The 230,686-nt window shown below is 37.4% G+C and carries 213 protein-coding genes, 9 tRNA genes, 7 rRNA genes, 1 other RNA gene, 5 pseudogenes and 1 other annotated feature (2 of these 236 cut by a window edge); of the genes and pseudogenes, 176 read left to right on the top strand and 59 right to left on the bottom strand.

All coding sequences use genetic code 11. From position 1 onward, the window contains the following. A protein-coding gene (locus tag MUA87_RS12055; RefSeq protein WP_262550888.1) for a 5'-nucleotidase C-terminal domain-containing protein crosses the window boundary here: on the bottom strand, positions 1-1,633 show its 5' portion. It extends 845 nt beyond the left edge of the window; the window shows 1,633 of its 2,478 coding nt (coding positions 1-1,633); it begins with the start codon at positions 1,631-1,633; the stop codon falls past the left edge of the window. A gap of 518 nt (positions 1,634-2,151) precedes the next feature. Here MUA87_RS12055 and MUA87_RS12050 point away from each other — a divergent pair. After that, complete coding sequence (locus MUA87_RS12050; RefSeq protein WP_002480380.1) at positions 2,152-3,159, top strand: LysM peptidoglycan-binding domain-containing protein; 1,008 nt, start codon at positions 2,152-2,154, stop codon at positions 3,157-3,159. An 89-nt stretch (positions 3,160-3,248) separates the two neighbouring features. Here MUA87_RS12050 and MUA87_RS12045 read toward each other — a convergent pair whose 3' ends face one another. From MUA87_RS12045 to gltC, 6 genes are all read right to left on the bottom strand, one after another. Then, a complete protein-coding gene (locus MUA87_RS12045) occupies positions 3,249-3,545 on the bottom strand; it encodes a HesB/YadR/YfhF family protein (protein WP_002480381.1) in 297 nt (98 codons plus the stop codon). Positions 3,546-3,903: 358 nt separating this feature from the next. Then, entirely contained in the window at positions 3,904-4,176 is a 273-nt protein-coding gene (locus MUA87_RS12040; RefSeq protein WP_023014927.1) for a hypothetical protein, read from the bottom strand. An 80-nt stretch (positions 4,177-4,256) separates the two neighbouring features. Beyond that, positions 4,257-5,039 carry a YibE/F family protein gene (locus MUA87_RS12035; RefSeq protein ID WP_002480383.1) on the bottom strand — a complete coding sequence of 261 codons (783 nt, stop codon included), beginning with the start codon at positions 5,037-5,039 and terminating at the stop codon, positions 4,257-4,259. Further along, a complete protein-coding gene (locus tag MUA87_RS12030; protein WP_002480384.1) occupies positions 5,036-6,148 on the bottom strand; it encodes a YibE/F family protein in 1,113 nt (370 codons plus the stop codon). Before MUA87_RS12030 ends, MUA87_RS12035 begins: the two co-directional genes overlap by 4 nt. Before the next feature lie 95 nt (positions 6,149-6,243). Then, complete coding sequence (locus MUA87_RS12025; protein ID WP_070625447.1) at positions 6,244-6,639, bottom strand: hypothetical protein; 396 nt, start codon at positions 6,637-6,639, stop codon at positions 6,244-6,246. 198 nt (positions 6,640-6,837) lie between these two features. Continuing rightward, positions 6,838-7,722, bottom strand: a complete 885-nt coding sequence (gene gltC / locus MUA87_RS12020) for a glutamate biosynthesis transcriptional regulator GltC (protein WP_107539943.1) — start codon at positions 7,720-7,722, stop codon at positions 6,838-6,840. Between the two features lie 147 nt (positions 7,723-7,869). On the opposite strand from gltC, the gene gltB reads away from it, so the two are divergent. From gltB to ffs, 8 genes are all read left to right on the top strand, one after another. After that, positions 7,870-12,360, top strand: coding sequence for a glutamate synthase large subunit (gene gltB, locus MUA87_RS12015; RefSeq protein ID WP_262550885.1), 4,491 nt, complete (start codon positions 7,870-7,872; stop codon positions 12,358-12,360). A gap of 24 nt (positions 12,361-12,384) precedes the next feature. Then, a complete protein-coding gene (locus MUA87_RS12010; protein WP_002480388.1) occupies positions 12,385-13,857 on the top strand; it encodes a glutamate synthase subunit beta in 1,473 nt (490 codons plus the stop codon). 135 nt (positions 13,858-13,992) lie between these two features. Further along, positions 13,993-14,085 (top strand) — tRNA-Ser (locus MUA87_RS12005). 178 nt (positions 14,086-14,263) lie between these two features. Continuing rightward, positions 14,264-14,653: a VOC family protein gene (locus tag MUA87_RS12000; RefSeq protein WP_262550883.1), complete on the top strand. Its 390-nt coding sequence runs from the start codon at positions 14,264-14,266 to the stop codon at positions 14,651-14,653. 138 nt (positions 14,654-14,791) lie between these two features. After that, positions 14,792-16,219, top strand: a complete 1,428-nt coding sequence (gene treP, locus MUA87_RS11995) for a PTS system trehalose-specific EIIBC component (RefSeq protein ID WP_002480390.1) — start codon at positions 14,792-14,794, stop codon at positions 16,217-16,219. 97 nt (positions 16,220-16,316) lie between these two features. After that, positions 16,317-17,963 (top strand): alpha,alpha-phosphotrehalase, encoded by a 1,647-nt coding sequence (treC, locus tag MUA87_RS11990; protein WP_262549071.1) that lies wholly within the window; start codon positions 16,317-16,319, stop codon positions 17,961-17,963. Between the two features lie 42 nt (positions 17,964-18,005). Then, positions 18,006-18,728, top strand: coding sequence for a trehalose operon repressor (gene treR / locus MUA87_RS11985; RefSeq protein ID WP_372514607.1), 723 nt, complete (start codon positions 18,006-18,008; stop codon positions 18,726-18,728). A gap of 88 nt (positions 18,729-18,816) precedes the next feature. Then, positions 18,817-19,084, top strand: an RNA gene (gene ffs / locus MUA87_RS11980) — signal recognition particle sRNA large type. 95 nt (positions 19,085-19,179) lie between these two features. Here the strand turns inward: ffs and MUA87_RS11975 are convergent. Beyond that, complete coding sequence (locus MUA87_RS11975) at positions 19,180-20,088, bottom strand: LysR family transcriptional regulator (protein WP_002480393.1); 909 nt, start codon at positions 20,086-20,088, stop codon at positions 19,180-19,182. 126 nt (positions 20,089-20,214) lie between these two features. On the opposite strand from MUA87_RS11975, the gene MUA87_RS11970 reads away from it, so the two are divergent. Beyond that, a complete protein-coding gene (locus tag MUA87_RS11970; RefSeq protein WP_002480394.1) occupies positions 20,215-21,396 on the top strand; it encodes an MFS transporter in 1,182 nt (393 codons plus the stop codon). 48 nt (positions 21,397-21,444) lie between these two features. Here the strand turns inward: MUA87_RS11970 and MUA87_RS11965 are convergent, their stop codons facing one another. Next, positions 21,445-21,630 carry a hypothetical protein gene (locus MUA87_RS11965; protein ID WP_105978205.1) on the bottom strand — a complete coding sequence of 62 codons (186 nt, stop codon included), beginning with the start codon at positions 21,628-21,630 and terminating at the stop codon, positions 21,445-21,447. Between the two features lie 224 nt (positions 21,631-21,854). Between MUA87_RS11965 and MUA87_RS11960 the strand changes: the two genes are divergently transcribed. The 17 genes from MUA87_RS11960 (at position 21,855) to lip (ending at position 39,684) form a co-directional block, all read left to right on the top strand. Further along, on the top strand, positions 21,855-22,382 hold the full coding sequence (locus MUA87_RS11960; protein WP_002480396.1) for a GNAT family N-acetyltransferase: 528 nt from the start codon (positions 21,855-21,857) through the stop codon (positions 22,380-22,382). 68 nt (positions 22,383-22,450) lie between these two features. Next, entirely contained in the window at positions 22,451-24,181 is a 1,731-nt protein-coding gene (gene dnaX / locus MUA87_RS11955; protein ID WP_002480397.1) for a DNA polymerase III subunit gamma/tau, read from the top strand. 210 nt (positions 24,182-24,391) lie between these two features. Beyond that, complete coding sequence (locus MUA87_RS11950; protein ID WP_002480398.1) at positions 24,392-24,709, top strand: YbaB/EbfC family nucleoid-associated protein; 318 nt, start codon at positions 24,392-24,394, stop codon at positions 24,707-24,709. Positions 24,710-24,715: 6 nt separating this feature from the next. Further along, on the top strand, positions 24,716-25,312 hold the full coding sequence (recR, locus tag MUA87_RS11945; protein WP_002480399.1) for a recombination mediator RecR: 597 nt from the start codon (positions 24,716-24,718) through the stop codon (positions 25,310-25,312). 519 nt (positions 25,313-25,831) lie between these two features. After that, positions 25,832-27,383: ribosomal RNA gene (locus MUA87_RS11940) — 16S ribosomal RNA — on the top strand. A gap of 245 nt (positions 27,384-27,628) precedes the next feature. Next, positions 27,629-30,552, top strand: a 23S ribosomal RNA gene (locus MUA87_RS11935). A 71-nt stretch (positions 30,553-30,623) separates the two neighbouring features. Continuing rightward, positions 30,624-30,738: ribosomal RNA gene (gene rrf, locus MUA87_RS11930) — 5S ribosomal RNA — on the top strand. Together the 16S, 23S and 5S rRNA genes form the textbook arrangement of a ribosomal RNA operon. Positions 30,739-30,888: 150 nt before the next feature. Beyond that, the gene (locus MUA87_RS11925) at positions 30,889-32,226 is read left to right on the top strand and encodes an aminotransferase class V-fold PLP-dependent enzyme (protein WP_105978715.1); all 1,338 of its coding nucleotides are present in this window, start codon (positions 30,889-30,891) and stop codon (positions 32,224-32,226) included. 1 nt (position 32,227) lies between these two features. Then, on the top strand, positions 32,228-32,848 hold the full coding sequence (gene tmk / locus MUA87_RS11920; protein WP_061054930.1) for a dTMP kinase: 621 nt from the start codon (positions 32,228-32,230) through the stop codon (positions 32,846-32,848). 209 nt (positions 32,849-33,057) lie between these two features. Then, a complete protein-coding gene (locus tag MUA87_RS11915) occupies positions 33,058-33,387 on the top strand; it encodes a cyclic-di-AMP receptor (RefSeq protein WP_002481885.1) in 330 nt (109 codons plus the stop codon). A 154-nt stretch (positions 33,388-33,541) separates the two neighbouring features. Then, positions 33,542-34,468 (top strand): DNA polymerase III subunit delta' C-terminal domain-containing protein, encoded by a 927-nt coding sequence (locus MUA87_RS11910; protein ID WP_057510615.1) that lies wholly within the window; start codon positions 33,542-33,544, stop codon positions 34,466-34,468. After that, a complete protein-coding gene (locus MUA87_RS11905) occupies positions 34,469-35,275 on the top strand; it encodes a PSP1 domain-containing protein (protein WP_002481887.1) in 807 nt (268 codons plus the stop codon). A gap of 16 nt (positions 35,276-35,291) precedes the next feature. Further along, entirely contained in the window at positions 35,292-35,663 is a 372-nt protein-coding gene (gene yabA / locus MUA87_RS11900) for a DNA replication initiation control protein YabA (RefSeq protein WP_023016292.1), read from the top strand. Between the two features lie 110 nt (positions 35,664-35,773). Continuing rightward, a complete protein-coding gene (locus MUA87_RS11895; protein WP_023016291.1) occupies positions 35,774-36,502 on the top strand; it encodes a tRNA1(Val) (adenine(37)-N6)-methyltransferase in 729 nt (242 codons plus the stop codon). After that, positions 36,492-36,749 carry a GIY-YIG nuclease family protein gene (locus tag MUA87_RS11890; protein WP_023016290.1) on the top strand — a complete coding sequence of 86 codons (258 nt, stop codon included), beginning with the start codon at positions 36,492-36,494 and terminating at the stop codon, positions 36,747-36,749. The genes MUA87_RS11895 and MUA87_RS11890 overlap by 11 nt, the downstream gene beginning before the upstream one ends. Before the next feature lies 1 nt (position 36,750). After that, the gene (rsmI, locus tag MUA87_RS11885; protein ID WP_023016289.1) at positions 36,751-37,587 is read left to right on the top strand and encodes a 16S rRNA (cytidine(1402)-2'-O)-methyltransferase; all 837 of its coding nucleotides are present in this window, start codon (positions 36,751-36,753) and stop codon (positions 37,585-37,587) included. 159 nt (positions 37,588-37,746) lie between these two features. Then, complete coding sequence (gene lip, locus MUA87_RS11880) at positions 37,747-39,684, top strand: YSIRK-targeted triacylglycerol lipase (RefSeq protein WP_262550878.1); 1,938 nt, start codon at positions 37,747-37,749, stop codon at positions 39,682-39,684. Positions 39,685-39,779: 95 nt separating this feature from the next. Here the strand turns inward: lip and MUA87_RS11875 are convergent. From MUA87_RS11875 to MUA87_RS12890, 6 genes and pseudogenes are all read right to left on the bottom strand, one after another. Further along, a pseudogene (locus tag MUA87_RS11875) lies at positions 39,780-40,179 on the bottom strand (DUF1672 family protein). After that, a pseudogene (locus MUA87_RS11870) lies at positions 40,176-40,587 on the bottom strand (DUF1672 family protein). Before MUA87_RS11870 ends, MUA87_RS11875 begins: the two co-directional pseudogenes overlap by 4 nt. A gap of 123 nt (positions 40,588-40,710) precedes the next feature. Next, the gene (locus MUA87_RS11860; RefSeq protein ID WP_262569075.1) at positions 40,711-42,042 is read right to left on the bottom strand and encodes a hypothetical protein; all 1,332 of its coding nucleotides are present in this window, start codon (positions 42,040-42,042) and stop codon (positions 40,711-40,713) included. Continuing rightward, positions 42,033-42,881 carry a hypothetical protein gene (locus MUA87_RS11855; RefSeq protein ID WP_262550872.1) on the bottom strand — a complete coding sequence of 283 codons (849 nt, stop codon included), beginning with the start codon at positions 42,879-42,881 and terminating at the stop codon, positions 42,033-42,035. Before MUA87_RS11855 ends, MUA87_RS11860 begins: the two co-directional genes overlap by 10 nt. Then, complete coding sequence (locus MUA87_RS11850) at positions 42,874-43,776, bottom strand: DUF1672 family protein (RefSeq protein WP_262550870.1); 903 nt, start codon at positions 43,774-43,776, stop codon at positions 42,874-42,876. Before MUA87_RS11850 ends, MUA87_RS11855 begins: the two co-directional genes overlap by 8 nt. Positions 43,777-43,830: 54 nt before the next feature. After that, positions 43,831-44,143 (bottom strand): annotated as a pseudogene (locus MUA87_RS12890) (CHAP domain-containing protein); the annotation flags it as partial. Between the two features lie 906 nt (positions 44,144-45,049). Between MUA87_RS12890 and MUA87_RS11840 the strand changes: the two are divergent. The 46 genes from MUA87_RS11840 to rrf (MUA87_RS11620) all read left to right on the top strand — a co-directional run bounded on the left by MUA87_RS11840 (position 45,050) and on the right by rrf (MUA87_RS11620) (position 85,512). Continuing rightward, positions 45,050-45,733 carry a DUF5079 family protein gene (locus MUA87_RS11840; RefSeq protein ID WP_070863972.1) on the top strand — a complete coding sequence of 228 codons (684 nt, stop codon included), beginning with the start codon at positions 45,050-45,052 and terminating at the stop codon, positions 45,731-45,733. Between the two features lie 356 nt (positions 45,734-46,089). Next, positions 46,090-46,500: a hypothetical protein gene (locus MUA87_RS12885; RefSeq protein ID WP_394356882.1), complete on the top strand. Its 411-nt coding sequence runs from the start codon at positions 46,090-46,092 to the stop codon at positions 46,498-46,500. A gap of 155 nt (positions 46,501-46,655) precedes the next feature. Next, complete coding sequence (locus MUA87_RS11835) at positions 46,656-47,255, top strand: DUF5080 family protein (RefSeq protein ID WP_023016281.1); 600 nt, start codon at positions 46,656-46,658, stop codon at positions 47,253-47,255. 24 nt (positions 47,256-47,279) lie between these two features. Next, positions 47,280-47,651 carry a hypothetical protein gene (locus MUA87_RS11830; RefSeq protein ID WP_023016280.1) on the top strand — a complete coding sequence of 124 codons (372 nt, stop codon included), beginning with the start codon at positions 47,280-47,282 and terminating at the stop codon, positions 47,649-47,651. A 102-nt stretch (positions 47,652-47,753) separates the two neighbouring features. Continuing rightward, positions 47,754-47,972 carry a hypothetical protein gene (locus tag MUA87_RS11825; protein ID WP_002481904.1) on the top strand — a complete coding sequence of 73 codons (219 nt, stop codon included), beginning with the start codon at positions 47,754-47,756 and terminating at the stop codon, positions 47,970-47,972. 408 nt (positions 47,973-48,380) lie between these two features. Next, complete coding sequence (metG, locus tag MUA87_RS11820; RefSeq protein WP_257243559.1) at positions 48,381-50,414, top strand: methionine--tRNA ligase; 2,034 nt, start codon at positions 48,381-48,383, stop codon at positions 50,412-50,414. Positions 50,415-50,563: 149 nt separating this feature from the next. Then, positions 50,564-51,334, top strand: a complete 771-nt coding sequence (locus MUA87_RS11815) for a TatD family hydrolase (protein ID WP_262550866.1) — start codon at positions 50,564-50,566, stop codon at positions 51,332-51,334. A 533-nt stretch (positions 51,335-51,867) separates the two neighbouring features. Then, positions 51,868-52,419, top strand: coding sequence for a ribonuclease M5 (gene rnmV, locus MUA87_RS11810; protein ID WP_057510605.1), 552 nt, complete (start codon positions 51,868-51,870; stop codon positions 52,417-52,419). Positions 52,420-52,422: 3 nt separating this feature from the next. Next, on the top strand, positions 52,423-53,310 hold the full coding sequence (rsmA, locus tag MUA87_RS11805; RefSeq protein ID WP_031262872.1) for a 16S rRNA (adenine(1518)-N(6)/adenine(1519)-N(6))-dimethyltransferase RsmA: 888 nt from the start codon (positions 52,423-52,425) through the stop codon (positions 53,308-53,310). Positions 53,311-53,409: 99 nt separating this feature from the next. Further along, complete coding sequence (veg, locus tag MUA87_RS11800) at positions 53,410-53,673, top strand: biofilm formation stimulator Veg (RefSeq protein ID WP_002481909.1); 264 nt, start codon at positions 53,410-53,412, stop codon at positions 53,671-53,673. Between the two features lie 516 nt (positions 53,674-54,189). Beyond that, positions 54,190-55,044, top strand: coding sequence for a 4-(cytidine 5'-diphospho)-2-C-methyl-D-erythritol kinase (gene ispE, locus MUA87_RS11795; RefSeq protein WP_023016276.1), 855 nt, complete (start codon positions 54,190-54,192; stop codon positions 55,042-55,044). A 16-nt stretch (positions 55,045-55,060) separates the two neighbouring features. Next, the gene (gene purR / locus MUA87_RS11790) at positions 55,061-55,885 is read left to right on the top strand and encodes a pur operon repressor (RefSeq protein WP_002481911.1); all 825 of its coding nucleotides are present in this window, start codon (positions 55,061-55,063) and stop codon (positions 55,883-55,885) included. Positions 55,886-55,901: 16 nt separating this feature from the next. Then, positions 55,902-56,282, top strand: coding sequence for a RidA family protein (locus MUA87_RS11785; protein ID WP_002481912.1), 381 nt, complete (start codon positions 55,902-55,904; stop codon positions 56,280-56,282). A gap of 64 nt (positions 56,283-56,346) precedes the next feature. Beyond that, the gene (gene spoVG / locus MUA87_RS11780) at positions 56,347-56,664 is read left to right on the top strand and encodes a septation regulator SpoVG (RefSeq protein WP_002481913.1); all 318 of its coding nucleotides are present in this window, start codon (positions 56,347-56,349) and stop codon (positions 56,662-56,664) included. Between the two features lie 269 nt (positions 56,665-56,933). Further along, the gene (gene glmU / locus MUA87_RS11775) at positions 56,934-58,298 is read left to right on the top strand and encodes a bifunctional UDP-N-acetylglucosamine diphosphorylase/glucosamine-1-phosphate N-acetyltransferase GlmU (RefSeq protein ID WP_002481914.1); all 1,365 of its coding nucleotides are present in this window, start codon (positions 56,934-56,936) and stop codon (positions 58,296-58,298) included. Between the two features lie 102 nt (positions 58,299-58,400). Further along, positions 58,401-59,366, top strand: coding sequence for a ribose-phosphate diphosphokinase (locus MUA87_RS11770; RefSeq protein ID WP_002481915.1), 966 nt, complete (start codon positions 58,401-58,403; stop codon positions 59,364-59,366). A gap of 240 nt (positions 59,367-59,606) precedes the next feature. Beyond that, on the top strand, positions 59,607-60,257 hold the full coding sequence (locus MUA87_RS11765; RefSeq protein WP_002481916.1) for a 50S ribosomal protein L25/general stress protein Ctc: 651 nt from the start codon (positions 59,607-59,609) through the stop codon (positions 60,255-60,257). Positions 60,258-60,444: 187 nt separating this feature from the next. Then, the gene (gene pth / locus MUA87_RS11760) at positions 60,445-61,017 is read left to right on the top strand and encodes an aminoacyl-tRNA hydrolase (RefSeq protein WP_002481917.1); all 573 of its coding nucleotides are present in this window, start codon (positions 60,445-60,447) and stop codon (positions 61,015-61,017) included. Between the two features lie 5 nt (positions 61,018-61,022). Further along, on the top strand, positions 61,023-64,532 hold the full coding sequence (gene mfd, locus MUA87_RS11755) for a transcription-repair coupling factor (RefSeq protein ID WP_391540741.1): 3,510 nt from the start codon (positions 61,023-61,025) through the stop codon (positions 64,530-64,532). Continuing rightward, positions 64,522-66,057: a polysaccharide biosynthesis protein gene (locus MUA87_RS11750; protein WP_023016274.1), complete on the top strand. Its 1,536-nt coding sequence runs from the start codon at positions 64,522-64,524 to the stop codon at positions 66,055-66,057. The genes mfd and MUA87_RS11750 overlap by 11 nt, the downstream gene beginning before the upstream one ends. After that, positions 66,057-67,250 (top strand): MazG nucleotide pyrophosphohydrolase domain-containing protein, encoded by a 1,194-nt coding sequence (locus tag MUA87_RS11745; RefSeq protein ID WP_262550863.1) that lies wholly within the window; start codon positions 66,057-66,059, stop codon positions 67,248-67,250. Before MUA87_RS11750 ends, MUA87_RS11745 begins: the two co-directional genes overlap by 1 nt. Before the next feature lies 1 nt (position 67,251). Beyond that, positions 67,252-67,518, top strand: a complete 267-nt coding sequence (locus MUA87_RS11740; RefSeq protein ID WP_002481921.1) for an RNA-binding S4 domain-containing protein — start codon at positions 67,252-67,254, stop codon at positions 67,516-67,518. 13 nt (positions 67,519-67,531) lie between these two features. Continuing rightward, on the top strand, positions 67,532-67,909 hold the full coding sequence (locus tag MUA87_RS11735) for an FtsB family cell division protein (RefSeq protein WP_002481922.1): 378 nt from the start codon (positions 67,532-67,534) through the stop codon (positions 67,907-67,909). Positions 67,910-68,043: 134 nt separating this feature from the next. Then, a complete protein-coding gene (locus MUA87_RS11730) occupies positions 68,044-68,454 on the top strand; it encodes a S1 domain-containing RNA-binding protein (RefSeq protein WP_002481923.1) in 411 nt (136 codons plus the stop codon). Positions 68,455-68,555: 101 nt separating this feature from the next. Further along, complete coding sequence (gene tilS, locus MUA87_RS11725) at positions 68,556-69,836, top strand: tRNA lysidine(34) synthetase TilS (RefSeq protein WP_262550861.1); 1,281 nt, start codon at positions 68,556-68,558, stop codon at positions 69,834-69,836. Positions 69,837-69,841: 5 nt separating this feature from the next. After that, positions 69,842-70,381, top strand: coding sequence for a hypoxanthine phosphoribosyltransferase (gene hpt, locus MUA87_RS11720; RefSeq protein WP_002481925.1), 540 nt, complete (start codon positions 69,842-69,844; stop codon positions 70,379-70,381). Between the two features lie 120 nt (positions 70,382-70,501). Further along, the gene (ftsH, locus tag MUA87_RS11715) at positions 70,502-72,604 is read left to right on the top strand and encodes an ATP-dependent zinc metalloprotease FtsH (RefSeq protein ID WP_106421112.1); all 2,103 of its coding nucleotides are present in this window, start codon (positions 70,502-70,504) and stop codon (positions 72,602-72,604) included. Positions 72,605-72,756: 152 nt separating this feature from the next. Continuing rightward, on the top strand, positions 72,757-73,644 hold the full coding sequence (hslO, locus tag MUA87_RS11710; protein ID WP_023016270.1) for an Hsp33 family molecular chaperone HslO: 888 nt from the start codon (positions 72,757-72,759) through the stop codon (positions 73,642-73,644). Positions 73,645-73,928: 284 nt separating this feature from the next. Beyond that, positions 73,929-74,864 carry a cysteine synthase A gene (cysK, locus tag MUA87_RS11705; protein WP_002481928.1) on the top strand — a complete coding sequence of 312 codons (936 nt, stop codon included), beginning with the start codon at positions 73,929-73,931 and terminating at the stop codon, positions 74,862-74,864. Between the two features lie 151 nt (positions 74,865-75,015). Beyond that, the gene (gene folP / locus MUA87_RS11700) at positions 75,016-75,801 is read left to right on the top strand and encodes a dihydropteroate synthase (protein WP_002481929.1); all 786 of its coding nucleotides are present in this window, start codon (positions 75,016-75,018) and stop codon (positions 75,799-75,801) included. Beyond that, entirely contained in the window at positions 75,798-76,169 is a 372-nt protein-coding gene (folB, locus tag MUA87_RS11695; RefSeq protein ID WP_262550857.1) for a dihydroneopterin aldolase, read from the top strand. Before folP ends, folB begins: the two co-directional genes overlap by 4 nt. Then, a complete protein-coding gene (folK, locus tag MUA87_RS11690; protein WP_023016267.1) occupies positions 76,162-76,638 on the top strand; it encodes a 2-amino-4-hydroxy-6-hydroxymethyldihydropteridine diphosphokinase in 477 nt (158 codons plus the stop codon). The genes folB and folK overlap by 8 nt, the downstream gene beginning before the upstream one ends. Positions 76,639-76,668: 30 nt before the next feature. After that, positions 76,669-77,664, top strand: coding sequence for a tRNA dihydrouridine synthase DusB (dusB, locus tag MUA87_RS11685; RefSeq protein WP_023016266.1), 996 nt, complete (start codon positions 76,669-76,671; stop codon positions 77,662-77,664). 14 nt (positions 77,665-77,678) lie between these two features. Next, on the top strand, positions 77,679-79,166 hold the full coding sequence (lysS, locus tag MUA87_RS11680; protein ID WP_002481933.1) for a lysine--tRNA ligase: 1,488 nt from the start codon (positions 77,679-77,681) through the stop codon (positions 79,164-79,166). A 450-nt stretch (positions 79,167-79,616) separates the two neighbouring features. Next, positions 79,617-79,731: ribosomal RNA gene (rrf, locus tag MUA87_RS11675) — 5S ribosomal RNA — on the top strand. Positions 79,732-79,741: 10 nt separating this feature from the next. Beyond that, positions 79,742-79,817: transfer RNA gene (locus MUA87_RS11670), tRNA-Val, on the top strand. Positions 79,818-79,825: 8 nt separating this feature from the next. Beyond that, positions 79,826-79,901: transfer RNA gene (locus MUA87_RS11665), tRNA-Thr, on the top strand. Positions 79,902-79,913: 12 nt separating this feature from the next. Further along, positions 79,914-79,986 (top strand) — tRNA-Lys (locus tag MUA87_RS11660). A 27-nt stretch (positions 79,987-80,013) separates the two neighbouring features. Continuing rightward, a tRNA-Gly gene (locus MUA87_RS11655) sits at positions 80,014-80,088 on the top strand. A gap of 15 nt (positions 80,089-80,103) precedes the next feature. Then, positions 80,104-80,192 (top strand) — tRNA-Leu (locus MUA87_RS11650). A gap of 17 nt (positions 80,193-80,209) precedes the next feature. Continuing rightward, positions 80,210-80,286: transfer RNA gene (locus MUA87_RS11645), tRNA-Arg, on the top strand. 30 nt (positions 80,287-80,316) lie between these two features. Further along, positions 80,317-80,390: transfer RNA gene (locus tag MUA87_RS11640), tRNA-Pro, on the top strand. A gap of 16 nt (positions 80,391-80,406) precedes the next feature. Then, a tRNA-Ala gene (locus MUA87_RS11635) sits at positions 80,407-80,482 on the top strand. Positions 80,483-80,606: 124 nt separating this feature from the next. Then, positions 80,607-82,158, top strand: a 16S ribosomal RNA gene (locus MUA87_RS11630). 245 nt (positions 82,159-82,403) lie between these two features. Then, a 23S ribosomal RNA gene (locus tag MUA87_RS11625) occupies positions 82,404-85,327 on the top strand. A 70-nt stretch (positions 85,328-85,397) separates the two neighbouring features. Then, a 5S ribosomal RNA gene (rrf, locus tag MUA87_RS11620) occupies positions 85,398-85,512 on the top strand. A 106-nt stretch (positions 85,513-85,618) separates the two neighbouring features. On the opposite strand, the gene MUA87_RS11615 is transcribed toward rrf (MUA87_RS11620), so the two are convergent. The 3 genes from MUA87_RS11615 to pdxR form a co-directional block, all read right to left on the bottom strand. Next, a complete protein-coding gene (locus MUA87_RS11615) occupies positions 85,619-86,785 on the bottom strand; it encodes an MFS transporter (RefSeq protein ID WP_233666520.1) in 1,167 nt (388 codons plus the stop codon). A gap of 99 nt (positions 86,786-86,884) precedes the next feature. Next, complete coding sequence (locus MUA87_RS11610) at positions 86,885-87,355, bottom strand: GNAT family N-acetyltransferase (RefSeq protein WP_057510395.1); 471 nt, start codon at positions 87,353-87,355, stop codon at positions 86,885-86,887. Between the two features lie 19 nt (positions 87,356-87,374). Beyond that, on the bottom strand, positions 87,375-88,742 hold the full coding sequence (pdxR, locus tag MUA87_RS11605; protein WP_262550856.1) for a MocR-like pyridoxine biosynthesis transcription factor PdxR: 1,368 nt from the start codon (positions 88,740-88,742) through the stop codon (positions 87,375-87,377). 96 nt (positions 88,743-88,838) lie between these two features. Between pdxR and pdxS the strand changes: the two genes are divergently transcribed. Together pdxS and pdxT are read left to right on the top strand one after the other, a co-directional pair. Continuing rightward, on the top strand, positions 88,839-89,726 hold the full coding sequence (gene pdxS / locus MUA87_RS11600; protein WP_002481306.1) for a pyridoxal 5'-phosphate synthase lyase subunit PdxS: 888 nt from the start codon (positions 88,839-88,841) through the stop codon (positions 89,724-89,726). 1 nt (position 89,727) lies between these two features. After that, positions 89,728-90,306 carry a pyridoxal 5'-phosphate synthase glutaminase subunit PdxT gene (pdxT, locus tag MUA87_RS11595; protein WP_002481307.1) on the top strand — a complete coding sequence of 193 codons (579 nt, stop codon included), beginning with the start codon at positions 89,728-89,730 and terminating at the stop codon, positions 90,304-90,306. A 40-nt stretch (positions 90,307-90,346) separates the two neighbouring features. On the opposite strand, the gene MUA87_RS11590 is transcribed toward pdxT, so the two are convergent. The 3 genes from MUA87_RS11590 to MUA87_RS11580 form a co-directional block, all read right to left on the bottom strand. After that, entirely contained in the window at positions 90,347-90,832 is a 486-nt protein-coding gene (locus MUA87_RS11590; RefSeq protein ID WP_023016298.1) for a GNAT family N-acetyltransferase, read from the bottom strand. A 17-nt stretch (positions 90,833-90,849) separates the two neighbouring features. Then, positions 90,850-91,293: an ASCH domain-containing protein gene (locus MUA87_RS11585; RefSeq protein ID WP_057510397.1), complete on the bottom strand. Its 444-nt coding sequence runs from the start codon at positions 91,291-91,293 to the stop codon at positions 90,850-90,852. Between the two features lie 99 nt (positions 91,294-91,392). Next, complete coding sequence (locus MUA87_RS11580) at positions 91,393-92,604, bottom strand: NupC/NupG family nucleoside CNT transporter (protein WP_002481310.1); 1,212 nt, start codon at positions 92,602-92,604, stop codon at positions 91,393-91,395. Positions 92,605-92,775: 171 nt separating this feature from the next. Between MUA87_RS11580 and MUA87_RS11575 the strand changes: the two genes are divergently transcribed. The 28 genes and pseudogenes from MUA87_RS11575 (at position 92,776) to tuf (ending at position 123,738) form a co-directional block, all read left to right on the top strand. After that, positions 92,776-93,237, top strand: coding sequence for a CtsR family transcriptional regulator (locus tag MUA87_RS11575; RefSeq protein ID WP_023016300.1), 462 nt, complete (start codon positions 92,776-92,778; stop codon positions 93,235-93,237). 119 nt (positions 93,238-93,356) lie between these two features. Next, positions 93,357-93,761, top strand: a pseudogene (locus MUA87_RS11570) (UvrB/UvrC motif-containing protein); the annotation flags it as partial. 3 nt (positions 93,762-93,764) lie between these two features. Continuing rightward, positions 93,765-94,769 (top strand): protein arginine kinase, encoded by a 1,005-nt coding sequence (locus MUA87_RS11565; RefSeq protein WP_002481313.1) that lies wholly within the window; start codon positions 93,765-93,767, stop codon positions 94,767-94,769. Positions 94,770-94,780: 11 nt separating this feature from the next. Next, a complete protein-coding gene (locus tag MUA87_RS11560; RefSeq protein ID WP_023016302.1) occupies positions 94,781-97,246 on the top strand; it encodes an ATP-dependent Clp protease ATP-binding subunit in 2,466 nt (821 codons plus the stop codon). Between the two features lie 287 nt (positions 97,247-97,533). Then, positions 97,534-98,904: a DNA repair protein RadA gene (gene radA / locus MUA87_RS11555; RefSeq protein WP_002481315.1), complete on the top strand. Its 1,371-nt coding sequence runs from the start codon at positions 97,534-97,536 to the stop codon at positions 98,902-98,904. 27 nt (positions 98,905-98,931) lie between these two features. Continuing rightward, positions 98,932-99,996 carry a PIN/TRAM domain-containing protein gene (locus tag MUA87_RS11550; protein WP_002481316.1) on the top strand — a complete coding sequence of 355 codons (1,065 nt, stop codon included), beginning with the start codon at positions 98,932-98,934 and terminating at the stop codon, positions 99,994-99,996. A gap of 286 nt (positions 99,997-100,282) precedes the next feature. Continuing rightward, positions 100,283-101,737 carry a glutamate--tRNA ligase gene (gene gltX / locus MUA87_RS11545; protein ID WP_002481317.1) on the top strand — a complete coding sequence of 485 codons (1,455 nt, stop codon included), beginning with the start codon at positions 100,283-100,285 and terminating at the stop codon, positions 101,735-101,737. 299 nt (positions 101,738-102,036) lie between these two features. Further along, entirely contained in the window at positions 102,037-102,666 is a 630-nt protein-coding gene (gene cysE, locus MUA87_RS11540; RefSeq protein ID WP_172954255.1) for a serine O-acetyltransferase, read from the top strand. Next, a complete protein-coding gene (gene cysS / locus MUA87_RS11535; RefSeq protein ID WP_156666397.1) occupies positions 102,650-104,050 on the top strand; it encodes a cysteine--tRNA ligase in 1,401 nt (466 codons plus the stop codon). The genes cysE and cysS overlap by 17 nt, the downstream gene beginning before the upstream one ends. Next, positions 104,043-104,444 carry a Mini-ribonuclease 3 gene (locus MUA87_RS11530; RefSeq protein ID WP_002481320.1) on the top strand — a complete coding sequence of 134 codons (402 nt, stop codon included), beginning with the start codon at positions 104,043-104,045 and terminating at the stop codon, positions 104,442-104,444. The genes cysS and MUA87_RS11530 overlap by 8 nt, the downstream gene beginning before the upstream one ends. 4 nt (positions 104,445-104,448) lie before the next feature. Next, positions 104,449-105,192 (top strand): 23S rRNA (guanosine(2251)-2'-O)-methyltransferase RlmB, encoded by a 744-nt coding sequence (rlmB, locus tag MUA87_RS11525; RefSeq protein WP_002481321.1) that lies wholly within the window; start codon positions 104,449-104,451, stop codon positions 105,190-105,192. 3 nt (positions 105,193-105,195) lie between these two features. Next, positions 105,196-105,726, top strand: a complete 531-nt coding sequence (locus tag MUA87_RS11520; protein ID WP_002481322.1) for an NYN domain-containing protein — start codon at positions 105,196-105,198, stop codon at positions 105,724-105,726. A gap of 76 nt (positions 105,727-105,802) precedes the next feature. Next, positions 105,803-106,378: an RNA polymerase sigma factor gene (locus MUA87_RS11515; RefSeq protein ID WP_060803752.1), complete on the top strand. Its 576-nt coding sequence runs from the start codon at positions 105,803-105,805 to the stop codon at positions 106,376-106,378. Between the two features lie 112 nt (positions 106,379-106,490). Next, complete coding sequence (gene rpmG / locus MUA87_RS11510) at positions 106,491-106,634, top strand: 50S ribosomal protein L33 (protein ID WP_262550852.1); 144 nt, start codon at positions 106,491-106,493, stop codon at positions 106,632-106,634. 46 nt (positions 106,635-106,680) lie between these two features. Continuing rightward, positions 106,681-106,887 carry a preprotein translocase subunit SecE gene (gene secE, locus MUA87_RS11505; RefSeq protein ID WP_023016303.1) on the top strand — a complete coding sequence of 69 codons (207 nt, stop codon included), beginning with the start codon at positions 106,681-106,683 and terminating at the stop codon, positions 106,885-106,887. Positions 106,888-106,901: 14 nt separating this feature from the next. After that, entirely contained in the window at positions 106,902-107,450 is a 549-nt protein-coding gene (nusG, locus tag MUA87_RS11500; RefSeq protein ID WP_002481325.1) for a transcription termination/antitermination protein NusG, read from the top strand. A gap of 152 nt (positions 107,451-107,602) precedes the next feature. Further along, positions 107,603-108,025: a 50S ribosomal protein L11 gene (gene rplK / locus MUA87_RS11495; RefSeq protein WP_002481326.1), complete on the top strand. Its 423-nt coding sequence runs from the start codon at positions 107,603-107,605 to the stop codon at positions 108,023-108,025. A 194-nt stretch (positions 108,026-108,219) separates the two neighbouring features. Then, positions 108,220-108,915, top strand: coding sequence for a 50S ribosomal protein L1 (gene rplA, locus MUA87_RS11490; protein WP_002481327.1), 696 nt, complete (start codon positions 108,220-108,222; stop codon positions 108,913-108,915). 141 nt (positions 108,916-109,056) lie between these two features. Further along, positions 109,057-109,202, top strand: a sequence feature (ribosomal protein L10 leader region). Between the two features lie 45 nt (positions 109,203-109,247). Beyond that, the gene (gene rplJ, locus MUA87_RS11485; RefSeq protein ID WP_002481328.1) at positions 109,248-109,751 is read left to right on the top strand and encodes a 50S ribosomal protein L10; all 504 of its coding nucleotides are present in this window, start codon (positions 109,248-109,250) and stop codon (positions 109,749-109,751) included. A gap of 44 nt (positions 109,752-109,795) precedes the next feature. Next, the gene (rplL, locus tag MUA87_RS11480; protein ID WP_002481329.1) at positions 109,796-110,164 is read left to right on the top strand and encodes a 50S ribosomal protein L7/L12; all 369 of its coding nucleotides are present in this window, start codon (positions 109,796-109,798) and stop codon (positions 110,162-110,164) included. Between the two features lie 281 nt (positions 110,165-110,445). Next, positions 110,446-111,051 carry a class I SAM-dependent methyltransferase gene (locus MUA87_RS11475; protein ID WP_002481330.1) on the top strand — a complete coding sequence of 202 codons (606 nt, stop codon included), beginning with the start codon at positions 110,446-110,448 and terminating at the stop codon, positions 111,049-111,051. Positions 111,052-111,272: 221 nt separating this feature from the next. Further along, positions 111,273-114,824 (top strand): DNA-directed RNA polymerase subunit beta, encoded by a 3,552-nt coding sequence (gene rpoB, locus MUA87_RS11470; RefSeq protein ID WP_023016305.1) that lies wholly within the window; start codon positions 111,273-111,275, stop codon positions 114,822-114,824. A gap of 197 nt (positions 114,825-115,021) precedes the next feature. Continuing rightward, the gene (gene rpoC, locus MUA87_RS11465; protein ID WP_226956325.1) at positions 115,022-118,633 is read left to right on the top strand and encodes a DNA-directed RNA polymerase subunit beta'; all 3,612 of its coding nucleotides are present in this window, start codon (positions 115,022-115,024) and stop codon (positions 118,631-118,633) included. A gap of 228 nt (positions 118,634-118,861) precedes the next feature. Beyond that, entirely contained in the window at positions 118,862-119,116 is a 255-nt protein-coding gene (locus MUA87_RS11460) for a ribosomal L7Ae/L30e/S12e/Gadd45 family protein (RefSeq protein WP_002481333.1), read from the top strand. Positions 119,117-119,213: 97 nt separating this feature from the next. Then, positions 119,214-119,627, top strand: coding sequence for a 30S ribosomal protein S12 (rpsL, locus tag MUA87_RS11455; protein ID WP_002481334.1), 414 nt, complete (start codon positions 119,214-119,216; stop codon positions 119,625-119,627). A gap of 70 nt (positions 119,628-119,697) precedes the next feature. Further along, positions 119,698-120,168, top strand: a complete 471-nt coding sequence (rpsG, locus tag MUA87_RS11450) for a 30S ribosomal protein S7 (protein WP_002481335.1) — start codon at positions 119,698-119,700, stop codon at positions 120,166-120,168. A gap of 112 nt (positions 120,169-120,280) precedes the next feature. Further along, positions 120,281-122,362, top strand: coding sequence for an elongation factor G (fusA, locus tag MUA87_RS11445; protein ID WP_002481336.1), 2,082 nt, complete (start codon positions 120,281-120,283; stop codon positions 122,360-122,362). A 188-nt stretch (positions 122,363-122,550) separates the two neighbouring features. Further along, the gene (gene tuf, locus MUA87_RS11440; protein ID WP_002481337.1) at positions 122,551-123,738 is read left to right on the top strand and encodes an elongation factor Tu; all 1,188 of its coding nucleotides are present in this window, start codon (positions 122,551-122,553) and stop codon (positions 123,736-123,738) included. Positions 123,739-123,894: 156 nt separating this feature from the next. Here tuf and MUA87_RS11435 read toward each other — a convergent pair whose 3' ends face one another. Continuing rightward, a complete protein-coding gene (locus tag MUA87_RS11435) occupies positions 123,895-125,076 on the bottom strand; it encodes a M20 family metallopeptidase (RefSeq protein WP_262550850.1) in 1,182 nt (393 codons plus the stop codon). Positions 125,077-125,291: 215 nt separating this feature from the next. On the opposite strand from MUA87_RS11435, the gene MUA87_RS11430 reads away from it, so the two are divergent. Next, positions 125,292-126,479, top strand: a complete 1,188-nt coding sequence (locus MUA87_RS11430; protein WP_023016308.1) for a glycine C-acetyltransferase — start codon at positions 125,292-125,294, stop codon at positions 126,477-126,479. Positions 126,480-126,588: 109 nt separating this feature from the next. On the opposite strand, the gene MUA87_RS11425 is transcribed toward MUA87_RS11430, so the two are convergent. The 4 genes from MUA87_RS11425 to MUA87_RS11410 all read right to left on the bottom strand — a co-directional run bounded on the left by MUA87_RS11425 (position 126,589) and on the right by MUA87_RS11410 (position 129,181). Then, positions 126,589-126,780 (bottom strand): hypothetical protein, encoded by a 192-nt coding sequence (locus MUA87_RS11425; protein ID WP_002481340.1) that lies wholly within the window; start codon positions 126,778-126,780, stop codon positions 126,589-126,591. A 78-nt stretch (positions 126,781-126,858) separates the two neighbouring features. Then, positions 126,859-127,050: a hypothetical protein gene (locus MUA87_RS11420; protein ID WP_002481341.1), complete on the bottom strand. Its 192-nt coding sequence runs from the start codon at positions 127,048-127,050 to the stop codon at positions 126,859-126,861. Position 127,051: 1 nt separating this feature from the next. Continuing rightward, on the bottom strand, positions 127,052-128,071 hold the full coding sequence (locus MUA87_RS11415; protein WP_262550848.1) for a choloylglycine hydrolase family protein: 1,020 nt from the start codon (positions 128,069-128,071) through the stop codon (positions 127,052-127,054). A gap of 108 nt (positions 128,072-128,179) precedes the next feature. Further along, on the bottom strand, positions 128,180-129,181 hold the full coding sequence (locus MUA87_RS11410; RefSeq protein ID WP_023016310.1) for a choloylglycine hydrolase family protein: 1,002 nt from the start codon (positions 129,179-129,181) through the stop codon (positions 128,180-128,182). A 120-nt stretch (positions 129,182-129,301) separates the two neighbouring features. Here MUA87_RS11410 and MUA87_RS11405 point away from each other — a divergent pair, with 120 nt between their 5' ends. From MUA87_RS11405 to MUA87_RS11390, 4 genes are all read left to right on the top strand, one after another. After that, positions 129,302-129,766 carry a GNAT family N-acetyltransferase gene (locus MUA87_RS11405; protein ID WP_107540224.1) on the top strand — a complete coding sequence of 155 codons (465 nt, stop codon included), beginning with the start codon at positions 129,302-129,304 and terminating at the stop codon, positions 129,764-129,766. 203 nt (positions 129,767-129,969) lie between these two features. Beyond that, a complete protein-coding gene (locus tag MUA87_RS11400; RefSeq protein WP_002481345.1) occupies positions 129,970-130,932 on the top strand; it encodes an L-threonine 3-dehydrogenase in 963 nt (320 codons plus the stop codon). 119 nt (positions 130,933-131,051) lie between these two features. Continuing rightward, positions 131,052-132,089 carry a S66 family peptidase gene (locus MUA87_RS11395; protein WP_023016311.1) on the top strand — a complete coding sequence of 346 codons (1,038 nt, stop codon included), beginning with the start codon at positions 131,052-131,054 and terminating at the stop codon, positions 132,087-132,089. Positions 132,090-132,362: 273 nt separating this feature from the next. Further along, a complete protein-coding gene (locus MUA87_RS11390; protein ID WP_002481346.1) occupies positions 132,363-133,442 on the top strand; it encodes a branched-chain amino acid aminotransferase in 1,080 nt (359 codons plus the stop codon). Positions 133,443-133,552: 110 nt separating this feature from the next. Here MUA87_RS11390 and MUA87_RS11385 read toward each other — a convergent pair whose 3' ends face one another. Continuing rightward, a complete protein-coding gene (locus tag MUA87_RS11385) occupies positions 133,553-133,984 on the bottom strand; it encodes a GNAT family N-acetyltransferase (protein WP_057510134.1) in 432 nt (143 codons plus the stop codon). 153 nt (positions 133,985-134,137) lie between these two features. Here MUA87_RS11385 and MUA87_RS11380 point away from each other — a divergent pair, with 153 nt between their 5' ends. From MUA87_RS11380 to MUA87_RS11365, 4 genes are all read left to right on the top strand, one after another. Beyond that, entirely contained in the window at positions 134,138-134,533 is a 396-nt protein-coding gene (locus tag MUA87_RS11380; protein WP_002481348.1) for a YbaN family protein, read from the top strand. Between the two features lie 124 nt (positions 134,534-134,657). After that, a complete protein-coding gene (locus MUA87_RS11375) occupies positions 134,658-135,371 on the top strand; it encodes an HAD family hydrolase (protein WP_031262637.1) in 714 nt (237 codons plus the stop codon). Between the two features lie 32 nt (positions 135,372-135,403). Beyond that, positions 135,404-135,814, top strand: a complete 411-nt coding sequence (locus MUA87_RS11370; protein WP_023015488.1) for a hypothetical protein — start codon at positions 135,404-135,406, stop codon at positions 135,812-135,814. A 22-nt stretch (positions 135,815-135,836) separates the two neighbouring features. Further along, positions 135,837-136,640, top strand: a complete 804-nt coding sequence (locus MUA87_RS11365; protein ID WP_231291632.1) for an HAD-IIB family hydrolase — start codon at positions 135,837-135,839, stop codon at positions 136,638-136,640. Between the two features lie 84 nt (positions 136,641-136,724). Here MUA87_RS11365 and MUA87_RS11360 read toward each other — a convergent pair whose 3' ends face one another. Both MUA87_RS11360 and MUA87_RS11355 read right to left on the bottom strand, forming a co-directional pair. Then, a complete protein-coding gene (locus MUA87_RS11360) occupies positions 136,725-137,390 on the bottom strand; it encodes a deoxynucleoside kinase (RefSeq protein WP_002481352.1) in 666 nt (221 codons plus the stop codon). Next, on the bottom strand, positions 137,383-138,000 hold the full coding sequence (locus tag MUA87_RS11355) for a deoxynucleoside kinase (protein ID WP_023015487.1): 618 nt from the start codon (positions 137,998-138,000) through the stop codon (positions 137,383-137,385). The genes MUA87_RS11360 and MUA87_RS11355 overlap by 8 nt, the downstream gene beginning before the upstream one ends. Before the next feature lie 64 nt (positions 138,001-138,064). Here MUA87_RS11355 and tadA point away from each other — a divergent pair, with 64 nt between their 5' ends. From tadA to MUA87_RS11340, 3 genes are all read left to right on the top strand, one after another. Further along, the gene (gene tadA, locus MUA87_RS11350; protein ID WP_002481354.1) at positions 138,065-138,565 is read left to right on the top strand and encodes a tRNA adenosine(34) deaminase TadA; all 501 of its coding nucleotides are present in this window, start codon (positions 138,065-138,067) and stop codon (positions 138,563-138,565) included. Positions 138,566-138,802: 237 nt separating this feature from the next. Beyond that, positions 138,803-139,672 (top strand): Cof-type HAD-IIB family hydrolase, encoded by an 870-nt coding sequence (locus tag MUA87_RS11345; RefSeq protein ID WP_002481355.1) that lies wholly within the window; start codon positions 138,803-138,805, stop codon positions 139,670-139,672. 21 nt (positions 139,673-139,693) lie between these two features. Next, positions 139,694-140,260, top strand: coding sequence for an NADPH-dependent FMN reductase (locus MUA87_RS11340; RefSeq protein ID WP_002481356.1), 567 nt, complete (start codon positions 139,694-139,696; stop codon positions 140,258-140,260). A 214-nt stretch (positions 140,261-140,474) separates the two neighbouring features. Here MUA87_RS11340 and hxlB read toward each other — a convergent pair whose 3' ends face one another. The 3 genes from hxlB to nagB form a co-directional block, all read right to left on the bottom strand. Continuing rightward, positions 140,475-141,020, bottom strand: coding sequence for a 6-phospho-3-hexuloisomerase (gene hxlB / locus MUA87_RS11335; protein ID WP_002481357.1), 546 nt, complete (start codon positions 141,018-141,020; stop codon positions 140,475-140,477). 3 nt (positions 141,021-141,023) lie between these two features. Continuing rightward, a complete protein-coding gene (hxlA, locus tag MUA87_RS11330; protein ID WP_002481358.1) occupies positions 141,024-141,656 on the bottom strand; it encodes a 3-hexulose-6-phosphate synthase in 633 nt (210 codons plus the stop codon). Between the two features lie 91 nt (positions 141,657-141,747). Further along, positions 141,748-142,476 (bottom strand): glucosamine-6-phosphate deaminase, encoded by a 729-nt coding sequence (gene nagB / locus MUA87_RS11325; RefSeq protein WP_023015486.1) that lies wholly within the window; start codon positions 142,474-142,476, stop codon positions 141,748-141,750. A 340-nt stretch (positions 142,477-142,816) separates the two neighbouring features. Here nagB and MUA87_RS11320 point away from each other — a divergent pair, with 340 nt between their 5' ends. The 3 genes from MUA87_RS11320 to folE2 are packed head-to-tail and all read left to right on the top strand — an operon-like array spanning position 142,817 to position 144,749. Beyond that, on the top strand, positions 142,817-143,176 hold the full coding sequence (locus MUA87_RS11320; RefSeq protein WP_002481360.1) for a YojF family protein: 360 nt from the start codon (positions 142,817-142,819) through the stop codon (positions 143,174-143,176). A 12-nt stretch (positions 143,177-143,188) separates the two neighbouring features. Then, complete coding sequence (bshB2, locus tag MUA87_RS11315) at positions 143,189-143,854, top strand: bacillithiol biosynthesis deacetylase BshB2 (RefSeq protein WP_023015485.1); 666 nt, start codon at positions 143,189-143,191, stop codon at positions 143,852-143,854. Positions 143,855-143,870: 16 nt separating this feature from the next. Next, positions 143,871-144,749 (top strand): GTP cyclohydrolase FolE2, encoded by an 879-nt coding sequence (gene folE2, locus MUA87_RS11310; RefSeq protein ID WP_070684310.1) that lies wholly within the window; start codon positions 143,871-143,873, stop codon positions 144,747-144,749. Positions 144,750-145,357: 608 nt separating this feature from the next. Here the strand turns inward: folE2 and phnE (MUA87_RS11305) are convergent. The 4 genes from phnE (MUA87_RS11305) to MUA87_RS11290 all read right to left on the bottom strand — a co-directional run bounded on the left by phnE (MUA87_RS11305) (position 145,358) and on the right by MUA87_RS11290 (position 148,824). Then, positions 145,358-146,170: a phosphonate ABC transporter, permease protein PhnE gene (gene phnE, locus MUA87_RS11305; protein WP_262550842.1), complete on the bottom strand. Its 813-nt coding sequence runs from the start codon at positions 146,168-146,170 to the stop codon at positions 145,358-145,360. Further along, a complete protein-coding gene (phnE, locus tag MUA87_RS11300) occupies positions 146,167-146,961 on the bottom strand; it encodes a phosphonate ABC transporter, permease protein PhnE (RefSeq protein ID WP_262550841.1) in 795 nt (264 codons plus the stop codon). The genes phnE (MUA87_RS11305) and phnE (MUA87_RS11300) overlap by 4 nt, the downstream gene beginning before the upstream one ends. A 1-nt stretch (position 146,962) precedes the next feature. Then, complete coding sequence (gene phnC, locus MUA87_RS11295; RefSeq protein WP_262550840.1) at positions 146,963-147,736, bottom strand: phosphonate ABC transporter ATP-binding protein; 774 nt, start codon at positions 147,734-147,736, stop codon at positions 146,963-146,965. Positions 147,737-147,873: 137 nt separating this feature from the next. After that, entirely contained in the window at positions 147,874-148,824 is a 951-nt protein-coding gene (locus MUA87_RS11290; RefSeq protein ID WP_105966390.1) for a phosphate/phosphite/phosphonate ABC transporter substrate-binding protein, read from the bottom strand. A 238-nt stretch (positions 148,825-149,062) separates the two neighbouring features. Here MUA87_RS11290 and MUA87_RS11285 point away from each other — a divergent pair, with 238 nt between their 5' ends. Both MUA87_RS11285 and MUA87_RS11280 read left to right on the top strand, forming a co-directional pair. Continuing rightward, complete coding sequence (locus tag MUA87_RS11285) at positions 149,063-150,643, top strand: DNA-binding protein (protein WP_262550839.1); 1,581 nt, start codon at positions 149,063-149,065, stop codon at positions 150,641-150,643. 21 nt (positions 150,644-150,664) lie between these two features. Then, a complete protein-coding gene (locus tag MUA87_RS11280; RefSeq protein ID WP_262550838.1) occupies positions 150,665-152,212 on the top strand; it encodes a bifunctional metallophosphatase/5'-nucleotidase in 1,548 nt (515 codons plus the stop codon). Between the two features lie 207 nt (positions 152,213-152,419). Here MUA87_RS11280 and thiD read toward each other — a convergent pair whose 3' ends face one another. Beyond that, positions 152,420-153,250 carry a bifunctional hydroxymethylpyrimidine kinase/phosphomethylpyrimidine kinase gene (gene thiD / locus MUA87_RS11275; protein ID WP_023015477.1) on the bottom strand — a complete coding sequence of 277 codons (831 nt, stop codon included), beginning with the start codon at positions 153,248-153,250 and terminating at the stop codon, positions 152,420-152,422. Between the two features lie 107 nt (positions 153,251-153,357). Here thiD and MUA87_RS11270 point away from each other — a divergent pair, with 107 nt between their 5' ends. The 5 genes from MUA87_RS11270 (at position 153,358) to MUA87_RS11250 (ending at position 157,187) form a co-directional block, all read left to right on the top strand. Further along, complete coding sequence (locus tag MUA87_RS11270) at positions 153,358-154,023, top strand: uracil-DNA glycosylase (RefSeq protein ID WP_057510139.1); 666 nt, start codon at positions 153,358-153,360, stop codon at positions 154,021-154,023. Then, entirely contained in the window at positions 154,016-154,393 is a 378-nt protein-coding gene (locus MUA87_RS11265; protein WP_002481371.1) for a DUF5327 family protein, read from the top strand. The genes MUA87_RS11270 and MUA87_RS11265 overlap by 8 nt, the downstream gene beginning before the upstream one ends. 20 nt (positions 154,394-154,413) lie before the next feature. Beyond that, positions 154,414-154,797, top strand: coding sequence for a DUF423 domain-containing protein (locus MUA87_RS11260; protein ID WP_002481372.1), 384 nt, complete (start codon positions 154,414-154,416; stop codon positions 154,795-154,797). 65 nt (positions 154,798-154,862) lie between these two features. Next, positions 154,863-156,365 (top strand): APC family permease, encoded by a 1,503-nt coding sequence (locus MUA87_RS11255; RefSeq protein ID WP_002481373.1) that lies wholly within the window; start codon positions 154,863-154,865, stop codon positions 156,363-156,365. A gap of 195 nt (positions 156,366-156,560) precedes the next feature. After that, complete coding sequence (locus MUA87_RS11250) at positions 156,561-157,187, top strand: DedA family protein (protein ID WP_023015475.1); 627 nt, start codon at positions 156,561-156,563, stop codon at positions 157,185-157,187. 591 nt (positions 157,188-157,778) lie between these two features. On the opposite strand, the gene MUA87_RS11245 is transcribed toward MUA87_RS11250, so the two are convergent. From MUA87_RS11245 to hemQ, 4 genes are all read right to left on the bottom strand, one after another. Beyond that, the gene (locus MUA87_RS11245; RefSeq protein WP_057510140.1) at positions 157,779-158,567 is read right to left on the bottom strand and encodes a hypothetical protein; all 789 of its coding nucleotides are present in this window, start codon (positions 158,565-158,567) and stop codon (positions 157,779-157,781) included. 205 nt (positions 158,568-158,772) lie between these two features. After that, positions 158,773-159,234, bottom strand: coding sequence for a threonine/serine exporter family protein (locus tag MUA87_RS11240; protein ID WP_002481378.1), 462 nt, complete (start codon positions 159,232-159,234; stop codon positions 158,773-158,775). 15 nt (positions 159,235-159,249) lie between these two features. Further along, positions 159,250-160,032 (bottom strand): threonine/serine exporter family protein, encoded by a 783-nt coding sequence (locus MUA87_RS11235; RefSeq protein ID WP_002481379.1) that lies wholly within the window; start codon positions 160,030-160,032, stop codon positions 159,250-159,252. A gap of 809 nt (positions 160,033-160,841) precedes the next feature. Then, a complete protein-coding gene (gene hemQ, locus MUA87_RS11230; RefSeq protein ID WP_023015472.1) occupies positions 160,842-161,591 on the bottom strand; it encodes a hydrogen peroxide-dependent heme synthase in 750 nt (249 codons plus the stop codon). A 168-nt stretch (positions 161,592-161,759) separates the two neighbouring features. Between hemQ and pta the strand changes: the two genes are divergently transcribed. From pta to MUA87_RS11200, 6 genes are all read left to right on the top strand, one after another. Further along, the gene (pta, locus tag MUA87_RS11225; RefSeq protein WP_002481381.1) at positions 161,760-162,749 is read left to right on the top strand and encodes a phosphate acetyltransferase; all 990 of its coding nucleotides are present in this window, start codon (positions 161,760-161,762) and stop codon (positions 162,747-162,749) included. Next, positions 162,749-163,588: a lipoate--protein ligase family protein gene (locus MUA87_RS11220; RefSeq protein WP_262550837.1), complete on the top strand. Its 840-nt coding sequence runs from the start codon at positions 162,749-162,751 to the stop codon at positions 163,586-163,588. The genes pta and MUA87_RS11220 overlap by 1 nt, the downstream gene beginning before the upstream one ends. A gap of 460 nt (positions 163,589-164,048) precedes the next feature. Beyond that, a complete protein-coding gene (gene mvk / locus MUA87_RS11215) occupies positions 164,049-164,972 on the top strand; it encodes a mevalonate kinase (protein WP_262550835.1) in 924 nt (307 codons plus the stop codon). A 5-nt stretch (positions 164,973-164,977) separates the two neighbouring features. Further along, the gene (gene mvaD / locus MUA87_RS11210) at positions 164,978-165,973 is read left to right on the top strand and encodes a diphosphomevalonate decarboxylase (RefSeq protein ID WP_060803733.1); all 996 of its coding nucleotides are present in this window, start codon (positions 164,978-164,980) and stop codon (positions 165,971-165,973) included. After that, positions 165,970-167,046, top strand: coding sequence for a phosphomevalonate kinase (locus MUA87_RS11205; RefSeq protein ID WP_023015468.1), 1,077 nt, complete (start codon positions 165,970-165,972; stop codon positions 167,044-167,046). The genes mvaD and MUA87_RS11205 overlap by 4 nt, the downstream gene beginning before the upstream one ends. Positions 167,047-167,208: 162 nt before the next feature. After that, a complete protein-coding gene (locus MUA87_RS11200) occupies positions 167,209-167,550 on the top strand; it encodes a YuzB family protein (RefSeq protein ID WP_002481386.1) in 342 nt (113 codons plus the stop codon). A 151-nt stretch (positions 167,551-167,701) separates the two neighbouring features. On the opposite strand, the gene MUA87_RS11195 is transcribed toward MUA87_RS11200, so the two are convergent. Then, positions 167,702-167,935: a hypothetical protein gene (locus MUA87_RS11195; RefSeq protein WP_002481387.1), complete on the bottom strand. Its 234-nt coding sequence runs from the start codon at positions 167,933-167,935 to the stop codon at positions 167,702-167,704. 424 nt (positions 167,936-168,359) lie between these two features. Here MUA87_RS11195 and MUA87_RS11190 point away from each other — a divergent pair, with 424 nt between their 5' ends. The 12 genes from MUA87_RS11190 (at position 168,360) to MUA87_RS11135 (ending at position 179,408) form a co-directional block, all read left to right on the top strand. Then, on the top strand, positions 168,360-168,836 hold the full coding sequence (locus MUA87_RS11190; RefSeq protein ID WP_262550833.1) for a GNAT family N-acetyltransferase: 477 nt from the start codon (positions 168,360-168,362) through the stop codon (positions 168,834-168,836). 33 nt (positions 168,837-168,869) lie between these two features. Beyond that, positions 168,870-170,168 carry an HD domain-containing protein gene (locus tag MUA87_RS11185; RefSeq protein ID WP_262550832.1) on the top strand — a complete coding sequence of 433 codons (1,299 nt, stop codon included), beginning with the start codon at positions 168,870-168,872 and terminating at the stop codon, positions 170,166-170,168. Positions 170,169-170,232: 64 nt separating this feature from the next. After that, a complete protein-coding gene (locus MUA87_RS11180) occupies positions 170,233-170,760 on the top strand; it encodes a YwhD family protein (RefSeq protein WP_096754501.1) in 528 nt (175 codons plus the stop codon). Positions 170,761-170,916: 156 nt separating this feature from the next. Then, entirely contained in the window at positions 170,917-172,101 is a 1,185-nt protein-coding gene (locus MUA87_RS11175) for an amidohydrolase (protein WP_262550831.1), read from the top strand. Between the two features lie 130 nt (positions 172,102-172,231). After that, the gene (locus MUA87_RS11170) at positions 172,232-172,648 is read left to right on the top strand and encodes a YwiB family protein (protein ID WP_023015464.1); all 417 of its coding nucleotides are present in this window, start codon (positions 172,232-172,234) and stop codon (positions 172,646-172,648) included. Next, positions 172,649-174,313, top strand: coding sequence for an arginine--tRNA ligase (gene argS, locus MUA87_RS11165; protein ID WP_057510148.1), 1,665 nt, complete (start codon positions 172,649-172,651; stop codon positions 174,311-174,313). A 136-nt stretch (positions 174,314-174,449) separates the two neighbouring features. After that, on the top strand, positions 174,450-175,355 hold the full coding sequence (locus MUA87_RS11160) for an ABC transporter substrate-binding protein (protein ID WP_060803726.1): 906 nt from the start codon (positions 174,450-174,452) through the stop codon (positions 175,353-175,355). A gap of 1 nt (position 175,356) precedes the next feature. Continuing rightward, positions 175,357-176,304: a FecCD family ABC transporter permease gene (locus MUA87_RS11155; protein ID WP_262550830.1), complete on the top strand. Its 948-nt coding sequence runs from the start codon at positions 175,357-175,359 to the stop codon at positions 176,302-176,304. Positions 176,305-176,362: 58 nt separating this feature from the next. Further along, a complete protein-coding gene (locus MUA87_RS11150; protein WP_023015461.1) occupies positions 176,363-177,106 on the top strand; it encodes an HAD family hydrolase in 744 nt (247 codons plus the stop codon). Then, on the top strand, positions 177,081-177,905 hold the full coding sequence (locus MUA87_RS11145) for an alpha/beta fold hydrolase (RefSeq protein ID WP_023015460.1): 825 nt from the start codon (positions 177,081-177,083) through the stop codon (positions 177,903-177,905). Before MUA87_RS11150 ends, MUA87_RS11145 begins: the two co-directional genes overlap by 26 nt. A gap of 166 nt (positions 177,906-178,071) precedes the next feature. Then, positions 178,072-178,578 carry an SA0570 family protein gene (locus MUA87_RS11140; protein ID WP_002481398.1) on the top strand — a complete coding sequence of 169 codons (507 nt, stop codon included), beginning with the start codon at positions 178,072-178,074 and terminating at the stop codon, positions 178,576-178,578. Between the two features lie 116 nt (positions 178,579-178,694). After that, positions 178,695-179,408: a hypothetical protein gene (locus MUA87_RS11135; RefSeq protein ID WP_002481399.1), complete on the top strand. Its 714-nt coding sequence runs from the start codon at positions 178,695-178,697 to the stop codon at positions 179,406-179,408. Positions 179,409-179,546: 138 nt separating this feature from the next. Here MUA87_RS11135 and sarA read toward each other — a convergent pair whose 3' ends face one another. Then, on the bottom strand, positions 179,547-179,921 hold the full coding sequence (gene sarA / locus MUA87_RS11130) for a global transcriptional regulator SarA (RefSeq protein ID WP_002481400.1): 375 nt from the start codon (positions 179,919-179,921) through the stop codon (positions 179,547-179,549). 326 nt (positions 179,922-180,247) lie between these two features. After that, positions 180,248-181,171, bottom strand: coding sequence for an efflux RND transporter periplasmic adaptor subunit (locus tag MUA87_RS11125; protein ID WP_023015459.1), 924 nt, complete (start codon positions 181,169-181,171; stop codon positions 180,248-180,250). A 321-nt stretch (positions 181,172-181,492) separates the two neighbouring features. Between MUA87_RS11125 and MUA87_RS11120 the strand changes: the two genes are divergently transcribed. Further along, complete coding sequence (locus MUA87_RS11120; RefSeq protein WP_002481402.1) at positions 181,493-181,717, top strand: hypothetical protein; 225 nt, start codon at positions 181,493-181,495, stop codon at positions 181,715-181,717. A 53-nt stretch (positions 181,718-181,770) separates the two neighbouring features. Here the strand turns inward: MUA87_RS11120 and MUA87_RS11115 are convergent, their stop codons facing one another. Both MUA87_RS11115 and MUA87_RS11110 read right to left on the bottom strand, forming a co-directional pair. Next, positions 181,771-181,983: a DUF2922 domain-containing protein gene (locus MUA87_RS11115; RefSeq protein WP_002481403.1), complete on the bottom strand. Its 213-nt coding sequence runs from the start codon at positions 181,981-181,983 to the stop codon at positions 181,771-181,773. Positions 181,984-181,998: 15 nt separating this feature from the next. Next, the gene (locus MUA87_RS11110; RefSeq protein WP_002481404.1) at positions 181,999-182,202 is read right to left on the bottom strand and encodes a DUF1659 domain-containing protein; all 204 of its coding nucleotides are present in this window, start codon (positions 182,200-182,202) and stop codon (positions 181,999-182,001) included. Between the two features lie 304 nt (positions 182,203-182,506). Between MUA87_RS11110 and MUA87_RS11105 the strand changes: the two genes are divergently transcribed. Next, positions 182,507-184,555 (top strand): cation:proton antiporter, encoded by a 2,049-nt coding sequence (locus MUA87_RS11105; RefSeq protein WP_057510152.1) that lies wholly within the window; start codon positions 182,507-182,509, stop codon positions 184,553-184,555. Between the two features lie 107 nt (positions 184,556-184,662). On the opposite strand, the gene lif is transcribed toward MUA87_RS11105, so the two are convergent. The 5 genes and pseudogenes from lif to MUA87_RS11080 all read right to left on the bottom strand — a co-directional run bounded on the left by lif (position 184,663) and on the right by MUA87_RS11080 (position 189,007). Then, positions 184,663-185,904, bottom strand: a complete 1,242-nt coding sequence (gene lif / locus MUA87_RS11100) for a lysostaphin resistance FemAB family serine transferase Lif (protein WP_262550829.1) — start codon at positions 185,902-185,904, stop codon at positions 184,663-184,665. 121 nt (positions 185,905-186,025) lie between these two features. Beyond that, positions 186,026-186,120 (bottom strand): annotated as a pseudogene (locus MUA87_RS11095). A 383-nt stretch (positions 186,121-186,503) separates the two neighbouring features. Then, positions 186,504-187,436 carry a manganese ABC transporter substrate-binding lipoprotein MntC gene (gene mntC / locus MUA87_RS11090; protein ID WP_262550828.1) on the bottom strand — a complete coding sequence of 311 codons (933 nt, stop codon included), beginning with the start codon at positions 187,434-187,436 and terminating at the stop codon, positions 186,504-186,506. Further along, positions 187,433-188,269, bottom strand: coding sequence for a metal ABC transporter permease (locus tag MUA87_RS11085; protein WP_262550826.1), 837 nt, complete (start codon positions 188,267-188,269; stop codon positions 187,433-187,435). Before MUA87_RS11085 ends, mntC begins: the two co-directional genes overlap by 4 nt. A gap of 24 nt (positions 188,270-188,293) precedes the next feature. Then, on the bottom strand, positions 188,294-189,007 hold the full coding sequence (locus MUA87_RS11080) for a metal ABC transporter ATP-binding protein (RefSeq protein ID WP_023015455.1): 714 nt from the start codon (positions 189,005-189,007) through the stop codon (positions 188,294-188,296). 125 nt (positions 189,008-189,132) lie between these two features. On the opposite strand from MUA87_RS11080, the gene MUA87_RS11075 reads away from it, so the two are divergent. Continuing rightward, positions 189,133-189,789 carry a metal-dependent transcriptional regulator gene (locus MUA87_RS11075; protein ID WP_002481410.1) on the top strand — a complete coding sequence of 219 codons (657 nt, stop codon included), beginning with the start codon at positions 189,133-189,135 and terminating at the stop codon, positions 189,787-189,789. A 156-nt stretch (positions 189,790-189,945) separates the two neighbouring features. Continuing rightward, the gene (locus tag MUA87_RS11070; protein ID WP_023015454.1) at positions 189,946-190,650 is read left to right on the top strand and encodes a phosphatase PAP2 family protein; all 705 of its coding nucleotides are present in this window, start codon (positions 189,946-189,948) and stop codon (positions 190,648-190,650) included. A 58-nt stretch (positions 190,651-190,708) separates the two neighbouring features. Here MUA87_RS11070 and MUA87_RS11065 read toward each other — a convergent pair whose 3' ends face one another. The 3 genes from MUA87_RS11065 to MUA87_RS11055 form a co-directional block, all read right to left on the bottom strand. Next, positions 190,709-191,200 carry a GNAT family N-acetyltransferase gene (locus MUA87_RS11065; protein ID WP_002481412.1) on the bottom strand — a complete coding sequence of 164 codons (492 nt, stop codon included), beginning with the start codon at positions 191,198-191,200 and terminating at the stop codon, positions 190,709-190,711. A gap of 10 nt (positions 191,201-191,210) precedes the next feature. Then, positions 191,211-191,963: a M50 family metallopeptidase gene (locus MUA87_RS11060; protein ID WP_057510155.1), complete on the bottom strand. Its 753-nt coding sequence runs from the start codon at positions 191,961-191,963 to the stop codon at positions 191,211-191,213. Between the two features lie 110 nt (positions 191,964-192,073). Next, on the bottom strand, positions 192,074-192,631 hold the full coding sequence (locus MUA87_RS11055) for a sugar O-acetyltransferase (RefSeq protein ID WP_061054890.1): 558 nt from the start codon (positions 192,629-192,631) through the stop codon (positions 192,074-192,076). Positions 192,632-192,768: 137 nt separating this feature from the next. On the opposite strand from MUA87_RS11055, the gene tarA reads away from it, so the two are divergent. The 4 genes from tarA to thrS all read left to right on the top strand — a co-directional run bounded on the left by tarA (position 192,769) and on the right by thrS (position 197,675). After that, a complete protein-coding gene (gene tarA / locus MUA87_RS11050) occupies positions 192,769-193,524 on the top strand; it encodes an N-acetylglucosaminyldiphosphoundecaprenol N-acetyl-beta-D-mannosaminyltransferase TarA (RefSeq protein ID WP_061054889.1) in 756 nt (251 codons plus the stop codon). Between the two features lie 235 nt (positions 193,525-193,759). Beyond that, on the top strand, positions 193,760-194,956 hold the full coding sequence (locus MUA87_RS11045; protein ID WP_262550825.1) for an MFS transporter: 1,197 nt from the start codon (positions 193,760-193,762) through the stop codon (positions 194,954-194,956). A gap of 32 nt (positions 194,957-194,988) precedes the next feature. Continuing rightward, on the top strand, positions 194,989-195,339 hold the full coding sequence (locus MUA87_RS11040) for a DUF2200 domain-containing protein (protein WP_262550824.1): 351 nt from the start codon (positions 194,989-194,991) through the stop codon (positions 195,337-195,339). Positions 195,340-195,767: 428 nt separating this feature from the next. Continuing rightward, positions 195,768-197,675 carry a threonine--tRNA ligase gene (thrS, locus tag MUA87_RS11035; protein WP_262550823.1) on the top strand — a complete coding sequence of 636 codons (1,908 nt, stop codon included), beginning with the start codon at positions 195,768-195,770 and terminating at the stop codon, positions 197,673-197,675. Positions 197,676-198,604: 929 nt separating this feature from the next. Here the strand turns inward: thrS and MUA87_RS11030 are convergent. Continuing rightward, the gene (locus MUA87_RS11030) at positions 198,605-198,976 is read right to left on the bottom strand and encodes a Na-translocating system protein MpsC family protein (RefSeq protein WP_023015448.1); all 372 of its coding nucleotides are present in this window, start codon (positions 198,974-198,976) and stop codon (positions 198,605-198,607) included. Positions 198,977-199,334: 358 nt separating this feature from the next. Further along, positions 199,335-200,132, bottom strand: coding sequence for a teichoic acids export ABC transporter ATP-binding subunit TagH (tagH, locus tag MUA87_RS11025; RefSeq protein ID WP_002481421.1), 798 nt, complete (start codon positions 200,130-200,132; stop codon positions 199,335-199,337). Positions 200,133-200,420: 288 nt separating this feature from the next. Here tagH and MUA87_RS11020 point away from each other — a divergent pair, with 288 nt between their 5' ends. The 4 genes from MUA87_RS11020 (at position 200,421) to tagD (ending at position 203,928) form a co-directional block, all read left to right on the top strand. Further along, positions 200,421-201,224, top strand: a complete 804-nt coding sequence (locus MUA87_RS11020; protein WP_023015447.1) for an ABC transporter permease — start codon at positions 200,421-200,423, stop codon at positions 201,222-201,224. Between the two features lie 74 nt (positions 201,225-201,298). After that, on the top strand, positions 201,299-202,390 hold the full coding sequence (gene tarB, locus MUA87_RS11015) for a teichoic acid glycerol-phosphate primase TarB (protein WP_262550821.1): 1,092 nt from the start codon (positions 201,299-201,301) through the stop codon (positions 202,388-202,390). After that, positions 202,387-203,445 carry a glycosyltransferase family 2 protein gene (locus MUA87_RS11010; RefSeq protein ID WP_262550819.1) on the top strand — a complete coding sequence of 353 codons (1,059 nt, stop codon included), beginning with the start codon at positions 202,387-202,389 and terminating at the stop codon, positions 203,443-203,445. The genes tarB and MUA87_RS11010 overlap by 4 nt, the downstream gene beginning before the upstream one ends. Positions 203,446-203,529: 84 nt before the next feature. Then, on the top strand, positions 203,530-203,928 hold the full coding sequence (gene tagD / locus MUA87_RS11005; protein ID WP_002481425.1) for a glycerol-3-phosphate cytidylyltransferase: 399 nt from the start codon (positions 203,530-203,532) through the stop codon (positions 203,926-203,928). Between the two features lie 75 nt (positions 203,929-204,003). On the opposite strand, the gene pbp4 is transcribed toward tagD, so the two are convergent. Continuing rightward, the gene (gene pbp4 / locus MUA87_RS11000) at positions 204,004-205,293 is read right to left on the bottom strand and encodes a penicillin-binding protein PBP4 (RefSeq protein ID WP_262550818.1); all 1,290 of its coding nucleotides are present in this window, start codon (positions 205,291-205,293) and stop codon (positions 204,004-204,006) included. 233 nt (positions 205,294-205,526) lie between these two features. On the opposite strand from pbp4, the gene MUA87_RS10995 reads away from it, so the two are divergent. From MUA87_RS10995 to MUA87_RS10955, 9 genes are all read left to right on the top strand, one after another. Continuing rightward, the gene (locus MUA87_RS10995) at positions 205,527-207,257 is read left to right on the top strand and encodes an ABC transporter ATP-binding protein (protein ID WP_023015443.1); all 1,731 of its coding nucleotides are present in this window, start codon (positions 205,527-205,529) and stop codon (positions 207,255-207,257) included. Between the two features lie 304 nt (positions 207,258-207,561). Beyond that, complete coding sequence (locus tag MUA87_RS10990) at positions 207,562-208,791, top strand: NupC/NupG family nucleoside CNT transporter (protein WP_023015442.1); 1,230 nt, start codon at positions 207,562-207,564, stop codon at positions 208,789-208,791. Between the two features lie 411 nt (positions 208,792-209,202). Next, positions 209,203-210,039, top strand: a complete 837-nt coding sequence (locus MUA87_RS10985; protein WP_002481429.1) for a YitT family protein — start codon at positions 209,203-209,205, stop codon at positions 210,037-210,039. Positions 210,040-210,332: 293 nt separating this feature from the next. Continuing rightward, the gene (locus MUA87_RS10980) at positions 210,333-211,139 is read left to right on the top strand and encodes an ABC transporter ATP-binding protein (protein ID WP_023015441.1); all 807 of its coding nucleotides are present in this window, start codon (positions 210,333-210,335) and stop codon (positions 211,137-211,139) included. A gap of 10 nt (positions 211,140-211,149) precedes the next feature. Then, positions 211,150-212,157: a FecCD family ABC transporter permease gene (locus MUA87_RS10975; protein ID WP_002481431.1), complete on the top strand. Its 1,008-nt coding sequence runs from the start codon at positions 211,150-211,152 to the stop codon at positions 212,155-212,157. Next, entirely contained in the window at positions 212,154-213,170 is a 1,017-nt protein-coding gene (locus MUA87_RS10970; protein WP_057510165.1) for a FecCD family ABC transporter permease, read from the top strand. The genes MUA87_RS10975 and MUA87_RS10970 overlap by 4 nt, the downstream gene beginning before the upstream one ends. Positions 213,171-213,285: 115 nt before the next feature. Further along, positions 213,286-213,786, top strand: a complete 501-nt coding sequence (locus MUA87_RS10965) for a hypothetical protein (RefSeq protein WP_002481433.1) — start codon at positions 213,286-213,288, stop codon at positions 213,784-213,786. A 326-nt stretch (positions 213,787-214,112) separates the two neighbouring features. Next, entirely contained in the window at positions 214,113-215,180 is a 1,068-nt protein-coding gene (locus MUA87_RS10960; protein ID WP_002481434.1) for a YkvI family membrane protein, read from the top strand. 228 nt (positions 215,181-215,408) lie between these two features. After that, positions 215,409-216,437, top strand: a complete 1,029-nt coding sequence (locus tag MUA87_RS10955) for an alpha/beta hydrolase (RefSeq protein WP_002481435.1) — start codon at positions 215,409-215,411, stop codon at positions 216,435-216,437. Positions 216,438-216,592: 155 nt separating this feature from the next. Here MUA87_RS10955 and MUA87_RS10950 read toward each other — a convergent pair whose 3' ends face one another. After that, positions 216,593-217,099, bottom strand: a complete 507-nt coding sequence (locus MUA87_RS10950) for a GNAT family N-acetyltransferase (RefSeq protein WP_002481436.1) — start codon at positions 217,097-217,099, stop codon at positions 216,593-216,595. A gap of 207 nt (positions 217,100-217,306) precedes the next feature. Between MUA87_RS10950 and MUA87_RS10945 the strand changes: the two genes are divergently transcribed. The 6 genes from MUA87_RS10945 to MUA87_RS10920 all read left to right on the top strand — a co-directional run bounded on the left by MUA87_RS10945 (position 217,307) and on the right by MUA87_RS10920 (position 223,790). Beyond that, positions 217,307-217,987: a response regulator transcription factor gene (locus tag MUA87_RS10945; protein ID WP_119563568.1), complete on the top strand. Its 681-nt coding sequence runs from the start codon at positions 217,307-217,309 to the stop codon at positions 217,985-217,987. Continuing rightward, complete coding sequence (locus MUA87_RS10940) at positions 217,974-219,017, top strand: sensor histidine kinase (protein WP_105978114.1); 1,044 nt, start codon at positions 217,974-217,976, stop codon at positions 219,015-219,017. Before MUA87_RS10945 ends, MUA87_RS10940 begins: the two co-directional genes overlap by 14 nt. 90 nt (positions 219,018-219,107) lie before the next feature. Further along, complete coding sequence (locus MUA87_RS10935) at positions 219,108-219,869, top strand: ABC transporter ATP-binding protein (RefSeq protein WP_002481439.1); 762 nt, start codon at positions 219,108-219,110, stop codon at positions 219,867-219,869. Then, entirely contained in the window at positions 219,859-221,757 is a 1,899-nt protein-coding gene (locus tag MUA87_RS10930) for an FtsX-like permease family protein (RefSeq protein ID WP_262550813.1), read from the top strand. The genes MUA87_RS10935 and MUA87_RS10930 overlap by 11 nt, the downstream gene beginning before the upstream one ends. A 394-nt stretch (positions 221,758-222,151) precedes the next feature. Continuing rightward, positions 222,152-222,769: a DUF47 domain-containing protein gene (locus MUA87_RS10925; RefSeq protein WP_002481441.1), complete on the top strand. Its 618-nt coding sequence runs from the start codon at positions 222,152-222,154 to the stop codon at positions 222,767-222,769. A gap of 13 nt (positions 222,770-222,782) precedes the next feature. Next, positions 222,783-223,790: an inorganic phosphate transporter gene (locus MUA87_RS10920; protein ID WP_002481442.1), complete on the top strand. Its 1,008-nt coding sequence runs from the start codon at positions 222,783-222,785 to the stop codon at positions 223,788-223,790. 217 nt (positions 223,791-224,007) lie between these two features. On the opposite strand, the gene MUA87_RS10915 is transcribed toward MUA87_RS10920, so the two are convergent. Beyond that, positions 224,008-224,802, bottom strand: coding sequence for a CHAP domain-containing protein (locus MUA87_RS10915; protein ID WP_023015435.1), 795 nt, complete (start codon positions 224,800-224,802; stop codon positions 224,008-224,010). A 358-nt stretch (positions 224,803-225,160) separates the two neighbouring features. Between MUA87_RS10915 and MUA87_RS10910 the strand changes: the two genes are divergently transcribed. The 6 genes from MUA87_RS10910 to MUA87_RS10885 form a co-directional block, all read left to right on the top strand. After that, positions 225,161-225,808 (top strand): Bax inhibitor-1/YccA family protein, encoded by a 648-nt coding sequence (locus MUA87_RS10910; protein ID WP_070626168.1) that lies wholly within the window; start codon positions 225,161-225,163, stop codon positions 225,806-225,808. A gap of 277 nt (positions 225,809-226,085) precedes the next feature. Then, entirely contained in the window at positions 226,086-228,260 is a 2,175-nt protein-coding gene (locus MUA87_RS10905) for a helix-turn-helix domain-containing protein (RefSeq protein WP_216733556.1), read from the top strand. Positions 228,261-228,415: 155 nt separating this feature from the next. Next, positions 228,416-228,772 carry a transcriptional regulator, SarA/Rot family gene (locus tag MUA87_RS10900; protein WP_002481446.1) on the top strand — a complete coding sequence of 119 codons (357 nt, stop codon included), beginning with the start codon at positions 228,416-228,418 and terminating at the stop codon, positions 228,770-228,772. 194 nt (positions 228,773-228,966) lie between these two features. Beyond that, entirely contained in the window at positions 228,967-229,683 is a 717-nt protein-coding gene (locus MUA87_RS10895; RefSeq protein ID WP_002481447.1) for a YebC/PmpR family DNA-binding transcriptional regulator, read from the top strand. A 3-nt stretch (positions 229,684-229,686) separates the two neighbouring features. Next, positions 229,687-230,178, top strand: a complete 492-nt coding sequence (locus MUA87_RS10890; protein WP_262550811.1) for a cupin domain-containing protein — start codon at positions 229,687-229,689, stop codon at positions 230,176-230,178. Between the two features lie 384 nt (positions 230,179-230,562). Then, positions 230,563-230,686, top strand: the 5' end (the start) of a protein-coding gene (locus tag MUA87_RS10885; RefSeq protein ID WP_262550810.1) for a hypothetical protein. The gene runs 350 nt beyond the window's last position; 124 of the gene's 474 nt are visible here — the first part of the coding sequence; it begins with the start codon at positions 230,563-230,565; its stop codon lies off the right edge, out of view.

Raw genomic sequence — 230,686 nt, 5'->3', positions numbered from 1 at the left:
ATTGTCCATTTTCAACAGGTGCGCTTAAACTATGTTCAAACATTTTTGCGACATCTGTCCCTTTGACTTGGATTTGTGAAATCGTGTTGCCGAAAGGTAAGACAGTAATGATATCGCCTAGTGTAACATCTTGGTTTTTGTCGATAGAAGCACGGATTCCGCCTCCATTTGTGACTGCGAAATCAGCAGGATGGGAAAAGCCGTTTTGGCTGTATGCTTCCATACTGTCCGCAATTGCGTTACCTAAGTTTGTTTCGTGTCTGCGCACGTCATCACGTTCACCTTGGAATTGAATTGTATTATTAGGAATAATGACTTCTGAAACTTGAGCATCGAATTTCGCTTTAGCTTCATCAAGTTGTTGTTGTAAAACAGGGTCTGGTGTAACATCTGCTGTATCTTTAACGTTGATTAATGAAGCATTCAAGTTAGAGATAGTCCCATTTTGATAATCGAATTCAACTTTACCGATATTAGCGAGTGCTGTTCCTGTTTGTGCTAGTAAAGTATTACGATTAATTTTGCCATTTTCAATAACTGAGTGAGAATGGCCGTCTAATACGATGATTTCGTTGTCATAGAAACGACGGTCACGTGCGAGTGTATCCGCAAGTGTATCTCCGCGCCACTCTGCTTTAGTTGAAGGATCAATGCCTAGGTGGGATAAAATAACAAAGATATCTGTTTGAGCTTTAATTTGATTCATGATGTTTTGGACAGCAGGAATCGGTTCTGTAAATGTGACACCTTTAATGTTATCTGGGTGTGTTTTGACAGCTGTTTCTGGTGTCGTCACACCGATAATGCCGTAGTTAATCCCATTTTTGTTCACGATTGTGTAAGGGTCAAACATAAGCTTCCCATCTTTATATGTATTTGCGGAAAGAATAGGGAAGTTTAATTGTTCTTTGTACTTTTGTGCTTGTTCAACACCGAAGTCAAATTCATGGTTACCGACTGCCATTGCGTCGTAACCTACTTCGTTCATAGCATTTGCCATGTCTGCACCTTTCGTATTGTTTGAAATTGGTAATCCTTGGAAAGCATCACCAGAATCTAACATTAAATCAGGATTTTCTTGTTGTTTGACGGTTTTTAATTTAGCCATCCCGATGACACGTCCGTCTTCTTCTAAGATACGTCCATGCATATCGTTCGTGTGAAGAATTTTCGTGTGTTGTGTCGTTGTAGGTGTCGGTTCAGCTGCTTTAGGTTCAGATACAGCTGGTGTTGTATCTGGAGTAGCTTCAGTTGAAGGTGCTGTCTTTTGCGCTGATTCATTTGATTGAACAGTTGCTTCTGTTTTAGGTTCAACCGTCTGTGTTTGTGTTGCCGGTGGTGTTGTTTTATCTGTAGGTGCCTGTTCTGTTGTCACTGCCGGTTCATTTGAATCAGTCTTTGACGCAACATCTTCTGCAGGTTGTTCTGGTGAAGCTGATGGTTGAACAGGTTCAGGTGTTGCTTGTGTTGATTGCGTTGTTGTGTCAGATGCAGGTGTCGGTGCCGGCTGTTCGACTTTTACATCTGTTGTATTAGTTTCAGGTTGCGTTGTTTCTGCCGCGAAACTTGTGAAACTGAATACCATGAACAACATCGCAACTAAGAAGCAGGTTCTGATAAGTAGCTTGTGCATGAGGAGCCTCCTTTTCTATATCTCGTATGAAGTTATATATGCATGTCATGCATACAACACTATCTTATCAATGAAAGTTGTAGAGGGGTATTGTCTTTTTGTTAATTTTGTAAATTATTTAATCAAATTGTGTGATTAATATGATGAAGCTTTGTATTGGATAATAAAGGATAGAAAGTCTTCTTGAAAAGTAGGTTTTTGAATACGTTATGAGGCTGTAATCTTTCAAAAATGTATTAAATAGAAGAGATACGAATAGTATGAGATTCAGGATTATTAGGTCTACACAAAGCTATTATATCAATAAGTTAAGCGCTTACATTACTATTTAAAAAAGTTAAAAGAATCTTTTGTAATACAAATGTCATCTAATAATAATATAGCCTTGCTCAATGATGTGTATAATAATTAAGTGTATAGGTGGAAAAGAGAGAAAACGGTTATTGAACTTCTGTTGGGGCAGAACAGAAGATTCAAGACTGAAAGAGAGAATATACTATTGTCAGGAGGCATTTCCATTGCAAAAGAAAATTATTGCTGCTGTTGTAGGAACAAGTGCGGTTTCTGCTATCGCAACAGCTGGAGCTGCAGATGCAGCTACGACTTATAGAGTCCAAGCTGGTGACTCTTTATGGTCAATTGCTCAACGTCATAATACGTCAATTGCGAACATTAAATCATTAAACAACTTAAGTTCAAACTTAATCTTCCCGAATCAGGTCTTAAAAGTAGCTGGTTCTGCTAATACAAGCAGTCAACGTACTTCAGGTGGATCATCAGTTTCAGGTGGTTCAACTTATACAGTACAACCGGGTGATTCATTATCATTAATCGCGTCTAAATACGGTACAACTTACCAAAATATTATGCGATTAAATGGTTTAAACGGTTTCTTAATTCATCCAGGACAAGTATTGAAGGTGTCAGGTACAGCATCTAACAGTACGACAACTTCTAATACGACACGTGTTTCAGGTGGTTCAGTATATACAGTGCAACCAGGTGATTCATTATCATTGATCGCATCTAAATACGGTACAACTTACCAAAACATTATGAGTTTAAATGGTTTGAATAACTTCTTTATTTATCCAGGTCAAAAATTAAAAGTGACAGGTACAACTGCAGCGAATACAAATTCGCCATCACCAGGTGTATCAACATCAACAGGTGGATACTATTCACCAGTTTTCAATCACTCTAATTTATACGACTGGGGTCAATGTACATGGCATACATTTAACCGTCGTGCTCAAATCGGCAAACCAATCAGTACTTACTGGTGGCATGCATACAATTGGGACAATGCAGCACGTGCAGATGGTTACACAGTAGACCGTAACCCGACAGTAGGATCAATCTTACAATCAGATGCAGGTTACTTCGGCCATGTTGCTTTCGTAGAACGTATTAATGGTGACGGCAGTGTATTGGTGTCTGAAATGAACTTTACAGGCAACCCAGGTTACACAACTTACCGTACAATTCCAGCAAGCCAAGTCGGCTATTATAATTTCATTCATTAATTTGGATGTTAAACCCAGAGGTGGATAGGCCTCTGGGTTTTTAATATGAAAAACGAGAGGAACTGGTTATACCAATACCTCTCGTTATTTTATAGTTTTGTGCTTTTGTATTCAATTTCATCTGTTTCAGAGTTGTAATCTACTAATAAGTCTAGCCCTTTGAAGAACCATTCATCAGAATCGTTGATATAGAATGTGATGCGGTCGACTGTAACTGATACAGATGCGTTTTTGTCATGCGGTTCAATCTTGAATGCAGTTGTAAAATGTTCATGTAAACCAGTGTGTACATAAGCTTGTACGTAGAAGTTGACCTTATCTCCTGGCTCTAAGTCTAATTCGTTTCTAAACCATTTCAATGCTTCGTCAGTGATTTGAAGTTTCATGTTGTTACCTCCTAGGTGTTGCTGCATACTAAACTGTGTCGATAGGCAGAAGTACTATTGAAATATATCTCTATTTACCACCGATTATAGCAGTCTTTTGAAGAAAAGTCTTGCACAATCTGTATTTAAAGCTATTAAAAAATGAATTGATAATCAGTTGTAATAGATTGGACAAATTAGTTGAATGAAAGTGAAACTTTGTGTGTTAAGTTGGATGAATAGGTTGTCATAACTACCAAAGACAGCGATTTAATTCAGTGGAACTTCAAATAGAATAAGTGGAATAAGTTGTATCATCGAAAAAATGAAGGCTCTATTTTATATCCAAGTGACATAAAATAGAGCCTTCATTTTAAATTTATTTTGATTTTAATGATTTGAAGCGGTTATAAGAAGTTGCAACGACTGTTGCTAAGTTAGCGAATGAGAATACTTTTGTAAGGAAGCGTCCTGATTTTAATGCTGTATAGAAATCAAGAATGCCTCCTGTGACGTTAATCGCTAAACCGATGCTTGATAATTTACGATTTTTAGAATCATAGGCATAAGCATTATAAGCTTCAATACCATAACCGACAATATTTAACGTATTAGATAAACGACGTAATTTTGATTTAGGTTGTTTTGCCATGAAAAATAAACCTCCTATCCTGATTAGATACCTACACATTATAACATTGCGCAAAATGTATGACGATAGATTGACTCACCTTAGTTTTGTGTAGTCTGAACGACTTTAGCTTTTGTTTGACGTTTGATTAGCCAAGCAGTTATCCAGGCGGTAATCGGTATACTCATCGCAACCGCGATGCCTCCAAATAGGATAGAAACAAATTCTTGTGCGAATATTTTAGAGTTAATGATATGGCCGAAAGAGTAATTCAATTTAAAGAACCAAAAGAATAACGTTAATTGGCCACCAAAGTATGCTAAGTAAATGGTATTTGCGGAAGTAGCTAAAATTTCTCTGCCTATACGCATGCCTGACTTAAACAATTCTCGTCGATTTAATTCAGGGTTCGTTTCGCTTAATTCATACATTGGTGAACTGATTGTTATGGCAAGGTCTACCACTGCCGCAATGACCGCAAGCAAGGTGGTGAAGACCATAAACTGAACCATGTTAATACCGATATTCATAGAGTAAACGTAGGTTTCGTCTTGTTGTTCGGCCGCAAACCCTTGTAAATGACCGAATGCCACGGCTAGATATATTGCGCTTAATAAAACAAGTGTCGTAATACAAGTACTATAAAAGGCAGCTTGTGTTTTAACATTATTGCCATTTAAACCAAATAAGTTCAAACTTGCGACTACTATGCAGAAGATTAAAGCGATAATCGGAATGGGTAACTGCAATACAATCGCAATCAAAGCAAGCAATACACAGACAAAGTTCAGAAATAACATGGCGTAAGAAATAGCGCCTTTCTTACCACCGAAGATGATCATTAAAATCAAAAGAATTAAGGCTAAAATAACTACCGCATTCATGTCTGCTCACCCCTTACTTTCACCCAGAGTTCCATTAATAAAATCGTGACAGGTATCGTTAACACAATACCAATTCCGCCAATGAGCGCACGTGCAATTTCTAATGACCAGTTCATAGAAATAGTGTAGGTAATCGTATTGGCGTTTCTTAAATAGATCAACATCATCGGCAAGCTGCCTGCTAAATAAGAGAAGAGTAAGATGTTAGTCATCGTACCCATAATATCTTGGCCGATATGTCGGCCGGCTAGTGCCCATCTTTTTAAATCAATCGCAGGTGTACGTTCTTTGATTTCATACATACCGCTTGCGATAGTAATTGCTACATCCATCACAGCACCTAATGTACCGACAATTACTGAAGCCATAAAGACTTCTTTAGGCGGTAATGTCAGTAAATCCATCGTTTCATATTTAATACCAGAACCGCCTGTAGCTTGAATCACCAACTCTGCAATACCGACACAAATAAAGGTGCCGAATAGAGTGCTGATAACGGTAATGAGTGTCCGCCAATGCCAACCTGTGACTAACAGTAATGTAATGACAGTTGCTAGTATCACTGCCAAACTCATTAACCAAAAGAGGCTGACTGAGGGTACCGCATTGTGAATCGCAATGGCACCTAAGATAGCGCCACTATTAATAATCAGCGATAAAATTGATTGTATGCCGACTTTGCGGCCAACCCATAATACTATCAGTAAGAAGATACCAGTGATGGCTACCACTAATGTATCGCGTTTCTTTTCTATAATCGTCGCATCATTCGGATGCTTATTAATATGTAACAGCACCTTATTATGCACATGAAACTTTTCAGAGTCCACTTGTGATTGATAATAAGTGTGCTTAATGGTTCCGGTTTGACCTTCGAACTTTCCATTTAATACTTTGAAGTTAAGCTGTTCCGTATATTTTGTATCTTGATTATGATGTTCATCCGTTACATCAACCGACTTTTGGTGATGAATTTTTGTAATTTCACCAATAGGCATGTGGTAAAAACGGGCATTAAATAATGTGAATAGCAGACTTGCGATAAAAATAACCGCAAAGCTGATCAACACCCAAGAAAACGGCTGATGCAGTCTTTGTTTGAATGACATAACCGTCACCCTTTCTAAGATTCTCAATCAAATATTAACAACGTGATTATAAGCTTAATGGAAGCAGAATGCCAATGATTTCAAATTTATTATTTTTACAAAAACTTTCCGTCTTTATAAATAACGCGTTCTTTTTGTCCGTCAATGAACTTATTATAATGTGCTTGTTGGAAGTCCGTGAGCAACATTCGAGATGTACTATATCTCACGATTTCATCGCCGACCTTCACAAACATTTTTCTATACAGCAAACCATCTTTCAAATAAATTTCATCAATGCTTGTCTTGTCTACGAGTGCTATTTCAAGGAAATCAAAAGTGAAGAAATCAACCGTCACCACCGCGAAAAAATCTTCTTCTCTTAAATAATAAATTTCTAAATTGTTACGTTTGTTTTGACCGACGAGTAAGCGTCCCTCTTTAAATTCATGTTCTGGATGATGAAGTTTCAAACATTCTAATAAATCTTTTTCTTTAAGTTTGTAACGCATTGAAAAGTTCCTTTCTATCTTTTATTTGTATTATAACTTTAAATCTATAATAAAGTAGTCATTTTTGGAAGCGTTTGTTTAATAGAAATTCAAATGATTTAAGAGTCAAAATTAACAAACAAAGAAACCTCTACGGTGAGCCGAATTATATCGACATGTCGTAGAGGTTTTAATAAGAACAGAATATTATTGTTCATTTTAATGATAAACCGAAGTATGAGAAAGCAGGGTAGTAATTTCTTTGAGTAAAGCAGTCAGTTCTGGTTTATGATTATCTTTTCTGACGATTACGCATAACGTTCGTTTGAGTTCTGTGTGCGCTAGGCTTAAACGTACAAACTGTTCGCTTTCTGGTAAAGCAATATATTGTGGTGTAATGACATAACCGCGATGATGTCTCAATAAATAGTTTGCTAAACGTTCAGTTGAAATACGATATGTAGTACATTTCGCTGTGTTTTCAAGAAGATGTATCAGTTGCTGAGGTAAATCTGTCATTAAAAATATCGGTTGTGTATTCAGTTGTTTTAAAGGCGGATTGACCGTCGCAGTTAATGGATCTTGTTTTGGCACATATAATTGATAGTTATCTTCGAATAGCGGTATGATTTCAATTTCATTATATTTCTTTAATGAAGAAGTTAAATCAACAAATGCTACATCTAAATCACGATTCAGAGTTGATTTTAATAATGTTTCATTTGATTGCCTCATAGGGAGGAGTGTTGTTGTATGTTCTTTTTCAAATTTTTGTATGAGTAATGTTAAGAGTTGTGAGACATAGCTTTCGACATAACCGATTTTAATACGTTTAGCTTCAGCTTCTTGTTCGTGTCGAAACATATTTAAAGTTTGTTCAGTTTGTTCGACAATTTTCGTTGCTTGGGTCATAAAGCGTTGACCAGCTTCGGTTAAATAAATATTTCTGCCTTCTCTTCTGAATAGTTTTGTATTTAACTCTTCTTCTAATTGTGAAATTTGGCGACTGATGGCTGATTGCGCAATGTTCAGTTCTAAAGCAGCTTCAGATAAATGTTCTCTTTTAGCAACTTCAATGAAGTATTTAAGTTGTTTAAATTCCATGATTTTCTGCACCACACTTATTGTTCTAATTATTAGAATGATATCATCTAATTTTTGAATTGAACAGAAGAATACCCTCCTATATTATAATAGTTATCGATAATAATCTGAAAATTCATACAACGCATATTTAAAGGAGGAGCAAGCATGGTAAATGAGCAGAATCAAGGTTTGTACGATGCAAGAAACGAACATGATGCTTGCGGCATAGGATTTTATGCAAACATGGACAATTTACGATCGCATGATATTGTCATTAAGTCACTAGAAATGCTGCGCCGTTTGGATCACCGTGGGGGAATAGGTGCTGACGGGATGACTGGTGATGGAGCAGGAATTATGACTGAAATTCCATTTAAATTTTTCAAAGAACAGACAGACTTAGACTTACCTGAAGAAGGTAACTACGCTGTCGGTTTCTTTTTCGCTAATGAACGCATTGCAGGTTCAAGACACGAAACAATCTTTAAAGCCTATTTTGAAACTGAAGGTCTTCGCGTGATCGGGTATCGCGATGTGCCTGTGGATGTTTCAGCTGTTGCACCGCATGTTGCTGAAACAATGCCGGTCATTCAACAGGTCTTTATCGATTTAAATCATAGTGCAGATGCGGCGAAACGCTTATATCTCGCACGTAAACAAATTGAATTTTACGGTGATGAACAAGAGTTGGAACTATACTTCACAAGTTTATCTCCGAAAACAATTGTATATAAAGGTTGGTTACGTTCTGACCAAATTAAAGGATTATATGAAGATTTAAATCATCCTGATTATGAATCTAAATTAGGTTTAGTACACTCTCGTTTCAGTACGAATACATTTCCTAGTTGGAAACGTGCCCATCCTAACCGTTTGTTGATGCATAATGGTGAAATCAATACGATTCGAGGCAATGTCAACTGGATGCGTGCACGTCAGAAACGTTTAGTTGAAACCATTTTTGATGAAAATGATCGACCAAAAGTACATGCTGTATTAGATGTAGACGGCAGTGACTCTGCAATTGTCGACAATGCGCTTGAGTTTTTATCGCTTGCGATGGAACCTGAGAAAGCGGCGATGTTATTAGTGCCTGAACCATGGCAATACAGCAAAGCTAACCAAAGTGCTGTCCGTGCTTTTTATGAGTACTACAGTTATATGATGGAACCATGGGATGGCCCAACGATGATTGCTTTCTGTAATGGTGACAAAATCGGTGCTTTGACTGACCGTAACGGTTTACGTCCAGGTCGTTATACAGTTACGAAAGACAACTATATTATCTTCTCTTCTGAAGTCGGTGTAATCGATGTAGAGGAAGAAGATGTTGCGTTTAAAGGTCGCTTGAATCCAGGTCGTTTATTACTTGTTGATTTTGATAAACACGAAGTGGTACATAACCATATGTTGAAAGCAGAAATCGCAAGCGAGTTGCCTTATGAAACATGGTTGAAAAAACATAAAGTCGATTTAGATTTGGAAGTGCCGTTTGAATCAAAAGGTTGGGATTTTGAAACGGTTGAACGTTTACAAAAACAATTCGGTTATACACGTGAAGAAATTCATAAATATATGGCTGAATTAGTACGTGGTAAGAAAGATCCAATCGGTGCGATGGGTTATGATGCCCCGCTTGCGGTATTGAATGAACGTCCTGAATCGTTATTCAATTACTTCAAACAATTATTCGCACAAGTTACGAATCCGCCAATTGATGCGTATCGTGAAAAAATCGTAACAAGTGAATTGTCATACTTAGGTAAAGAAGGTAACTTGCTTGTACCTGATACAGATGCGTTGAATCGTCTTCAATTGAAACATCCTGTTTTAACAGAAGCGCAATTAAAAGTAGCAGAGAACGGACCATTCCGTGCGAAACATTTATCTACAGTATATAGCGGCAGCTTAGAAGATGCGCTAGAAGTGTTGAGAGAGAAAGCGGTTGAAGCGGTTAAAGCGGGTTATGACATTTTAGTCTTAGATGACAGCAGTTTACGTGATGAACCTGGCTACGCGATTCCGATTTTACTTGCAGTCAGCTACTTGCATCAGGCGTTGATTACTGAAGATTTACGCCAAGAAACAAGTTTAGTTGCGAAAGGTGGAGAAATACGCGAAGTCCACCATGTCGCTTGTTTATTAGGTTATGGTGCTAACGCAGTTGTACCTTATTTAGCACAAGAAACAATTGCGGCATTGGTAGAACAAGGTGAATTATCCGGACCTGTTGAAGCACAAGTGAAAACTTATACAGACGTGTTAGCTGAAGGGGTTATAAAAGTCATGTCTAAAATGGGTATTTCAACGGTTCAAAGTTATCAAGGTGCACAAATCTTTGAAGCAGTCGGTTTATCACATGACGTCATCGATAAATACTTTACAGGTACTCAATCTAAGTTATCTGGTTTAACGATTGATTTGATTGATGAAGAAAATAAAAAACGTCAAGGTCGTAAAGAAGAACATCTTGAATCAGGCAGTACGTTCCAATGGCGTCAACAAGGTCAATATCACGCTTTCAACCCAACTACCATTAGGTTGCTGCAACATGCATGTCGTGAAAATGACTATGACATGTTCAAAGAGTATTCAAAAACAGTGAATCATCAACGTACTGATCGTATTCGTCATTTAATGAAATTCAAATCACGTACACCAATCAGCATTGATGCGGTTGAACCGATTGAAGATATTGTGCACCGATTCAATACAGGTGCTATGAGTTATGGTTCAATTTCTGCCGAAGCACATAAAACTTTAGCAGAAGCGATGAACTTAATTGGCGGTAAGAGTAACAGCGGTGAAGGTGGAGAGGACCCTGAACGTTATGTGAAAGGTCCAGAAGGTGAAGATTATACAAGTACAATTAAACAAGTTGCATCAGGTCGTTTCGGTGTAACAAGTGATTATTTACAACATGCGACTGAAATTCAAATTAAAGTCGCACAAGGTGCTAAACCAGGGGAAGGCGGACAGTTGCCAGGTACGAAAGTTTATCCTTGGATTGCTGAAGTACGTGGTTCAACGCCAGGTATCGGCTTGATTTCACCACCACCTCATCATGATATTTACTCAATTGAAGACTTAGCGCAATTGATTCATGACTTGAAGAATGCGAACCCTCAAGCGAATATCGCTGTGAAATTAGTATCTAAGAGTGGTGTCGGTACAATTGCGGCAGGTGTTGCCAAAGCCTTTGCTGACAAAATCGTCATCAGCGGTTATGACGGCGGTACAGGTGCTTCACCTAAAACAAGTATTCAACATGCTGGATTGCCTTGGGAAATCGGTCTAGCAGAAACGCATCAAACATTAATGATGAACGATTTACGTTCACGTATCCGTTTAGAAACAGACGGTAAGTTATTAACTGGACATGACGTAGCTTATGCTTGTGCATTGGGTGCTGAAGAGTTTGGTTTTGCGACAGCACCGTTAGTTGTTTTAGGTTGTGTCATGATGCGTGTGTGCCATAAAGATACATGTCCTGTCGGCGTGGCTACACAAAACGAAGATTTACGTCAACTCTTTAACGGTCGTGCACATCACGTTGTTAACTTTATGCACTTTATTGCACAAGAATTACGTGAAGTATTCGCTGAACTTGGTTTACGTTCTGTTGAAGAATTGATTGGCCGAACTGATTTATTAGAAGCAAATCATTCGGTAGCTAATGAAAAAGCACGTTCACTTGATGTGGCACCGTTGCTTTATCAAAATGAAGGACCGACATTCAAACAAATTGAGCAACAGCATCACTTAGAAAAAGGTTTCGATCAAACAGAATTGATTCCGGATGCTGAAGCAGCAATTCAAGACGGTACTTTATTTAGAGGGACATATAAGTTGTGCAATGAGCAGCGTGATGTAGGCGTAACTGCCGGCAGCTTGATTACTCGCGCACATGGAGCGGAAGGTTTACCCGAAGATACAATCTATGTTGAAACTACAGGCCATGCAGGCCAAAGTGTCGGTGCATTTACACCTTCAGGATTAACAATTCATCATACAGGTGATGCCAATGACTATGTTGGTAAAGGTTTATCCGGAGGTAAGATTATCATTAATGCGCCAAATGAAGAACGTGAAGAAAATATTATTGTCGGTAATGTATGCTTCTACGGCGCTACAAGCGGTAAAGCCTTTATTAACGGTTATGCCGGTGAGCGTTTCTGTATCAGAAACAGTGGTGTTCATGCAGTTGTAGAAGGTATCGGAAATCATGGTTTAGAGTATATGACTGGCGGTCGTGTCATCGTATTAGGTAATGTCGGTGACAACTTCGGTCAAGGTATGAGTGGCGGTGTCGCTTACATCTTCCCTGATGATGTGGAACACTTCAAATCGTACAATGCATTACCAACACTTGATTTCGATACCATTACTGAACCAGAAGAATTTTCAATTATTAAAGACATGTTAGAAGAACATGTTCAATACACAGACAGCAAAAAAGCCAAAGCAGTATTAGCTGATTTTGATCATGTGGCTCAAAAAGTTGTCAAAGTTATTCCAAAAGACTACAAATTAATGATGCATAAAATTGAAGATCAAGAACGTAAAGCAGACAATTCTAAAGCAGCAATTTTGAATGCCTTCTACGATACACGTAAAGCAACAGACTTAGAAGGACCATTCTCAGTTGTTTATTAACGAAATAAGAAGGAGTGTTTAGATATGGGTGAATTCAAAGGTTTTATGAAATATGACAAACAAGCACTGCCGGAACTTTCGTTAGCAGAGCGTTTAACGAACCATCTTCAATTCCAGCAGCGTTTCACTAAAGAAGATGCACAGCGTCAAGGTGCGCGTTGTATGGATTGTGGTACACCGTTTTGTCAAACAGGTCAAAGTTTAGGACGACAAACAATCGGTTGTCCAATCGGTAACTATATTCCAGAATGGAACGATTTAGTTTATCACGGTGATTTCAGAGAGGCTTATGAACGTCTCTCTGAAACTAATAACTTCCCTGACTTTACAGGACGTGTCTGTCCAGCACCTTGTGAACAAGCGTGTGTGATGAAAATTAATCGAGAGTCGATCGCAATCAAGGGGATTGAGAGAACGATTATTGATGAAGCATTTGAAAATGGATGGGTACAACCGCGCGTACCAGAGAAACGCTTAGGACAATCCGTTGCGATTGTCGGAAGTGGACCTGCTGGTTTAACAGCTGCGGATGAATTAAATGCGAAGGGGTATGATGTGACAGTTTATGAACGTGCACATGAACCAGGCGGCTTATTAATGTACGGTATTCCAAATATGAAATTGGATAAAGCAGTTGTTCGTCGCAGAGTTCATTTGATGGAAGAAGCGGGTGTGAAATTTATCACTGATACAGAAGTTGGTGTCGATATTTCCCGGGAAACATTAGATGAACAATTTGATGCGATTATCGTTTGTACTGGATCACATCAAGCGAGAGATTTACCGCTTGAAGGCCGTATGGGACAAGGTATCCATTTTGCCTTAGATTATTTAACAGAACAAACACAAATCTTAAATGGTGAATTGAAACCAGAAGATGCGACAATCAGTGCAGAAGGTAAAAATGTGATTGTAATCGGTGCCGGTGATACAGGTGCCGACTGTGTCGCAACAGCTTTACGTGAAAACTGTAAATCTATTGTACAGTTCAACCAGTTCACAAGATTACCAGAGCGTTATGAAATAGAAGGTAATCCATATTGGCCGATGTCTATGCCAGTCTTTAAAATGGATTATGCGCATAGTGAATACGAAGAAAAATTCGGTTTTGAACCACGTGCATATGGTGAAAACTCTATGCGTTACGACGTTGATAAGCTTGGTAATGTACGTGGTGTGTATACGCAAACATTGCGACAACTACCAGATGGTTCAACAGAAATGAATGATACTTTACGTCATTGGCCAGCTGACTTAGTCTTGTTAGCAATTGGCTTTATCGGTACTGAAAATACCGTACCGAATGATTTTAACTTAAAAACAGAACGTAACAGTATCGTTGCGAATGATAAAGATTATGCGACAAGTCAACCGCATATCTTTGCGGCAGGTGACGCGAGACGTGGTCAAAGTTTAGTCGTTTGGGCGATTAAAGAAGGACGCGGTGTTGCGAAAGCTGTACACAAATATCTACAAAAACAAACTGTATTCAGTTAATAATACAACACACAGCTATAATCAAATGGCTGTGTGTTTTAATTTTGCGTCATTCTCACAAAACTTAACATTAATTTTTTAAGCAATGTTGACTTCTTTTTATAAATATCATATAATAGTTCTTGTGCTTATTTTGGAGGAATACCCAAGTCCGGCTGAAGGGATCGGTCTTGAAAACCGACAGGGGCTTAACGGCTCGCGGGGGTTCGAATCCCTCTTCCTCCGCCATTATTTTTAAATCCAAGACTAATAGATATAAAAAGGCAATCACTCAACTGTTACGTTGAATGATTGCCTTTTTAGTTTCTGTTATAACTTCAACGTTATAGGGTTTGGTTCAACTATAGGTTTAAATTGTGCAAAATTAAGGAATGAAAGAGTGACGAAACAACGGAGGTACACTCATATGGAAATTAAAGTTTCAAGTGTTTTTGTGGAAGATCAAGACCATGCATTAAAATTTTATACTGAAGTATTAGGATTTCAAAAACATGCAGACGAACCTGTGGGAGAATACAGATGGCTGACAATTGTATCACCAGAGAATCCTGAAGGAACTGAATTATTATTAGAACCTAATCAACATCCTGTCGCAAAGGCTTATCAGGATGGTCTGAAGCAAGAAGGGATTCCTTGCACGATGTTTGATGTAGAGGATGTACAAGCAACTTATCAAAATTTAAAAGAACACGGTGTAGGGTTCACCATGGCACCTATGGATATGGGAAATGGTGTAAAGTTTGCGGTGTTTGATGATACTTGCGGTAATTTAATTCAAATTATAGAGCGTCCATAGTGATGGTGTTTTAGCGAAGAAGCGGTAATCTTTTTGTAGGATTATCGCTTTTTTTAAAATATTTCTGATGAAAGCCTTTACATAACTTGTCTAGACAAGTACAATAGATTCAAAGATAAAATAAAGGGAGTGAGTCAGATGGCTGTAAAAGATAAAGATGTTAAACAGATTGTGGAAGCAATCGGGGGAGCTGAAAACTTAGAGACAGCGACGCACTGTGTCACGAGATTACGTTTAGTATTAAAAGATGATGATAAAGTAAATAAGGATGAATTAAGCGAGAATCCGCTCGTTAAAGGACAATTTAAAGCGGATAATCAATATCAAATTGTCATTGGCCCAGGGACAGTCGATGAAGTATATAAACGTTTTATGAATGAAGTCGGTAAAGAAGGAGCTTCTAAAGATGAAGTAAAAGCAGCGGCTGCGAAAAAAGGTAATCCGTTGCAGAGACTCGTAAAATTATTAGGGGATATCTTCATCCCAATCTTACCAGCTATCGTAACTGCCGGTTTATTAATGGGGATTTATAACCTTTTAACAATGGAAGACTTATTCGGTCCGCAACCATTAGTGAAACAATTCCCGCAAATTCATGACTTCGCAGACATTGTGAACGTGATTGCGACAACCGCTTTTATCTTCTTGCCAGCGTTGATTGGTTGGAGTAGTATGCGTGTATTCGGTGGTAACCCAGTACTTGGTTTAGTATTAGGACTTGTCTTAATGCATCCGCAATTGGTATCACAATATGCTTTAAATGAAGGATCTAAGATTCCTGTTTGGCATATCTTCGGATTAGATGTAAAACAGTTAAACTATCAAGGACAAGTATTACCCGTATTATTAGCGTCTTATGTTTTAGCACAAATTGAAAAAGGTTTAAACAAAGTCGTTCATGACTCAATTAAGATGTTAGTTGTAGGCCCTATCGCATTATTAGTAACAGGGTTCCTTGCATTCTTAGTTATTGGACCGATTGCTTTATGGATTGGTACAGGTATTACAGATGTCGTTACATTCTTATTCAACCGCGCAGGTTGGTTAGGCGGCGCGATTTACGGCTTATTCTACGCACCGCTTGTAATTACAGGTTTGCACCACATGTTCTTAGCTGTGGACTTCCAATTAATGGGCAGCTCATTAAAAGGGACATACTTATGGCCGATTCTTGCGATTTCAAATATCTGTCAAGGTTCAGCAGCGCTTGGTGCTTGGTACGTCTACAAACGTCGTAAGATGGTAAAAGAACAAGGTTTAGCGATTACATCAAGTGTGTCTGGTTTACTAGGTGTTACAGAACCGGCAATGTTCGGGGTAAACATCCCATTAAAATATCCATTTGTTGCGGCAATTTTAACATCAGGTGTGCTTGGTGCTTTCATCGGTGCCAGCAAAGTATTAGGTAACGTTGGTGTCGGCGGTGTGCCCGCAATCATTTCTATCCAAAAAGAATATTGGGTAGTCTATGCGATTTGTACAGTTATTGCGGTGATTGTACCAGCCATTCTAACAGTCATCTTCTCAAAATTTGCGAAAACAAAAGCAAAAGAAATGGTAGATTAAGTTATTATAGATATATAAAACGTACGTTTAAAAAACAGAACATCATATAAAAGGTGTTCTGTTTTTTTATAAAGAGAGAGGAAAAGGTGATCATACTATGAAACATAACGATTGGAGAAAGTCTGTTGTTTATCAAATTTATCCAAAATCATTTAATGACACGACAGGAAATGGTGTAGGAGATTTAAACGGGATTATTGAAAAGATGGATTATCTAGAGTATTTAGGTGTCGATTACCTTTGGTTAACACCAGTGTATCAATCACCGATGAATGACAATGGTTATGATATCAGTGATTACTATAATATTAATGAAGACTTCGGAACGAAAGAAGAATTAAGACGTTTACTAGATGAAGCGCATGCGCATAATTTAAAAGTGATGATGGATATCGTCATCAATCACACGTCAACAGAACATGAGTGGTTTAAATCAGCGATTTCATCAAAAGAAAATCCATATCGTGATTATTACTTCTTCCGTAAGCCCGCAAAAGAAGGTACGCCTCCGACAAACTGGGAGTCAAAATTTGGGGGTAATGCATGGAAGTATGATGAAAAAACCGATGAATATTACTTACATCTTTTTGACGTGACGCAAGCAGACTTGAACTGGGAAAATCCTGAAGTGAGAGCAGCATTATACGACATGATCAATTATTGGATTGATTTCGGTGTAGATGGTTTCCGCTTTGACGTTATCAATTTAATTTCCAAAGATGAATTCAAAGATTCTGAAGCGATTGGGAAAGAGTTCTATACAGATGGTCCACGTGTACATGAATTCATTCATGAAATGAATCGAGAAACATTCGGAGGCAAAGACTTAATGACAGTCGGAGAAATGTCTTCAACTACGATTGAAAATTGTATTAAGTATACGAAACCAGAGCGTGAAGAATTAAATAGTGTGTTTAACTTCCATCATTTAAAAGTAGATTATGAGAATGGTGAAAAATGGACGTATGCAGATTATGATTTCTTAGCACTTAAACGCATTTTGATGGAATGGCAAGTGGGTATTCATGAAGGCGGCGGTTGGAACGCAATCTTCTGGTGTAATCACGATCAGCCCCGTGTTGTTTCTCGTTTTGGAGATGATTCAACAGAGGAATTACGTCAAAAGAGTGCGAAAATGTTAGCTGTAGCACTGCATATGCTGCAAGGGACACCTTATATTTATCAAGGTGAAGAAATCGGAATGACTAATCCGCATTTCACAAGTATTGATCAATATCGCGATGTTGAATCGTTGAATGCGTATCGTAATTTAAAAGAACAAGGTGTAGAAGAAGCACGTATTATGCAGATTCTTGCGCAAAAATCTCGTGATAATTCACGTACACCAATGCAGTGGACACCGGCTGAAAATGCTGGCTTTACAAGTGGTACACCTTGGATTGATATTCCAGACAACGCACGTTATATTAATGTTGAAGATGAAATTGAAAATGAACATTCTGTTTTACAAACATACCGTGAATTAATCCGCTTACGTCATGAACATGATATTATAACGTATGGAGATATAACGCCGTTATATATGGATGATAAGCAATTAATGATTTATCGTCGTACGTATCAAAATCAACAATGGTTGGTAATCGCAAACTTTAGTAAAGAAGCGGCTTTATTACCAGAAAATCTTGAAACAACAGGAGAGGTTGTTTTAGAGCGCGGTACGATTGTAGATGGAGAAATTGAAGGTTATGGTGCGATTGTCATTGCACAAGAGGATAACTAGGCACTATAACGATTAAGACGAATGAAGGATAGAGTGAGAACGATGATGACGAAACCGAAGAAATTCACCAAGATTTATGATGATTTAAGAACGCAAATTGTAAATGAAAAGTTGGAATATGGGGCACAACTGCCTTCTGAACATGATTTGGTCACAATGTATCACGCTTCTCGTGAAACAGTACGTCGTGCACTGAATTTATTGGTCAGTGAAGGTATGATTCAAAAAATCAGAGGCAAAGGCTCAATTGTGATTTACCAAGGTGTTAAAGAATTTCCGTTTTCTAAGCTGACAAGTTTCAAAGAGGTCCAACAAAATTTAGGGATTGCTTTAGAAACGGAAGTGAAATTATTAGAAACTGTACGAGCACAAGAAGTTCCTGCTGTCCAAGAAGCACTAGATTTAACTAACAATGCCGTGTTGTGGCATCTTGTGCGTTATCGTAAAATGGATGGCAGAGTCAAAATTATAGATGAAGATTACTTGGTGGAAGCTGTCGTTCCAGGTTTAACAGAAACGATTGTGAAGAATTCGCTTTATGAATATATTGAGCAACAACTTAAACAAGAGATTAGTTATTCTAGTAAGGCCATTACGTTTGAGGCGTTTGGAGAAGCGGAATATGAAGCTTTCGGACAAGTAAATCCACCTTACACTGCCACCGTCAGAGGTGTCGTGCATTTAAAAGATACAACGAAATTCCAATACAATATCGCAAAACATATTGCGACTGAATTCAGATTTGTGGATTTCTCAAGAAGATAAGGAAGAAAATGAAGCACTTATTAAGAGGAAGATTTACAAATCATTAATACTTGCATTACCTGCTTAATATATAGTAAGATATAACTTGCCGTGCTAGGTGGGGAGGTAGCGGTTCCCTATTCTCGAAATCCGCTTATGCGAGACTGAATACTTTGCCTAGGGTGTGTACTTGTGAAGTCTGCCCAAAGCACGAGGTGTTTGAAGATTTCGGTCCTATGCAATATGAACCCATGAATCATGTCAGGTCCTGACGGAAGCAGCATTAAGTGGATTATCATATGTGCCGTAGGGTAGCCGAGATTTAGCTGTCGACTTTGGTAACGTTCATGATACACATTCAAAGCAAAGTTGCGCGGTTTTTTTATGTCTATAATGAACCAATATATAAAGAAGTGCTTTCATAAGGTAGGTTGAAACTTATCTTATGAAAGCACTTTTTAATTTGGATTATTTAATGGTTGTCATGGGCAGCTTTAACTAAATACTTCGTGAACTCTGAAATCTGTTTTTGTTTCTCGGAATCTTCCATATAAAGGACTCCGTATTCTATCATTTGATTAAATGGCGCACCTACAGAAACTGTAGTAATCATATCACGTTGATAATAAGGCGTGCTTTCTACCATTAAATCCGACAGAATACTGATACCTAAGCCTTCCGCAACAGAATTGAATAATACACCGACGTTTTCAGTGGAAAATAATAGGTTGATTGAACCATTCTTTTCTTCGAAATTTTGGATGTTCTTTTTATAGAAGTTGCGATCATATAGAATGAATGGGAAGCCTTTGATATCTTCTAGTGAAAGTTGTTTATAGTAAGCAAGTTTAGAGTCACTTGGGACAATAGCGGTAAAACCGCTAGAGAATAATGGCGCATAACGTGCACCACGTACGTCTAAGTCTTCTTCTTTTAAGATAGTATATAAACCGATGTCAGCTTCTCCGCTGACAACTAAACGTTGAACTTCATCATTTTCAGCTTCAGTAATTTGTACATCAATATTGGGGTTGTCTCTTTTAAATGTAGACATTACACTTGGGACGATAGTCATAAATAAACTTGGAACTGTAGCAATTGAAAGGGTCCCTTTCATTTCTGAATTCAAAGTTTCAATTTTCTCGTAAAGTGTGGATTCTTGTTCTAACAGATCTAAGATGAAGGGATATATTTCTTTGCCTTGCGGTGTTAAAGTTGTACCACTTTTTTGACGTTGAAACAGCTTTAAATTTAATTCGTCTTCTAAATGAGAGATAGACTGACTTAACGCGGATTGCGTGATATGTAATAAGGTTGCTGCTTTTGTAATTGAACCTGTTTCAGTGATTGTTTTAACATAATATAACTGTGTGAAATTCATAACTATACCTCTTATTCATTAGTTCTGCTTATGAAAACATTAATAAATTCCATTATACATTAGTGTTATTTATGATTATAATAGTTTCATTGAAAATTTTGTGACGTATAGAGGGAGTGTACAAATATGTATCGTCATTTGTGGACGAAAGATTTTATATTTATTACATTGATTAACTTCTTAATGTATATCATTCATTACGCCTTAATCGTAACTGTAACTTCTTTTACAATAGATACTTTCCATGCGGGAGAAGGTATGGGTGGCTTAGCTGCTGGTATCTTTATTATTGGAATGTTATTCGGGCGTTTATTTACTGGGAAATATATTGATCAGCTTAATTTGAAAAAGACACTTTTAGCAAGTTTGGTCTTTTCATTTGTGGCCATAGCGTTGTATTTCCTTATTCATAGCTTATTAGTTTTAATCATTGTTCGTTTAATCCATGGTATCGCATTTGGGATGGCTTCTACAACAACAGGAACGTATTCATCTACGATTGTGCCAGAAGATCGAAAAGGTGAAGGTATCGGCTATTACGCACTAAGTACAACAGTAGCTTCAGCGATTGGTCCTTTCTTAGGTATTTTAATCAACCAACGCTTCAGTTTTGAAAGTAACTTCATTGTATGTTTAATCTGTATCTTACTTGCTGGAGTTTTATCACTCTTTATCTCTAATATTAGACAACCTATGGTAGATGCAGAGAATAAAGAAGTGAATTCAGCTAAAGGCATCGGCCAATTTCTACAAAAACAGGCCATACCGATTTCTATTGTCATTGTCTTTGTAGGGATTGCATATTCAAGCGTACTCGCATTCTTAGATTCGTATGCCAGTCACATTGGTTTAGCGGCTGCCGCAAGTTTCTTCTTTGTGGTTTACGCATTTAGTACGTTCGTTGTCAGACCGATTACAGGTAAAGTGTTCGATAATTATGGTGCGAATAAAGTTGTTTATCCTGTGTTAGTACTATTCGTCATTGGTTTAGTGTTATTAAGTGTGACGCATAGCAGCTGGATGTTATTATTCTCAGCTATATTCATCGGTATTGGTTATGGTACATTAATTCCATCTTTCCAAACGATTGCGATTCAAGCCTCACCACCTGAAAAGATTGGACTTGCGACTTCAACATTCTATATCTTTGCGGATTTAGGTGCTGGTGCTGGTCCAACGTTACTCGGCATTTTAATTGGTAGTGTAGGCTATCGAAACCTTTATATGTTAATGGCATTATTACTAGTTGGTGTAATTGCGCTTTATTATTTCATGCATGGTCGTAAACATAAAACAATGGAATATTAATCAAAAATGCGGTGTACCTGTAAAGAGGTATACCGCATTGTTCTTAGTTCAAGGTGTTTTTTCTTTTAAAATTTCTTCTGCGCTTTTGAATTGAATACCATAGCGTAAAAAGACGATGCCACAAATCAAGCCTGGCAGAACTGCCCATATATTATACAAAACAACAAAATTGGCTAGACACAATACAATAAACACGATGCCTAAAAGGGTATAAGCTTTATTTTTCATTACCATGTGTGTCGCCCCCTTAATGGATTTTGACAATGCTGACTTAGTTAACTCATATCTTATCACATAATTTACATTAATTTTACAAATATTATATAATTTCTTCCAAAAAGGAGCGTCATGGGTTTTTAGCGATTGACGAAAATGCATAAACCCATATTAATAAGAGAAAAAAGTAAGTTACGTTATAATGTACTTATTACTTTTTACTGAATAACGGAGGGGAACGTATGCAGATATTTCTAGGTACAGTAACAGAAAACGATTATCCAGTGATTGCACACTTAAAAGACAAAAAAGATAGTGAAGGGCTCTTCGAAGGGGAATATTACGAAGATAGTTTGCGTGAATTAAGACGCTTGCCTAACTATAATCATGATTTTGAAATGATTGCGCGTACTGATGATAATGAAATCGTCGGTCATATTTTGATGATGCAAGAGTTGATTCGAAATGAAGAAGATATACAGCGCCCTTTAATGATACGTTCATTATCTGTGAAAGAGGATTATAGAGAATATGGAATCGGCAAGGCTTTGGTAGAAGCAGTAGAAAGCCGAGCAAAAGAGGCTGGCTATAATGAAATTATTGTAGAGGGTGAACCAGATTATTTTAGATCGCTCGGTTTTATCCCTTTAAGTAATTTCAGTGTAGAAGTTCCAGAGGGCGAAGATATAGATCAATATAGTGTTTATCTATTGTGGGATACTTTAGATGCGCATCCACAAGGACAGTTAATCTTTGAAAATGAAGTTTGATTTCTATCATCGCATTGCATCCTGTCTGCGTGCTATAATAATGATGATTTGTATTCGGAGGTGCGAAAGTGAATTATCAAGCTTTATATAGAATGTATCGACCACAAAGTTTCAGTGATGTGGTTGGACAAGAGCATGTAACTAAGACGCTCCGTAACGCGATTGCTAAAGGTAAACAATCGCATGCTTATATTTTCAGCGGTCCTAGAGGGACTGGGAAAACGAGTATTGCGAAAGTATTTGCGAAAGCAATCAACTGTCCTAACAGCGTTGACGGAGAACCCTGTAATGAATGCGACATTTGTAAGAGTATTACGCAAGGCTCTAATTCAGATGTCATTGAAATTGACGCAGCAAGTAATAATGGTGTCGATGAAATCAGAAACATACGAGATAAAGTGAAATACGCACCATCACAATCAAAATATAAAGTCTATATTATCGATGAAGTGCATATGCTGACAACGGGTGCATTTAATGCGTTGTTAAAAACGTTAGAAGAACCGCCAGCACATGCTATTTTTATTCTGGCGACAACGGAACCGCATAAAATTCCGCCTACTATTATTTCACGTGCGCAACGCTTTGATTTCAAAGCTATCAGTTTAGATCAAATTATTGATCGTTTGCGTTATGTTGCGGAATCTCAACATATTGAATTCGATGAAGAAGCGATTGCGTTTATTGCGAAAGCATCAGAAGGTGGTATGCGTGATGCATTGAGTATCATGGACCAAGCGATTGCATTCGGTGATGAACACTTAACATTGCAAGATGCGTTGAATGTAACTGGTAGTGTAGATGAAGCTTCTCTGAATGCTTTATTAAATGATGTCGCAAATGGAGAAGTGAAAGCAGCTTTTGCACGCTATCATCAATTTATAGAAGACGGTAAGGAAGTCAATCGTTTAATTAATGATCTGATTTACTTTGTACGTGATACGATTATGAATAAAACAGCCCAAAATCAAACAGAATATGATGCTTTGATGGGCTTTGACTTTGATACCTTATATAAAATGATTGATTTAATTAATGATACATTAGTATCTGTGCGTTTTAGTGTAAATCAAAACGTACACTTTGAAGTATTATTAGTTAAATTGGCGGAATTGATTAAAGCGGGTGGAGCTTCTAAAACATCAGAGCCTCAAACTTCAATGAATCAACCGCAAGCAACGCAAACAGCAGGTGCCAATGATGTTAATAGTGCTTTATTACAACGTTTAGAACATCTTGAGCAAGAATTGCACGCTTTAAAACAACAAGGTGTTCCACAAGTGAACACTCCACCTAAGCAACAAACAGCCTCTAGAGGGCGTCGTAAGAGTAAGAACAGCTACTCTATGACGCAAATTGCGAAGGTACTAGATAATGCGAATAAAGAAGATATTCAATTATTAAAAGAGCATTGGCAAGAAGTAATTGATCATGCGAAAAATCACAATCAAAAAGCGTTGGTGAGTTTATTGCAAAACTCTATTCCAGTCGCAGCGAGTGAAAAAAGCGTCTTGGTTCAATTTGAAGCAGAGATTCATTGTGAAATCGTAAATGACGATGATGAGAAACGTAAAAACTTAGAAGAAGTTGTACGCAGTATTATCAACAAAGATGTTGCAGTTGTCGGTGTACCTGCAGACCAATGGATGCAAGTACGCTCTGAATATCTTCAAAATCGAAAACGTAATCAACAAGCAAACCAAACAGAAACGAAACAAGAAGCACCTCAAGATGATATTGTTCAAAAAGCCAAAGACATGTTTGGTGAAGACACTGTTCATGTCATGGATGAAGAATAAAGTAAATACAGCACACAGCCTTTCAGATACCATCATTGTCGAAAGACCTGTGTGCTTTGTGTTATAATTTGCATATCAATAGAAGAGATAGGAGAGTAAATAATGGGTTTCTTCCATTATAAGTAAAAAAAATCGATTGAATACGATTGAACTCTTGTATCTTAGACTTATGTTGAATAATAAAGCTAGAATCTAAGGAGGAACTATATTATGCGCGGTGGCGGAAATATGCAACAAATGATGAAACAAATGCAGAAAATGCAAAAGAAAATGGCTGAAGAGCAAGAAAAATTAAAAGACGAAAGAGTTAAAGGTACAGCAGGCGGCGGTATGGTGACTGTAACTGTAACAGGTCATAAAGAAGTCGTGGATGTTGAAATCAATGAAGAAGCAGTCGACCCAGATGATGTTGAAATGCTTCAAGATTTAGTGTTAGCTGCTACAAATGAAGCGATGAATAAAGCAGATGAATTAACATCAGAACGCTTAGGCAAACACACTAAAGGCTTGAACATTCCTGGAATGTGATAAGCCATGCATTATCCAGAACCAATTTCGAAACTTATTGATAGTTTCATGAAATTGCCAGGCATTGGGCCGAAAACGGCACAACGTCTGGCATTTCATGTCTTAGATATGAAAGAAGATGACGTCGTTCAATTCGCAAAAGCACTTGTAGATGTCAAACGTGAATTAACATATTGCAGTACATGTGGTCATATTACTGAAGAAGACCCTTGTTATATTTGCCAAGATAAACAGAGAGATCGTTCTGTCATTTGTGTGGTTGAAGACGACAAGGATGTTATTGCAATGGAAAAAATGAGGGAGTATAAAGGGTTATATCATGTATTGCATGGTGCAATCTCTCCGATGGATGGTATCGGGCCGGAGGATATTAATATTCCTTCATTAATAGAACGATTAAAAGATGAAGAAGTAAAAGAATTGATTCTTGCGATGAATCCTAACTTAGAGGGTGAATCGACAGCAATGTATATTTCTCGACTTGTGAAACCAATCGGTATTAAAGTAACAAGATTGGCGCAAGGTCTTTCTGTAGGCGGAGACTTAGAATATGCAGATGAAGTGACTTTGTCACGCGCAATTGCTGGCAGAACAGAGATGTAAAATCAGTGCAGAAGTGTCATAATACTAGAGGTTCAACCTCTTATTATGCCCTTCTGCACTTTTTTAAAACTTTTTTAGAAAAAAATAAAGTTTGGTTTTTGTGAGGAATGTTAAGAGATTGTGAAGGGCTATAGAAATGTAAGGGGATATTTAACGAACATTACAGGTTTCATCAGAATAAAGGTACGGAAAATAGCGTCATCGAGTAGTTTAAGAGCGAAAAAAGATGGGTTTTAAGGGTTGCAAAAAAACGCAGAAGCTAGTATAGTTAATACCTGTTGAACGAACGAAACAAATAACTTCAACAATCACATAGAAAAAACTTCTTAAAAAACTTTTAAAAAAGTGTTGACTTTGAAGTTTTAAGAGAGTATAATTGATTCTTGTGAGTCGGAAAAATAAACCGAATGAACATTGAAAACTGAATGACAATATGTCAACGTTAATTCCAAATTAACAAACGTCCTAAGGACGTTTTAAAACAATTAGTTTTTATGAGCTAGTCAAACATCATAAATTATTATGGAGAGTTTGATCCTGGCTCAGGATGAACGCTGGCGGCGTGCCTAATACATGCAAGTCGAGCGAACAGACGAGGAGCTTGCTCCTCTGACGTTAGCGGCGGACGGGTGAGTAACACGTGGGTAACCTACCTATAAGACTGGGATAACTCCGGGAAACCGGGGCTAATACCGGATAACACATGAAACCGCATGGTTTCATGATGAAAGACGGTTTTGCTGTCACTTATAGATGGACCCGCGGCGTATTAGCTAGTTGGTAAGGTAACGGCTTACCAAGGCAACGATACGTAGCCGACCTGAGAGGGTGATCGGCCACACTGGAACTGAGACACGGTCCAGACTCCTACGGGAGGCAGCAGTAGGGAATCTTCCGCAATGGGCGAAAGCCTGACGGAGCAACGCCGCGTGAGTGATGAAGGTCTTCGGATCGTAAAACTCTGTTATTAGGGAAGAACAAGGGTGTAAGTAACTATGCACCCCTTGACGGTACCTAATCAGAAAGCCACGGCTAACTACGTGCCAGCAGCCGCGGTAATACGTAGGTGGCAAGCGTTATCCGGAATTATTGGGCGTAAAGCGCGCGTAGGCGGTTTTTTAAGTCTGATGTGAAAGCCCACGGCTCAACCGTGGAGGGTCATTGGAAACTGGAAAACTTGAGTGCAGAAGAGGAAAGTGGAATTCCATGTGTAGCGGTGAAATGCGCAGAGATATGGAGGAACACCAGTGGCGAAGGCGACTTTCTGGTCTGCAACTGACGCTGATGTGCGAAAGCGTGGGGATCAAACAGGATTAGATACCCTGGTAGTCCACGCCGTAAACGATGAGTGCTAAGTGTTAGGGGGTTTCCGCCCCTTAGTGCTGCAGCTAACGCATTAAGCACTCCGCCTGGGGAGTACGGCCGCAAGGCTGAAACTCAAAGGAATTGACGGGGACCCGCACAAGCGGTGGAGCATGTGGTTTAATTCGAAGCAACGCGAAGAACCTTACCAAATCTTGACATCCTTTGACAACTCTAGAGATAGAGCTTTCCCCTTCGGGGGACAAAGTGACAGGTGGTGCATGGTTGTCGTCAGCTCGTGTCGTGAGATGTTGGGTTAAGTCCCGCAACGAGCGCAACCCTTAAGCTTAGTTGCCAGCATTAAGTTGGGCACTCTAAGTTGACTGCCGGTGACAAACCGGAGGAAGGTGGGGATGACGTCAAATCATCATGCCCCTTATGATTTGGGCTACACACGTGCTACAATGGACGGTACAAAGGGCAGCGAACCCGCGAGGTCAAGCAAATCCCATAAAGCCGTTCTCAGTTCGGATTGTAGTCTGCAACTCGACTACATGAAGCTGGAATCGCTAGTAATCGTAGATCAGCATGCTACGGTGAATACGTTCCCGGGTCTTGTACACACCGCCCGTCACACCACGAGAGTTTGTAACACCCGAAGCCGGTGGAGTAACCTTTTAGGAACTAGCCGTCGAAGGTGGGACAAATGATTGGGGTGAAGTCGTAACAAGGTAGCCGTATCGGAAGGTGCGGCTGGATCACCTCCTTTCTAAGGATATATTCGGAACAGTTTCGCAGGAAACTGAAATGGAATAACGTGACATATTGTATTCAGTTTTGAATGTTTATTTGAAACATTCAAAGATTGTACATTGAAAACTAGATAAGTAAGTAAAAAATAGATTTTACCAAGCAAAACCGAGTGAATTAGAGTTTTAAAAGCTTTATTCATTTAAATGAATCGCTAGTAATCAATTGCCGACGGCAAACGATTACTCACAATATTAATAACGTGATTAAGTTATTAAGGGCGCACGGTGGATGCCTTGGCACTAGAAGCCGATGAAGGACGTTACTAACGACGATATGCTTTGGGTAGCTGTAAGTAAGCGTTGATCCAGAGATTTCCGAATGGGGGAACCCAGCACAAGTTATGTTGTGTTATCGACATGTGAATACATAGCATGTCCGAAGGCAGACGCGGAGAACTGAAACATCTTAGTACCCGCAGGAAGAGAAAGAAAAATCGATTCCCTGAGTAGCGGCGAGCGAAACGGGAAGAGCCCAAACCAATGAGCTTGCTCATTGGGGTTGTAGGACACTCTATACGGAGTTACAAAGGAATAAATTAGACGAATCACCTGGAAAGTTGAACCAGAGAAGGTAAAAGTCCTGTAGTCGAAAGTTTATTCTCTCTTGAGTGGATCCTGAGTACGACGGAGCACGTGGAATTCCGTCGGAATCCGGGAGGACCATCTCCCAAGGCTAAATACTCTCTAGTGACCGATAGTGAACCAGTACCGTGAGGGAAAGGTGAAAAGTACCCCGGAAGGGGAGTGAAAGAGAACTTGAAACCGTGTGCTTACAAGTAGTCAGAGCCCGTTAATGGGTGATGGCGTGCCTTTTGTAGAATGAACCGGCGAGTTACGATCTGATGCAAGGTTAAGCAGCAAATGCGGAGCCGCAGCGAAAGCGAGTCTGAACAGGGCGTTGAGTATTTGGTCGTAGACCCGAAACCAGGTGATCTACCCTTGGTCAGGTTGAAGTTCAGGTAACACTGAATGGAGGACCGAACCGACTTACGTTGAAAAGTGAGCGGATGAACTGAGGGTAGCGGAGAAATTCCAATCGAACCTGGAGATAGCTGGTTCTCTCCGAAATAGCTTTAGGGCTAGCCTCAAGTGATGATTGTTGGAGGTAGAGCACTGTTTGGACGAGGGGCCCCTCTCGGGTTACCGAATTCAGACAAACTCCGAATGCCAATCAATTTAACTTGGGAGTCAGAACGTGGGTGATAAGGTCCATGTTCGAAAGGGAAACAGCCCAGACCACCAGCTAAGGTCCCAAAATATATGTTAAGTGGCAAAGGATGTGGTATTGCCCAGACAACTAGGATGTTGGCTTAGAAGCAGCCATCATTTAAAGAGTGCGTAATAGCTCACTAGTCGAGTGACACTGCGCCGAAAATGTACCGGGGCTAAACATATTACCGAAGCTGTGGATTGTCCGTAGGACAATGGTAGGAGAGCGTTCTAAGTGCGTCGAAGCATGATCGCAAGGACATGTGGAGCGCTTAGAAGTGAGAATGCCGGTGTGAGTAGCGAAAGATGGGTGAGAATCCCATCCACCGATTGACTAAGGTTTCCAGAGGAAGGCTCGTCCGCTCTGGGTTAGTCGGGTCCTAAGTCGAGGCCGACAGGCGTAGACGATGGATAACAGGTTGATATTCCTGTACCACCATTTATCGTTTTAAGCGATGGGGGGACACAGTAGGATAGGCGAAGCGTGCTGTTGGAGTGCACGTCTAAGCAGTGAGACTGAATGGTAGGCAAATCCGCCATTCTCAAGGTTGAGCTGTGATGGGGAGAGGAAACATGTTTTCCTCGAGTCGTTGATTTCACACTGTCGAGAAAAGCCTCTAGCTAGATAACTGGTGCCCGTACCGCAAACCGACACAGGTAGTCAAGATGAGAATTCTAAGGTGAGCGAGAGAACTCTCGTTAAGGAACTCGGCAAAATGACCCCGTAACTTCGGGAGAAGGGGTGCTCTTTAGGGTTCACGCTCTGAAGAGCCGCAGTGAATAGGCCCAAGCGACTGTTTATCAAAAACACAGGTCTCTGCTAAACCGTAAGGTGATGTATAGGGGCTGACGCCTGCCCGGTGCTGGAAGGTTAAGAGGAGTGGTTAGCTTCTGCGAAGCTACGAATCGAAGCCCCAGTAAACGGCGGCCGTAACTATAACGGTCCTAAGGTAGCGAAATTCCTTGTCGGGTAAGTTCCGACCCGCACGAAAGGCGTAACGATTTGGGCACTGTCTCAACGAGAGACTCGGTGAAATCATAGTACCTGTGAAGATGCAGGTTACCCGCGACAGGACGGAAAGACCCCGTGGAGCTTTACTGTAGCCTGATATTGAAATTCGGCACAGCTTGTACAGGATAGGTAGGAGCCTTAGAAGCGTGAGCGCCAGCTTACGTGGAGGCGCTGGTGGGATACTACCCTAGCTGTGTTGGATTTCTAACCCGCGCCATTGATCATGGCGGGAGACAGTGTCAGGCGGGCAGTTTGACTGGGGCGGTCGCCTCCTAAAGTGTAACGGAGGCGCTCAAAGGTTCCCTCAGAATGGTTGGAAATCATTCATAGAGTGTAAAGGCATAAGGGAGCTTGACTGCGAGACCTACAAGTCGAGCAGGGTCGAAAGACGGACTTAGTGATCCGGTGGTTCCGCATGGAAGGGCCATCGCTCAACGGATAAAAGCTACCCCGGGGATAACAGGCTTATCTCCCCCAAGAGTTCACATCGACGGGGAGGTTTGGCACCTCGATGTCGGCTCATCGCATCCTGGGGCTGTAGTCGGTCCCAAGGGTTGGGCTGTTCGCCCATTAAAGCGGTACGCGAGCTGGGTTCAGAACGTCGTGAGACAGTTCGGTCCCTATCCGTCGTGGGCGTAGGAAATTTGAGAGGAGCTGTCCTTAGTACGAGAGGACCGGGATGGACATACCTCTGGTGTACCAGTTGTCGTGCCAACGGCATAGCTGGGTAGCTATGTATGGACGGGATAAGTGCTGAAAGCATCTAAGCATGAAGCCCCCCTCAAGATGAGATTTCCCAACTTCGGTTATAAGATCCCTCAAAGATGATGAGGTTAATAGGTTCGGGGTGGAAGCATAGCGATATGTGGAGCTGACGAATACTAATCGATCGAAGACTTAATCAAATTTCAAGTTTTGATTGGTCGAATTGAAATTTACTTACTATCTAGTTTTGAATGTATAATACATTCCATTGTCTGGCGACAATGGCAAAGAGGTCACACCTGTTCCCATGCCGAACACAGAAGTTAAGCTCTTTAGCGCCGATGGTAGTCGGACTTACGTTCCGCAAGAGTAGGACGTTGCCAGGCAAACACGAGATCCTGTAAAGGGTCTCTTTTTTTATGCCATTTTTTAATTTTTGATAATGAAATGAGAAGAATTCTTTCATTTCTCATCGTTGAACTAGATTCAAATATGTTAAAATAAGAGTTAATTACCAAATTGAAGGTAGTGGAAAAATGAATTTGCCATTAAATCATCAGCTTAAATCTTTTCTAAAACAACAACCTATTTCTTTTCATGTACCTGGCCATAAAAACATAACAATCGGCACATTACATGAGATGGATTTAGCCATGGATATTACTGAGATTACTGATTTTGATGACTTGCATCATCCTGAAGGCATATTAAAAGAAAGCATGCATACCTTAGATAAGCATCCAGATTATGATGCCTTTTATTTAGTAAATGGCACAACTTCAGGTCTTTTATCAGTGATTCAAGCAACCGCAAAACAAGAAGCACCGATTGTGATGAGTCGTAATGTACATAAATCAGTCTTTCATGGTTTAGATTTAGCTCAAAAAGATGCAGAAATTTTACCGATGACTATCAGTGATACAACCCATCAATATGTAGCGCCACGCATAGACCAAAAAGAAAGTACAAATAGTCTAGCGATTGTGACATATCCTAACTATTACGGTGAGTTATTCGATATTGCTTCATTTATTAAAGAACAGCACGCGAAGGGTACACCTGTGTTAGTAGATGAAGCGCATGGTGCGCATTTTGGATTAAATGGTTTCCCTAACTCTGCACTTTCTTTTGGGGCAGATTACGTCGTACAGTCTTATCATAAAAGTTTACCTGCTTTGACTATGAGCTCTGTAATCTTCATACATAAAAATGCGCCTTATCGTGAACAAGTGATGGAGTATTTAACTTACTTTCAATCATCAAGTCCTTCGTATTTATTAATGGCAGGCTTAGAGCGTGCACATCAATTTTATAAAACATATGAAAGCACTTATTTTTTCACACAACGTCAACGTCTACTTGATGCATTAAGCGCTAAAGGATTAGAAGTTCATGAGATGGATGATCCACTTAAAATAACTTTGACATACGCAGGGTATACAGGCTATGACATCCAACAATGGTTAGAAGCACAACATCTTTATGTAGAACTCGCAGATGAAACACAAGTATTGTTAGTGTTACCGATGTGGCATAAAGGAGATCGGTTCCCATTTGAATCATTATTAGAACGAATTAAAGCATTAAAGTTACCGAAGACGACAAATGAGGTTTCAGTAACTATCCCCAAAATGCCTGAACACGTTGGATATTATCAGCCTGTGACGATAACCCAAATGAGACGTATCGATTTTAGTGAAGCTGCAGGTGAATTGTTAGCTCAACATATTGTACCTTATCCTCCAGGTATACCGGTGTTTTATAAAGGTGAACGCATTCATCAAGAAATGATCGATATTATGGAAGACTGGGTAGCACAAGGAATTAGAGTAGAAGGTATAAAGCATAGAACTATAAATATTAAGGATGAATAACATGTCAGCATTTATCACATTTGAAGGACCAGAAGGTTCCGGTAAAACAACGGTTTTAAACCAAGTTTCTGAACGTTTACAAGCACAATTTGAAGTCTTAACAACGAGAGAACCTGGCGGGGTACCCGCTGCAGAACAAATTCGAGAAATTTTATTAGAAGGCGAAGCTGTTGATGAGCGTACCGAAGCCTTATTATTTGCGGCATCACGCAGAGAACATTTAGTAGAAAAAGTCTTACCAGCGCTAAAAGCGGGAAGAGTAGTATTGTGTGATCGCTATATCGATAGTTCGCTTGCTTACCAAGGTTATGCGAGAGGTATTGGTGTAGAGGAAGTCAGAGCAATTAATGAATTTGCGATTAATGGTTTATATCCGGATTTAACAGTGTATCTAGACATTACGGCTGAAACGGGAAGAGCACGGATTCAAAGTAATGCGCGAGACATGAATCGTTTGGATCATGAGAGTATCGCATTTCATCAACGGGTTATTGAAGGGTATCATCAATTAATCGAACAAGAACCAGAGCGTTTTGCGGTCATTGATGCAAATCAATCTATTGAGGCGGTTGTTGATGCTGCTTATCAAGCAATTGTCCAACATTTGTCTAGTCAAGCATAAGCTTTAGATGATTGCTTTGGAAGTTGTTGCAAGCGTGCGGGTTCACGTAGTATAATTTGTTAAACTTTAATTACAGCAGACCTAAAAGATGAAGGTAAAATATTAATAGAAAACATCAAGAAATCAGACATCATTTTAGTTATTTCTATTTAGTTTTAAACAGGCTCTACCATCACAATATGCTATAATATTACAAAGAGGTGTTAGTTATGAAAATGGTAATTGCAATTGTTCAAGACCAAGATAGTCAAGAGTTGTCTGACCAACTCGTCAAAAATAATTTCCGAGCTACTAAACTCGCGACAACAGGTGGATTCCTACGCGCAGGAAATACGACATTCCTATGCGGTGTTGATGATGACAAAGTAGATGATTTACTAAATGTTATCAATAAAACATGTGGAAACAGAGAACAACTTGTATCACCAATTACGCCAATGGGCGGCAGTGCAGACTCTTACATTCCATATCCAGTTGAAGTAGAAGTCGGCGGCGCGACAGTATTCGTAATGCCTGTTGATGCGTTCCACAGATTTTAATGATAAACATGACATGAATCTATGATTCGACATAAATAACAGTCTATAAATAGTGGGGGTCGGGACGAGCGTGTAATCGAGATTGTAAAGAGACAATCAATGATTAAACTCATGAGTTCCTGCCCTTTTTCATTATGGAAAGGTGACAAATTGAATGGATGAATTATCAAGATTGACGAATGCGTATCAATCTGGAAAGCTTTCGCATGCCTATTTATTTGAAGGCGATGATGCACAAACGATGCAGCAAACGGCTATGGCTTTTGCGAAGTTGATACTATGCAATGACAATGAAATATGCCAAGCGAAAGTTGACGGTTTCAATCATCCTGATTTCAGATATGTCACAACAGATGAGACGAATCTGAAGAAAGAAAAGATTGAAGCGTTAGTTCATGTGATGAATCAATTACCCGTTGAAGGCAGTCACAAAGTCTATATTATTAATGGCTTTGAGAAACTTACCGTTCAAGGTGAGAATAGTATTTTAAAGTTCTTAGAAGAACCGCCAGAAAATACGATTGCGATATTGCTGTCGACGAAACCAGAACAAATTCTCAGTACAATCCATTCGCGTTGTCAGCATGTTTATTTTAAACCGATGTCACAAGCACAACTCGTGGAACGTCTGAAAGAACAAGAGATATCTAAACCGATTGCTGAAATGTTGAGTACTTATACCTCACAAATCGAAGAAGCTCGTGCGCTGAATGAGGAATATGATTTAGCAAATTTACGCAAAAACATTATCAATTGGTGCCAATTACTGCTGACGAATCGTGCAATGGCTTTAATTGCTTTGGTCGATTTAATGAAAGCAGCTAAAAATAAAAAGCTGCAGCAACTGACATTGTCAGTCGTGAATGCATTCTTCCAAGATATTATGCATGAAAAAGCAGACATTTCAGGATACTTAGTATTCTCTGAATTAGAAACAGATATTAAACAATATGCACAACGTTTAACATATGACCAATTAACGCATATGTATGATCATATAACGGAGGCACATAAGAAGTTAACACAAAATGTGAATCCAACACTCGTATTTGAACAAATCGTAATTAAGGGGGTGGGCTAAATGCTTCAAGTGATTGGCGTACAATTCCAAAAAGCTGGTAAGCTTGAGTATTATGCACCGGTTGAAGATGCTGAACTTTGTTGTGGTGACAGAGTTGTTGTAGAGTCTAAACGTGGTGTAGAAGTCGGTGATGTCAAAGATGCTGCACTAACGGTAGATGAGGAAGATGTTACATTACCGTTAAAACAAATCATTCGTGTCGCAACTGACAATGATTTAGAACAATGTGCATGTAACGAAGAAGATGCAGATGCTGCAATGGATTTCTGTAAAGCATCTGTAGAAGAATTAGGTTTAGAAATGCGTTTAGTCAATTGTGAGTATACATTAGATAAATCAAAAGTGATTTTCAACTTCACTGCAGATGATCGCATCGACTTTAGAAAGTTGGTAAAGATTTTAGCCGCAAAGTTAAGAACACGTATTGAATTACGTCAAATCGGCGTGCGCGATGAGGCTAAATTACTTGGTGGTATCGGTCCTTGCGGCCGTTCGCTATGTTGTTCAACGTTCTTAGGTGACTTTGAACCTGTATCGATTAAAATGGCAAAAGATCAGAACTTATCATTAAATCCTACAAAAATTTCAGGCGCTTGCGGTCGTTTAATGTGCTGCTTAAAATATGAAAATGATCAATATGAAGCTGCCAGAGAACAATTACCTGATGTGGGAACAAAAATTGATACACCTGATGGTCAAGGTACAGTGGTAGGCTTGAATATGTTAGATATTTCAATGCAAGTCAAAGTTGAAGGTTTAGAACAACCTTTAGAATACTCAGTTGATGATTTAGAAGCAATCTATTAAGGGAGGCCACAGGCTTTTGGAACGCAGAGAAATAATGGAGAGACTATTGCGTCTTGAAACCAATGTTAAACAATTGTATCAAGACACGGCAGAATTAAAGACCATCACCATGCAGCTTATAGAAGAAAATGTTGCGTTGGAAGTTGAAAACAAACATTTGAAACAATTAATCGGCCGTTCACAAGAAACAGGATCTGAATCAACAGATGTTTCAGATAAGCCTGAGCAAAAGTCTAAAGAGAAAAAGAAACCTCGTTTAAGCAGTAAGGAGAACTTAGCGATTTTATATCAAGAAGGCTTCCATATCTGTAAAGGCGATTTATTCGGTAAACATCGTAATGGTGAAGATTGCTTATTTTGTTTACAAACATTAGAAGAACAATCCTAAAAGCGATTGTTTTAATATATCAAAAGAATGTCATATTCTATTTGAAAGCTTGAATGAGAACCTGAAGAGGTTCTCATTTATACATATTTAATCAAAAATTGGAGAAAATCATGTTGAAAGAAAATGAACGTTTAGATTGTCTATTAAAAGAACAGTTAGAAATAATTCAAAATGATGAAGTCTTTTCCTTTTCGACGGATGCTTTATTATTAGGCCATTTTACCCAGCTTAGAAAACGTGACAAAGTAATGGATTTATGTTCAGGTAACGGCGTCATTCCTTTATTACTTTCAGACAAAGGAAATCACATGATAGATGCGATTGAAATCCAACCACAATTAGTGGATATGGCTGAACGCAGTATTCGCCATAATCATTTAGAAGCGCGTATTCAAATGTATGAAATGGATTTAAGACATGTTCAACAACACTTTCAACCTTCAAGCTATAACGTTGTCACATGTAATCCGCCGTACTTCAAAACCATTCAAACGCATCAACATCAAAAAGAAGCACATAAAATTGCACGTCATGAAGTAATGTGTACACTGGCTGATTGTGTGAATGCTGCGAAACATTTATTGAAACAAGGCGGTCGTTTTGTCATGGTACATCGTGCAGAACGTTTAATGGATGTATTATTTGAATTCAGACAGCACCGTATTGAACCAAAGAAACTGACAATGGTTTATAGTAAACCTGGTAAAGCAGCGCATGCGATTCTTGTAGAAGGACGTAAAGATGGCAAACCTGGTTTGGATATTGCGCCGCCATTTTATATGTATACAGCAGATGGCCAATATACAAAAGAAATGAGTGCGATTTATTATGGCAATTGAACATTATATTTATATCGTACGATGTAAAGACGGCACATTATATACTGGGTATACCAATAACGTTCAAGCAAGAATCGAAAAACATAATGCGGGTAAAGGTGCCAAGTATACTAAAACTAGACGTCCCGTTGTATTACTTTATCAAGAAGGTTATGAAACAAAGTCAGAAGCGATGAAACGTGAGTATGAAATTAAAACATTCACGAGAACACAAAAATTACAGCTCATTGAAAGGGGCAAGCAATAACATGGGAACACTTTATTTAGTCGGAACACCCATCGGAAATTTAGCAGATATCACATTTCGTGCAGTAGACACTTTAAAATCTGTCGATATGATTGCCTGTGAAGATACACGTGTCACAAAGAAATTATGTCATCATTATGAGATTGAGACACCCTTAAAATCTTATCATGAACATAATAAAGAGACGCAGACTGAACCTTTAATTGAACTTTTATTAGAAGGGAAAAGTATCGCATTAGTCTCTGATGCCGGCTTACCGTTAATCAGTGATCCGGGTTATGAATTAGTGGTGCGTGCGCGTGAAGCAGGTATTGATGTTGTACCGATTCCTGGACCGAATGCAGGGTTGACTGCGTTGATGGGGAGCGGTTTACCTTCGTTTGTGTATACGTTTGTTGGATTCTTACCGAGAAAAGCCAAAGATAAAAAAGCAGTACTTGAACAACGCATGTTTGAAGACTCTACTGTAATTATTTATGAAAGCCCGTTTCGTGTGGCAGATACACTAAAAGCTATAGCGGAAATTGATGAAACACGACCAGTAGCACTTGGTCGAGAATTGACTAAGAAGTTTGAAGAGATTCAGACGGCACCAGTTCAAACATTGGTAGAAGCGGTCACAAATGGTGACATTCCGACTAAAGGTGAATTTGTTATCTTAATAGAGGGTGCAGCACCAAAAGAAGAGACAGAATGGTTCAGTGAGTTAGATATTCATGAACATGTTGAACATTATATCCGTCAAAATATGAAACCGAAAAAAGCGATTAAACAAGTCGCTGAAGACCGTCAGATGAAAACAGGAGAAGTTTACGATATTTACCATCAGATAAAATAAAAATGATGTAAAAGAAATATAACAAATAAGAAAATTAACACTGAGTGACACAAAAATGTGTTATTTTAAAGTAGTACAGTTAATTATTCATCTATATTATGGGAGCACGTTATTATTTTTCTTTAGTGAAGGACACCACTAGAATAGGAGCAATTCAAAATGAAGAAAAATAATCAAACACACCATCACTATGCGATAAGAAAGTTTACAGTCGGAGCTGGATCAACACTTATCGCATCCTTTATATTTATGGGTCTAAGCACATCAGCACATGCGGAAGAATCCACACAAACACACCACGAAACACAGGTAGAAGCGGAACATACACAAGAAAATGAACAACTGTTACCATCAAAAGATATAACGACATCACAACAGGTTGAAACACAACCAGATATTTCTACCAAGCGTTCTGAAATACAAACAAGTCATGTGAATACACCATCTTCAGAAAAAAATATACAGGAACAAAATACTATTAACCTTGAACAAGAAACATCCTCATCTCAGATTCATGAAGGATCACAAACAAAACAAGAAAAACCTAATCATAGTGAACCACTAAAACCAAAACAGTACGAACAACCAGCGCCAGTAGATAATGATTCTGTGACAAACTATGAAGCACAAAAGGTTACAGAAGATGTCATCCAACAAGTAGAAGCACCTGAAAATAAAAAAGAAGAGATTAAAAATACAGAAATATTATCTAAAACGACCTCAACTTCTGAAGAAGAAACAGTACAGACGCATGTTTCGTCAGAAGTAGAACCGAAAACTGCTCCTGCGCCAGAAATCAAATCAACTCTTACATCTCAAGAGGATGATGAGAAAACTGAAGCGGCACCAAAAGAAGAAGCCAAAACAGAAGAAACACAAACAAAACCAACGCAACGTACGGTCCAACAAGCACCTGTTCCACATACAGAAAGTTTAAAAACTAATAAAGCACAACAAGCGATTAATCAATATCCAGTTATATTTGTACATGGATTTATGGGCTTTACAGGTGAAATAAAGCCAGACTTATATCCCAATTATTGGGGTGGAGATAAGTATCGTGTGATAGATGGACTGCGTGAAAAAGGGTACGAAGCTTATGAAGCGAGTGTAGGTGCTTTCAGCAGTAATTATGATCGCGCAATAGAGTTATATTATTATATTAAAGGCGGTACAGTAGATTATGGTGCAGCGCATGCGGAGAAATATGGACATTCTCGATATGGCAGAACTTATGCAGGGGTCTTTCATGAATGGGCGCCTGGCAAAAAGGTGCATATGGTCGGCCACAGTATGGGTGGACAAACAATCCGGCTTTTAGAACATTTTTTACGCTTTGGTAATCAAGAAGAAATAGATTACCAACATCAACATGGTGGAACAATCTCCTCTTTATTTGAAGGAGGGAAAGACCATATGATTGCCTCTATTACAACTTTAGGCACACCGCATAACGGTTCAGCTGCAGCGGATCGAATTGGTAATGAAAAAGCCTTTAAAGATATTGTTTATGCGTTAGGACGTATGGGCGGTGGTAAACTCGCAAATATCGATTTTGGTTTTGAAAAATGGGGATTCAAACAAAGGGAAAATGAATCTTATATTGAATACGCACAACGTGTTGCGCAAAGTAAACTTTGGGATACTGATGATAATGCGATGTATGATTTAACATCAGAAGGCTCAGAAAAATTAAATCAAATGACACCGATGAACCCTAACATTGTTTATACAACTTATACAGGTTTGGCGAGTCATGAAGGTTTAACGGGAAATCATATCCCTGATATTGGACAATTCTTCCTTTTTGATTCAACGAGTCGTGTCATTGGAAGTGAGGAGAACCAAGCATTGCGTCCAAATGACGGTATCGTTTCTGTGGTATCTTCACTCTATCCAACAGGGCAAGCTTTCACTGAATTTACAGATGGCTTGAAAAAAGGCATCTGGCAAGTGACACCGGTTATGAAAGGTTGGGATCATTTAGATTTTGTCGGTCTAGATGCCTTAGACTTTAAACACACAGGCCAAGAATTACAAGGCTTTTATGCAGGTTTGATTAATCATATGATGCGTATAGAAGAATTAGATATCTAATCAATAACGCACCGTTATCCAAGTGATTTCGGTGCGTTATTAATGTTTATTTATTAAAATGAACATTATCAAAGTATTTATTTTGTTCTGAAAATTTATTGTTCACTATTATAAACCCCATAAGACATTTCGTTATTTCCATTCTTTGTGCCGTCATAAGTGGTGATTTCATTGCTTGTATAGGTTAATGTATATTTCACTTCGCTTTTATCAGGGCCAAGTTGATTTTTTTGAATGGCATCTGCAAGATCTAATAACTTATAGTCTTCCTTATCTTTATTATAATTTGAGTTAGTATCAAAAAATGTAGTGATAACGTGTGTTTTAGTTACACCACCAGTGGCATTGTATCTAGCTTGATAATACTTTTCGCTGAATTCTTTTTGATTCATTTGAATCAAAGGTGTAGTATTTATCATATTGGGCTAAGTCAATAGGATAACCACTTATCCAGAAAAAATCATTTTCATAGCCAGAGTTTCGTGTTTTGTTTATAGCTTCTTTAGTAAACCCGTAATAACCTGATTATCTTTGAAGTATTGATAAAGTTCATCGTATTCTTTCTTGTTGGCTTTGTAGTCAAAGCCGCTGACTACTTTTCCAATTTGAGTAGATAAATCATCGCTTTCTCCTTTTGCACATGCAGAGCCTTTATAGCCTAAAGAATCAGTGGAGATAACAATACTGGAATTAAACACGATGTCATGATCATTACAATGTACGAATACTTCTGCGCCTTTTCCACTGCCGACCACGTTGGTAGCTTTAACCTTCAAGCCAAAGTTATCTTTATAAAATCTTTCTCCTAGTTCTGCGAATTCCTCTCTATGTTTTTACTAATTCAATTGCCTTTTTATCAGCAGGAGGTTGAAAACCTTGGCCTTTATATTCGTTAACAGGCATAGTGTCAGTAGCTTTGTTTGTGAAAGAATTATTCAAATTGTTGCATCCACTGAATATAAAAACAAAAATAATGGTAATAAAAAAATAGTTTCTTCATAGGTGACCTCTTATGATATTGATGAATTAATATAATGATAGCTTTTTAAGTTCTTTATTAATCAGCTTCATATTCTTTTGAATCGTGTTAGCTGAAGTATCTAAAGCACGAATAGCAGCACCTTCATTTTCTTTTAATCCATTCACTACGACTTCTAATTGTTGTGTCATTTGATCTAATCGTGCTTGAGCTTGTTTATTAAGTATAAACATATCATCATAATGAGATGGCTCAAAAATCATCTGTACAATGAAGGGTTTCATATTAATTAAAATATCACTTAAATGATTATTGAGTATAGGTGAAATTTCTTTACCATCATTTAAAACTGTTTCTAGGCTACGCAAGTAATGCCTAGCATTTTCGGATTTTTGACGAATGTTGCCTAATGAAATATGAGAAGTTTTGCTTAAAATTTCAGTTGTTGGATTGTTTAACATGGTATCTAATATATCTAAATCAGAAGCGATGCTCGATAAATTAAAACTTAATGTTTCAAGTAAAACACTGATAATTTTACCGTGTTCGTTATATAATTTTTGAATATATTTAGCTAAATCTTTGATGCTAGTATCTATATGACTTTTAAGTATAGACATATTCTTAAGCATATAGGGGGAAGGTTCAATGAATTGAGTTACCATATGTTCACCAACATTAGGTATAGAGAGATCTCCTTCCATGACAGTCAAATCTTTTTGTAACATTGCGCTATGGCAATCATTGATTTGTTGACCAAAAATATCGTTTTGTTGTTTGATTTTTGAAATGCCTTCTTTGGTAAGTTTTAAATGCTTCATTGTTTCTTCAGGTATGCCATCTTGCATATCATGCTCAATATTTTTAAAGAGCTCACTAATCTTTTTTTCTGTTTGATCATAAATCTCTTCAATAAATTTTTCGACTTGGGATTTTAGCAATTTAGCATTTGTTAGAAAAAGCGTAACAGATTTAAATGTGGGCATAATCAAAGAGGCTAAAATTATAGAATTTATTGTGTCCATTAAATCATTTAAGCTACTTTCAACGTTACGACTACGTTCTTTATAGGATGTTGACCAGCCTTCAACTTCATTAAGCTTAATCGTTTTCTCAAAATGGTCCTTTAATTTATATTTACGTGTATCGAATTGACCATTTTCCTTTTCGGAGATATTGTAACTTTCATTTAAATAAGATACACATTCTTGTAGCATGGTACTCATTTCACCCGAAACCATTTGAGATAATTTATTTAGATTTTCAATATCCAGTTTAATCAGTCCGCTATTTCCAGAAACAGAAATCGCATCACCAGTCCATACATTCATAGGGATACGTTCGTCCATTTCAATCATAATATTGATTGTCAGAGGCACGTACATTCCATTTTTAATACGACATCTTTTACTGATGTTACAGTATGAATTGGCATGTTTTTATAACCATTAGTCTTAGAATCGAATTTTCTTTTATAGCCTAAATGACTGTCGATTAGCCCTTTTAAAGTCGGTACCCCACTATCCACATTGACACGCTTTGATGGCACATGTTTTACAAAAGGATCTTGAATCCAAGACAAGATGTCATAATGACTATGGTATCTAATAATATTTTTATAGTAAGGTACATCTAAATAATCAAATGATGATAAGGGCAACATCGCACTATTTGTGATAGTTACTGGGATACTAAGATGTTGAATACATTGATAGGCAGCTGAAGCGCCTCCTTGAGAATTGCCGCCAATACCAATTAATTGTTTATTTTCATATGTTGAAATAGGTATATAATACTTATGAAAAAATTCTTTTTCGTTTAGTAACTTAGCGTCTGCAATTTTCCTGTTATAATCTTTTATATAATCATTGGTTTGATTTAATAAAGGAGTTGTTTTGTTTTTGTTATTCGCCAGCTTGATGTTTTCTAACCAATCATCAGCTAAAAAAGCTCTTAAAGGGTTGATTGGGTTTAGTTTTTCAGTGTTATCTGTACCTTGAAAAGCAATGAATTGTTGGCCAGTTCCTTTGTCTTTATCTAATAATTCAAACGTAACCGCATCGAGGCTACCATTCTTATTTGAATAATTTTCGGAATGGTATGAATCTATGATTTTAAAATATTTTCCATTAACATTTATTCGAGTTTTATTATTCATATCTTGATATGCCCAATAGCTACTTAATTCAATTTTATCGCGTTCTGTAATTTCATTCATTATTTATACTCCATTCAACTCTATGATCATAATTTTGGTTATATCTTGCAGAGTTAGTATTGATTATTTGATCAGTAGCTAATATATTTACTTGAATTTCTTTAGGTATAGATTTCTCAATATCATTAGATATTTCTACTACTTTCTTTGACATAGATTTTCTATTATAGCTTTTATTACGAGAGAATAAGTTAGTGACGATTTCAAATTTAGGTTGATTATACAGTGATGTTTGAACGCTGTAATATTTATCTTTGAACGTTTTTCCATTCTCAGTAATCAAAGGATAAAGTTTTTCATGATACTCTTTTAATGTCATAGGATTTCCATTAATCCAAAAAAATTCGTTTTGATAACCTGAATTTTGAGTTTTATTTATAGCTTCTTTAGTAAACCCGTAATAACTGTATTTTTTTTGATTATCTTTGAAGTATTGATAAAGTTCATCGTATTCTTTCTTGTTGGCTTTGTAGTCAAAGCCGCTGACTACTTTTCCGATTTGAGTAGAAAGTTCGTCGCTTTCTCCTTTAGCACGCATTGATCCTTTATGACCTAAAGAGTCTGATGTTAAAACAATACTAGAATTAAACACGATGTCATGATCATCACAATGGACAAACACTTCCACACCATCTCCGCTGCCGACCACATTAGTAGCTTTAACCTTCAAACCGAAATTATCTTGAAAGAATCTTTCTCCTAATTCTGCATATTCATTATAATGTTTCTTTGCTAATTCAATGACTTTCTTTTCAGCATGAGGTTGAAAACCTTGGCCTTTATATTCATTAACAGGCATAGTGTCAGGGACTTTGTTTGTGAAAGAATTATTCAAATTGTGGCATCCTCCTAGTAATAAAGTAGAAATGATAATGGTGCTGCATATCTTTTTCATAGGTCACCTCATTAATTCTTTTGGTTAAATATATTTTATTAATGTTGCTTATTATTAATGGATATAATTATAATTTCGTGCTTCTGAAGCAGAAATAGTACGTGTAGACACGATGTATGGTGCAATATAGTTCATTTCGGAAATAAACACACTACCATCCATATTGACGCGTTCTACATAAGCCACATGTCCCCAAACGCCTATGGGTGTTTGGAAAACAGCACCTTTTTTAGGTTGATTATTAACTATAAAACCATCAGCTTATGCTTGGCTTGCCCAGTTTTTAGCATCTCCCCAAAATGTGCTGATAGTATTACCATCTGCTGCACGTTTATAAGATACATTGCCTCGGTGTATATAAATTATTTGCTTGTTGGTTGATATGAATGGTACTTGGTTTAGAATGTTGTGGTTATGATAGAACATTTTGACCATAACTGTATGTAAATGAGTCATCTCAAGTATTCACTTTAATGGCTGCATTCGAATGCTTACTTATAGCTTCTTCTAGAGTTTCAAAAGATACAACATTACTTAAAGTTAATGAATTGGAAATGATTAGTGATAAAAAAGATAATGTTAATTTTGTGTTTTTCATTATTTATAAAGTCCTTTTCAAAGATATTAAAATAAAGAGAGTGAGATAAAACAAAGTGTAAAAAAACTGTAAACGCTCTATACAAAACATGTAAAGTTTTATATGATAATTTTAAAAATACTAATTAACAAATAAAGTGTAAATAGTATTTTCTAAAACTTAAGATAGCAAATAGGGTTATGAAGTGCAATGGCTTAAATAAAATAAGTTAAGAAGAGATAAGAGCTAAATCATAATCTTGTAGTAACAATTAGATGTACTTTACCAGACTTAACCCATGACAAGGTAAATTTTCAGCAAATAGGGGATGTCAGGTTTTCAAACATTTTGAAGAAATAAATTAACATCTATCTCCAAATTTTATTTATAGCAAATGATAGGTGTAGCAACTAGTGGATCCATTGAAGCATGTGTTGGTTTGGTAGATAGAATGATAATTTGATTTGTAGTAGAAGCTAAAATAATTAGATGGAAAATCACTCGATGATACCGCTAAAGCTAATAAATACATGAATAAATTTAGGAATTCTGATACATGGAAACAAACTAAAAAAGAGTTGGTTATGTAGAAAGTTCAATTGTTAAAAATTTACCATTTGTAAAATCTGGTTAAAGATTGGGTGTTGTGTTTTAGTTGTTAATATTGAAATTATTAAATAGAAAGAGGTTGTTAGATTGAATGATGCATATAAAAAATTAAGAAATCCACTTCCGCAAATCTTAGGTGTATTTTCTATTTTATTTAGTTTTCCAGGTTTTGTTCAGTATTTTTATAGTCTAACTATAGAAAGCACACCCATGTATTTAATAGTAAGTAGTATATTAATTATTGTAGTTTCTATGTCATGCTTTTTTGTATTGTTTTTACAATATCCTAAAAATCATGAAGATATGAAAAAAAGTGCTTTTAAGTTGATGATTTTAGATATTTTAGCTTTATATTGCGTGGTTATCTCTTTATACAACTCTTATTTCTTTATGGCTGCTGAAAATGGTGTTGATCTCACTTTTTTTTGGAGTGTTGGTATAATTACAATGTTTGTGTGTTTAATTGCTTTCATTTGCGGAATTTATTTGCTTAGTAATACACCATTTTGGCTTAAAACCAAGAAAAAAGATGAACAGATTTCTGGTAAAGTGATAGCAATGATAATTTTATTCCTTTTTAGTTTAGTAGTTTTAATTCAAAAAGTGATTGAATATTTTACAATTCCGAATATCAATCAATCAAAGTTTATGATTTTAGCGATAGGAGGGATGATGCCGTTCGTATATTTCGTTATCTTTATGCTTTACATACATTACACCCAAGTATTATCGAATTATGAATTGGAAGATGCAGATGAATTTTTCGAATAACAAATATCTAAATAAATTTTATCAATATCAATTTTATGTAAAATAAGCTTAGATTTTCAAAGGAATGACTTAAAATTGAATGCTGCTTATGAAAAGTTAAGAAGCCCTATGCCACAAATATTAGGAAGTTTAACATTAATCCCATTAGCGATGTCGAGCGCTCAATATTTTTATGGATTGACTATATCTGAGACACCTTGGTATCTCGTAATAATATGGCTATTCATGCTTTTAGTTAGTATATCCACTTTTTTGATTTATGTAATTCGAAGACCCAAGAATCATAAAAGCATGAAAAGAAAAGCTCTGGTTTTATTTATAATCAATGTTTTAGCTATGTATAGCGCTATTTTGCCGTGTATAATACTTACTATTTTTTGGTTGTAAGAAAAGGGATAGTTTTATTTGAAATTTGGATTGTAGGATCTATAACAATGGTTTTATGTATATTGTCATTTATGTTTGGAGTAATACTTTTACATAAGACGCCTAGTTGGTTAAAAGGAAAAAACCATAAAGACAAAGTTGAAAGCAAGATACTAGTTATAGCAATACTTTTTGGCATCAGTTTAATTGTAGTAGTAGAAAAGATTATAGAATATATACTCGTACCAAATATCAATGATTCGAAATATATGTTTTTAGTAACGATAGGCTTAATATTGATTAGCTATTATAATGTTTTTTATTGTATATACATTATACTCAGGTGTTATCGAATTTTGAGTTGGAAGATGCGGATGAATTTCTCGAATAATAAATTCTAAAATTAAGTTCCGCTAACAAAAAAGAAGTAAAAGCATTATGGAACTAGACGCACTAATCATGCCTAATTTGGCAAAGGTAGAATTTTCAGTTGAACCTGAATATTGGCAAGGTGAGATGTTGAAAGTAAAGGTTATGGAAATGTAGGAGAAAACATATGACATATTTATTATTAATTTTAATGGCAGGTTTGTATTACGTGGTGTATATTACTTCGGTAATGTATGCGGAAGGTATTAAATTACTGCAATGGATTGCCTATGGTATATCTGCGTTAATCTTTTTGATTACATTCTTCTATGTAGATTCTAGTTTTAGTTCATTACAGAATTACATACTTGTGCTCATTATAAGTGTAGTGGTATACGGATGGTTGGCGATTAAATCGTTTTGGACACGTCCTTATAAAGTGAAGCTAAGAAGTTTGGATCCTCTCTCAGAACATTCAGTAACTAAGGGACAGTATGAAGACATTGAAAGTATTCAAATTAATCTTGCTTCATCTAAGTATAAAGGTATTATTTCAGCAATTATCTCTATTGTTTGTATGATTGCGATTAAATTAAAGTTAACACCTGTTTTAAAAGATGATTTAGCAGGCGGTATTTTCACAATAGGTCTTATCCTGTTTTTAATGGTTATTATTTATTTGGTTATTGATATTGTATTAGCAGTTAGAAGAAGAAAATTTTCGTTTATCACACTCAGACCGTTAGGAACGTTGATTTTGTTAATCTTCTATTCAATCATTATTTAACAATTTAAATCGAAGGAGTAAACTATGAAGAAAATTTGTTTGATGAGTTTATGCCTATTGATGGTTATCGTAATGGGTTGCGCGAAGGGGGATCCTCTTCCTGGTTCTGTAAAAAATGATTTGCATAAAGCCGATAGAAAGTTAGAAGCTGTAAAAATATTTGAGATTGATCATAAACAGGTTGTTTATGATAAGAAAGATAAAAAATTGACTGTGCCGCTTCACTTCAACGAAGACGTAGACCTCCCGACTAAACTCATCGGCAGCATGTCATCCATGCCTTTCTCTGGAAATGATGACGTCGACCAAGTAGTAGTGAAGTATGAATTCAAAGATCAAAAACATGAGTTGCATTACAAAAAAGACGCACAAGATTCACTGAAAAGAGTGAAATAACTGCTTCATAGGAACGGACACACGTGTGTATTCCTAAATGAGTAGATAGGTGTGTCCTGTTCCTAAAAAGCAGCAGAATAAACATATAAGGAGCGCAACAACATGGCAGAAAAAGTGAAAGAAGCAGGAAAAACATTAAAAGTTTGGGCTTGGGTTTTTATTGTCCTCTCATTAATTATGCCAATCTTTGGAGTTGGAAGTATTATTTGTAGTGCGAAATACAAAAAATACCAACAAGAACAAGGCGGAAAATTATTAAATATCGCAATCATCGTTACAGTGGTCAGTGTGACGTTTGCGATTATAAGATTATTTACTTAATTTCTCAGCAACAGAACGCTTTCTCGGGTTCTGTTGCTTTTATCAATACAAGGGGTTGATTAAGGAATAATAAATCAAATGAATAAGTTCAATGCAGATAATAGGTGATATAGTCAGCTTATTTCCTATTAATAATCACTAACCAAGAAAAAACTACATCAAATCGTTTTGGCTCATAAATAAACATTTGTGAGTTTCTTTTTATTTTTATGTCAATTTTACATAATCAACATCGTCTCTATATGCACCGTTCATTAGAATTGTTACAATATATACATATGGAATCAAATCAGTCGAACTTATATGAAGAGTACAAGGACTTATTTTGCGTTAGAAGTCATGTTGAGTGTGTTTCTGAGACTGTCATGACGGGGACTCTGCATTGAAATCAATACTGAATTTAGATATATTAATTATGTAAGATACAAGGAGGAGCATGGAATGGCGAAAGATACATTTTATATAACAACACCTATTTATTACCCGAGTGGTAAATTACACATTGGGCATGCCTATTCAACTGTAGCAGGCGACGTCATTGCGCGCTACAAACGCATGCAAGGCTATGATGTACGTTATTTGACAGGTACAGACGAACATGGCCAAAAAATTCAAGAAAAGGCACATAAAGCTGGCCTTACAGAATTAGAATACCTAGATGACATGATTAAAGGTATTAAAGCGTTATGGGAAAAATTAGAGATTTCAAATGATGACTTTATCAGAACAACTGAAAAACGTCACAAAGAAGTTGTAGAGAAAGTCTTTGAACGTCTATTAGCACAAGGTGATATTTACCTTGGTGAATATGAAGGCTGGTATTCTGTACCGGATGAAACTTACTATACAGAATCTCAACTTGATGATCCAGAATACGATAATGATGGCAATATTATCGGCGGTAAAAGCCCGGATTCTGGACATGAAGTAGAATTAGTTAAAGAAGAAAGTTACTTCTTCAATATTTCTAAATATGCGGATCGCTTATTAGAATTCTATGATGCGAACCCTGAATTCATTCAACCTCCTTCTCGTAAGAACGAAATGATTAACAACTTTATTAAACCAGGATTAACAGACTTGGCTGTCTCACGTACGACATTTGATTGGGGCGTACAAGTACCGTCTAATCCTAAACACGTTGTTTACGTATGGATTGATGCGTTGGTGAACTATATTTCAGCTCTTGGTTATTTATCAGATGATGATAGCCTATTCCAAAAATATTGGCCGGCTGATTTACACTTAATGGCGAAAGAAATTGTGCGTTTCCACTCTATCGTGTGGCCGATCTTATTAATGGCGCTAGACTTACCGCTTCCAAAACGCGTCTTCGCACACGGTTGGATTTTAATGAGAGACGGTAAAATGAGTAAATCTAAAGGTAACGTCGTAGATCCGAACGTATTAATCGATCGTTATGGCTTAGATGCGACACGTTACTACTTAATGCGAGAATTACCATTTGGTTCTGACGGTGTCTTCACACCAGAAGCGTTCGTTGACCGTACAAACTTTGATTTAGCCAATGACTTAGGTAACTTAGTCAACCGTACGATTGCGATGATCAACAAATACTTCGGCGGCGAGTTGCCTGCGTATGAAGGACCAAAACATGACTTAGATGCTGAGATGGAACAATTCGCATTAGATACAGTCAAAGAATACCATCAAAATATGGAAAACTTACAGTTCTCTGTTGCACTTTCAACAGTATGGAAGTTCATCAGCCGTACGAATAAATATATTGATGAAACAACACCATGGATTTTAGCTAAAGATGACAGCCAAAGAGAAATGCTTGGCAACGTGATGGCACACTTAGTGGAAAATATCCGCTTCGCAGCTGTCTTATTACGCCCATTCTTAACACACGCACCACGTGAAATCTTTGCGCAATTACACATCAATAGTCCTGAACTATATGAACTAGACAGCTTAAATTCATATGGTGCATTAACTGAACCGATTACAGTAACTGAAAAACCTAAACCGATTTTCCCTCGTTTAGATACAGAAGCAGAAGTGGCATTTATTAAAGACTCAATGCAAGGTTCAGCACCACAAGCTGAAGAAGCAAAAGAAGAAACAAAAGAGGAAGCACAAGAAGACGCGAAACCTCAAATCACAATTAAAGATTTCGATAAAGTTGAAATCAAAGCTGCAACAGTAATGGATGCAGAAAATGTGAAGAAATCAGATAAACTCTTAAAAATTCAAGTAGATTTAGGCGAAGAACAACGCCAAATCGTTTCAGGTATCGCAAAATTCTATGAACCTGATGATATTATCGGTAAAAAAGTCGCAGTTGTGACGAACTTGAAACCAGCAAAATTAATGGGCCGTAAATCAGAAGGTATGATTCTATCAGCAGAAAAAGACGGTGTCTTAACACTGGTCAGCTTGCCGAATGCGATTCCTAACGGTGCAGTGATTAAATAATTGAACAATCAAGACAAGCGGCTTGCAGCGAATGCTGTTTGAGCCGCTTCTTTGACGCTTACTCATACTTTGAAATGTTTCATAGAAAGAATGGGTATAATCATAGTGTATGAACACTGAGAAAAGCAGTAATGAAAGGAGTACACATCATGTTAATTGATACACATGTACATTTAAACGCAGAACAATATGATGAAGATTTACAAGAAGTCATCGACCGTGCAAGAAACGCAGGTGTCGATCGCATGTTTGTCGTTGGATTTGATACACCAACGATTGAACGTGCGATGGAACTTGTGGAACAATATGATTTCTTATATGCGATTATTGGTTGGCATCCAGTGGATGCGATTGATTACACAGAAGAACGTGAACAATGGATTGAAAAATTAGCCGAGCACCCTAAAGTGATCGGCATCGGTGAAATGGGCTTAGACTATCACTGGGATAAATCACCAAAAGATGTTCAAAAAGAAGTGTTCAGTAAACAAATCGCACTCGCAAAACGTGTGAACTTGCCGATTGTCATTCATAATCGTGAAGCGACACAAGATTGTGTGGATATTCTAATGGAGGAACACGCAGAAGAAGTCGGCGGTATTATGCATAGTTTCAGCGGTTCACCTGAAATCGCAGATGTCGTGATTAATAAACTCGGTTTCTATATTTCATTAGGCGGACCTGTCACATTCAAAAATGCGAAACAGCCTAAAGAAGTCGCAAAACATGTGCCATTAGATCGTCTATTAGTAGAAACAGATGCACCTTATTTATCACCGCACCCTTATAGAGGTAAACGTAACGAACCGATGCGCGTGACATTAGTTGCGGAACAAATCGCAGAATTACGCGGTATCAGTTACGAAGAAGTTGCAAAACAAACGACTGAAAATGCGGAAAGATTATTTAACTTAAATTAATAATATAAAGAGAAAGCGCCGTTCTACATCAGAAGGGCGCTTTCGTCATGTTTGAATGTATCATTTTTATGATATTAAAATCATATTTTTATATAAGAATATAAGCTCTGTTCATATTGTAACCTTTTCAAGCAAGTTGGATAGATGGTGGCTAATCCATTCAAAGGGCTGATGTCTATGATGCACAACTCCAGAGAGGATACACGATGAGTGATTATGAATGCTTATGGTCTTCTTGACGATGATAGGTTTAATCCTTGTGAGTAGTCAACAAAGGAAATAAAGGCATAAAAAATAACCATCCAACTTTGGTTGAATAGCTATAACATTCGCCATCTCTTTTTAACGGGCCCAGAGTGATAACATGTTAGCGCATGTTGTTTTCCATCTTAATGTAAATAATAAAGATTTCGGCTTTGGACGTCAAAATATATAATTAAACAAGATACGATATAACGTGACGATGTTTTATTTTTCATGCTGACAGATATGGTATAGTATTAAAGTTAACACTGTGAAAGGTGACGAAAGCGATGAAAATAAATGAGTTTATTGTGGTAGAAGGCCGCGATGATACAGAGCGTGTTAAACGTGCAGTAGAGTGCGATACGATAGAAACAAATGGCAGTGCTATTAATGCAGAAACGTTAGATGTGATTCGATATGCGCAAGAAACAAGAGGTGTAATTGTTTTAACAGACCCAGATTTCCCGGGTGATAAAATTCGAAATACGATTCGTGATCATGTACCAGGTGTGAAACATGCGTATATTGATCGTGAACAAGCGAAAAATAAACGTGGTAAAATCGGGGTGGAACATGCCTCGTTTGAAGCCATCAGAGAAGCGTTAATGCATGTATCTTCACCGTTTGAAGAAGGCATGGAATCTATCAGCAAAGCTGTTTTGATTGATTTAGGTTTAATTGTCGGGCCTGATGCGCGTCATAAACGAGAAGTATTAGGGCGTAAATTACATATTGGTCATTCCAACGGCAAACAACTTTTAAAGAAATTAAATGCGTTTGGTTATACAGAAGCAGATGTCAGAGCTGCTTTGAATGAAGATAAAGGAAGTGAAACGTAAGTGATGAAAAAAGATATAGCAACACCGACACGTACGCGTGCCTTGTTAGATAAATATCAATTCGATTTTAAGAAGAGTTTAGGTCAAAACTTCTTAATTGATGTGAATATTATTCATAAAATTATCGAAGCGAGCAACATTGACGAAACAACTGGTGTTATTGAAGTCGGTCCTGGTATGGGGTCTTTAACAGAACAATTAGCGAAACATGCGAAAAAAGTCGTAGCGTTTGAAATTGACCAACGCTTGATTCCTGTTTTAGATGATACTTTGTCAGATTATGACAATGTGACTGTGATTAATGAAGACATTTTGAAAGCAAATGTGGTAGATGCAGTGCAAACACATTTTTCAGACTGCGATAAGATTATGGTCGTTGCGAACTTACCGTATTATATAACGACACCTATTTTATTGAACTTGATGTCTCAGTCTTTACCGATTGATGGCTATGTGGTGATGATGCAGAAAGAAGTCGGAGAACGCTTAAATGCGGCTGTCGGCACAAAAGCTTATGGTTCATTATCGATTGTGGCGCAGTATTATACTGAAACATCTAAAGTACTGACTGTGCCTAAAACAGTCTTTATGCCACCTCCGAATGTAGATTCGATTGTGGTTAAACTGATGAAACGTACTGAACCGATTGTTTCTGTAGACGATGAAGATCGCTTCTTTAAAATGACAAAAGCAGCATTCAGCCAACGTCGAAAAACCATCGCAAATAATTATCAAAGCTTATTTTTCGATGGTAAAAAACTGAAAGACAAGATTAAAACTTGGCTAGATGAGAGTGGAATTGATCCAAGACGTCGTGGAGAAACATTATCTATTAAAGAATTTGCGAATTTGTACACTAACTTGAAAAATTTCCCGGAATTAGAGTTTTAAAATATTGACATGCTGCCCGTCGATTGTTAAAATTTAAATTTTATTTGACTGAATCGCTATAAATGTGTTATAATACAATTTGTAGCGAGGTGGAGCAATATGCCAAAATCAATTTGGGAAATCAAAAATGCACTTGAGTGTCATTTAGGAAACCGTATTGTACTTAAAGCAAATGGTGGTCGTAAAAAAACAATCGAACGTTGTGGCGTGTTATCAGAAACATATCCAGCGGTATTCGTTGTTGAATTAGACCAAGATAAACACAACTTTGAACGTGTATCTTATACATACACTGATGTGTTGACAGAAAACGTCCAAGTTTCGTTTGTGGATGAAAATCACCAGGATGCAGTTGCACACTAGAATATCATAACATTGAAGCTATATGCTTCGTATAAAAAAGAGGAATCCTGATTCAGGATTCCTCTTTTTATTTTGCTTTATTTTAAGTTTGAGGATTTTCAGATCTCAAAGGTCTTCTGAATACTTGAACAGATTGTGCCAGTCATTATACAGAGTTTTAAGTTTGTGGTAGTGATTTTGCTTTTCACTGTGATGATGCGGGTTGCTTTGTGAATCGAAAATTGGAATTCCTATGTAAATTTTAAATTTGTATGCATAGGTATGAAGTTGAGTAACAGCAAGTATCTCTTTACGAAGCGTGAATATAAAACATCTTCGCAACTTAGTTAAAACTTTTTCATTTTCATAACATTAAGCACTGTGATATATGGTAATGTTCGTGTTATAATAACACTAATGCAAATGATGAACGTCATTTTAATGCTGTGAAAGAAGAGGGAACCTCTCTCGTCGCCTGATAGGCGAAGCAGACATTTCTGAACTAAAGCAAATTTAACAGTAAAGGTGGGCGGTAAGATGATATATGAAAAGGCACCTGCCAAAATTAACTTCACTTTAGATGCACTTTATAAAAGAAATGATGGGTTTCATGAAGTTGAAATGGTAATGACAACGGTGGACTTGAATGACCGCGTTACTGTTGAAAAGCGTGAAGATCAACGTGTTGTTGTACAAGTGGATTATAATTTTGTGCCTGAAAACGCGAAGAATTTAGCGTATAAAGCAGCAATGCTGATGAAAGAAACATATCAAATCCAACAAGGTGTGACGATTGTACTGGAAAAGGAAATTCCAGTGTCAGCAGGCCTTGGCGGTGGTTCTGCTGATGCGGCAGCCACAATGCGTGCAATGAATCGGTTATTTGAACTTGGTTTGTCATTAGATGATTTAAGTCGTTTGGCAAGTCAGGTCGGTTCCGATGTGCCTTTTTGTATTTACAGCAAAACAGCGGTATGTACAGGACATGGTGAAAAAGTACGTTTGTTGAAACGCCCGCCGAAAGCTTGGGTAGTCATCGCAAAGCCGAACGTCGGCATTTCAACACCTTGTGTGTTTCAAGCGTTGCGTATTGAAGAAACACCGCAGCAAGCGACACAATCAGATGCATGTATCAAAGCAATTGAAGACGGAGATTATAAGCAAATCTGTGCATCGTTATCTAATAGCTTAGAAGCGATTTCCATGGACATGCATCCAGACATTCAAAAGCTGAAACAAAATATGCTTAACAGCGGTGCAGATGGCGCGTTGATGAGCGGCAGCGGCCCGACGGTATATAGCTTAGCGAAACATTATAAGCAAGCACAAAACATATATAACGCGGTTCACGGGTGCTGTAACGAGGTTTATTTAGTCAGATTACTAGGTTAAGAAAGGAAGGATTCTCTTGCGTTATAAACGAAGCGAACGCATTGTGTATATGACTCATTATTTGATGAGCCATCCAAACAAGTTGATACCATTGACGCATTTTGTGAAGAAATTTAAACAAGCGAAATCATCAATCAGTGAGGACATCCACATTGTTCGCGAAACCTTGCATAAAGAAAAGCTGGGTACAGTGATTACGACTGCAGGTGCAAGCGGTGGTGTGACATATCGTCCGACAATGAGCAAAGAAGAAGCAGAACAAGTGATTGATGAAGTGATTGTACATCTTCAAGAAAAAGAGCGCTTATTGCCAGGTGGATATTTATTCCTATCCGACTTGATGGGCAATCCAGAATTGTTGAATAAAGTTGGACGTTTGATTGCGACAATTTATATGGATGAAGACTTAGATGCGATTGTGACGATTGCGACAAAAGGGATATCTCTTGCCAATGCCGTAGCAAATGTATTAAATTTACCAGTAGTTGTTATTCGAAAGGATAATAAAGTAACTGAGGGTTCTACAGTCTCTATCAACTATGTATCGGGTTCTTCGCGCAAGATCGAAACAATGGTCTTGTCGAAACGCACATTAAAAGAAAATTCGAATGTATTAATTGTCGATGACTTTATGCGCGCGGGCGGCTCGATAAATGGCGTGATGAATTTAATGAATGAGTTTAAAGCGCATGTCAAGGGGGTATCAGTACTTGTAGAATCTAAAGAAGTCAAACAAAGATTGATTGAAGATTATACTTCCTTGGTAAGACTGTCTGATGTAGATGAATACAATCAGGACTTTAAAGTCGAACAAGGCAATGTTTTATCTAAATTCTCATAAAGGAGCGGTCAACAACATGAAGACGATTCACAGTAATAAAGCGCCTGAAGCTTTAGGCCCTTATTCACACGCAGTTGTCGTGAATGATTTGGTTTACACTTCAGGGCAGATTCCACTAAATGAATTTAATGAACTTGTCAGTGATGAAGTACAGGTACAAACGCGTCAAGTACTTGAAAACCTTAAAGCGGTTTTACAAGAAGCGGGTGCCGATATGGATTCAGTGATTAAAGCAAATATCTTTATTAAAGATATGAACGATTTCCAAGAAATCAACGAAGTTTACGGCTTATACTTCGATGCGCATAAACCAGCAAGAAGCTGTGTGGAAGTTGCGCGTCTGCCAAAAGACGTAAAGGTTGAGATTGAGGTTATCGCTCAAGTTAAAGGAAAATAATTTTTAATTAAATATTGTAAGCTTCTATAAGACAATAGAGAGATATACTAGGGGGGCTCACTACATGAAAGTGACAGATGTAAGACTTAGAAAAATACAAACTGATGGAAGAATGAAAGCACTAGTGTCAATCACACTAGACGACGCATTCGTAGTCCATGATTTGCGTGTAATTGAAGGCAACTCAGGTCTATTCGTCGCAATGCCGAGCAAACGCACACCAGATGGTGAATTCCGTGACATCGCGCATCCGATTAATTCAGATATGAGACAAGAAATTCAAGATGCAGTGATGAAAGTATATGATGAAACTGATGAAGTCATTCCAGATAAGAATGCGAAACCATCAGAATCAGAAGATAATGATAACGAAGAAGCTTAATTAAAAGCTTAAAGATAGAAATGTAACTTTTAAACCCTCGGTCATGTGATCGAGGGTTTTTTATACCATTTGATGGGCTGGATAACTTGAATGCACGAGTCTTTTTTATCACCAAACAATATTGTGTAAAATATTAAAAAGATATGCTATGATAAAACGGACTTGTTCAGCTTATCTCCTCAAACGGATGTAAGGGTGAGTCTTGAAAGTGCAACTTACCTTAATTTATAATAATAACGAAGTGTAAAATTATTGGAGGGTTCGCAGTCATGCAGAGATATGCGGTAGTATTAGCAGCTGGTAAAGGTACCAGAATGAAATCGAAACTTTACAAAGTGCTACATAAAGTAGCGGGCAAAAGTATGATTGAGCATGTGGTCGACAGCGTGAAACAAGCAGGAACAGATGAAATTGTCACAATCGTCGGACACGGTGCTGAAAGTGTGAAAGAAACTTTAGGAAGTCAATCATCTTATAGTTTCCAAGAGGAACAATTAGGTACAGCGCACGCTGTGAAAATGGCAGCTGATGAATTGAAAGGTAAAGAAGGCACAACGTTGGTCGTGTGCGGCGATACTCCGCTTATCACACCTGAAACATTAAAAGCTTTGGCAGATTACCATGAAGCACAACAAGCAGGTGTTACAGTGCTGTCTGCGACAGCTGACAATCCATTCGGATATGGTCGTATTGTCAGAGATCAAGATGGCCGTTTGGCTAAAATTGTAGAACAAAAAGATGCGACAGAAGCTGAACGCGAAATCGATGAAATCAGTACAGGTATTTTCGCATTCGATAACGTTTTATTATTCGAGTTATTAGAAAAAGTTAAAAACGATAATGCACAAGGTGAATATTATTTACCAGATGTCATTACGTTAGCGCTTGAAGCGGGTAAAATCGCAGACGCTTATCGTACTGATGACTTTGATGAAATTATGGGAGTGAACGACCGTGTTGCGTTAAGTAAAGCAGAAGCGGCTTATCGTGAACGTGTGAATGAGTATCATATGCGTAATGGTGTCACTTTAATTGATCCAGCTTCAACGTATATTGAAGCCGATGTACAAATTGGTATGGATACAATTATTGAACCAGGTGTGCATTTAGGTAAAGGCACTGTCATCGGTGAAGATACAGTTATCGGTCAATACTCAGATGTTAATAACAGTACTATCGGTAATCGTACGACAATTAAACAATCAGTGGTCAATGATGCGACAGTCGGCGATGATACAACAGTAGGTCCATTCGCACAATTAAGACCAAACGCACATTTAGGTAATGAGGTGAAAGTCGGCAACTTTGTCGAAGTGAAGAAAGCAGAACTTAAAGATGGTGCGAAAGTATCGCACTTAAGTTACATCGGAGATGCTGAAATCGGCGAACGTACGAATGTCGGTTGTGGTTCGATTACAGTCAATTACGATGGTAAAAATAAATTTAAAACAATTATCGGAAAAGATTCATTTATCGGTTGCAACACAAATCTAGTTGCACCTGTAACAGTCGGTGATGGTGTCTTAATCGCCGCTGGCTCAACGATTACAGACGATATTCCAAATGACAGTTTAGCCCTTGCACGCGCAAGACAAACGACAAAACCAGGCTATTTAAATAAAAATAACGACTAACAACTATTGATGTATCTTGTCCAATTCAGTAAAATTAAATAGGATGTTATGTATCAGTTCGACCTGAACGACGCATGAATGCAAATAAATGGAGGACTATAAATGTTAGCTAATGAATATAAAAATTCATCTTTAAAGATTTTCTCGTTGAAAGGAAATGAGCCGCTTGCACGTGAAGTAGCGGATAACATTGGAATTGAATTAGGGAAATGTTCGGTAAAACGTTTCAGTGACGGCGAAATCCAAATCAATATTGAAGAAAGTATCCGAGGTTGCGACGTCTTCATTATCCAACCTACATCTTATCCGGTTAACGTACATTTAATGGAATTGTTGATTATGATAGATGCATGTAAACGTGCTTCTGCGGCAACAATTAACATTGTGGTTCCTTATTATGGTTATGCACGTCAAGACCGTAAAGCACGCAGCCGTGAGCCGATTACTGCGAAATTAGTTGCTAACTTGATTCAAGTAGCAGGCGCAGACCGTATGATCGCTTTAGACTTGCACGCACCACAAATTCAAGGATTCTTCGATATTCCAATCGATCACTTAATGGGTGTACCGATTCTTGCGGAATACTTCAAGAGCAATCCTGATATCGACCCAGAAGAAACAGTTGTGGTTTCACCAGACCACGGCGGCGTGACACGCGCACGTAAATTAGCAGACATTTTGAAAACACCAATCGCAATTATCGACAAACGTCGTCCAAAACCAAACGTTGCAGAAGTTATGAATATCGTAGGTGATATTGATGGACGTACTGCAATTATCATTGACGACATTATCGATACAGCTGGAACAATCACATTAGCAGCACAAGCGTTGAAAGACAAAGGTGCTAAAGAAGTTTATGCTTGTTGTTCACACGCTGTACTTTCTGGACCAGCGAAAGAACGTATTGAAAACTCAGCAATCAAAGAATTGATTGTGACAAACTCAATCCGTCTTGACGATGGTCGCAAACCAGAAAACACAACTGAATTATCAATTGCTGGATTAATTGCTCAAGCAATCGTTCGTGTTTACGAAAGAGAATCAGTGAGTGTATTATTCGACTAATGATTAAAACTGCAGTCTTTGGCTGCAGTTTTTTCATTTTCACGGTATTAAATCAAATGAGCAGTTGACGTAATTTGTAAAAATGTGTATAATAATTCCGTTCGTGACTTTCTGTAACGAACATATCAAACACTTGCAAGCGGTCAAACAACCGATGGGCAAGTGTCGGAGAGATTGACTATTGAACGCTTATTATAAGCAACGATCTGATATCTCATATACGAAAGGTGGAAAAAGGAAATGGCTTCATTAAAGTCTATTATCCGTCAAGGTAAACAAAGACGTTCTGATTTAACAGCAATCAGAAACTCAGGTAAAGTACCAGCAGTTATGTATGGTTACGGTCAAAAAAACGTATCAGTTAAAGTTGATGAAGTAGAATTCATCAAAGTTATCCGTGAAGTTGGACGTAACGGTGTTATTGACTTAGGTGTAGGTTCTAAAACAATCAAAGTAATGGTAGCTGACTACCAATACGACCCACTTAAAAACCAAGTTACACACATCGACTTCTTAGCAATCAACATGACTGAAGAACGTACTGTTGAAGTACCTGTACACTTAGTTGGTGAAGCAGTAGGCGCTAAAGAAGGCGGCGTAGTTGACCAACCATTATTCTACGTTGAAGTTACTGCAACTCCAGACAACATTCCTGAATATCTTGAAGCAGATATCACTGAATTAGAAATCGGTGACACTATCGCAGTTCAAGACTTGAAAGTAACAGGCGACTTCACAATCGAAAACGATCCTGAAGATACAGTTGTAACTGTAACACCTCCAACTCAAGGACCAAGCGAAGAAGAAATCCAAGAAGTTGAAGCAGGCGACGCTGATACTCCAGAACCAGAAGTTGTTGGAGAAAACAAAGAAGACGAAGAAGAAGAATAATTTTTTCTTATATTTGTGCCGTTCACATTTTTGTGTGATCGGCTTTTTTTATTGCGTCATATTACATGCTTTACGTGTCAGGGTTTATCCTGATTTGTGTTAATATAGGGAATAAAGCGATACATAGACATCGGTGTAGATGACCGATGCCAAATCAAAAGAAAAGAAGAGATGGAGGCAGAAAAGCATGAAGTGTATTGTCGGATTAGGCAATATCGGTAAACGATTTGAACAAACCAGACATAATATCGGGTTTGAAGTAATAGATTATTTATTAGAATCTAATCAATTAAAGTTAGATAAACAAAAATTCCGTGGCGCATATACGATTGAACGTGTCGCAGGTGACAAAGTATTATTCATTGAACCGATGACTTTGATGAACTTATCAGGAGAAGCTGTCGGTCCGTTAATGGATTACTATAATGTAGATGTTGAAGATTTATTAGTGCTCTATGATGATTTGGATTTAGCACAAGGACAAGTCCGTTTACGTCAAAAGGGCAGTGCCGGCGGTCATAATGGTATGAAATCGATTATTCAACATCTTGGTACAGATCAATTCAAACGTATCCGTATCGGTATCGGAAGACCGACCAACGGTATGTCTGTACCAGATTATGTCTTACAGAAATTCTCAAAACAAGAAATGGAAACAATGCAAAAAGTAATAGAACATTCTGCACATGCGGTGGAAGATTTTATCGCGAGTTCGCGTTTCGACCATGTGATGAATGAATATAATGGTGAGGCTAAGTGAAATCAATAATTACAGATTATTTAAATAAAGATAAACGATATGAAGAGTTAAACGATGTATTCGGACATGAAAATGTCTTAGTCACTGGCTTATCCGGTGCGGCGAAAGCGACAGTAATGGCAGAAAAATATTTGTCTTCAAATCGCCCGATGGTCGTGGTGACAAATAACTTATACCAAGCAGATAAATTAGAAGCAGACTTACAACAGTATATCGAAGCAGAAGACATATACAAATATCCGCTTCAAGACATCATGACTGAAGAATTCTCCACACAAAGTCCGCAGTTGATGAGCGAACGTGTGCGTACCCTTACTGCCTTAGCACAAGGCCAGCGAGGGTTCTTTATCATACCTTTGAACGGCCTGAAAAAACTACAGACGCCTGTAGAGATGTGGCAAAACCACCAAATCACTTTGAAAGTCGGAGATGACATTGATGTCGATGCATTCTTCAACAAACTCGTTAATATGGGTTATCGCAGAGAAAGTGTCGTGTCACATATCGGTGAATTCTCAGTTCGTGGGGGCATCATTGACATTTATCCATTGATTGGTGAACCTGTACGTATTGAACTCTTCGATACTGAAGTGGATTCAATTCGTCAATTTGATGTGGAAAGCCAACGTTCAGAAGCAAACCAAGACGATGTTCATATCACTTCAGCAAGTGACTATATCATCACAGAGGACGTCTTGAAACGTATTAAAACAGAACTTAAAACGGCTTATGAAACAACACGTCCTAAAATTGAAAAAGCTGTACGTCAAGATGTCAAAGATACGTATGAAAGCTTCTTACAATTTGATACGAACTTTATTGACCACCAAGTGATTCGTAGATTGGTCGCTTTTATGTACGAACAACCTGCGACACTGGTCGATTACATCAGTAATAATGCGATCATCGTCGTTGATGAATATAACCGTGTCAAAGATACAGAAGAAACATTGATGTCTGAAGTCAATGACTTTATGCAGCAGTTGATTGAAAGCGGTAAAGGGTTTATCGGTCAATATTTCTTAGACGATGATGCCTTTGAAAACTTGATTAAAACACGTAACATCACTTATTTCACACTGTTTACCGCAAGTATGCCAGTGAAATTAGATCACATTATCAAATTCTCAAGTAAACCTGTCCAACAATTCTATGGCCAATATGACATTATGCGTTCTGAATTCCAACGTTATATCAATAACGGTTATACGGTTGTGGTACTAGTTGAAACAGAAACGAAAAAAGAACGTGTCAAAGCCATGATGAATGAAATGCATATTCCGATTGTAGAAGCGGGTGCGAGTGCGAATATTCAAGGTGGACACGCAGTTATTGTAGAAGGCAGTCTATCTGAAGGTTTTGAGTTGCCTTATATGTCGCTTGCGGTCGTGACAGAACGCGAGTTGTTTAAATCTAAACAGAAAAAAGCGAAGAAACGTACACCGACGATGACTAACGCAGAACGCATCAAATCTTATCAAGACTTGAAAGTCGGCGATTATGTTGTTCATGTGCACCATGGTGTAGGGCGTTATTTAGGCGTTGAAACGCTTGAAGTCGGTGATGTACACCGAGACTATATTAAAATTCAATACAAGGGAACAGACCAACTCTTTGTGCCGGTTGATCAAATGGATCAAGTTCAAAAATATGTGGCATCAGAAGATAAAACGCCTAAATTAAATAAACTTGGCGGTACAGAGTGGAAGAAAACCAAAGCCAAAGTTCAACAGAGTGTTGAAGATATTGCGGATGAACTTATTGAACTGTATCGTGAGCGTGAGATGGCAGAAGGGCATCAATTCGGACCGGATACAGAACAACAACACGAATTCGAAATGGACTTCCCTTATGATTTAACAGCGGACCAAGCCAAATCTATTGATGAAATCAAAGAAGACATGGAGAAAGAACGTCCAATGGACCGCTTGTTATGTGGTGATGTCGGTTACGGTAAAACCGAAGTGGCATTACGTGCAGCTTTCAAAGCAGTCATGGAAGGGAAACAAGTCGCTTTCTTAGTACCAACGACTATTCTAGCGCAACAGCACTATGAAACGTTGTTGGAACGTATGCAAGATTTCCCAGTAAATATTCAATTGATGAGCCGCTTCCGTACACCTAAAGAAATCAAAGAAACGAAACAAGGTTTAAAAGACGGTACCATCGACATCGTGGTGGGTACACATAAATTACTCGCAAAAGATGTGAAGTATAAAGATTTAGGTCTATTAGTTGTCGATGAAGAACAACGCTTTGGTGTTCGTCATAAAGAACGAATTAAAACACTGAAAACGAATGTGGATGTTTTAACTTTAACAGCTACACCGATCCCAAGAACACTCCACATGAGTATGTTAGGGGTACGTGACCTGTCTGTGATTGAAACACCACCAGAAAACCGCTTCCCAGTCCAAACTTACGTGTTAGAACAAAACACGAACTTTATCAAAGAAGCTTTGGAGCGTGAACTTGCGCGTGGCGGTCAAGCGTTCTATCTATACAACCGTGTACAATCCATCTACGAAAAGAGAGAACAGCTTCAAATGTTGATGCCAGATGCGACCATTGGTGTGGCACATGGCCGTATGACAGAACGTGAACTAGAAGATACGATGATTGGTTTCGTCAATGGCGAATACGATATTTTAGTGACAACGACAATTATTGAAACAGGTGTCGATGTGCCGAATGCGAACACGTTGATTATTGAAGAAGCAGATCGCTTCGGTCTGAGCCAACTCTATCAATTGCGTGGACGTGTGGGTCGTTCTTCTCGTGTCGGTTATGCTTACTTTTTACATCCGACAAACAAAGTATTGTCAGAAACTGCAGAAGAACGCCTGCAAGCGATCAAAGAATTTACTGAACTCGGCAGTGGTTTCAAAATAGCGATGCGTGACTTGAATATTCGTGGTGCCGGTAATTTATTAGGGAAACAACAACACGGCTTTATCGATTCTGTCGGCTTCGACTTGTATTCACAAATGCTTGAAGAAGCGGTTAATGAAAAACGTGGTATTAAACAAGAAAGTGAAACACCAGAAATTGAAATTGAATTGAATATTGATGCGTACTTGCCGACATCTTATATACCGAATGAACAATCGAAAATTGAAATCTATAAGAAATTACGTCAGATTGAAACTGAAAATGAGTTAATGGATATCAAAGATGAGCTTATCGACCGCTTCAACGATTATCCGGTTGAAGTAGAACGTCTATTAGACATCGTTGAAATCCGTATTCATGCCCTACATGTCGGCGTAACGCGAATTAAAGATACAGGCAAAGCGATTGAAATTTATCTATCTGAAAAAGGAACAGAAGATATCAATGGTGAAGCACTCTTTAAACAGACGTTGCCGCTTGGCAGAGATATGAAAGTTGGTGTGTCTGAAGGTGCGATGACTGTGACACTTATGAAAAATAAAAAAGCAGGTGCGTGGTTTGACCGCTTGAAATTCTTGATGAAAGCTTTAGAAGAAAGTATGGTCATTCCAGATGAAGCGTAAATCAGCCTTCAGCGGTGTCGTCATTCTGACTTTGGCGTTAGTGATGGTCAAAATACTGAGTGCGATATATCGTGTTCCATACCAAAACGTACTCGGTGATGCGGGGCTATATGCGTACCAACAAGTATATCCATTTTTGTCGCTTGCGACGATTTTATCGATGAATGCGATACCGAGTGCAGTGACGCAAAACTTCGGTGCACATTGGACGCATCGTAAAATCAGTCATGTCATGATTGGTATACAAGGTGTATGTTTCATCTTATTTGCGTTGATCTTCATTTTGGCACCTGTCATTGCTCATCTGATGGGTGATATGCATCTGACACCGATGATCCGTATGGCGAGTTGCAGTTTCTTGGTCGTCGGTTGTTTAGGTGTCTTGCGTGGCAGCTTCCAATCACGTCAACAAATGGATGCGCCGGCTTTTTCACAAGTCATTGAACAAATTGTGCGTGTCGGTATTATCTTGGTGTTGATTGTAGTGTTTGTTCAGTTGGATTGGTCGATTTATCGAGTAGGAACTTGGGCCATCTTAGCTTCAGCTTTAGGCTTCTTAGCGGCTACTATCTTCTTAAGTGTGAAACGACCGTTTCAATTTGAGTTTGCGTTGCGTGAAGATGAGATGACTAAAGTCGTATGGCAACGTTTGACTGCAGCGATTATTATCTTTTCAGCGAGTCACCTTATTGTGACGACGTGGCAATTGATGGACAGTTTCTCAGTGATTCGCACCCTGCAGTATTATGGCTTATCGTTTAAAGAAGCGATTGTGCAAAAAGGGATTTATGACCGTGGCGCATCTTTTATTCAAATCGGTTTGATTGTGACGACAACATTTTGTTTTGTGTTGATTCCTTTATTAACCAATGCGTTTGCGGAACAACGCTTTGAACGTATGAACCGATATGCGGATGCGACGTTGAAGATTACGATGACTATCAGTGTTGCGGCGGGCGCAGGATTAATGAATTTATTGCCTTTAATGAATCGTGTGTTCTTTAAAAATGATGTCTTAACCGCTACGCTCGTTATTTATATGTTGACGGTCATTTGTGTTTCGTTGATTATGGTGAATATTGCTTTGCTAGAAGTACGCAGACAATCTCGTTTGATTCTGATTGCTTTCGGCTTAGGTGCAGTTATAAAATTAATAATGAATTTTGTATTGATTCCGAACATCGGTATTATCGGGGCAAGTGTCAGTACGGTACTGTCATTATGTTTGTTTGCGTTTATCTTGCAGTGGCGAACGTTACAATTCTATCGCTTGCGTCACATGCGTAATTTTGTCTCGAAGCTGCTTGTGACAGTTGTTGCGATGACTGCGGCAGTACAACTGATTATGTGGATGACGCCGACAGAAGGGCGTTTAACAGGCATGGTAGAATTACTGCTTGCGGCGCTCGTTGGTGTTGCGGTAGTTATTATCGCGATTGCGACATTGAATTTATTAACTTATCGTGAATTGCAGCATATGCCGTTCGGAGATAAATTATACCGTTTGAAGAAAGGACGAAAATGATGAGTCATACCATTACAATTGTAGGTTTAGGCAACTATGGTTTAGATGAATTGCCTTTAGGGATTTACCGCTATTTGACCCAGCAAACTCATATTTATGCACGTACACTAGATCATCCTGTGGTTGAGGCGCTAAAAACAGAAGCACCGCAATTAGAGTGGTCAAGTTTTGACCCAGTATATGAAGCGCATGATGCGTTTGAAGCAGTGTACCAAGCGATTGTTGATCAATTAATTGAAGCGGCACAACAAGAAAATGTCGTTTATGTGGTACCAGGTCATCCGCGTGTGGCAGAAACGACAACAGCGTTGCTGACAGCCTATGCGCAGTCACATCCAGAGTTTGAAGTGAAAGTGCTTGGCGGTAAAAGTTTCATTGATGATGTGTTTGAAGCGGTACAAGTGGACCCAAATGGAGGTTTCACTTTACTAGATGGAACAGCTTTAAAAGCAGAACAGCTGAATATCCGTACGCATACGTTGATCACGCAAGTGTATAGCGCAATGACAGCAGGAGATTTAAAGCTGACATTGATGGAGCGTTATCCTGATGATTATAGCGTTTATATTGTAGATGGCGCGCGTAACACAGGAGCGACATTAATTGAGACGCCTCTATACGAATTAGATCGTCATGATATCTTCAGTAATTTAACAAGCGTCTTTATTCCGCGTATTGAAGATGAAACTTTAATGCATGGTGATTTTGATTATGCGGTTAAAGTGATTGATACGTTAGTAGATGATGACAAAGGTTGCCCTTGGGATAAAGTACAAACACACGAAACATTGAAACGTTATCTTTTAGAAGAGACATTTGAACTATTTGAAGCCATCGATCATGAAGATGACTGGCATATGATTGAAGAACTGGGTGATATCTTATTGCAAGTGCTGTTGCATGCGGCTATCGGCAAAAAAGAAGGTTATATTGATATTACTGAAGTGATTGAAAGTTTAAATGATAAAATGATTCGACGTCATCCGCATGTGTTTGCGGACGCAAAAGCAGAAAATATCGAAGACTTAAAAGGTATTTGGTCAGAAGCAAAAGCGAAAGAAGGCAAAACGCCGCGTGTGAAATTTGAGAAAGTATTTGCAGACCATTTTATGACGTTGTATGATGAAGTCAAAAATAAAGACTATAGTGAAGCGGAATTAAAAGCTTTGTTGGAAAAGAAAGAAGGGGAATAACGTGAGATTAGACAAATATCTAAAAGTATCTCGTTTAATCAAACGCCGTACACTTGCGAAAGAAGTCAGTGACCAAGGCCGTGTTCAAGTGAATAACAACACGGCTAAAGCAGGTACGGATGTCAAAATCGGTGACGAAATCGTCATTCGTTTTGGGCAACGTGTGATTACAATTCGTGTCACTGGATTAAGCGAACATGCGTCGAAAGAGAATGCGAAAGGCATGTATGAATTAGTGAAAGAAGAACGTATTAATGAGAATGACTAAGGAGTGACATACCATGGCTAGAAAAGTAGAGCATATGGAAAACAGGTATATCGAGAACGAAAACCGAAGAAAAAGACAGCGCGAAATGAAAAAGCGTGTGGTTAAACGTCGTATTATGCTCTTTGCGGGGATTTTACTCGCAATCATTATCGTCCTTTCTGTCATGGTTATCTCTCAAACAAGAAGCAATGCTGAAGATGCGCAGGAACGTAAAGTAAAAGAAGAAAAGTTCCAAAAACAGCAAGATGAAGAAATTGCTTTGAAAGAACAATTGAATAATTTGAATAACAAAGAGTATATAGAGAAAGTCGCACGTGACGATTATTATTTAAGTAATGATGGGGAAGTCATTTTTAAATTACCTGAAGAGAAGAAAAAAGAAGGAAAATAACGTCTAATGTGTTTTTAATGTAAGAAAAGTATAATATCTAACTGTTTTAACTGATATGCCATTGTTAAATTAGCACAACAAGCATATAATAGAGTTAAGTAAAATTGAAAGAAATCGGAGGATTTATTTAGGATATGTCAATCGAAGTAGGAAGCAAGCTTAAAGGGAAAGTCACTGGTATCAAAAAATTTGGTGCGTTTGTAGAATTGCCTGGAGGGAAAAGTGGCTTAGTTCACATCAGTGAAGTTGCAGACAATTATGTTGAAAATGTGGAAGATCACTTGTCTGTTGGAGATGAAGTAGAAGTTAAGGTACTATCTGTTGCTGACGACGGTAAAATCAGTCTTTCAATTAAAAAAGCGAAAGATCGTCCGAAAAGACAACATCATAGAGGCGGCCATGGTGGTCATGGCAAACCATCACATAACAAACCAGAAGACTTTGAAAAGAAATTAAGCAACTTCTTAAAAGATAGCGAAGAAAAAATGACGTCTATCAAACGCCAAGCTGAATCAAGACGCGGCGGAAGAGGTTCAAGACGATAATTCAACATAAAGCAGATGACTGTTTCGAAGGGAACAGTCTCTTTTATTTTTGTCTGAAATTTTATCCATGCGTATATTTCAAATGAGGACGAGGTGAGGATATGAATATTTATACAGAAGGCTGGTCTGAAAATGACCATCTTGCATTAGCGGTTTCCACAGGTGTCGACAGCATGGTATTATTACATATGTTGACCACACACTATCATCATACATATCGCCAACTGACCGTGTTGCATGTCAATCACGGAATCAGATCGGCTTCTTTAGAAGAAGCGGCTTTCTTAGAACGTTATTGCCAGCAACATCATATCCCGCTTCGCACCCACGAATTGGATTTATCCGCATTGACTAATAAAGGTAAGAGCATTCAACAAGATGCACGTCAAAAGCGCTATGCTTGGTTTGAGTCTGAAATGAAAGCATTAGGTGCTACTGTTTTGTTGACAGCACATCACTTAGATGACCAGTTAGAGACGATTTTCTATCGTCTTATGACAGGACGGTCTACAAGAAGCAGACTTGGGATGCAGGAAGTAGAGGAGAGAAGCGGTTATCGCTTAGTCAGACCTTTACTGCATACCGATAAACAAGCTGTTAAAGCGTATCAAGCTGAGTATCAGGTGCCGTATTTCGAAGATGCGTCTAACCAAGATAATCATTATGTACGTAACGATATTCGTAATCGCATTTTTCCAGCCATAGATGCGAATGACCACCTAGATACTGCGCAGTTGTTAAAGTTGAAAGCTTGGCATGATGAGCAATTCGATTTACTGCATCAAGCAGCAGATGATTTTATTAACCAACATGTTACGCACGAGTCAGAAATGATTCAGGTAGACCGTACTGCATTCAATAGATTGTCGCATTCGTTAAAAACAATCGTGCTGGATCAATTGCTTGAGGCTTATGTATCAGGCGCTCCCATTTCTGAACAAGCGTATCAAGAATGGTTTGCGCAAATTGAAAATTCTCAATCTCAAGCGATAATTTATGCGACAGATAAATGGAATATTCAAATTGTGTATGATAAATTTATAATAATGGGTTGCACAAAAAACGAGACGACACCACAGCGGATTACACAACCAGGTTATTATGATTATGGTACATACCGCATTATAGTTCATGATGATATTGAGGGTTCGGACTTCCCAATGGTAATACGTTCGAGACAATCGGGAGATCGCTTCGTACTACCAAACAAAGAAGGCCATCAGAAAGTCAACCGCTTAATGATCAATCGCAAAGTTCCTAAATTTGAACGTGAGCGATTGCCCATATTGCTTAATAAACAAGGGGAGATTATTGCAGTAGGTACGTTGTACACTGCGGCAGATTATGAAGGGAAATTAGAGATAATAAATTTAGGAGTGTAGCCGAAATGAAGGAAGATTTAAAAGAAATATTGATGACGGAAGATGAAATCCAGCAACTCTGCCGTGAACTGGGAGCAAAAATCACAGAAGATTATGCCGATAAAGACCTTGTTTGTGTAGGCATTTTAAAAGGTTCAGCAATGTTCATGTCAGATTTAATCAAACGCATCGATACACATTTAGCAATTGATTTTATGGATGTATCAAGCTATCACGGCGGTACAGAATCTACAGGAGAAGTTAAAATCTTAAAAGATTTAGGCAGCTCTATTGAGAATAAAGATGTATTAATCGTAGAAGATATTCTAGAAACGGGTACAACTTTGAAATCAATTACTGAACTATTGAAATCTCGTCGTGTGAATTCTTTAGAAATCGTCACATTGCTAGATAAACCAAACCGTCGTAAAGCAGATATCGAAGCAAAATATGTAGGCAGAAAAATTCCAGATGAATTCGTAGTCGGATACGGCTTGGATTATGCGGAATTTTACCGTAACTTGCCATACATCGGAACATTGAAACCAGAGATTTATCAAAAATAATCGACAAATGAATACTATAGTAGGCTTACTTTTTCTACAAAGTTGAAATACTAGCCATTAAAAGTTATATTGTGTTACAATTTTTGTTAGTTTTATTATTGGAGTAGGAGGAAAAAACGCATGCAGAAAGCTTTTCGCAATGTGCTTGTAATCGCAATCATTGGCGTTTTTATATTCGGTTTATTTTCCTGGCTGAATGGTAACGGCAATATGCCGAAACAACTATCATATACACAGTTCTTCGAAAAACTTGAAAAAGGCGATTTGAAATCAATCGAAGTTCAGCCTGAGCAGAACGTTTATATGATCACTGGAAAGACCAAGAACGGTGAAGATTATTCTTCAACGATGCTATATAATAACGAAAAAGACTTACAAAAAGTCACAGGTGAAGCACAAAAACAAAAAGATTTAAAATTTACAGTTAAAGAAGAAGAAAAACAAAGCGTATTTGTTAGTATTCTTTCAACATTGATTCCAGTATTGGTTATTGCTTTATTATTCATATTCTTCCTTAGTCAAGCGCAAGGCGGCGGAGGCGGCGGTCGTATGATGAACTTTGGTAAATCCAAAGCTAAAATGTACGACAACCAAAAACGTCGTGTACGTTTCTCTGACGTAGCCGGTGCAGACGAGGAAAAACAAGAATTAATCGAAATTGTCGACTTCTTAAAAGACAATAAGAAATTCAAAGATATGGGCTCAAGAATCCCTAAAGGGGTACTCTTAGTCGGTCCTCCAGGTACAGGTAAAACATTGCTTGCCCGTGCCGTAGCTGGTGAAGCAGGCGTGCCATTCTTCACAATCAGTGGTTCTGACTTCGTTGAAATGTTCGTCGGTGTCGGTGCCAGCCGTGTTCGTGATTTATTCGATAACGCGAAGAAAAACGCACCTTGTATCATCTTCATTGATGAGATTGACGCAGTAGGTCGTCAACGTGGTGCCGGTGTCGGCGGCGGTCACGATGAACGTGAACAAACATTGAACCAATTATTAGTTGAAATGGATGGCTTCGGCGAAAACGAAGGTATTATCATGATTGCGGCAACAAACCGTCCTGATATCCTTGACCCAGCGTTATTACGTCCAGGTCGTTTCGACAGACAAATCCAAGTCGGTCGTCCAGATGTTAAAGGCCGTGAAGCGATTCTATATGTACATGCCAGAAACAAACCATTAGATGAAACAGTAGACTTAAAAGCAGTTGCGCAAAGAACACCAGGCTTCTCTGGTGCCGATTTAGAAAACTTGCTGAACGAGGCTTCGTTAGTTGCAGTTCGTGACGGTAAGAAGAAAATCGACATGCGAGATATTGAAGAAGCAACAGACCGTGTTATCGCAGGTCCAGCTAAGAAATCTCGTGTTATTTCTGAGAAAGAACGTAATATCGTCGCGCACCATGAAGCAGGACATACAATTATCGGTATGGTACTTGATGAAGCTGAAGTGGTACACAAAGTTACAATCGTACCGCGTGGACAAGCTGGCGGTTATGCGATGATGTTACCAAAACAAGATCGTTTCTTAATGACAGAGCCAGAATTGCTTGATAAGATTTGCGGCTTGCTCGGTGGTCGTGTATCTGAAGATATCAACTTCAATGAAGTGTCTACAGGTGCATCAAACGACTTCGAACGTGCAACACAAATTGCGCGCTCAATGGTAACTGAATACGGTATGAGTAAGAAACTCGGACCAATGCAGTTTACGAAGAGCGGCGGTCAAGTGTTCTTAGGTAAAGATATGCAAGGCGAACCAGAATACTCTGGTCAAATCGCTTATGAAATCGATAAAGAAGTACAACGTATCATCAAAGAACAATATGAACGTTGTAAACAAATCCTACTTGAACATGAAGATCAACTTAAACTTATCGCTAAGACATTGTTGACAGAAGAAACATTAGTACGTGAACAAATCCATTCATTATTCTACGAAGGTAAATTACCTGAAGTGAACTATGATGAAGCGAAAGTTGTTAAACAAGGTGATGAAGAGTTCCAAGAAGGTAAATTCGGTAAATCTTATGATGAAATCCTTGAAGAAGTCCGTGAAGAGGACAAGGAATATCAAGAAGAAGAGGCTGAAGTAGACGAGCAAGAAAAACGTCAAAAAGAATCAGAAGCACATCCAGAAACGAAACATTCTGATGAAGCAGCTGAAGATGACACACCACATGAAGCTAAAGACAAAGATGACTCTGACCATCGAAACGATAAATAAGACGATTCTATTGTCTGAAACTAAATAATGTAGATTAAAATCTCTTTCTGCTATCATTAGGAATACGCAGAAAGAGATTTTTTAACGAAAATAATTGAATGATGAAATCATAAATGTTGAAAATTAAGCGAAAGAAAGAGGCGTAAAAAGATATGACTCAAGACTATATAGTAAAAGCACTGGCATTTGATGGAGATATCCGTGCGTATGCAGCGGTAACGACTCATGCAGTGCAAGAAGGACAAACAAGACATTACACATGGCCGACAGCATCAGCAGCATTAGGTCGTACAATGACAGCAACTGTTATGATGGGTGCCATGTTGAAAGGTGACCAAAAATTAACTGTCACTGTAGATGGCCAAGGTCCAATCGGACGTATTGTAGCAGATGCGAATGCGAAAGGCGACGTACGCGCATACGTTACGAATCCACAAACACATTTCCCATTAAATGACCAAGGTAAATTAGATGTGAAACGTGCAGTGGGTACAAACGGTACATTAACAGTTGTTAAAGATGTAGGGATGAAAGATTACTTCTCTGGTTCAAGCCCGATTGTGTCAGGTGAACTAGGTGAAGATTTCACATACTACTATGCGACAAGTGAACAAGTCCCATCATCTGTTGGTTTAGGTGTGCTTGTAAATCCAGATAACTCTATCAAAGCAGCAGGCGGTTTTATTATTCAAGTCATGCCGAATGCGAAAGAAGAGACAATTGAAAAAGTTGAACAAGCCATCACACATATGACACCAGTATCTCAATTGATTGATCAAGGATTATCACCAGAAGAACTGTTGACTGAGATTTTAGGTAAAGAACATGTGAAATTCTTAGAAACAGTACCCGTGAAATTCGAATGTAACTGCAGTCATGAAAAATTCTTAAATGCGATTAAAGGCTTAGGTGAAGCTGAAATTCAAAGCATGATTGATGAAGACCATGGTGCAGAAGCAGAATGTCATTTCTGCCGTACGAAATATCACTATAGTGAAGCGGAACTTAAAGGTTTAATCGAAGAATTGCATGCTAAATAAACACATTGAAAAGCGAGACGATCAGACGTCTCGCTTTTTTACTGTAACGAATCACAGTGTAAGACGTTTCTTTTATGGGAAAAGAGGAAATAATAAAGAATAGAGACAATGAACTTGTGGAACAATGTATAAATCTGATAAAATAATAATATCCGATGAAATAGATAAGGTTTAATAGAAATAATGGCATGACTAAGCATCAGAATTGAATTGTTTCGGGGTATTATTAATGAGGTTCTGGTGACTTAATTAAATATCTTTTAAGAATAAAGGAGCGTTTTTTTATGGCAAATAAACCCGTAGATAACATTGTACAACTGATTGGAGATACACCTGTAGTTAAATTGAACAACATCGTACCAGAAGATGCTGCAGATGTTTATGTTAAATTAGAGTATCAAAACCCAGGTGGTTCAGTAAAAGACCGTATCGCTTTAGCAATGATCGAACGTGCTGAACAAGAAGGAAAAATCAAACCAGGTGATACAATTGTCGAACCTACAAGTGGTAACACAGGTATCGGTTTAGCATTTGTTGCAGCAGCAAAAGGTTACAAAGCTGTATTCACAATGCCTGAAACAATGAGTCAAGAGCGTCGTAACTTATTAAAAGCATACGGTGCAGAAGTTGTATTAACACCTGGATCTGAAGCAATGAAAGGTGCTATTAAAAAAGCAAAAGAATTAAAAGAAGAATATGGTTACTATGAACCACAACAATTCGAAAACCCAGCGAACCCGCTTATCCACGAATTGACAACAGGTCCTGAACTTGTAGAACAATTCGAAGGCCGTACAATCGATGCATTCTTAGCAGGTGTTGGTACTGGCGGTACATTAAGTGGTGTAGGTAAAGTCTTAAAAGAAAAATACCCTAGTATTCAAATCGTAGCAATCGAACCAGAAGGTTCTCCTGTCTTAAGCGGCGGCGAACCAGGTCCTCATAAATTACAAGGTTTAGGCGCAGGTTTCGTTCCTGACACATTAAACACAAACATTTATGATGAAGTTGTTAAAATCGGCAACGAAACTGCAATGGAAACTTCACGCAGAGTTGCTAAAGAAGAAGGTATCTTAGCAGGTATTTCTTCAGGTGCTGCAATTTATGCGGCAATCGAAAAAGCAAAAGAATTAGGTAAAGGTAAAACAGTTGTAACTGTACTTCCAAGTAATGGTGAACGTTACTTATCTACACCTTTATATTCTTTTGAAGGTAAATAAGTTAAACATTGATGAACTGCCGTTCGCATTTCTCTTTTTGAGAAATGGTACGGCGGTTTTTTCATTTCAAACACCTTTTGAACGCTTGGGGTCGGTCATATGTTAAAATTTTGATATAATGTATCACAGTTATGATGAAAGGAAGAGAGACATGGCACATACAAAAATCATGGGCATATTGAATGTAACACCTGATTCATTTTCTGACGGCGGCAAATACAATTCTGTAGATGCGGCGGTTGCACGTGTGAAGGAAATGATGGATGAAGGTGTCGACATTGTAGATATCGGCGGTGTTTCCACAAGACCAGGGCACAGTGAAGTGTTATTAGAAGATGAATTAGAACGCGTCATTCCAGTTGTTAAAGCACTCTCCGAATTTAATGTGCAATTGTCTGTCGACACGTTTCGCAGTGAAGTTGCGAAAGCAGCATTAGAGGCTGGTGCAACAATGATTAATGACCAATGGGCAGGTTTATATGACCCTAAAATGTTTGAAGTCGTTGCACAATACGATGCTGAAATTGTCTTGATGCACAATGGAGATGGACAACGTGAAGATCCTGTCATGGATGAAATGCTAGTTTATTTATTAAAACAAGCACATCGTGCAGAAACAGCAGGGGTTGCGACGAATAAAATCTGGATTGATCCAGGTATCGGCTTTGCGAAAACGAGATTGGAAGAACGAGAAGTTATGGAGCGACTGGATGAATTAGTTGCGACAGAATATCCAGTATTGCTTGCGACGAGTCGTAAACGCTTCATCAAAGAAATGATGGGTTCAGACGAAGGACCAGAAGATCGTGATGAAATGACAGCAGCAACGACTGCTTATGGTGTGATGAAAGGTGTGCAAGCGGTACGTGTACATAATGTAAAACTCAATGCGCGTATTGCACATGGCATTGATTATTTAAAGGAGATTGAACGATGAAAGATCGTATATTTTTAAATGGTATGAGATTTTATGGTTATCATGGAGTCTTATCAGCAGAAAATGAAATTGGGCAAATCTTTGTCGTAGATGTTGAATTAACGACTAATTTAACTGAAGCAGGAAAGTCCGATCAAGTAGAAGATACGATCAACTATGCGGAAGTCTATGCGGATGTGAAAGAAATTATGGAAGGGGAACCTAAAAATTTACTCGAACATCTCGCAGCACTTATTGCAAATCGTATAAATTCACACTATAATCGGGTATTGGAAACTAAAGTACGTATAACAAAAGAAGTACCGCCGATTCCAGGTCACTATGATGGCGTAGGTGTGGAAATTACAAGGGTGAATCAAAATGACTGATGTATTTTTAGGACTCGGCAGCAATGTCGGAGACCGAGAAAACCAATTAAAAGAAGCAATACGTTTATTAGATGAGCAGTCTGGTATTAAAGTAGTGAAAGTTTCATCATTTTATGAAACTGAGCCTGTCGGTTATGTCGATCAACCGGATTTTTTAAATTTATGTGTGGAAATTCAAACAGAACTATCACCAAAAGCCGTCCTTGAAAGGGGCTTGGCGATTGAACAGCAACTGCATCGTGTACGTAAAGAACGTTGGGGTCCGCGTACTTTAGATATCGATATCCTGTTATATGGTGACCAAATCATTGAAGAACAAGATTTGACGATTCCGCATCCACGAATGACAGAACGTGCTTTTGTCTTGATTCCGCTGCAAGAGATTGCACCAAATAAGGTAGAGCCAAGAACACAAACCAAAATTAAAGATATAACTGTTCCTAACGAAACTGTGAAAAAAGTTCAATAAACGTAAGAGATAGATTGAGAGGTAATAATTATGTGGAAGATTGGAGATGTAGAAATCGACAATAGAGTCGTACTCGCTCCTATGGCTGGGGTGTGCAACTCTGCATTCAGATTGACTGTCAAAGAGTTCGGTGCGGGTTTAGTTTGCGCTGAGATGGTCAGTGACAAGGCGATTTTATTCAATAACCCGAAAACAATGAATATGTTGTATATAGATGAAAATGAACGTCCGTTATCGTTGCAGATTTTCGGCGGAGAGAAAGAAAGTTTAGTCGAAGCTGCAGTTTATGTTGATCAAAATACAACAGCTGATATTATTGATATTAATATGGGGTGCCCAGTGAATAAGATTATCCGTTGTGAAGCGGGTGCAAGATGGCTGCTTGACCCTAATAAGATTTATGAAATGGTATCTGCAGTTGTTGAGAAAGTCAATAAACCTGTTACATGCAAAATGCGTATTGGTTGGGATGACGATCATATTTACGCAGTGGAAAATGCGAAAGCGGCAGAACGTGCAGGAGCATCTGCGATTTCATTGCATGGCCGTACACGTGTGCAAATGTATGAAGGTAAAGCAGATTGGGATATTATCAGACAAGTGAAAGAAGCGGTTAATATTCCAGTTATCGGCAACGGAGATGTGACAAGCCCTGAACTCGCGCAAAAAATGCTGGATGAAACTGGCGTAGATGCGGTGATGATTGGGCGCGAAGCTTTAGGCAACCCATGGATGATTTACCGTACAGTCCATTATTTAGAAACAGGCGAGCTGATGGATGAACCGACAGTGAAAGAAAAAGTAGAAATTGCTTTATTACATCTGCGCCGACTAGTAGAATTAAAGGGTGAGAAGGTTGGCGTTATGGAAATGCGCAAACACGCTTCATGGTACCTAAAAGGTGTTAAAGGCAACGGAAAAGCCCGTAAAGCATTAAACCAAGCCAACACAGAACAAGAAATGATTGATATCCTGCAGAATTTCCAAAAAGAAATCACTGCAGATAAAGCAACACAAGAAGCTTAATAAGGAGAGATAACATGTCAGAAGAAATGAATGACCAAATGCAGGTCCGCCGTCAAAAATTACAAGAATTAATCGATTTAGGAATTGATCCATTCGGCCAACGCTTTGACCGTACAGCAAGCGCAGCTGAACTACACGAAAAATGGGATGCTTTCTCTAAAGAAGAATTACACGAAAAAGAAGATGAAAGCCATGTCTCAATCGCAGGTCGTTTAATGACAAAACGTGGTAAAGGTAAAGCTGGATTTGCGCACGTTCAAGATTTATCTGGTCAAATCCAAATTTATGTCCGTAAAGACCAAGTCGGTGAAGAACAATTTGATATTTGGAAAATGGCAGATTTAGGAGATATTATCGGTATTGAAGGTGTTATGTTCAAAACAAACACAGGTGAATTAAGCGTCAAAGCGAAATCATTCATCATGCTTACAAAATCATTACGTCCATTACCAGATAAATTCCATGGTCTTCAAGATATTGAACAACGTTATCGTCAACGTTATTTAGACTTGATTACAAACCAAGAAAGTACAGAAACATTTATCAACCGTAGTAAAATCATCCAAGAAATGCGTAATTACTTAAACAGCAAAGGTTTCTTAGAAGTAGAAACACCAATGATGCATCAAATCCCTGGTGGTGCAGCAGCACGTCCATTCGTGACACACCATAATGCATTAGATGCGACACTATATATGCGTATTGCGATTGAACTTCACTTAAAACGTTTAATCGTCGGCGGTTTAGAAAAAGTATATGAAATCGGCCGTGTATTCCGTAATGAAGGTGTATCAACACGCCATAACCCAGAGTTCACAATGATTGAACTTTATGAGGCATATGCTGATTTCCATGACATTATGGATATTACAGAAGGTACAATCCGTCATATTTCAAATGCGGTACTTGGTACAGCAGTCATCCCTTACGGTGATTATGAAATTGATTTAGAATCTGACTGGAAACGTGTACACATTGTAGACGCTGTTAAAGAAGCAACAGGTGTAAACTTCTATGATGTAAAATCTGATGATGAAGCACGTGCATTAGCTAAAGAACATAACATTGAAATTACAGATCATATGACATATGGTCATATCTTAAATGAATTCTTTGAACAAAAAGTAGAAGAAACATTAATTCAACCTACTTTCGTATATGGTCATCCGATTGAAATTTCACCATTAGCTAAGAAAAATCCGGAAGACCCTCGCTTCACAGATCGTTTCGAATTATTCATCGTGGGTCGTGAACATGCGAATGCATTCACTGAGTTGAATGATCCAATTGACCAAAGAGAACGTTTCGAAGCGCAATTGAAAGAAAAAGAACAAGGTAATGACGAAGCACACGAGATGGACGAAGACTATATCGAAGCATTAGAATACGGTATGCCTCCAACTGGTGGTTTAGGTATCGGTATCGATCGTCTTGTTATGTTATTAACAAACTCACCATCTATCAGAGACGTATTATTATTCCCATACATGCGTCAAAAATAAGTTGAGTACTTAACAAAATGAATAATAAAAGCAGGCGTGTCACCTTTTAAGACACGCCTGCTTTTATATGTATAAAGGGCCTTACAAAGCACATGATCTCTTATAAAAAGAGAGAGAGGTCGGCAATTGTAAATCTCTTTTAAAAAACTTTCGCAAAGCACTTGCATAATTTTCAAAACCCTGTATAATTGTTAATTGTTCTACGAAATAAAGCAACGTTTTATGAGCAATCTTGCATGAATATAAATTCTTAAAAAAGATGATACATAAGTGTTGACATAAAAGACCGAATGTAGTAATATTAAAGGGTCGTCAAAAAGAACGCGTTACAATTTTGTAAAAAAGATTTTAACTGAGTGTAAAATTGACTATTGCAAATGTTAACGAAAGAAGTTAAAATAATTTAAGTGAGTTATTGAAACGCACATAATTAAATAATTTAAAATATTGTCTGGTGACAATGGCAAAGAGGTCACACCTGTTCCCATGCCGAACACAGAAGTTAAGCTCTTTAGCGCCGATGGTAGTCGGACTTACGTTCCGCAAGAGTAGGACGTTGCCAGGCAATATAATTCGGAGAATTAGCTCAGCTGGGAGAGCATCTGCCTTACAAGCAGAGGGTCGGCGGTTCGAACCCGTCATTCTCCACCATTTAAATAGCCGGCCTAGCTCAACTGGTAGAGCAACTGACTTGTAATCAGTAGGTTGGGGGTTCAAGTCCTCTGGCCGGCACCATTTTAAAGCTATGAGCCATTAGCTCAGTTGGTAGAGCATCTGACTTTTAATCAGAGGGTCAGAGGTTCGAATCCTCTATGGCTCATCAGTTTTCCGATTATAACTGAATCATGCAGAAGTAGTTCAGCGGTAGAATACAACCTTGCCAAGGTTGGGGTCGCGGGTTCGAATCCCGTCTTCTGCTCCATTTTTATTTTATGATGCCGGGGTGGCGGAACTGGCAGACGCACAGGACTTAAAATCCTGCGGTAAGTGATTACCGTACCGGTTCGATTCCGGTCCTCGGCACCATATATAATATAAAACATGCGCCCGTAGCTCAACTGGATAGAGCGTTTGACTACGGATCAAGAGGTTATGGGTTCGACTCCTATCGGGCGCGCCATTTTATATTTGTTATTTAATAATTTAATAACGGGAAGTAGCTCAGCTTGGTAGAGCACTTGGTTTGGGACCAAGGGGTCGCAGGTTCGAATCCTGTCTTCCCGACTCTTAATTGTATAATGGGGGCTTAGCTCAGCTGGGAGAGCGCCTGCTTTGCACGCAGGAGGTCAGCGGTTCGATCCCGCTAGTCTCCACCATTATTATTTTAAATGAACATTGAAAACTGAATGACAATATGTCAACGTTAATTCCAAATTAACAAACGTCCTAAGGACGTTTTAAAACAATTAGTTTTTATGAGCTAGTCAAACATCATAAATTATTATGGAGAGTTTGATCCTGGCTCAGGATGAACGCTGGCGGCGTGCCTAATACATGCAAGTCGAGCGAACAGACGAGGAGCTTGCTCCTCTGACGTTAGCGGCGGACGGGTGAGTAACACGTGGGTAACCTACCTATAAGACTGGGATAACTCCGGGAAACCGGGGCTAATACCGGATAACACATGAAACCGCATGGTTTCATGATGAAAGACGGTTTTGCTGTCACTTATAGATGGACCCGCGGCGTATTAGCTAGTTGGTAAGGTAACGGCTTACCAAGGCAACGATACGTAGCCGACCTGAGAGGGTGATCGGCCACACTGGAACTGAGACACGGTCCAGACTCCTACGGGAGGCAGCAGTAGGGAATCTTCCGCAATGGGCGAAAGCCTGACGGAGCAACGCCGCGTGAGTGATGAAGGTCTTCGGATCGTAAAACTCTGTTATTAGGGAAGAACAAGGATGTAAGTAACTGTGCATCCCTTGACGGTACCTAATCAGAAAGCCACGGCTAACTACGTGCCAGCAGCCGCGGTAATACGTAGGTGGCAAGCGTTATCCGGAATTATTGGGCGTAAAGCGCGCGTAGGCGGTTTTTTAAGTCTGATGTGAAAGCCCACGGCTCAACCGTGGAGGGTCATTGGAAACTGGAAAACTTGAGTGCAGAAGAGGAAAGTGGAATTCCATGTGTAGCGGTGAAATGCGCAGAGATATGGAGGAACACCAGTGGCGAAGGCGACTTTCTGGTCTGCAACTGACGCTGATGTGCGAAAGCGTGGGGATCAAACAGGATTAGATACCCTGGTAGTCCACGCCGTAAACGATGAGTGCTAAGTGTTAGGGGGTTTCCGCCCCTTAGTGCTGCAGCTAACGCATTAAGCACTCCGCCTGGGGAGTACGGCCGCAAGGCTGAAACTCAAAGGAATTGACGGGGACCCGCACAAGCGGTGGAGCATGTGGTTTAATTCGAAGCAACGCGAAGAACCTTACCAAATCTTGACATCCTTTGACAACTCTAGAGATAGAGCCTTCCCCTTCGGGGGACAAAGTGACAGGTGGTGCATGGTTGTCGTCAGCTCGTGTCGTGAGATGTTGGGTTAAGTCCCGCAACGAGCGCAACCCTTAAGCTTAGTTGCCAGCATTAAGTTGGGCACTCTAAGTTGACTGCCGGTGACAAACCGGAGGAAGGTGGGGATGACGTCAAATCATCATGCCCCTTATGATTTGGGCTACACACGTGCTACAATGGACGGTACAAAGGGCAGCGAACCCGCGAGGTCAAGCAAATCCCATAAAGCCGTTCTCAGTTCGGATTGTAGTCTGCAACTCGACTACATGAAGCTGGAATCGCTAGTAATCGTAGATCAGCATGCTACGGTGAATACGTTCTCGGGTCTTGTACACACCGCCCGTCACACCACGAGAGTTTGTAACACCCGAAGCCGGTGGAGTAACCTTTTAGGAACTAGCCGTCGAAGGTGGGACAAATGATTGGGGTGAAGTCGTAACAAGGTAGCCGTATCGGAAGGTGCGGCTGGATCACCTCCTTTCTAAGGATATTATTCGGAACAGTTTCGCAGGAAACTGAAACGGAATAACGTGACATATTGTATTCAGTTTTGAATGTTTATTTGAAACATTCAAAGATTGTACATTGAAAACTAGATAAGTAAGTAAAAATAGATTTTACCAAGCAAAACCGAGTGAATTAGAGTTTTAAAAGCTTTATTCATTTAAATGAATCGCTAGTAATCAATTGCCGACGGCAAGCGATTACTCACAATATTAATAACGTGATTAAGTTATTAAGGGCGCACGGTGGATGCCTTGGCACTAGAAGCCGATGAAGGACGTTACTAACGACGATATGCTTTGGGTAGCTGTAAGTAAGCGTTGATCCAGAGATTTCCGAATGGGGGAACCCAGCACAAGTTATGTTGTGTTATCGACATGTGAATACATAGCATGTCCGAAGGCAGACGCGGAGAACTGAAACATCTTAGTACCCGCAGGAAGAGAAAGAAAAATCGATTCCCTGAGTAGCGGCGAGCGAAACGGGAAGAGCCCAAACCAATGAGCTTGCTCATTGGGGTTGTAGGACACTCTATACGGAGTTACAAAGGAATAAATTAGACGAATCACCTGGAAAGTTGAACCAGAGAAGGTAAAAGTCCTGTAGTCGAAAGTTTATTCTCTCTTGAGTGGATCCTGAGTACGACGGAGCACGTGGAATTCCGTCGGAATCCGGGAGGACCATCTCCCAAGGCTAAATACTCTCTAGTGACCGATAGTGAACCAGTACCGTGAGGGAAAGGTGAAAAGTACCCCGGAAGGGGAGTGAAAGAGAACTTGAAACCGTGTGCTTACAAGTAGTCAGAGCCCGTTAATGGGTGATGGCGTGCCTTTTGTAGAATGAACCGGCGAGTTACGATCTGATGCAAGGTTAAGCAGCAAATGCGGAGCCGCAGCGAAAGCGAGTCTGAACAGGGCGTTGAGTATTTGGTCGTAGACCCGAAACCAGGTGATCTACCCTTGGTCAGGTTGAAGTTCAGGTAACACTGAATGGAGGACCGAACCGACTTACGTTGAAAAGTGAGCGGATGAACTGAGGGTAGCGGAGAAATTCCAATCGAACCTGGAGATAGCTGGTTCTCTCCGAAATAGCTTTAGGGCTAGCCTCAAGTGATGATTGTTGGAGGTAGAGCACTGTTTGGACGAGGGGCCCCTCTCGGGTTACCGAATTCAGACAAACTCCGAATGCCAATCAATTTAACTTGGGAGTCAGAACGTGGGTGATAAGGTCCATGTTCGAAAGGGAAACAGCCCAGACCACCAGCTAAGGTCCCAAAATATATGTTAAGTGGCAAAGGATGTGGTATTGCCCAGACAACTAGGATGTTGGCTTAGAAGCAGCCATCATTTAAAGAGTGCGTAATAGCTCACTAGTCGAGTGACACTGCGCCGAAAATGTACCGGGGCTAAACATATTACCGAAGCTGTGGATTGTCCGTAGGACAATGGTAGGAGAGCGTTCTAAGTGCGTCGAAGCATGATCGCAAGGACATGTGGAGCGCTTAGAAGTGAGAATGCCGGTGTGAGTAGCGAAAGATGGGTGAGAATCCCATCCACCGATTGACTAAGGTTTCCAGAGGAAGGCTCGTCCGCTCTGGGTTAGTCGGGTCCTAAGTCGAGGCCGACAGGCGTAGACGATGGATAACAGGTTGATATTCCTGTACCACCATTTATCGTTTTAAGCGATGGGGGGACACAGTAGGATAGGCGAAGCGTGCTGTTGGAGTGCACGTCTAAGCAGTGAGACTGAATGGTAGGCAAATCCGCCATTCTCAAGGTTGAGCTGTGATGGGGAGAGGAAACATGTTTTCCTCGAGTCGTTGATTTCACACTGTCGAGAAAAGCCTCTAGCTAGATAACTGGTGCCCGTACCGCAAACCGACACAGGTAGTCAAGATGAGAATTCTAAGGTGAGCGAGAGAACTCTCGTTAAGGAACTCGGCAAAATGACCCCGTAACTTCGGGAGAAGGGGTGCTCTTTAGGGTTCACGCTCTGAAGAGCCGCAGTGAATAGGCCCAAGCGACTGTTTATCAAAAACACAGGTCTCTGCTAAACCGTAAGGTGATGTATAGGGGCTGACGCCTGCCCGGTGCTGGAAGGTTAAGAGGAGTGGTTAGCTTCTGCGAAGCTACGAATCGAAGCCCCAGTAAACGGCGGCCGTAACTATAACGGTCCTAAGGTAGCGAAATTCCTTGTCGGGTAAGTTCCGACCCGCACGAAAGGCGTAACGATTTGGGCACTGTCTCAACGAGAGACTCGGTGAAATCATAGTACCTGTGAAGATGCAGGTTACCCGCGACAGGACGGAAAGACCCCGTGGAGCTTTACTGTAGCCTGATATTGAAATTCGGCACAGCTTGTACAGGATAGGTAGGAGCCTTAGAAGCGTGAGCGCCAGCTTACGTGGAGGCGCTGGTGGGATACTACCCTAGCTGTGTTGGATTTCTAACCCGCGCCATTGATCATGGCGGGAGACAGTGTCAGGCGGGCAGTTTGACTGGGGCGGTCGCCTCCTAAAGTGTAACGGAGGCGCTCAAAGGTTCCCTCAGAATGGTTGGAAATCATTCATAGAGTGTAAAGGCATAAGGGAGCTTGACTGCGAGACCTACAAGTCGAGCAGGGTCGAAAGACGGACTTAGTGATCCGGTGGTTCCGCATGGAAGGGCCATCGCTCAACGGATAAAAGCTACCCCGGGGATAACAGGCTTATCTCCCCCAAGAGTTCACATCGACGGGGAGGTTTGGCACCTCGATGTCGGCTCATCGCATCCTGGGGCTGTAGTCGGTCCCAAGGGTTGGGCTGTTCGCCCATTAAAGCGGTACGCGAGCTGGGTTCAGAACGTCGTGAGACAGTTCGGTCCCTATCCGTCGTGGGCGTAGGAAATTTGAGAGGAGCTGTCCTTAGTACGAGAGGACCGGGATGGACATACCTCTGGTGTACCAGTTGTCGTGCCAACGGCATAGCTGGGTAGCTATGTATGGACGGGATAAGTGCTGAAAGCATCTAAGCATGAAGCCCCCCTCAAGATGAGATTTCCCAACTTCGGTTATAAGATCCCTCAAAGATGATGAGGTTAATAGGTTCGGGGTGGAAGCATAGCGATATGTGGAGCTGACGAATACTAATCGATCGAAGACTTAATCAATTTCAAGTTTTGATTGGTCGAATTGAAATTTACTTACTATCTAGTTTTGAATGTATAATACATTCCATTGTCTGGCGACAATGGCAAAGAGGTCACACCTGTTCCCATGCCGAACACAGAAGTTAAGCTCTTTAGCGCCGATGGTAGTCGGACTTACGTTCCGCAAGAGTAGGACGTTGCCAGGCAAACACGAGATCCTGTAAAGGGTCTCTTTTTTTATGCCTATATAATGGTATGAATAAATAAATCGCCCGCTCTGTATTTAATGGTACACAGAGTGGGCGATTATGTTTATGAAGTAATAGATGAATGTTGTTTTTCGACATAAATAGATATTAATAAGAACATCAAACCGATTAGTGTAAGCAAAGGTGCAATTAAACTTAATGAGGCTACAGGTAAGTGTGTGATAACTAAACCACCTACAAACGCACCTAACGCATTGCCTAAGTTGAAGGCAGATTGATTCAATGTACTGGCTAACGTAGGCGCATCTTGTGAAATCAATGTGCTCTTATATTGAAGAGAGGGACTCATACTAAATCCGATAACTCCAAATAAAAAGACGCCAAGTACCATTACAAGTCCATTGAACTGCATGAAATACAGAATTCCAAAATAGAGGATGAAGACTGTGAAAATTAATTGTAACGCCTTATTCAAATTCCAATCCGCAAGTTTACCACCGATTAAGTTACCTAGCGTGACACCCACACCAAAGATAATCAACATAAAGGAAATGAGATTTTCTTTAATATGTGTGACATCTATTAATACTGATGAAATGTAAGTAAAATACGCAAAGACACTGCTGAAACCAAACAGGGTTACTGCGAGCGTTAACCATAAACGCTTTTCTTTTAAGATTTTCAATTCGTCTAATACAGATGAAGCTTGACGCTCTTTTTGATTAGGAACAAAAATCATAATACCAATCAACGCTAATATTCCGATAATAGCTATAATCACAAAAGTCATTGCCCATCCGAATTGTTGACCGATTAAAGTTCCAAAAGGTACACCTAAAATATTACTTAAAGATAGTCCCATGAACATCAACGCCATGGCACTTGCGCGATATTGCGGTTGTACCATACTTGCGGCTAAAATAGATCCGATTCCAAAGAAAGAACCATGCGCAAGTGAAGTGATAATTCTAGCTGTCATCATGAAGCCGTAACTTGTGCTGAATGATGAAGCTAAGTTACCAATAATGAAAATAGCCATTAAAAGCATTAATAAATATTTTCGATTAAGTTTGATGGTTATCATAACCAAAATAGGTCCGCCAATTGCGACACCTAAGGCATAGCCTGTAATTAATTGACCAGCTTGACTGACCGTCACATGGAAATCACGTGCGATATTGGGTAGTAAGCCCATGATGACAAATTCTGTCATTCCAATCGCAAATGCGCCGATCGCAAGCATCCATATCGCAATAGGATATTTCTTCAAAATGACACCTCCGAAAATTCGCAAATATGGACTCGATTATACGTGAACCTTTAAATAGCGTCAATGCACTATATAATGTTTTATAAAAAGGTGACATATTTAAAATTGATAAGACATCACATGTTGCGGACCAGCTGGACCTTCTAATATACGTTTAGTATCGATATAGCCAAGTTTTTGATAGACATGGATGGCTTTAGGATTTTTAAAATTAACTGAAAGTACGATTTCATCAGTATTTGGAAAATGAGTACGCACATAGTCAGGTAATTGTGCCAAAGCTGCTTGTGCTAGACCTTGGCCTTGCATACGTTCCGTAATAGAGAAAGATTTTACTAAGACAGCATTTGAATTTAGTGCTAAGGATGCACCTTCATCATTTTGATTCAGCCTCATAAAGCCAACTGGATGTTGTTGATGTAAAACAACGACAGGATATTCTCCAGGTGCTAAATCTTCAAGAGCCGCAAAGGGTAAGAGCGCAAAAGCACTTTCTGCTTCAGCAATTGTAAACTTCTCAAGGTCTTGATCATATTTAGAATCATATGGGACTAATTGAACGTCAGACATATTGTTTTTCTCCTTTAAGTCATTTTGTCAGTGTTTGAATCAATACACTAGTATGTGCTTCTAGTTCATTATCTGGAATCCCCCCGAACCCGATAATAAATTTCGGTGCTGTAACATCATAATTCTCTTTCTTCATATAATTGATTAATGGGATGAGTTTGACATGATTTTGTTTCGCACGTTGTAACACCTTATCTAAATGCATGCCGTTTTGAACTGTTAATGTGAAATGCATACCCGTTGTGGCACCTTCAATCATGAGTTGATTTTGATAGGGCTTTAAAGCTTCTAAGATATAAGTCAGCTTATGGCGATAAACTTTACGCATTTTATTCAAATGGCGATCAAATGAACCGTTTTCCATAAATTGCGCTACTGTATACTGCATTGGGGCAGGGACTGTATTACCTTCTTTGTTAGGTAAATCGTGATAATTTTTCATCAGTGCTTTAGGCAACACCATAAACGCAATACGGCAACTTGGGAATAATGATTTAGAAAAGGTACTGATATAAATAACCTTTCCTGTCTTATCTAAACTTTGAAGTGCAGGAATCGGTTTACTGAAATAGCGGAACTCTGAATCATAATCATCCTCGATAATGAAACGGTCTTTATGTTGTTGGGCCCAGTTGATGAGTTGTGTACGGGTCTTTAAGTTCATCACATAGCCAGTCGGGAATTGATGCGAGGGAGTCACATATACCACTTGGCGATTGGAATTGAAGACTTGTGACATCTCAATTCCTTTTTTAGTAACAGGGACTTGTTTATAAGCCAATTCTTTTTTATCCAACACTTGCTTAATAGGTGGATAGCTTGGATATTCAATGATGTAAGAACGATCAGTGAGTATATCTGTTACTTGGTTGATTAACTGTTCAGTGGATGAACCGATAATGATTTGTTCGGGATGACAATTCACACCGCGACTATTAAAGAGATAATGTGCGATGGCTTGTCTTAATCTGAATTCACCTTGTTGATCTCCAGGCTGTAAAATATCTGGCATAGATTCATCAAAGACATCACGCGCGTACTTACGAAATTGTTGCCACGGAAAGTGTTCTGTATCAATACGTGCCAAATCAAAGCGATAACGTGTAGTTGTTTCTTTTTGAGTTTGTTGAATCACTGCAGTTGGAGATTCTTTTGTGACTACTGGCAGTGATTCAATATCTGATACATAATAGCCTGACCGCGGCTTTGAATAGATATAACCTTCATCTAGTAAGTATTGGTATGCATGTTCAATTGTTGTATTACTGAGTGAATGATGTTCAGCAAGTCGGCGTTTAGAAGGGAAACGGTCACCAGATTGATACTGGCCTTCAATGATTTGTTCCTTCAACTTTTGATAAAGCTGCATATATAAAGGTTGTTTCATTCAACTGGCCTCCTAATATTTATCGAAATTGGTCCTTTAACACTATCAGTTTATCCTTTACACTGGATTTAATCAATGAGAAAAGGGGTATTTAGAATGTCTAAAATTGTAGGCTCAGATCGAGTAAAACGTGGAATGGCTGAAATGCAAAAAGGCGGCGTAATCATGGACGTTGTCAATGCAGAACAAGCTAAAATTGCAGAAGAAGCAGGCGCAGTAGCAGTTATGGCGCTTGAACGTGTACCATCGGATATCAGAGCAGCTGGTGGTGTTGCGCGTGCATGTAATCCTAAAATTGTTCAAGAAGTAATGGATGCTGTTTCAATTCCAGTTATGGCTAAATGCCGTATCGGACATATTACAGAAGCACGTGTGTTAGAAGCAATGGGTGTAGACTACATCGATGAATCAGAAGTATTAACACCTGCTGATGAAGAGTATCATTTATTAAAAAGCGACTACACTGTACCATTCGTATGCGGTTGCCGTAACTTAGGCGAAGCAGCACGTCGTATCGGTGAAGGTGCAGCAATGTTACGTACGAAAGGTGAACCAGGTACTGGTAACATCGTTGAAGCAGTACGTCATATGCGTCAAGTGAATTCAGAAGTGGCTAAATTAACAGTTATGCCAGATGATGAAATCATGACATTCGCAAAAGAAATCGGTGCACCATACGAAGTCTTAAAATCAATTAAAGACAATGGTCGTTTACCAGTAGTTAACTTTGCGGCAGGCGGTGTTGCGACACCTCAAGACGCAGCGTTAATGATGCAATTAGGTGCTGACGGTGTATTCGTAGGTTCAGGTATCTTTAAATCAGAAGACCCTGAAAAATTCGCAAAAGCAATTGTTCAAGCAACAACACACTACACTGATTACGAATTAATCGGTAAATTAGCTCAAGAGCTTGGTGAAGCAATGAGAGGCTTAGATGTAAATCAACTTTCATTAGAAGAACGTATGCAAGAGCGTGGCTGGTAAGATGAAAATCGGAGTCCTCGCACTACAAGGCGCAGTACGTGAACATTTGCGTCACATTGAGCTCAGCGGCCACGAAGGTATCGCAATCAAACGTGTTGAACAATTAGAAGAAATCGACGGCTTAATTTTACCAGGAGGTGAATCAACGACATTACGTCGTTTGATGAATCTGTATGGATTTAAAGAAGCTTTAGTCAACTCAGATTTACCGATGTTCGGTACATGTGCCGGATTGATTGTCTTAGCACAAGACATCGTCGGTGAAGAAGGGTATTTGAAGAAATTAGATATCACTGTAGAACGTAATTCGTTTGGGCGACAAGTGGACAGCTTTGAGTCTGAATTAGATATTAAAGGTATCGCAGAGGATATTGAAGCGGTCTTCATCAGAGCACCGCATATTGAAAAAGTAAACAGTGACAATGTAGAAGTATTAAGTACAGTCGGCGACAAAATTGTTGCCGTTAAAGAAGGTAATTATTTAGGTGTTTCTTTCCACCCGGAATTAACAGATGATTATCGAGTAACACAGTACTTCATAGAACATATTGTTGCTGAAAGTAAAAAAGCGAATGTATAATCATTCAAAAAACGAGCAGCCATAACGGTTGCTCGTTTTTTTAGTCTGGAAATTTTTCTAAGTATATTAATCCTTCATGGTCAGGTGTGCTGTTTTGGTTAATATAATCATAGCCGCGCTTTCGATAAAATTGTACTGCGGTTATTGAAGCAGGGATAATGAGACGTTTTGCGCGATGATAATAATAGTCATCTTCTAAAGTATCCATAATCAGTTTGCCTATACCTAATTTTTGATAATCAGGTGAAACAAAAATAGAAAAGAAGCATGATTCTGTTTCACTGCCATAGTAAGGACCAATCGCACCTGTACCGATTAATTGATTGTTTAATTTAAAGACATAGAAGTTGATATGCTCTGCTTTATGTTGAATGCTTTCAGGCGTGGTTTCTGTTACGTAACTTTCAATAGCTTCTTTCGGTTCATCTTTGATGTTGGTCGTTCTAAGTGTATGACATATTAAATCTACAACTGCTTGTGTATCTGATGCTTGAAATTTACTGATTTGTATCTTATTTAAGTCCATAATTTCACCTGCTTTATTTATTTAGTAAATAGACATTCAAATTCTTCACAGACCATGATTTGATCTTCATCAAAAGTTTGATTAATGCTTGCGTATTCAGGTATGAAAAAGTCGCGATGGACGTTTCTCCAATATGTTAAGGTTCGAGAACCTTCTCCTTCTTTATATGCGTGTTTTTCTGATACTTCACAGAAAGGGACTTGATATACTTTAGTATTTTTAATAATACAAACAGGATGATCTTGCGCATCTAGAACGATACTCAAATCGTTGACTTTTGGTAGAGGTCCTTCTTCCTCAATGTAGAAAGCTAAACCGCTGGTTGTCGCAGTTTTGATACCTTGTGAGACTAACTCAGCTAAGTCTGTAGCATCGACACCGAATTGCCAGGCGGTATAAGAAGCGTCTTGATAAATAGGATATTCAGTTATGAATTTGTCCCAAAATTCATCGATATTCATTATGACACCTCCATAATTAAGTGTTACTTTACACGAAAGTGGTTTGGAATGCAATATGAAAAAACGACTCCCTGATTGCGGAAGTCGTTTAAATATGATTTACATGAATAGACCTGCGATAGCTGCAGAGATGAATGATACAAGTGTTGCACCGAATAGTAATTTAAGTCCGAAACGTGCAACCAAGTCACCTTTTTCATCATTTAATGATTTGATGGCACCAGAAATGATACCGATAGAACTGAAGTTTGCGAATGATACTAAGAAGACAGAAGTAATACCGATTGCACGTTCTGATAAACCATGCATTTTACCTAAGTCTAACATCGCAACGAATTCGTTTGATAATAATTTTGTAGCCATTAATGAACCTGCTTTAACTGCGTCATCCCAAGGAATACCTGTTAGGAATGCGAATGGCGCAAAGACAAATCCGATTAATGTTTGGAAGTCCCATTTAATTGAACCGCCTGATACAGCTGTAAAGATACCGCTGACAAGGCCATTAAGTAAAGCAATAATTGCGATATAACCAATTAACATTGCCCCTACAATAACCGCAACTTTAAATCCGTCTAAAATGTATTCACCTAACATTTCGAAGAAAGATTGTTTTTGTCCTGTTTCTTCTACTAATAATTTGTCGTCTTTTTCATCAACTGTATATGGATTGATAATTGAAGCGATAATAAATCCACCGAATAAGTTTAATACAATTGCTGTTACGACATATTTAGGGTCTAACAGTGTGAAGTAAGCACCGATAATTGAAGCGGATACTGTCGACATTGCTGAAGCAGTTAATGTATATAAACGGTGCTTCGGAATGTATGGTAATTGTTTCTTCAATGAAATGAATACTTCTGATTGTCCTAAAATAGCAGCTGCAACTGCGTTATATGATTCTAAACGACCCATGCCGTTGATTTTAGAGATCAAGAAACCTAAACCATTAATAATCATTGGTAAAATCTTAGTGTATTGTAAGATACCGATAATTGCTGAAATGAAGACAATCGGTAATAATACGTTGAAGAAGAATGGCGGTTGATCTGGATTGACGTATTTAAAGCCTCCAAATACAAAGTTAACTCCTTCTGCAGCTTTTGATAACAGATAGGCGAAGCCTTTCGCAATACCGCCGATGACTGTGATTCCTGCATTTGTTTTTAAGAGAACAAACGCGAAGATAAATTGAATCACAAGCAAGATACCAACGTAATGCCACTTAACGTTTTTCTTGTCAGAACTAACAACAAGTGCGAGGGCTAAGAAGAAGACAATCCCTATTAAAGCAATAAGTATATGCATGTTATTTCTCATCCTTTTATTTTTTATTTCATCCAATATCATACAGGAAAAAAGCGCTTTCGAACATCCTATTTTTGACGATGTCGCAAATTTTTTAAATCATATTGGTTGAAAAAGGTCAAAGTTGGTCATATAATATAGTCAAAGAAGGTCAAAAAAGGGGTGATATCCATGCATAATATGTCCGACATCATAGAACAGTACATTAAGCATTTATTTGAAGAATCAAATAAAGATGTTGTTGAGATACAACGAGCGAATATTGCTCAACGTTTTGACTGTGTGCCTTCTCAACTTAATTATGTAATTAAGACAAGATTCACCAATGAACACGGTTATGAAATCGAAAGTAAACGCGGTGGTGGAGGTTATATCCGAATCACTAAGGTTGAAACCAAGGATACGAAAGGTTATATTGATCACCTCTTACAAATCATCGGCGATTCAATCTCTCAACAACAAGCACATTATGTGATCGAAGGATTGCTTGATAATCAATATATAACATTACGCGAAGCGAAAATGATGCTTGCAGTGGTAGATAGAGATACGTTAAGAATGGATGTTGCTGCAAGGGACATTGTCCGCGCAAACATATTGAAACAGCTATTGCCGGTCATTAATTACTATTAATAGTTAGGAGGCTGCACATGGCTGACACATTTGCACATGGAACAAAAACAAACGCACTTAAGTCACAAGAACACAATAGAATTAAAGCACAAAGTAATGAAGAGGAACCTACATGGCAGAACAATCAAGATGACATGGAAGGCTCTTTTGTTATAAAACAAATACTTCAACATTTGGCGTCTAAGCATGGTATTCAATTAGAAGACTTAAGCGTCAGAGAAGAGAAGAAGTGTCCTACTTGCCATATGACAATGAAAGATATTGCGTATAAAGGGAAGTTTGGGTGTGCACAATGTTACACTACCTTTAAAGAGGATATTGTAGATATTGTCAGACGTGTGCAAGGCGGACAATTTGAACATGTCGGTAAAACGCCTGTCTCCTCTCAGCACAAACTCGCATTAAAGAAAAAAATAGAAGCTAAAAATAAATATTTACAAGAATTAATAGAACAACAAGCGTTTGAAGAAGCGGCTGTCGTTCGTGATGAAATTAAAGCACTACAAGAAGAAAGCGAGGGATAACACATGAGCGAACATTCAATGTACATGAGTAGTTGGATGCAGCAGAATGAAACAACGCCGGTCGTGATGTCTTCACGTATACGACTTGCGAGAAACTTGAACAATCATGTTCATCCCTTAATGTTTACTTCAGATGTAGAAGGACAAAAAGTCATTAATGAAGTCCAAGATGCACTGCCTGATTTAAAAGTATTAAATATGCAGACCATCACGCATACAGATAAATTAAAATTAGTAGCGAAGCATCTGATCAGTAAAGAACTGATTGAACAGCCGGCTTCAGCGGTATTGTTGAATGATGATGAATCATTAAGCATAATGGTAAATGAAGAGGATCATATTAGAATTCAAACCATGAGTTCAGATATGGATTTAGAAGCACTTTATCAAGAAGCTTCAGAAATAGATGACCAATTAGATAGAGCACTTGATATCAGTTTTGATGAAGATTTAGGTTATTTAACAACGTGTCCAACGAATATTGGTACAGGAATGCGTGCAAGCGTGATGCTGCACCTTCCAGGACTTTCTATCATGAAGCGTATGAATCGCATTGCTCAAACTATTAACCGTTTCGGCTTTACGATTCGCGGTATTTTCGGAGAAGGTTCTCAAGTTTATGGTCACATCTATCAAGTTTCAAACCAATTAACCTTGGGAAGAACTGAGGAACAAATTATTGAAACGTTAACTGAAATCGTCCAACAAATTATTGCGGAGGAAATGCAGATTCGCAAACAACTGGATTATCATAACTTAGTTGAGATGCAAGATCGCATTTATCGCTCACTTGGTTTATTGCGCTACAGTCGCATAATGTCTATGGAAGAAGCATCGACGAGACTCAGTGAGGTCAAGTTAGGTATTGATTTAGGTTATATTGATTTACCAGAATTCAACTTCAATCAAATGATGGTAGCGATTCAATCCCCATTCTTGATTGACGAAGCACAACAAATTTCAATTAAAGAACAAAGAGCAAATATTATTAGAGAACATATAAAATAGGAGGTTTTGCTATGTTATTCGGTAGATTAACAGAACGTGCACAACGTGTCTTAGCACATGCACAAGAAGAAGCGATTCGTTTGAATCACTCAAATATCGGAACTGAACACTTATTGCTTGGTTTAATGAAAGAACCAGAAGGTATTGCCGCAAAAGTATTAGAAAGTTTCGGTATCACAGAAGACCTTGTTGTTACAGAAGTAGAAAAATTAATTGGTCAAGGTCAAGAACACATCGGCACATTGCACTATACACCGAGAGCGAAAAAAGTGATTGAACTTTCAATGGATGAAGCACGTAAATTACACCATAATTTCGTAGGTACAGAACACATTTTACTTGGTTTAATCCGTGAAAATGAAGGTGTGGCTGCACGTGTGTTCGCAAACTTAGATTTAAATATCACTAAAGCGCGTGCTCAAGTTGTCAAAGCACTTGGCAGTCCAGAAATGAGCAATAAAAATGCACAAACTGCAAAATCTAACAACACACCGACACTTGATGGTTTAGCACGTGACTTAACAGTGATTGCTAAAGATGGCACATTAGATCCTGTTGTCGGCCGTGATAAAGAAATCACACGTGTCATCGAAGTATTAAGCCGTCGTACTAAAAACAACCCAGTGTTAATCGGTGAGCCTGGTGTAGGTAAAACAGCAATTGCTGAAGGCTTAGCACAAGCTATTGTAAATAATGAAGTGCCTGAGACATTAAAAGGTAAACGTGTGATGTCTCTAGACATGGGTACAGTTGTTGCCGGTACAAAATACCGTGGTGAATTCGAAGAAAGACTGAAAAAAGTTATGGAAGAAATTCATCAAGCAGGTAACGTTATCTTATTCATCGACGAATTGCACACATTAATCGGTGCAGGCGGTGCTGAAGGTGCCATTGACGCATCTAACATCTTAAAACCAGCACTTGCACGTGGTGAATTACAAGCTATCGGTGCAACAACATTAGATGAATACCGTAAACACATTGAAAAAGATGCAGCTTTAGAACGTCGTTTCCAACCTGTACAAGTGGATGAACCGACAGTTGAAGATACAATCTTAATCCTAAAAGGATTACGTGATCGTTATGAAGCGCATCACCGTATCAATATTTCTGATGAAGCGGTTGAAGCAGCAGCACGTTTAAGTGACCGTTATGTTTCAGATCGTTTCTTACCAGACAAAGCAATCGACTTAATCGATGAAGCAAGTTCAAAAGTAAGATTGAAAAGTCATACGACTCCTTCAAACTTAAAAGAAATTGAACAAGAAATAGAAAAAGTGAAAAACGAAAAAGATGCAGCTGTACATTCACAAGAGTTCGAAAATGCTGCAAACCTTCGTGATAAACAAACAAAATTAGAAAAACAATATGAAGAAGCGAAAAATGAATGGAAAAACAAACAAGGCGGCGCAAACACATCATTAACAGAAAATGATATTGCTGAAGTGATTGCGGGCTGGACTGGTATTCCATTAACACGCTTAAATGAAACAGAATCAGAACGTCTGTTGAACTTAGAAGACACATTGCATAAACGTGTCATCGGTCAAAAAGATGCTGTGACATCTATCAGTAAAGCAGTACGTCGTGCACGTGCAGGCTTGAAAGATCCTAAACGTCCAATCGGAAGCTTTATCTTCTTAGGACCAACAGGTGTAGGTAAAACAGAATTAGCACGCGCATTAGCTGAATCAATGTTCGGCGATGAAGATGCGATGATTCGTGTAGACATGAGTGAGTTCATGGAAAAACACGCAGTGAGCCGTTTAGTCGGAGCACCTCCAGGCTATGTAGGTCATGATGACGGTGGTCAATTGACTGAAAAAGTAAGACGTAAACCTTACTCAGTTATTCTATTCGACGAAGTAGAAAAAGCACATCCTGATGTCTTCAACATTATGTTGCAAGTCTTAGATGATGGTTTCTTAACTGATACAAAAGGTCGTCGTGTAGACTTCCGTAACACAGTCATTATCATGACTTCAAACGTTGGTGCACAAGAATTACAAGATCAACGCTTTGCTGGTTTCGGCGGCGGCAGCGACGAAGGTGCAGATTACGAAACAATTCGCAGTACAATGATGAAAGAATTGAAAAATGCATTCCGTCCTGAATTCTTAAACCGTGTTGATGATATTATTGTCTTCCACAAATTGGATAAAGCTGAATTGAAAGAAATCGTAACAAAAATGGTCAGCAACCTTACTGATCGTCTATCTGAACAAGATATTAATATCGAAGTGACAGAAGCTGCGAAAGAAAAAATCGCAGAAGAAGGTTACGATCCTCAATATGGCGCACGTCCACTTATCAGAGCAATTCAAAAAACAGTTGAGGATAACTTAAGTGAGTTAATCCTAGACGGTAACCAATTAGAAGGTAAAGACGTAGTTGTGGATCACAATGGCGACAAATTTGAATACAAAATCAATGATCGCCAAACAAAAGAAACTGAAGAAACAAAAACAAAAGCGTAATAAACGTAATGGTTAAACCAGATAAATAGATCAAGACTCCTTTTTAAGCAGTATTTATAACATGGCTGCTTAAAAGGAGTCTTTTTATATATTGTGATTTTGATAGTTTAAAGAGAATATAATATGTAGTTTTAAAGAAATTTGGTATGATGTGGTTAAAGATGAGAGTTAGATGATTGTATGAAATGTGTTTTCAGGTTTAGAATAAGAAAGAATCAATGATAGCTTTTAAACCCTAGAGGGTGTAAAATAGATTTGTTTTTCACGAAAAAATAGGTGGTGTAAATTTGGCAAAAAAGAAAGTGACATTTGAATGTATGGCATGTGGTTATCAATCACCGAAATGGATGGGGAAATGTCCGAATTGTGGTGCTTGGAACCAAATGGAAGAAGTTATGACGCAAAAAGAAGCCCCAAGTGGCAGAGGGATGCGTACAAGAGAACAAACAGCTAAAGTAACAAAGTTAAATGATGTCCAACATGAATCTACACCGCGTATCCATACAAGTTCGAGAGAATTTGATCGTGTCTTAGGTGGCGGTATTGTCCAAGGTTCGCTTGTGTTAATCGGTGGGGACCCTGGTATTGGTAAATCGACATTATTACTTCAAATTTGTTCTGCGTTATCTCAAAATAAAAAAGTACTTTATATTACAGGTGAGGAATCACTGAATCAAACGAAATTGCGAGCAGATCGTTTAGAAGAAGATTCAAGTCAATTAAACGTCTTTGCGGAAACAGATTTAGAAGTTATTAAAGAAGCTGTTAAACAAACACAACCAGACTTAGTGGTAGTAGACTCGATTCAAACAGTGTATCATCCGGAAATCAGTTCAGCGCCTGGTTCTGTCTCACAAGTACGAGAAAGTACGCAAATTCTGATGGGGATTGCGAAACAAATGAATATCGCAACCTTTATCGTCGGTCATGTGACGAAAGAAGGACAAATTGCAGGTCCACGTTTATTAGAACATATGGTAGATACGGTACTATATTTCGAAGGGGACGAACATCATGCATATAGAATTCTGCGTGCAGTGAAGAACCGTTTCGGTTCAACGAATGAAATGGGAATCTTCGAAATGAAACATAGCGGTTTGAAAGGAGTTAAGAACCCTTCAGAGATGTTCTTAGAAGAACGTTCAACGAATGTAGCTGGCTCTACAATTGTTCCGACAATGGAAGGTACACGTCCTTTATTAATTGAAGTGCAAGCATTAGTGACACCGACAACATTTAATAACCCAAGACGTATGGCGACTGGTATCGATCATAACCGCTTAAATTTATTAATGGCAGTGTTAGAGAAGAAAGAAAGTTACTTGCTGCAACAACAAGATGCTTATGTCAAAGTTGCAGGCGGCGTGCGTTTAACAGAACCAGCTGTTGATTTAGCAATTATCGCAGCGGTTGCTTCTAGTTTTAAAGACCAACCTATCAACGGCATGGATTGTTTCGTCGGTGAAGTAGGTCTGACAGGAGAAGTACGACGTGTCTCACGTATTGAACAACGTGTTCAAGAAGCAGCGAAATTAGGTTTCAAACGTGTGATTATTCCTAAAACCAATATAGGAGGTTGGGACTTCCCAGATAATATTCAAGTTATCGGTGTAACCAGTGTGCATGAAGCACTGAACTTTGCATTGATGAAAAGCTGATACCACAGAGAGAAAGGAGGCTATCAGATGAATATTGTAAAGACAATTGTCATCATCAGTTATATGATTTTAGGTATCAGTTTGGGGATATTAATCATACCTGATATTGCGCGCGATACAGGTTTTGCAGATACTTATGTATGGCTGACTAATAAATATATTGCTGGCATCATTGGTATGATTATATTCTTTGTTTTATTTGGTTTGTTGATTCCTAAAATCACCAGAGCTTTGCGTAAATTAGAAGGTTTTATTATGCGACACAGCGCAATTGAAATCCTCTTTGCAGCCATAGGTTTGATTATGGGACTTTTTATTTCTGTAATGATCGCATTTATTTTAAATATTATCGGATCATCTTTATTCCTTCATGTTCTTCCTATTATCATTACAGTATTCTTAAGTTATTTAGGTTTTCAATTTGGTTTGAAGAAACGTGATGAGATGTTGGCTTTCTTACCAGAGAAAATGGCACGTTCTGCCTCAACGAATGCTTTACGTGCGAACCCTAAAATTTTAGATACGAGCGCAGTCATTGACGGTCGGATTTTAGAGATAATCAAATGCGGCTTTCTAGATGGAGAGATTTTGATTCCACAAGGTGTAATCAATGAACTGCAAGTGGTCGCAGACTCGACAGATAGTGTGAAAAGAGAAAAAGGACAACGTGGCTTGGATATTTTAAACCAAATTCATGATGCAGATCATCCTTCTCGCATTGTCCATCCGCAGAAGTCTTATAATCATATCGATGCGCTATTGATTAAACTTGCGCATAAATATAAAGCTGATTTAATTACGACCGATTTCAACTTGAATAAGATTTCACGTGTACAAGGTATTAAAGTGTTGAATGTGAATGATTTGTCTGAAGCGGTAAAACCAGCTGTGCGCCAAGGCGACCATATGAATTTATTAATTACTAAGATGGGTAAAGAACCTGGACAAGGTGTCGGCTATTTAGAAGATGGCACTATGGTAGTCATTGATGATGCGAAATCCTTAGTTGGCCAACATGTCAAAATTGAAATTACTAGTATTTTACAAACATCATCTGGACGAATTGTCTTTGCGAAATTAATTCAACAGTGAGCATCCCTTGTTTCACATGGAACAGAAGGGTAAACAGAGTTGATTCGTGTAAGCAAATGGGCTTACCAAATAAGGCTTGTAATGCTACAATAAGTAAGAATGGGTACAGAACTGCCTGGCTATTTATGTCAGTCAAACAGATAGGTCTTATCACTGCTTTTGACCTTGGTTTATCATGAATAATCAAGCACATTCTGAAGTATCACTGTCTCTGAATTATTAGAGATAGTTGAGTTCTCGAACTTTCTTTAATCAATAATCTAAAAATACAGGAGTGAACGAAATAATGAGTGAACGCGTAAGAGTCAGATATGCACCAAGTCCGACTGGTTATTTGCATATCGGAAACGCTAGAACAGCACTATTCAACTATTTATTTGCTAAACACTATGATGGGGACTTTGTCGTACGTATTGAGGATACGGATAAGAAACGTAACTTAGAAGACGGCGAATCTTCTCAATTCAGCAACCTGAAATGGTTAGGTCTTGATTGGGATGAATCTGTAGATAAAGACGGAGGTTATGGTCCGTATCGTCAATCTGAACGTGGTAAATTCTATGATCCTTTAGTAGAACAATTATTAGCAGAAGATAAAGCGTATAAATGTTACATGACTGAAGAAGAATTAGAAGCAGAACGTGAAGGTCAAATCGCACGTGGTGAAACACCTCGTTATGGTGGTAAACACGCACATTTAACAAAAGAAGAACAAGAAGCGTTTGAAGCAGAAGGACGCAAACCTTCAATTCGTTTCCGTGTGCCTAAAGGCAAAGTGTATAAATTTGATGACATGGTTAAAGGTGAAGTGTCATTCGAATCTGATAACATCGGCGACTGGGTTATTGTGAAAAAAGACGGTGTACCGACTTATAACTTTGCGGTAGCTGCAGATGACCATTATATGGAAATCTCAGATGTTATCCGTGGTGATGACCATGTATCAAATACACCAAAACAATTAATGATTTATGAAGCATTCGGTTGGGAACCTCCACGTTTCGGACATATTTCATTGATTGTCAACGAACAACGTAAAAAATTAAGTAAACGTGATGGCCAAATCTTACAATTCATCGAGCAATACCGTGACTTAGGTTACTTGCCAGAAGCATTGTTCAACTTCATCACATTACTTGGTTGGTCACCAGAAGGTGAAGAAGAAATCTTCTCTAAAGAAGAATTCATTAAATTATTCGATGAAAATCGTTTACAAAAATCACCAGCATTCTTCGATAAGAAAAAACTAGCTTGGGTAAACAACCAATATATGAAACAAAAAGACTCAGAAACTGTCTTTGAATTAGCGTTACCTCACTTAATCAATGCAGGGTTGATTCCAGAATCACCTTCAGAAGAAGATTTAGATTGGGGTCGCAAGTTAATTGGTTTATACCAAAAAGAAATGAGTTATGCCGGTGAAATCGTACCGCTTTCTGAAATTTTCTTCAGAGATGAAGTTGCATTAAATGAAGAAGAACAAGAAGTTATCAATGGGGAACAAGTACCTGAATTGATGGAACACTTATATGGCAAACTAGAAGAATTAGAGCCATTTGAAGCGGCTGAAATTAAGAAAACAATTAAAGCTGTACAAAAAGAAACAGGTATCAAAGGTAAACAATTATTTATGCCGATTCGTGTTGCGGTAACAGGCGAAATGCATGGACCGGAATTACCGAATACAATGGAAGTATTAGGTAAAGAAAAGGTATTAAAACGTTTGAAAAAATATCTATAATTTTAGTGGGTAACCTTGCTTGAATTTTCAGCATAAACCACCTATTATTAAAAGTAATTACTACTAAGGATTAGTAGATAATGGTTCAAGTCCAGAGAGTGTGCGGTTGCTGCGAGCACATCTTGAACATTATTGAATGCACCTTGGTTCAGACAATGATAAATACGGGATTTGAGAGAGTATATAAAAATAGTTTTTTTGTATGCTGAAGAAGAGTGGAACCGTGCGAAGCACCTCTGACATTAAGTTGTTAGAGGTGCTTTCGTTATAAATAGGAGGGGAATAACTTGTTTAAAAGAATGAGAGACGATATAAAAATGGTATTCGAACAAGATCCTGCAGCTAAGACATCATTTGAGGTAGTAACAACGTATGCAGGATTGCATGCAGTATGGAATCACTTACTTGCACATAAACTTTATAATAAAAAGCACTACGTGGCTGCACGTATTATTTCACAAATATCACGCTTTTTCACTGGTATTGAAATTCATCCAGGTGCTAAAATCGGCAAACGTTTATTTATCGATCACGGCATGGGTGTGGTCATTGGTGAAACTTGTACGATTGGCGATAACGTTACAATTTATCAAGGTGTCACACTTGGCGGTACTGGCAAAGAAAAAGGTAAACGTCACCCTGACATTGGCGATAATGTCTTAATTGCGGCAGGTTCAAAGATTTTAGGAAATATCAAAGTAGACTCTAATGTCAATATTGGTGCGAACTCAGTTGTATTAACCAATGTACCAAGCTATTCCACAGTTGTCGGTATTCCTGGCCATATCGTGAAACAACATGGTAAACGTATCGGTAAAAACTTTGATCATCTCAACTTACCAGACCCGATTTACGAACAAATGAAACAATTAGAAAAGCAACTAGAGCAAGTGAAGAATGGAGAGATTCAAGATGATTACATTATATAATACATTGACGAGACAGAAAGAACCGTTTAAGCCGATAGAAGAAGGCAAGGTTAAGATGTATGTCTGCGGTCCAACAGTTTATAACTATATTCATATCGGTAATGCACGTCCAGCTATCAACTATGATGTTGTACGTCGTTATTTTGAATATAAAGGTTATGACGTTAATTATGTATCTAACTTTACGGACGTGGATGATAAATTAATCAAACGTTCAAAAGAGTTGAATGAAAGTGTGCAAGAAATCGCTGACCGTTACATTCAAGCTTTTTATGAAGATACAGGTGCGTTGAATGTCAAAAAAGCAACATCTAATCCACGTGTTATGAACCATATGGATGATATCATCACATTTATCCAAAACCTAGTAGAACAAGGTTATGCTTATGAAAGTGAAGGCGATGTTTATTTCAGAACACGTAAGTTTGAAGGATATGGTAAATTAAGTCATCAATCTATTGATGATTTAAAAGTCGGTGCACGTATTGAATCAGGCGAACAAAAAGAAGATGCATTAGACTTCACGTTATGGAAAAAAGCGAAACCTGGAGAAATCAGCTGGGACAGCCCATTCGGCAAAGGACGTCCAGGCTGGCATATCGAGTGCTCAGTGATGGCATATCATGAATTAGGTGAAACGATTGATATCCACGCAGGCGGCAGTGACTTACAATTCCCACACCATGAAAACGAAATTGCACAATCAGAAGCGCATAACCATGCGACATTTGCGAATTACTGGATGCATAATGGTTTCATTAATATCAATAATGAAAAAATGAGTAAGTCATTAGGTAACTTCGTACTTGTACATGACATTATTAAAGAAGTAGACCCTGATGTATTACGTTTCTTTATGATCAGCGTACACTACCGCAGTCCAATCAACTACAACATGGAATTAGTCGAATCTGCGAAAGCTGGTTTAGAACGTATCCGTAATAGTTATCAAGCGATTGAAGAAAGAGAAGCGATTGCTTCAGATATCGAAGATCAATCAGATTATATTGAACAAATTGATGCATTGTTAAAACAATTTGAAACGGTTATGGATGATGACTTCAATACTGCTAATGCGATTACAACTTGGTATGATTTAGCGAAACTTGCGAATAAATATGTGATGGAAAACACAACATCTAAAAAAGTGATTGAACGCTTTAAAGAAGTATTCCAAATCTTCAGCGACGTTTTAGGAGTTCCATTAAAAGGCAAACAACATGATGAATTGTTAGATGAAGACATTGAAGCCTTGATTGAAGAGCGTAATCAAGCGCGTAAAAATAAAGATTATGCACGTGCGGATGAAATCCGTGATGAATTAAAAGCACAAAATATTATCCTTGAAGATACACCGCAAGGCGTGAGATTCAAACGTGGATAATCAAGAAAATATCAAACTGCTGAACCCATTATCTTTAGCATATATGGGGGATGCAGTTTTAGATCAATATGTCAGAACGCATATCATTTTGAAATTGCGTGCAAAACCGAATCGTCTGCATCAACAAGCAAAACGTTTTGTGTCTGCGAAAAGCCAGGCTATTACGTTGGAAAGTTTGATGCAGTCGGATTGGTTTACAGAAGAAGAATTAGAAATTGTGCGCAGAGGGCGTAATGCGAAAAGCCATACAAAAGCGAAAAATACTGACATTCAGACGTATCGTAAAAGCTCTGGTTTGGAAGCGGTGATTGGTTTCTTATATTTAGATCATCAATCAGACCGATTGGAATCATTGCTTGAGCGTATTGTGACTGAAGTCGAAGAAAGGGAGTGAGGATGTGGAAGATTCAGTAATTGTAGGGAGACATGCCGTGAAAGAAGCAATTACTTCTGGGCATCCCATCAACAAGATTTTGATTCAAGATGGCGTGAAAAAGCAACAACTTGATGAAATCTTAAAAAATGCAAAAAAGCAAAAATTGATTGTGCAGACCGTCCCAAAAACGAAATTAGACGGATTAGCTGAAGCACCGCACCAAGGTGTCGCAGCATTGGTTGCACCATATGAATATGTAGAGCTAGATGATTTGCTTGCGAAACTTAAAGCACAAGATCATTTACCAACATTAATGTTACTGGATGGTCTAGAAGACCCGCACAACCTAGGTTCCATTTTAAGAACTGCGGATGCAGCAGGTGTAGATGGTGTCATTATACCGAAACGTCGTTCTGTTGCTTTAACACAAACAGTTGCTAAAGCGTCTGCAGGTGCGATTCAACACATTCCGGTAACACGTGTAACAAACTTATCTCAAACGATGGATAAGTTAAAAGAAGAAGGTTATTGGATTGCAGGGACTGCAGCTGATAACGCAACAGATTACCGTCAAATGAGTGCAGATATGCCACTTGCCATTGTTATCGGTAACGAAGGACATGGTATGAGCCGACTTGTTAAAGAGAAGTGTGATTTTTATATTAAAATCCCTATGGTCGGTCATATTAACAGTTTGAATGCATCTGTTGCCGCAAGCTTAATGATGTATGAAATTTATCGAAAACGTCACCCGGTTGGAGAATAAGCTATGAAGCACAAGGATCGGTATTTAATCATCGACGGTTACAATATGATTGGTCATAGTCGTGCTTTATCAGAATTGGCTAAAGAGAATTTAGAAGAAGCCAGAGAAAAGTTGTTGCTGGCTATCGGCAACTATAAAGCAACTGTGGCAGACGATGTGATATGTGTGTTTGACGCTTATGAACAAGAAGGTAATGAAAGTGAATTTTATTACCACGGGGTACGAACGATTTTCACAAAAGAACATGAAACAGCTGACAGCTTTATAGAACGATTTGTATATGGGTTATATGACAAACATACAACCCATATTGCTGTTGTTACGAGTGATATGAGTGAACAGCACGCCATCTTCGGTACGGGTGCTTATCGTATTTCGTCTCGAGAAATGTGGCAGAACATTAAGTTGAATGAAGCGAGTGTTGAGTCATCAATGAAAACGTTCAATAATAATAAACCTCGAACACGTATCCAACTCACAGATGAAGTATTATCAGAATTTGAAAAAATCAGAAGAGGCGACCAAGAAAAATAAGATTTCTGTACATTGCTTATTTCATCAGCATTCCGCTATGATAAGTTCACTTTTATGAAAGGATCGAACTTACGTAATGCAGAAAACTTCCATACCTCAAGATATTGTCTCTCTTATACATCTTGCACAAATGCATGACGATCACGCGATGCATCAATTACTAGAAGTGTTGCAGCCGTTTATACGCAGTCGGCTGATTCATCCTTCGATTGCACCGCATGATTGTGATGACTTGATACAAGACATCTCCTTAAGAATCAGCAGAAATATTTATCATTTTAAAACGATAGAAACGATTCCGTTTGAACATTATTTCAATCGCTTAGTCAGCACTTCTAAATACGATTATTACAGAAGACAGAAACGGCTGAGATTACAACAAGATTGTCTTGTTCAAGAAGCGGAGTGTAGTTATCGTGCGCAATTGCCATCTGTCGAAGCACAACTCATTTTAAAAGAACGTTCGGAAATTCTGCTTAATTGTTGTAAGAAATTAAGCAAATTAGAGCGAGAAGTAGTACAATATATATTGGATGATTATTCCCCAAGTGAAACAGCACAAGCGATGGATTTAAGTGAAAAGGCGGTTTATAATGCCCTTCATCGTAGTAAAGTGAAGTTACGTAAAATGCAGGAATTATTGGATGCATAATTGCGTTTCGTTACACTTATAGATACAACTTACAATTCACTAGACGTTTGACAATTTGAGGGTTTCTTATGTATAGTTAGTGAGTATTTAATATAGGTAAGGTGAAGGTATTATGAAGAAAGTCCCGCTTAACTGTGAAATTTGCGGCAATAGAAACTATACCGTACCAAAGAACAGCAACCTTGCAGAAAGACTCGTGTTAAAGAAGTATTGCAAAAAGTGCAATGCGCATACAGCACACAAGGAATCGAAGTAATTGCTAAAGGCCAAGATGAAATTATTGATTAATTGGAGGTACGACAATGGCTGAAGATAAAAACAAAAAATCAAAAGCACCAAAAGAGAGTTTCTTCAAAGGCGTTATATCTGAGATGGAGAAAACGAGCTGGCCGACTGGTCAAGAACTCGTGAAATACACAACAATTGTAATTGTTACAGTGTTATTTTTCTTAATCTTCTTCTATGCCTTAGATTTGGGAATCGGTAGATTAATAGAATTAATTAGTTAATGAGGAGTGACAGCATGTCTGAAGAAGTTGGAGCAAAGCGTTGGTATGCCGTGCATACTTACTCTGGCTATGAAAATAAAGTTAAGAAAAATTTAGAAAAACGTGTTGAATCAATGAATATGACAGAACAGATTTTCAGAGTTGTCATACCTGAAGAAGAGGAAACACAAGTTAAAGACGGTAAAGCGAAGAAAATCACGAAAAAAACTTTCCCTGGCTATGTCTTGGTAGAGTTAGTCATGACAGATGAGTCATGGTATGTAGTACGTAATACACCAGGTGTAACAGGATTTGTCGGTTCAGCAGGTGCTGGATCAAAACCTAACCCGCTGTTGCCGGATGAAGTCCGCTTTATTTTAAAACAAATGGGAATGAAAGAAAAAACAATTGATGTTGAAGTCGAAGTTGGAGAACAAGTTCGTATCAAGTCTGGCCCATTTGCCAACCAAGTCGGTGAAGTACAAGAAATCGAAGCAGATAAATTCAAGCTTACAGTATTAGTAGATATGTTTGGCAGAGAAACTCCGGTTGAAGTTGAGTTTGATCAAATCGAAAAATTGTAATTCGAATAGGTGTTGATTTTACAATTTTTCAATGATATAATACTATGGTCGTCCTTTGGAAGAAGGAGGCCATTTCGTCACGAAATGTTTTAAGAGTGGGAGGGCAAAATTGAGCCCTGTGACCACATCACGATATCAAGGAGGTGCACATCGTGGCTAAAAAAGTAGAAAAAGTAGTTAAATTGCAAATTCCTGCAGGTAAAGCGAACCCAGCACCACCAGTTGGTCCAGCATTAGGTCAAGCAGGTGTGAACATTATGGGATTCTGTAAAGAATTCAACGCGAGAACACAAGAACAAGCAGGTTTAATCATTCCGGTAGAAATCAGTGTGTATGAGGATCGCTCATTTACATTCATCACTAAAACTCCACCGGCTCCAGTACTACTTAAAAAAGCAGCTGGCGTTGACAAAGGTTCTGGTGAACCTAACAAAAACAAAGTTGCTACAGTAACTAAAGATCAAGTACGTGAAATCGCTGAAACTAAAATGCCTGACTTAAACGCAGCAGACATCGAAGCAGCAATGCGTATTGTTGAAGGTACTGCTCGTAGTATGGGTATCACTGTAGAATAATAGCGTAAAGATGAGTTTGCTCATCTAACGAAACGAATAACAATCAGAAACGTGAAACAAACATGGCAGATGACAGTAAAGTTAATCCAATGAATAAAAATTGCGAACAGCTCACAAGGTCATCTGCTCTTAACTTGCATAAGCAAGTAATGTGGGAGGACATTCCGCTAAAACCACTAAAGGAGGAAATATAAATGGCTAAAAAAGGTAAAAAGTATCTAGATGCTGCTAAAAAAGTTGACCGTAATACTTATTACGCTGTTGAAGAAGCAATCAGCTTAGCTAAAGAAACTAGCGTTGCAAACTTCGACGCTTCTGTAGAAGTAGCATTCCGTTTAGGTATCGATACTCGTAAAAATGACCAGCAAATCCGTGGTGCAGTAGTATTACCACACGGTACTGGTAAAACACAACGTGTATTAGTATTCGCGAAAGGTGACAAAGCTGCTGAAGCAGAAGCAGCTGGCGCTGATTACGTAGGCGAATCAGAATACGCTAACAAAATCCAACAAGGCTGGTTCGACTTCGATGTAGTTGTAGCTACACCGGACATGATGGGCGAAGTTGGTAAATTAGGTCGTGTATTAGGACCTAAAGGTTTAATGCCTAACCCTAAAACTGGCACAGTAACTATGGATGTTAAAAAAGCGGTTGAAGAAATCAAAGCAGGTAAAGTAGAATACCGTGCTGAGAAAGCTGGTATCGTCCACGCTTCAATCGGTAAAGTATCATTCAGTACTGAGGATTTAGTTGATAACTTCAACACTATCCAAGATGTATTAGCAAAAGCTAAACCAGCTTCAGCTAAAGGTACTTACTTCAAGTCTGTTGCAGTTTCAACTACAATGGGTCCTGGTGTTAAAGTAGATACTTCAAACTTCAAACTATAATATAAATGAAATTTAAGAACTAGAGAAAATGTAAAAGTTGCAAAGTGCCAATCGTATCGATTCATATCTGAGACAGCTGAAAATATTTTCTCTAGTTTTTTTAATTACTTATTGACATATCACATTGAAACAGTTATATTGATAAATGTGATTATTTTACCTAAGACAGTAGGAGTTAGAGATAACTTAAAACTTGATCCTACCGAGGCTAAAATTGACTTGAACGTGAACTATGAAACTTTCAAGCACTTTTTGCCGTAGGGTGAAAGTGCTTTTTTTATTGGGTAAAGCTCAAAAAAAGCACCGAACAAAATATGTATGGAGGTGTCTAAATGTCTGGAATTATTGAAGCGAAAAAACAATTAGTTGAACAAATCGCTGATCAACTTAAAAATTCTGTTTCAACAGTAATCGTAGATTACCGTGGTTTAACAGTAGAAGAAGTAACAGAATTACGTAAACAATTACGTGAAGCTGGTGTTGAGTACAAAGTTTACAAAAACACTATGTTACGTCGTGCTGCTGAACAAGCGGGAATCGAAGGTCTTGACGAATTCTTAACAGGTCCAACAGCTGTTGCAACAACTACTGACGATGTAGTTGCTCCTGCAAAAGTTATCGCTGGATTTGCTAAAGATCACGAAGCTTTAGAAATTAAAACAGGCGTAATGGAAGGTAGCGTTATCTCAGCAGAAGAAGTTAAAACTGTTGGTTCATTACCATCACACGACGGTCTTGTTTCTATGTTACTTTCTGTATTACAAGCTCCTGTACGCAACTTCGCTTATGCGGTTAAAGCAGTTGGAGAATCTAAAGAAGAAGAAAGTGCTGAATAATCAGTACACACAATTAATTATTTAAAAAATGGAGGAAATATATAATGGCTAATCAAGAACAAATCATTGAAGCAATTAAAGAAATGTCAGTATTAGAATTAAATGACTTAGTAAAAGCAATCGAAGAAGAATTTGGTGTAACTGCAGCAGCTCCAGTAGCAGCAGCAGGTGCAGCAGGCGGCGGAGACGCAGCAGCAGAAAAAACTGAATTTGACGTTGAGTTAACTTCAGCTGGTTCATCTAAAATCAAAGTTGTTAAAGCTGTTAAAGACGCAACTGGTTTAGGATTGAAAGACGCTAAAGAATTAGTAGACAACGCTCCTAAAGTAATCAAAGAAGCTTTACCTAAAGAAGAAGCTGAAAAACTTAAAGAAACATTAGAAGAAGTTGGCGCAACTGTAGAATTAAAATAATTCTATTGCCACAGCCAATAACTAAATGAAAAGAGAACGAGGCTAATAACCATTGTTAATGTGTGAAACTTAGTTTCACAGCCTGAATTCTTTGAGAAATGAAAACCCCGTTATTGAGTTAACGGGGTTTTTCTAATGAGTACAACTCATTATAGAACGAAAGGTATTTATAGCAAATGACTGATGAAATGTGTATCCTTAAAGTAAAGGGTAGACTTGTCTTTGTTGAAATGGAAGAGTATACTCGAACAGCTTCTAATGTAAAGTAATGAGGTGTAAGCATGAGTCATTATTATGACAAAGATCCTAAAGTTGAAAGTCATAAAGAGACATTTAAATACCATTATCATCAAAACGAATTGAATCTAGTGACTGATGCAGGTGTATTTTCTAAAGGGAAAATAGACTTTGGCTCAGATTTATTAGTTCGTACGTTTTTAAAAGAACATCCACCAGGACCTAAGAAGACGATTGTTGATGTGGGTTGCGGTTATGGACCGATTGGTTTGATGATTGCGAAAGTATCTCCGCATCACCATGTTATTATGTTGGATGTGAACCACCGAGCACTAGATTTAGCAAAAGAAAATAGTGAGAAAAACCATATTGAAAATGTCACTGTAAAAGAGAGTGATGGTTTAGCTGAAGTTCCGGATAATTCTTGTGACATGATCGTGACGAACCCGCCAATCAGGGCAGGGAAGTCAGTGGTTCATGGCATTTTAGAAGACGCACATGAGAAGTTGAGAGCTGAAGGTGAATTATACGTTGTAATTCAGAAAAAGCAAGGTATGCCTTCGGCGAAAAAGAAGATGGAAGCTGTTTTTGGTAATGTAGAAACCCTAACCAAAGAGAAAGGGTATTACATTTTGAAAAGCAAGCGTTAACCATTGACAACCATATTAATTTCTGATATAGTTATAGAATGTAAAAATTTATGTTCAAGAAGTGTGTACTTTTACGTATAAAATAACAAAGTAAATCTTTAATAACGCAGAATAGAAAATGGTGTCATCGGGTGTGCTGCCGTTTTCTTTTTGTCTTGTTACCGTTTTGTTTATTTTAATATGTAAGAGACATTCGAACAATTTTTGAGGGGTGAATCTGTTTGGCAGGTAAATTTGTCCAATATGGAAGACATCGTAAACGTAGAAATTACGCGAGAATTTCTGAGGTTTTAGAATTACCAAACCTTATTGAAATTCAAACTAAATCTTATGAATGGTTCTTAAAAGAAGGCTTATTAGAAATGTTCCGTGACATTTCTCCAATCGAAGACTTCACAGGCAACCTTTCTTTAGAATTTGTAGATTATAGATTGGGTGAACCGAAATACGATTTAGAGGAATCTAAGAACCGCGACGCAACTTATGCTGCACCTCTTCGTGTCAAAGTGCGTCTTATTAACAAAGAAACAGGAGAAGTGAAAGACCAAGAAGTCTTCATGGGTGATTTCCCATTAATGACTGATACAGGTACTTTCGTGATCAATGGTGCTGAGCGTGTTATTGTATCACAATTAGTTCGTTCTCCATCCGTATACTTCAATGAAAAAATCGATAAAAATGGTCGTGAAAACTATGATGCGACAGTAATTCCTAACCGTGGTGCTTGGTTAGAATTCGAAACTGATGCGAAAGACATCGTTTACGTTCGTATCGATAGAACAAGAAAATTACCATTAACTGTATTATTACGTGCTTTAGGTTATTCAACTGATCAATCAATTATTGATTTATTAGGTGACAACGAATACCTACGTAACACTTTAGAAAAAGATGGTACTGAAAATACAGATCAAGCACTATTAGAAATTTATGAACGTTTACGCCCTGGCGAACCACCTACAGTAGAAAACGCGAAAAGCTTGCTTTACTCTCGTTTCTTCGATCCGAAACGTTATGACTTAGCAAGTGTTGGTCGCTATAAAATGAACAAAAAACTTCATTTGAAACATCGTTTATTCAACCAAAAATTGGCTGAACCGATTGTTAATACTGAAACAGGTGAAATTGTTGCTGAAGAAGGCACAGTTTTAGACCGTCGTAAACTAGACGAAATTATGGATGTTTTAGAATCTAACGCAAACATCGAAGTGGATGAGTTAGATGACAGCATCGTAAACGAACCTGTTGAAACACAATCAATTAAAATTTATGTACCGAATGATGAAGAAGGCCGTACAACAACAGTTATCGGTAATGCATTCCCTGATTCAGAAGTGAAATGTATTACACCAGCTGACATTGTTGCGTCAATGTCTTACTTCTTCAACTTATTGTATGGTGTAGGTCAAACAGATGATATTGACCACTTAGGTAACCGTCGTTTACGTTCAGTAGGCGAATTACTTCAAAACCAATTCAGAATCGGTTTATCAAGAATGGAACGTGTCGTTCGTGAAAGAATGTCTATTCAAGATACAGATTCTATTACACCACAACAACTTATCAACATTCGTCCAGTGATTGCATCTATCAAAGAATTCTTTGGTAGCTCTCAATTATCACAATTCATGGACCAAGCGAACCCATTAGCAGAGTTGACACATAAACGTCGTCTATCTGCACTTGGACCTGGTGGTTTAACACGTGAACGTGCACAAATGGAAGTACGTGACGTGCATTACTCTCACTATGGCCGTATGTGTCCAATCGAGACACCAGAGGGTCCGAACATCGGTTTAATCAACTCATTATCAAGTTATGCGCGTGTTAATGAATTTGGTTTCATTGAAACACCATATCGTAAAGTTGACCATGAGAAAAATGCGGTAACAGATCAAATCGATTACCTTACTGCAGACGAAGAAGACAGCTATGTTGTTGCGCAAGCGAACTCACGTTTAGATGACGAAGGTCGTTTCTTAGACGAAGAAATCGTTTGTCGTTTCCGTGGTAACAACACAACTATGGATAGAGAGAAAATGGACTATATGGACGTTTCTCCTAAACAAGTTGTATCTGCAGCGACAGCATGTATCCCATTCTTAGAAAACGATGACTCTAACCGTGCGTTAATGGGTGCGAACATGCAACGTCAAGCAGTACCATTGATGAACCCTGAATCTCCATTCGTAGGTACAGGTATGGAACATGTGGCTGCACGTGACTCAGGTGCTGCTGTAATCAACAAGCATTTTGGTCGTGTAGAACATGTAGAATCTAATGAAATTAAAGTACGTCGTATTATTGAAGAAGATGGTCAAGAATACGAAGGCGAAGTAGATGCGTATAGATTAGCTAAATTCAAACGTTCTAACTCAGGTACTTGTTATAACCAACGCCCAATTGTTAAAGTCGGCGACGTTGTATCTCAAGGTGAAATCTTAGCAGATGGTCCTTCAATGGAACTTGGTGAGATGGCACTTGGACGTAACGTAGTAGTCGGATTCATGACTTGGGACGGTTATAACTATGAGGATGCTGTTATCATGAGTGAACGTCTTGTTAAAGATGACGTTTATACTTCTATTCATATTGAAGAATATGAATCTGAAGCACGTGATACAAAACTTGGACCTGAAGAAATTACACGTGACATTCCTAACGTTGCTGAAAGCGCACTTAAAAACTTAGATGAACGCGGTATCGTTTATGTAGGTGCAGAAGTGAAAGATGGCGACATCTTAGTTGGTAAAGTAACACCTAAAGGTGTAACTGAATTAACTGCTGAGGAACGTTTATTACACGCAATCTTCGGTGAAAAAGCACGTGAAGTTCGTGATACGTCATTACGTGTACCACATGGTGCAGGCGGTATCGTACTAGATGTCAAAGTCTTCAATCGTGAAGATGGCGATGATTCATTATCTCCAGGTGTAAACCAATTAGTACGTGTTTACATCGTTCAAAAACGTAAAATCCACGTTGGGGATAAAATGTGCGGTCGTCACGGTAACAAAGGGGTTATCTCTAAGATTGTTCCTGAAGAAGATATGCCTTACTTACCAGACGGCACACCAATCGATATCATGTTAAACCCACTAGGTGTACCATCACGTATGAACATCGGACAAGTACTTGAATTACACTTAGGTATGGCGGCTAAAAACTTAGGAATCCATGTAGCTTCACCAGTATTCGATGGTGCCAACGATGATGATGTATGGTCTACGATCGAAGAAGCAGGTATGGCAAGAGATGGTAAAACTGTTTTATATGATGGACGTACAGGTGAACCATTCGATAACCGTATCTCTGTTGGTGTAATGTACATGTTGAAACTTGCACACATGGTTGACGACAAATTACATGCGCGTTCAACTGGACCATACTCACTTGTTACACAACAACCACTTGGTGGTAAAGCACAATTCGGTGGACAACGTTTCGGTGAGATGGAGGTATGGGCACTTGAAGCTTATGGTGCTGCATACACATTGCAAGAAATCCTAACTTATAAATCTGATGACACTGTAGGTCGTGTAAAAACTTATGAAGCGATCGTTAAAGGTGAAAACATCTCTAGACCAAGTGTTCCGGAATCATTCCGCGTATTGATGAAAGAATTACAAAGTTTAGGTCTTGATGTTAAAGTCATGGATGAAAATGATAAAGAAATTGAAATGTCAGATATGGATGAAGACGATGTGCACGATCATAAAGTAAACATCCAACAATCTTCAATTCCTGAATCACAAAAAGAAACAACTGACTAATTCATTTCGGTGTTCAATAAGCAAATAGCGTAATGTTAAAAATTCAAATATTGTAAGGCTGCATTAGGCAATGTATTGCATTGCCTTTATGCACCTTTAATATTTTTCAATTTATTGATCATTTATCAATCAAATAGCACAGCTAATCTAAATTGAAGGAGGTAGGCTCCTTGATTGATGTAAATAATTTCCATTATATGAAAATCGGCCTTGCTTCACCTGAAAAGATTCGTTCATGGTCATACGGTGAAGTTAAGAAACCTGAAACAATCAACTATCGTACTTTAAAACCTGAAAAAGATGGTTTATTCTGTGAAAGAATTTTCGGACCTACAAAAGACTGGGAATGTAGTTGCGGTAAGTACAAACGTGTACGTTATAAAGGCATGGTTTGTGACCGTTGCGGCGTTGAAGTAACGAAATCAAAAGTACGTCGTGAAAGAATGGGCCACATTGAACTTGCGGCACCAGTTTCACACATTTGGTACTTCAAAGGTATCCCAAGTCGTATGGGTCTACTATTAGATATGTCTCCAAGATCACTTGAAGAAGTTATCTACTTCGCATCATATGTTGTGGTTGATCCAGGCCCAACAGGTCTTGAGAAAAAATCATTACTTTCTGAAGCAGAATTCAGAGACTATTATGATAAATTCCCTGGTCAATTCGTAGCGAAAATGGGTGCTGAAGGTATTAAAGACCTATTATCTGAAATTGACTTAGATGAAGAGTTGAAAGACTTACGTACTGAATTAGAATCAGCAACTGGACAAAGATTGACTCGTGCAATCAAACGTTTAGAAGTTGTTGAATCATTCAGAAACTCTGGTAACGAACCTTCATGGATGATTTTGGATGTACTTCCAATTATCCCACCAGAAATCCGTCCAATGGTTCAATTAGACGGCGGACGTTTTGCGACAAGTGACTTGAACGACTTATACCGTCGTGTTATCAACCGTAATAACCGTTTGAAACGTTTATTAGACTTAGGTGCGCCTGGTATTATCGTTCAAAACGAAAAACGTATGTTGCAAGAAGCAGTAGACGCATTAATCGATAATGGTCGTCGTGGCCGTCCAGTAACTGGTCCAGGTAACCGTCCATTAAAATCACTTTCACATATGTTGAAAGGTAAACAAGGTCGTTTCCGTCAAAACTTATTAGGTAAACGTGTTGACTACTCTGGTCGTTCTGTTATCGCAGTAGGTCCAGGACTTAAAATGTATCAATGTGGTCTACCTAAAGAAATGGCGTTAGAATTATTCAAACCTTTCGTAATGAAAGAATTAGTTCAACGCGAAATTGCGACAAATATCAAAAATGCGAAAAGCAAAATTGAACGTATGGAAGATGAAGTATGGGATGTTTTAGAAGACGTTATCAAAGAACACCCAGTACTCCTTAACCGTGCTCCAACATTGCACAGACTAGGTATCCAAGCGTTCGAACCAACATTAGTTGAAGGCCGTGCGATTCGTTTACATCCATTGGTAACAACAGCTTATAACGCTGACTTCGATGGTGACCAAATGGCCGTTCACGTACCTTTATCTAAAGAAGCACAAGCAGAAGCACGTATGTTAATGCTTGCAGCTCAAAACATCTTGAACCCTAAAGATGGTAAACCAGTTGTTACACCATCACAAGATATGGTACTTGGTAACTATTACCTTACTTTAGAACGTAAAGATGCAGTGAATACAGGTGCAATCTTTAACGATGCAAATGAAGTATTGAAAGCATACCAAAATGGTTATGTACACTTGCATACACGTATTGGTGTACATGCAGGTTCATTCAATAACCCTACATTCACTGAAGAACAAAATCGTAAGATCTTGACGACAACTGTCGGTAAAGTAATCTTTAACGAAATCATTCCGGATTCATTTGCTTATATTAATGAACCGTCTCAAACAAACTTAGAAGATAAAACACCTGATAAATACTTCGTCAGCGCAAGCGAATTAGGCGAAGGCGGCTTAAAAGCATACTTTGAAGACCAAGAACTTGTTGAACCATTCAACAAAAAATTCTTAGGAAATATCATTGCAGAAGTGTTCAATCGCTTCAGCATTACTGATACATCAATGATGCTTGACCGTATGAAAGACTTAGGTTTCAAATACTCTTCTAAAGCAGGTATCACTGTTGGTGTATCTGACATCGTGGTATTACCTGATAAACAAGAAATCTTAGATGAACACGAAAAATTAGTTGAACGTGTTCAAAAACAATATAACCGTGGTTTAATCACTGAAGAAGAACGTTACAATGCTGTCGTTGAAATTTGGACAGATGCTAAGGATGAAATTCAAGGTAAATTGATGAAATCCCTAGAAAAAACGAACCCAATCTTCATGATGAGTGACTCTGGTGCTCGTGGTAACGCATCTAACTTTACTCAGTTAGCTGGTATGCGTGGTCTGATGGCCGCACCATCTGGTAAAATCATCGAGTTACCAATCACATCTTCATTCCGTGAAGGTTTAACAGTGTTAGAGTACTTCATCTCTACTCACGGTGCGCGTAAAGGTCTTGCCGATACAGCACTTAAAACTGCCGATTCAGGTTACCTTACTCGTCGTCTTGTTGACGTTGCGCAAGATGTTATCGTTCGTGAAGAAGATTGCGGAACTGACCGTGGTCTACTTGTATCTGACATCAAAGAAGGTACAGAAATGATCGAACCATTCATCGAGCGTATTGAAGGCCGTTACTCTAAAGAAACGGTACGTCATCCAGAAACTGATGAAGTTCTTGTGAAACCAGATCAATTGATTACACCAGAAATCGCAAAACGCATCACTGATGCAGGCATTGAACAAATGTACATCCGTTCAGCATTTACATGTAATACACGTCATGGTGTATGTGAAAAATGTTACGGTAAAAACCTTGCGACTGGTGAAAAAGTTGAAGTGGGTGAAGCGGTTGGTACAATCGCAGCACAATCTATCGGTGAACCAGGTACACAGCTTACAATGCGTACCTTCCATACAGGTGGGGTAGCCGGAAGCGATATCACTCAAGGTCTTCCACGTATCCAAGAGATCTTCGAAGCACGTAACCCTAAAGGTCAAGCAGTTATTACTGACATTGAAGGTACAGTCGAAGACATCAAACTTGCGAAAGACCGTCAACAAGAAATCGTGATCAAAGGTGCTAACGAAACAAGATCTTATCTTGCTTCAGGTACTTCACGTCTTAAAGTTGAAAAAGGCCAACACGTTGAACGCGGTGAAGTCTTAACTGAAGGTTCTATCGAACCTAAGAACTACTTATCAGTAGCAGGCTTAAATGCGACAGAAAGCTACTTGCTTAAAGAAGTTCAAAAAGTTTACCGTATGCAAGGTGTAGAAATCGACGATAAACACGTTGAGGTTATGGTTCGTCAAATGTTACGTAAAGTACGTATCATTGAAGCTGGTGATACAAAACTATTACCAGGTTCATTAGTAGACATCCACAACTTTACAGATGCAAACAGAGAAGCATTCAAAGACCGTAAACGTCCAGCAACTGCAAAACCAGTATTGCTTGGTATTACGAAAGCGTCTCTTGAAACAGAAAGCTTCTTATCAGCAGCATCATTCCAAGAAACAACTCGTGTTCTTACAGATGCAGCCATCAAAGGTAAACGCGATGACTTACTTGGTCTTAAAGAGAACGTTATTATCGGTAAATTGATTCCTGCAGGTACAGGTATGAGACGTTATAGCGAAGCTAAATACGAAAAACATATCGACCCTCAAGTGAAAGAAGCAGTTGAGGAACTTGCAGCGGATACAAATACACCGCAATAATAAACTTTAGATTATAAATCAGCCAATACCACTTTCTGAATTAGAAAGCCGGTATTGGCTTTTCTATTCTTTGAAATACAGAGAGGATTAAGGATATCTGTTGAAATTTTCACCGAATTTGTTATCATTAAAAAAGTCAGCATTATATTAAATAATTGTGTTGACGCAACCTATGGAAAGTGTTACTATTATAAAGGTTGATGCAAGCAGAACTTTGGAGGATAATCAATGTCTAATGAAAAAGTTGCACGCTTAAACAAACACCATAAGGTTGTTGGTTTGAAAGAGACGCTCAAAGCTCTCAAGAAGAACCAAGTTACATCATTGATTATTGCTCAAGACGTTGAAGTTTATTTGCTGTCAGACGTGTTAAGTAAGATCAATCATAGCGATATTCCTGTTTCATTTTTCGAAAGTAAAAAAGCTTTAGGAGAATATGCAGGTATCAACGTAGATGCAGCAGTCGTTGCTCTATTGAAATGAGAATTAGTAAGTAATTGCGCTTACTAAATTTTATTTAACCTAAAAATGAACCACCTGGATGTGTGGGATTATAAAACAGGAGAGGAGGACATCTTAAATGCCTACTATTAACCAATTAGTACGTAAACCAAGAAAAAGCAAAGCTAAGAAATCAGATTCACCAGCTTTGAACAAAGGTTTTAACAGTATGAGAAAACAATTTACTGACTTGAACTCACCACAAAAACGTGGCGTATGTACTCGTGTTGGTACAATGACACCTAAAAAACCTAACTCAGCGTTACGTAAATATGCTCGTGTTCGTTTATCAAACAACATCGAAGTAAACGCATATATCCCTGGTATCGGCCATAACTTACAAGAACACAGTGTTGTACTTGTACGTGGAGGTCGTGTAAAAGACTTACCTGGTGTGCGTTACCATATCGTTCGTGGTGCACTTGATACTTCAGGTGTAGAAGGTCGTATGCAAAGCCGTTCATTATACGGTACAAAACGTCCTAAAAAATAAGTTTAAGATTACGTAAATTTTCGAGATAAATTTTGAGATTATACTATAATATGAAGGGAGGACTCTGATTATGCCTCGTAAAGGATCAGTACCAAAAAGAGACGTCTTACCAGATCCAATTCACAACTCTAAGTTAGTGACTAAATTGATTAACAAAATCATGTTAGATGGTAAGCGCGGAACAGCTCAAAGAATTCTTTATTCAGCATTTGACCTTGTACAAGAACGCAGTGGTCGTGATGCAATGGAAGTATTCGATGAAGCAATTAACAATATCATGCCAGTATTAGAAGTTAAAGCACGCCGTGTAGGTGGCTCTAACTATCAAGTACCTGTAGAAGTACGTCCAGAGCGTCGTACGACTTTAGGTTTACGTTGGTTAGTTAACTATTCACGTCTTCGTGGTGAAAAAACTATGGAAGAACGTTTAGCTAACGAAATCTTAGATGCAGCTAACAATACAGGTGGCGCAGTTAAGAAACGTGAAGATGTACACAAAATGGCTGAAGCGAACAAAGCATTCGCTCATTACCGCTGGTAAGATTCAAGGTTTAACCCTGAGCGTGTTCAAATGGTATATTCCAAGGCATGCTTAGGGCATCGCCATATTCAAAGTATTTACTCAAGTAATTACTGGAAGGAGAAAAAATACAATGGCTAGAGACTTTTCTTTGGAAAAAACTCGTAACATTGGTATCATGGCCCACATTGACGCTGGTAAAACAACTACAACTGAACGTATCTTGTTTTACACAGGTCGTATCCACAAAATTGGTGAAACTCACGATGGTGGGGCACAAATGGACTGGATGGAACAAGAACAAGACCGTGGTATCACAATCACATCAGCAGCAACAACTGCACAATGGCATGATTACCGTGTCAACATTATCGATACACCAGGACACGTAGACTTCACAGTTGAGGTTGAACGTTCATTACGTGTACTTGACGGTGCGGTTACAGTACTTGATGCTCAATCAGGTGTTGAACCACAAACTGAAACAGTTTGGCGTCAAGCTACAACTTATGGAGTTCCTCGTATCGTATTCGTAAACAAAATGGACAAAATCGGTGCGAACTTCGAATACGCAGTAAGCACTTTACATGATCGTTTGGATGCAAACGCTCAAGCTGTTCAATTACCAATCGGTGCTGAAGACGAATTCGAAGCAATCATTGACTTAGTTACAATGAAATGTTTCCAATACAATGGTGAATTCGGTGAAGAAGTCGTAGAAATCGAAATTCCAGAAGACTACAAAGCGAAAGCAGCTGAAGCTCGCGAAACATTAATCGAATCAGTTGCAGAAGTTAACGAAGACTTAATGGAAAAATATCTTGAAGGTGAAGAAATTTCAGTTGACGAATTGAAAGCAGCAATCCGTCAAGCTACTTTAGATATCGAATTCTACCCAGTACTTTGCGGTACTGCATTCAAAAACAAAGGTGTTCAATTAATGCTTGACGCTGTAATTGATTACCTACCATCACCATTAGATGTTAAACCAATCATTGGTCACCGTGCTAGCAATCCTGATGAAGAAATCGTTGCTAGAGCAGATGATGATGCAGAATTCGCTGCATTAGCATTCAAAGTTATGACTGACCCTTACGTTGGTAAATTAACATTCTTCCGTGTGTACTCAGGTACTATGAACTCTGGTTCATACGTGAAAAACTCTACTAAAGACAAACGTGAACGTGTAGGTCGTTTACTACAAATGCACGCGAACACTCGTAAAGAAATCAGCACAGTTTACTCAGGCGATATCGCAGCTGCGGTAGGTCTTAAAGAAACTGGTACTGGTGACACTTTATGTGGTGAGAAAAATGACATTATCTTGGAATCAATGGAATTCCCAGAACCTGTTATTCACTTGTCAGTAGAACCAAAATCTAAAGCTGACCAAGATAAAATGACTCAAGCTTTAGTTAAATTACAAGAAGAAGACCCAACATTCCATGCACACACTGATGAAGAAACTGGACAAGTTATCATCGGCGGTATGGGTGAGCTTCACTTAGACATTCTTGTAGACCGTATGAAAAAAGAATTTAACGTTGAAGCTAACGTTGGTGCGCCAATGGTTTCATACCGTGAAACATTCAAAACACCAGCTAAAGTTCAAGGTAAATTCTCTCGTCAATCTGGTGGTCGTGGTCAATACGGTGATGTTCACATTGAATTCACACCAAACGAAGTTGGCGCAGGATTCGAATTCGAAAACGCTATCGTTGGTGGTGTAGTTCCACGTGAATACATTCCATCAGTTGAAGCTGGTCTTAAAGATGCTATGGAAAACGGTGTATTAGCTGGTTACCCATTAATCGACGTTAAAGCTAAACTTTACGATGGTTCTTACCATGATGTCGATTCATCTGAAATGGCCTTCAAAATCGCTGCTTCATTAGCACTTAAAGAAGCTGCTAAAGTTGCAGATCCAGTAATCTTAGAACCAATGATGAAAGTTGAAATCTTAATGCCTGAAGAATACATGGGTGACATCATGGGTGACGTAACAGCTCGTCGTGGACGTGTTGATGGTATGGAACCTCGTGGTAACGCTCAAATGGTTCGTGCATTCGTACCACTTTCAGAAATGTTCGGTTACGCAACTTCATTACGTTCTAACACTCAAGGTCGCGGTACTTACACTATGTACTTCGATCACTATGAAGAAGTACCTAAATCAATTTCTGAAGAAATCATCAAGAAAAATAAAGGTGAATAATTAAATTCCCTTTAGGAACTTGCACAAGAACTGACTTGACAGGTCTCCTGAATTGATTTTTTGCGGAAAATGCTTTATAAAGGAATTAGTCCTTTATACAACTTAACAATAAAGCTCTCATGATGGTGAGAAACTATCATGAGAGATAATTTAAATAACTTTTTAACAAGAAGAGGAGAGATTTCATAATGGCTAAAGAAAAATTCGATCGCTCAAAAGAACATGCCAATATTGGTACTATCGGTCACGTTGACCATGGTAAAACAACATTAACAGCTGCAATCGCAACTGTATTAGCAAAAAATGGTGACACTGTAGCACAATCATACGACATGATTGACAACGCTCCAGAAGAAAAAGAACGTGGTATTACAATCAATACTTCACACATCGAGTATCAAACTGACAAACGTCACTATGCTCACGTTGACTGCCCAGGACACGCTGACTATGTTAAAAACATGATCACTGGTGCTGCTCAAATGGACGGCGGTATCTTAGTAGTATCTGCTGCAGATGGTCCAATGCCACAAACTCGTGAACACATCTTATTATCACGTAACGTTGGTGTACCAGCTTTAGTTGTATTCTTAAACAAAGCTGACATGGTTGACGACGAAGAATTATTAGAATTAGTTGAAATGGAAGTTCGTGACTTATTATCTGAATACGACTTCCCTGGTGACGATGTACCAGTTATCGTTGGTTCTGCATTAAAAGCTTTAGAAGGCGACCCAGAATACGAACAAAAAATCTTAGACTTAATGCAAGCTGTAGATGACTACATCCCAACTCCAGAACGTGACTCTGATAAACCATTCATGATGCCAGTTGAGGACGTATTCTCAATCACTGGTCGTGGTACTGTAGCAACAGGCCGTGTTGAACGTGGTCAAATCAAAGTCGGTGAAGAAGTTGAAATCATCGGTATCACTGAAGAAAGCAAGAAAACAACAGTTACAGGTGTAGAAATGTTCCGTAAATTATTAGACTACGCTGAAGCTGGTGACAACATCGGTGCTTTATTACGTGGTGTTGCACGTGAAGACGTACAACGTGGACAAGTATTAGCAGCTCCTGGCTCTATTACTCCACACACAAAATTCAAAGCTGATGTTTACGTTTTATCTAAAGAAGAAGGTGGACGTCATACTCCATTCTTCACTAACTACCGCCCACAATTCTACTTCCGTACTACTGACGTAACTGGCGTTGTTCACTTACCAGAAGGTACTGAAATGGTTATGCCTGGCGATAACGTAGAAATGACTGTTGAATTAATCGCTCCAATCGCGATTGAAGACGGTACTCGTTTCTCTATCCGTGAAGGTGGACGTACTGTAGGATCAGGCGTTGTTACTGAAATCCAAGCATAATTTCGACTTAACTTAAGTTGATTTTTAATAGAGAGCTCCTCTTGTGAGGGGCTCTTTTTTTACATATTTTTCTATTGATATGCTCTAGTCGTGTGTTGTTTAACATAAAAAATGCGTACACATCATTTCTACATGTGTACGCATTTTTGTTTTGATTTAAAGACGTTCAGAAGATAAAACATTTTCTAATTCTAATATTTTTAAGAACTCGGCAGCTGCGTATTTCAATGCAGCTTCATCAATATCAAAGTAAGGGTTATGGTGAGGATAGTCTGTACCTTTTTGCGCATTACCACATCCTGTTAGAAAGAAAGTGCCAGGTCTCACACGTTGATAAGCTGAGAAATCTTCGCCCACCATCATCATATCTGCTTCAGTAAAGCGTAAATTCATATCATGAGCGGCTTGCTTAACTGTTTCATAAGCTTGTTCATTATTATGAACAGGGACATAGCCACGTTCATAATCCATTGTGTATTCAATATCATTCGCAAGCGCAAGCCCTTGTAGAAGCTTATCAAGTTTATTCATGATATGTGTTTGGAGCTCAGAATCAAATGTGCGCACTGTACCGCGACACATCGCAGAGTCGGGGATCACACTATCTGATGAACCGGCTTGAATCATTCCGAAAGTAACCACAGCTTGTTTAATCGGATCGACCGTACGTGAAACGATTTTTTGTGCGCTTAGAATAAATTCAGCTAATATCACAATCGGGTCGATCGTTTCATGCGGTTTAGCACCGTGACCGCCTTGACCTTGAATGGTAACGGTAAATTCATCAGGTGAAGCCATCATGGCGCCTGGACGTGAATAAATGATGCCTGTGGGATAACCACTCCATAGGTGGTTGCCGTAAATACTGTCTACACCTTCTAAAGCACCGTCATCAATCATTTGTTGGGCACCGCCAGGAACAATTTCTTCACCATATTGAAAGATTAATACGACGTTGCCTTTTAAATGTGCTAAATGTTCATTAATAATTTGAGCAACGCCTAAGAGAATCGCAGTATGGCCATCGTGACCGCACGCATGCATACATCCTTCATTTTTAGAACGATAAGGTTTGTCGTTCAGTTCAGTAATCGGAAGGGCATCGAAGTCAGCACGTAAGGCGACTGTCGGGCCTTCGCCTTGGCCTTTAAATGTTGCGACAATACCGTTTTTTCCTACAGGTCTACGAATCGTACAGTCTAATTGTTCGAGCTGATTAACGATATAGTCGTGGGTGTTATGTTCTGAAAATGATAACTCAGGATATTGATGGAGATGTCTTCTGAGTTGAATCATAGTTTTTTCTTTATCGTGCGCAAGTTGATACCAATTCAACATGGTATTCACCTCTTCTGTAATTAATATAGATGTCCTTATTATAGCACGCGTTTCACAGAATAAACTTAAAACGTTCATGTTAAAATAACGCGTCATTTCGACCTTTTAATATACAAAATTTTGTTTTTTCAAAATAACTAATCAGTGTTAACTTTTCTATTATAATAAAATACGTTATGATATATGTAATCTAACACAAGGGGGATAATCAACCAATGGTTCAATCATTACATGGTTTTTTAGACGAAAACATTCAATATTTAAAGGATAATGGATTATACAACGAGATTGATATTGTCGAAGGGGCAAATGGACCGGAAATTACAATCAACGGCGAAAAGTATATCAATCTTTCTTCAAACAACTACTTAGGTTTAGCAACAGACGAAGACTTGAAAAAAGTTGCGAAAGAAGCAATCGATCATTATGGTGTCGGTGCAGGTGCAGTACGTACAATCAACGGTACACTAGATGTTCATGAAACTTTAGAAAACACATTAGCTGAATTTAAAGGAACAGAAGCAGCGATTGCATATCAATCTGGTTTTAATTGTAATATGGCAGCGATTTCTGCGGTTATGAATAAAAATGATGCGATTCTTTCAGATGAGTTAAACCATGCCTCTATTATCGATGGTTGCCGCTTATCTAAAGCTAAAATTATTCGCGTAAATCATTCAGATATGGACGACTTACGTCAAAAAGCGAAAGAAGCTGTAGAATCAGGTCAATACAATAAAGTGATGTATATCACTGATGGTGTGTTCAGTATGGATGGTGACGTAGCAAAGTTACCTGAAATCGTTGAGATTGCGGAAGAGTTTGACTTAATTACTTATGTCGATGATGCGCACGGATCAGGTGTTATGGGTAAAGGTGCTGGCACAGTAAAACACTTCGGTTTACAAGATAAAATCGATTTCCAAATCGGTACATTATCTAAAGCAATTGGTGTGGTCGGCGGTTATGTCGCTGGGACACAAGAGTTAATCGACTGGTTGAAAGTACAATCACGTCCATTCTTATTCTCAACATCTTTAACACCAGAATCTTCAGCAGCGATTACTGCCGCTGTACGTAAACTCATGGATTCTACAGAACTGCATGACAAACTTTGGGAAAATGCGAATTATCTTAAAGACGGCTTAAAAGAACTAGGGTATGATATTGGTGAATCAGAAACACCAATCACACCTGTAATTATTGGTGATGAAAAACAAACACAAGAATTCAGTAAACGTCTAAAAGACGAAGGAGTTTATGTGAAATCTATCGTCTTCCCAACAGTACCACGTGGTACAGGACGTGTACGTAATATGCCTACAGCTGCACATACTAAAGAAATGTTAGATGAGGCACTTGAGGCGTATAAAAAAGTAGGTAAAGAACTAGGCGTAATCTAAGTAGCTTTATAGAAACAATGAAGCGGAACTGTTCAGTTAATTGAACGGTTCCGCTTTTATTTTAGAAATCAGTGTATTAGATACTTAGCTGAGTCATTTCTTTTATTGTTTAAGTGATATATCTATGATCAAGATAAAACTTCTCTAATGGCTCGTTATCTTTGATGCATTGTTCAATACGTTCTAATGATTCTTCAAGTGTCATTTGTCTCAAAAACATTCTGCCTGGTGGTTCTCCAAATTTTTTCTCATAAGCTTTTTCAGCAGCTTCATAGGCATCAATCAATTTGTCATCATACATAGTTTTTCATTCCTTTGTGGTTGATTCAGAGGTGTCGTATATATTCATTTTATCCGTTGAGTGAATACATGAACGTACTTAACTCAAGTAGTGATTATCTAAATAAAACTTCTCTAATGGTTCGTTATCTTTCACACAGTCTTTCATAAGTTCCAAAGCATCTTCAGCAGGCATACCCCGTAAAAGCATTCTACTAGGAGCTTCTTTAAACTTTTTAGTATAAGCACATACAGCAGCTTGATACTCTTTTTTAAATTGTTCATCATACATATTAATCTACTCCTTCATCATGGTGTGAATCGTGTTGTGACAAGGTGATATCTTTTAAATTTAATTGTGGCTTAATTTCATATGTTTTCTCTTCTTTTGAATCTAGTAAGACGTCTGTCAGTTGAATCGTATAAATATCTGAGCTGTTATAGTCTTTATAATAATACGTTAAGTGTTCGCAATCGAGTATACATTGATATTGCGTATAATGAGGCTGCCCTTCGTGGAGTACGATGCCTCTCGGAATACTGACAGTGTCTAATAATTTGAATAGGTTATTTAAGCGCATCGTGTCGTCTACAGTATCTTCAATCATTTGACGGAAATAAGCAGTTTTAACGAAACGTGCTGGTGAGGTATAACCTCCAGGCAATATTTCAGTATTTGTTTCGACATGAATTGGATCTACTTGTTTATCACCAAGTGTGATGGATGCTGATGGATCAAAATTAAAAGCTGTGTACTGTTGTAAATTCTGGTAGTGCCATTCTAAGTCAGGGTGATTAGTCAGAACTTGTACCGGATTATCTTTCAAAATCAGTTTACCACCTTTTGGTACAAGAACAATACTTTGACCTGTTTGATCAGTGACGATGAAATGAAAGTCAGGTGTTTTACCAAGTACAGGGTTTTGTTCATCAATCAACCTCACATTACCAATCGTTTCTTTTAAATGTGAAATGGATGCGTTCGTACCTAAAAGCCACATAATGAATGATTCTGGACCTAAATTAATATGATGTGAAGCGGGTGCAGGCTTATATGTCGCAAAGCCATTGTTGTTTAAAATTGCGATAGAAAGGCCTTTTTCATTGATGCCATCTGCGAACATCACATCGTCTATTTTCATCGCACTGCCCACAAAACCATAGTCAAAAGTGAAGGTTTGTCCATAAGTTGTTTCCCACTGATAGTTTCTTGGGATAACTTTAGGAAAAGCTTTCAGTTCAAACGCAAAGTCCATGGTCCGTGCTAAGTAAGTTGTGTTGTATTGTGAAGTAAAGGTAAAGCTCGTACACATATGTATCAGCCCCTTAATACCATTAAAAGTTATAATCAAATTGATAATACCATATGGATATAGAAAAAACGGAGCAGCTTCTCTATGTGCTTCTCCGTTTAGTTCTATTTACTGATGGTCTGAAGCTTCTTCAGTTAAATCAACCAGATTTAATTTAGGTTTTACTGTATAAGTAATCGCATCACTTGCGTTTAAAATCTCATCAGTCAGTTTGATTTGGTATACATCTGAACCGTTATAGTCTTTAAAGTAATAAGTGAGATGGTGTGTATCGACGATAGCTTGGTATTGTGTGTAATAAATCGTACCTTCGTCTAAAACGACACCTCTTGGAATACTGACAGTATCGAGTAATTTAAATAAGTTGTTGAGTCGTTTATTCTCATCTTCCGCATCTTCGATAAATTGACGGAAATAAGCCATTTTAACGAAACGAGATGGGGAAGTATAACCGCCCGGCAGAACTTCAGTACCAGATTCAACGCCAAAAGGTTTTACACTCTCAATGCCTAAGAGTGACGGTGAGGGCGCTTCGATATTGAAGTGTGTATACTGTCTCACATTTTGATAGTGCCATTCTAAGTTAGGGTTATTCGTTAATACACGAATGGGATTCTCTTTAATAATCAGTTGACCGTCTGAAGGAATCACAACGATACTTTGACCAGATTGATCTGTAATCATAAAGTGTAGTGGTGGAACGCTGTCTAATGCGGGATTTACTTGTTTAAGTAAACGAACATTATCTGCTTGTTCTTTAAAGTCTCTGATAGATTCATTCATGCCTAAAAACCACATAATGAATTCTTCAGGTTCTAGATTGATATTGTCATTAGAAGTAGAAGTCGCATAAGAAGCTTCTCCTTGATAATATAACACAGCAATGGATAATCCTTTTTCGTTTATGCCATCTCCGAATACCACACCATTGACTGTCATTGCAGTTCCTACAAAGCCGTAATTTAATTTAAAGTCACGACCATTGTTGCTTGTCCATTCATAATTTCTAGGAATAGCCTTCGGGAAAGAATTCAAACTAAATGAGAAATCCATGGTGCGTGCTAAATAGTTCGCATCATATTGAGATGTAAATGCAAAACTCGTACACATAAATGTGCCTCCTTAAAAACAGTAATCAGTACAAAAAAACGTTACAATAATCATAACATGACGCAAGTCAAGACTTCGAATAAAGTAATGCCAATAAGGTGTTGAGAGTGAGGGATACTGTTGGAAATTAAAATATGTGAGGATGCAGCTTTATTAGCACGTTTAAATCAAACTGTCCATGACATACATCATCAAGCCTACCCAGATATTTTTAAGCCTTATCATTATTTGGATACGCTAGATCTATTTCAAAAGCTCATGCATCAACCTGAGCATTATTTATTAGTCATTGAAACGGATACAGGAATAGCTGCTGGGTACTTGTGGGCGCAATTGGTAACGTTATATGAAACGCCATTTCGTTATGGACAGAAGACGTTGTATATTCATCAAATCAGTATTGAACCAGAATTTCAGCATAAAGGTTATGGGCATGCACTCATGCAGTATATAGAAGAGGTAGCAGAAAAAGAGCAGTGTGACACAGTAGAATTGGATTATTGGGGGAAAAATAACGCGGCTGTTGATTTCTATGAGAAAGAAGGTTATGAATTTCTTCAAAAGCATTGTCGTAAAAATATTTGATGGGTTATCTAAATGATGTGTCTTTGAAATAAATAGAAAAGTATAATTTTGCTCTTTTCAAATGTAAGCGCTTTACTTATTTTTGTACGTATGGTATATACATTAATAAGCATTTATAAAAATATAGTGTTAAATAACAAGAGAATGTACACCTCAGAAATACTACAGTTCTTTAGCGCACTTTTCAAAGGGGAGAGAGAAATATGAAAAGAATTATGATTACTGGCGCACTAGGGCAAATCGGGACTGAACTTGTATTAAAATGTCGTGAGATTTATGGAACAGATAATGTTTTAGCAACGGATATTAGAGAACCAGAAGCGGATTCTCTAATCAAAGACGGACCGTTTGCGATATTAGATGTTACAGATGCAGCACGCATGAATGAGGTTGTAGAGGAATTTCAACCAGATGCTTTAATGCATATGGCCGCATTATTGTCTGCGACAGCTGAGAAAGATCCAATGCTGGCATGGAATATTAATATGGGTGGTTTAGTCAATGCGTTAGAAGCGGCACGCCATCATAATGTACAGTTCTTTACACCAAGTTCTATCGGGGCATTCGGGCCAACAACACCTAAACGTGATACACCTGCGTTAACGATTCAACGACCAACATCTATGTACGGTGTAAACAAAGTATCAGGTGAGTTATTATGCGAGTATTACCATACTAAGTTTGGTGTAGATACACGAAGCGTACGTTTCCCTGGGTTAATTTCATTTGTGAAAGAACCAGGCGGCGGTACAACAGATTACGCTTGTGAGATTTATTTTGAGGCGGTACGTAAAGGTGAGTATACAAGCTTTATCGGTAAAGATACTTACATGGATATGATGTTTATGGATGATGCGATCGACGCAATTATTAAATTGATGGAAGCACCAGAAGAAAATATTGAAAATCGTTGTGCCTTTAACTTAAGCGGTATGAGTTTCGAGCCAGAAGAAATTGCCGCATCTATTCGTAAACAAATTCCAGAATTCAAAATGCACTATGAAGTAGATCCAGTCAGACAAGGTATTGCAGATAGCTGGCCAGATGCGATTGATACAAGTTGTGCAAGAAATGAATGGGGCTTCTCACCTAAATATGATTTAGACAAGATGACAGAAGCTATGTTGCAAGGGGTTAGAGAGAAAGAAGCAGCAACACAAAAATAATATAAGCATATGAATTAAATCAACAGGGCTGAATGCTTTCTAGGACCTATAGAAAATGTTCGTCCTGTTAATTATTATGTATAACGGCAGTAGACTAATGTTAAGTGGGTGACGATTAGATGACCAGATTGATTAAGCCTAAGCATTTAAATCCAGGTGATACAGTAGCGCTTGTCTCGCCTTCATCTGGATTAGCTGGAGAGTCTTTTATAAGCTATCGAGTTGAATTAGCGAAAGCGCGACTGGAAGAAATCTTTGGATTAAACATTAAAATTATGAAACATGCCTTAGATGGTATTGATGCATTGTATCATCATCCAAAACATAGAGCGGCAGATATACATGAAGCACTGCTAGACAAAGAAGTTAAAGCAATCTTCTCTTTTATTGGCGGAGAAGAATCCATGAGAATTGTGCCTTATTTAGATGACAACATCATCAAACAAAACCCTAAAATATTCATGGGATATTCTGATATTACTTCAATCCATTTAAAGTTTTATCAAGCAGGTATTATGACCTATTACGGACCTGCTATTTTATCCGATTTTGCCGAACATGTAGAAATGGATTCTTACACGATAGATAGCATTCAGAAAGTATTATTTACAAATGACAGGATAGGAACTGTAAAGACGTCTCCATATTACCGTAAGTTCGGTTTGAGATGGGAAGAAGTGCATCAAAATATACAAAGAGAAAAAGTGAAAAATATGAGTTATAAAGTTGTTAACGGCAAAGGTAAGGTAACAGGTGACTTAATCGGAGGCTGTTTTGAGGTATTGAATAATCTAAGAGGCACATATGTTTTTCCAGATGCATCGGTATTTAAAAACAAAATTTTGTTTGTAGAAAACTCAGAGACACCTTTACCGTTGGATTTTTATAAACAGGCGATTCGGTCTCTTGCTGATATGAAAGTATTAGAAAATGTTGAAGGTATTTTGATAGGCAAACCCCAAAATGATGTGAACCATCAAGAGATAGAAGCGTTATGGTTAAAGATATTAAAAGAACAAAACTTAGAACATAAAATTGTCATCGCTAATGGCAGCTTTGGCCATAATGAACCAAAGTGTATTTTGCCTTATGGTGTCAGTGCGACATTAGATGCTGATAAAGGAAGTTTTGAAATTAATGAAAGCGGATGTTCTTAATGAATAGAACGTCTACACAAAGTGAAAATGAGATTGCTCACAGTTGCATTCAGAAATAGACTGTACAATAATGGAAGTGTAAGGAATATAGCAACTTTTAATTTGTATCAATGGGGAAATGTTAAAGAGAGATATAAATAACTGTGTTCAATAGAGGATTTGATTAGGGGCATATTTTTTAAATTTTCTAAAAACTCATTGAATACACAGACTTAGATTGCTATAATTTTAGTATTATCTTATTTATAAGCACAATTTTAGGAGGCAGAAATCATGTCAGAAAATGTTAAATTCGAGAAACGTGAAGAGCTTAAACAAAAACCAGATCCAAGTAACTTAGGATTCGGTCAACACTTCACTGATTACATGTTAAGTTATGACTACGATGAAGATAAAGGTGGTTGGCATGATTTGAAGATTACTCCTTATGCACCGATCGAACTTGATCCCGCTGCACAAGGACTTCATTATGGCCAAGCAGTCTTTGAAGGATTAAAAGCATACAAACATAATGGAGAGGTTGATTTATTCAGACCTGACCAAAACTTCAAACGTATTAATCAATCATTAGCGCGCTTAGAAATGCCGCAAATTGATGAAGAGTTATTATTAGAAGGATTAAAAGAACTAGTGAATGTTGAACGTGACTGGGTACCTGAAGGGGAAGGTCAATCATTATACATTCGTCCATTCGTCTTTGCGACTGAAGCAGGCTTAGGTGTTCACCCAGCAAGCCACTACAAATTATTAATCATCTTATCTCCTTCTGGTTCATACTATGGCGGCGACGCTTTAAAACCAACACGTATTTATGTAGAAGATAAATATGTTCGTGCCGTACGTGGCGGTGTTGGATTTGCGAAAGTAGCTGGTAACTATGCAGCAAGCTTATTAGCACAATCTAACGCAAACAAAGAAGGTTATGACCAAGTATTATGGTTAGACGGTGTAGAACAAAAATACATCGAAGAAGTCGGAAGCATGAACATCTTCTTCGTTGAAAATGGTACACTTGTTACACCTGAATTAAACGGTAGTATCTTACCAGGTATTACACGTAAAACTGTCATCGAATTAGCTAAAGAACTTGGCTATAAAGTAGAAGAACGTCGTGTATCTGTAGATGAATTATTCGAAGCGTATGATAAAGGTGAATTAGATGAAGTCTTCGGTACAGGTACAGCTGCAGTTATTTCACCTGTAGGTGTCTTAAAATACGAAGACCGCGAAATCGTTATCAATAATAACGAAACAGGTAAAATCACTCAACACTTATATGACCAATATACTGGTATCCAAAGTGGTAAATTAGAAGACAAACACGGCTGGAGAGTTGTAGTTCCTAAAAAATAATTCGAAAAAGAATTATAAATAGTGATAAAAAAACAGGTCAGAAGCACAGATAACAGTGTGTTTCTGACCTGTTTTGTCATTAATATAATTAAAGGTTTTTGCCGAGTGCTTTATAACTTCATATGTAAAATAGGATAATTTCTACCTTGGGCGTCTGTTTGAGAAGTTTTATAAACTTCAAAGCCATTTTTAAGATAGAATTCTATTGCGCGTTCATTATCCTTGTTAACATCCACATAACTTACTTTTCCTTGCTGGATTAAATATTGCAAGATTTCTGAACCGTAACCTTGATTAAAGTGTTTTGGGTCTATAAAAAGCATTTCTAAGTTGTGATCGTGTGTTCCAGAAAAGCCAATTGCTTCTTGTCCAACAAACCACAAATAAGCTTCAACTTGTTGGAAGTAAGTAGGAATCTCTTGTTTTAAAGTGATTCTATCTTCTTCTTTTAAAAAGTCATGTGTCGCGATGACAGAGCTTTCCCAAATATCTAATGCTTTTGGAAAGTTGGCTTCTTGAAGCTTCATTTTATGTAATCTCATATAGGTTTCTCCTTAAGATTTTGACATACAAACTATCCTACAGAAAGTGCTAACTAAACTCAAGGTAGATAAAAGTAATAAGCAAACATATTATTGTTTACTAGTCTGTATTCTATTGTATAATTGAAAATGATTATCGGTAGAGGTGCTTTTATGAGATATATTTTAATTACGATAGGTTTAATTTCAGCTATCGTTGGTTTTATAGGAATCGTTGTACCTTTGTTGCCAACTACACCTTTTTTACTTTTAGCAGCTGTTTGTTTTTCAAGAAGTTCTGAAAGATTTAATCGTTGGTTAGTGAGTACAAAGGTTTACGGTGAATATGTGGAAAGCTTCAAAAGAGATAGAGGCTTTACTTTAAAGAAGAAGTTCAAAATTTTATTGAGTTTATATATTGTTATCGCATTTTCGCTTTATATGCTAGATAACTTCTATATCAGAATTGGTTTATTGATTATGGTGACCTTCCAAACGATTGTATTGTTTACGTTAGTCAAGACGTTACCAGAACCATCAAAGGACCGTCAAAACTGTGAGAAAGATTAATCGTTGATGCATTTTGTGCTTACATCCAATACAAAGGGTGTAAGCCTTTTTTAATTTCCTTCTTAATTCATAAATTGATAAAATGAAATAAAAGTATAAAGAAAGAAGCGTGAAACTGATGACAATTAAATGGATCTTATTTGATAAAGATGGCACACTCATTGATTTTGATATGAGTTGGATGAAGATTGGTATTCAAATGGTGGATCAGTTTGTGGAACGTTTTATTTCAGAAGAAGATCAAGCACATGCTTATCAGACTTTAGGTGTGAATAAAGAAAAGAATCAAATAGAACCTGGTACACCGATGGCCTGTGGTTCGCTAGATGAAATTATTCAGAATTTCAATGCGTTAGCTGGAGAAGATGTGGGCGAGTGGACACGCAAGACGAGTCAATATCTCATTGACCATAGAGTTCCTGAAATTAAATGGATTGATGGGATGGTGGAAGCGTTAGAAACATTAAAGGCAGATGGATATCATATTGGAATTATTACGAGTGATACGAAGAAAGGCACAGATCAATTTATTGAATCTACAGATACAGAAGCGTTCTTTGATTTAGTCATTTCTACTGAATCTAATGCGGCTGAAAAGCCAGACCCAGCTGTATTAAAGCCGCTCTTTGCGCAAGAGAAGGGGCTTAAAGCGGAAGAAATCGCAATTGTAGGCGATACACCTAATGATATACAAACCGCTGTTAACGCTGGCTTAGGGCTGTCTGTAGCTGTATTGACGGGCGTAGGTCAAGCACATGAATTTAAACATGCGGATTATGTCGTAGAGAAAGCGCCAGAAATTGTTTCTATTTTAAAGGGTGAAGATACAGAATCCTAAGTTATCGTCACACATTAAATGAGGTGAAAATCATGAAAGAACAACATACAGTATTAGATGGACGTTATGCAGAATATCAAGGAGAAGTGTTTCGCGTCTTAAATGACTTTGGCAAGACTTTGCATTTGGTCACAGAAGATGCCGGAGCGCAGTCTTTAGGTTTTGAAGCGAAAACAACAAAATATTCGAGCCATACATTGTTTTATAAAGACGTCAAACGTCAAGAAGTCGATGCATTATATGATTTGAAACATGAAGCACGTTATGGCGGTACGCTCTTTGATTTGTTTTTTGATGCGAAAGGTCAAAGTTATATTGGCACAAGTGAAGCGGATAAGGCCGAAGCCTTTGGTTTAAAAGAAACAGATGAAGGTTATTATAGTAAAGCTATCAATGATGACGATTATGAACCTGTGATTTACCGCGAAGAGTTAGAATTATAACCAAGGTTGGAGGGATGATATGATGCGTCAATTAATTTTATTTGATTTTGACGAAACGTATTATAAGCATCAAACCACGAAAGAAGATATTCCTGAACTACGTGAACTTGAATCGACACTGAAACAAGCTGAAGAAAAGCACCAAGTGATTACTGCAGTGTTATCAGGCAGTATCTTTGAAAGTATTATGGAGAAAATGAAACATGCGGAAATGGAATATAAACCAGACTTTATCTTTTCTGACTTATGTTCCAAATTATTTGAACTAGATGATAAAGGCGAATATCAACGTTCTAAAGATTATGAAGAAGCTGTTTCAGAAACAACGTTCACTAAAGAAAAAGTTGATGAAATTATCGACAGCTTCGAGTCAGAACACCAAGTTGAACTTCATCCGCAAAGAGAATTCAGAGATGAAGAAACATTGTATGAATATTACTATTATGCACAAGGCGATGAAGAAAAAGACGAGCAGAATTTAAAAGATTTACAAGATAAAGCAGCGGCTTATGACTATGCGGTACATTATAATAAAACGAATCCTAAAGCAGGTGACCCTGAAGATGCGTATGATGTACATTTTACACCTAAAAACGCTGGCAAGTTATTCGCTGTGCGTTACCTGTTAGATATGTATGATCTTGATTCAGAAGGTGTACTAGGTTTCGGTGACAGTGGTAATGATGAGATTTATTTAAGTCATATCGGTCATCCGTTTGTGATGCATAATAGCACAGATGATGATATGAAAGATAAATTCCCAGTTACACGTTATGATTACTATAAAGGTTTGAATGATGAAATAAAACGTTTCTTTGATAAATAACTTCATACAAGTTTATTCAGAGTAAAAGAAAATCATGTATCTCGCTCAGTTAAGAGCAGAGATACATGATTTTTTGTTTGCTTATTATTTTCTAGTATCTACATTACGATAGACATCAATCACATGCGCAATTTTATCTAACACTGGATCTAGCGTGTCTAAACTTTCATGCAGATCATATTCATTAATGTTCACGCGTACGACAGGGCAGGCATTGAAGCTTGAAATCCATTCTTCGTAACGACGGAATAATTTTTTCCAGTATTCTGGATCTGTATCAATTTCCATTTGGCGACCGCGTTGTTTGATGCGCTCAATCACTTCATCGTAATCACATTCTAAATAAATTAAAACGTCTGGTTTTGGGAAGTAAGGTGTCATGACCATCGCTTCAAATAATTCTGAGTATGTTTTGAAGTCTTCAGGTGTCATCGTCCCTTGTTCTTCATGCATCTTTGCGAAGATATCAACGTCTTCATAAATAGAACGGTCTTGGATAAAGCCCCCGCCATATTCAAACATGCGTTTTTGTTCTTTAAAGCGTTCCGCAAGGAAATAGATTTGAAGGTGGAAACTCCAACGTTCAAAGTTATCATAGAATTTATCTAGATAAGGATTATGGTCCACATTCTCGAAAGAAGTGCGGAAGTTTAATTTTTTAGCTAAGGCACGTGTTAAGCTCGATTTACCGACGCCTACAGTACCTGCGATTGTAATCACCGCATCTTGAGGGATACCGTAATTATTCATGCGTGTTGCCTCCTATCATTGATTGTACAATGTTTAATAGATACTCGTAATCGTCAGCGTGATTGACGAAATCCAAGTTTGTTGTATCGATGCGTTTCACCATTTTGCCTTCGGCTTCTAAAGATTCATAGAAGTGATGATAAGCTTCTTTTAAATTTAAAAGATAATCATCTTCAATTTGTGCTTCGAAGCTGCGATTGCGTTTGGCGATACGTTGTTTTAATACTTCTAAATCTGCATCGAGGAAGATTACGATGTCCGGCATCATAAGATCCTCAGTCAGAATATCGTAAATACGGTCAAACTTGTTGTATTCTGTATCTGTCAGTGTTTGACGCGCAAAGATTTTGTTTTTATAAACATGATAGTCACTGACAATACCGTTATGTAGTTGTTCTAGATCTTGAACCTGTTTGTAACGGTTACATAAAAAGAACATTTCAGTCTGGAAACTCCATTTTGAAATGTCGTCATAGAAATCAGATAAAAATGGATTTTCATCCACGATTTCTTGTGCTTCATGATAATCAAGAGATTGACTTAAGCGATGTGCTAAAGAGGATTTGCCTACTCCTATAGGCCCTTCAATAGCGATATAAGGTTGATTCATAAACAACACTCCAAGTGTTAAAATAGACAATAGTAATTGTATCACATGGTAAGGGATTGAACATATGACAATAGATGAAAAATATATGAAACTTGCATTAGATGAAGCCAAAAAAGCTGAAGCTATCGGTGAAGTACCGATTGGCGCACTCATTGTTAAAGACGATGAAATTATAGCACGTGCACATAATTTAAGAGAAACGATTCAACTTCCGACAGCCCATGCGGAACATATTGCGATAGAAAAAGCAGCTGAAGCAGTAGGGAGTTGGCGTTTAGAAGATTGTACTTTATATGTCACTTTAGAACCTTGTGTGATGTGTTCTGGTGCGATTGTTATGAGCCGTATTCCACGCGTTGTTTATGGCGCTGCTGATCCAAAGGGCGGTTGTAGCGGCAGTTTAATGGATTTACTTCAAGAATCGCGTTTCAACCATCGTGCAGAAGTTGTGAGTGGTGTTTTAGAAGAAGAATGCGGTGATATGTTGCGGAACTTCTTCAAGCAATTAAGAAACAAGAAGAAACAAGCTAAGCAATCGCAAGAGGCTAATGACTTGAACAGTTAAAACAACTTTAGAAGAATGAAGATGTCTGCTTTTAAGAAGTGGACATCTTTTTGTTTGAAAAGCGTTAAAAAGTAAGAGATAGTTAAGAATGAGTAATGCCGATAGTTTCTACCCTCATAAATCGTACAAACAGACGATAGAAGTCTGTTATCAAAATTTGATAGAATGAGGTTAGACTTTGTTGTGAAAAGTAATTTTACGACACTACGGCTAAGACAAAAGAAACGAGGTTAATTCATGATTAAACTAATTGCGACAGATATGGACGGAACATTATTAAATGCAGCACATGAAATTTCAGAGGAAAATATTAAAGCGATTAAAGCAGCGCAGGCACAAGGGATTACGGTCGTGATTGCGACAGGTCGTGCTTTCTATGAAGCCAATGCGCCTGTGGAACCGACCGGATTGAAAGTCCCATATATTTGTTTGAATGGTGCAGAGGTTCGTGATGAATCATTCGATATTATGCATACATCAAGCTTGAATCATGAAATGATTGAACAAATTACACATGTTCTAGATCGAGAGGATATTTATTACCAAGTCTATACTAACCTTGGTATTTATACTGAAGATCCTCAAAGAGATTTAGATATTTATATTGATATTGCAGAACATGCAGGTCAAAAAGCAGATGTAGAAAAAATACATCGCCATATTCAACATCGTATTGATCAAGGCACATTAAAAGTAGTTGATAATTATGATCAAATCAGTGAAAGACCTGGTGAAATTGTGATGAAAATTTTAGCGTTTGACAGTGATATCGGTAAAATTGATCGTGTCAGTGCAGAACTTGCGAAACACACAAACTTAGCAATTTCATCATCAGCACGAGGTAATATCGAAATCACAAACGCTTATGCGCAAAAAGGGATTGCGTTAGAAGAAATCGCAAACCAACTCGGTATCAATATGGAAGATGTCATGGCAATTGGTGATAACATGAATGACGTATCGATGCTTGAAAAAGCGGGTTATCCTGTCGCAATGGAAAATGCGATGCCTGAAGTGAAAGAATACGCAAAATATGTGACAGATAACAACCAAAACAGTGGTGTCGGCAAAGCAATCAACAAAATGCTGGAAGAGCAATCAAAATAAATTAACTGGGGTGACTATTGAATGAAAGGTGTCATTATCGTAGGCAGTGCGCGCATTGATTCGCACACAAAAGCACTGGCACAATACTTAAAGGGACAATTCAATGAAAAGGATGTTGAAGCGGAAATTTTTGATTTAGCTGAGCGTCCAATCCATACATTAGATGTTTCTGGCGCAAGTAATCCGCCAGATGATTATCAAGCTAATGTGAAAGATTTACAAGAGAAGGCGAGAGAAGCGGACTTTATTATTTTAGGTACACCGAACTATCATGGTTCATATTCTGGTATCTTAAAGAACGCTTTAGATCATCTGACAATGGATGACTTCAAAATGAAACCAGTCGGCTTAATGGGGAACAGCGGCGGTATTGTAAGTGCAGAACCACTTTCTCACTTACGCTTAATTGTACGTACCTTATTAGGTATCGCAGTGCCTACCCAAATTGCGACACATGATTCAGATTACGGCAAATTAGATGATGGTACATTCTTCTTACAAGACGAAGAATTCCAATTACGTTCTCGTTTATTCGTTGAACAAATTGTATCATTCGCAGAAAGCCGTCCTTATGAACATTTAAAATAAAAGGATGCAAGCGTGTTAGTTCAGCTGATAAAATATCCTGTTTGATAATCTCTGCTTAGTGGTGGTGCAAGGTGATTTTACTTTGTGGACTATTTAAGCAGAGGTTTTTTATGAAGAGGTAAAATAGTTAAGTTATATGGTTACTAAAAAGCATAAAGAAAAGGCCTGTAAGTTAAAGAGATAAACTCAAAAGCTTACAGGCCATTAATGTGATTTATTCTAAATTCGCATGATTTTGTTGCATCGTAGTTTCATCAATATTGAAGTCTTTCATGAAATCTAATACAACAGCATCTAAGAATAATTGTGCAGCTTGTTCGAATAAACTGCCTAAAGGTTGTGCTGAACCTTCAGCATCATGTTTTGTTCCGGCAGGCAATTCGATTGTGACATCTGCCAATTCACCGATTTTAGAATCAGGTTTTGTTGTGACTAACGCCACTTGTGCACCTTGATCTTTAGCTTTTTCAGCTAATAGGCGTAAGTGTTCTGTACTGCCTGAACCTGAAATGACGATAAACAAGTCGCCTTCGTGGATAGAAGGTGTTGTAATACCGCCAATGATAAATGCAGGTTGTTCAAGCTGATTCAAGCGCATTGTAAATCCATTTGCGACGAATCCAGAACGACCTTTACCTGCTACGAAAATATTTTTGGCATCTTTGATTGCTTGTTCAAAGTTTTCAACATCTTGATCTTTAACATTAGATAACGTCGTTTTCAGTTCATCTAAAATCAATTGATATTGTAGTTTTGCCATAGCTTATTTCCCTTCAACTGCGTCGCGGCAAGCTTTTGCTGCTTCTACTGGGTCGTCTGCATTTGCGATACCGCCACCAACAATCACTAAGTCTGGTTCTTCAGCTACGATATCTTTGATTGTATCTGGTTTGATACCACCAGCAACGGCAACTTTAGAATTTTTGATAACAGATTTAACTGTGTGTAAATCATCTAATGGAGATTTACCTTCAGCTTGTAAGTCATAACCAATGTGTACTGCGATATAATCAGCACCCATTTCATCTAATTCTTTAGCGCGTTGTTTAATGTCTTGAACAGCAATCATATCTACTAATAATTGTTTGTCATTTTTGTGTGCTTCTTCGACAGCAGCTTTGATAGAAGCGTCTTCAGCAACACCTAAGATTGTTACAACGTCAGCACCGAATTTAACTGCTTGGCTGACTTCATAGTCTGCAGCGTCCATAATTTTCATATCTGCTAGAACTTTAACACCATCGATGTTTTCATCCATATATTGAACGGCAGGCAGACCTTCGTTATATATGATAGGAGTACCGATTTCTACGATATCGACATAATCTTTCACTTTGTTAGCTAACTCTGCAGCGTCTTCTTTATTTAATAAATCAATTGCTAATTGTAGTTCCAAAATGATTCATCCTTTCATAATGTATGTGTTGTAACTTTTGCTTTACTTAGATTATTTACCCTTTTTAGTTTTTGACAAACAACAGTGAATTTTACTGTTCGGGTGCAGCTGCGTTATCTACGTAAACCTCTACATTAGGATGATCGTATAAAACTGTTGCTGGGACATCTTTATCTTGAATGCCGCTCGCAAGTTTTGTAATCGCATCTTTCTTTTTCTCGCCAAACGCTAATAAGATAATACGTTTTGCAGATAAAATTGTAGAAAGACCCATTGAAATAGCTTGTTTCGGCACATCTTCTTCGTTATCGAAGTAACGGCTATTGGCTTGAATTGTACTTTCAGTTAAATCTACGACACGTGTAATACTGTCTTTTTCTGTACCTGGTTCATTGAAACCGATATGACCATTTTCCCCGATACCTAAAATTTGGATATCTGCAGGCCCTTTATCCTTAACCAGTTGTTCGTATCTTGCAGTTTCAGCGTCTAAATCTTTCGCATCACCGATTGGTAAATGTACATTTTCTTCTTTGAAGTGTGGATAGCGATCGAATAGCACTTCATGCATATAATGATGATAGCTTTCTGGATGATCGGCTGATAAACCAACATATTCATCTAAGTTGAATGTTTCTACATTAGAAACATCTAAATCATTTAATTCCATCAGTTTAACTAAGTCAGAATAAACATCTACCATTGTACCTCCTGTTGCTAGACCTAGTTTACTTTCAGGATTCTCGTTCATTTGGTTGAACAGCTCGTAAGCTGTGTAGAATGATGCTTTCTCTTTATCCCCTAAATTAATAATTTTCACGTTGTGTGACCTCCTTATTTGTATCTATATATGAAGACATACATGTCCATTATAACGAGGTGAAGTTTAAACAGATAGTAAATCCCCCTCAAATTATAGGAATATTTCAATAACCTCTTTAGAAAGTGGAGGAACAGTTATATAATGTAAATATTGTTTCTAATTTAAGAATTGATAACCGAGAAAACCTATCGTTAATTCAAGAATGAGCAGTAGGTTATATTTATTGACGAGGATTTAGTACAATTAAATGATAAAGAGATTGATAAATAAATCAAGAATAACACGATATAGATGGGGTTCAACATTTGATTTTGCTTAGTGTAAGGGAGTGAGCAGCTTGGAGCCGATAGAATATGAGAAAGTACAAACGTTACTGGCATCTTATGTAGATCAACCTGTATACTTGCATGTTGAAACAACCAATGGTGCGTATGCGAACCATTTTGATCAACGTGTCTTTAATGCTGGAACGTTTTTAAGAAATATCAAAGTAGTCTTTGAACATGCCAAACTTAAGGGCGGTGGCAAAGAACCATTCAGAGTGGGTTTGAAACTACAAGATAATGGATGGGTTTATGTACAAGGACTGACACATTATGAAGTGAACGAGGATAATGAATTCTTGCTCGCTGGTTTTAATTATGAAGGGCAATTAGCGGCAGCGCTTGAAATCAGTGCTGTACCGTTTGAAATATAAGGAGGACGTATCATGTCAGAGGAAAGTCATGTATTAGTTATATTTCCGCATCCTGATGATGAGACGTTCTCATCAGCAGGAACATTAGCACGTTATATTGATGAAGGTGTTCCAGTTACGTATGCTTGTTTGACTTTAGGTCAAATGGCACGTAATTTAGGAAATCCGCCATTTGCGACACGTGAATCTCTGCCGAAAATCAGAGAGCGTGAGTTGGAAGACGCAGCAAAAGCGATTGGTATTAAAGATTTAAGAAAGATGGGTTACCGTGATAAAACAGTGGAATTCGAACCACATGAAAAAATGGACGGGATGGTTAAAAGTCTGATTGATGAATTGCATCCTTCAGTAATCATTTCATTCTATCCAGGTTATGCGGTACACCCAGATCATGAAGCAACAGCAGAAGCGGTAGTTAGAACAGTAGGACGTATGCCTAAAGCAGAACGTCCACGTTTACAATTAGTTGCTTTTAGCAATGATGCGATTGATGAGTTAGGTATGCCTGATATCATTAACGATATTACTGATTATAGAGAAGTAAAATTAGATGCATTCAAAGCACATGCATCTCAATCTGGACCATTCTTGCATCAGTTAGCTGAACCGCAAGTTCCAGATACAGCCAAAAGTTTCTTAGAACAAGAAACGTATTGGACTTACAATTTTGAATCATGAGTGGAGGGGCACACAGATGACTGAATTTGATTTATCGACACGAGAAGGTCGTTGGAAACACTTCGGTTCTGTTGATCCTATTAAAGGTACAAAACCAACAGTAAAAGAAGAAATGACAGATCTACAAAGCACGCACAAAGATTTTTTATTTGAAATTGAAGAAGTCGGGATTAAAAATTTAGTATATCCCGTGATTATAGATGAATATCAAACGGCAGGTACTTTCGCATTTTCAACTAGCTTAACGAGAGAAGAAAAAGGTATTAATATGAGCCGTATCTTAGAAAGTGTTGAGAAACATTATGATAACGGTGTAGCATTAACATTTGATAATCTGCATACGGTATTAGATACACTTCAAAAACACATGAAACAAACTTCAGCAGGGGTAGATGTTTCAGGTAAGTGGTTCTTTAATCGCTATAGTCCCGTTACGAACTTAAAAGCTGTCGGCAATGCGGATGTAACGTATGGCATGGCAGTTGAAGGGGATAAAGTGACACGTAAAGAGCTGGCAATGGAAGCGAAAGTAACTACTTTATGTCCATGTTCAAAAGAAATCAGTGAGTATTCTGCGCATAACCAACGCGGAGTAATTACTGTAAAAACGTACTTGAATCGTGAAGCGACACTACCGTCTGACTATAAAGAAGTAATTTTAGATGCGATGGAAGCTAACGCAAGTTCAATTCTTTACCCAATCTTAAAACGTCCAGATGAAAAACGCGTTACAGAACGTGCTTATGAAAACCCTCGTTTTGTGGAAGATTTAATCCGTTTAATCGCTGCAGACTTAGTAGAAGTGGATTGGATTGAAGGTTTTGACATTGAATGTCGTAATGAAGAATCTATTCATCAACACGATGCTTTTGCGAAGTTGAAATATAGAAAATAATAGAATGAAACAAGGCCTTCTTAAGTAATGGTATGACATTGCTTGGGAAGGTCTTTTAATATGTAGAAAATGAGCGTGAGTTTAAAAGTTCACTGAATTCATGATAAATATCGCAAATAAAAATAGAGCACTGCATCTAACCTGTTGGGACTTCAGGTTGCTTGTGAGGAGGGACAGCCTCGTAAGCTAAGCAGTGCTCTATTTTTTAGGGTGATCGACAATTTACGTCAGGGGAAACATACTTGTCGATTTTAAATTCAATGATTAGATTAACTGTTAATGCCGTCGCATGCATATTTTAGGATATGTTCTATGATTAATTTAGGAGGTTAGTTGCGACTTTAAGCATTGTTTATGTCGGTGTAGAGGAAACGTCTGTCCTTTTGTTTGGGTGGGTAGAAAGGTGTAACGATTATTTATAGAATATGCTTTTAGGATTGATTTAGGATGCATACATTACTTGCGTTTCCTCTACATTGATTATTGTATGATATCTCTACATAAAATACATGAGGCTATGGTATCAACTTTATCTAGGACTAATTGCCGAGAGCGTTACAATTGATTTTTGAGATTGAGTTGTTCAATAAAATGACTCAACAAAGCGATTAGACGATTTTTTCACGTACTTTACCTGAAATATAATCCACAATACCGACCATAATGACTAAACCGATTAAGATAATGCCGACACGGTCCCATGAACGTGTTTGTAAGGCGAAGATTAACGGTGTGCCGATACCGCCTGCACCAATCAAACCTAAAATGGAAGCGGAACGCAAATTCAACTCGAAGCGATATAAAATCAAGGATAAGAATGTCGGTAAGATTTGTGGGACGACCGCAAAGACTAACGTCTTCATTTTATTCGCACCGCTCGCTTTTAATGACTCAGTAGCACTTAAATCGATGTTTTCAATATCTTCTGCGAATAATTTACCAAGCATACCTACTGAGTGAATACCTAGTGCGAGTACACCAGAGAATGACCCTGGTCCAACAGCTTTTATAAAAATCAAAGCCATCACAATCTCTGGAAAGACACGAATGATACTTAAAATAAATTTACTGACGCCTGATATAGGTCTGAAACGTATAATATTTCTAGCACCTAAGAAGGCTAAAGGAATACAAATGACTGCTGCGATAATAGTACCTACAACCGCAATCGCAAAGGTTTCTAATAATCCGCGTAATAAATCTTCACCGCCAGGCTGATAGACAAATCCCCAATCTGGATGTGTTAAACCATGCATAATGGATCCAAGGATTTGTTGCGACTTTTGTTTGATTTCTAAGGCGGGCATACCCGCAAAGGCCCAAACCAATAAGGCTATTATTACCAAGGAAATAATGCCATACTTTAACTTTGTGCGAGAACTGCCATAATGTTTTAATAATTCTGCTTTAGATTGTGTCATGTGAGTTGTTCCCTCACTTTCGAACTGATGTAATCAATAATCACCACAATGACCAATGTAAATAAAATAATCATAGCCGTACGGTCATACTGGAATAATCCCAGCGTCTGATCGTAAAACAATCCGATACCTCCGGCACCGACTAAACCTAACACTGCAGCGGCTCGAATATTGATTTCGAACGCAAAGAGTACGTAAGAAACATAAGAAGCTAAAGCTTGCGGTACAACACCGAATATAATCCACTTTGTTTTATTCGCACCGACAGCCGTCATCGCTTCAAGTGGTCCAGGTTCAATAGCTTCTAGTACTTCATATAATAATTTCGCGACAATACTGATTGTTAAAACAATCACTGCTAATACCCCGGGGATTTGGCCGATACCAAAGACTGCTACAAAGATAGCGGCTAATAATAAATCGGGGATAGTACGCACGATATTTAAGATGAAACGTGCTGGTATCGCAATCCATTTAGAACGTGAAATATTTTTTGCACACAATAAGGCAATAGGTACTGCGATGATAGAACCGATAAATGTCCCGACAATTGCCATTCTGATTGTATCTAACATGGGATTAAGTATCTGTTCGAGATAACTCCAGTCAGGTGGAAACATTTGAGTGAATAGTGTTCCGATTTGCGGTAAACCATAAATCAAATCACTAAAGCTGAATCCCGTATATAAGACACTCCAAAACACTAAAAACAATACCAATATAGTGGTCATCGCTGTTTTAAACGACATTTTATGACTCAGCATTTCTGCATAATTTTTGTTGGGTGTCATATTAATTCACCCCTAACTTCTCATTATCATTAATCGAACGTCCATAAATTTTATTGAATGCTTCATCTGTTGCTTCATCGACTGCACCGTCAAAGACTAATTTACCGTCACGTAAGCCAATAATACGTGTGCCATATTCGCGTGCTAAGTCCACAAAGTGCAAGTTAATGATGATGGTAATTCCTAATTCTTCATTAATACGTTTCAAATCATCCATGACTTGTTTAGTTGTTAAGGGGTCTAATGAAGCCACAGGCTCATCTGCCAGAATAATAGAAGGTTCTTGGCAGAGTGCACGAGCAATAGAAATACGCTGTTGTTGACCACCTGATAATTCATCTGAACGTGATTTATATTTATCTAAAATGTTTACACGGTCTAAAGCCTCTAATGCTTTGATTTTATCTTCTTTAGGGAAAAGGCCTAAGACCATTTTCCAAGTAGAGTGATAGCCGACCCTGCCACTCAGCACATTACGCATTACAGAAGAACGTTTCACCAAATTAAAGTTTTGGAAAATCATGCCGATATTACGACGCATTTCTAATAATTTCTTACCTGATGCTTTGGAGATGGATGTTCCATCAATCACAATATCGCCTTCGGTAATATCATGCAGACGGTTAATCGCCCGTAATAAGGTTGATTTACCAGCACCCGATAGCCCGACGATAACCGCAAAATCACCTTTTTCAATATTTAAGTTGATATGGTCTAAACCGACATGGCCATTATCATATACTTTACTTACATCTCTGAATTCAATCTGACTCATAATAGTAGTCCTTTCTAAATTAAGTATCGAGATAAAAACATAAGCGTACTCAAAAGATTAACTTCTGCACATACTTGCTAACAGAGTTCAATCTTGCTGAGATACGCTTAGGTTCAGTCAGTTTTTCTTAACTTGAATTATTTCATTTCTTTAACTTTTTTGTCGTACTCTCTTACTGTATCGAAGTTAGAATCTTTACTGTCTGTATAGCCTTCATGTGAATAAACATCACTGATCACTTGATGTCCTTCTTTTGTTTTAGCAATATCTTTAAAGGCTTTTTTCAATTTGTCTCTCCATTTTTGATCCATGTCGCTACGTACTGAAATCGTGTCATTTGGAATGTCTTTTGTTAATTTCAATACTTTTGTATCTTTGTAGACATTAGGTTCATCTTTTTTCACAATTTTACGTGCATCTTGGAATACAGCAGCCGCATCTACATCGCCATTCATCAATGAGATAATCGCTTGATCATGACCTTTCATGTTAACGACTTTCATATCTTTAAGGACGTTCACGCCTTCTTTATCCATTTCAACGGCAGGGAATGTATAACCCGCTGTAGAAGTAACATCTTGTAATGCGATTTTCTTACCTTTTAAATCTTTCACGCTGTTAATGCCTGAATCCTTTTTCACTAAAATTTCTGATTTGTATTTGTCTGTTAATTCTTTAGAATCAGAACCATCTTTGTTTACACCGAAACGTTGTGCTTGTAGTAATACATCAGCAGCTTTTTGATCATGCGCTAATGTATATGCAGTAGGAGGTAAGAAACCAACATCTACTTTTTTAGATTTCATCGCTTCTACAATTGTGTTGTAGTTTGTAGAAACAGAAACTTTTACTGGGATGCCTAATTCTTTAGATAATAATTTTTCTAAAGGTTTCGCTTTCGCTTCTAACTTATCCGCGTTTTGTGAAGGTACAAACTGTACAGTTAATTCTTTAGGTTTGTAATCTCCGCCTTTACTGTCGCTTTCTTTCTTGTTGTCTAATGAACTTCCTTTTCCACATGCTGAAACAAATAAAATAACTGCCATCATCAAAATAAGTAATACCTTAAAAGATGAACGTGCTTTCATTACGTTGTTAACCCCTTCCATATGTATAAAATTTGATACAGGTTCATTATATACACGGTGTAAATATGATACAATATATTAATTGTTAAGTTTAGGTAAATATTTAATATAATCAATTATTTAGTTTAATATTGTTAAATCTAAATTTAGTTATTGTAAATTTGCGTTCATCTTATGTCTCTAAACTATGACAGGTTCTATAATAAAGACAGAATTTACATTTGGAGGTATTTTAAAAGTGAGAAAATTAAACAAAATTTTTGCAGCTTTAGCTATTTCTACAATTTCCATCACTACTGTTCCAATTGATACATACTCAAATGCTGCACAAGCAGCACCGACTATCGGTACGAACCAAAAAGGAGAAGTAGTATTTGATAATTCACACGGGCAAACTGCGGGAGCAGCAGATTGGACGATTGATGGCGGCTTCTCAGATTATGCAAACAGTATTACGCAACAAGGGTATAAGGTGACAGAACTGCGCGGGGAATCTAATATCACACCACAAGCCTTAAAAGGTAAAAAGATATTGGTTATTCCAGAAGCAAACATTCCTTTTAAAACCTCAGAACAAAAAGCAATGACTGATTTCACACAACAAGGAGGCAGTATTCTATTTATTTCTGATCACTATAACGCCGATCGCAACTTAAACCGAATTGATTCATCAGAAGCGATGAATGGTTATCGCAGAGGCGCATATTCAGATATGACAAAAGGTATGACGGACGGGGAACGTAAATCTAAAGCGATGCAAGATGTTCAAAGTACAGATTGGTTAGCACAAACATTTGGCGTACGCTTTAGATATAACGCTTTAAATAATTTAACAACCTCTCATATGTTACAAGGGAAAGAAGGTTTAGGAATCACAGACAATGTCAAAAGTGTCACAATGCATGCAGGTTCTACACTTGCGATTACAAATCCTGATAAAGCTAAAGGAATTGTTTTTACACCTGAGGGTCTGCCTGCTAAGCAGAAATGGGGACATGCGGTAGACGAAGGTGTTTATAATGGCGGCGGTCAAGCAGAGGGACCTTATATTGCGGTTTCAAAAGTTGGAAAAGGTAAAGCAGCCTTTATTGGAGATTCTTCATTAGTAGAAGATAGTTCTCCTAAATATAAACGTGAAGATAACGGTCAAGCTAAGAAGACATATGATGGGTTTAAAGAAGCAGACAACGCACAATTGCTTAAAAATCTTACAACATGGTTAGGTAAATCAGAAAATGCAGATTCAATTACAGGATTAGGTGTTTCAAAAGATAAAGCCACTGCACTAAAAGATTTCGAGCAACCTGAAAATTCTACAGAACCGCAACAAGAGCCTTGGAATACACCACCAAGCCATTATAAGTGGTATGACCGTTCTACTTTTGCGGCAGGCAGCTTTGGTGCAAAAGAAAATAAGGATGATACTGTAAAACCAGAACAACCAGAAGACAATCAAGAGCCGGATGGCAACACATCTAATACGAAATTAAACAGCAGCGGGGTGTCTTTCGAATTACCAAGTAATTTAGAGGCGGGCAGTACATTTTCAGTTAAAGTAACATTAAAGCATCAACCGAAAAATCAAACACTCTCTAATATACGTCTAGGTATTTATGCAGAAGGCGGTCAACAATTAGGTATATTTGGAGAAAATACAACGCCAGGTTACAGTACACCGCAACAAGTGAAATCAGATAGTCAAGGCAATGCTGTATTAACATTCGAAGGTAAAACAGCTTCTGATTTTAAAGGTGACGCAAATGTAAGGTTAAAACAAGGCGATACAACGATTAAGACACAACCTATTCAAATCAATTAACGTATTTCAGGAGGAATCACAGTGACACAGATAGCTTTTTACATCGTCAGTGATGTGCATGGATATATTTTCCCGACGAATTATCAAGAAAGACAACAACAATTGCCGATGGGTTTATTACATGCGGAACAACTCATCAATCAGGATAAAGTCAATTACCCGCTTCACGTTCTCATTGACAACGGTGACTTCTTACAAGGTTCTCCGCTGGGTCATTATCTAGCCAAAGAACTTGGTTCAGCAAAACAATTAGCGTATATTTATAACCATTTCAAATTCGATGCAGGTGTGATCGGCAACCATGAATTCAACTTCGGTATGTCGTATTTAAACCAGACACTAGAGGCACTCAATTATCCTGTACTGTCTGCTAATATTTTAAAAGATGGCGAACCGTTCACAGGCCACGGTGTACGCTATATTGAACGCGGCGGGTTGATTATCGGAATCATCGGATTAACGACACAATATATTCCTCATTGGGAACAAGCAGCACATATTGAAGGTCTTACCTTCGAAAGCGCAGCAACCGCTTTAGAACGTTGGCTGCCAGAAGTGAAAGCACATGCGGATATTATTGCGGTTTGTTATCACGGTGGTTTTGAATGTGATTTAACAACAGGCGAACCGACGGAAGACCTGACAGGAGAAAACGAAGGTTATGCGATGTTGAAGCAGTTCCATCAAGATATTGACTTACTCATCACAGGACATCAACATCGTGAAATTGCGGAAACTGTTTATGATATCCCAGTCATCCAGCCCGGTGCGAAAGGTGAGAAAGTAGGAAGAATCATCTTAGACGTTGAAAGAGGCAAAATACAAAATGCGGAAGTCAGTCTGCTTAGTAATGAAACATTAACACCTGCTTCTGATACAGAGCCTGAATTCGCACAAAAAATGGCCGCATTTGATGCGGAAGTGGATGCTTGGCTAGATGTGCCGATTGCGCGATTAGAGGAGACGATGATTGTAGATGATGCATTTGTCGCCCGCACAACACCGCATCCTTACATTAATTTCTTAAATTACATCTTAATGGATGTGAGCGGTGCTGATATTGCAGCATCTGCGTTGTTTGATTTGTCTAGTGGATTCGGAAACGAAGTGACTATGCGGGATGTCTTAAATAATTATCCATTTCCTAATACGTTCAATGTACTTGAACTGACAGGACAGGATATTAAAGATGCGATTGAATTAACCGCAGAATATTTTTCTGTCGATGATGGCCAAGTCACTGTGAACCCAGAATTCATTTATCCTAAGCCACAACATTACAATTATGATATTTACTCAGGTATCAGTTATACCATTAAAGTCAGCAACCCTGTCGGTTCACGTGTCGTGCAATTAGATTATCAAAGGAATCCGATCCATATGAAAGAGACTTATAAGGTTGTCTTAAATAACTATCGTGCAGTAGGCGGGGGGAATTATCCGATGTTCAGTGCGGATAAAATTGTTGAAGATATTCAAACTGAAGGAGCACAACTGATTATTGATTATCTGCAAGCGCACCCAAAACTTAAGATTCCAAATGTTACTGATTTCAAAGTGGAAGTATAACTAGGTGTGTATTTATATGAATAGTACCAATTGGATTCATCCAAATAATAAAGCCGAAGAAAAGATCTAGATTTTCCTTGGCTTTGAAACACAAACGTGTATTAGAAAGTTTATTAAATAGTAAAAGGACGATTTTCATTTTGTGAAAATCGTCCTTTTGAATATTGGAACATTTATATTCTGACATTCATTTTATTGATTATTAGATTAAACTTCTTGAACGTCTACATCGATTTTTTCGATACGGTTATAAGCACCGTGGTCTACAGGACCTACGAAGTCGTTCATTTTCCAACCGTTTTTAATTGCAGATGCGACGAATGCTTTTGCGTTAACAACTGCATCTTTAGGTGATTGGCCGTTTGCTAGGTTAGCAGTTGTGGCTGCTGCGAACGTACAACCAGCACCATGGTTATAACTTTGTTGGAACATATCTGTTGTTAATTGATAGAATTTATCGCCGTCGTAGTATAAGTCATAAGATTTTTCTTGATCTAATGCTTTACCACCTTTGATGACTACATTTTGTGCACCTTGATCATAAATGATTTTAGCTGCTTTTTTCATATCATCGATAGATTTTAATGTACCTAATCCAGATAATTGACCAGCTTCAAATAGGTTAGGTGTTGTAACTGTTGCTTTAGGTAATAGATATTTAATCATTGCATCTGTATTACCTGGGTTGAGTACTTCATCTTCACCTTTACAAACCATAACTGGGTCAACAACGAAGTATTTCGCACCTGACTCTTCAAATGCTTCTCCTGCACGTTTGATGACTTCTTCAGTACCTAACATACCTGTTTTGACAGCGTCTGGTCCAATAGAGATTGCTGTTTCTAATTGTTTGTTAAATACGTCGAAAGGAATTGGTGTTACATCGTGTGACCATGTTTCTTTGTCCATTGTCACGATTGCTGCTAAAGCAACCATTCCATAAGTGTCTAATTCTTGGAATGTTTTTAAATCTGCTTGCATGCCAGCTCCTGCACTTGTATCTGAGCCTGCAATTGTTAATACTTTTTTCAATGCCATATGTTCATACACTCCCTAACGTTTCTTTTACTCTATAATAACATGTTTACAAGGGTGGATTGAACTTTTTGATATATCGTGTGTTATCATAGTTTTGAGGTGATACCATGGAGTGGTCTGAAGTATTTCATGATATAACAAGTCGTCATGATTTCAAAGCAATGCATGATTTTTTAGAAAAAGAATATACGACAAAAATAGTTTATCCTGATAGAGAAAATATATATCAAGCGTTTGATTTAACGCCTTTTGATAAAGTAAAGGTCGTTATCTTAGGCCAAGACCCATATCACGGCCCTAAACAAGCGCATGGACTAGCATTCTCTGTTCAGCCAGAAGGAAAGTTTCCACCTTCTTTACGCAATATGTATAAAGAACTAGAAGATGATATCGGCTGCAAGAGAACAGTATCTCACTTGCAAGATTGGGCGAAAGAAGGCGTGTTATTATTAAATACTGTCTTAACTGTGCGTAAAGGTGAAGCTCATTCACACCGTGGTATCGGTTGGGAAATCTTTACGGATGAGATTATTAAAACCGTTTCTGAACAGCGTGACCATGTGGTCTTTATTTTGTGGGGTAAACCTGCACAACAAAAAGAGAAGTTAATAGATACGTCTAAACATGATGTGATTAAGTCAGTACATCCAAGTCCATTATCAGCGTATCGCGGTTTCTTTGGATCTAAGCCGTATTCTCAAGCGAATGCTTATTTAGAAGCACATCATCAAACACCAATAAATTGGTGTGGTGAGGAGGCTATGGATGAATAAAGAGAAGTTAATTGCGTTAATTGAACGTGAATTAGTACAAGCGGATGAAGCGGCGAGTGAAGCGGAATTCAGCAAGCATATGTATGCGATTCATACACTGACTTCACTGTATACAGATAGTGATTCAAGTGACGTGCCTGCACGTTCATCAAAACAAACAAGTATGACGTATCAGCAAGCGCCTTCAGTGACGTCTCCAAGTTATACGACAAGTTCACATTCACAAGTATCAGCGGCAGAAATTAAAGCGATGGGCGGGAAAGTGTCATCGCAACAGAACTCATCGAATTTATCGACACCACCGGGGAACTCTAATAAAATGGTAACTGATGACGAATTAGGAAATGGCGATTCTATTTTTGACTTTTAATGACAAAGGAGAGACTTTATATGAACTTTAAAACGATGAAAACGTTCGTAGCAATTGGCGCTGGGTGTGCAGCACTTTCAGTTGCGACTGGTGCGTTTGGTGCACACGCATTAGCAGATAAATTATCACCGCATTATTTAGATGTGTGGAACAAAGCAACAACATATGAAATGTATCACAGCTTAGGTTTAATCGGTATTGGTATCTTAAGCGGTACAACTAAATTGAACTTAAAAGCTGCAGGCTGGATGATGCTTGGCGGTATTGTTATCTTCAGTGGCTCATTATACACTTTATCATTAACACAAATTAAACCGTTAGGTGCAATTACACCAATCGGTGGAGTGTTATTTATCGCTTCTTGGGTAACTTTACTCGTACAAACACTAAAATTAAAAAAATAAACTAATAAACGGTTCAAAAATTCACCTCACAGGGTATAATGTATCGAATGAGGTGAATTTTTATTATGGGAAAAATAGAGAAAAGACACCATAAAAAAGTAGACCGAGGAGATTTACAACAAAACCTATCTGAGAAATTTGTATGGGCCATTGCCTATGGTTCATGTATAGGTTGGGGGTCATTTATTTTACCAGGGGACTGGATCAGTCAATCTGGTTCTATCGCAGCAGCAATCGGGATTACAATTGGTGCATTACTAATGATTATTATTGGCGTGAGTTATGGCGCATTAGTGAAACACTTCCCAGTATCTGGGGGTGCATTTGCGTTCAGTTATTTAAGCTTCGGGAGGTATGTCAGCTTCTTCTCATCATGGTTCCTGACATTCGGTTATATTTGTGTGGTCGCATTGAATGCCACCGCGTTTAGCTTACTCTTGAAGTTTATGATGCCGGGCGTACTTGAACACGGTAAGCTATATACCATCGCTGGATGGGATGTTTACATTACCGAAATTATTATCGCAACAGCTTTACTTTTACTCTTTACATTTATTACCATTCGTGGTGCACAAGTTTCAGGTAGTCTGCAGTACTACTTCTGTATCGCAATGGTAGTTGTTGTATTATTAATGTTTTTCGGATCATTTTTCGGTAGTGGTTTCTCATTGAGTAACTTACAACCTTTAGCTGAGGAGAAAAAAGGGTGGTTTACATCAATTATTATGATTGTAGCTGTCGCACCTTGGGCGTATGTCGGATTTGATAATATTCCACAAACCGCGGAAGAATTCGACTTTGCGCCGAATAAAACATTTAAATTGATTGTTTATAGCTTGCTTGCGGCAGCTGGGACATACGTTTTAATGATTTTATATACGGGCTGGTTAAGCAGCCGTGGCGCAGAAAACAGCGACTTATGGGTAACAGGTGCTGTGACACAACAATCCTTTGGCTATATTGGTTTATTTGTCTTAGCTGTAGCAATTACTATGGGGATTTTCACAGGACTTAATGGTTTCTTAATGAGTTCAAGTCGTTTGTTATTCTCAATGGGACGTTCAGGTATTATGCCTGGTGTATTCAGTAAAATCCACCCAAGATTTAAGACGCCATATGTCGCAATCTTATTCTTAGGTGCTTTAACATTAATTGCACCTTGGTTAGGACGTACTGCATTGACATGGATTGTAGATATGTCTTCAACAGGTGTATCTGTCGCATATCTTGTGACATGTTTATCAGCAACGAAATTATTCAGTTATAATAAAGAAAGTAATACTTACGCACCGATTTATAAAACATTTGCGATTGTCGGTTCAATCTTTGCGTTTATTTTCTTAGGATTACTCTTAATCCCAGGATCACCAGCCGCATTATCAACACCATCTTATATTGCGTTGATTGTATGGTTAGTTCTAGGCTTAGCATTCTTCGTTGTACGTTATCCAAAATTAAAAAATATGGATAAAGACGAACTGAGTCGACTAATCTTAGATACAAGTCAACAAAAAGTAGATGAAATCTTAGATGAACCAGACTCTGAACCTACTCAAACAAAAGCATAAATTATATATTAAGAGCGATGATCTAATTACAGGTTCATCGCTCTTTTCTTATGAAATCATAAGTTTTAAAAGATACAACTGTACTATAATCACGCATAATTACTTGCATTAACTAAAGGAATAATATAAGTTATTAAAAACAAATAAAATGGAGATTCCATGGTGTTTGTTGAAAATCCACTTAGGAGGAACAATATGGAAAAGATGGTCGAGCAGTTTATCGATCAATTTGGTTACCTCGGTGTATTCTTATTAATCGCATTAGAAAACATTTTTCCACCCATTCCATCAGAATTGATTTTAACTTTCAGCGGTTTCTTGACTTTACATTCTGATATGAATATCGTAGGTGTAATTATTGCGGCAACATTGGGTTCTGTATTCGGAGCAATTGTACTTTACTTTGTTGGTCGTTTATTATCTACAGAACGTTTGCAGAAATTAGCGAATGGTAAAACAGGAAAAATTCTGCGTTTTAAAGCGAGTGATATCGAAAAGGCAGATGACTGGTTCGATAATCACGGTAAAAAGATTGTTTTCTTTGCGCGATTTATTCCTGTCATTAGAAGTTTGATTTCTATACCAGCAGGAACGACCAATATGCCTTTAACATCGTTTATTATACTTACCACACTTGGTACATTAATATGGAATACAGTGCTCGTAATTTTAGGTCAACAAGCTGGAGAAGCATGGCCGAAAATTTCAGCCGCATTTGATTCTTTCTCAAATATCGTACTTATTGTCTTAGTTATTTTACTTATTATTGCGATTATCTATTTTGTGAAGAATCGTTTTAAAAACTCAAAATCAGATGAATAATCAATCGCCGTTATTTCCTCAGTAGTAAAAAGGGATAACGGCGATTTTTATATTATAATATGTATGAATATGTAGTTTGATGTCGTTATTTTAAGACTGAAAAGAAAGGCACTATTTTGTCTGAAGAAATAGTGAGGTGACACCATGAATATCACAAAATTAGTTGTAATCACTGTAATAATTGGAGTAATACTTGCGGTGAACTATAAGCTGGATATCTTTGAGCCTATCCCATTGATACTCGGAGCAGCTTGTGTAATGGTATTTAATATCGTTATGAAACGATTTAAGTCGAAAGATAAGTAAAATAAATACGCATACCTTCTAAACGATGAAAGTATGCGTATTTATTTTATGGTTTTAGTTATGTTTATTTGCCTTTCTGATTTGAATCAAATATAAGACAATAAAAGTAATGACACCATACTCTAGTAAATCGATACAGTTATTTTTGTCTAGTAATGCAGGACTATGTGATAAGTAGTTGGTTATTATCAAATAGCCCCGCATATTAGAATAATAATAAGCGTAATTAAAAATATTGAACGTGCTTCCAATTCATGATGTTACTTCCTTCATGATGTTAAGTGTCTAGAAATGCATATAGACAGGGAATAAGTCCCATTGTGAATATACAAAAATGTGATCTGGTTGAATATTTAAGGTGTGGCTTAAGGTGTTGATAAGTACTTCTTTTGGCTGTTTACTATATAAATTATAATAATACTTTCCATTTTTCTCAGTCACAAAACGCCAAGCTCCTAAATGTTGCAGGGGTTGAATATCAGGTTTTCCATCCATTGATTGTATAGATACTGAATAGCTGAGATAAATTTCATCTACTTGAGTCGGACAAGTTGTTTTAATACGATAGTTGATGATAAATGTGAGTATGAATAATCCTAATAAAATAAGCAACATAAACTTTAACGGTACAGCAGCAATAGAATTTTTATAGCTTTGTTGAATCAAATACATCCATAAACCAAGGCATATAAACATGATGGCCATGGTGATGCCTAAGAATATATTTTGAAGATGTTTTAAATAAAGATTCTCTGTCATTCGAGTATCCGTACTGTTATAAATCGGGTTGTCTTTATCTTTTAAATACGTATAGACAATGGCGTATCGAGATAAGTCGAGCTTTTTAGTAGTAATCGCAAAGAATGGAGAAGTGTCTTTAATGTTATGTTCATTTTTAAGATGCTTAGTTTCTATAAAGTGCGTTTGAAGCTGAGTGTCTTTAACTTTCGGATTGTGCTTAAATGTATAAACACCATTAATGACACCTGTTAAATAATAACCTTCTGCTTTTTTCTGTTCTAGAAATTTCTTCTCAGAAAGCGAACCTTTAAAAACAAGTTTGAACTTTTTCATGATGTTATCCTTCTTCCTGATGTTATGTATGCCTTTATTTACATTTTAAATTTTCAGATAATTCAATGCGAGCGCTTTTATATTATTTTTATGTAGAACAAGTTTGTTTTGATACTTAAATTAATTATTTTGAAGTGGGAGAGACGTAGAAACAACCCCTTATAAAGCGCATTTCACAATAGCTTTTATAAGGGGTTGTGATAGATTAGTGTTTTGTTTTAGGCGTTAGCTTGCTTTTGCTTGTAATGACTAAGCGTGCAATCTGATCGGCAAACAGTAAGCCCATTGCGATAGCGCCAGCAATTAATGTAACCTCAAGCATAGTTGGAACAGCTTTGCTGAATTGTAATATAATCAAGCTTTTGGTTGTATCAAAGGCTAAGCCTCCAGGTACTAATGGAATAATACCAGGAATCATAAAAATAATGACAGGTTCTTTCTTTAAACGTGCCATAATATGACTGATTAAGCCGAGTGTGAGACTTGAAAAGAAAGAGGCGTAAATAGTATGGATATGGAGTCCGGAATATAAAATAATATAGACCGTCCAACCACATGCACCTACAAAACCTGCATAAAAGTACATGCGTTTCGGTGCATCGAATATAATACAGAAGAACAGTGACGCAATATAACTAAAGAAAAAATGTGAAATCCAAAATAGCATCTTGTCATCACCCTCCTAAAATATTAATAGCATTGTGCCGACACCGGCGCCTATGCCGAATGAAGTCACTAATGCTTCTAAAGATTTGGTTGTAAACATCATCATATGACCACCGAATAAATCTTGAATCGCATTCGTAATCAAGACTCCAGGTACAATTGGCATGACGGCCGCGATGATAATCGCAGAAAGCGATCCGTCTGGTACTAAGTTATGACCGAGTATCGCAATGCCTCCAATGACAACAGAGCCTAAAAACTCTGGGATAAATAAAGTTTTTAAGTTCGCACGATATAACATTTCGACTAACAAATAACCCAAGCTTCCAGCAAAAATAGTAGCAACAATATCTACAAAATTACCAGTCTGTAAATATAAGAAGCTGATTGAAATAATTGCGGCTGCGATGCCTTTATAAATTAAATCATGGGTTTGTTTGGCATCATAAATCCTTTTTAAAGTCTCATAGGCTTCTTCTAGGTCAATTTTTCCTGCCGAAAGCTTACGAGAAACAGAGTTTGTCTGTGAAATTTTGATTAGATTGGTATCACGTGACTCAATACGATACATGCGTGGTGTCGTTTGATTATCTAATAAAAAATTGATAACTGTATTTGTGACGAAGCTGTTGCTTTCGTAAAAACCAAGCGTTTCGGCAATACGTGTCATTGTTCCCTCTACACGTGTGCCTTCAGCGCCGGACTCTAATAAAATACGTCCTGCTAACATGATAGTATCTTTCGCAAGGCGTTCTTTCGGGGTATCTTCTATATAACTTATTCTATTATCTAGTTCCATAACATCACTCATTTTCCTTTGTTGTATATGTAATATTAAACTTTTTAGAAAATTCAATTAGTATACCTATTATGTCGGAAAATACATAGAGAAACAACCTAAGATTTCGTTTCGATTATGTAAACTTTTTTCAAGAACAGTGACATAGGAGAGTGGAAAGAGGTTAAAATGATATATACAAACAATAAATGATAAATGTAAAATATTATGTGTATAATTTCTAATTAGGTATCATAATATGCTTGCATACTATATCTAATGTTTCAAATATTTCAAAACGGTTAAAGTTATAATGGTTAGCTGTTAAAGCATGTTAACTGAGTAGCGACAGTGGCTGCTTATCAGTTAACCAGCTAAACAAGTAGTGGCAGAGTTCTCCAAGGACACTACACGAGGGATGAGCGGCACTGTATTTCAAGCCATACATGTGTACGCTTAGACGGCAGAAGCTACCGACATTAAGAGTGGATGATGCCGAGAAGAACGTGCCGCTAACGTACAGGCTGTGTCGACAGCGTACATGTGGTACATAGGTGTCGTTCAATTCTTAATGCTGGTCTAGTCTTCTGCTTTAATTAATGAATAACACCATTACTATAGATTACTTGAAGAGAACTTACAGCGAGAGGGGCGTTGTAGAGTTCTCTTCCATCTTAATAACGTACGTTATCTTGTAGCCCTTGGAGGAGTTTATACATAGAAGTGCACCTGTTCTTTGATTTTAGAGCAGGTGCTATTTATATATGAAAGAAGGGACTGATATCGATATCAGTCCCTTAGTTTCGTTATATTATTTTGTGTAGCGTTATTTAAATACTGAAGAATTTTTCTAGACTGTCTTCAGGTAATCTATGGCCGATAAAGAAGCTACCGAATTCTCCATAACGTGCTGTTGTTTCATCGAAACGCATTTCATAAACGATTTTTTTGAATTGCAGTACATCATCAGAGAATAGTGTAACGCCCCATTCGTAATCATCAAAGCCGACTGATCCTGTGATGAATTGTTTGATTTTACCTGCATATTTACGTCCGATCATACCGTGGTCATACATCAATTTTTGACGTTCTTCCATTGAAAGCATGTACCAGTTATATGTTTCGTTACGACGTTTATTCATTGGGTAGAAGCAAATATATTCTTTTTCTGGTAATTCAGGGTAAAGACGTGCTTTTACATGAGGGTTCTCATATGGGTCTTCGTCTGATTTTCCAGCAAGATAGTTACTTAATTCAATGACAGAAACATATGAGTATGTCGGGATTAAGTAATCTGCGATACGTAATTTGTTCAATGCTAGTTCTATTGCATTCAATTCTTGCATTTCAGGACGTAATACCCAAAGTAAAATGTCAGCTTTTTGACCTGTTACGTTATAAAGTACATGGTCACCGTTATGATGCTCACGTACTGAACCTAATTTTTCTAAGAAATCTTGGAATTCTTTGACAATTTCTTGACGGTCTTCATTAGGTACAAGACGTAATGTCGGCCAATCGATTGCATATAATAAATGGAGGCTGTACCAACCATCTAATGTTTCTGCTGCTTGACTCATTAATATCGCTCCTTTTGAAATATCTTTTAATTCAATTCAAATTTTATCATAAAGACAGAGACAAAGCATACAAATCGATTAAAGGTCGGAACGTGGAAATTACTTCGTAAATGGCGTATAATTATGGATGAAAAAATATTAAAAAGCGAGATTTTCAAGGAGGATATTATGCCTAGTTTATTAGATGTATTGAAAGACAAACTTTCAGGAAAGAATGTACGTATTGTATTACCTGAAGGTGAAGACGAACGTGTATTGACTGCAGCAACAAAATTACAAGCTTCAGATTTCGTAACACCTGTTGTATTAGGTGACCAAGACAAAATTGAAGCATTAGCGAAAGACAAAGGTTTAGATATTTCAGGTATTGAAATCATCACACCTTCAACAAGCGACTTGAAACCAGAATTAGTAGAAGCATTTGTAGAACGTCGTAAAGGCAAAGCGACAAAAGAACAAGCTGAAGATATGCTTAACAATGTAAACTACTTCGGTACAATGCTTGTTTATGCAGGTAAAGCTGAAGGACTAGTCAGCGGTGCTGCACATTCAACAGGCGATACAGTTCGTCCAGCACTACAAATCATCAAAACTAAACCAGGTGTTGCGAAAACATCAGGTGTGTTCTTCATGATTAAAGGCGAAGAACAATATGTTTTCGGTGATTGTGCAATCAACCCTACATTAGAAGCAACAGACTTAGCTGAAATTGCGGTAGAAAGTGCAAAAACAGCGAAAAGCTTCGGCATGGATCCTAAAGTAGCATTATTAAGCTTCTCAACAAAAGGTTCAGCAAAATCAGACGATGTTGAAAAAGTAGCGGAAGCAACAAAAGCTGCACAAGAAAAAGCTGAATCAGAAGGCTTAAAAGATGTTGTTATCGATGGTGAATTCCAATTCGACGCAGCAATCGTTCCAGAAGTGGCGGCTAAAAAAGCACCAGATGCACAAATTAAAGGTGACGCAAATGTATTCGTATTCCCAAGCTTAGAAGCAGGTAACATCGGTTACAAAATTGCGCAACGTTTAGGCGGATATGAAGCAATCGGACCTGTTTTACAAGGTTTAAATTCTCCAGTAAACGACTTAAGCCGTGGTTGCTCAACTGAAGATGTATACAACTTATCAATCATCACTGCAGCGCAAACATTACAATAATGGATTTAGCTGAACGTTATTTTGACGGTAAAGATTGGCGCTATGTAGACCATTCAACAGGGTTTGCGCCTATGCAATCTTTTGCGTTTGATGACACATTTTCAGAAAGTGTGGGCAAGGATTTATCTTGCAGTGTAGTCCGCACTTGGATTCATCAACATACCGTTATTTTAGGTACACATGATGCACGTCTGCCACATCTGAAAGAAGGCATTCGTTATTTAGTCGATGAACGCGGCTATAATGTGATTGTCCGTAATTCTGGTGGATTAGGTGTTGTATTAGATCAAGGTATTTTAAACTTTTCGTTGATTTTTAAAGGAAAGACAGAAATTTCCATTGATGAAGCATTTAATTTAATGTATTTAGTTGTAAATAAAATGTTCGAAGATGAACATGTAACGATTGAAACAAAAGAAATTGAACGCTCCTATTGCCCGGGAAAATTTGATTTAAGTATTAATGATAAGAAATTCGCGGGTATTTCACAACGCAGAGTCAGAGGCGGCATTGCCGTTCAAGTATACTTGTGTGTGGAAGGTTCAGGTGAAGAACGTGCTGAAATGATGAAGGCTTTCTATGACAAAGCTCTACAAGGCGAAGAAACAAAATTTAAATATCCAGATATCGATCCATCTTGTATGGCTTCGCTTGAAACGTTGTTCGGACACGAACTGACAGTTCAAGATGTGATGTTTAAACTACTCTATGCCATCAAAGATTTAGGTGGAACATTGAATATGGAGCCTATCAGTGAAGAAGAGTGGGAACGCTTTGAGAAATATTTCGAACGTATGATTGTACGTAATGCTAAAATCAACGCTAAAATGGACGATTAAGCACAAAGGGATGTAAATGGCTGAGAAGCTAGGTGCATCCCTTTTATATTGTGCGCCTTGAAAAATATTCTTGTAATTTACCCATGAAAGTGAAAATTATGACCGATATATGAACAAATCGTTTAAATCATCATCAATTTTCGGTAAAATGGGGAAGTAGTTTAATATCAGGTATTAATTTTACAACCTAGGTATGATAAAACAATGCAAAAAATAGGGTATAATAAAACGGTGTTTGAATAAATATATCAAAAGAAAACAAGCTAATTGATAAAAATTAGAATGTCGGAAATAAATTATGGATATATCAATGACAAAAAGACGCAGACAGCATCTTTTAATCCTGTCATTTTCTATCAACCCAGATAAAGAGAGTGACTGGATGTTTTAACATGCAGAGAAACAGGGTGGAATATAGATATACCATGACAAACTAGGAAAGTGCTAAAGGTGATGCGATATGACACGAACAGGCTACGGAGAATCTAATGGGAAAATAATATTAGTAGGGGAACATGCGGTAACATTTGGTCAACCTGCAATTGCGATGCCATTTTCTTCTGGAAAAGTGACAGTAACAATTGAAGAAATGCCAGAATTGGCAGTGTCAACGATGATCAGTGATGTATTCGAAGGTGAAATTGCAGATGCCCCTGAACATTTACATGCTTTAATCAGCAGATTCGAAGAAGAAAATCATATTGAATCACCTGTGATGATAAATATTGATGCACAATTACCGCCTTCAAGAGGTTTAGGTTCTAGCGCTGCAGTAGCGGTTGCTTTTACGAGAGCAGCATTTGATTTTATGGATCAGCCGCTATCTGATGAAACATTAATTGAACATGTAAACTGGGCGGAAATGATCGCACATGGTAAACCAAGTGGCATTGATGCACAAACGATTGTTTCTAATAAACCGACTTGGTTTCAAGAAGGTGTCTTTACGCCTTTAAAAACTTTGAATGTGGCAGGTTATATGGTCGTTTTAGATACAGGCATAAAAGGGAATACCAAAGAAGCTGTCAGCGATGTGCATGAATTAGTGAAAAACAATCAAGAAAATATGGCGTTTATAGAACGCATTGGACGTCTGGTGCATAAAGCAAATCAAGCGATTAATACACATAACTTTGAATCTTTAGCAGAGATTTTTAATGAGTGTCAAACATACTTATCTACATTGACTGTCAGTCATCCGAAGATTGACCGTTTACTGCAAGTGGCGAAACAAGCAGGTGCAGTAGCTGGAAAATTGACAGGAAGCGGACGTGGCGGCAGTGTGATTACTTTAGTGAAAGATTATGCGACAGCGAAAAAAGTCGCTCAAGCAGTTAAAGAAGCAGGCGCGCAACATACATGGATTGAGAATTTAGGAGGTTAATTCAATTGGTGAAGACGGGCAAAGCGAGAGCGCATACCAATATTGCGCTGATTAAGTATTGGGGGAAAGCTGACGAAGCATTGATTATTCCGATGAATAACAGTCTATCGTTAACTTTAGATAAATTTTATACAGAGACACGCGCAACATTTGATGCGCAATTAGATCGAGACTACTTCTACTTAAATGGTGAAGAAGTGGATGAAAAAGAAACTCAAAAGATTTCAGCATACTTAGATCTTGTTAGAGAACGTGCAGGAACAGCGTTGCACGCACGTATCGATAGTACAAACTTTGTACCGACAGCAGCTGGTTTAGCTTCTTCAGCGAGTGCTTTTGCGGCTTTAGCTGCTGCATGTAATGAAGCGTTAGAAATGAACCTTTCTGATAAAGACTTATCACGCTTGGCACGTCGTGGTTCAGGCTCAGCAAGCCGCAGTATCTTTGGCGGATTCGCAGAATGGGAAAAAGGACATGATGATGAATCCTCTTATGCACACGCGATTGATGCAGATCATTGGGAAGATGACTTAGCGATGATTTTTGTAGTCATTAATCAAAAATCTAAAAAGGTTAAAAGTCGTGCAGGGATGTCATTGACTAGAAATACATCACGTTTCTATCAGTATTGGTTAGATCATGTAGAAGCGGACATCGCTGAAGCAAAAGCTGCCATTGCCGATAAAGATTTTGACCGCTTAGGTCGTGTCTTTGAAGAAAATGGTTTACGTATGCATGCGACAAATCTAGGTGCACAACCGCCATTTACATATTTAGTACCTGAAAGTTATGATGCGATGGCTTTAGTGCATGAATGTCGTGAAGCAGGTCTGCCCGCATACTTTACTATGGATGCAGGACCTAATGTAAAAGTGTTAGTACAAAAACAACATCAACAAGCTGTGATTGATAAATTAACAACGTATTTTGATTCAGACCAGATCATCGCAAGTGATATCGGTACAGGCGTTGAAATTATAAATGAGGAAGATGAGCTATGATTCAAGTCAAAGCCCCAGGTAAACTTTATATTGCAGGTGAATATGCGGTAACAGAACCCGGATATAAATCCGTGTTAATAGCAGTAAATCGTTTCGTTACTGCCAGCATTGAAGCTTCTGGAGACAATGGTGGTTCTATTCATTCTAAAACATTACACCATGAACCGATTACCTTCCAAAGAGAAGGTGATAAGATTTCTGTATCTGATGCAGATGCGGCGAAACAACTAGCTTACGTCATTACGGCAGTAGAAGTGTTTGAACAATACGCTAAAAGCTGTGGTAAAACCTTAAGACACTTTAATTTAGTGATTGATAGTAATTTAGACGATGCTTCAGGCCATAAATATGGCTTAGGCTCAAGTGCTGCAGTATTGGTTTCAGTGGTTAAAGCTTTAAATGAATTTTATGAGTTAGACTTAGCTAATCTGAATATTTATAAATTAGCGGTCATTGCGAATATGAAACTACAAAGTTTAAGTTCATGCGGTGATATCGCAGTCAGTGTTTTCACAGGTTGGCTTGCTTATAGTACGTTTGATCATGACTGGGTCATGCAGCAGATTGAAACGTCATCTGTCGCAGAAGTTGTGAAGAAAAACTGGCCAGGTCTTTATACAGAACCGCTTCAAGCCCCAGAAAACATGGAAGTCTTAATTGGCTGGACCGGCTCACCAGCCTCTTCTCCTTACTTAGTCAGTGAAGTGAAGCGTCTCAAATCAGATCCTGATTTCTACAGCCGCTTCCTGGAACAATCGCAATCTTGTGTAGAACGTCTCATCTACGCATTCAAAACCAACAACCTAAAAGGTGTGCAAGCGATGATCAGACGCAACCGTTCAATCATCCAAATGATGGATAAACAAGCGATTGTAGACATCGAAACACCACAATTAAAATTACTATGTGATATCGCAGAAACCTACGGCGCAGCTGCCAAAACATCAGGTGCAGGCGGCGGAGATTGCGGAATTGCGATTATCGGCGACTCAAAACATCGCCAGTCTATTTATGAAAGCTGGAAAGCCTCTCATATTAAGCCTTTACCTTTCCACGTTTATCAAGGACAATAAGACATCAGGCTGTCTCACCGGTCAACTTTACGGTGCGGCAGTTTTTTGATGTTTAAAGCGGTCACAAAATCGTTGCTTGAAAAATTACGGAAAAAGAGTAAAATAGATAAAGTTGAAATAGTTTAAAACAAATTATAGAGATAAAGTGAGGTGGACAGAGCAGTGAAAAACAAATTTTTGATTTGTGATGATTGCCAAGCCGTAAATTGCAAATCCTTAGAAAGAAAATTAAAGAAACTAGATCCAGATGCTGAAATAGAGGTGGGCTGCCAATCATACTGCGGTCCAGGTCGCAGAAAGACATTTGCTTTCGTGAATAACCGTCCATTAGCCGCATTGACGGAAGATGAATTGATGGAAAAAGTTGAGAAGCAACTTCAAAAACCTCGCGACCCTGAAGAGGAAGAACGTTTACGTAAACGTAATGAAGAACGTAAACGCAGAAAAGAAGAACAAGATCGAAAATTAAAAGAAAAATTAGCCAAACGTAAACAAGCAAAATAATGATACAAAGTATATAAAAAACAGGCCCGTATGACTGGTGTGCTACCAGACAACGGGCCTACTTTCTTATCGTTATAACTATCGCGAGATTCGTTTCTATATTGACTGTTTAATGAACATGATGTGACTGCACTCGTGATGTTTGATTCTTTTAGTAAACTTCCACATAAGATCTGCACGCATTTAAGACATCTTTAGTATAGAAGTGACGTAAATTATCTTTAGTATAAGACGGGATTAATTCTTTACGTTTCACCCATTTATCAATCAGTGAAGGTGGAATACCATCTACCACCATTTCTGATTCATCTGTAACTAAAGTGTCCCAATCTAACGTAACAGGTTGTGAGTCAATATAAATGTTACCAAAGCTCGTATCATCCATATTTTAATCACCTTTTATTGAATTTTTAGTCCCTTAAGCATAATTAGATAGGGTACCTTGAGTTTCTTCTTGCAAAATTCATATACCCCGCTTATATATGAGTTATTCATCTTTTTTACAAAAACTTTACTTTTTGTTCAATTTTAGTGTAAATAGGGCGGAATTAATACACGATATGGGTTAGAGCACCTTCATGAATTTTGCTTAATACGTAAATATCGAGCAAAGAGGTTTAAAGTATAATAAAAATTAGAGTATGAAAAAAGGGTTTTAAATGTAAAAGTTAAAGACAATGAAAAAACAGGGTAAAGATGATAAGTACAAGGTAAAATGAGAGTGCGTTTTACCACAATTTGAGAAACTATATGATATAATTAATTTATTCATTTTGAAAGTTGAACTATGTAAGGAGACGTGATTAACGATGCGTACAGTGAGAGAAGCAACACCAGCAGATGTTGTCGGCATCAGAGATGTGGCAACAAAAGCATGGTATGACACGTATTTAAATATTTATGCTGCGACAACAGTGAATGAATTGCTTACAGCAGCTTATAACGAGCAGCATTTACTTAAACGATTAAAAGAACAATTATTTTTAGTGGCAGAAGAAGAAGGCGAAATTGTCGGGTTTGCGAATTTTATTAACGGCAGCGAACTTTTCTTATCTGCACATTATATTCATCCTAAAGCGCAACGTAAAGGTTATGGTACGGCGTTGCTTGAGAAAGGGTTAGAACACTTTAAAGGAAAATATGATGCAGTGTATCTTGAAGTGGATAACCAAAACGAAGAGGGTGTTGAATATTACCGTCAACAAGGATTTGAAATGGTGCGTGCGTATAACCGTGAAGTATACGGTGAAGTAATGGACCTTGCCTTGATGAAGAAAGCATGTTAATGAAAATAATGCTAACACGATGGAGGGATACTCATGGCTGAGACAGATTACGGTACTCAAAAATTATTTGAAGAGAAAGTATTCAAAGATCCGATTCATCGCTATATTCATGTCAAAGACCAAGTGATTTGGGATTTGGTGAAAACAAAAGAGTTCCAACGCTTGCGTCGTATCAAACAACTCGGTACGTTGTATTTATCTTTCCATACAGCAGAACATAGCCGCTTCGGCCATTCATTAGGCGTCTATGAAATTGTACGTCGCATCATCGATGAATCATTTGCGGGACGTGAAGCATGGAATAATGATGATCGTCTGTTGGCATTATGTGCAGCACTCCTTCATGATTTAGGCCATGGGCCGTTCTCTCATAGTTTTGAGAAAATCTTCAATACCGATCACGAGGCATTTACACAAGCGATTATTACAGGGGATACAGAAGTTAATGCGGTATTAAGTAAAGTATCACCGGATTTCCCGAAAGCTGTTGCTGATGTCATCAATAAAACACATCCGAATAAGCTGGTGATTTCTATGATTTCATCACAAATTGACGCAGACCGTATGGATTATTTACAACGCGATGCTTATTTTACAGGAGTCTCTTATGGGATGTTTGATATGGAACGTATTTTAAGATTAATGCGTCCAACTAAAGATGAAGTGTTGATTAAAGAAAGCGGGATGCATGCGGTAGAGAACTTTATTATGAGCCGTTACCAAATGTATTGGCAGATTTATTTCCATCCGGTAAGTCGTGCTGGAGAAGTGATTTTAAACAATTGTTTAAAACGTGCGAAGGAATTATATCAATCAGGTTATCAATTTAAATTGTTCCCTAAAGACTTTATTCCGTTCTTTGAAGGAACGATGACGATTGAACAGTATGTAGAGTTGGATGAAGCGGTCGTACTTTATTATTTGAAAGCTTGGGTTAAAGAAGATGATACCATTTTAAGCGACTTAGCACGCCGTTTTATTAACCGTGATTTATTTAAACATCTGCCGTTTGACGGCTCGATTATTACGATGAATGAATTAAGAGAGCTGTTTGAAGCGGGCGGTATTAATCCAGATTATTACTTCGTCAGTGAATCTTTCTCTGATTTGCCTTATGATTATGACCGCCCGGGGTCTAATCGCCAACCGATTCATCTACTGCAACGTAATGGCAATATTAGAGAAATCAGCAGTCAATCTATGATTATTCAAAGTATTACAGGCATTAATCGCCAAGATTATAAATTATATTATCCTAAAGAACTGGTGCATCACATTGAAGATGACAAAGTTCGTGAACGTATTCTCAGTATTTTGAACGAATTGAATTGATAGTCAAACGATTGTGTTCGAAAAGTATCAGATGATACGGTAAAATAGATAAAGGTAATTAAAAATGGAGGTGTGGCTTGTGGCAGAGAATAAGGGTTTTCAATTCAATATTATTAAAAATGACCCGTTAGATGGCCATAAAGGAACGAATATCGGGGCAATCAGTTTGGATAACGTTGCACCTGTATTTATAGATTTACAAGAGAAAGAAGCATTTATTGATATTGGTGCGATGCATGCACGTGCAGATGTTGAAAAGGGTGTTAAATGGATTACAGATAAAGAAACTGTTGAAGGCCCTGAAGCAAAAGCTTATTGGTTATGCTGGGTGACAACTGAACGTGGTGAACAAGGTGCTTACTATGCTGGATTGACAGCTTGTTATTTATTAGTGAACAAGAAAATCCGCAGAGGTTATAAGAGTATGCCTGAACATGTCAACATGATGGATAAATCTATGAAACATAAAATTGTCATCGATCATATCGGTGATGAAAATATTGAGATTATTCGTGATTTCTTAAAAAATCATGATAAAGATATGTGGGATAACTCAAGTGATGAATTAAAAGAAGCACTACACGATAAATAAAAGCAATTATTAAAGGCAGAAATCACGTCATGTGGTTTCTGTTTTTCTTTCTTAATACTAAGTTATTTTTATACTTAAAAAGGATAAGTATGTTAGAGTGTAAGTATTATATTTTGAATAATCACAATAGTTAAATAATAAAAGGGGAGAGGGCATATGAGTTCAGAATTAATCAAACGTTTACAAGAGAAAGAAGAACGTATGGTCGAAATCAGACGGTATTTACATGCACATCCGGAGTTATCATTTAAAGAAGTAGAAACGCCAAAGTATATTGCGGATTTCTATAAAGATAAGGATTGTTTAGTAGAAACAAACGTCGGTGACAATGGGGTGAAAGTCACTATAGATAGCGGTAAACCAGGGAAAACGATTGCGATTCGTGCTGACTTTGATGCTTTACCGATTGAAGAGGCAACAGGACTGCCATTTGCGTCAGAGAATCCAGGCGTGATGCATGCGTGCGGGCATGATGCACATACGGCTTATATGTTGATTTTGGCTGAAACGTTGATTGAAATGAAAAATCAATTTTCTGGAAAAGTGGTCGTGATTCATCAACCAGCTGAAGAAATGCCGCCAGGTGGTGCCATCGGTATGATTAAAGATGGTGTGCTAGAGGGTGTAGACCATGTCTTAGGTGTACACGTGATGAGTAATGGTGAACGTGGTACGATTTATTATCGTGAAGGCAACGTACAAACTGCACGTGGTTACTTTAAATTAGTCATTCACGGTAAAGGTGGACACGGTTCTTCTCCACATGACGCAAATGATGCGATTGTAGCAGGTGCGAACTTTGTGACAACGGTACAAAGTGTAGTCTCAAGACGTATCAGCCCATTTGAAACAGGTGTCGTTTCAATCGGTTCATTCGATGCGAAAGGTCAGTTCAATATTATTAAAGATAAAGTGGAAATCGAAGGTGACGTCCGTGGTTTGCATGATGAAACGAAAGATAAAATCGCACAAGAGTTACAACGTGTCGTCGATGGTTTAGAAACAACGTTCGGTGTGACTTGCGACTATGAGTATCTAGATGATTATCCAGCAGTATACAATGACCCAGACTTTACAGAGTACGTAGCTGAGACCTTAAATAACGCAGAGCGTTCTGCGATTCAAAAAGTAGAACGTTGTGATCCATGGCCGCCGTCAGAAGACTTTGCGTACTATGCGAAAGAAGTACCAAGTGTATTCATTTATGCAGGAGCAGCACCTGAAGAAGGTGAAGTTTATCCGCACCATCATCCTAAATTTAATATCAGTGAATCTTCAATGATGACAGCGGCTGAAGCTGTCGGTACGGTTGTATTAGATTATTTGAAGGATGAATCTTAATAAGTAGAAAAATTTAATTGATTTTATGATGTACAGCGCATACAGTGTGAATTTAGTCACTGTGTGTGCTGTATCTTTATGTTATAATTTGGTATATTAATGAATAATTCAGAATAGGGTGAGCGCGTCTTTGAATCAAAACATTCGTATCCAAACATTACAGACGATTGAACGCGATGATGAGTTTGATGAATTTGAATTTGAAACAGATGGCACTTGGCAAGAGAAGCGGAATGCTGAATTTATCCGCTATGATGAACAAGTTGAAGACTTGACGGTGCATATTACATTGAAAATTCAAGAAGATGAAGTTAGATTAATGCGCAGCGGGAATATTAAACAGAACCTGCATTTTGTTGAAGGAAAAGACACCGTATCTTTATACGAGATACCAACGGGCAAAATTCCTTTAACTATTCGTACTTTAAGCATTCATCATTACGTACAACCAGACCAATCAAAACTTAAAATTCGTTATGAACTCTTCCAAAACAAAGAGAAGATGGGCACATACCTTTACCAAATTACCTATAAGGAGCTGAAGTAAGTGAATATTATTGATCAAGTCAAACAAACATTAATTGAAGAAATAACAGCAAGTGTTAAAGCCGCTGGACTTGCAGAAGAAGTTCCTGAAGTCAAAGTGGAAATTCCGAAAGACCCTAAAAATGGGGATTACTCTACAAACATTGCGATGGTGCTAACAAAAATCGCAAAACGTAATCCACGTGAAATTGCGCAAGCTATCGTGGACAATTTAGATAAATCTAAAGCGAATGTTGAGAACATCGAAATTGCAGGACCTGGTTTTATCAACTTCTATTTAAATAACCAATACTTAACGGCGATTATCCCTGAAGCTTTAGAAAAAGATACAGATTTTGGTCGCTCTGAAAAGAAAAAGAACCAAAAAATCTTAGTGGAGTATGTTTCTGCGAACCCAACAGGTGATTTGCATATCGGACATGCGCGTAATGCGGCAGTCGGTGATACGTTATGTAATATCTTAGATGCGGCTGGTTATGATGTTACACGTGAATATTACATCAACGATGCCGGTAACCAAATTACGAACTTAGCACGTTCTATCGAAGCACGTTACTATCAAGCTTTAGGTAAAGAAGCAGAATTACCTGAAGATGGCTACCATGGTAAAGATATCGTGAATATCGGTAAAGATTTAGCGGAAAAACGCCCTGATCTACAAGAACTCCCTGATGATGAGCGCTTAAAAGTGTTCAGACAATTAGGTGTCGATTATGAAATGGAAAAACTTAAAAAAGACTTAGCTGATTTCAATACACACTTTGATGATTGGTTCAGTGAAACAACGTTATATGATTCAGGCGAAATCAAACGTGTCTTAGAGTTAATGAAAGAAAATGGTCATACGTATGAAGCGGATGGTGCGACTTGGTTACGTACAACGGACTTTAATGATGATAAAGACCGCGTATTAATCAAAAAAGACGGCACATACACTTACTTCTTACCAGATGTGGCATATCACTATGACAAATTCCACCGTGACGGCGGCCAAGATATCTTGATCAACTTATTCGGCGCAGACCATCATGGTTATATTAACCGTCTGAAAGCATCTGTTGAAACATACGGTATTGATGCAGAACGTCTTGAAATTCAAATCATGCAGATGGTGCGTTTAATGCAAGATGGCGAAGAAGTTAAAATGAGTAAACGTACGGGTAACGCGATTACATTACGTGAAATCATGGATGAAGTCGGTATTGACGCGGCACGTTACTTCTTAACAATGCGTAGTCCAGATACGCACTTTGATTTTGATATGGAACTTGCGAAAGAAAACTCAGCTGAAAACCCTGTTTATTATGCACAATATGCACATGCGCGTATTTCATCTATCTTAAAACAAGCGGGTGAACGTGGCGTAGTGCCATCTGAAAATGCAGATTTCAGTGTTATTAAAAATGACAAAGCGATTGATTTATTGAAGAAAGTTGCAGAATTTGAACCGATGATTGAAAGTGCTGCAGAACAACGCGCACCACATCGTGTAACCAACTATATTCAAGAATTAGCAGCAGCTTTCCATAAATTCTATAACGCTGATAAAGTCTTAACAGACGATGAAGCTAAAACACAAGCTTACGTTTCTATGATTGCGGCAGTACAAATTACATTACGCAATGCCTTGGCATTAGTAGGTGTAACTGCTCCTCATACGATGTAAGATTATATAAAGAAGCATTCTTGACGGGTGCTTCTTTTTTTATTTTTAAACTTGTAAAATTTTTGTAAGATTCATCTTCTCAGCCCGCGTAAATATGCTAAAATGAGATTTACAATACAAGTATGAGGAGAAATTGATGAAACAGAAATTATGGGTGTTTTTAATCTTAATTATCTTAGTTGCGGCTGGGTGTTCTGCACCGAGTAATAAAGAGAAAGCAGACAACAAAAACCAATCAGAAGAAAAGACAAAACAAACGCAAAAATATCATCGTATTATCTCGTTGATGCCAAGTAACACTGAAATACTCTATCAACTCGGTTTAGGTAAAGAAGTTATAGGAGTGTCTACAGTGGATGACTATCCGAAGAGTGTTAAACATAAACAGAAGTTTGATGCGATGAAACTCAATAAAGAGCAGTTATTAAAAGCAAAGCCAGATTTGATTTTGGCGCATGAATCACAAAAAGGTATGGGTGATAAAGTATTAGGCGATTTAGAGAAAAAAGGCATTAAAGTCGTCTACATACCTGAAGCACATAACTTTGACGAAATTTATGGTACGTTCAAACAAATCGGTAAAATCACAGGTCGTGAATCACAAGCTGACACATTAGTTTATGATACAAAACATCGTGTTGACGCTGTGTTGAAAGATGTGCCGAAGCATGAAAAAGCACCGACTGTCTTTTTAGAAGTCTCACATGAACCAGAGATTTATACAGCTGGAAAAAATACATTCTTCAACTATATGATTGAAGAACTGCATGCGAAAAATAGTTTCGCAGATCTAGAAGGCTGGAAGAAAGTCAGCAAGGAAAGTATTATTAAACATGACCCAAATGTTTTAATTACGACAGAAGGTATCACACGTTCGGATTACTTGAAAATTATTCGTAAACGTGGCGGCTTTGAGAATTTAGAAGCTGTGAAGAAAGGCCGAATTGAAGCGGTAGATGGTGATACGATTTCAAGACCAGGTCCTCGTATCGACCAAGGCCTTAAAGCATTAAGAGATGCGATTTACCGCGATGAAAAATAATATGAAACAAACCACTATTATTATAGGATGGTGTCTCGCGTTAATCGCGAGTATCGCAATCAGCTTGTTTTGGAATTTAGGCAGCTGGTCGGACCCCTTAAATCATAGTATTTTGTTTGAAGTGCGCTTACCGAGAGTGTTCGAGGCATTGTTGGCTGGTATCGGTTTATCGATAGCCGGCCAGATGTTTCAAACCGTTTTGAATAATCCGCTTGCAGATAGCCTGACTTTAGGCTTAGCGAGCGGTTCTGTTTTAGGTAGCGGTTTAGCTGTATTTATCGGTTTAAGCAGTTTATGGATTCCGTTCGCTTCAATTGTTGCAAGTATGTTAACTTTAGCTATTGTTTTAGGGGTGACTGCCGCAATTTCACAAGGTTATATGATGCGCGCGTTGATATTATCAGGTATCATGATAGGTGCATTATTCAATGCGTTTTTATATCTATTGATTCTACTTGATGAACGCAGAATGAAAAGTATTGTGATGTATATGTTCGGCGGTTTTTCTAATGCAGAATTGCATGAAGTATACGTGATTGTACCCATTATGATGTTATGTATCGTGCTACTAGGCTTACTGCTGCCGAAGGTAAAGTTACTGCAAGTCGGAACGTTGAAAGCACGTTCTTTAAGTTTGAATGTCAGACAAATGATGTTTATGGTGTTAACTTTATCATCTATCATGACAGCTATTATTGTCTCGTATACCGGCATTATTGGTTTTATCGGTATGATTGTGCCACAGCTGATTAGAAGAACGACGCAGACTACATTAGGTGTACAAATGTTGCTGAACGGCGTTGTCGGCGGTACAGTGATGGTCTTTGCGGACACGTTAGGTGCACAATTATGGAATCCGATTGAAATTCCAGCAAGTATCATTCTTGCTTTATTAGGAATACCTGTACTCGGGTATTTAATCGCAACCCAGAAACACTCGTATGAATAATCTGATGAATAAAGAAATAATCACAGATGCCAAATAGGCATTTATAGGAGAGAAGCTTATGAATTTAGAGGGGATTAAGGCAGTCGTATTCGATTTAGAAGGCACGCTGTTGGATCGTAATAAATCAAGAGAGAAGTTTATTGAAGAACAATATGAACGATTTCATGATTATTTAGTTCATGTTCAAGCGCGTGATTTTAAAAAACAGTTTATTGAATTAGATGATGACGAAGATCATGATAAGCCTGAACTGTATAAAGCGATTATCAAACGATTTCATGTCGATCGTTTAACATGGAAAGATTTGTTCCGCGATTTTGAAACACATTTTTATCGTTACGTGTTCCCTTACCATGATACACAATATACACTAGAGCGTTTAATCCAAAGAGGTTATTTGACAGGTGTGATTGCGAATGGTAAATCTAAAATTAAACAATACCGTTTAGAAAACTTAGGTATCTTATCCTATATTCATTTTTTATCTACTTCTGAAATGGTAGGGTTTAGAAAGCCGCATCCTAAAATCTTTGAAGATATCATGGATCAATTAGATGTTACGCCTGAAGAAGTGATGTACGTCGGTGATGATGCCTTAAATGATGTTGCACCGGCCCGTGCAATGGGTATGGTCAGTGTATGGTTCAATCATGAAGATGATGAAGTAGAATTGGCACCAGAACCTGAAGAGATGGACTTTGAAATTTCAACTTTGGAAGAATTGCTAGAGATATTACCAAAAATCGCCCCACATTCTAAGGAGAGTGAAAAAGCAGATGGAACTATTTACGACGAAGGATAATACGACGTTAAATTATATAACAAAGGGAAGCGGACAACCTGTTGTGTTGATTCATTCCGCTTTTGAGAACTATTCGATTTTCGATGATATTGCGACGCAATTATCATATGATTACCAAGTCGTCAGCGTAGATTTACGTGGACATGGTTATTCAGATAAACCTTTAAATATTGATTTTGCAGATTATGTAGAAGATATTAAAGACTTGTTAGATTACTTATATATCAAACATGCATTCTTTATCGGTCAAGAACTGGGTGCGACGATTGCGGCAGATTTTGCGTCTAAATACGCTGAGTATAGTGATGGTATTATTTTAATCAACCCAGCAACATTACAAGCAGAATTGCCAGAAGCGCGTTTATACAGAAAGTACGCAGATCAAATCAGAACGTTAGAAGAAAACAAACAACAAAAATTCTTAGATAAACATACGTATGGTTCACCGAAAAAAGCAGGAAAAATGTTGAAACACTTTTCTGATACGTTGACATTAATGACAAGACTTGAAAAAGAAGCGGTAACAAAATCATTTGAACAAACTGAAATTGATTTAGACTTACATCAAATTAAAGCACCGGCATTAATTATCGTCGGAAAATATGATGAACGTTTAACACCACAAGAGTTAGATACTTATACAAAAGGAATCGCTCAAGCACAAGTTGAAACGTTTGAACATTCAGGATTGTATCCGATGGGTGAAGAAAAGAAAGCTTTCTTAGAAACTGTAACAGCATTTATCAATGTGAATGAAGTATTAGAAGATGAGCAGAAACGCGTGACTACGCAACAGTAAAGTTTTTAATCATTAATATTAGCAATTAAACTCCAATATATTATACAATATTACAAAAGATTACATCTAGAGACTGATTACATCAAGGGTAATTAGGGGTATAGTGTAATAAGCGCAGAAAAAGTTACAAGAAATTTACAAAAAGAGAGCAAAGGAGTTATTGCTTATGAAAAAATTACTTTCAGCGGCTATTGTTTCTGCAACAGTGGTAACTGGACTAGGCATCTCTCAAGCAGATGCAGCGTCTGGAAATACGATTCAAACCGTTCAACAAATCCACCACGGAGATACTTCTCTAGAAGGCGTTAAGCTAGGTCAAAACATCCAAGATGTTTTGAAATCACAAAAACTCACAGGGTACTCTTATAAACCTGATAAAACAAAACATTATTATGAGTTTAACTCTGACAAAGGCTTATTGATTGTGACTGCTGATGGTCAAAAAGACCACGGCAAGGTAACACACGTTACAATGAAATACAACAAAGCAGATGGCCCAAGCTTTAATACTGTACGTAAACAGTTAGGCAATACGGTCACTTGGAGATATAACTATAATGAAGTTACAGGAAACTTCGGTTACATTAAAGATAAAGATACTTCTTATCAATTTACAAGCCAATCACCAAAAGATAAAAACTTAAAACTTTATCGCATTGATATTGGTAAATAAGTATACATGAAATAAAGGCAGGGGTGTTGTACACTCCTGTCTTCTTTATATTGATTGAACTAAGCAATTGTGCCATGATAAATTAGTAAGGATAGTAAATTTAAAGGAGTCACATCATGCGACCGAATGACAAAATTTTATTAGAAAATATCAGTGATTACTTCAACTATAAAGGGATTGCGCCAAACATGATTGACGATATTAAAGAGAAAATTCGTCAAGATTTACCGAAATCTGAAGCGCATGACGTCGATTATATCGAATATCGTAAAAAGGCACCGGCAGAGATTATTTTAACCATTCAAAGGAACTTATTTGGTTTACAGCTGAATCCGATTCTCTTTTTCATTATCAATTTCTTATTAATCTCTTACCTGTACGATAAACAGTTCGTGCCATTTCAGGCTGCGACAGGATTATCACTCATCTATTGTTTAATCATTTTTCCAATTACTGTTTTTGTATATTTCAGGATTGTGCGAAAGAATTATTTATATAGCAATAAAGCTGAAGTGATGATAGGGATAGGCATTGTGATTGTGGCGGCTATTTTAGTGGCACTGCATGGTTTGAATATTGATCTTGGTGTTATAGTCGTAACGAAATATGCGCATATTTTTGTGTTCTTTTTCGGCTTAATTATGGCTGGTTTAGGCCTGTATTATAAGCGTTTTGAATTTACAGGTGTAGGTTTATTGTTAGCACAAAAAACGATTGATGCGGTTATTTTAGACCCTAATATAGCGCAAATCGGTACGATTATCATTTGGGTATTAATCTTGGCGGTTATTATCTTTTATTCAATCAAGTTATCTACACGAGGGAAATAATAAGAGTTGTCCAAATAAAATACAAAATGACAATAAAATACGTATTTTCGTTGTAAACAAAAAGCGTGGTGCTTTGAATGTATGTCATTCTAAGCATCACGCTTTTTGTATTATCCTTTATAATCTATCGTCAGCTGATCAGATTTTGATTTCTTTGTTTGCAGTTAAGATACGCTCGTTAATACGATTTAATAATTCATTGATTTTTTCACGTTGTTTAGAATTTACTAAGATTAAAACAGTTCTTTCATCTTGTTCGTTACGTTTTTTATCGAAGTAATCTTCTTGTGATAAATTTTTAACAGCTTTAACAACTTGTGGTTGTTTGTAGTTTAAGTGATTAATAATATCTTTTAAGAAATATTCCTCGTCATCTGATTGACTAAGGAAAGTTAACACTGCAAACTCTTCGAAGCTGATTGTAAACTCTTTTTTAATAATGCTTTTCATCTTGTCAGCATATGTCACCATTGCTAAAAGATCAGATGAATTTTTAATTTTTGATACTGCCATTTGTATTTCCTCCCTTGACATTCCCATTATCGTAGTATTATTGGCAAATAGACTAATATTAACATTAATTTCATAATTGGGACTAGATGCTATTGCATCAAAATATTCCTGCCCCTATTATTTATTTAATTATAACTAAATAAAAATGAAATGTAAACAAAAAAACATTATAAAACAATGGCTATTTCAAACAAATGATACTTTCAAAAAATTACCCAATGAACCCAGAAAATTTATTGAACATCATTTGAATTACACATTATAAATTAAGATAATGTCTATTTTTTCTATTTAGCCTTTTGATATGGGTTAATTATATAAGAACTCTAGTTTAATGTGAAGTTTTTGGGTTGAGCAATAACTTTTTCTCCCGGTAATAAACCTTCACTAATAATAACCATACCCGATTTTTCATGGTATTTAATAATTCTTTTAACCATTTGTTCATTTCTTTTAATTAATATTGCGTTTTTATCATATAGTACGTCCTTTGGAAGGGCAATTAAGTGCGTAGGAATCGTAATTTGAAAGTGGGTTCCTACAGGTATAACACCATTAGTAGAAATTTGAACTTCGTAATAAGATTTATTTGTTTCACTTTTTGTAACATCAGGATAATGACTAATACTCAAAATTTTGCCTTTAAACTGTTCCGTTGTTTTTGTTTTAATTTCAACAGATTGGTTAAGTTTCAATTGTTTGAGTTCAGTCTCAGAAATATAAGCTTTAATTATACGCTTTGAACTGTGAATTTGCGCAAATAATTGATTTTTCTTACTTGGATGCTTATCAATAATATGGACAATGCCTTCTGACATACTGAAGACTTGTGTTCTGAGTCCAAGCTGAATACGATCATATTCTTGTTCCAAATAGGTATGCATATTTAGGAAGTTTTGACGATGCTGATGACTATCTAAAGTATTCAAATGCTTACGTACTGCAGTTAATTGTTGTTCAAGTGTTTTATTGTAGTATTCGAACAATGGCTGATCTTTTTTTATCATTTTACCTTCAGCACTATACCAGTCATGGATGCTTCCCATACGAGCATCATAGTAAAAGGATTGTGTTGTTTCAGCAGATTGAATACCAGAAAATTGAATCGGTCGGTTATAGGTTGCGGTGTACGTTTTAACGTTTTGAGTTGCCTGAAGTGTGTAATGTCGGAATGCGGCATATAATCCGACGGCAGTTGCGCTTAAAAGGAGAAGGAGTATTAAGGCAATCAACCAGGGGTGTTTAAACAAAATTATGCTCACCTCATCTTATTTAATTTCTTGGTTATTATACAATGTAAATAATGGTTGGTGCAACGCCTAAATTAATTATCTTGTCGCATATTTTTAATAAATATAAAAAAAGTAGAAAAATAACACAAATGCACTGAAAAACGACGAATATCAACTTAATCTCGTTATGCTCTGTGTTAAGTAATAGGTAAATTGTGTCACTTTTTATTTGTAAATTGTAAAAGTTGTAGATTTTTTTGAAATATCAATATATAATTTGTTGAAACGAGATGTTTTACATAAAGCGATTTATGAAAAGTGGGAAAAGGGGGGCGCATCATGACAAAAATGACTATTATTCGGGTGTTAGACGAGGAAACATTTTTTATAGATGCAGGACATAGTGCTTGTATTAAACAGCACCAATTTATAGAAGTATTGAACGCTAAGCATTCATATAAAAATTTAGCTCAAGTCGTGGATGTTTATGATGATTATGCTTTATGTAGAAAGTTAGGTAGTAAACGCGTGTTTTTCGGAGATGTAATTCAACCGAGGCAATAATCAAAAAAATAGCCGAGTTTACTCAAATGTTGAGCAAACTCGGCTATATTTAATTAGAAGATAACATGTGTTTCTTTTTCTACGATTTGTGCTCCTTTAATCGCAATGATTTTACCTGATGGAGGATTTAATACATTGCTTTCTAACAAAGTGCTCATCGCATTACGGATAGATTCTTCAGATACTTGTTGTTTAATATCTGGAACTTGGAATTTGACCGGTTTGTGTGCTTCATTGATATAAATCAATTCTAGTGATTTTGTCATAATCTGATTCTCCTCTTATAAAGTTTCTACTGTTGTGACTTCGATGTTGTCGTATGTTTCACCTGTTAATTTTTCAATAGCTGATTTGAAGCTGTTTAATTGTGCTTCAGTGCTTTGTGGGTTTAAACGGGCAAATCTACGACGTTTGATAACTGGTTTTGCTTCTTTTTTGTCTTCGACACGAATAAGTGTCACTGCAAGATCTTTGATTGTTTTCATTTTTGTTCACCTCCTTGCTCACTCTATATATCGAAATTTCCAGAAAAAAAGCACACCCTTTTTAAAAATTAATTTCAAAAACTTTTGAAGGTAGGTGCTATGGGGTATTTAAATGTGTATATAAGGCTTCTTTTGCCAATTAAATTAATTGTAGTTACGTCTATGAGTTACTGAAGTTTTTAGAATAGATTTCACACAATTGATTATAGTATTATTAAACATAGACACTTGATATATGAGCGAAATCTTCAACAATCAGAAGATAGATATATGAAGTACATACAACAAAGAAAGAGGTGACGCTGTGGAAATTATTGAAGGTCTTTTGGTCTTTATAGCAGCAATTATTTTAAGTTCATTAATCCATTCATTATTTCTTCCTAAAGTACCACTAGCGTTTATCCAAATCATTTTAGGAGCGCTGATCTTTTTAACACCAATTCCGGTAAACTTTAGATTTGATACAGAAGTTTTTATGGTTGCGTTGATCGCACCCTTACTATTCATTGAAGGTGTTAATGTATCGCGTGTGAGTTTGAAGCGCTACATAAAACCAGTAATGATGATGGCGTTAGGTTTAGTATTTACAACAGTCATAGGGGTAGGGTTCTTTATTCATTGGGTATGGCCAAGCTTACCCATGCCAGCCGGCTTTGCGTTAGCTGCTGTTTTATGTCCGACAGATGCGGTAGCTGTGTCGGCGATTACGAAAGGGAAAATTCTACCAAAAGGTTCTATGACAATCTTAGAAGGAGAGTCATTGTTAAATGATGCGGCAGGTATCATTTCATTCAAAATTGCTGTCGCAGCACTGATTACAGGCGCATTTTCTATTACGGATGCGATTGGTCAGTTCTTAATTACTTCAATCGGCGGTTTAGTTATTGGTCTGCTTGTCGGTATTATCTTAGTTCGTTTACGCATTGTATTGGCACGTAAAGGTGTAGAAAGCAATAATATGTTTGTATTCATTCAGTTATTGACACCATTTGTGTCATATCTTGCGGCAGAAGTCTTCCATGCTTCAGGTATTATCGCGGCAGTGATTTCAGGACTGGTTCATGGTTTTGAGCGTGATCGGATTAATCAAATCAGTAACCAGTTGAAATTGAGTTATACACAAACATGGAACTTATTGAGTTATGTATTAAATGGCTTTGTATTCGTAATTTTAGGCTATATTGTACCTGAAACTGTTAAAAACATTATTAAAACAGAGCCGCAGAACCTAGTCTTCTTACTTGGAATTACAGGTTTGATTGCCTTAGCGGTATATGTATTTCGTTTCTTATGGGTGTATGTTTTATATCCGTATTTCTACTTACCGGTCAGTCCATTCCAACGCGCAATGAATGATGGTGAGAATAAAGAACAAGGAGAAACGAAACCTAAACGTAGTAAATACGCGATGATTATGACTTTATGCGGGGTACATGGAACGATTTCATTAGCCATTGCTTTGACGTTTCCTTATATGCTTGGAGAACATACATCATTTGTTTATCGTAATGACCTACTCTTTATTTCTGCAGGTATGGTGGTATTAAGTTTGGTAATTGCTCAAGTTTTATTACCGTTAATTACGCCAGTCATGAAGAAGGTCGAAGTGGAAGGTATGAGTTTCAGAGAAGCTCGTATCTATATTCTTGAACAGACAATTGACTACTTAAGAAGACATGCGACGCCTGAAACTTCATTCAATTATGGTAATGTCATTAAAATTTATCATGATCGTATTGCTTTTATGAAAGTGATTGACGATGATGATGAAAACTCTAGAGAACTTGAACGCTTACAAGGGATTGCGATTGATACAGAGACAGAAACATTAAACGAGCTCGTGAAAGAAGGCAGAATTACACAAAGTGATTTTGATAACTATATGCGCTATGCCGAACGTACACAAGTGTATCGTCAAGCTTCATTGATTCGCAGAATTATTATGCGCATTAAAGTAGCTATTTTAAGACGTCGTGTGCGTGTACAAACAAACGCATCTTCCTCATTAGATGTGCAACAGAACTTAAAAGAAATTTCGAATATTATGCGTATCGTTCATTACAATGTAGTCAAACGATTAACAAAAGAAGCTAATGCTGATAACAAATTAGAAATCGGCACAATTTGTGATAGTTATTTAATGCGTTCAGATAATCTGACAGCGGCTAATATCTTCTCAAATAAAACGGGTCATCGTAATAATGTAGCTAGAATCAAGCTCAATGCTTTACGTGAACAACGACATATTTTGAATGAATTGGTCGAAGATGAAGAAATCAGTGAAAAAACAGCTTTAAAATTACGTGAAGCGATTAACTATGATGAAATGGTCTTAGTGGACCGTTTAACATAATTATAAATAGAGCACAGCCTGCATAACAAACAGGCTGTGCTTTTTCATATAGTAAGATAAAAGAAAGAACTATTATAAATTGTTAGATAGTTGAGAATAGTTAACTTTTATCTATTTAACAATTGATAAATCTTGTAAAAGAAAGGTTTAATCGGTTTAATAAAGTCGCCGACATATTCTTCAACATGGGCATTAAAGCCTTCTTTGAATTTTTGAACACCGAAATCTTCAGCATCTTCACTGAAATCTCCTGTAATACCGTAAAAATTATAGCGATCAATACCTTTATTTTTCGCAAATTGAATCATTTCCCATTGGAGTCTGTACGCACCCATATAGGCATTGTATTTAGGGTTTGAACCGCTGGATAGGTAGTAAACTTCATGAGGGTTATAGATATAGTAAGCTGCAGCTAAGTCTAATACAGGTCCATCTGTTTCTATCAATTTTTTCGTTTCAGTAATTTTTCGTTCTTGTGCTGCTAATTGCTTTTGGTATTGCGCATATTTATTTTTGTTTTTCTTAGAATTAGGGTTTTCTTTTAATGCCGCTTGAACATTTTCAATATCTGTATTTAACTCAGCGACTTTCGCATTTTGTGCCTCTAATAATTCTTCTAAATCGATGTAAGCCAGCTTTAACATACTGTTATCAGCGTATGTTTTCTGCATTCTTTCAAAATAACTTTGATCTCTGAATTTGAAGCCGTGTTTTTCTTCAGCCATTTTAAATAATTTAAAAAATCGATTTGTTTCATCAATTGATAAATCACGGACTTTCACCTGCATTTCATAGGTTTTCTTAATATTACGGCGTGTTTGATAATCCATTTCTTTTAACAATTGTTTTTCATCTTTGTTTTCTAGGTTTAAGACAGACAACCATCTGATCTGACTTGTTTGAGAATAACCTGTAGTAAACCCTTGATGACGGTAACCTAATAAATTCATCACATTCATAAAAGTTTCGTTATCATAAGATTCAAGGATTTCTCCGTCACAACTTCGAATATTTTCTAACAGGTAAGGATCAGTTAAAGCATATAAGCAGTTATGCTTTTTTAGATATGTCGTTAAGTTTTCATAAAAAAATCTGACTAACTCATGGTCTTTAAAGTTCATGACTGGACCGCGATGTGTATAGAAATATTTAAAGAACTTTAAACAACGTGCCTCAGTCAGTAAACAAGCAGCTAATACATCACCTGTTTCATTTTTTACGCCGACTAAATGTACATTATTTTGATGCTCATTTTGATAATTGAAATGTGAGGATGATTGGGTATAATGTGATGCGTTTTCATTAACAAAATTTTCAAATTCTTGAATGTTTAACTTAGAAAAATTCAAAAAAAGACCTACTTTCATATAGAGTTTTTTAACATTGATTAGATATACACAAAAAAATCGATTGATTAAGTAACCGCAATTGTTAACTTATCAACCGATATCAATATTGTTTAAAACTAAGCGGAGGGAGAAGGATTCGAACCAACGCAAGCACTGACGTGCTCCTAATTAATAAATAAATATTAACCCCCTTAAACCAGACTTGGGTATCCCTCCATGAATAACTAAATTAATCATAACTTTAGTTTTTCTAAAAGTAAAGGAAATTTATAAATATTTTGTAGATAAACAATTGAAGATATTCAAAGAAATATAATAAATGACTAAATTTTTTGTTGTTTATATTTAAAAGGGTAAAGATGTGATCTTGTGATGAAAGATTGAGTGAATTAAACACAAAAAAAGCGACAGCTCTTGAGGGGAACTGTCGCTTCGAAAATCGATGTCATCGCAAGCACCGATTTTCTTAAAGTGGTGTGTGGTCCAGTGGGAGGAAAGACCACAGCTTATTTATGTTTAGGATAGATTATTTATGGATTAGCGGAAATGGAATGGACATACTAGGAGGTCTTTTTCCGCTAATTGAAAGGATAAATTGTTTACTTCATGCTTTGATGAACGGTTTCAATGTTAGATTCCATCATTTTGTAGTAGGAATCTCCTTTACTGCCTTTTTTGCCAATAGAGTCTGTGTAGACTTCTCCTGAAATTGGAACGCCTGTTTCTTCACTCAAGCTCTTCATGCTTTTATGATCGACACTTGTTTCGACTAATAGATTTTTCAAGTTGTGATCTTTAACGAATTTAATTGCTTGTTTCATTTGTTCAGGTGTTCCTTGTTTTTCAGTGTTAATTTCCCAAATATAGCCGGGAGTGATGCTATATTGTTTTGAGAAATATTTAAATGCGCCTTCACTTGTGATCATAGCGCGTTGATCTTTAGGAATGTCATCGAACTTGTCGTGACTGTCTTTATTTAACTTTTCAAGCTTGTTGATATAAGCATCACCTCGTTTTTCGTAGTCTGCTTTGTGTGCTTTATCATGATTGATTGCAGCTTGCTGAATTGTTTTTACATATTTGATGCCGTTCTCTAGACTTAACCAAGCGTGAGGATCTTGTTTTGTCTCATCGCCTTCAGCACCGTTCAGGTAAATTGGTTTTACATCTTTAGAAACGCGTACGACACTATCATCTTTAGTTGTTTTGCCAGCTTGGTCTAAAGCATTTTTAAACCAACCATTACCTGTCTCCAGATTCAATCCGTTATAAAGGATGATATCTGCGTCTGTTAAGGCTTTGATGTCTTTAGGTTTGACCTCATATTCATGAGGATCTTGGCCGATAGGAACTATGCTATGTATATCCGCATGGTCCCCGACTACGTTGTCGCCCATGTCATATAGTATTGAATTGGTTGTGACGATTTTAAGTTTATGATTATCAGAGGCTGTTGAGTTTGAATCTTTGCCTCCGCCGCATGCTGCTAACAGTAATAACATGATAGCTAATAATGGTACTAATTTTTTCATGATGTAACTCCTTTTTTGATTTTGAGAGTCAATTTAGAATAGATAAATGTACCGACATAAATAGCAAACGCACACAAGACAATTGTTGCACCACTAGGGATGTTATAAATGTAGCTGAAATACATACCGATTATTGAACTGACTACACTGATCAGACTGGCTACAATCATCATAGACCATAATTTCTTGGTGATGAGAAAAGCTGCTGAAGCGGGTGTAATCAACAGTGCAACAACGAGTATAATACCCACAGTTTGAATGCTTGCAACTGTCACAAGTGACAAGAGCAGCATCACAAAGTAGTGGATGGCTGTTGTGTTTAAACCGCTCATTCTACTAAAGGTTGGATCGAAAGTAGAAATCATTAATGGGCGGTAAAAAATGATGATAAGCAAGAGTACTATTATGCTGACCACAATCGTCGACCAGTATGCACTATTGGTAATCGCTAGCAAATTACCGAATAGAATATGATACAAGTTCGTCGTACTATTGATCAAGCTGATAATAATAACTCCGGTAGCTAAGAATGCTGTGAAGCTGATGCCGATGGCTGCGTCTTGTTTAGTTTTACTTCGTTCAGAAATAAAACCGATGAATAGACTGGCTAGCATTCCAGTAACTAAAGCTCCGACAAACATCGGAATTTTGAAGAGGAATGATAGTGCAACCCCTGGCAATACAGCATGGCTCATCGCATCACCCATGAGTGACAACCCTCTTAAAACAATCAGGCTGCCGACTGTTCCGCACACAATGCCGACAAAAATGGAAATAATCAGAGCGCGGTTTAAAAATTGATATTGTGTGAGTTGTTGTATAAATTCGTACATAAATTTGACTCTCTTTCTAATTCTTTAATGGCGCTGTGGTTGATTCATGAATGTCTCGTTTAATCGTTCTGTGGTCATTGCTTCTTCGCTTGGTCCGAAATAACGTAAAGTTTGATTGAGCAGAATGACACGATCGAAATAAGTAGTTGCTTTTGATAGATCATGATGCACGATTAAAATTAATTTGCCTTCGGCTTTTAAGCCTTCTATTTTACGCATAATTAATTGTTCACTCGTAAAATCAATTCCTACAAAAGGTTCGTCTAATAAGTAAAGTTCGCTCGTCGACATCAAGGCGCGTGCAACTAATACACGTTGCAGCTGTCCACCGCTTAATTGAGAAATTTGGCGTTTACGTAAATGTGTTAATTCCATTTCTTCTAATAATTGAGTTAAGCGTTGTTTAATTTGTGCAGAAGGGCGTTTAAACCACCCAATCTCTTTATAAGCGCCTGATAGTACGACATTTTCAACATCAATTGGAAAATCTAAATCTAAGTAGGCTTTTTGCGGTATGTATGTGATGTTCTTAAGTTGTGATTCGACTGGTTGATTGTTCAACAATTGGACACCTTGTGATTTAAACTCTCCGATTAACGCTTTGATTAATGAGGATTTTCCTGCACCGTTCGGACCCATAATACCGATGATTTCACCGTGAACAGGAATAGACAAGTTGATGTTTCGCAAGACATGCTTATTGCCTAAATACAAATCCAAATTCTCAATTTCTAACAATATCACACCTCCTAAAATAATTTTTAGGGTAACCTAATTTATTTCATCATAAGACATGAATTTTCGCGTGTCAAGTCTTTTCGTGATACAATAAAGTGAATCTGGATGGAAGGAACGGTGACAAGATGTTAACGGAAGAAAAAGAAGATTACCTCAAAGCGATTTTGAATAATGGCGGCGCAACTTCATTCGTTACAAATAAAAAACTTTCTCAATACTTAAATATTAAACCCCCATCCGTGAGTGAGATGGTCAATCGTTTAGAAAAAGCGGGCTATGTAACTACCAAACCTTATAAGGGTGTCAAATTATCCGAAGAAGGTTTCAACCATACATTAGAAATTATTAAGCGTCATCGCTTATTAGAACTTTTCTTAATCGAGATATTGAAATACAACTGGGAAGAAGTGCACCAAGAAGCAGAAGTGCTTGAACATAGAGTGTCTGATTTGTTTGTCGAACGTTTAGACTCATTGTTGAATTATCCGACAACATGCCCACATGGCGGTATCATCCCAAGAGATGGTAAATTTGAAGAAATTTACAATGAATCCTTAAAAACATTCCAAGCAGGAGATCAAATCGTGATTCGTCGTGTACGAGACCGTACGAAATTATTAATTTATCTTTCTAGTAAATTTATTTCAATCGGGGATGCGGTGACGGTGATATCTCGTGATGATACTAACGAAGTTATTGCTATTCAAAAAGGGGATGACCCATTAATTATTTTAAGTTATGAAAACGCGGCACATATTTTTGGGGAATTAGCGGACGTATAAATAGAATAGGAATCAGAGTGGTTCATCATTGGCGTAATCTATTTAGGTTACGTCTTTTTTGTCGTTCTAATTAATGAGATGTATATCATTCTTTGTACCTATGGATAATTCAAAAAATCGTCATATAATAATAAAAAAGATAAAAGAGGTATAAGGATGAAGGAGAATACAGCACATCAATCAGAAAAAATAGTGTTAGTTGTCAGCTTACTGATCTTTTTGTTTATAATGATTGGGAATTATTTAAAGTTAGATTTTTTACGATATATGGATCAAACGACATTACGATGGTTTATTCAAACGTTTGGTGAACCGAAAATGCAGTTTGGTCATGGCTTTCTTAATGATTATATGAATGCACTGGCTACATATGGAGATGTTTTAACCTTTGTAGTGATGTCTATTGTCATTGCGATTATTTTATTATTCAAGCGTTACTATGTATTAAGTTTATGGTTGTTAAGCACAGTGGCTTCAGGAGGTATCTTAGGTATTATTTTTAAGGATGTCATTCATCGTCATCGTCCGTATGACCATTTGTTAGCAGATACAGGTTTTTCTTTTCCAAGCGGGCATTCATTATCTAGTACGCTGATTGTGATCATTATATTTGCGGTGTTTTTACCGAAAGTGAAACATCGTGCAATTCAAGTGACAATTGCTGGTTTGCTTTCAGTGTTATGGGCAAGTATTTTATTTTCAAGAATGTACTTTCACGCACACTTTTTAACTGATGTGATAGGCGGTGTCTCTTTAGGTATCGTTTGGGTAATGGGTGCTATATTGATATATCGCTTGTTATTAACGAAGTTGCCTCAAATCAATTTACTGCGAAAAGGTAAGATGTTTTATATAAAATAGTAAAATAAAGAAGCTTTGCGGTGTCGCAAAGCTTCTTTTGTTCATCTATTCATCTCTATTAAATTTGTTTGCCCCAAATATTTAAGTCTAAGCGTTGATTATCGATGTGTGCGATTTGCGGCATTTCTCCCCAAAGAACGTAGCCTTGTTTTTCAAATAATTTATTACATGGTATGTTTTGTGCGAAAACATAGCCAGTTAAGAAGCGAATCCCTAACGCTTTGGCTTCTTGTTCTAGACGTTGCATCACTTTAGTACCAATACCTTTCCCACTAATCTGTTGATCCAAATAGATACTAACTTCTGCAGTTTCATCATAAGCAGGTCTGCCGTAAAAGTAATTCAGACTTGCAAAACCAATTGGGCGCATTTCTTCATCGTATACTGTAAACAAAGGACGCATGGCATCGTGTTTATCAAAGACGTGTGCCATTTCTTGTTCTGTCATTTCATCAATATCTGCTGTGATGTTACGTGCAGCGATGGCTTGATTATAAACTTTTGTAAATAAAGATAAATCGACTTGTGTTGCTGGACGAAGCTTTACCATTTTTATCACCTTAATTCTGTAAAAGTAGAATAGTGATAATAGCGTACACGATATAAACGTTAAAGGCAATCCATAACAAACTGAAAATTACGACAGGGATGCCGGTTAATTGACGTAAAGCTAAACCATCCCAGTCGATGACATGTTTCGTAAAAGTCAAAGTAATAATCGTCCAAGTCGATTGTAGCAACTCTCCGAACAGCACACCTAAAATAAAGTGGTAAATCAATGATAAGATAATGACAATGAATTCAGGTTGACCGTTTTGTACTAAACCATAAATCATGACGCCTAATAAGAGCGTGAGTAAAATAGGGATACCTTTTCTTGAAGTAATCAGCACAAAATAAATAAAGATAGCTAGATAGCTGAATACGAAGAGTGAAGGATAATGATAATAACCCGCAAAGAGCCCGACTGCCAACATCAACGGAGGCATCATATAACCACCAAGTGTCGTAATTATCATCGTCACTCTACTTCTAGCTCTGGTGACCGCAAAGCCTTGTCGCGAGGTCTGTATACGTTCTCTAGGAGAAGTAACAATCACTAAATCCTCGGTATGACCGCCACTGATTTTGTTAAATAGAATATGACCGAATTCATGTGTGAGTACCGGAATGTAATTTAATATAATGTCTAGAATCGCAAAACTTGGTTTATGACGATTGCGATGCACGAATAGATAAGCAATGGCGATTAATACCACCCAATATAAATGGAGTGTCATAGAAGTGCTTAGAATATCTTTAATCAACTGCATAATTTAACCTCTTCTTGAATTAGAAAAAGTTGAGATACATGACCTCAACTTATGATTTATCTTCATTGTATGAATTTTTAGCATTTACGTCTTGCGTCTTCGGACCTATTTTAATCATTCGGCACATCTTTGATGTAACGTGCTGGATTACCTGCGACAACTTGATTTGTGGATACATCTTTAGTGACGACGCTGCCTGCGCCGACAACAACATTATCGCCAATGGTAATACCTGGCAAAATAATCGCACCTGCGCCGATCCAAACATGATTACCGATTGTTATAGGGTAGCCTAACTCTAATCCAGCGGCACGTGTTTTAGGATTTAAAGGGTGAGTTGCGGTAATCAACTGAACGTTCGGACCTAAGAGTACGTGATTGCCAATCGTAATTTTTGCGACATCTAACATCGTCGCATTAAAGTTCGCATAGAAATGGTCTCCAATTGTAATGTTATAACCATAGTCAAAGTGGATATCTGGCTCAATGAAGACTTCTTCACCGCAAGCCCCTACACTTTGGCGGAATAAATGCATACGTTCTTTAATAGAAAAGGCATTGTTGATTGCTTTTGTTGCGTGGCGTGCTTTATGACGTTCCTTTACTAACTCAGGATCTCTTGAGTCATAGAGCTGACCGCTCAACATTTTGTCTTTTTCACTTGTCATAGTATCTAACCTCTTTGATTCTCATAATAAATTCAGATTACCACTTATAGTGAGGAATGCAATCAATTCAACTGGCGTGTATAATAAGATGAAATGAACTTTTATTAATCAGAGGTGCAAGTTAGGAGTTTGAAGCGATGAGTATTCAACATAAGCATAAACAGAATAAAGTAGATATTTTGTCTGTTCAATTTGATAACGTCACAATGGACGAGATGAAAGAAGCGGTCATGCATTTTAGAGAAACAGATACAACTGATAACATGTTTGTTGTGACTGCAAATCCTGAAATTGTAGATTACGCATTAGATAATCGAAGTTATTATGATTTAATCAGTGAAGCAGATTATATCATTCCAGATGGATCAGGGATTATTCAAGCAGGCAGAATATTAGGTACCCCGTTAAAAGAACGTGTGCCAGGTATCGAATTTATGGCAAAGTGTTTAGAAATTGCTGAGCGTTATCATCAGCGTGTCTTCTTATTAGGTGCATCTGAAGCTGTAGTCGCAAAAGCCAAACAAGAGCTACAACATCGATATCCTCATGTGACTTTCGATGCACATCACGGTTATATTGATTTAAAAGATGAACAAGTGGTTCGTAAAGTAAGTAAATTTAATCCAGATTATGTTTTTGTCGGTATGGGTTATCCTAAACAAGAACAATGGATTAAACAACACCGTCATCGCCTTCAACATACATTACTGATGGGTGTCGGCGGATCCATTGAGATTTATAGCGGTACAAAAAAGCGTGCACCTCTATTCTTCCGTAAAACGAATCTTGAATGGTTCTATCGCTTGATTACAGATTGGAAACGTATGGCAAGAATGCGCAGATTACCTAGATTTGTATCCAAAGTTTTCCGTAAACGTTTGAAGCGTAAATAATATTTAAATGAGCCTTCTCTAACAATACAGGAAAGTTAGAGCAGGCTTTTTTATGAACAAAATATGATATCTACATAATGTGTATTGAATATTTAGAAAAATAAAGTAATGTTGTATCATTCACATATGAAGTGTCTTGATAAGCATGATTGAGACATGATTTGTGACAATCATTTCTTTAAGAGCATAAACAACAAACATCAAGAGGTGACAACATGAAAAAGGGATTCTATTATTGATTTTCGATTTAGTTTCGACCTTTGGTTCGGAAATCTTTTTCTTTGCTTGTTCGTTTTATATTTTAAGAGAAACAAGCAATGGTGCATTATACGGTTTTGTTATAGGTATGATGGCTGTAGTTCAAATTGTGTTAGGTCCAATTATGGGGAACCTAGCCGATTATAAAAGTAATCGAAAGATGATCTTCATTGCGCAATTATTAAGCGTGCTATCCATCACTGTGTTTTTAGTGGGGTATCAAAATCATTTATGGGCACTGGTTATTTTAATGATGATGCTTACTGCGACTGATGTGCCAGTAGGTTTAATCATTGAATCTAATTTAGCGAAGATAACAGGGGAGCAATTAGAGCGCTTTGTGTCTTTAAGGAATATTGTAATTATGGCCACATCATTCTTAGCGCCAGTAATCGGCGGTATTGTGGTAGGATTCCTTTCTATTGAACAAATGGGATATGTGATTTTAGTGACTGAATCACTCGCCATGTTGACGATAGCATTTATACCTTTAAACAGACATGTGGAAAAAGAGAACCAAGCTTTCATCAATAATTTCAAAAAAGGTTTTCACTACATATGGGCTAAAAAGGATTTAGCTACGATGGTGATTTATTTGGCAGTAATTAATATTATTTTGTATGCGATACCGATTGGTATTTCAATGTTAGCCATTCAAAAGATGCATTTATCTTCAAGTGCATTTGGATGGATAGAGGCTTCTTTAACAATCAGCATGGCGTTAGGCAGTATCATTCTTGCGATTTTCCCGCCTAAACAAAATTTACGTTTATATTTAATTGGATCGAGCTACACGATTGCGATGATTTTCTTTGCGTTGGCATTGATTACGATGATGGCAATGGGAAATTTAGCTGGGGTGTTAGCGTTAATTGGCGTTTATATTGTATTAGGTTTCAGCGCACAATACAGTAATATTCCACTTCAAATCTACTTCCAAAAACGTATCGAGGAAAGTTATAAAGCAAGGGTCTTCTCTGTCAGCTTTGCGCTCAGTCAATTCACCAAACCTTTAAGTATTATGTTCTTCAGCTTTATTCTTGGTTTCAATTACACGCTTGTATTTCTGATTACAGGATTAGTTTTCGTCATGATAGTAGTTGTATTTACTAAAATTGTGCCAAAAGATGTGTTTGATAACGGCATCAACATGCCATCAAAAGAAGGGGTATAATAGAAATAAATACAAGCAGAGGAGTGACATGCGTGACAAGACATAAAATTTATGATATGGCATTCGCAAGTGTTTATCCGCATTATGTGACAAAGGTTGAGAAAAAAGGGCGTACAAAAGATGAATTGCATGAAGTAATCACTTGGTTAACAGGATATGATGAAGCAGGTTTACAACAAGTATTAGATGAGCGAGTACCGTTTGAAGATTTCTTTGCGCAAGCACCTGACTTAAATCCGAACCGCAAGTTAATTACGGGTGTCATTTGCGGCATTCGTGTTGAAAACATTGAAGCACCTTTAATGCAGGAAATTCGCTATTTAGATAAGATCGTAGATGAGCTCGCAAAAGGTAAGCCATTAAATAAAATAATGAGGAAATGATTTAAAGAATAAAACGTTTTCAAGTTTTACAAAATGATGAACTTATAAAAAATATATTGCAGAATCGTAATCGTTACGATACAATGTACTTAATTTAAAAACGGATTCGATGAAAAAGATATGAAATACAAGATTTAAGTCAGAGATAGAAAGTCAGCGGCTGGAAGCTTTCTAATTACTTAAACTGTGTTTTACTCCTTTTGAGATGTATGTGAAAGCATACCGACTAATGGCATGTTACACCATTCTAATGAGGAAGCAAGTTGAGACTTCTAGGAGAGCAACTCCAATTGAAGTCTTGTTTAATGACTTGTTTCGAATGTGGGTGGTACCACGAGCATAAACTGCACTCGTCCCTGTTATCAGAGGATAAGTGCAGTTTTTTTATTGAATAAAATCAACCATTAGAATTTAAGGAGGCAATAATTATGGCAGAACAAGTTATCGTTACTTTACCAGATCAACGCAAATTGGAGGTGGCACAAGGCACAACACTTTACCAAGTTGCGCAACAAATCGGCAGTTCTTTTGCGAAAAAAGTTGCGGTTGCGAATGTGGATGGCACATTTTATGGTTTGAACGAATACATCGGAGAAGATTGCCAAGTTGAATTCTTGACATATGAAGATGAAAAAGGGTTAGAAGCCATTCGTTATACTTTAGGTTATTTAGCAGGAGAAGTGCTTGAGAAACATGGCGCAAAAGTCGCTGGATTCGGTGTAAATAAAGAACAATTCTTTGTGGACTTTAAACCTGAAGTAAACTTAAAAGCAGCGGATTTAGAAAAAGTTTCTAAAGACATTCAAAAAGCAGTAAGCGCAAATCATCCTATTGAAATCCGTGAATTATCTAAATTAGATGCATTAGATCAATTCAGTGAAAATGCCTTTATGCAACATCATATTGAACAAGCCTCAGAGCCTGTGAAAGTTGCAGTGCATGGAGATTACGCAGCAGTTATCGACCAACCTTTAGTACACAATTTATCTAAAGTGAAACACTTCAGTTTACAAGCAGTATCCGCAACTAACTGGTTACGTGATGTGAACAACGAAGCATTACAACGTGTATCTGGTTTTGCATTCGCAGATGCGAAAGCCTTAGAAGACCATCAAGCGTTTATTGATAAATATGAACAAGTGAACCATCGTCGTTTAGGTAAAGAATTAGATATCTTCTCATTCTCAGAATTTGCACCAGGTATGCCATTCTATGCGCATAACGGCCAAGTGATTCGTTTGGAATTACAAAATATGTTGAGACAATTACAGTTTGAAGCGGATTATGAAGAAGTCTATACTCCGTTTATCATGGACGAAACTTTATGGAAAAACAGTGGACATTGGGATCACTACCAAGACAATATGTACTTCACTGAAGTTGATGAACAAACTTATGCGTTAAAACCAATGAACTGTCCTGGACATATGTTGATTTACAAAAATCATTTACATTCATATCGTGATTTACCAATTCGTATGGCTGAGTTCGGACAAGTACACCGTCATGAATTAAGCGGTTCTTTAAATGGTTTATTCCGTGTAAGAACATTCAACCAAGATGATGCACATATCTTTGTACGTCGTGACCAAATCGAATCAGAAATCTTAGATGTCTTAGGTTTGATTCATAAAGTTTATAGTGTCTTCGGCTTCGATTACAGTATTGAACTTTCTACTCGTCCAGATGACTTTATGGGTGAAATCGAACTTTGGGATTTCGCTGAACAATCATTAGAAAATGTATTGAATCAACATGGTTTTGAATATACAGTCAATGAAAAAGACGGCGCGTTCTATGGTCCTAAAATTGATATCCATATCAAAGATGCATTAGGACGTAGTCACCAATGCGGTACTGTACAACTAGATTTCCAAATGCCTGAAAAATTCGATTTAACTTTCGTTAATAAAGACGGAGAAAAAGAACGTCCAGTGGTTATCCACCGTGCAATTTACGGTTCTAGCGATCGTTTTATCGGTATCTTACTTGAACACTTTGGCGGAAACTTGCCATTATGGTTAGCACCTGTACAATTAGAAGTGATTCCTGTCAATGCAGACTTGCATTTAGATGCGGTAAAAGACTTGAAACGTCAATTGAAAGCTGAAGGCTTCAGAGTAGATCTAGATCTTTCAGACGAAAAAATGGGTTATAAAATCCGTCAAGCACACTTAAGAAAAGTACCATATACACTTGTTGTGGGAGATAACGAAGTAGAAAATGGTACAGTTGCGGTAAGAAAACGCGGTGCTTCTGAAGAAACTAGCGTAGATGTGAAAGACTTCATCGAACAATTGAAAGTAGAAAGAGATGTTTTAAACTCAGTAGAGTAAATTTAAAACGATAATTGAATATAAAAAATACGCATTGCAGTAGAAAGGGTAGCTGCAATGCGTTTTATTTTTAAGGGTTATTATTTTATAGTTTCATGTGTTTCAATTAAGTAGTTGAGGGAGCTTAATTGAACACAGGTTTTTTGACATTTTTATTAATGAGGGTAGGATTCAGAATGCAGGGCTAATCACGTTCTGAATCGTCGTGTGATTTTCAAGATTGAGTTTAAACGTTTTGTTTGGGCTCATTTCCATATAACAGGTGTGCGTTTGATCGATGATTATCATTCAGAGCGACTTAAACTCTGTTTTATTTGAGTAAGGGTTGTGTTGTAAGTTTGAAATAGTAACGTGAAGCATAAGAAAGTTGAGGGCACTGCTGGTGGTGATGAATTGTGGGAATTCAATCAGCAGAATATATGCATTGTTACCTTATTTCAATACTTAGCGCGTTTTAAATTTTTAACGCAGTTTTATTTTAACCATCAATCGCTGTTATAGGCATACTGATTACTATTTGGCACTTAATTTGAACTTACCGGTTGTTGTTAGGGTTATTGTGTAGCTATGACAGCATCTTGCAATGTTTATGATTAGCTTTTTCAATCAAACATTTTAAAACAGGAGGTTGCAAGAGAATTGCTGTTGTATCAGCTTTGTGCGTATAGAATGGGCTGTTTTCTTATACGTAAAGCACATTGTTATAATTGGGCTGGTTTCAATAGACTACTATAGTGGTGAGTGTAGCGTATTGAAAATTTTTATAGAAATGAATGGTTGTTTAATAAGGTAAGTTCAATTTAATGTTATAGGGAAATAAAAAAACTCGCTCCTGTTTACATGCATCACCTCCTTGAAAAGTCTTTACGAGTTTCAAAGTAGGTTAGTAAACAGCACCGAGTACCTTACACCAATCCTAATATATTCTATTACGATTCAATATTGCGATCGAACACGAATATTGAAATGACTTCATCATCTTCTAAATTAACATCTGTAAATAATTTTACAAATTTCGCGCCTACCAATTCTTCCATTTCTGTAGGTGGATGTTGGTTGTAAAGTTGTTTAATTTCTTCTGTACGTCCAAATTTAAGCATTCTTTCGAATTCCTTACTTTGAGTATTACGCAAATAGAAGTTTTCAACTTTACTTAGGCTTCCTGTCATATGGGCAACCGCCCAGTTATCTTTGAAAAACACTTTGATTTGTTCGGGACCTTTGCCGATGTGTTCTTTACGATACGCACGGACAAGGTTCGCAAATGCTTGTGTCTTATTTTGTTTAGCTATATCAATCACCTGCTTACTTGAGAAATGATATGACATATTGAAGTTCAGGCTGATTAGATTTCAATATTTTGATACACCTTCACTTTAAAGAAAATGAAGTGTGCAGCAAGACTATTGAAATGATTACTTGTATCAAAATGTCATTGTATGAGAGCATCCGACATTAATCAAGTGTGCAATATTATTTTGCCTGTTGTTAATACACTTGTACTTAATGATAATACTTTTTTTCTTTGATTTAAAGAGGTTTGCTTAAAGTTTTTTAAGTAAAAAGATTCAGAAATATCAATATCGCTTTAAAAGAGTGAAGTAGAAGAGGAAAAGAAAAAGCAGTTTATACTGCGATTTCTTTTACAGCTTCAATTGTTTATTTCATTACAAATCTTTCTTCGTCTAAGTTTTTACGGAAAGCTTTTTGGTCTGCTTTAGATTTCTTTTTAAAGTCTTTAAGGAATTGTTCGTACTTAGGCAATACTTCCTCAACTTCGCCGAATTGTTTCAAGCGTCCGCCTTCAATCCAAGCGATTTTTGTACAGAATTGACGGACTTGGCCGATGTTATGGCTGACGAAGAAAATCGTTTTGCCTGCTTCTTTAAATTCGTGGATTTTGTCTAATGATTTTTGCGTGAATGTTTGGTCTCCGACAGACAACGCTTCGTCAATCACTAAAATATCCGGATCAATCGTGACGTTGATAGAGAAACCAAGTTTAGCACGCATACCACTTGAATACTTTTTAACGGGTTGGTAAATAAACTCTCCCAGTTCACTGAATTCAACGATTTTAGGTGTGAGCTTTTTAATTTCTTTACGTGTAAAGCCCATGCACAACATTTTAAATTCAATATTTTCTAATCCTGTCAATTGTGCGTTAAGCCCTGCATTGATCGCAATAACACTGACTTCACCATTTTTTTCAATTGAACCTGCAGTGTTGGATAAAGATCCGCCGATAATATTGCTGAGTGTTGATTTGCCTGAACCGTTGATGCCGACTAAACCGATAATATCACCTTTATACGCTGTCATTGAGACATCTTTTAACGCGTAAAATGTTTTGTTCTTATGATTAGGAATGAGCGCATCTTTGATTCGTTCTTTGTTATTACGATAGATACGATATTCTTTTGTAATATTATCCATCTTTACAGATACATCTTTCATTGTATAACCTCTTCCTTAACCTCTATTTACTCTATTATAGTACATATTGCGATGCCGAGCGGTCAAAACGCATATGAATTCTTCAACGCTATAAATTTTACCATTTCTTGAAGAATTGGTCATTATTTTCGTCGTTAAAGTCATTTCTTTGCCATTAGTAATGAAAATTATTCCATTCTATATTATAATTACGTATAATGTTGAGATGGATATATTTCAAGCATAGAGAAAAAATTACATAAGCATATGTAATGAAATGCGCAAATCGTTTGAAAGCGTGGTTTGAACATGGGAGCATTAATAACTGTTCTGAAAGAACATATTAAAGGATTTTATTTGATCCACAGGTTAGCACAATTTGAGTTGAAAATTGCTAACCATAATAACTACTTAGGTATGGCGTGGGAGTTAATTAACCCGCTTATCCAAATTTTAGTCTACTGGTTCGTGTTCGGATTCGGGATTCGTACAAACGCACCGGTTGATGGGATACCCTTCATCTTCTGGATGCTTGTCGGTATCAGTATGTGGTTCTTTATCAACCAAGGAATATTAGATGGGACACGCTCGATTGTATCGAAATATAATCAAGTGGCGAAAATGAATTTCCCGTTATCGATTATTCCGACGTATACCGTAACTGCAAAATTATATGGACATTTAGCATTACTCGGGATTATTATTATTTTCTGTATCGCTTCAGGTATTTATCCGACGATACATATTATTCAGTTATTCTTATACGTACCATTTGCGTACATTGCTACAAGTGCTGTCGCAATCTTAACTTCGACTCTAGGTGTATTAATTCGTGATACACAAATGATGATGCAAGCGTTAATGCGTGTATTATTCTATGCATCACCAATTTTATGGGTCGCTAAGCCAGGTTCGATTGTACAAAAGATTCTGATGTTGAATCCGATTTATTTCATCGCAGAATCATACCGTGCAGCAGTACTGTATCATAACTGGTATTTTATTGATCATTGGCAATTAGCACTTTACAACGTATTTATTGTCGTATTTATATTCTTTGTAGGTTCGATTCTGCACATGCGCTACAGAGATCAATTTGCAGACTTTATGTAAGATTATTTAAGAGTAAACTCCAAGCATGTTTTAGCGTGTTTGGAGTTTTTTTAAAATAAGCAGAGGTGAAAAACATGAGACAAGTCATCAAGAAGCTGTATTTAACCATTATCAATGTATTTAATACATTATGGTTCAATAAAAAAATCGATACGCATCATATTGTGTTGTTTATGAGCTTTAAAGAAGATATATGGCCTTTAGTTCAAAGGTTTCATTATGAAGGTTACCGTTTAACTATCATCGGTAAAGAAAAAGATAAACAACAAGTTGCACAATTATCAGGTGTTGATTATGTCATCAACAGTAATAAAAACGTTATTGCGCAATTAAAAGCATTAGCCACTGCTAAAGTTATTTTTGTCGATAATTACTATTTGTTAATGGGAGGTTATCGCAAGAAAAAAGGGCAGACTGTCATTCAAACATGGCATGCGGCAGGCGCCTTAAAATACTTTGGCCTAAAAGATCTTGCGGTCGATTTGTCTAACAAGAAAGTGGTAGATCAGTATTTGAAAGTATATCATGCGACAGATTACTATCTCATAGGCGGCGACCCAATGGAAATTTGTTTTAGAAATGCTTTTAGTGCAACACCTGAACAAATGTTACGCTTTGGTTTGCCTAGAATGCAACAGTACTTTACAGTTAACTTAGAACAACAAAAAGAAAAGTTGAAACAACAGTATGGGATTAAAGATAAGCTTGCAGTATATGTACCGACATACAGAGAACATCAAGCAGCGAACAGAACGATTGATGCACAACATTTTGAACAGGAGTTGCCAGGCTATACAATTATCAATAAATTACATCCAGCTGTAAGACAAGGGTCTACATCTGATATTGAGACACAACACTTGTTCTTGATGGCAGATGTCATCATTACAGATTATAGTTCACTTGCGATTGAAGCGAGTTTATTAAATAAACCTGCCTTATTTTATGTTTACGATCAAGCGGAATATGAAGCGGATCGGGGTTTGAATCATTACTATTGGCAAATTCCTGAAAACTATAAAGCATATAATGAGGCAGAGTTGCTTCATAAATTAAAAGAAGGTTTAGAACATTATCCGCCGCTCTTTAATGAATGGCATGATTACAATACGGATGAAACTTTAAATCAGATATCAAATTATATAAAAGAATTGGTGAAACGATGAAAATTTCTATTATTATTCCAGTTTATAACTCAGAAGAAGTCATTAAGAAAGCGGTCAGTTCCATTGATACGAAATACGATCATGAAATTATTTGTATTAATGATGGTTCTACAGATGGCACACTTGAAGCACTTGAAACAATTCAAAAAGAAAATAAGCACGTCAAAATTATCAGTCAATCTAACAAAGGCGCAGCGGCTAGTCGTAATGTCGGCTTATCTCATATTACAGGCGATGTCTTCATGTTTTTAGATGCTGATGATGAATTTTTACCGAGTCGTATCGATGTGATGGCACGTCGTTATGAACAAAATGACGATGTTGAAATCGTGATTGGACAAACAGGACGTGATTATCATGGTGAGTGGCGTACTTTCCCGACACATAAAGAAATTAAAAAAGATGAAGTTGTGAATTTAGCGCAATGCCCAGCGATGCTGCAATCTATCGGACCAAGAGATAAGATGTTCAGCGCACGTTTCAAAGATTTACGTTTTGATGAGGACATTGTTTTTTGTGAAGAACATACATTTATGGCACATGCATTTAATCAAGCACATGATATTCAATTGTTACCAGATATTATTGCGGGCTATAATGTACGTGAGAACTCGATTACAGCACGCAGTGTTGAGCGTTTCTTTGATTATATGCACGATGCTTATATTGTACGTGGCCGCGTGATGGATTACTTGAGACTTTGTAATGTACAACAATATTATAGCTATCGTATGGATGAATTGATTGTCAGTTATATGCTTCAAGCTTATGTGACAGAAAAACCAAAAGTGACACAAGAATTATTAGATACAGTTATCCAATACATTGAAGGTATGCAAAAGACACATTATGATGGCGATGCATTATTTAGAATTGTCAAAGTGATGGAAGGCGGCTGTAAAGGTTGGACGTTGCATTATTATCGTCAATGGCGTGAAGCGTTGAACAAAGTAGGCATCGGACGTCCGAACTATTTAGCGTTCAAAGCACAATTAGTGCCTAAACAATCAGCTTTTAGAGGGCGTGCTGCTTTAAAAAGCGCGTTAAAAAAATAAGCGAACTTACAATTTTAATATGAATTGAAGAGTGAAATGTGTTATTTTTTTACAGTAACTAAAATTGTGAAGGAGGGTTTAAATTTGAAGAGAGTTATTACGTACGGTACATATGACTTATTGCATTATGGTCATATTGAATTACTGAGAAGAGCGAGAGAAATGGGAGATTACCTGATTGTGGCACTCTCTACAGATGAATTTAACCGCATTAAAAATAAAAAATCTTACTACAATTACGAACAACGAAAAATGATGTTGGAATCTATTCGTTATGTAGACTTAGTCATTCCTGAGGATGATTGGGGTCAAAAAGAACGTGATGTGGAACGTTATGATGTAGATACTTTTGTCATGGGTCATGATTGGGAAGGCGAATTCGACTTCTTAAAAGACAAATGCGAAGTGATTTACTTAAAACGTACAGAAGGTATTTCTACGACACAAATCAAAAAAGAATTATATGGTAAAGATGCCAGATAAAATAAAAACAGAGGTATAATCGCCAGGGCTTGGCAGTTATACCTCTGTTTTTGATTTGTATTTAAAATTTCAACATTATTTCTTACGTCCGAATGATGAAATAATCATATAAACGACGATGGCTAGTGCTGCGACAATAAATGCAACGCCAAGGCTCGTTAGAATCGGATGTGTACTCCAAGAAGATTCTGCGAATGTTGTTGCTTTTCGCATCAATGGACGTTGAACATCTACTGATGGCGGGCCATAATCTTTTGAGATAAATTGTCGGTCATAGTCTAGATGAAGCATGCCATCTTCTACGACGAATTTATAATCTTCTTTTTTAAGATTGCTTGGAACAACATCGTATAAATCTTTTTTCACGTAATAGGTTTTATTATTGATTTTGTGTTGTCCTTTAGACATAACTTTAACGTATTTATATTGTTCAAATGAACGATTGATTAAACTGTTGCCCATTTTATTACGTTCTTTATCTCCGCCTAGATGTTCGAAGTCACCTGCACCCATCATAGCTTGATCAATACGGAAGCCATCACGCTTAGTACTTAATGTGTGGTTGTAATCAGCCATGTCGCTTGATCCGGTTTTTAAACCATCTGTACCAGGTAAGCTCAATTCAGAACCTTCAAGCGACCAGTTGAACGTATAATATGTTACACCGTGTTGAGTTGGTGAGATTGCTTTAGTAAATTTAAGCACTTTGGGTGTATCTTGCACGACACGTTGTGATAAAATCGCGAAATCTCTTGCGGTTGATGTACTAGACATTTCATCTTTATAACGTTTTGGCGCAAAACTTTTTAATAAGTTATTTTCAGCGCCTGTCGGATTTACAAAGTGTGTATGGTTCATCCCGATTTCTTTAGCTTTTTCGTTCATCTTGTCGGTAAAATCAGAAGTGGAATCAGAAACTTCATTTGCTAAAATCAATGCAGCCGCATTACTAGAGGCTGAAACCGTAATTTGAAGCAATTCACTGATGGTATAAGTTTCACCAGGATATAATTTAGTATTACTTAACTCTGGAAGGGTAGACATCGCATAATGTTTATCGGTGATTTTCACTTTATCATCTAACGATAATTTACCTTCTTTAACAGCTTCTAACGTCAGGTACATTGTCATCAATTTCGTCATTGAAGCGGGGTACCATTTCTTATCCATATGATAGCTGTAGAGTACTTGCCCGGTTTGACTAATGTTCACAGCACTTTCTGGTTCAAAACCTTCTCCGATATTTTGACCGCGTTCATTAGCGATTTGGACAGGTGATTTGGTTTCAGTGTCCGCATCAGAAAATGGTGTTATAATGGTACTTACGAAGAATATTAACAGTGTCAGTATTACTATCTTTTTCATTATGTATGTTTCAGTCCTTCAACAATAATAGTTTCACAGTAAAAATATTTTATCATAAAAGTAGTTTGATACAAGGGAACAATAAATATATGAAAATTATGCCTATTTTAGACGTCAGTCTGACGGTTGTCTGACTGAAGGGTGCCCGGACGTCTAAAATCATGTGAAAAGTCGGGACTATGCATCATAATTTAAGAAGAAACATAAAACTATAATTGAGGTAAGCGTGAAAAATGAAACAGACTAACAAAACATCTAATCCACTCTTATTCTTATTGAAGAAACTGACATGGCCAGTCGGCTTGATTGCGATTGCAGTATCTATTTCTTCCTTAGGGAGCATCAGTGGTTTAATTGTCCCTTTATTTACTGGAAGAATGGTTGATAAATTTACTGGCGAATCCTTCAACATGCAGTTTATTTTAATCTTTATTGCTGTGTTTGCGTTGAATGCAGTCTTAAGCGGTATCGGCTTATACTTATTAAGTAAAATCGGTGAAAAAATTATTTATGCGATTCGTACTGTTGTATGGGAACACATCATTCGTTTAAGAATGCGTTTCTTTGATGTGAATGAAAGTGGACAGTTAATGAGTCGTTTAACAGATGACACTAAAGTGATTAACGAATTTGTTTCTCAAAAATTACCGAATGTGCTGCCTTCTATTATCACATTAATCGGTTCATTGATTATGTTGTTTATTATGGATTGGCAGATGACGTTATTAACTTTTATTACGATACCTTTATTTGTGATTATTATGATCCCTTTAGGACGTGTCATGCAGAAAATTTCTACGCGTACACAAGCAGAAATTGCGAACTTCAGTGGTTTGCTTGGACGTGTATTAACGGAAATGCGTTTAGTTAAAGTTGCCAATACGGAACAAGTTGAACTAGATAAAGCACATATAAATTTAAAAGAAATTTATAAGCTGGGTCTGAAACAAGCGAAAATTGCGGCAGTCATCCAACCGATTTCCGGTTTGATCATGTTGTTAACAATCGGGATTATTCTTGGTTTCGGAGGTATCCGTATTTCATCAGGCGCGATTACTGCAGGAACACTTGTTGCGATGATTTTTTATGTTATTCAAATGTCGATGCCGCTTGTGAACTTGTCGACATTGATGACAGATTATAAGAAAGCAGTCGGAGCAAGCAGCCGTATTCATGAAATCATGCAAGAACCGTTAGAAGAAGTCTATATGCCTACGGGTCAATCTTTAGGTAATGGTGACATCGCATTTAAAGAAGTTTCATTTGGTTATGATACAAAAGAAGTCTTACATGATTTGAATTTTGATATTCCAAAGGGTAAAGTAACTGCATTTGTAGGGCCATCAGGATCAGGAAAAAGTACGATTTTCAATTTAATAGAACGAATGTATGACGTCACACACGGAGACATCCTTTATAATGATGTTTCTATCTATCAATTACCGCTATCGGATTGGCGCAATAAAATTGGTTATGTCATGCAGTCTAATGCGATGATGAGCGGTACGATTCGAGATAATATCTTATATGGCATCAACCGAAAAGTGACAGATGCTGAATTAATGCAGTATACACAATTAGCGAACTGTCACGAATTCATTACAGATTTTGATGAGGGATACGATACCTTAGTCGGTGAACGCGGATTGAAACTTTCTGGTGGTCAACGTCAACGTATTGATATTGCGCGCAGCTTTGTGAAAAATCCTGATATTTTATTATTAGATGAAGCGACCGCAAATTTAGATAGTGAAAGTGAAAGAAAAATTCAAGAATCATTAGAAACATTAATGAAGGAACGTACAACTGTGGTAATCGCACACCGTCTTTCTACCATTATGAAAGCTGATCAAATTATCTTCTTAGATGGTGGACGTGTGACGGGTATTGGTAAGCATCATGAGTTAATGCAGTCGCATGAAAAGTATAAAGAATTTGTGATGACACAAAAACTGACAGATTAATGATAAAGGTTGAGACAAGAAGAAAAGTCTCAACCTTATTTTTATAACAAAAGAGATATATAGACGAATTATGACAATCATATTTATTGCAAGAATTTTTGTTTCATTTCTCAAAAATCTAATTCAAAGGTAACAACCAACATGATATACTAAAAAAGCACTTAAATTTTTTACAATTTGTAAATACGAAATATCTCAAGTAACAGGCGGACATTGTAAGGATTATAGGGAATTCAATCGGGAGGTTATGATTCTGTCAGTGTAGACTTGTACATAATAAAATAATAGAAATGGCGGGTGTAAAATGTATTTACTTATCAACATTGTTGGTTTGATTGTATTTTTAGGTATTGCAGTGCTCTTCTCTAGAAATAGAAAAGCGATCCAATGGAAATCAATTGGTATCTTAGTCATTGTAAACTTATTCTTAGCATGGTTCTTTGTCTTCTTCCCATGGGGAAATGCGGCAGTTTCTAAAATGGCAGATGGTATTGCATGGCTGATTGAATCAGCGAACGCTGGTACAGGGTTTGCGTTCAAAAGCTTTGTAGATACGAAAGAAATAGATATGGCGGTTGCAGCCTTATTCCCAATTTTACTCGTAGTACCTTTATTCGATATTTTAATGTACTTTAATATTTTACCTAAAGTTATCGGTTGGATTGGTTGGGCGTTAGCTAAAATTACACGTCAACCAAAATTCGAATCATTCTTCGGTATCGAAATGATGTTCTTAGGGAACACAGAAGCATTAGCTGTTTCAAGTGAACAGTTAAAACGTATGAATGAAATGCGTGTACTAACAATTGCGATGATGTCTATGAGTTCAGTATCTGGTGCAATTGTCGGTGCGTATGTAACGATGATTCCAGGTGAACTTGTGTTAACAGCAATTCCATTAAATATTATCAATGCGATTATTGTTACTTCTATCTTAAACCCAGTAACAGTTGAAGAACGTGAAGATGTGATTTACCACATCCAACAAGAAGGTGTAGAACGTCAACCGTTCTTCTCATTCCTTGGAGACTCAGTTATCAACGCTGGTAAATTAGTATTGATTATTATCGCATTCGTAATCAGTTTCGTAGCATTAGCAGACTTAATTGATCGTTTACTTCACGTACTTTCAGGTACAGTAATTGGTTGGTTCAATGTGAAATTCAGCTTTGGCTTAGACCAAATTTTAGGTGTCATCATGGTGCCTTTCTCATTATTACTTGGTCTACCTTGGAGCGAAGCATGGCCAGTTGCGCAACAAATGGCTAAGAAGATTGTCACAAACGAATTCGTAGTCATGGGACAAATTTCTGATGCGGTTAAATCATATGATCCGCATAGACGTGCAGTTATTTCTACTTTCTTAGTATCATTTGCGAACTTCTCAACAATCGGTATGATTATCGGGACATTAAAAGGTATTGTTGATAAGAAAACATCTGATTTCGTTTCGAAATATGTACCTATGATGTTATTGTCTGGTATTTTAGTTTCATTACTAACAGCAGCATTCGTAGGATTATTCGCTTGGTAAGCGTATAGATAGAAGCATTGTATTCGGTAGTTGTTACTGAATATGATGCTTTTCTTTTTTAAGCAAAATGAAAACAGGTGAATGAATGTGGGGAGACACAAACATTACCTGCTTTCAACGGGAAATGAATTTGATGCACGTAATCAGTAAGGACTAGGTACTGATGGTGCATTCGAGCGAAAATTTTGCTTGTTTATTGTAAACAACACAAAGGAGATAACTTCCTTAATCTCTTGATTAAGGAAGTTGAAATTTATTATAGCAAAGCTTCAACACAAAGTAAACAAAATTTTCAGAATAATTAATTTAATATTAATAAACACTGTGATTCAGGGGTTTCACATTGTTGGTTAAGAGCGCCTGTGCTAGTATTTATCTTATCTACACAATTTAATAAGGGGGCGATTGGATTTGAAACGAAGAACGTGGCGTGACCTCGCACTCGTAGTATTTGGTTCATTTATGTTCTCTGCAGGGGTCAATACATTCATTATTTCCGCACAATTAGGGGAAGGCGGCGTAACGGGACTATCCATTGTATTTTATTATGCTTTTCACATTTCGCCAGCTATCACTAACTTTGTGATGAATGCGATTTTAATTGCGATTGGTTATAAGTTCTTAAGTAAGCGAAGTACGTACTTAACCATTCTTGCAACAGTGTTAATTTCAGTCTTTTTAGGACTGACTGAATCTTGGCATGTTGAAACTGGCAACATTATTGTGAATGCCATTTTCGGGGGTGCTTCAGTCGGATTAGGTATTGGCGTTATTGTACTTGCTGGGGGAACGACAGCAGGTACAACGATTTTAGCGCGTTTAGCACATAAATACTTAGACGTCAGCACATCTTACGCGTTGCTATTTTTCGACTTAATCGTTGTGGCGATTTCATTTACTGTGATTCCAGTCAATAAGTTATTGGTAACGATTATTTCACTTTATATTGGTACGAAAGTTATGGAATTCGTTATTGAAGGTTTAAATACGAAGAAGGCGATGACTGTAATTTCAAGCCGACCTGATGAAGTGGCGAAAGTTATTGACCAAAAAATCGGACGAGGGGTTACGATTATAGATGGTCGCGGTTATTACTCAAAAGAAGACAAAGAAATTTTATATGTGGTTATCAGTAAAACACAAGTTTCAAAAGCGAAACGCTTAATTCGAAAAATTGATGAGAATGCCTTTTTAGTCATCCACGATGTGCGTGATGTGTATGGTAATGGCTTCTTAGTAGATGAATAAAGGATGAGAAATCGAGGCGATAGTCTCGATTTCTTGCGTTTTAGTACATAAGAATTGTTAGGAAATCGCTCCAAAAAATGTTATAATATAGCCTATGATAATGATTATCAATTACAAGGCTGTAGTTGATAAAAGTATGAAAGCTTTCACGATAATCTTTACAGGTCGTAATTATAAATAAATGCAATGAGATAAGAAATAGAAATAAATTCTGCGGCAGACCTTGAAAAGAGACAGGTGTTTCGGCAACTGTATTTAAGGTTCATGTCGTATCCAATGGAGGATGAAGTATATTGGCAAATCGTTTAAATGGTCAGCACGTAACAATCGGATATGGGGATCATGTGATTGTTGATAACCTAGATGTAGAAATCCCTGATGGCAAAGTTACGTCTATTATCGGACCTAACGGTTGCGGTAAATCAACATTACTAAAAGCATTATCTCGTCTTTTATCCGTTAAAGGCGGAGAAATCACATTAGATGGTAAAAATATTCATACACAATCTACGAAAGAAATTGCGAAGAAAATCGCCATTTTACCACAATCACCAGATGTTGCAGATGGTTTAACAGCAGGCGAATTGGTTTCATACGGCAGATTTCCACACCAAAAAGGTTTTGGCCGCTTAAGCGCTGAAGATAAAGCTGAAATCGATTGGGCGCTTAAAGTAACAGGTACGTATGATTTTAAACACAGAGCTATTAATGATTTAAGTGGCGGTCAAAGACAACGTGTATGGATTGCGATGGCTTTAGCACAAAAAACAGATATTATTTTCTTAGACGAGCCAACAACGTATTTAGATATCAGTCACCAATTAGAAATTCTTGAATTAGTTCAAGAATTGAACCGTGAACAAGGTTGTACCATTGTAATGGTGTTACATGATATCAACCAAGCGATTCGTTTCTCAGATCATCTGATTGCGATGAAAGCAGGTGAAATTGTTTCGAGCGGTGAAACACAAGAAGTCTTAACAAAAGATATTTTAGAAAGATGTTTCAATATAGATGCAGAATTAAGTACAGATCCACGTACAGGTAAACCGATGTTAGTCACATATGATTTATTGTGTAAACATTATTCGAAAGTATGAGGCACGGTAAATGAGTGATAAAGAGAGAAAAGAGAAGTATCCCAGATTTATATTGTTATTACTTTTATCATGTGTGATGTTAGGGACAATGTTGGTGCTCTCCATTTTATATGGAGATGCGCCCATTCGTCTTGGGACGATTTATGAAGCGGTTTTCCATTATAACCCTATGAATGAACAGCACAACATTATCAGTGAAATTAGAATACCTAGAGACTTAGGTGCAATACTTGTAGGTATGGCGCTTGCGGTGGCTGGGGCAGTTGTTCAAGGTGTGACTAAAAATGGTTTGGCAGACCCAAGCTTAATCGGCTTGAATGCTGGTGCCAGTTTTATGCTCGCTTTAACATATGCCTTTGTACCGCAAGCTTCTTTTAGTTTATTGATGCTTGCAGGTTTTATCGGTTCAATATTAGGCGGTACAATCGTATTGATGATGGGCCGTTCTAGAACTGATGGGTTCAATCCTATCCGTATTATTTTAGCAGGTGCTGCTGTCAGTGCATTCTTGACGGCTTTAAGCCAAGGCATTGCATTAACTTTTAAATTGAATCAAGACATCAATTTTTGGAGCATGGGCGGTGTTTCTGGCACAACTTGGGTTCAATTGAAATGGAGTACCCCTGTTATTTTAGTGACGATCGTTTTGTTAATCTTACTAAGTCGACAATTAACAATTTTAAACTTAGGAGAAAGCTTAGCTAAAGGCTTAGGACAAAATGTGCGCGTCATTCGTACAATCAGCTTAATACTAACGATGCTGTTAGCAGGTGTTGCTGTAGCAATGGTCGGACAAATTGCCTTTGTCGGTTTAATCGTGCCACATATTGTACGCTTTTTAATTGGTACGGATTATGCGAAAGTGATTCCGTTAACTGCTGTTTTAGGCGCATTTTTAGTTCTTTTAGCAGATACCGTCGCACGTATGTTAGGAGATGCGCCAGTCGGTGCGATTGTTTCCTTTATTGGCGTGCCTTACTTTATCTATTTAATTAGAAAAGGAGGTCGCTCAATATGATAGAAGATAAATTACGAAGACGTCAGTGGCTGGCTTTATTAATTACGAGTGTCCTTTTGTTTGCGGCCTGTGTTTGGAGTATCACGTCAGGTGAATATCAAATGTCTATCGGCACGTTCTTTAAAACTTTATTTGGTTTAGGTGACTATACGGACAGTTTGATTCTACTAGATTTTAGACTGCCGAGAATGTTAGTAACGATTCTGGCAGGTGCTGCATTAAGTTTAAGCGGTGCGATGATGCAGAGTGTAACCAATAATCCACTAGCTGAACCTGGTATTTTAGGTATTAATGCAGGAAGCGGCTTCTTTATCGCACTCTTTATTGTCATCGGACAAGTGAGTGCAGATAGCTTTATCTATGTTTTGCCAATACTGAGTATGACTGGCGGTATTTTAACTGCATTAATTATTTTCTACTTCAGTTATTCTAAAGAACGCGGTATGACTCCAGCTAGTATGGTCTTAGTCGGTGTCGGTTTATCTGCCGCACTCTCTGGCGGTTCGCTGACATTGATGTCTAAATTTGATAAAGACCAAGCAGAGTTTATGGCAACATGGCTTGCGGGTAATATATGGGGTGATGAATGGCCGTTTGTCATCGCATTATTACCATGGTTGATTGTCATCATACCGTTCCTGTTTATGAAAGCAAATACATTAAATATCTTGAATACTAATGACCTATTAGCACAAGGCTTAGGTGTAAATGTCAGACGAGATCGTATGATTATTTTACTGGCTGCTGTTGCTTTATCATCAGCAGCTGTAGCGGTGAGTGGTGCTATCAGCTTTATTGGTTTAATGGGACCGCATATTGCGAAAACGATTGTGGGACCAAGACATCAACTCTTTATGCCTTTAGCAATAGTTATTGGCTCGTTCTTACTAGTATTCTCGGATACAGTTGGTCAAGTGATTTTACAACCATCAGGTATTCCAGCTGGTATTGTCGTTGCGTTAATCGGTGCACCTTATTTCTTGTATTTAATGTATCGTACACGTTCATTGTAATTTAACGTAATGAAATATTGTTATACGTTATAGTAATTGATGTGAAATCCAAAAAAATATGGTAAACTAATACTAATTGTAGATAAAATCTGTTCAACAATAGGAGGACATTGGCATGAAAGATTTAATCAAGCGACATGTCTTAAACGGCGAATTTGAATCTGTGAAACGATTAATGTCCGAATCAGATTTTATGGAATTTGAAGAACATTACATTTCAAGTGCGCATGAAGCAGAAAGTGTTATGTTTTATACGTGTATCTTAGATATGATCAAAGATGGAGAAACAGCTGAAATGCATGATTTAGCATTCTTACTCCTTGTTTATCCATTAAGTGACTTAGAAGGTGCATTGGATTCTGCTTACTATCATGCAGAAGCTTCCATAAAACTCACTGAGGGCAAAGAAGTGAAGAGTTTACTACAAATGTTGTTGCTCCATGCAATTCCTGAACCTGTTATTTCTGATAAAAAAGCTTTCGATATTTCTAAACAGATCTTGAAATTAGATCCTAATAATAACGTAGCCCGTAATATCCTTAAACAGACAGCGAAACGAATGGATAACGTGGTGGTCAGCATTGATGAACTGAACCAAAATCGTGATGCAAAATAATGAATTTAAAATGAATTAAAGGGTATCTCACATGAGGTATCCTTTTTGTTTTGCACAAAAGTGATATTTATCCATAAGTTTTACTAATGGGTATGTTTACAAAGTTTAATGAGTAATTCTATCAAATTGAGGGTAATTTATTGTTGTGTTTGGGTAATTACACTTAACGGCTATTGCGCAATTGAGTGTTTTATTGTTACTATATACTTTTCATGGAATAAGTAATGGCCTTTTTCAGAAAAAGACAGAAACATAAGCTATGGATAGTAAGTATTAACGTTGGCAAGCATTGTTTTTAATTACACGAGGAGGTATTCAACGTTATTATGACGTTTAATAAAGAAACAGTAAAAATTGGCTTTGCCTATGTCGGTGTAGTCGTCGGCGCAGGTTTTTCAACAGGCCAAGAAGTTATGCAATTCTTCACTGAATATGGTCTATGGGCTTATATCGGTGTTTTAATTTCAGGTGTTATCTTAGGATTCATCGGAAGACAGGTCGCAAAGATAGGGACAGCTTTCGATGCTGAAAACCACGAATCAACTTTGGCATATTTATTTGGAAAATACGTTGGACGGATCGTCGACTATATACTGGTCTTCTTCTTATTCGGAATTTCTGTCACAATGATTGCAGGGGCAGGTTCTGCATTCCATGAAAGTTATGGCATCCCTACATGGTTAGGTTCACTGATTATGGTAATTGCTATTTATATTACATTACTTATGGACTTCAATAAGATTGTCCGCGCACTTGGTGTGGTAACACCTTTCTTAATCATCTTAGTGATTGTGATTGCAGGTGTTTACCTATTTAAAGGTCAAGTGCCATTTAATCAAATTAATGCAGAAATGCCTAAGACAAGTCCGCTTTGGGGCATTATCATGGGAACAGTTTACGGCGGTTTAGCGTTTGCGGTAGGATTTAGTACAATCGTCGCTATCGGCGGTGACGCAAGCCGTAGAAGAGTATCAGGTGCCGGTGCAATGTTCGGCGGTATCATTTATACGATTCTGTTAGCATTGATTACATTTGCATTGCAAACTGAATTCCCAGCAATCAAAGAAGCGGCTATTCCAACATTGACATTAGCGAATGGTATTCACCCAATCGTAACAATTGTATTGTCAATTGTGATGTTAGCCGTAATGTACAACACAATTTTGGGTCTGCTTTATTCATTCGCAGCAAGATTCACAACACCTTATAGCAAAAAATATCACATTTTAATCGTGATTATGATGCTTGTCGCTTACGGATTAAGTTTCGTAGGTTTCTCAAGTCTGATCAACTTCTTATACCCAACAATGGGTGTTATCGGACTTGCTATTGTTATTGGCGTGTTAGTGAAATATTTCAAACGTAAAAAAGAGAATGAACAACATATCGCATAAATTGCCCAATGTGTGACATTTACTAGATATAGCAGAAAACTTATGAATAATGAAGGTCAACTTACTGCTTGTAAGCAGTAATGATGAAAACAATAGGTATAGCGCAGCTGATTTTGCTGCGCTATTTTTCTTGATTTCACCCTTTGAGATGACTTTAAATATAAAGTACAATAAATACAAATTGGAAATTATCTTGCCGATAGAATAAAGAGAGGACTTGGTAATCAAATGAACAGTCGAAGAAAAAAATGGCTGGCAATCGGTGCGATTATCTTCGTGTTATTAGGCATCGCTGTCGGTGTTGGTATAAAACTTTATATGGACTATCAACATAAACAAAATATGAAACCTAAAGTCGCGATTAACAATAATAATGTAAAGGTCTTTAATAATATTACATATAGTAAAGCATTCCCGAAGAGTCAGCTTGATATCATCACACCAGCAGAATTAGATAAAGATGTGAAATTACCAGTGATTTTTTGGATGCATGGCGGCGGCTTTATTGCGGGTGATAAACAATATAAAAATCCATTGTTGGCAAAAATCGCAGAACAAGGCTATATTGTAGTGAATATTAACTATGCTTTAGCACCACAGTACAAATATCCGACCCCTTTAATTCAAATGGATCAAGCTGTAAAATTCATTAAAAAGAATCCGCATGAATTGCCGATTGATTTTACGCAAGTGGTGTTCGGCGGCGACTCAGCAGGTGCACAGTTATCCAGTCAATTTACTGCGATTCAAACAGATGAACAGTTAAGAAAAGATATGCACTTTAAACAACGTTTCAAACCGAAAAATATTCGTGCAGCTATCTTTTTCGGTGGTTTCTATAACATGAATACAGTCAGAGAAACAGAGTTCCCACGTATTCAACTCTTTATGAGAAGTTATACTGGTACAGAAGAGTGGGAAAGTGAATTCAGAGATTTATCTGAAATGTCGACAGTGGAACATGTCACAAAAGATTATCCACCGACTTTCTTATCTGTTGGGGATGCAGATCCATTCTTCAGTCAAAATCAAGAATTTGCACGGGTCTTAGAAGAAGACGGTACATCAGTCGATACATTCTTTTTTGATGGGTCACACCATTTAAGACATCAGTATCAATTCCATTTAAACTTACCGGAATCAAAAGAAAATCTAGTCTCTGTACAACGTTTCTTAAGTAGAAATACAAGCTCAACAACGATTAAAAATCCAGATGAGCAATTTGAACCGATTCAATTAAATCCTTATAAGGATTAGTATGTTAATAACAAATCATATTTTAAAAGAAGTATCACAAAGTAATTGGCTTTGTAGATACTTCTTTTGTTATAAGATAATAAGTGGGTTATATGTAAAATAGAAAATGAAAGTAATAAAAAACCTGATATGTTTGTGACATATCAGGAGAAATATTAGTGCAATAGTTTAGCCATAACGTATTCACTATAGTATTTATTATCTATTTTGAGTTTATCGCGCATTTCGCCTTCAATTTGATAGCCTGCTGATTTGAATAAATCTACAGCATGCTCATTTTGAGGGACAACTAATGCTTCTAAGCGACGAATATCGTGGTTGTATGCCCATGCATCCACTGCATTTAATAATGATTGTCCAACACCTTTGCTGCGGTATTGTGCACGAATGCCAAGACGCACGCGTGTTTCGTGGCGTGTACGTTCATATTCGCGAGATGTGACAATCGCAAAACCAATCAACTTACCGTCGATTTCTGCAAGATAAATAGTATTCGATGGAGAAGTGATAAAATGTTCAAGCTGCTGTAATGCGCTTGAAAGAGATGGCACATATTCGCCAGGGCTATACAGCATATAGCTAGATTCATCATAGATATCTTTTAATAAAGCAATATATGCATCTGCATCATTGATACTTATTTCTCTAATCGTATGTTCCATAGACACCCTCCATAATATAAGGTAGTATTACACTGAGTATAGCGTAAATGACGATTGTCTGCATCGTTTTTAGTTTCATTTTACTTTAAAATGATAGAACGCAATGATTGTTAGAGAATCGCACAAAGATAAGTGTAAAATAAAAGTTGTGAAATGTAAATGAAACAGTTTTGAAATAATTTCGAAATAAAAATAATAGGTGATAACATGAAGATTTTATTGGTAGAAGATGACAAGTCCTTATTTGAACAATTAAAAAAAGAACTAGAACATTGGGATTTGCAAGTGTCTGGTATTGATGATTTTAATCAAGTTATGGAAGCATTTGAACAGGAACAACCAGAAATTATTATCATGGATGTAGAGTTGCCGAAATATGACGGGTTTTATTGGTGTCGTGAAATACGTAATCAATCGAATGTACCTATCTTATTTTTATCAGCGAGAGATAATCCAATGGATCAAGTTATGAGTATGGAACTAGGGGCAGATGATTTTATGCAGAAGCCTTTCTATACTAATGTCTTAATCGCGAAGCTTAAAGCCATATATCGCCGTGTATATCAATTCAATCTAGAGGAGCAACGTATGTTGTCATGGGGCGATGTTCAAGTGGACCTTGGTAAAGGCGTATTAGAGAGAGGAAATGAAACCGCACATCTTTCTAAAACTGAAATGCTTATTCTAGAGATTTTATTAAAAAATCGTAATCAAATTGTCAGTCGTGATGAGATCATTACGGCGTTATGGGATGATGAAGCGTTTGTGAGTGATAATACGTTGACGGTTAATATCAATCGACTACGTAAAAAGTTAGCAGACTTTGGGTTAACTAATGCGATTGAAACACGGGTCGGCAAAGGATATTTAGCACATGACAATATTTAAACGTATCTCAAATTATTTAGTCTCTCGTTTGAATTGGTTGGCGTTGATTGTTGGCTTTCAAATCTTTTTAGTGATTTTAGCTGTACTAGATCAAAATTTATCTGTTGAATCTATGCTTTATGTCATTTTATGTAATGTTATCTTCACATTGGTGTTCCTCATTTTTTCTTACAACTATGAAACTTCGTTCAACAAAAAATTGTCTGAAATGAAAGAGGTTGAGGAGTTGAAGCATAAAGAAGCGGCCAATACTCCGATGGAAGAAGAAGTCTTACAATATTTATATCTGATGATTCAAAGACAAAAACAAATTGTATCTAGGCAATCTGTGCAATTAAAAGAAAATGAACAAAGCCTAACGGAATTTGTGCATGAAATTAAAACACCTTTAACCGCATTGAAATTAATCATTGATCAAGAAGAAGATATGACTCGTCGACAAGCTTTATTGTTTGAATGGTCACGCATGAATGAAATGTTAGACCAACAATTGTATTTATCACGATTAAGCCAAAAGCACCAAGATTTATATTTTGAAGGCGTTTCATTAAAACGTATGGTGATTGAAGAAATTCAGTTAACACGTAATATTTGTAGACAGCGCGGTATTGGGTTCGATATAGACTTTAATGAAGAAGATAAGGTCTTTACAGATATGAAATGGTGCAAGATGATGATTCGCCAAGTCCTTTCAAATGCGGTGAAATACAGTCAAGCGGGTACAGAGATACAAATCATCACTAAAGAAGTCGAAGGACATATTGTGCTTGAAATCAAAGATACAGGACGCGGAATTGCTTCTCAAGATATGCCGCGTATATTTGAACGTGGTTTTACGTCAACACAATACCGCCACGAGACAACTTCTTCAGGTTTAGGTTTATATTTAGTGGATCAAATCAAACAGCCATTACATATACAAGTATCGGTTGATTCTATTGCAGAAGAAGGGACAACAGTCTCTTTTATCTTCCCTAAACAGAACGAAATGTTAGAACGTATGTCTGAAGTGACAAAATCGTCACTTTAAACATGCGTTTTGTAATATCAAATCAACGACCATAAAATCACTTATGCGTACACTATAAATACAAGAGTTAAGAAAAAAGGAGCGCAAAAAATGGAAATTCTAACAGTATCCAATTTAACAAAAGTATTTGGAAATAAGCATGTGGCGCATGAAGTGCTGAAAGGCATCTCGTTTAAAGTTGAAAAAGGTGAATTCATTTCAATTATGGGACCGTCTGGTTCTGGTAAAACGACATTATTGAATATGTTAAGCTCCATTGATTATATAACACAAGGTTCAGTGGAACTTAACGGACATCAATTGCAGAAATTAAGTAACAAAGCACTGTCAGAAGTGCGTAAAAAAGAAATCGGCTTTATTTTCCAAGATTATAATTTATTAGACACGTTGACAGTTAAGGAAAATATTATGTTGCCGTTATCTATTCAAAAGTTATCCAAAAAAGAAGTGGATGCACGATTTGATGAAGTGACAGAAACATTAGGTATCAGAGATTTAGCAAATAAATATCCATCTGAAGTTTCAGGTGGTCAGAAACAAAGAGTTTCTGCAGCCCGTGCATTTATCACACGTCCAGCAATTATTTTCGCAGATGAACCGACAGGGGCGTTAGATTCTAAAAGTGCACAAGATTTATTAAGACGTTTGAAAAATATGAATGAACGCTTTGATACGACTATTTTAATGGTGACACATGATCCGGCAGCAGCCAGTTATTCAAACCGTGTCATCATGTTGAAAGATGGTCAAATACATTCTGAGCTATACCAAGGTGAACGTTCTAAACAAGCGTTCTATAAGGAAATCATTCAAGCACAAAGCGTCTTGGGCGGTGTGTCTTATGACGTTTAGACATATTGTATTAAAGAACTTAAGACAAAACATCAGACATTATGGTTTATATCTTTTTTCTCTCATAATGAGTATTTCCTTGTACTTTAGCTTTGTGACATTAAAATATACAGAAACAATCAATAATAGTGAATCTTCGAAATTAATTCAAAAAGGCGCGAGTTTAGGTAGTGTTGTACTGTTCATTATCATTATAATCTTTTTAATGTATGTGAATCAGCTCTTCATTAAACAAAGAGATAAAGAACTTGGACTCTATCAATTAATCGGATTAACGAAAGCAAATGTAGTTCGTATGTCGATGTTAGAGCAATTTGCGATATTTGTTGTCACAGGTCTTGTCGGCATAGTTGTCGGCTTAGTAGGGTCTAGAATTTTATTATTGATTGTGACGAAATTAATGCAAATGAATGAAACGGTACATCTGCATTTCAGCTTAAAAGCAGTAGGCGCAACGGCATTGATGTTAGTAATTGCGTACATCTTAGTTATTGTTCAAAACGCAATCTTTATCAAACGACGTTCCATTTTAGGATTAATGCAAACTCGTCGTACGGCTGATGTGAAATCAAATAAAATTACAGTACTTGAAGCAATCAGTGGTATTGTAGGGCTTGCGATGATTATTTCAGGATATGTTATGGCGGTTGATACAAAGCTTTTAGCGAATATGGCTATTCCGTTTTTAATTTTACTCCTGACAATTGTCGGTGCTTATTTATTCTTTAGAAGTACGGTATCTTTATTATTCAAGACATTGAAGAAAAGAAAAAAAGGCCAAGTTTCAATTAATGATGTCATTTTCACGTCATCTATTATGCATCGTATGAAAAAGAATGCCTTATCTTTAACTATTATTGCGGTTATTTCTGCGATTACAGTAACTGTACTTTGTTTTAGTGCTATACAAATGAAGATGGAAAAAGTGCAACTCAATATGTTTTCGCCATATGATGTGACATTACAATCGAAACATGATGTGGATTTATATGAAAAAGCATTAAAAAAACATCATATCGATTATGACTTAAATTATAAAGAGTTGTTGATGGTACAGTCTCAGAAGAATAATTTATTTAAGAAAAATGTCGGCTACGAGATAGGTATTCGCGTCACAAGTGAAAAATATGTCGACAATGCAGGACTCTCTGATCATACCGCAAAACTTTCACATCCTTTTGGAACAGGTATGCTCTTAAAACCGATTACTAACGATTCATATGTAGCATTTCAAGATAAACAAGGACAACAACTCTTCCGTGTGAAAGTACAAGACACTGAACTTGATACACGTTTCAGCTTGCTTACGTTACGTGGCGGTGTGTTGGTAATCGTCAATGATGAAGACTATCGTTTATTGAAAGAGAAAGGGCAAATAGATAAAGATGACCTTTCTCCGCAATATGGCTTTACTATTACAGATAAATCTCAAATGAAAGAAGCTTCGAAAGCATTGGATGAAGTTGATCCAGGTTATGAGACAAAAGAAGAAATAGCTAAGGATAATAGAGAAAATAATGGTATGTTCTTATTTATATCATCATTCTTAGGTATTGCCTTCTTAATTGCGGCAGGTTGTATTATCTACATTAAACAAATGGATGAAACAACAGATGAAATTGGTAACTTTAAAATATTGAGAAAGCTTGGTTATACACAAAATGACATGCGTCACGGTTTAAAACTTAAAATCATGTTCAACTTTGGTTTGCCATTGATTGTAGGTTTGGCACATGCATACTTTGCATCATGGGCATTCTTGAATTTGATGGGGTCTGATGATTATTCTCCAGTCTTTATCGTAATGGGAGTTTATACATTGATTTATGCATCATTTGCGATTATTGCTTATATACACACAAAACGTACTATAAAACAGTCAATATAGTATAGAATAGTAAACTTACTTCGAAAACTTGAAATAATGAGTTTTCGGAGTATTTTTTTGGATTGGAATGTGTAAGAATGGTGAAGTTAGGTAAAATTTTTAGAGAGGAAGTATTTACTTTTCGCTTAGGATTGTGGAAATTTTGAAAACTTAGCGAAGTAATCGGACATTACAATTATGTTCAATTGTTAAGATTTTGTAAATAGAATTGTAGTGTTGTAAATTTTGTGCTATTTTCTTTTTAGGAAGGTAAAATTTATTTGAAGCTAGTGTGAAGATGGTATACATATTAGTTTCAAAAGTATCACACGATTACTTTTTACAATTATATACTTTTGAGTTCAAATTTATGAAATGTGATTGGGAAGCAATCGCTGAAAATGGAGGATTTTCAATGTTTAACAAGAAAAAGGATAAGTTCATGGTTAAATTGGAGGAAATGGTATTCAATTTAGATCGCGCAGCAATTGAGTTCGGGAAAATGGACTTTAATACACACCTAGATTTAAAAGCTTATTCTGATAATATCAAAACGTATGAGTCACACGGTGACGAATTAATGCACCAAGTAATCTCAGACTTGAACCAAACGTTCATTACCCCAATCGAGCGTGAGGATATTTTATCTTTATGTAACGCTATTGATGATGTTTTAGACGCAATGGAAGAAACATCAGCAATGTTCGAAATGTATTCAATCGAGTATTCAGATGAATACATGGCTGAATTTGTAGATAATATTCAAAAAGCAGTAGCTGAAATGAAATTAGCTATCGGCTTATTAGTAGAAAAGAAACTTTCTCACATGCGTATTCATTCAATTAATATTAAAGAGTTTGAAACAAATTGTGACGGTATTTTAAGACAATCAATTAAACATATCTTCAATAGTGAAACAGATCCAATCACATTGATTAAAATTAAAGACATATATGAAAGCTTAGAAAACATTGCAGATAAATGCCAAGCAGTCGCAAATAATTTCGAAACAATTATCATGAAAAATAGCTAAGGAGTAATATAAAATGGATTATATTATAATTATCACTGTAGCTATCGTTATTTTTTCATTGGTGTTCGACTTTATTAATGGTTTCCACGATACAGCGAATGCGGTAGCTACTGCAGTGTCGACAAGAGCACTGACACCAAAACGCGCAATCTTTTTAGCAGCGATTATGAACTTTATCGGTGCATTAACATTTACAGGTGTAGCAGGGACAATTACGAAAGACATTGTGGATCCATTTAAATTGCAAAATGGATTAGTCGTGGTATTAGCGGCTATTTTCGCAGCGATATTCTGGAACTTGTTAACATGGTACTTCGGTATTCCAAGTTCTTCATCACATGCCTTAATCGGTTCAATTGCAGGTGCAGCGGTTGCATCTCAAGGTTCATTTTCAGTGTTGCATTTCCAAGGCTTCACTAAAATTATTATTGTGTTGATTGTATCGCCATTGATTGCCTTTTGTGTAGGTTTCATTATGTATAGTATTGTTAAAGTCGTATTTAAAAATGCGAATTTAACAAAAGCTAACCGCAACTTTAGAATATTCCAGATTTTCACAGCATCATTACAATCATTCTCACATGGTACAAACGATGCGCAAAAATCAATGGGTATCATTACACTAGCTTTAATTGTTGCGAACTTACAAGATGGTAACAATGTTGAACCGCAATTATGGGTTAAAGTAGCCTGTGCTGCCGCTATGGGTCTAGGTACAGCAGTAGGTGGTTGGAAAATCATCAAAACTGTCGGCGGTAACATTATGAAGATTCGCCCAGCTAACGGGGCTGCTGCAGATTTATCTTCAGCATTAACAATTTTCGTCGCATCTTCATTACATTTCCCATTATCAACAACACACGTTGTATCTTCATCTATCCTTGGTGTAGGGGCATCTAACCGCATCAAAGGTGTGAAATGGAATACAGCACAACGTATGATTGTGACTTGGGTAATTACATTACCAATTTCAGCATTCGTCGCAGCAATGATTTACTGGATTATGAATATTTTCTTATAATCAATCTCAATCATTGAGACATAAACATAGAGAACATTAAATAGAAAGCGGATCATTTTCTGATTTTGAAAATGATCCGCTTTTTTTGCGATAAATCGGTCTTAGAACTATATAAAAGCTATTGAGGCGCTCAGTTTGATTAGCATGTTACATCATCTATTGGTTTTCAAATATAAGTCAAAATAAAAAGACGATGCGTCATCGTCTTTTTAGATTATTAATGAATGTAGTTATAGCTAGAAGCCATTGAAGCAGGGATTGTACGGTAGTCGACAATGCCTGGAGGTGTATTGTAGTTCATTTCAGAAATTAAAATGCTGCCATCACCATTCACTTGTTCTACATATGCAACATGACCGATTGGTCCTTCATAGTTCTGCATAATTGAACCAGCTGCAGGTGTGTTGTTTACTGTGTAACCGTCAGCTTGTGCATTGTTTGCCCAATGATCTGCGTTCCACCAGTATGTACTGATTGGTTGGCCTGTTTCAGCACGACGATTGAATACATGCCAAGTACATTGTCCCCAGTCATATAAGTTAGCATGATTAAATGTCGGTGATTGGTTCGATGCAGGTGTAGCTGTAGGTGTACCGCCTGAACCACCAGCTGCGCCAGAAATTTTTAATTGTTGGCCAGGGTGAATTAAATAACCATTCAAGCCGTTAGCTGACATGATTGCCTCAGCAGATGTACCGTATTGATTAGCAATGATATTTAATGATTCACCAGCTTGCACTGTATGAGTGCCACCAGAAATGTTAACAGTCGCCCCTGTATTTGAACTTTGACTGCTGCCATTTACTGTAATGACTTGGCCAGGGAATACCATATTATTCGATAAATTGTTATCTTGTTTAATGCTTTCGATAGAAGTGCCGTATTCTTGTGCAATAGACCAAAGTGATTCACCGGCTTGTACTGTATGCTGTGTCGATGCATCAGCATCTTGTTGAGTAAGCGCTAAGGCTGCACCTGTTGCAACTGAAAATGTAACTGCTAACTTTTTCAAATGAGATTCCTCCTCTAATAAGTTTGGTTCAGTAATTATACATTCGTTTTATATTTACTATGTAATACGAATATCAATCATTATTTCTATACTTCCACATCTTATCAAAAATATGCGGTGATTTGTCGGTTGTTACGTGCTTGTAATAATTTTTAATAAAACCTGAATTGTCTAAAATTCAGAAAACACTAGACAATATAGGGTTTATTGAAGGAAAATTTGGATTTTGACAATACTAATGTAATGTTTGTAATGAAAAATGACAATACACTAAAGCGCTTTGAAGATTTATAGTTGCTAAATCAGAAAGTGGAAATCAGAATACACTCTATGAAATAATAATTAACAAATAGTTTCAATGAAGGAGTTGAACAACTTGGTAAACGCAACACATACTACCTCTAAATCGAGTGCTTATGCGAAGGTTTGGCTTTACTTTATGTACTTTTGGATTATTTTTGGTATTGGTACATATTTTGGCCAGTATCTGCCTGATGCTTGGAGAAGACCACTCTCTATCGGTTTGACGGTATTAATTTTGATTTCGTTATTTGTGAATCGATCACGTAAATTCGGCTTTTTAATATCTAATATATATGCTGTAGCAATTGGGTTATTAGCTTATGCTGCATTTACGACATACATGCAGAATTTAGGTCCAGAGTTATTTTATAAAAACGTAGCACTTGCAGTAGGTGCCTTTATTGCGTTTGGTGTCATTGGATACTTTTTCGTGCAGAATGCATCAAGTATCGGCAAATATCTATTTGTAGTATTAATCGCGTTAATTGTGGCCACTTTAATTGGTTTCTTTGTGCAAAACCCGATTTTTTATACTGTTATCAATGTTGTAGCAGTTGGCTTATTCTTGCTGTATACATTGTATGACTTTAACAGATTGAAACGAGGGCAATTTGCACCAAGTGAAATGGGCTTTAATTTATTTGTGAACTTATTGAATATTATTATTAATATCTTAAGTTTAGCTAATCGTTTTAGAGATTAATATCATCAAGAATAGGACTGGAACAAAGAAAAACAATGTTCCAGTCCTTCATTATATTATACAATCTAGTTATCATTGATAAGAATAGTACGATATAATCATACGTTATGTAATTTGAAACAACATAAAAATACTATTAAATTTTAAAATTTGTGTCTAATTGCGTTGTGTGCTAAATTTGTAGAGTATAGTCCTAGAGAAATTACAGGAAGGAATAAAATAAAGAGAGATGTATCATTACGACTTAAAACAGCTTATTTTATTAAAGGTTATATAAATGAGAAGTAGTATTATCGATTTATACGCAGCTGAAAATTTGCCAGCCAATCGTTGTTATGATGGAGTGTTATTACTTTGGCCAGTAAACGATACAGCAGAAATCCAAAGGTCCGCTCAAGTTGAAACAGTAAATAACACGGTTTGTCTCATCAACCATAATGAAGTTTTTCAAGTTTCGAAAAACAAAAAGATGATGATGGTTTATGTTGCGAGTGATTGGTTCCTTGAGAAGGATTTCGCTTTTTTTAATTATTGCTTTAATATTCAAATGGTTCAGTCGAACAGTAAAATTGAAAAAGCAATGTTGATCTTATTGGAAAAGTATCTTGAAGAAACCTTAACAGAAGAACTGATTAAAAAATGTATTAGTGAGATATGCGACATTTTAATTGAAGAGGCGAGTGTTGAAATCAAACATACGTCACACCAGTTAATTGCCTCGCTAGATTATAGAGAAAAGAAAATCGTAGATTATATCAACGAACATATTGGAGAGAAACTAACTTTAGAGACAGTAGCTAAAGAAGTTTATATTTCTCCGACAACACTCTCTTCTTCCTTTTATAAAATATTTAATATGGGTTTCAGGAATTACATTGAAACATTACGAATTGGACTTTCTATAGAAATGTTAGTAACGACTGACCGAAAAATTTTGGATATCTCTGAAGAAGTAGGTTTCAGTAATTTCAGTGGTTATTATCGGAAATTTAAACGTCATTTAGATACCACGCCTAATGACTACAGACATAAATCTAAGCTGAGTAAAGACCTTTGTTATTTAGTAAAGGATCAAGATTCTGAAGTCAGTGAACAAAGTAAAAAAGTATATTTAAAGAAAATCAAAGACATACTGAAGAACTGGACAGAAGATAAAGAGAACATTATTTATGTAGATAATAATAATCCCATCTATTCTCCTACACGTCCGTTTGTGATGACGATTCAAATTCGCACGCTTGAAGAATTGAAGGAAGTGATGGTTTATCACAGGCATCAAGAAATCTTTGATTTCGATGATGAAGTGATGTTCTTAATCCATCCAAGTATACCAACGATTCATCAACATTTTAGCACGAGTGAACTAGTTGCTATGCTTGATACTATCTATCAAAGCAATGCGAGGGTAGCTTTTGAACTTGAATCAAAAGAAGATATTGATTATGTGAAACATGAATTATTACAGTCACGTGCATTTACAGATCATCAAGCCTATGCATATCTTAAAAAGGATACATCTAAGATTTCGATAACATTTAGTTTGCAGAATCAATCGTTGAAAGACATCTATATACAAAAAATGAGAATTAAAGAAATTGGGTTTAATGTTAATTTCAACCTAGATGTCACTAAATTGTTTAATGATCCTGAAAAATTTAAAGCATTAGAACTCCCAATTAAACGAGTGAATTTTGATTATTTCTTTATTGATAATGAAAAGTTAAAACATCCTTATTTGGAAAAATCTTATAAAAAAATGCCGATGAAACAACTAGCCAATTTGAATACGCTGCAGTCAGTTATGAAACAGGTTCATTTAGAAGAACGTAAATATATACTGCTTAATGTTCCGAATAGAAAATTATTGAATGAAGATATGAGTCTCTTAGATAGCACACCATTAATGATGTATATGTTTATGCGGTTTTATAGTATTTTATCTGGAATCGGCGTGGATTTATATCAACGTACTGATACGAATATCGCATTTCTTTTTGATACAAATGGTTTCAAAACCACATTGTACTTTTTATATAGACAGCTGTCTGGATTTGAGACGTTTTATTTCTATGAAGATGATGCTTGTCTCATGACACGTGGGGATGAACATTACAGTATTATTGTCTATGACTGGCGTATTATTGAAAATGAAATACATGAAGGTAACCAAAGTTGTCATCGTTTCTATATCGGTTTTAAAGATAAAAGTTTAAGAGACAATTATTTGGTAACACGTGAAGTAACAGATTATAAACACGGTAATATCAAGGAGATTATTTCACCCAATATCATGCCTACATTTAAATGGCCAAAAGATTTAAAACGTAAGATAAAAAACGCCAATAATCCAAAATTTGATGTATTTGAACACAACTTTAACAATGGCACATTGAGTGTTGATGTTGAATATAATTCATTGCAATTGATTTCTTTATATAAAACAACGAAATAGATTGAAGTTTATAAAAGGTAATTGTATTTTATACAATTCAATTTGTCGTACTTAGGAAAATTGCAAAGACAATGTGGGGAAACACTAAAGACTTTTAGAGTTTTAATATTCATACTTAATGTATTATATCGATATAAAATCTGGAGGCGTATACTTTGAAAAAAAGTAACTTAGAGAAATTGCTCAATGAATACAAAAAATTTATGGATTTGACACGTTTCATTGAAGAAACATATAAAATCAACATGAATGACTTTGTAATACTTAATTGTGTTCATGAGAATTGCACCGAAGAAAAGATGTTAATGCAGCCCTTTTTAAAGATTGCAACAGATTCATTTGAAATTAGCCGAACTAAAGTTTTGGCATCCATTCGTAAACTAGTCAATCAAGACCGTGTCAGCAAAGTCCGTTCTGAGTCTGACGAACGTAAGGTTTATATTTATATGGATGATAAAAACATAGAAAAACTTGATCAAATGCTTAAAGACATTGATAAGTTCTTAGGTTGATAATACATCTGAACACCCCATACTAGAGAGATATAATATTGTGGATGAACAGCCCAGTTTTGGGCTGTTTTTTTATGAGAAATCAAAGTAATTATGCACAAAAGGGGAACTTGGTTTTCAATAACTATATATTAAGCGTGAAATCATGTATAATAGTTGATGTTAAAAATTGAGAGCGAAAGCGAGATGGAAGTATGGGACGTAAATGGAATAACATCAAAGAGAAAAAAGCCCAAAAAGATAAAAATACAAGTCGTATTTATGCGAAATTCGGTAAAGAAATTTATGTAGCTGCGAAATCTGGTGAACCTGATCCAGAATCGAACCAAGCATTACGTTTAGTGCTTGAACGTGCAAAAACGTATAATGTACCGAAAAACATCATCGACCGTGCGATTGACAAAGCAAAAGGTAACGATGATGAAAACTACGATGAATTACGTTATGAAGGGTTTGGTCCTAGCGGTTCAATGCTGATTGTTGATGCATTGACTAATAATGTTAACCGTACTGCATCAGATGTACGTGCTGCTTTCGGTAAAAATGGCGGTAACATGGGTGTATCAGGTTCAGTATCATATATGTTCACACATACAGGTACTTTCGCATTTGAAGGCAAATCTGCAGATGAAATCTTAGAAGTTTTAATGGAAAAAGATTTAGATGTGCGAGATGTTGTCGAAGACGGTGATTTAACTATCGTTTATGCTGAACCAGATCAATTTGCACAAGTACAAGAAGCTTTAAAAGAAAGCGGCGTTGAAGAATTCGAAGTTGCTGAATTTGAAATGTTACCTCAAAATGACATCCAATTATCAGATGAAGATAAAGCAACTTTAGAAGGCTTAATCGATGCGTTAGAAGATTTAGAAGATGTTCAAAACGTTTATCATAACGTGGACTTGGATTAAGTAATGGAACATTCTGTATCGGAATGGGTGCGCCAATTAGATTTATTACCGCATCCAGAAGGCGGCTATTATAAAGAAATTATTAAAGCTGAACGCCAAGAAGAAGGACAAGCACGTCCAGCTTATACGAGTATTTACTTTTTATTAACAGATGATAATATTTCACATTTTCATCGTATAGATGCAGATGAAATTTGGTATTATCACTATGGTAATACTTTAACAGTGCATATGATTTATCCTAATGGCCAATATGAAGCGGTAGACCTTGGGCCCGATATAACAAAGGGTGAAGTGCTACAACACGTTGTGCCTGCAGGTACAATTTTTGCATCTTCGATTAAAGATGGAAAAGGCTATGCGCTGGTTGGATGTATGTGCCAACCAGGTTTCATGTTTGAGCATTTTGAAATGTTTGATCAAGCGGAACTTAAAAAAGCGTATCCTCATTTGATTGAAGTGATTGAACACTATGCACTAGAAACTATTGATTGATTTTAAAATTGAATCTATGTTTTACCAGGCACTTGCTTTAGATTTTGGGAACGAGCCCAAGCTAAAACAAGTGCTTTTTTTGTATCTCGAAATATTTTAACTATAGCAGAAATTTATATTAGGGTAACACCTAGAATTTAATACGTCTTACGAATCAGCTATTTAATCTATTCGCATTGATGAAGTTTAAATGTTTAAAGCGAATATTGGAGAGGATTTTATTGGTAAATAGTTTTTATCTTACAGGCTAATTCTCAATCGATAAAAATAAAATACAAAATACGTTTTACCTAAAAAGTATAAATGAATAAGAAAATGATTTGTTTGTAAATTAGAGTTGAGGGTAAAAACAATAATACCAATTAAAGAGAGAGGGGTGTTATCGTGAGCAAGTATAAAAAGGGCGTAAATATTAAAAAGAAGAAAAACAAGGGCAATAAAAACATTCATGTCGCTGATGCTATTGTAGGCGGTGTGTTCGGCGCAACTTTCGGCTGGTTCTATAGAC

The organism is Staphylococcus simulans (assembly GCF_025561465.1).
In the GTDB taxonomy this organism is placed as follows: domain Bacteria; phylum Bacillota; class Bacilli; order Staphylococcales; family Staphylococcaceae; genus Staphylococcus; species Staphylococcus simulans.
Note: the sequence above shows the minus strand (reverse complement) of the source record. Positions and strands in the feature narration are given on the sequence as shown.

Coding starts and splice junctions, on each gene's coding strand:
- MUA87_RS11120 (WP_002481402.1), top strand. CDS start 181,493: ATGACAAAAATGACTATTATTCGGGTGTTAGACGAGGAAACATTTTTT.
- MUA87_RS11425 (WP_002481340.1), bottom strand. CDS start 126,780: ATGTATGATGACAAATTGATTGATGCCTATGAAGCTGCTGAAAAAGCT.
- MUA87_RS11965 (WP_105978205.1), bottom strand. CDS start 21,630: ATGGTAATGAAAAATAAAGCTTATACCCTTTTAGGCATCGTGTTTATT.
- mvk (WP_262550835.1), top strand. CDS start 164,049: ATGACACGAACAGGCTACGGAGAATCTAATGGGAAAATAATATTAGTA.
- MUA87_RS10940 (WP_105978114.1), top strand. CDS start 217,974: ATGACAATATTTAAACGTATCTCAAATTATTTAGTCTCTCGTTTGAAT.
- MUA87_RS11735 (WP_002481922.1), top strand. CDS start 67,532: ATGGCTAGAAAAGTAGAGCATATGGAAAACAGGTATATCGAGAACGAA.
- MUA87_RS11070 (WP_023015454.1), top strand. CDS start 189,946: ATGAAGGAGAATACAGCACATCAATCAGAAAAAATAGTGTTAGTTGTC.
- MUA87_RS11815 (WP_262550866.1), top strand. CDS start 50,564: ATGTTAATTGATACACATGTACATTTAAACGCAGAACAATATGATGAA.
- MUA87_RS11245 (WP_057510140.1), bottom strand. CDS start 158,567: ATGAAAAAGTTCAAACTTGTTTTTAAAGGTTCGCTTTCTGAGAAGAAA.
- MUA87_RS11890 (WP_023016290.1), top strand. CDS start 36,492: ATGGCAATTGAACATTATATTTATATCGTACGATGTAAAGACGGCACA.
- folP (WP_002481929.1), top strand. CDS start 75,016: ATGGCACATACAAAAATCATGGGCATATTGAATGTAACACCTGATTCA.
- nusG (WP_002481325.1), top strand. CDS start 106,902: ATGTCTGAAGAAGTTGGAGCAAAGCGTTGGTATGCCGTGCATACTTAC.
- MUA87_RS11020 (WP_023015447.1), top strand. CDS start 200,421: ATGGGAGCATTAATAACTGTTCTGAAAGAACATATTAAAGGATTTTAT.
- hxlB (WP_002481357.1), bottom strand. CDS start 141,020: ATGGCAAAACTACAATATCAATTGATTTTAGATGAACTGAAAACGACG.
- rplJ (WP_002481328.1), top strand. CDS start 109,248: ATGTCTGGAATTATTGAAGCGAAAAAACAATTAGTTGAACAAATCGCT.
- MUA87_RS11395 (WP_023016311.1), top strand. CDS start 131,052: ATGACCAGATTGATTAAGCCTAAGCATTTAAATCCAGGTGATACAGTA.
- MUA87_RS11770 (WP_002481915.1), top strand. CDS start 58,401: ATGTTAGCTAATGAATATAAAAATTCATCTTTAAAGATTTTCTCGTTG.
- MUA87_RS11185 (WP_262550832.1), top strand. CDS start 168,870: ATGGCTGAGACAGATTACGGTACTCAAAAATTATTTGAAGAGAAAGTA.
- MUA87_RS11575 (WP_023016300.1), top strand. CDS start 92,776: ATGCATAATATGTCCGACATCATAGAACAGTACATTAAGCATTTATTT.
- MUA87_RS11010 (WP_262550819.1), top strand. CDS start 202,387: ATGAAAATTTCTATTATTATTCCAGTTTATAACTCAGAAGAAGTCATT.
- MUA87_RS11970 (WP_002480394.1), top strand. CDS start 20,215: ATGTATCGTCATTTGTGGACGAAAGATTTTATATTTATTACATTGATT.
- tarB (WP_262550821.1), top strand. CDS start 201,299: ATGAGACAAGTCATCAAGAAGCTGTATTTAACCATTATCAATGTATTT.
- MUA87_RS10990 (WP_023015442.1), top strand. CDS start 207,562: ATGTATTTACTTATCAACATTGTTGGTTTGATTGTATTTTTAGGTATT.
- pth (WP_002481917.1), top strand. CDS start 60,445: ATGAAGTGTATTGTCGGATTAGGCAATATCGGTAAACGATTTGAACAA.
- thiD (WP_023015477.1), bottom strand. CDS start 153,250: ATGGCATTGAAAAAAGTATTAACAATTGCAGGCTCAGATACAAGTGCA.
- MUA87_RS11460 (WP_002481333.1), top strand. CDS start 118,862: ATGTCTAATGAAAAAGTTGCACGCTTAAACAAACACCATAAGGTTGTT.
- MUA87_RS12035 (WP_002480383.1), bottom strand. CDS start 5,039: ATGAATGCGGTAGTTATTTTAGCCTTAATTCTTTTGATTTTAATGATC.
- MUA87_RS11835 (WP_023016281.1), top strand. CDS start 46,656: ATGACATATTTATTATTAATTTTAATGGCAGGTTTGTATTACGTGGTG.
- MUA87_RS11825 (WP_002481904.1), top strand. CDS start 47,754: ATGGCAGAAAAAGTGAAAGAAGCAGGAAAAACATTAAAAGTTTGGGCT.
- cysE (WP_172954255.1), top strand. CDS start 102,037: ATGAGAGACGATATAAAAATGGTATTCGAACAAGATCCTGCAGCTAAG.
- MUA87_RS11260 (WP_002481372.1), top strand. CDS start 154,414: ATGAACTTTAAAACGATGAAAACGTTCGTAGCAATTGGCGCTGGGTGT.
- MUA87_RS11370 (WP_023015488.1), top strand. CDS start 135,404: ATGAAAGAACAACATACAGTATTAGATGGACGTTATGCAGAATATCAA.
- hslO (WP_023016270.1), top strand. CDS start 72,757: ATGACTCAAGACTATATAGTAAAAGCACTGGCATTTGATGGAGATATC.
- rpsL (WP_002481334.1), top strand. CDS start 119,214: ATGCCTACTATTAACCAATTAGTACGTAAACCAAGAAAAAGCAAAGCT.
- bshB2 (WP_023015485.1), top strand. CDS start 143,189: ATGTCAGAGGAAAGTCATGTATTAGTTATATTTCCGCATCCTGATGAT.
- MUA87_RS11250 (WP_023015475.1), top strand. CDS start 156,561: ATGGAAAAGATGGTCGAGCAGTTTATCGATCAATTTGGTTACCTCGGT.
- MUA87_RS11340 (WP_002481356.1), top strand. CDS start 139,694: ATGAAAGGTGTCATTATCGTAGGCAGTGCGCGCATTGATTCGCACACA.
- MUA87_RS10975 (WP_002481431.1), top strand. CDS start 211,150: ATGAGTGATAAAGAGAGAAAAGAGAAGTATCCCAGATTTATATTGTTA.
- MUA87_RS10910 (WP_070626168.1), top strand. CDS start 225,161: ATGAAGGAGTTGAACAACTTGGTAAACGCAACACATACTACCTCTAAA.
- MUA87_RS11360 (WP_002481352.1), bottom strand. CDS start 137,390: ATGAATAATTACGGTATCCCTCAAGATGCGGTGATTACAATCGCAGGT.
- MUA87_RS11745 (WP_262550863.1), top strand. CDS start 66,057: ATGAGTCATACCATTACAATTGTAGGTTTAGGCAACTATGGTTTAGAT.
- MUA87_RS11430 (WP_023016308.1), top strand. CDS start 125,292: ATGGTTCAATCATTACATGGTTTTTTAGACGAAAACATTCAATATTTA.
- dusB (WP_023016266.1), top strand. CDS start 76,669: ATGTGGAAGATTGGAGATGTAGAAATCGACAATAGAGTCGTACTCGCT.
- MUA87_RS11055 (WP_061054890.1), bottom strand. CDS start 192,631: ATGACAAGTGAAAAAGACAAAATGTTGAGCGGTCAGCTCTATGACTCA.
- MUA87_RS11560 (WP_023016302.1), top strand. CDS start 94,781: ATGTTATTCGGTAGATTAACAGAACGTGCACAACGTGTCTTAGCACAT.
- MUA87_RS11400 (WP_002481345.1), top strand. CDS start 129,970: ATGAAAAGAATTATGATTACTGGCGCACTAGGGCAAATCGGGACTGAA.
- rplL (WP_002481329.1), top strand. CDS start 109,796: ATGGCTAATCAAGAACAAATCATTGAAGCAATTAAAGAAATGTCAGTA.
- phnC (WP_262550840.1), bottom strand. CDS start 147,736: ATGAGTCAGATTGAATTCAGAGATGTAAGTAAAGTATATGATAATGGC.
- tilS (WP_262550861.1), top strand. CDS start 68,556: ATGAATATTTATACAGAAGGCTGGTCTGAAAATGACCATCTTGCATTA.
- MUA87_RS10890 (WP_262550811.1), top strand. CDS start 229,687: ATGGAACATTCTGTATCGGAATGGGTGCGCCAATTAGATTTATTACCG.
- mntC (WP_262550828.1), bottom strand. CDS start 187,436: ATGAAAAAATTAGTACCATTATTAGCTATCATGTTATTACTGTTAGCA.
- MUA87_RS11585 (WP_057510397.1), bottom strand. CDS start 91,293: ATGAATATCGATGAATTTTGGGACAAATTCATAACTGAATATCCTATT.
- MUA87_RS12030 (WP_002480384.1), bottom strand. CDS start 6,148: ATGTCATTCAAACAAAGACTGCATCAGCCGTTTTCTTGGGTGTTGATC.
- MUA87_RS11610 (WP_057510395.1), bottom strand. CDS start 87,355: ATGTCTGACGTTCAATTAGTCCCATATGATTCTAAATATGATCAAGAC.
- pbp4 (WP_262550818.1), bottom strand. CDS start 205,293: ATGAAAAAGATAGTAATACTGACACTGTTAATATTCTTCGTAAGTACC.
- treP (WP_002480390.1), top strand. CDS start 14,792: ATGGCTGTAAAAGATAAAGATGTTAAACAGATTGTGGAAGCAATCGGG.
- MUA87_RS11565 (WP_002481313.1), top strand. CDS start 93,765: ATGAGCGAACATTCAATGTACATGAGTAGTTGGATGCAGCAGAATGAA.
- MUA87_RS11850 (WP_262550870.1), bottom strand. CDS start 43,776: ATGAAAAAGATATGCAGCACCATTATCATTTCTACTTTATTACTAGGA.
- rpsG (WP_002481335.1), top strand. CDS start 119,698: ATGCCTCGTAAAGGATCAGTACCAAAAAGAGACGTCTTACCAGATCCA.
- MUA87_RS11905 (WP_002481887.1), top strand. CDS start 34,469: ATGCTTCAAGTGATTGGCGTACAATTCCAAAAAGCTGGTAAGCTTGAG.
- tagH (WP_002481421.1), bottom strand. CDS start 200,132: ATGAAAGATGTATCTGTAAAGATGGATAATATTACAAAAGAATATCGT.
- rsmA (WP_031262872.1), top strand. CDS start 52,423: ATGAAAAAAGATATAGCAACACCGACACGTACGCGTGCCTTGTTAGAT.
- MUA87_RS11895 (WP_023016291.1), top strand. CDS start 35,774: ATGTTGAAAGAAAATGAACGTTTAGATTGTCTATTAAAAGAACAGTTA.
- MUA87_RS11415 (WP_262550848.1), bottom strand. CDS start 128,071: ATGTGTACGAGCTTTACCTTTACTTCACAATACAACACAACTTACTTA.
- MUA87_RS12000 (WP_262550883.1), top strand. CDS start 14,264: ATGGAAATTAAAGTTTCAAGTGTTTTTGTGGAAGATCAAGACCATGCA.
- MUA87_RS10955 (WP_002481435.1), top strand. CDS start 215,409: ATGAACAGTCGAAGAAAAAAATGGCTGGCAATCGGTGCGATTATCTTC.
- pdxT (WP_002481307.1), top strand. CDS start 89,728: ATGAAAATCGGAGTCCTCGCACTACAAGGCGCAGTACGTGAACATTTG.
- MUA87_RS11750 (WP_023016274.1), top strand. CDS start 64,522: ATGAAGCGTAAATCAGCCTTCAGCGGTGTCGTCATTCTGACTTTGGCG.
- lip (WP_262550878.1), top strand. CDS start 37,747: ATGAAGAAAAATAATCAAACACACCATCACTATGCGATAAGAAAGTTT.
- MUA87_RS11925 (WP_105978715.1), top strand. CDS start 30,889: ATGAATTTGCCATTAAATCATCAGCTTAAATCTTTTCTAAAACAACAA.
- fusA (WP_002481336.1), top strand. CDS start 120,281: ATGGCTAGAGACTTTTCTTTGGAAAAAACTCGTAACATTGGTATCATG.
- MUA87_RS11155 (WP_262550830.1), top strand. CDS start 175,357: ATGAAACAAACCACTATTATTATAGGATGGTGTCTCGCGTTAATCGCG.
- MUA87_RS11160 (WP_060803726.1), top strand. CDS start 174,450: ATGAAACAGAAATTATGGGTGTTTTTAATCTTAATTATCTTAGTTGCG.
- phnE (WP_262550842.1), bottom strand. CDS start 146,170: ATGACACAATCTAAAGCAGAATTATTAAAACATTATGGCAGTTCTCGC.
- MUA87_RS11265 (WP_002481371.1), top strand. CDS start 154,016: ATGAATAAAGAGAAGTTAATTGCGTTAATTGAACGTGAATTAGTACAA.
- MUA87_RS11270 (WP_057510139.1), top strand. CDS start 153,358: ATGGAGTGGTCTGAAGTATTTCATGATATAACAAGTCGTCATGATTTC.
- thrS (WP_262550823.1), top strand. CDS start 195,768: ATGGCAGAACAAGTTATCGTTACTTTACCAGATCAACGCAAATTGGAG.
- hpt (WP_002481925.1), top strand. CDS start 69,842: ATGAAGGAAGATTTAAAAGAAATATTGATGACGGAAGATGAAATCCAG.
- treC (WP_262549071.1), top strand. CDS start 16,317: ATGAAACATAACGATTGGAGAAAGTCTGTTGTTTATCAAATTTATCCA.
- pdxS (WP_002481306.1), top strand. CDS start 88,839: ATGTCTAAAATTGTAGGCTCAGATCGAGTAAAACGTGGAATGGCTGAA.
- MUA87_RS11385 (WP_057510134.1), bottom strand. CDS start 133,984: ATGAGATTACATAAAATGAAGCTTCAAGAAGCCAACTTTCCAAAAGCA.
- phnE (WP_262550841.1), bottom strand. CDS start 146,961: ATGACACCCAACAAAAATTATGCAGAAATGCTGAGTCATAAAATGTCG.
- MUA87_RS11475 (WP_002481330.1), top strand. CDS start 110,446: ATGAGTCATTATTATGACAAAGATCCTAAAGTTGAAAGTCATAAAGAG.
- pdxR (WP_262550856.1), bottom strand. CDS start 88,742: ATGAAACAACCTTTATATATGCAGCTTTATCAAAAGTTGAAGGAACAA.
- MUA87_RS11950 (WP_002480398.1), top strand. CDS start 24,392: ATGCGCGGTGGCGGAAATATGCAACAAATGATGAAACAAATGCAGAAA.
- rpoC (WP_226956325.1), top strand. CDS start 115,022: ATGAAAATCGGCCTTGCTTCACCTGAAAAGATTCGTTCATGGTCATAC.
- MUA87_RS12010 (WP_002480388.1), top strand. CDS start 12,385: ATGGGTGAATTCAAAGGTTTTATGAAATATGACAAACAAGCACTGCCG.
- MUA87_RS11365 (WP_231291632.1), top strand. CDS start 135,837: ATGCGTCAATTAATTTTATTTGATTTTGACGAAACGTATTATAAGCAT.
- MUA87_RS10970 (WP_057510165.1), top strand. CDS start 212,154: ATGATAGAAGATAAATTACGAAGACGTCAGTGGCTGGCTTTATTAATT.
- MUA87_RS11190 (WP_262550833.1), top strand. CDS start 168,360: ATGCGTACAGTGAGAGAAGCAACACCAGCAGATGTTGTCGGCATCAGA.
- hemQ (WP_023015472.1), bottom strand. CDS start 161,591: ATGAGTCAAGCAGCAGAAACATTAGATGGTTGGTACAGCCTCCATTTA.
- MUA87_RS12025 (WP_070625447.1), bottom strand. CDS start 6,639: ATGCGTTACAAACTTAAAGAAAAAGATTTATTAGAATGTTTGAAACTT.
- MUA87_RS11975 (WP_002480393.1), bottom strand. CDS start 20,088: ATGAATTTCACACAGTTATATTATGTTAAAACAATCACTGAAACAGGT.
- MUA87_RS11355 (WP_023015487.1), bottom strand. CDS start 138,000: ATGAATCAACCTTATATCGCTATTGAAGGGCCTATAGGAGTAGGCAAA.
- recR (WP_002480399.1), top strand. CDS start 24,716: ATGCATTATCCAGAACCAATTTCGAAACTTATTGATAGTTTCATGAAA.
- MUA87_RS11115 (WP_002481403.1), bottom strand. CDS start 181,983: ATGACAAAATCACTAGAATTGATTTATATCAATGAAGCACACAAACCG.
- MUA87_RS11065 (WP_002481412.1), bottom strand. CDS start 191,200: ATGGTAAAGCTTCGTCCAGCAACACAAGTCGATTTATCTTTATTTACA.
- MUA87_RS11420 (WP_002481341.1), bottom strand. CDS start 127,050: ATGTATGATGAACAATTTAAAAAAGAGTATCAAGCTGCTGTATGTGCT.
- MUA87_RS11910 (WP_057510615.1), top strand. CDS start 33,542: ATGGATGAATTATCAAGATTGACGAATGCGTATCAATCTGGAAAGCTT.
- MUA87_RS11060 (WP_057510155.1), bottom strand. CDS start 191,963: ATGCAGTTGATTAAAGATATTCTAAGCACTTCTATGACACTCCATTTA.
- MUA87_RS11175 (WP_262550831.1), top strand. CDS start 170,917: ATGAGTTCAGAATTAATCAAACGTTTACAAGAGAAAGAAGAACGTATG.
- MUA87_RS10950 (WP_002481436.1), bottom strand. CDS start 217,099: ATGGAACATACGATTAGAGAAATAAGTATCAATGATGCAGATGCATAT.
- lysS (WP_002481933.1), top strand. CDS start 77,679: ATGTCAGAAGAAATGAATGACCAAATGCAGGTCCGCCGTCAAAAATTA.
- MUA87_RS11380 (WP_002481348.1), top strand. CDS start 134,138: ATGAGATATATTTTAATTACGATAGGTTTAATTTCAGCTATCGTTGGT.
- glmU (WP_002481914.1), top strand. CDS start 56,934: ATGCAGAGATATGCGGTAGTATTAGCAGCTGGTAAAGGTACCAGAATG.
- cysS (WP_156666397.1), top strand. CDS start 102,650: ATGATTACATTATATAATACATTGACGAGACAGAAAGAACCGTTTAAG.
- MUA87_RS10960 (WP_002481434.1), top strand. CDS start 214,113: ATGACGTTTAATAAAGAAACAGTAAAAATTGGCTTTGCCTATGTCGGT.
- MUA87_RS11195 (WP_002481387.1), bottom strand. CDS start 167,935: ATGGATGATACGAGCTTTGGTAACATTTATATTGACTCACAACCTGTT.
- rnmV (WP_057510605.1), top strand. CDS start 51,868: ATGAAAATAAATGAGTTTATTGTGGTAGAAGGCCGCGATGATACAGAG.
- MUA87_RS11140 (WP_002481398.1), top strand. CDS start 178,072: ATGAAAAAATTACTTTCAGCGGCTATTGTTTCTGCAACAGTGGTAACT.
- MUA87_RS11145 (WP_023015460.1), top strand. CDS start 177,081: ATGGAACTATTTACGACGAAGGATAATACGACGTTAAATTATATAACA.
- MUA87_RS11220 (WP_262550837.1), top strand. CDS start 162,749: ATGGATTTAGCTGAACGTTATTTTGACGGTAAAGATTGGCGCTATGTA.
- MUA87_RS11830 (WP_023016280.1), top strand. CDS start 47,280: ATGAAGAAAATTTGTTTGATGAGTTTATGCCTATTGATGGTTATCGTA.
- MUA87_RS12045 (WP_002480381.1), bottom strand. CDS start 3,545: ATGAAACTTCAAATCACTGACGAAGCATTGAAATGGTTTAGAAACGAA.
- MUA87_RS10905 (WP_216733556.1), top strand. CDS start 226,086: ATGAGAAGTAGTATTATCGATTTATACGCAGCTGAAAATTTGCCAGCC.
- MUA87_RS11135 (WP_002481399.1), top strand. CDS start 178,695: ATGCGACCGAATGACAAAATTTTATTAGAAAATATCAGTGATTACTTC.
- MUA87_RS11765 (WP_002481916.1), top strand. CDS start 59,607: ATGGCTTCATTAAAGTCTATTATCCGTCAAGGTAAACAAAGACGTTCT.
- MUA87_RS11785 (WP_002481912.1), top strand. CDS start 55,902: ATGAAGACGATTCACAGTAATAAAGCGCCTGAAGCTTTAGGCCCTTAT.
- MUA87_RS11410 (WP_023016310.1), bottom strand. CDS start 129,181: ATGTGTACGAGTTTTGCATTTACATCTCAATATGATGCGAACTATTTA.
- folE2 (WP_070684310.1), top strand. CDS start 143,871: ATGACTGAATTTGATTTATCGACACGAGAAGGTCGTTGGAAACACTTC.
- spoVG (WP_002481913.1), top strand. CDS start 56,347: ATGAAAGTGACAGATGTAAGACTTAGAAAAATACAAACTGATGGAAGA.
- MUA87_RS11205 (WP_023015468.1), top strand. CDS start 165,970: ATGATTCAAGTCAAAGCCCCAGGTAAACTTTATATTGCAGGTGAATAT.
- folB (WP_262550857.1), top strand. CDS start 75,798: ATGAAAGATCGTATATTTTTAAATGGTATGAGATTTTATGGTTATCAT.
- pta (WP_002481381.1), top strand. CDS start 161,760: ATGCCTAGTTTATTAGATGTATTGAAAGACAAACTTTCAGGAAAGAAT.
- MUA87_RS10925 (WP_002481441.1), top strand. CDS start 222,152: ATGTTTAACAAGAAAAAGGATAAGTTCATGGTTAAATTGGAGGAAATG.
- MUA87_RS11520 (WP_002481322.1), top strand. CDS start 105,196: ATGAAGCACAAGGATCGGTATTTAATCATCGACGGTTACAATATGATT.
- MUA87_RS11150 (WP_023015461.1), top strand. CDS start 176,363: ATGAATTTAGAGGGGATTAAGGCAGTCGTATTCGATTTAGAAGGCACG.
- rpmG (WP_262550852.1), top strand. CDS start 106,491: ATGAAGAAAGTCCCGCTTAACTGTGAAATTTGCGGCAATAGAAACTAT.
- MUA87_RS11255 (WP_002481373.1), top strand. CDS start 154,863: ATGGGAAAAATAGAGAAAAGACACCATAAAAAAGTAGACCGAGGAGAT.
- MUA87_RS12040 (WP_023014927.1), bottom strand. CDS start 4,176: ATGGCAAAACAACCTAAATCAAAATTACGTCGTTTATCTAATACGTTA.
- MUA87_RS10895 (WP_002481447.1), top strand. CDS start 228,967: ATGGGACGTAAATGGAATAACATCAAAGAGAAAAAAGCCCAAAAAGAT.
- MUA87_RS11290 (WP_105966390.1), bottom strand. CDS start 148,824: ATGAAAGCACGTTCATCTTTTAAGGTATTACTTATTTTGATGATGGCA.
- MUA87_RS11580 (WP_002481310.1), bottom strand. CDS start 92,604: ATGCATATACTTATTGCTTTAATAGGGATTGTCTTCTTCTTAGCCCTC.
- MUA87_RS11960 (WP_002480396.1), top strand. CDS start 21,855: ATGCAGATATTTCTAGGTACAGTAACAGAAAACGATTATCCAGTGATT.
- secE (WP_023016303.1), top strand. CDS start 106,681: ATGGCTGAAGATAAAAACAAAAAATCAAAAGCACCAAAAGAGAGTTTC.
- MUA87_RS11590 (WP_023016298.1), bottom strand. CDS start 90,832: ATGGACTTAAATAAGATACAAATCAGTAAATTTCAAGCATCAGATACA.
- MUA87_RS11855 (WP_262550872.1), bottom strand. CDS start 42,881: ATGAATGAAATTACAGAACGCGATAAAATTGAATTAAGTAGCTATTGG.
- MUA87_RS10995 (WP_023015443.1), top strand. CDS start 205,527: ATGAAACAGACTAACAAAACATCTAATCCACTCTTATTCTTATTGAAG.
- folK (WP_023016267.1), top strand. CDS start 76,162: ATGACTGATGTATTTTTAGGACTCGGCAGCAATGTCGGAGACCGAGAA.
- MUA87_RS11240 (WP_002481378.1), bottom strand. CDS start 159,234: ATGCTATTTTGGATTTCACATTTTTTCTTTAGTTATATTGCGTCACTG.
- sarA (WP_002481400.1), bottom strand. CDS start 179,921: ATGGCAGTATCAAAAATTAAAAATTCATCTGATCTTTTAGCAATGGTG.
- MUA87_RS10935 (WP_002481439.1), top strand. CDS start 219,108: ATGGAAATTCTAACAGTATCCAATTTAACAAAAGTATTTGGAAATAAG.
- rplA (WP_002481327.1), top strand. CDS start 108,220: ATGGCTAAAAAAGGTAAAAAGTATCTAGATGCTGCTAAAAAAGTTGAC.
- gltC (WP_107539943.1), bottom strand. CDS start 7,722: ATGGAATTTAAACAACTTAAATACTTCATTGAAGTTGCTAAAAGAGAA.
- MUA87_RS11110 (WP_002481404.1), bottom strand. CDS start 182,202: ATGAAAACAATCAAAGATCTTGCAGTGACACTTATTCGTGTCGAAGAC.
- MUA87_RS10930 (WP_262550813.1), top strand. CDS start 219,859: ATGACGTTTAGACATATTGTATTAAAGAACTTAAGACAAAACATCAGA.
- MUA87_RS11180 (WP_096754501.1), top strand. CDS start 170,233: ATGGAGGTGTGGCTTGTGGCAGAGAATAAGGGTTTTCAATTCAATATT.
- gltB (WP_262550885.1), top strand. CDS start 7,870: ATGGTAAATGAGCAGAATCAAGGTTTGTACGATGCAAGAAACGAACAT.
- MUA87_RS11085 (WP_262550826.1), bottom strand. CDS start 188,269: ATGTACGAATTTATACAACAACTCACACAATATCAATTTTTAAACCGC.
- tadA (WP_002481354.1), top strand. CDS start 138,065: ATGACAATAGATGAAAAATATATGAAACTTGCATTAGATGAAGCCAAA.
- gltX (WP_002481317.1), top strand. CDS start 100,283: ATGAGTGAACGCGTAAGAGTCAGATATGCACCAAGTCCGACTGGTTAT.
- veg (WP_002481909.1), top strand. CDS start 53,410: ATGCCAAAATCAATTTGGGAAATCAAAAATGCACTTGAGTGTCATTTA.
- MUA87_RS10945 (WP_119563568.1), top strand. CDS start 217,307: ATGAAGATTTTATTGGTAGAAGATGACAAGTCCTTATTTGAACAATTA.
- MUA87_RS10920 (WP_002481442.1), top strand. CDS start 222,783: ATGGATTATATTATAATTATCACTGTAGCTATCGTTATTTTTTCATTG.
- MUA87_RS11345 (WP_002481355.1), top strand. CDS start 138,803: ATGATTAAACTAATTGCGACAGATATGGACGGAACATTATTAAATGCA.
- ftsH (WP_106421112.1), top strand. CDS start 70,502: ATGCAGAAAGCTTTTCGCAATGTGCTTGTAATCGCAATCATTGGCGTT.
- ispE (WP_023016276.1), top strand. CDS start 54,190: ATGATATATGAAAAGGCACCTGCCAAAATTAACTTCACTTTAGATGCA.
- MUA87_RS11075 (WP_002481410.1), top strand. CDS start 189,133: ATGTTAACGGAAGAAAAAGAAGATTACCTCAAAGCGATTTTGAATAAT.
- MUA87_RS11730 (WP_002481923.1), top strand. CDS start 68,044: ATGTCAATCGAAGTAGGAAGCAAGCTTAAAGGGAAAGTCACTGGTATC.
- MUA87_RS10965 (WP_002481433.1), top strand. CDS start 213,286: ATGAAAGATTTAATCAAGCGACATGTCTTAAACGGCGAATTTGAATCT.
- tmk (WP_061054930.1), top strand. CDS start 32,228: ATGTCAGCATTTATCACATTTGAAGGACCAGAAGGTTCCGGTAAAACA.
- MUA87_RS11235 (WP_002481379.1), bottom strand. CDS start 160,032: ATGGAACTAGATAATAGAATAAGTTATATAGAAGATACCCCGAAAGAA.
- tarA (WP_061054889.1), top strand. CDS start 192,769: ATGAGTATTCAACATAAGCATAAACAGAATAAAGTAGATATTTTGTCT.
- treR (WP_372514607.1), top strand. CDS start 18,006: ATGATGACGAAACCGAAGAAATTCACCAAGATTTATGATGATTTAAGA.
- cysK (WP_002481928.1), top strand. CDS start 73,929: ATGGCAAATAAACCCGTAGATAACATTGTACAACTGATTGGAGATACA.
- MUA87_RS11390 (WP_002481346.1), top strand. CDS start 132,363: ATGTCAGAAAATGTTAAATTCGAGAAACGTGAAGAGCTTAAACAAAAA.
- MUA87_RS11550 (WP_002481316.1), top strand. CDS start 98,932: ATGAATATTGTAAAGACAATTGTCATCATCAGTTATATGATTTTAGGT.
- tuf (WP_002481337.1), top strand. CDS start 122,551: ATGGCTAAAGAAAAATTCGATCGCTCAAAAGAACATGCCAATATTGGT.
- MUA87_RS11435 (WP_262550850.1), bottom strand. CDS start 125,076: ATGTTGAATTGGTATCAACTTGCGCACGATAAAGAAAAAACTATGATT.
- MUA87_RS11515 (WP_060803752.1), top strand. CDS start 105,803: ATGCAGAAAACTTCCATACCTCAAGATATTGTCTCTCTTATACATCTT.
- MUA87_RS11915 (WP_002481885.1), top strand. CDS start 33,058: ATGAAAATGGTAATTGCAATTGTTCAAGACCAAGATAGTCAAGAGTTG.
- rsmI (WP_023016289.1), top strand. CDS start 36,751: ATGGGAACACTTTATTTAGTCGGAACACCCATCGGAAATTTAGCAGAT.